The organism is Pseudomonas schmalbachii, assembly GCF_017589465.1.
GTDB classification, from domain to species: Bacteria; Pseudomonadota; Gammaproteobacteria; order Pseudomonadales; family Pseudomonadaceae; genus Pseudomonas; species Pseudomonas schmalbachii.
In genome coordinates, this window is record NZ_JAELYA010000001.1 from 230,687 (window position 1) to 461,372 (window position 230,686).

A 230,686-nucleotide genomic window follows, 5' to 3' on the forward strand; every position below is an offset into this window, starting at 1 on the left:
GTCGCTGTTACCGCCGTGCCGGACTGGCGGTAATGAAATAGGGAATTCCGCGCGAAACGGGCCTGCTTCCATCCCTTGCACGCGGAAATTCGGTGACCATCCCTGGCGCTGCGATGGCCGTCCGGGTCATGGACGGCCGCTCGCGGAGTATTGCGGGCCGCTTGCCCATCCTCGCGTCCGGCGACGCGAGGGGGCGCGGCAGACGGGCCTTAGCGCGGGCCGCCGGCGCAGTACAGGACCTGGCCGGACAGGTAGTTGGATTCCGGCAGGCAGAACAGCAGCACGGAACCGGCAGCTTCCTTCGGAGTGCCCGGACGGCCCAGCGGGATGCCGGTCTTGGCGCGCTCTACCAGTTGCTCGCTGATACCGACCTTGATCTCGCGACCTTCGATGTTGACGGTCTTGCTGTCCGCACCGGCGAAGGGCTCGGTCAGGCGGGTTTCGATGTGGCCGAAAGCGATGCAGTTGACGTTGACCTTCAGGCGGCCCCACTCCTTCGCCAGGGTCTTGGTCATGCCCATGATGCCGGCCTTGGCCGAGGAGTAGTTGGTCTGGCCAACGTTGCCGCCAGCGGCTCCGGAGGAGATGTTTACGATCTTGCGGAACACTTCCTTGCCCTCAGCGGCCTCTTTCTTGGCGGCGGCGCTGATGAACGGCTGGGCGGCACGCAGGATGCGGAAGGGAGCGGTCAGGTGGCAGTCCATGATGGCGTACCACTGCTCGTCGCTCATCTTCTGGATCACGTTGTCCCAAGTGTAGCCGGCGTTGTTGACGATGATGTCGATACCGCCATAGGTGTCGACGGCGGTCTTGACGAAACGCTCGGGGAAGTCGACAGCGGTCACGCTGCCCACGCAGGCAACGGCTTCGCCGCCGGCGGCACGGATTTCCGCGACTACTTCGTCAGCCGGAGCCTGGTCCAGGTCGTTGACCACGACCTTGGCGCCATATGCGGCCAGTTGGTGGGCGACCTCGCGGCCGATGCCACGGCCGGAGCCGGTTACCAGGGCGACTTTACCTTCGAGCTTCTTCATTGTTCTGTTCCTGTTCGGATTCTTGTGCAGGGCGGGTGCAACCCGCCGGAGCGGAGTGGCCGATTGGCGGGTTGCACCCGCCCTACGACGTGTTCGTATGGGTTATCAGGCCAGGGCGACGACTGCTTCGCCGACCAGTTTCTCGTCGCCGTACTGGTTGCCGCAGCGAATGGCCAGGCGGACGCGCTTCTCGCCGTTCTCTTCGAACTTCTCGGTGATCTTGCCGGTGCAGGTCGGGACGTGGCCGAGCTGGGTGATGCCGGTGAAGCGCACGGAGTAGCTGCGCAGCTGCGACTGCGGGACCCAGTTGGTCAGCAGGCGGCCGAGGTAGGCAGCGGACAGCATGCCGTGGGCGAACACGTCGGGCATGCGCGCCTTGCGGGCGAAATCGATGTCGATGTGGATCGGGTTGTGGTCGCCCGAAGCGCCGCAGTACAGGGCCAGGGTGGTGCGGTTGATGGCCGGCAGCTGCAGCAGCGGGATCTCGTCGCCAACCTGGATATCGGAGAACTGGGTGGTCATCGAATGGCTCCTTAGCGCTGGACGAGGGAGGAACGGACGTCGGCGATGTGCACGCCATCCTGGTTGGTGACGCGGGTCTCGGTGACCGCGAACTGCAGGGCGCCGCCCTTCTTCTCGTAGATTTCCGAGATGCGGGTTTCGAAGGTCAGCACGTCACCGGCGAACGCCAGGTTGTGGTACACGAACGACTGCTCGGCGTGCAGGATGCGGGCGATCTCGAAACCGATCAGGTCCAGGAAGGCACGGGTATCGCGGCCTTCGCCTTCGATGCATTTCAGGAAGGTCGGCGGAACCAGCAGCGACTTGTAGCCGGCGGCCTTGGCGGCGGCTTCGTCGGTGTAGACCGGGTCGGTCTCGCCGATGGCCTTGGCGAAGAAGCGCAGGCGGCCCTTCTCGACTTCGGCGCTGGTCGTGGCGACGTGACGACCGATCAGGCTCTTGTCTGCCATTGATGTTCACTCCTCTTGTTGTTGACGCTCGCTCGGCGGAGCGCACGCTGGTTAGGTCCGGCAGGCCCGGGACAAAGGCTTTGCCGCCGTTGTCGACAATCCTAGGGAGCGCACCAGCGCGCAGCGACCGTCGAAGGGATGAACTTGCGGAGGAACTACAGGCACCTCCGAATGGACTAGGCGGGGTAGCCCGTGCGGACTGCGCCGAGGCGGGAGCACGCCATGCGTGCGATTCGCGGGCCCGCTACGGAAGCACCGGCGTTGCGATTCCCTCACCCCAACCCTCTCCCGGAGGGAGAGGGGGCGCGACGGTGTGGGGTGGTACACCATGCCAGCCGGCGACTCCGAATAGTCCCCTCTCCCTCCGGGAGAGGGCTAGGGTGAGGGGGAAGCATCATGACGATGCAGACAGTTGCTCACGGTCAGCTGCGGCGCGCGGAGGAAACTGTAGGAGCCAGCTTGCTGGCGATCCGGAATTTCACCTGGCACCGAGTTGCCAGTTGACACCATTGATCGCCAGCAAGCTGGCTCCTACAAGGACACCCCGGCATCGGCTGCAAGACAGTTGCTCCTACAGAAAAGCAGCCCTGCCGACCTCATCGAGAGAATCCAGGGCGGGTTGCGCCCGCCCTGCCCGCCTTGACCGGCGCTTCCTCTACTCCATTCGAACGGGAGCGATTCCTCCGCAGGTTCATCCCTTCGACGGTCGATCCGCTCGCACGCCGCCCCTAGGATTGGGAGCGAGACAGCAACAACCCTATTCGAGGAACTTTCATGAGCTACAGGCCATCGTGGATGACGGAAGACATGGCGATCTTCCAGGAGTCGGTTCGCCGCTTCTTCAACGAAGAACTGATCCCGCACGACGAAGAGTGGACCAAGCGTGGCTACATCGACCGTGACGTGTGGCTGAAGGCTGGCGAATTCGGCCTGCTGCTGCCGGCCATCCCGGAAGAATACGGCGGCGCGGGCGGCAGCCACGCGCACAACGCCATCATCGCCTTCGAGCTGGCGAAGTCCCTGGGCAGCATGGGCACCAACGTGCACAGCGCGATCAGCGCCCACTACATCCTGCGCTACGCCAGCGAAGAGCAGAAAAAGAAGTGGCTGCCGAAAATGGCCAGCGGCGAACTGGTCTGCGCCATCGCCATGACCGAGCCGGGCGCCGGTTCCGACCTGCAGAACATGAAGACCCGCGCCGTGCGCGACGGCGACCACTATGTGATCAACGGTTCGAAGACCTTCATCACCAACGGCTACCACGCCGACCTGGTGCTGCTGGCCTGCAAGACCGACCCGACCAAGGGCGCCAAGGGCATCTCCATCATCGTCCTGGAACTCAAGGACCTGCCGGGCTTCCGCCGTGGCCGCATCCTCGAGAAGATCGGCCAGAAGGCCCAGGACACCGCCGAGCTGTTCTTCGACGACGTGCGCGTGCCGGTGGAAAACCTGCTCGGTCCGGAAGAAGGCAAGGGCTTCATCCAGTTGATGCAGCAGCTCCCCGAAGAGCGCATGTTCATCGCCATGGGCGCCCTGGGCTACATGGAGCGCGCCGTCGAGGAAACCATCGCCTACGTGCGTGAGCGCAAGATGTTCGGCCAGTCCCTGCTGGACATGCAGAACAGCCGCTTCAAGCTGGCCGAGTGCCAGACCCTGCTGACCATCGCCCGCAGCTTTGTCGATGACTGCATGAACAAGATGGTGCGCCACGAGCTGGACCCGACCACCGCCGCGATGGCCAAGTGGTGGGTCAGCCAGCAGTGCAACACCGTGATCGACGAATGCCTGCAGTTGCACGGCGGCTACGGCTACATGCTCGAGTACCCGATCGCGCGCCTGTACGCCAACGCCCGTCCGATGCGCATCTACGGCGGTTCCAACGAAGTGATGAAGGAACTGATCGCGCGTACCCTGTAAGTTCGCTTGCAGGACCGACAGGCCCGGATGGCGGCACACCGTTGTCCGGGCCTGTTCCGTTTCAGGCCCGGAAGATCGCGGGGCAGATATCCGCTTCGTCCGGGTTGGTATCGCTCCAACTAGAAAGACCCAACAAGAAAAGGACTCCCGCCATGAGTGCAGTCGAACTAACGCCGGTATCCACCGTCGCCGAAGACAACCCGCCGCCCGGCTTCGAGCCGATGGTGCGCGCCTCGGGTTTCGTCCGGCAGTGCACCGGCATGTATCGGGACACGGAGCGCGGCATCCTCGGCGCGCGGATTCGCCAGCAGCATCTCAACCCGCTGAACATCGCCCACGGCGGCTTCCTCGCCACGCTGATCGACACCGCCTTCGGCTGGGCGGTGATCCAGGCGACCGGCTCGGAACGGCCGATGGCGACCGTGAGCCTGACCATCGACTACCTCAGCCCCGCCCGCCCCGGCGACTGGATCGAGGCCCACGTGGAAGTGCACAAGGCCGGCCGCACCCTCTCCCATGCCAGCCTCAGCGTGATGGAAGGCGACCGGCTGATCGCCCGGGGCAAGGCGATCTTCATCAGCAGCAGCTCAAGCGGGCTGTAAATTTGTAGGTTGGGCTGAGCCCGCGAAGCCCAACGATGCAACGCCCGACAGATGTTGGGCTTCACTGCGTTCAGCGCCAACCTACAGAGCAGGCCCTGCCAGAGCCGGAAGCGGCCTCCCGTAGGTTGGTGCTGAGCTTGCGAAGCCCAACGATGCCGCGCTCGACAGATGTTGGGCTTCGCTGCGCTCAGCGCCAACCTACGCAAGACAGTTCCGCAACAAAAAGCCCCGCACTTGGCGGGGCTTTTCGTTTTCAGGCGCTGCGGCGGCGCATCATGCGCAGCGGGGTGTAGACCAATATGGTCTCGCCGCGCTGGTTGACCACCGCGTTGCGCGTCCGTACCAGGCCGCGGTCGGGCTTGGAGGTGGCGCGGCTTTCGATGACTTCGCATTCCACATGCAGGGTGTCGCCGACGAAGGTCGGGCCCTGCATGTTCAGGTCGGCGTTGAGGAAGGCCATCCCGGACGCCTGGAACGACGGCGCGACCAGCCCCTCGGCGAAGGTGTAGACCAGGCCGCCCGGCACCACGCGGCCCTGGATGCCCATGCTGGCGCGGTCCGCCGGGTCGGCGTTGGTGAAGAGTTCCTCGGTCAGCCAGGTCAGGTTGACGAAGTTCACCAGGTCGGTCTCGGTGACGGTGCGCTTCTTGGTGTGGAAGCGCGTACCGACCGGCAGGTCATCCCAATAGATGCCGACCTCGAGGGACAGCACGTTGTTCTCGGCCATGGTCGTTCCTCAGTAGGACTTCGGCATGCCGAGGACCTTCTCGGCGATGAAGCAGAGGATCATCTCGCGGCTCACCGGGGCGATGCGCGGGATCATCGCTTCGCGCATGTAGCGCTCGACGTGGTACTCCTTGGCGTAGCCGTAGCCGCCGTGGGTCATCACCGCGGTCTCGCAGGCGCTGTAGCCGGCTTCGGCGCCCAGGTACTTGGCGGCGCCCGCCTCGACCCCGCATTCCTCGTTACGGTCGAACTTGGCGGCGGCGTGGAAGGTCATCAGGTTGGCCGCTTCCAGCTCCATCCAGTTCTTCGCCAGCGGATGCTGGATCGCCTGGTTCTTGCCGATCGGGCGGTTGAACACTTCACGCTCCAGCGCGTACTGGGAAGCGCGGGCCAGGGCGGCGCGGCCCAGGCCCACCGCTTCGCCGGCGACCAGGATGCGCTCGGCGTTCATCCCGTGGAGGATGTACTTGAAGCCCTTGCCTTCCTCGCCGATGCGGTCCGCCACCGGTACGCGCAGGCCGTCGATGAACACCTGGTTGGTGTCGATCGCCTTGCGGCCCATCTTGTCGATCTCGTGCACTTCGATGCAGCTGCGGTCGAAGTCGGTGTAGAACAGCGACAGCCCCTCGGTCTTGTTCTTCACCTCTTCCAGCGGCGTGGTGCGCGCCAGGATCAGCATCTTCTCGGCGATGCTGGCGGTGGAGATGAAGGTCTTCACACCGCTCAGCACGTAGTGGTCGCCGTCACGCACGGCGCGGGTCTTGAGCTGGGTGGTGTTGAGGCCGGTGTTCGGCTCGGTGACCATGAAGCAGGTGCGGTCCTTGCCGGCGATCAGCGGCGGCAGCATGCGGTGCTTCTGCTCCTCGGTGCCGAACACGACCACCGGGTTGAGGCCGAAGATGTTCATGTGCACCGCCGAGGCGCCGCTCATGCCGGCGCCGGATTCGGCGATAGCCTGCATCATCACAGTCGCTTCGGTGATGCCCAGACCCGAGCCGCCGTAGGCTTCCGGAATGCAGATGCCCAGCCAGCCGTCCTGCGCCAGGGCCTGGTGGAACTCGGTGGGGAAGCCGCCGTGCTTGTCTTTTTCCAGCCAGTAGTCGGCGTCGAAGCGCTCGCAGATCTTCAGGATCGCTTCGCGGATTTCGCGATGCTCCGGGGACAGGTTGGAGGCGGTGGATGCGATTTGACTCATGCTGTTTTCTTCCGCTGCTGGGCTGCCGTGCTGTACGGCAGCTTGAAAATGTTGTCCGTGCGCTGCGCACTCACGCAGTCGCGGGTATGGCTGTCATTCGCTGCCGAGCGCATCCAGCAGCCGCTCGATCATCTGCGGCACTTCGCCGGTTGCGACCCTGGCGCCGTCGGCATAGCCGATCGCCGAAGGCTCGCAGCCGCCACGCATGGGCGTGGGTGCGATGCCGGCGGCGAGCGCGCCACTGAATTCGTGTATCTCGGTGCGGAAGCGGTCGTCGCGCGACGCGTTCCGCCCTCCCCCGACAACGGCTGGCGATTCGTTCCCGGCGCCGACGATGCAGCCGGCGAGACTGCCGGAATCGAGCAGCGCCCCGGCCTTGCCGAGCATTTCCCGGGTGGTGATGAGCACCCGGCTGCCGGAGTCCTCTGCGTAACGGGCGATCTCCTCGGCGCTGCTTGCCGGGCTGATCGCCACCACCACCGCCTCGCAGCGCTGGATGGCGTACCAGGCGATGACGAAGTGCGGGCAGTCCTCCATCAGCAGCAGGACACGGTCGCCGCGCTCGACGCTCAGGTGCTGCTGCAGGTAGCCGGCCAGCGACAGGACCGCCCTGTGCGCCTCGCTGTAGCTGATCCGCTGGTCGCGGTAACGGAAGGCCGCCCCGCCGGGCGTCGCTGTGGCACTTGCTTCGAGATGGCTGAACAGATGGCGTCCGGACCACTCCGCTTGATTGGCGGCGCCCGCTGGTCGGTGCTCGCAGTTTCTGGTCGGTATCGGCATGGCCACGGCTCCCTGAGGTTGCTCCCCTGCCCGCCTCGATGGCGGTTTCTTCTTGTTGGTGCTGGCACATGCCGGCGCGCGGCCGGCATGTGCACGACTTCCTTAGAAGCCGCCGCGGCCGCCGCCGCAGATGATGGTCTGACCGCTGACGAAGTTGGATTCAGGGATGCAGAACATGTAGACCGAGCCGGCAGCCTCTTCCGGAGTGCCGAAGCGGCCCAGCGGGGTGTCGCGGTAGGCAGCGGCGATACGGTCCGGGTGTACGCCGACCTTGATTTCGCGACCTTCGACGTTGACGGTCTTCTCTTCGGTGGTGGCCTGGGTCAGGCGGGTCTCGATGGCGCCGAAGGCAACGCAGTTGACGTTGATGTTCAGGCGGCCCCACTCCTTGGCCATGGACTTGGTCAGACCCATGATCCCGGACTTGGCGGCGGAGTAGTTGACCTGGCCGGCGGCACCGCCGGTGCCAGCGACGGAGGAGATGTTGACGATCTTGCGGTACACCACCTCGCCGGCTTCGGCTTCTGCCTTGGCGGCTTCGCGGAAGTACGGGTAGGCGGCCTTGAGCAGCATGAACGGCGCTTTCAGGTGGCAGTCGACGACGGCGTCCCACTGCTCTTCGGACATCTTCTGGATCACGTTGTCCCAGGTGAAGCCGGCGTTGTTGACGATGATGTCGATGCGGCCGAAGGCGTCCAGCGCGGTCTTCACGCAACGGTCGCCGAAGTCGGAGGCAGATACGTTGCCGCAGCAGGCTACGGCTTCGCCGCCGAGGGCGCGGACTTCCGCAACCACTTCATCGGCCGGAGCCTGGTCGAGGTCGTTGATCACGACCTTGGCGCCTTCGCTGACGAATTTCAGGGCGATGGCACGGCCGATGCCGCGGCCGGAACCGGTAACGATGGCGACTTTGCCTTGCAGAGTACCCATGGAATGACTCCTGTTATCTGGTTTGCGAGGTAGGGCCGCGCCAGGCGCGGCCAGAAGAAAATCGGATCAGTTCTTGCCGTACATGGTGACGACGCAGGCGCCGCCGAGGCCGAGGTTGTGCTGCAGGGCGATCTGCACGCCGTCGACCTGGCGCGCATCGGCATTGCCGCGCAGTTGCTGGGTCAGCTCGTAGCACTGCGCCAGGCCGGTGGCGCCCAGCGGGTGGCCCTTGCACAGCAGGCCGCCGGACGGGTTGGTGACCACGCGGCCGCCGTAGGTGTTGTCGCCGTCGAGGACGAACTTCTCGGCGGTGCCTTCGGCGCACAGGCCGAGGGATTCGTAGGTCAGCAGCTCGTTATGGGCGAAGCAGTCGTGCAACTCGACCACGCGCACGTCCTGCGGGCCGACGCCGGCCTTCTCGTACACGGCGCGGGAAGCGCGCTCGGCCATGTGGGCGCCGACGAAGCCGATCATGGTCTTCGGCTCGAAGGATTCGACCGGGTCGGTGGTCATCGCCTGGGCCAGGATGGCCACGTCGGTGCGCAGGCCATGGCGCTTGGCGAAGGCCTCGGTGCAGATGATCGCGGCGGCGGCGCCGCAGGTCGGCGGGCAGGCCATCATGCGGGTCATCACGCCCGGCCACATCAGGGTGTCGTTCATCACGTCTTCGGTGGTGACGATCTTCTTGAACAGCGCCAGCGGGTTGTTAGCGGCATGGCGGCTGGCCTTGGCGCGGATCGCGGCGAAGGTTTCCATCTTCGTGCCGTACTTGCGCATGTGCTCGCGACCGGCGCCACCGAAGGTGATCAGGTTGCGCGGGATATCGCCGGCATCGGCGCACAGCTCGTCCTGGATCGGCAGGTAGTCGCCGCGCGGAATCGGACGGTCGGGGAAGTTGGACTTGGTCGGACCCGACTGCATCTGCTCGAAGCCGACCGCCAGGGCGCATTCGACCTGGCCGCTTTCCACCGCGGCGCGCGCCAGGTAGAGGGCGCTGGAGCCGCTGGCGCAGGCGTTGTTGACGTTGAACACCGGGATCGCGGTGCGACCCACGCGATAGAGCACGGCCTGGCCGCAGGTGGTGTCGCCGTAGACGTAGCCGGCGAAGGCCATCTGCACCTTGTCGTAGTCCAGTCCGGCATCCTTCAGCGCCAGGCGCACGGCGTCGCTACCCATCTCGATGTAGCTCGGGCTCGCGCCCGGCTTGGTGAAGGGAATCATGCCGACACCGGCTACTACCACCTTGTTGCTCATGCGTGTCTCCAGACTTGCTTGAAACGTGGATTTATGGCGCTCGTTGCCCGCAACATCGCTGCAGATACACGCAGACTGAGCCACGGCGCCCGAACTTCGTCGTAGACCAATCGTTTCATGGAGGGGGGTGGGTTGGGAGCTACTCCCGGTGGGTAGGTGCTGGCGAGGTGGGAAGCGGCAGGATCAGGCCATTCCGGCCAAAGCGGATGCCGGAAACGACTGCGCCGGCGGAGACTGGCATCTCCGCCGGCGCAGGCATTGCAACTGCGACCGGGGCAAGGCCACTACCCTGCCCCGGCGACACGATGCTTACTGGTCGAACATGATCACCGAGCGGGCCAGCTCGCCGCGGCGCAGTTCGTCGAAGCCTTCGTTGATCTGTTCCAGCTTGATGCGCTGGGAAATCAGCTCGTCGAGCTTCAGGCGGCCCTGCATGTAGAACTCCACCAGGTTCGGCAGATCAACCGGGAAGCGGTTGGAACCCATGAACGAGCCCTGGATCTTGCGCTCGTGGAGCAGCAGCATCGGATCGATGTCCAGCTTCACGCCGGGCTTGATCATGCCGATCACGGTGGCGCAGCCGCCACGTGCCAGCATGGAGAACGCCTGCTCGGCGGTCTGCTTGAGGCCGATGCACTCGAAGGAATGATGCACGCCGCCGCGGGTCATCTCGATGACCTGCTGGACCGCATCGCCGTTCTTCGCGTTCACCACGTCGGTGGCACCGAATTTCCGCGCCAGCTCAAGCTTGTTGTCGAGCATGTCGATGGCGATGATGCGGCTGGCGCCGGCCAGCGCCGCGCCGTTGATGGCCGACAGGCCGATGCCGCCGCAGCCGATGACCGCGACGGTCTGGCCCGGCTGCACCTTGGCGGTGTTGAACACCGCACCGGTGCCGGTGGTGACGGCGCAGCCCAGCAGCGCGGCGCGATCCAGCGGCATGTCCTGGCGGATCGCCACCAGCGCGTTCTCGTGCACCAGCATCTGCTCGGCGTAGGAGGACAGGTTGATGAACTGCATCATCGGCTTCTGCACGTAGGTCAGGCGCGACTCTTCTTCCGGGCCGCGCTTGGTCTCCGGGGAGATGCACAGCGACAGGTGGCCGGTGACGCAATGTTCGCAATGGCCGCAGAAGGCCGACAGGCAGGTCACCACGTGGTCGCCCGGCTTCACGGTGCGCACCAGGGAGCCCACAGCCTCGACGATGCCGGCGGCTTCGTGGCCCAGGACTACCGGGCCGGCCGGCCACGGGTAGTGACCATCGACGAAGTGCAGGTCGGAGTGGCACATGCCCACGGCGACAGTGCGTACCAGCACCTCGTGCGGACCCGGCTTGCTGATGCCGACTTCTTCGATGCTCAGCGGGGTGCCCGGCTGGTGGAATACGGCTGCTTTCATGGTTATCCCTCGATAAAGGAAATGAAGTTGGAAGGCACGGCGGGATCTGCCGCCGTGCTTCGCGGAGCGTTAGCGGGTGATCAGCGAACCGACGATCTGCCGGACCTGGTCTACATAGGGCGGACGCATCAGGTCCGGACCATCGGCCGAGCGCAGGATCGACTTGGCATGGCTGAAGGTCTTGAAGCCATCGAAGCCGTGGTAGCAGCCCATGCCGCTGGCACCGACGCCGCCGAACGGCATGGTGTCAACGCCGGCATGCTGCAGCGCGTTGTTGATGGTCACGCCACCGGAGCAGGTGCGGCGCAGCACCAGCGACTCTTCGGCGGCATCCTGGCCGAAGTAGTAGAGGCCGAGCGGACGCGGACGGGCGTTGATGAAGGCCACCACGTCGGTGATGTCCTTGTACGGCTTGAACGGCAGCAGCGGGCCGAACAGCTCGTCCTGCATCACCTTCAGATCGTCGCCCGGATTGCGCAGCAGGGTCGGGATCATCTTGTGGTGCGGCTGGCCGCTGAAGTCTTCGCCGGCCGGGTTCAGCTCGATCAGCTCGACGCCGGCTTCGCGCGCTTCGTTCAGGTAGCCGTGCAGACGCTCGAAGTGACGGGCGTTGATCACCGAGGTGTAGTCCGGGTTGTCCTTCAGGGTCGGGAACAGCTTGGCGACCACTTCCTGGGCGGCGGCGACGAACTCGTCCTGCAGTTCTTCCGGGACGAACACGTAGTCCGGCGCCAGGCAGATCTGCCCGGCATTGTGCAGCTTGGCGGTCAGGATCTTGGTGACCGCGGTCTTCAGGTCGGCCGAGCGGGAGATGATGGTCGGCGACTTGCCACCCAGCTCCAGGGTGACCGGCACCAGGTTCTCGGCGGCGGCGCGCATCACGTGCTTGCCGATGCTGGTCGCACCAGTGAACAGCAAGTGGTCGAACGGCAGGCTGCAGAAGGCCTGGCCGACTTCCGGACCGCCGGTGACCACGGCCACTTCATCCTCGGCATAGACCTCGGCGAACAGGCGGGCGAACAGGTCGGAAGTCTTCGGGTTGAATTCGGAGAGCTTGAGCATGACCCGGTTGCCCGCGGCCAGCGCATCGGCGAGGCCGCCGAAGATCATCACCGCGGGGAAGTTCCAGGCGGTGAGGATGCCCACCACGCCCTTCGGCTGGTACTGCACCCAGGCTTCGCCACGGTTGGTGGCGCGGGTGTCGGGCTTCATCCACTCGGCGAGGTTGGCCTTGGCGTATTTCAGCGAGGCCAGCGGGCTCAGCACGTCGTACATGCGGGAGAAGTCGCGGCTGCGGTGGCCGAAGTCGGCCGCCAGCGCTTCGACGATTTCCTCCTGGTGATTGACCAGCATGCCGATGGCACGGTCGATCAGCTCGATTCGTTGCTCGGCAGTCCATGGCTCATTCGCCAGGTAGGCAGCGCGTTGCTTGTCCAGAGTGGCGCGGGCAGCAGCCGCGCTCAGGTTCTCGTTGGCGCTCATGTTCATTTTCTCTCTTTTTGTAGGAAGTCCCGGGTGACGAAATCTGTACGACCGTACCAACCAGGTACTCTAACCACAGGTGCAGTGCTGTGCTTTACACGGCTGATACTAGAAAGGACTAGTACAACTGGCGACGACCAAATGGAGGAAGCTCGGATGTATTTCGCCTACTCCAAAAGAACTAGGCGGCGCTCACCCCAAGCGGCTAGCCCGCATGTTTCGCGGGCTTGACCAGCATAGCCGGTCCAGCCCAGCTCAGATGGCCGGACCAGAGGCATCCAGCGCCGAATCGACGAAGGCAATCAGCTGCTTCTGCAGGATGGCGAGATCGACGGCCGTCGGGTCGAGCAGGAACTGCATCATCATCCCGCGCATGGCGCCGAGGATCAGCGCGGCGGCGGCCAGCGGGTCGACGTCCACGCGGATCTCGCCCTTGGCGATGCCCTCGCTGACATGCCGGGCCAGATAGCTCTGCACCGAGCGGTTGTACTCGGCGAGGATCTCCGCCGTCTCCGAGTCCTCCGTCACCGCTTCGGCCATCAGCGCAAGCAGCGCCCGGGTATTCACCCAGTCGCTCTCCTTGCGCCCGAGGTAGACGCTGACGAAGCCTTTCAGCGTATCCAGCCCCGGACGCCGCTTCGGCGCGGCCTTCACCAGATCCATGAAGCTGGTATTGACGAAGCCGGCCAGTGCGCGCAGCAGGCCGGCCTTGTTGCCGAAGTGATGGGCGGCCAGGCCGCGACTGTAACCGGCCGCCTCGCCCACCTCGGCGAGAGTCATGCCGACCCAGCCCTTGCGCGCGACGATTTTCCGCGCCGCGAGCAGCAGGCGCTGTTCGGCCTCCGCGCGGCGCTCGGTCTGGGTGCGGCGGGTGCTGGTCGGTTCGGTTTCGGCGGTAGCCATCCATCCTCCTCGTTGTCTACTGGCCGATGGTCATTGCCCGCTGATCACTTTCCGGTGAAGACGGGGAGACGGCGCTCGGCCATGGCCTTGTTGCCCTCGGCGAAATCGGCGGTGACGATCTGCCATTCCTGCTCCGAGGCCTCGCGGTCGATGATCGCGTCGACCGCATCGGCCAGCCCCATGCGCAGCGTCTCGCGGCTGGACATCACCGCCAGCGGCGAGCACTCGGCGATTTCCTCGGCCAGCGCGCGGGCGGCCTGGCGTTCCTGGCCCGGCTCGGCGAGCACGTCGGCGAGACCGATGCGCACCGCCTCGCGGCCATCGATGCGGCGGCCGGTGGCGATCAGCAGCGAGGCCATCTGGATGCCGACGACGCGCGGCAGGGTAACCGAAATGCCGAAGCCCTGGTGAATCCCCAGGCGGTTGAAGTTGGCCGAGAAGCGCGCCTTCTCGCTGGTCACGCGATAGTCGCCGACCAGCGCCAGGCCCAGCCCGCCACCGACGGCGGCGCCCTCCACCACCGCGATCAGCGGCTTGCGAGTGCGGAACATGCGCACGGCGTACTTGTACAGGCGGCGCGGGAACTGCGGGTCCTTGGTTTCCTCCGAGCCGGTGAAGTCGGCGCCGGCGCAGAAGGTCTTGCCCTCGGCCTGGAGGACCACCACGCGGCACTGCTCCAGTTGGTCGAGGTATTCCAGCGCGGAGACCAGATCCATGATCAGGTCCTTGTCGAAGAAGTTCAGCGGCGGACGGCTGAATTCCAGGGTGGCGACATGGCCTTGCAGTTCGAGCTTGAGGCCGCGGCCGGGAACGAAGGAATCGGGAGTGGACATGCTGGCTCCGTGACTGACGGTAGATGACCGGGATCATCGCGTGCTTGATCCCGCCTTGGGGTGCTGTTAGCGTAGATACTTGCTGACTAACAAGCAAGTTGCGAAACGAGCTTCCCATCCCCTATCCAAGAGCAGATACAGATGCAGGCACTCGACATTCGACCCTGTCGCCTGGACGCCAACGCCGAAGCCTTGCGCGCCGAAGTGCGCGAGTTCCTCGCCGAGACGCTGAAGGACTACCCCGCCGCCGAGCGGGCCAAGAGCTGGAACGGTGTGAGCGAAGAGTTCAGCCGCAAGCTGGGCGCGCGCGGCTGGCTGGGCATGACCTGGCCGAAGCGCTACGGCGGCCATGAGCGCAGCGCCCTGGAGCGCTACGTGGTCCTGGAAGAACTGCTGGCCGCGGGCGCACCAGTGCAGGCCCACTGGATCGCCGAGCGCCAGAGCGCGCCGCTGCTGATGAAGTTCTCCCCTGACGTGCTGGCACCAAGGATCTGCCCCGGTGTGGCCCGTGGCGAAATCTTCATCGGCGTCGGCCTCTCGGAACCGGATGTCGGCTCCGACCTGGCTTCGGTACGTACCCGCGCCGAGAAGGTAGAGGGTGGCTGGCGTGTGAACGGCCAGAAGATCTGGACCACCGGCGCTCACCGCGCGCATTACCTGGTGACACTGCTGCGCACCGGCCCGAAGGACGAGAAGAACCGGCACGCCGGCCTGTCGCAGTTGGTCATCGACCTGAAGTCGCCTGGCGTTACCGTCCGACCGATCTACAACATGATCGGCGAGCATGACTTCAACGAAGTGTTCTTCGAAGACGTGTTCGTTGCCGACGAGTACCTGCTCGGCCAGCCGGGTGATGGCTGGAAGCAGGTCGGCGCCGAACTGGCGCTGGAGCGCAGCGGCCCGGAGCGCTACCTGTCCAGCACCCAGCTGTACCTGGAGATGCTCGATGCCGCCGATCCCGCGGACAACCACCACGCCGTCAGCCTCGGCCGCGTGGCCGCGCGCTACGCAGTGATGCGGCAGATGTCCCTGGGCGTTGCCGGCATGCTCGCCCGCGGTGACGACCCGGCTACCGCGGCCGCGCTGGTCAAGGACCAGGGCGCCGTGCTGGAGCAGTCGCTGCCCGATCTGGCCCACGACCTGTTCGGCGGCCTGCGCGAGCCCGGCTCGGATCTCGACCAGGTGATGCGTTACGTGACCCAGACCGCCCCGTCCTTCTCCCTGCGTGGCGGCACCCGTGAAATTCTCCGCGGCATCATTGCCAGAGGACTCGGACTGCGATGAGCGAAGCAATCAACTATCAAGGCGTGGACGACAGCGCCCCGTCCGAACTGCAAACCATGATCGCCGACAGCGTCGAGCGCCTGTTCGCCGAGCAGGTCACCCCTGCCCTGCTGGAACGCTTCGATGCCGGCCACAACGCCGATGAACTGTGGCAGATGGTGGTGGACAACGGCCTGCCCGGCGCCCTGGTGCCGGAAGAGGCCGGCGGCAGTGGTGCCAACTGGCTCGACGCCAGCCCGGTACTGCGCGCCATCGGCTACTGGCAGGCGCCGCTGGCCCTCGGCGAAACCATGCTCGCCTCCCTGCTGCTGGCCCGCGCCGGGCTGGAAGTGCCGGAAGGCGCGATCAGCCTGATCCAGGCCGGCCGCCTCGGCGACCTCCGTCTTTCCGAGGACGGCCTGCGCCTCGACGGCCGCGTGGTCAACGTGCCCTGGGCGCGCAGCTGCCGCTGGGCGGTGGTGGCCGATCAGAATCGTCTGGCTCTGGTCGATCTGCGCCAGGACGCGATCAATCTGGAAGCACAGACCAACTTCGCCGGCGAAGAGCGCGACACCCTGGTCTTCGCCAATGCCGACACCGCGGCCTGCGGCGATCTGAAACTGGCTGACGTGGCCGAACCGGTCTGGCTGTTCGGTGCTCTGGTGCGCGCTTGCATGATCGTCGGCGCCCTCGAATCGAGCCTGGACAAGGCGGTTGCCTACGCCAACGAGCGCGTGCAGTTCGGCAAGCCGATCGGCAAGCAGCAGGCGCTGCAGCAATACCTGGCACAGATGGCCGGCAGCATCGGCGCCGCCCGCATAGCCACGCAGATCGCCCTGCGCAGCGCCGTGGAAGCGCTGCAGGCCGAACCCGGCAGCCGCACCAGCCTGGCCTTCGACATCGCCGTGGCCAAGGTCTGCGCCGGCGAAGCCGCCAGCCTGGCCTGCTCGGTGGCGCACCAGGTCCACGGCGCCATCGGCTTCACCCACGAACACACCCTGCACTTCGCCACCCGCCGCCTGTGGTCCTGGCGCGACGAATTCGGCAGCGACGCGCAGTGGGCCCGGGTGCTCGGCCAATCGGCAATCGCCGCCGGCTCCGAAGGCTTCTGGGCAGGGCTGACAGCCCGCAGCCTGTAACCTTCGCGGAAACCAAAACGCCGGGCTTCGAGCCCGGCGTTTTCATTTGCGACGGCGGATGGGCTGAACCCCGCGTAGGTTGGTGCTGAGCGCAGCGAAGCCCAACATTTGCCGCCGCCCCACCATCGTTGGGCTTCGTACCTCAGCCCAACCTACGAAGAACGAAAACGCCAGGCATCGAGCCCGGCGTTTTCATTTACCCCGTCGGATGGGCTGAACCCCACGTAGGTTGGTGCTGAGCGCAGCGAAGCCCAACATTTGCCGCAGCCCCGCCATCGTTGGGCTTCGTACCTCAGCCCAACCTACGAAGAACGAAAACGCCAGGCATCGAGCCCGGCGTTTTCATTTACCCCGTCGGATGGGCTGAACCCCGCGTAGGTTGGTGCTGAGCGCAGCGAAGCCCAACATTTGCTGCCGCCCCACCATCGTTGGGCTTCGTACCTCAGCCCAACCTACGAAGAACGAAAACGCCAGACATCGAGCCCGGCGTTTTCATTTGTGACGGCGGATGGGCTGAACCCCGCGTAGGTTGGCGCTGAGCGCAGCGAAGCCCAACATTTGCCGCCGCCCCGCCATCGTTGGGCTTCGTGCCTCAGCCCAACCTACGAAAAACGAAAACGCCAGACATCGAGCCCGGCGTTTTCATTTACCCCGTCGGATGGGCTGAACCCCGCGTAGGTTGGTGCTGAGCGCAGCGAAGCCCAACATTTGCCGCCGACCCACCATCGTTGGGCTTCGTACCTCAGCCCAACCTACGAAGAACGAAAACGCCGGGCTTCGAGCCCGGCGTTTTCATTTACCCCGTCGGATGGGCTGAACCCCGCGTAGGTTGGTGCTGAGCGCAGCGAAGCCCAACATTTGCCGCCGACCCGCCATCGTTGGGCTTCGTACCTCAGCCCAACCTACGAAGAACGAAAACGCCGGGCATCGAGCCCGGCGTTTTCATCAGCCGACCGCCGCAACCTTCGCCGGAGCTGCCGTCTCGCCGGCATGCCGCGACAGCAGACGCATCTTCACCAGCACCCACGGCATCACGAGGGTGATGAACAGACCCATCGACAACCCGCGCAGGGCCTGCCAGTACAGCGGCTCCAGCGGCAGTTGCGCGCCCACGGCCTTGAGGCCCTTCTGGAACAGCAGGAACGCCACGCTGCCGATTACCGCCGCAAGGGCACGCTTCCAGACCGCAACCTCGACGCCGAAGTCGATGGTCTGCCGTTCGATACGGAAGCCCAGTCCGGCGCCGACCAGCAGGCCGACGAACATCGGCACGTACTCCGGAGCCTTGCCCGGCCACAGCGCGACGCTGGCCACACCGGCCAGCACAGCCAGGCCCACCGGCAGCGCGAGGTTGGCCTTGTTCCACAGCGCCCAGTCCTTGATCCGGGCGAATACCAGCAGGGTGACGCCGCCCAGCGCCGCGCCGACGAGCACGTCCTCGACGTCATGGGCGGCGAGATACAGCCGGCTGAGGCTGACGCCCAGGCAGATCACCGAGCAGACCAGCCAGAACCACAGGCGGCGCACTTCATAGGCCAGCCACAGCCACAGCACCACGGCCATCTGCGTGTGTCCGCTGGGCAGGCCGTAGCTCTCGCCGACGCGGTCGTCCATGCGCAGTTCCAGCGGCGGGCGCGGGTCCTGGAAGTAATCCTTGAACAGTGCGTTGAGCCAGGCGGAAACGGCGATCAGCACCAGCAGGCGGAAGAAGGTTCCCTTGTTCCAGGCCCAAAGACCGAGCGGGATGGCCAGCAGCAGGAAGGTGCCGTAGCCGAGCCAGGTAAAGCCGTTGGCGACATGGGTGAGCCCCGGCGAGCGCAAAGGCAGCACCCAGTCGAGGTTGTGCAGCAGTTCGTACATGACCAGTCCTTCATCTTTATTGTTTTGGGAAACGTGGAGCGCCCGTACTAATACTGCAACGGCAATCGACCAGACAACGGAAGACGCCGGGCACTGCTCGACTTTGGCCGATTCGCCCTCCCTCGCCGCCAGCCGGCCAGCCCCGCTCCCTCTCAATGCGCCTGATGATGCCCCATTCATCACGCTGCTGATGCCCGCAGAGCCCATGAACAGTGGGCATTCATACTTCCGGGCGACACGCAGATTACAACCTTGGTGCGCTTATCCGGCCGTTCTCCGCTGAGTACGTTGCAGCTGTGTTTGCCAACCACCACAGAGAAAGCCGCATGACAAAAACAATACGGCCCGGATTCTTCCAGCCGCACCTTCTTGCACTCGCCGTGACCGCCGTGACTCTTGGTATTTCCACCCAGGCGCAGGCCGTCAGCTTCAACGTCGGCGAGATCGAAGGCCAGTTCGACTCCACGTTGTCGCTCGGCGCCAGCTGGTCCACCGCCGATGCCGACAAGGACTTCATCGGCTACAACAATGGCGGCCGGACAGCCACGCACACCACCGACGACGGCCGCCTGAACTTCAAGAAGGGCGAGACCTTCTCGAAGATCTTCAAGGGCCTGCACGACCTCGAACTGAAGTACGGCGATACCGGCGTGTTCATGCGCGGCAAGTACTGGTACGACTTCGAACTGAAGGACGAGGGTCGTCCGTTCAAGGAAATCAGCGACGACAACCGCAAGCAGGCCGCCCAGTCCTCCGGCGCCCAACTGCTCGACGCCTTCGTCTACCACAACTACGACATCGCCGAGATGCCGGGCAGCGTGCGCCTGGGCAAGCAGGTGGTGAGCTGGGGCGAGAGCACCTTCATCCCCAACAGCATCAACAGCATCAACCCGGTCGACGTCTCCGCCTTCCGCCGTCCCGGCGCGGAAGTGAAGGAAGCGCTGGTGCCGGTCAACATGTTCTACCTGTCGCAGAGCCTGACCGACAGCCTCTCCGCCGAAGCCTTCTACCAGCTGGAATGGGACCAGACGGTGCTGGACAACTGCGGCACCTTCTTCGGCGGTGACGTGGTTCCGGACGGCTGCGACACGAACAACGCCAACAACGCCGCGCCCGGCTTCGGCGCGCTGATGCAGCGCTTCGAACCGATCGCCGCGGCCAACGGCCAGGGCTTCCTGGCGACCGACGAAGGCGTGATCCTGCCGCGCGGAGGCGACCGCGACGCCCGCGACGACGGTCAGTGGGGCCTGGCGATGCGCTGGATGACCGACGCGGTGGAGTACGGCGCCTACGCCATGAACTACCACAGCCGAAATCCCTACTACAGCACGCAGACCGCCGGCGCGGACACCCTCGCCTCCCTGTCCGCCATCCTCCCGGCGGTCGGCCAGTCCTGCGCCGGCGTCCCGGGTTGCAGCTCGGTGGTCCAGGGCATGGCGCTGAGCACCGTGCTGGGCAACGCCAACTACTTCATCGAATACCCCGAGGACATTCGTCTCTACGGCCTGAGCTTCGCCACCACCCTGCCCACCGGCACCGCCTGGTCCGGCGAACTGAGCTACCGGCCGAACATGCCGCTGCAGATCAGCACTCCGGACATCACCCTGGCCGTGCTCAACCCGATCGCACCGACCACTTCGCCGACCGTTCCGACCCGGCCGGGCCAGGACAACCACGGCTACCAGCGCAAGGAAATGACCCAGCTGCAGACCACCTTCATCCACTTCTTCGAGCGTGCCCTGGGCGCCGACCGCGTGACCCTGGTCGGCGAGCTGGGCGTGACTCACCTGGGCGGCCTGGAGCACACCAGCGACATGCGCTTCGGCCGCTCCCCCGAGTTCGGCCAGTGGGCACCGGGCAACAACCACGGTTTCTACACCGCCAACTCCTGGGGTTACCGCGTGCGCAGCGTGTTCGACTACAACGACGTGTTCGCCGGCGTGAACCTCAAACCGAACCTGGCCTGGTCACATGACGTGGATGGCTATGGCCCGACCTTCAACGAAGGTTCCAAGGCGGTCAGCATCGGCCTGGATGCCGACTACCGCAGCACCTACACCGCCAGCCTGTCGTACACCGACTTCTTCGGCGGTGACTTCAACACCCAGATCGACCGCGACTTCCTCGCGCTCAGTGTCGGTGTGAACTTCTAACCTGGCCTCCCGCGAGGATCACGACATGAACAAGAAAATTCGCCTCATCGGCACCCTCACCCTCTCCCTGCTGGCCGGCAGCGTCATGGCCGCGGTTTCCCCGGAAGAAGCGGCCAAGCTCGGCACCAGCCTGACCCCGCTGGGCGGGGAAAAGGCCGGCAATGCCGACGGCAGCATCCCCGCCTGGAACGGCGGCCTTGGCACCAGCGCCGCCCCGGTGGACGCCAAGGGCTTCCTCGGCAACCCCTACGCCGGCGACAAGCCGCTGTTCACCATCACCGCGCAGAACGTCGACCAGTACAAGGACAGGCTCGCCGAAGGCCAGGTGGCGATGTTCAAGCGCTACCCCGACTACAAGATGGTGGTCTACCCCAGCCATCGCAGCGCCGCGGTACCGGACTTCATCAACCAGGCAGCCAGGACCAGCGCGCTGAAGACCAGCCTGGTGGAAGGCGGCAACGGCCTGCAGGGCTTCGGCGACAGCCGCTGGATCGCCTTCCCGATTCCGAAAAACGGGCTGGAAGTGGTGTGGAACCACATCACCCGCTTCCGCGGCGTCAACATCCTGCGCGCCTCGGTCACCGCCGCGCCGCAGGTCAACGGCGCCTATACGCCGATCCGCTACGACGAGGACCTGGCAGTGCCCAAGGGCATGGCCGACGTCGATCCGAAGAGCTCGGAGAACCTCCTCTACTACTACAAGTCGCGCGTCACCGAGCCGGTTCGCCTGGCCGGCAACGTACTGCTGGTGCACGACTCCCTCGACCAGATCAAGGACCCGCGCATGGCCTGGCAGTACAACGCCGGCCAGCGCCGCGTGCGCCGCGCCCCGCAGGTGGCCTACGACAGCCCGACCTCGGAAGTCGACGGCCTGCGCACCTCGGACGGCCTGGACATGTACAACGGCGCGCCCAACCGCTACGAGTGGAAGCTGATCGGCAAGAAGGAGCTGTACATCCCGTACAACAACTACGAGCTGGCCTCGCCGAACGTGAAATACGCCGACATCCTCAAGGCCGGCCACGTCAACCAGGAGCTGGTGCGTTACGAGCCGCACCGCGTCTGGGTGGTCGAGGCGAACCTGAAGGGCGGTGAACGACATGTCTATGCCAAGCGCCGCTTCTACGTCGACGAGGACACCTGGTCGATCTCGGTTTCCGAGCAGTACGACGGCCGCGGCCAGCTGTGGCGGGTCGGCGAGCTGATGCAACTGCAGGACTACAAGGCCCAGGTACCGTGGTACGCACTGGAAACGCTGAATGACGTGATCAGCGGTCGCTACGTGGTCAGCGGCATGATGAACGAGGAGAAGAACTGGATCCGCTTCGGCGTACCGAACTCCGCCTCCAAGTTCACCCCGGCGGCACTGCGCAGCGCGGGCGTGCGCTGAGTACGTTAACTCCTGACTCCAGGCGGCCTTCGGACCGCCTTTTTTTGGTTCTTGACCACGTCGTAGGGTGGACGTCGCTCTTCACGTCCACCATGGCCCTGGCGTCATGCCATCCGTAGGTTGGCGCTGAGCAACGCGAAGCCCAACATCGCCATCGTTGGGCTTCACTGCGTTCAGCACCAACCTACGCGAGTTCTGGCCCATCCACGTAGTTACGCAGGATGCAAGACAGCAGAAATCAGCGGCATCTGGCCGATGGCCATCTATCCTGAACAGCCGGACCGAAAACATCGCGCAAAGGTGAATCACCTTGAACTCGCTTTCCTTCGCCATCGTCGATCCACACATCCACCAGTGGGACCCGTACACCACTCCGCACAAGGCCGGCCTCGCGGTGCGCCTGCTCGGCTCGCGGCCGCGCCTGCTGGAGCGGGTGATCCGCGCCACCCAGCCACGCGCCACCCTGGACACGGTGGGCCTCACCGACCATGTGCTGGCGCCCTACCGCCCGGACGACTATGCCGCCGACTGCAATGCCTACAGCGTCGAGGCGGTGGTGCATATCGAGGCGGGCTGGCATCAACACAAGGATTTCGGCGTGGTCGGCGAAACCCGCTGGGTCGCGCAGCTGCCGTTCGGGGAGGACAAACCGCGCCTCGGCGCCATCGTAGGCACCGCCGATCCGGCTGCCGACTGCTTCGAGAGGGTTGGGATGGGCGCGCTGAAGGCGATCTTCCGCGACAACGCGCTGCGCTTCTATCGCATGCAGGCGTGAGGGAAGAGCGTCGTGGCTGGGCCATAACTCGCGTAGGTTGGTGCTGAACGCAGTGAAGCCCAACGATGGCGATGTTGGGCTTCGCGTTGCTCAGCGCCAACGGTGGGCATTGCAACCCGTAGGAGCCAGCTTGCTGGCGATCAATGGTGTCTGCCGGCAACCCGGTGCCAGGTGAAATTCCGGATCGCCAGCAAGCTGGCTCCTACAAAAAAATCTCGCAGGTTGTACCCGGCCGTGCGCTCCCTCACCCCAACCCTCTCCCGGAGGGAGAGGGGGCGGCATGGCGTGACCGGCAAGCTCGGTGCTTCGCTTCACACTGGACAGTCCCCTAGAGGGTTAGGGTGAGGGCAAAAAAAACACCGGACCCGCCCCCAGGCCCGGCGTTCCCCACCGCCCTTTAGATCCGCTCCACCTGCGGCAACGCATATTCCCCGTTGAGAATCCCCTCCGCCGGCTGGTACAGCCGCAGCAGCAAGTAGAAATCCCCCTTCGGCGCCGGCAGCCAGTTGGCCTTTTCCGCGCCCTGTGGCTGTTCGTGCTGGATCGGGATGCTGAACGAACCGTCTGCCCCCATCTGCAGTCCCGGCGTGTCGGAGCCGACCTTGTAGCGGGCGATGGGGTTGTACACCAGCAGCTTGCTGCCGGCGTTGTAGATGGTCAGCGACCAGAACGAACCCACCGGTGGCGCCTTGTCAAAGGTGATCCGGTAGCGGTTGGTGCCGCTCAGCGGTTTGCCCTCGGCGTCGGTGTAGCGGATCGGGTAGACCGCTTCCTCGGCCAGGTTGCCTCCCAGGTAAGGCCCGGCCATCAGCGAGCGGCCCGGGTAGTTGAAGCCGAACTCGGAGAGCAGCGCGATGTTCCAGCCGTTGCGCAGGACGGTCGCGGTGGCCGTCGCCTTGCCGACCACCAGCGGCGCATCCGTCAGGGCCCGCTTGAGGCCCCTGAGCTGTTCCGGCGTCAGTTTCGACGGCTGGAAGCCCTGCTCGCGGGTCAGGCCGATCCGTTCCAGCTGGCCGACCAGCGCCTCGTCGACCGGTTTGATGCGGTTGTGCTGCATGGCGTAGCCGAGATGGGTGAAGAACCCCAGCTCATCGCCCTCGATCGACGGCAGCGGCGGCAGGGTTTCCTGCGGCGCGACGTAGCCGGCCTTGCCCAGTTGGCTCAGCGGGCGCAGGTCGAACTGTTTCTGCAGGGCCAGCACGGGTGCCGTGTCCTCGCCCTGGAGGATGTGCAGGCGGCCCCACAGCCAGACCTGGTCGGTGCTCACCGGCAGCGCCTTGACCCCGGCGGGCAGCGTGCCCTTCCAGCCCGGCGGCACCAGTGCGAACTGCCCGGCCCTGGTGCCCGTGGCGCGGCGGCCGATGTAGTGTTCGAGGTCGTGGTACATGTCGAAGACGTTGACCACGTAGTAGCGGTCCGCCGTATCCGGAACGCTCAGCACGTAGGGCTCGGTCAGTCGGACCACCGCGCTCATGTACAGGGTGTCGTTGTTGGCGGTGGGCATGTCGGTGTCGGCCGCGGTCGACAGCGCGGTGGCCCAGCCGATCCGGTTCAGCGGCGCGCGGTAGCTGGTCGGCGGCTTGTTCGCCGGGACGTCGATGTACTCGCGCAGGACACGCTCCAGGCGCACCAGCGGATAGCCCCAGGTGTAGGCCGTCATGCCCAGGTTGTAGGCCTCGACCTCCTGGGCCTGGGCGACTTTCTGCGGGGTCATCACCAGGCCGATCTGCGGATCGGGAAAGATTTCGGCGCCCTGCCCGTGGGCAGGCAGCGCTGTGGCGACGGCCAGGGCGACAAGCGTCGAGCGGAAGATTCGTTGCATGCGAACTCCTGAATGTTCGTTGCGGAAAGAGTCTCAGGGCAGCAACAGGCTGCCCATCGCCAGACCGGCCTTCGATGTGCTGGCGGTCTGCTCGTCGACCGGTTCGAAGTCCGGCATCTTGAAGCGCTTGTCGAACAGCTCGTCGGTGGCGCCGTAGAAGCGGAAGGCCGGCAGCGGGCGCTTGCCGCCGCTGGGAATCCAGTTCGACTCCAGCCCTTGCGGGGCCTGCGGGCCGACGTAGAGGGTGACGCTGCCGTCGGCGTTCTTCTTCATCCGCTCCAGGCCGTAGGAATCCAGCGTGGTGCGGTTCTCGCGGGTGTAGATGAAGGCCATGGTGGCGCGGTCGTACAGGGTCAGCGCCCAGAACTGCCTGACCGGCATGTCGGCCGGCACCGTCACCTTGTAGGTCCGCCCCGCTTCCAGCGCTCGCCCCTGTTTATCCGCCATCGCCAGCAGGTAATAGGCCGCCGGCCGCTCGGGAACGCGCTTCGGCACCAAAGTGCACCAGAAGAACGCCAGCGCGCGGCCGTCGACATCGACGCGGTCGGGATATTCGAAGCTGAAGCTGCGGTTGGCGTCCGGCAGCAGCAGCGGCACGTACTGGCGGTCGGTCCAGTAGTACTTGTCCCGCGGCAGGTGGTCGAAGCGCTCCTGCAGGTAGTACCAGGCATCCACCACCGCCTGGCGCATCGCCTTGCGGGTCTTCTCGTCCGGCTGATAGGGCTTGCCACGCTCGATGCCGAGGGACGCCAGCAGGCCGAGCATGTGGCGGTCCTGCGGGCGCACCGGCTCGTAGGTGATGGTGTCGTGCAGCAGCTGGAAGTAGCGCTCGTCCTGCGGCAGCAGCGACGAATAGCGCTGTTCGGTGGGATCGACGAAGCGCTGCCGGGGCGGATTGGCCGCCTGCGACAGGTTGTACATCTTCAGGCGCTTCGAATAGGCGTATGCGTCCGCGCCGCTCTTGCCGGGCGCGCGCACCGAGCGGAAGGCGAAGACCACGCGCCGGGTCGGCGACGCCGCGTGCAGATAGCCGGCGGGAATTGGCCCGTTGTAGTCCGGGCCGGTCAGCAGCAGCCTGCCGCCCTTGCCGGCGTCGATGCCGGACGGGCCGATATCGGCGATGGTCATCTGCCAGGCATCCACCACCTGGCCGTAGAGGCTGCCGTCGGGACCGGCTGGCGGCACTTCCAGCACCACCGGTTCGTTCTTCAGGTCGGAATAGGCGAACACGTAGGGCGTCGAGCTGTTCGCCGTCCAGGTCTCGAATTTCGGCGTGGCGGTGCCGGACATGGCGACGATGTCGTTGTCGCGCATGTCCAGCCCGCCGAGCGTGGCCATGCGGCCGCCCTGCACCTGCACCAGCGGCAGGGACCAGAGCACGGCCTCGAAGGCGCGCTGGTATTTGACCTGGTAGTCGAAGTCGGCGACCGAACGCTGGCTGCCGGGTGCGGGCTGGCCGCCCAGCGGCTCCTGGACGGCCAGACCGCCCGCCTGGGCGTGCACGGCCATCGCCAGCAGCAGCGACGTCACGAGAGGTTTGCGAAGCATGATGGCAATTCCATTGGAAATGCGCCCGCCGCAGCGGGCGCCAGGGTTAGCGGGACTGGGCCTGCAGGGTCTTGGCCAGCGTCTGGTCGGTCATCCAGCGCAGCAGGCCGCTGGTCTTGCGCGCCATGGCTCGCAGCAGGCGGGCGCGCACGCCCGGGGTGATCATGTATTCGCGCTTGCGCAGGCCGCGCAGGATGCCGTCCACCGCCTCTTCCACGGTGAGCACGCCGGCGGTGGCGTTGAGCGCCTCGGTGACCTTGCTGCCGTGCTGGCGCTCGTAGGTCAGCAGCGGCGTGGCGATCTCGCCCGGGCACACCACCGAGACGTCGATGCCGCGCGGCTTCTGCTCCAGGCGCAGGACCTCGGCGAGGCCGACCACGCCGAACTTGGAGGCGCAATACGCGGCCTGGGTATAGCCGCCCATGATTCCGGACAGCGACGCCACCAGCACCAGATGGCCGCCCTGCGGCATGTGCCGCAGCACCCCGGCGGCGAAGTTGCGGCTGCCGAGCAGGTTGATGCGCACCACCAGCTCGAAGGTTTCCGCCGGCAGTTCGGTGAACAGCGCGGTGCGCAGGATGCCGGCGGAGTTGAAGGCGAAGTCCGGCGCGCCCAAGCGCGCTACCGCCGACTCCACGGCGTCGTCCACGTCCGCCGCCTTCGAAATGTCGACGTTGAACACCTCGATGCGCTGCTCCGGCCGCTTGCGCAGGGCGCGCAGTTCATCGAGGACGCCGGCCTCGACCTTGAGGTCGAACAGCGCCACGCTGGTCCCCTCGCCCACCAGAGCCCTGGCGATCTGCCGGCCGATGCCGCTGCCGCCGCCGGAAATGAATGCGATGCGCGGGGCGCCATAAATCCAGTTGCTCATGCCTGACTCCGTACGTGCGGGGATTGCGGCGCCGGGGCGCGTTCGCCCTGGCGCTGGCGGGAAAAATGCTCGGCCAGTTCGGCCATCGCCGCCTCGAAGCTCACCGGCGGCCGATAGCCGAGCAGGCGCTGGGCCTTGGTCACCGAGAACTCGTTGGGCCCGCCCATCAGGCGGTAGGTCTGGCGGGTCAGGTGCGGGCGCTGCTGTTGCTTGCGCAGCTTGCCCCACCACTCCATCAGCGTCGCCAGCAGCCGCGCCAGCCAGTTCGGCATGCTCTTCGGCGCCGGCACCTGGGCCGCTTTCGCCAGCTCCTGCAGGTAGGTCTTCCAGGTCACGCCAAAACCGTCGGCGGCGATGAACACCTCGCCCTGGGTGTAGCTGGAGCGGGCGGCGGCGATCAGCAGCGCGACCAGGTTGTTGACGTGCACCAGCCCGGCATCCCAGTTGCCCGAGCCGAGCAGGCACGGCCCGCCGTCGCGCAGCACCTGCACCAACGAGTTCACCCACGGCATGCTGCCGACGCCGAAGACGTTGGCCGGACGCACGATGGTGGCGCGCAGGCCGCGTGCCACGCCGGCGCGGGTCACGCGCTCCTGTTCCTGCTTGCAGAACTCGTAGGCCGACGACGGCTTGCCGACCGGGCTGTCCTCGCTCAGGCGGCCCCTGGCCAGGGAACTGGCGAAGGCGCACACGCTGGTGGTCACCACGAAATGCGCGCCCCAGCCCAAAGCCAGGTCGATAGCCTGCTCGGTGCCCTTGACGGTGACGTCGACGTGGGACTGCGTGCTGCCCCAGTCGCTGACCACCGCGGCGAGGTGGAAGATCGCGTCCACCTTGCCGATCTCCTCGCGCAGGTCGACCAGCCGGCGCACGTCGCCGATCACCACCCGCACCCGCTCGCCCCACTCCGCCGGCACCGGCTCGCCCGGCACCATCAGGGCGACCACGCGGACCTCCTCGGCCAGCAACTGGCGCACCAGATGGCGGCCGATGAAGCCGCCGGCGCCGGTGACGAATGCACTGTGCATCTGGCTCATGGTCACTCACCGACCACGATGAGGTTGTCGCAGGTCTTGCCTTCGGCGGCGCACAGCGCGCGGTACACCGTCAGTGCAGTACGGGCGTCGAGGATGCGGATGACGTCGCCGTTCTCGTCGATGTCGACGTTGCTGCCGAAGATGGCGAACCAGACGTCGGCGTCTTCCTCGGCATCCTCGGCGACGCACAGGGTATGGATCGAGTGCGCCGGTTCGTACAGGTAGGAGCCGGCCTTGTTCACCTTGTCCGGGTATTCCCGGTAGAACCACTCGCCGGTCAGGGTGACGGCGAACACCGGGCCGGTGTGGTAGTGGGTGTCGACGCCGAAGCCCGGCTTCATGCGGGTGCGGTTGATCCACAGGTTCTGGTTCAGGTCCACGTGCAGCAGCTGGATGGACGAGCCGTCCGGCAGCGGCACCCAGGGCAGGTCGTTTTCCAGGATCAGGATGGCTTCGCGGGCGTGGTCGCGGGGAACCACCGGGCCACCCTGCATGGCGGCGAGGACTTCCAGGGCTGCGGCGTTGATCTCACTCATCGGAGTTTCTCCAGTCTTGTTGTTGTGGCGCGCGGGATGCGCAAGAGGTGGATGGGTCGATTTCGAAGCGAGCGCCGCCCAGGCGCCGGTCATGACGACGGCGCCGGAAGGCTTCCCTTCGAGGATGGTTCGGGGGCGACCGGCTCAGCGGCCGCGCCGGGACGGATTCACTTTCCGGCCTGCTTGAGAATCTGTTCCTTGAGCTTGTCGAAGCTCAGCGACATGCCTTCCTGCACCGGCGGGAAGTCCTTGAAGGTCTTCAGGTGCTCGCCGATCAGGCCGGTCATCGCGTACAGCACGTGGGCCTTCTTCTGCAGCAGGTAGGCGCGCGGTCCGGGGGCCTGCTCGAAGCTTTCGAACGGGTCCTGGCGCAGGTTGAACATCCACGGGATGTCCAGCGTGGTGGTGCTGCCGTAGTAGCCGTCGCGGGTGTAGAAGTGCGCCTTCCACTGGTTCAGGCGCACGGCCTGCAGGCGGCTCTCGGCGTAATAGAGCATGAAGTTGCGCGCCGAGTGGTCGGACTTGCCTTGCCAGTAGGCCAGATTGTCGACGCCGTCGATGTAGTTCTTCTTCACCACGCCGGTGCCGAAGTCATCACCCTTTGCCAGGCGCTCGCGCACATCCGGCACGCCGGCGGCGACGGCCAGGGTGGTGAACAGGTCCTCGTGGGACTGGATGCCATTGAGCTCGGAACCGGCCTGGATGTGCCCCGGCCAGCGCGCCAGCATCGGCACGCGGATGCCGCCTTCCCAGGTGGTCATCTTGGTGCTGCGGTACGGCGTGGTGCCGCCGAACGGCCAGGTCTCGTGCTCCGGGCCGTTGTCGGTGGAATAGATGACGATGGTGTTGTCGGCCACGCCGAGGTCTTCGAGCTTCTTCAGCACCGAACCGACGTCCTCGTCATGCTGCAGCATGCCGGCGCAGTGTTCGTCCTCGCCGCTGGTGAACTGCTTGCAGCGCTCCAGATACTGGTTGGGCGTGTGGGTGAAGACGTGCATGCGCGTGGTGTTGATCCAGGCGAAGAACGGCTTGTCCTCCTTCACCGCCTTGTCCATGAATTTGAACGAGGCCTGGGTGAACTCCACGTCCACGTTCTCCATGCGCTTGCGGGTCAGCGGGCCGGTGTCCTCGCAATGCTGCTTGCCCCACTTGCCGAAGCGCGGGTCGTCGCCGGGCTGGTCTTCGGCGCTGGCATGGCAGTGCAGCACGCCGCGCGGGCCGAAGCGCTTCTGGAACTGCGGGTCCTGCGGGTAATCGACGTCCTCCGGCTCCTCCTCGGTGTTGAGGTGGTAAAGGTTGCCGAAGAACTCGTCGAAACCATGCACCGTCGGCAGGTACTCGTTGCGGTCGCCGAGATGGTTCTTGCCAAACTGGCCGGTGGCGTAGCCCTGGGTCTTCAATACTTCGGCGAGGGTCACGGTCTGCGGCTTCAGGCCCAGCGGGCCGCCCGGCAGGCCGACGGTGGTCATGCCCGAGCGGATCGGCAGCTGCCCGGTGATGAAGGCGGCGCGGCCGGCGGTGCAGCTGGGCTGGCCGTAGTGGTCGCTGAAGATCGCGCCTTCCCGGGCGATGCGGTCGATGTTCGGCGTGCGGTAGCCCATGGCGCCACGGTTGTAGGCGCTGAGGTTCCACAGGCCGATATCGTCGCCCCAGATCACCACGATGTTTGGCTTGTCCGCCGCCTGGGCGAAGGACAGCGGCAATAGCAGCGCCAGAAGAATGCCCAGCAGGGGCGTGGCCAGGCGGGAAAGCATCTGAGTCATTTGTTGTTCTCGGTTTATCATCGAAGAGCGACGTGGGCGTGGCCGTACGCCGCCCCATCCAACGGCCACATGAGACTGCAAGGGAGCCAAGGGGAACATGTCCGAAAGGGACAAAAATCGGCCAAGTGTGGCCAGGGCCAGGGTCGGGAAATTCCATCGCGGCGCCATGGGACGGGTGCTCGCGCGCTTCATCGGCGAGCACAGCGACGAGAAGGAATTCGGCCTGGTGGAGCTGGGGCAGCTCTGGCAGCGTGCGGCGCGCATCGACCCGGCCATCGGCCTGCATCTTCACCGCCAGTTCATGCCCCGCGAGCGCTTCGTGCTGGTCTATCTCTCGCAGTGCAGCGCCACGGTCGGCGAAGCCCTGCGCCATTGGCAGCGCTACGCACGGCTCGGTTCGGACCTGGATCGGCTATCGATATACGAAGAAGACGGGCATCCGGTGCTGCAGGTGCAGGTGGACGGGCCGGAGAGTCTGCGTCGGCATTTCGGCGAACATGGACTGGCGATGACCATGACCCAGCTGCGCGAGTACTGCGCCGAGCCGGTAGTGCCGCTGCGGGCGGAATTCGCCTACCCGCGCCCGCCCTATCACGCCGAGTACGTCGAATGGTTCGGCCCGGCGCTGCAGTTCGGCAGTTCGCGTACCTGCCTGGTGTTCGACCGGAGCGTGCTCGACGTACCCATGCGCGGCGCCCACCCGGTGCTGGTCGAGCTGCTCGTCGAAGGCCTGGAACAGCGCCTGGCGCGCCTGCGGCAGTTCAGCGGCCACGCGGCGCGGGTCGCCGAGCATATCCGCGCGGAGCTGGATGCCGGCGTCCCCGCCAGCCTGGAAAGCGCCGCCGAAGCCCTGCACATGACCCCGCGCACCCTGCGCCGGCGCCTGCAGGAACAGGACCTGGGCTATCGCCAGATACTCGCCGCCGTGCGTACCGAGCTGGAACAGCACCTGGAACTGCAGGGCCTCAGTCGCGAACAGATCGCCGAGCAACTCGGCTACGCCGACAGCGCCGTGTACCTGCGGGCACGCAAGAGATGGCAGGAGCAGGGGCCTGAATGAGGCACGATTCGCGCGGGTGATGGCCGCATTGAAATACGCGATTCGTCGGTTGTAGGGCGGGTGCAACCCGCCACGATGCCGAGTCCCTCCGGCGGGTTTCACCCGCCCTACCACGGCACCCAACCACGGCGGCATCCCGCTTTGTCAAATCCTGGACAGTTGCCGCCCCCGGCGACTGGGTAACGTGCGGACTCTCTTCACACACCCCCAACAAGAAGGAAGTCCATCGTGAGCCAATTCGCCGTGCCCAACGTGAAAAACCTGGTATCCGAAGAAGAATGGCAACTGCGCGTCAACCTCGCCGCCTGCTACCGCCTGGTCGCAATGTACGGTTGGACCGACATGGTCTTCACCCACATCAGCGTGCGCATTCCCGGCCCCGAGCACCACTTCCTGATCAACCCCTACGGCCTGATGTTCGACGAGATCACCGCCTCCAACCTGATCAAGATCGACATGGACGGCAACAAGGTCCTCGAAAGCCCCTACTCCGCCAACCGCGCCGGCTTCGTCATCCATAGCGCGATCCACGCCGCGCGCGAGGACATCCAGTGCGTGCTGCACACCCACACCCGCGCCGGCGTGGCGGTGAGCGCCCAGGAATGCGGCGTCCTGCCGATCAGCCAGCAGTCCACCTTCGTGCTCTCCTCCCTCGCCTACCACGACTACGAAGGCATCGCCCTGCGCGACGACGAGAAGCCGCGCCTGCAGGCCGACCTCGGCGACAAGCTGTTCCTCATGCTGCGCAACCACGGTCTGCTCGCCGTCGGCCGCACCGTGGCCGATGCCTTCCTCCACATGTACACCTTCGAGAGCACCTGCCAGATCCAGCTGGCGGCCCAGGCCGGCGGCAAGCTGATCGAGGTCGACCCGCGGATCATCGAAGGCGTGGCCGATGCGGCGAGCAAGCAGACCGGCGGCCTCGGCGGCGAGTTCGTCTGGCCGGCGCTGCTGCGCAAGCTCGACCGCGTCGACACCAGCTACCGCGACTGAGGCTGCCCGCATGAGCGATAAACCGATCATCGCGATCTCGCGCCAGGTGCCCGGGCAACTGCTGGCGCCCCTGCTCGCCTTCGGGGAGGTCCGCATGCCGGACGCCCCGCCGCCCACCGACCTGCTCAGCGTGATGCGGGACGCCGACTACGCGCTGGTCACCGCCGGCGAGCGGATCGACGAAGCCCTGCTGGATGCCTGTCCGAAGCTGAAGATGGTCAGCACCGTCAGTGCCGGCTACGACCATATCGACGTCGCCGCCTGCTCCGAACGCAACGTCCGCGTCTGCAACACGCCGAAAGCCGTGGGCGCGGCGACCGCCGACATGGCCTTCGGCCTGCTGCTGGCGGCCTCGCGGCGCATCGTCGAGGCGGACGCCTTCGTCCGTGCCGGCAAATGGACCCGCAGCGCCGAGCCGCTGTTCGGCGTCGACGTGAACCACAAGCAGATGGGCATCGTCGGCCTGGGACGCATCGGCGCCGAGCTGGCCAGGCGCGCGCGGGGCTTCGACATGGACGTCACCTACTACAACCGCCGGCGCCTGCCGGCGGAGGAAGAGCAGCGTCTCGGCGTGCGCTACCTGGACTTCGACAGCCTGCTGGAACAGAGCGATGCGCTGATGGTGCAGGCGCCCTACGGGCCGGCCACCCACCACCTGATCGGCGCGGAGCAGTTGGCGCGGATGAAGCCGAGCGCCGTGCTGGTCAACGCCGCGCGCGGCGGCGTGGTGGATGACGCGGCCCTGGCGGCGGCGCTGCGCGAGGGGCGCATCGCGGCGGCCGGGCTGGACGTCACCGAGGGCGAGCCCGACGTGCATCCGGATCTGCTCGGCCTGCCCAACGTGGTGCTGTCGCCGCACAGCGGCGCCTCGACCCGCGACACCCACCGGCGCATGACCCTGGAGGCGTTCGCCAACCTGGTCGACGCGCTGCGCGGCGGGCCGCTGGAAAACTGCATCAACCCGCTGCCGGCCACCGCCGACATCGCCTGAAGGAGACATTCCCCATGACTGTCCAGAGTGTGGTCATCGCCTGGCTGAAGGAGCCGCACAACGAGGCGCACATCGCCCGGCTGACCGCGGCCTGCGAACGCCTGCAGGAGATCCCCGGCGTGCGTGAAGTGCGCTTCGGTCCGCGCGCCGAACTCGGCCGCCCCAGCCCCGCCGACGATACCTTCGACTTCGGCACCATCGTCACCTTCGACTCGCTGCAGGCCGCCCGCGACTACGGCCCGCACCCGCTGCACGTGCAGGCGGCGCAGGTGAACATGGAGCTGGTCGAGCGCTTCCAGAGCTTCTATTTCGAGACCTGATCGCGACCGCGAGGCTGCCGGCAAGCTCCGGCAGCTTCGCTCCTGCAGGTATGGCAAGAGCGTAGGGTGGAAATCGCGAAGCATTTCCACCATTTCGTGGGGCCGGCTCGGTGGACAAGCTTCGCGTTGTCCACCCTACGAAATGCACTCTCGGCGGCAAGACAGTTGCTCCTACGTGGATGGTATTGCGTTGCCGCTTCCCTCACCCCAACCCTCTACCAGAGGGAGAGGGGGCGCGACGGTGTGAGGTGGTACACCGTGCCAGCCGGCGACGCCGAATAGTCCCCTCTCCCTCGAGGGAGAGGGTTAGGGTGAGGGGGTAGCCTCAGGACGAGGCAAGACAGTCGCCCCTTCCTGCAAGGAATCAGGCCTCACCCTGCGCCACCGCCTCCAGCATGGCCTGGTCGATCACGGTGACCCGGCCGTAGCGATGCTCGATCATCCCCTCCGCTTCCCACTTCTTCAGCACCTGGTTGACCCGCTGGCGCGTCGCGCCGATCAACTGGGCCATGGTCTCCTGGGACAGGTGCAGGTCGATCCGCAGACCCTGCGCTCCCGGGCTGCCGAAGGACATGCCGAGCCCCAGCAGGCGGCCGGCCAGGCGCTGCTCCAGCGATTGCGTGGAGAACGACGAGAACGCCACCAGCATGGCGCGCAGGCGCAGGCATTCGAGAGACAGGACCTGACGGCTGAAGCCCGGGTAGCGGGCCAGCAGTTCCTCGAAGTGCGCCGGAGTGATCTGCAGCACCAGCGACGGCACATGGGCGACGGCGTCATGGGTGCGCGGCAGGCCGTCGATCATCGACACCTCGCCAATCCAGTTGCCCGGCTCGTAGAAGTTCAGCAGCGCCTCGTGCCCGTCCGCGGAGGTGTTGCTCAGGCGGATGACGCCGTCGATGACGAAGTACGCACCGTCCGGCGGCCCGCCCCGGCGGAACAGGCAGCGCCCGGCAGGCAGGTTGCGCAAGTGCGTGCGCAGCAGCAGCTCGTCGCGGTCGTCCTGCGGCAGGCAGGCGATCCACGGATTGCTCATGAAGGCATCGAGCTGCTGTTCCGAGAGTTCTGAAGGGGACGTCACGCCTGTTATCTCCAACTGTGCGTACTACGGGTCCACGTGCAGGGGGGCGCCATTCTCGGCGCGATCGGCCGGCCTGCACAAGCGTAGCTCCGGGACGGCTCCGTCCCCCGCCCTCATCCGCGCCGCTGCGACGAGCGGAACCGGCCATGCAAATTTATGACAGTCCCGCCGCGGCGGCTGGTCGCACCATGCGCCCCCATAAACCTATAACAAGACTACGTGGAGACCTTGCACAGTGCAGACACCGTGGACTCGCTCTTACCCCGCCGGCGTTCGTTGGGACACCGACCTGACCGGCCTCAACGTCCTGGAAATGCTGGATGACAGCGTACGCCGCTGGCCCGACCGTTCCGCCGTCGACTTCATGGGTCGCAAGATCAGCTACCGCGAGCTGTCCGACCTGATCGCGCGCATGGCCGCCGGCCTGCAAGGCATGGGCGTCGGCCCGGGCGTGCATGTCGGCCTGTACCTGCCGAACGTGCCGCAGTACGTGATCAGCTTCTTCGCCATCCTCCGCGCCGGCGGCACCGTGGTGAACTACTCGCCGCTGGACGCCGGCAATGTGCTGGCGCACAAGATCGAGGACAGCCGCACCGATATCCTCATCACCCTCGACCTGAACTCCCTCTACCCGACCATGGCCGGCCTGCTCGGCAAGTCGCGGCTGAAGACCCTGGTGGTCGGCTCGCTCGGCGAATTCGGCGCGATGCCGGAACAGACCCAGGCGCAGCTGTGGCAGCAGGGCCAGGTCGGCAGCGTGCAGTACGGCGACCGCTGCATCCCCTTCGCCGAACTGCTCGACAATGCCGGCCAATACCAGGCCCACCCGCTGCGGGACCCGGCGCAGACCGTCGCCGTGCTGCAGTACACCGGCGGCACCACCGGCCTGCCGAAGGGCGCCATGCTTACCCACGCCAACCTCGGCGCCGCCGCGGCGCAGGTGATGCTGACCAACGTCGACAACGAAGAGCTGATGCACGTCGGCAAGGAAAGCATCCTCGTGGTGCTGCCGCTGTTCCACGTCTACGCCATGGTCTGCTGCCTGCTGTTCCCGGTCGCCTGCGGTGCCGAGATGCGCCTGCACGTGCGCTTCGACGCCGAGACCGTGCTGCGCGAGATCGACGACCACGGGGTCGGCTGCTTTCCCGGCGTGCCGACCATGTTCACCGCGCTGATAAGCCATCCCAGGGTGCAGGACTACAACCTGCGCTCACTGAAGGTCTGCGCCTCCGGCGGCGCGCCGCTGCCGGTGGAGCTGATGCAGCAGTTCAAGGCCCTGACCGGCTGCCAGCTGACCGAAGGCTGGGGCATGACCGAGACCTGCACCGGCGGCACCTTCACCCCGGCCGGCAGGCTCAAGCCGGGTTCCTGCGGCCTCCCGCAGATCGGCGTGACCATCAAGTTCCTCGACACCGAGGACCCGACCCGCAGCGTGCCCCCGGGCGAGAACGGCGAGCTCGCCATCAGCGGCCCGAACATCATGCGCGGCTACTGGAACAAGCCGGAGTCGACCCGCGAGAGCTTCACCGAGGACGGCTTCTTCCGCACCGGCGACGTCGGCTACATGGACGAGGACGGCTTCATCTACATCGTCGACCGCACCAAGGACATGCTCCTGTGCGGCGGCTTCAACGTCTACCCGCGGGTCATCGAGGAAGCCATCTACGCCAACCCGGCGGTGGAGGAAGTGATGGTGCTCGGCATCGACGACCCGTATCGCGGCCAGTCGCCCAAGGCCTACATCAAGCTGCGCCCGGGCTACCCGCAGTTCAGCCTCGACGAACTCAAGGCATTCCTCAGGGACCGCCTGGGCAAGCACGAGATGGTGCAGGCCCTGGAGTTCCGCGCCGAGCTGCCCAAGACCGCCGTGGGCAAGCTGTCGAAGAAAATGCTCAAGGACGAGCTCGCCGCGCAAGCCGGCGTCAGCGCCTGAGCCGCACGGGGAGCCGCAGGCGGTGAACGCCCTCCCCCGCACCAGCCCGCGGCTCCTTCGCAGCGACGAAGCAAACCAACAAGAATCGAGTCGCGACACCCGCGGCGCTCCCGATGGGACGCCCGGGTCGTCCGCCACCGCCGGCCCTCGCGGCCTGGAGCTTTGCATGTCGACAACCCTCAGCGTTCCGACTACCCCCACCGAGATTCGCCAGGCCTCGCAAGGCCAGCTCGACGCCATCTACGGCAAGATCACCCGCCGGCTGGTCCCGTTCCTGTTCATCTGCTACCTGCTGAACTTCATCGACCGCGCCAACATCGGCTTCGCCCAGTTGCAGATGAAGACCTCGCTGGGCTTCAGCGACGCCGTCTACGGCCTCGGCGCCGCCATGTTCTTCATCGGCTACGTGATCTTCGAAGTGCCGAGCAACATGCTGCTGCAGCGCATCGGCGCGCGCATCACCATCATGCGCATCATGGTCCTCTGGGGCCTGGCCTCCAGCGCCACCCTGCTGGTCAGCACGCCGACGCAGTTCTACATCGTGCGCTTCCTGCTCGGCCTGTTCGAGGCCGGCTTCTTCCCCGGCATCATCCTCTACCTCACCTTCTGGTATCCGCCGGCGCGCCGCGCGCGGGTGCTGGCGTTCTTCTGCACCGCCCAGGTGGCGGCGGCCTTCATCACCAGCCCGGTGTCCGGCTGGATCCTGAAGAACATGCACGGCCTGCACGGCTGGGAAGGCTGGCAGTGGATGTTCTTCATCGAAGGCATGCCCACCGTGCTGCTCGGCGTGCTGGTGTTCTTCCTGCTGCCCAACGGCCCGCGCGACGCCCGCTGGCTGACCCCGACGGAACAGGATCTGGTCTGCCGCGCCGTACAGGAACACGAAACGCCCGCCGTGCACGGCGAGCGCGGCGCCCTGGCCGGCGTGCTGCGCGACCCGCGGGTCTACCTGCTGGCCTTCGGCGCCTTCGCCTCCGGCTGCGCCGGCTACTTCCTGGCGTTCTGGACCCCGACCATCATCAGGGAGCTGGGCGTGGCGGACCTGCAGATGGTCGGCATCTACGCGGTCATCCCGAACGTCTTCGCCCTGTTCGCCATGATCTGGTACGGCCGCCGCTCCGACTGCCGCGGCGAGCAGCGAATGCACTGGTCCTGCGCCTTCCTGGCGGCCGCCGCCGGGCTGCTGGCGCTGGCCTGGACCACCGGCAACAGCCTGCCCTGGACCATCGCGGCCATCGCCGTCGGCGGCTCCGCGCTGGTCGCGGCGACCCCTGTGTTCTGGGCCATGGCGACGCGCTACCTGGACAACAGGCGTGCGGCAGTCGGCATCGCCTATATCAGCACCCTGTCCAGCACCGCCGGCATAAGCCCGGCCGTGGTCGGCGCGATCAAGACCCAGACCGGCAGCCTGGCAATCGCCATCTACCTCATCAGCGCAATGCTCGTGGTGGCCGCCATCGCCGTGGCCCTGGGCATGCGCAACGCCCTGCCCCGTCAACCCTGAATCCAACAACAAGCAAAAGAGAGGAGATCATCATGAAACTGGCCACCTTCAAGCGCATGGAAGACAGCACCCGGGAAGACTTCGAGATCATCACCCCGCAGATGACCGAATTCGCCGGCAACCTCGCCGACCGCGTGCTGGCCCACCTGGCGCTGCTCAAGGGCGAGCACAGCGGCTTCCCCATCGACCGCTACGACCACAGCCTGCAGACCGCCACCCTGGCCCTGCGCGACGGCCGCGACGAGGAATACGTGGTCTGCGCCCTGCTCCACGACATCGGCGACAGCCTCGGCTCGTACAACCATGCCGACATCGCCGCGGCGATCCTCAAGCCGTTCGTCTCCGGGGCGAACCACTGGATGATCGAAAACCACGCGGTGTTCCAGGGCCACAACTTCTTCCACCACGTCGGCCTGGATCGCGACAAGCGCGACATGTTCGCCGGCCATCCGCACTACGAGCGCACCGCGGAGTTCATCGAGCTCTACGACAACCCGGCATTCGACCCGGACGGCGAGACCCTGCCGATCGAAACCTTCGAGCCGATGGTCCGTCGCCTGTTCGCCCGGCCGCGACGCTCCCTCTACATGAAAAAAGAGGCCTGCGAGGGCTGAACACATGAACCCTTCAGCGTATTTTTCCCAGACCTACGCCGAGGCGCGCGACAAGTTCCTTGCCGCCGCCCTGTCGGTGCAGAGCCATCCGCACCCGCTCACCGGCATGCACGGCGAGGCGCTGGCGATGGACGTCGCCCGCTTCGGCGCCGCCGATGCCCGTTCGCTGCTCATCGTCAGCAGCGCCTGCCACGGCGTCGAGGGCTTCTGCGGCTCCGGCGTGCAGCTCGCCCTGCTCGCCGACCCGGAATTCCATCGCCAGGCGGAAGCGGCCGGCGTCGCGCTACTCTACATCCACGCCATCAACCCCTGGGGCTTCTCCTGGTGGCGGCGCTGGACCCACGAGAACGTCGACCTGAACCGCAACTTCCAGGACTTCAGCGACCTCTCGAAGCTGCCTGAGAACCCCGGCTACGACCAGCTCGCCCGCGCCCTGGTGCCGGACAGCTGGCCGTCGCCGGCGGCCGACGACGAGCTGTACGCCTATCTCGACGAGCACGGCCAGCCGGCGATCCAGCGGGCGGTCAGCGGCGGCCAGTACACGCATCCGGACGGCCTGTTCTACGGCGGCAACGCGCCGACCTGGAGCAACCTGACCCTGCGCGCGGTACTGCACGAACATGCCAGCCGCTGCGAACGCCTGGGCTGGATCGACCTGCACACCGCCCTCGGCCCCTGCGGCCATGGCGAGCGCATCGCCCACGCGCGCCGCGACGATTCCGCCGGCCTGGCCCGTGCCCGCGCCTGGTGGGGCGACGACGTGACCTCGCTGTACGAGGAAGGCTGCGTCTCCGCCGAACTGGCCGGCAACATGTGGCACCTGGCCTACGAGGCGTGCCCGCAGGCCGAGTACACCGGCATCGGCCTGGAGTACGGCACCGTGCCGTCGGAGGAAGTGCTGTGGGCGCTGCGCGGCGACCAGTGGCTGAGCAACCAGTCCGAGGTCGACGAGAGCACCCGCAACGCCATCCGGCGGCGCATGCGCAACGCCTTCTACGTCGACACCGACGTCTGGAAGAAGCAGATCGTCGAGCAGGCGCTGGACGCCGCTCGCCAGGCCGTCAGTGGTCTTTCCAGTCGCTGATCAGCGCGCAACCGGGAGCCGACAGATGTCCCAGAACGAGAAGATCCACGTCCTCCATCCGAACGCCCAGCCGCGCCAGCCGGATAACCCGCTGCCGCGCCTGCCTGCCGGGCATATCGACCGCCCGCGCCTGGCCCGGCGCCTGCTGGCCGGAGGGCAGAGGCTGAGCCTGCTCTGCGCGCCGGCCGGCTTCGGCAAGAGCGTGCTGCTCAACGAATGCGCGCGCCAGGCCGAGCCCGGCGTACAGGTGATCTGGCTCGACCTGCACGGCCAGCCGCTCGCCCCGCAGGAGCTGCTCGCCCGCCTGGCCGGAATCCTGCGCATGGCCGTCGGCGACGGCGGTGCGCAGGCCGGGCTGGAACAGTTGCTGGAGCATGTCGAACAACCGCTGTGGATCTTCCTCGACGACTACCCGCGCCAGCCCTGCGCCGAACTGGACGACTGCCTCGATCGCCTGCTGGAGCGCGGCGCGCCGAAGGTGCGCTGGTGGATCGGCGGACGCCGGCGCCCGGCCTGGAACCTGCCGCGCCTGCTGCTGCAGGGGGAACTGCAGGAGGTCGATGCGCAATCCCTGGCGCTGGACGCCGGGGAGCTGTCGCACCTGCTGGAACGACGCGAGCTGGAGCTGTCCGACGACCTCCGCGAACGCCTGCTGGAGCACAGCTCCGGCTGGCCGGCGGGCATCGGCCTGCTGCTGCTCGGCGGCAGCGCCGACGACCTGGAGCTGCGCCTCGCCGACGGCACGCCGATGCTTTCCGAATACCTCGAACGCGAAGTGCTGGCCGGCCTGCCCGCCTGCCTGCGCGAGGCGCTGGACATTCTCGCGCACATGCCCCGCTTCAACGCGGCGCTCTGCGAGCACCTGCTGGAAGGCCGCGACGGCGTGGACGCGCTGCACGCCCTGCAGCGGGACCTGCTGTTCCTGGAAAACCTGGACAACCGCGGCGACTGGTTCCGCCTCTGGCGCCCGCTGGCCAATGTCCTGCAGCGCCTGGGCGGACGCCGCAAGCCGCTGCAGGCACACCTGCGCGCCTGCCAGTGGTTCGCCAGCCGCGGCGAGGTGCGCGAGGCGGTGGAGCACGCCCTGCACGCCGAGCAGCCGGAAACCGCGATCAGCCTGCTGCAACGCTACGGCAACGACCAGATCATGATCGACCGCAGCGCCCGGCAATTCCTGCAATGGCGCGAAGAACTCCCGGGCGAACTGTTCGCCGGCAGCCCGCAACTGATCCTGCGCAACGCCTGGGCCCTGATCATCTGCGCGCGGCTCGACGAAGTGGACGCCTGCCTGCAGAACCTGGCGCGCTTCCTCCCGCAGCCCAGCGCGCGCTGCCAGCAGCAGTTGCTGGCGCACTACCAGACCGTGACCGGCATGCTGCAACGCCAGCGCGGCCTGCCCAGCGCCCGCCGGAATTGCCTGGAGGCTCTGGGGGCGCTGAACGAGCACTCCTGGGCGCAACGCATCCTCTGCCTGCAGAGCCTGGCCCAGCAGGCGATGGCCGAAGGCGACCTGGACACCGCACGCGGCCATGTGCAGGAAGGCCTGCGCCTGTCGCGCCAGCACGGCAACCGGCTGTTCGAGGCGCTGCTCAGCGTCGAGAACATCCACCTGCTGGGCATGCGCGGCGAGCACGAGCGCGCCCTGATCCTCGCCGAGCAGATCCTCCAGGACCTGCCCGCCAGCGGCCAGCAGGGACCGATGATGGCCCGCTTGCGCCTGCTGCGCGGCTTCCTGCTGGCCCTGCGCGGCGACGACGAAAAGGCCCGCGAGGAACTGGAGAGCGGCGTGGCGGCGGCCGAGCGCTGTTCCGATGCCTATCTGCTGTTCGGCTACCTCTCACGCTTTCTGCTGGCGATCGCCGAAGGCGATCTTGCCCAGGCCCAGTACCTGCTGTGCAAGGCCGAGCGGCAGATGCAGTGGCTGCAGGTGCCCCAGGTGTTCTACCGCGATGTGCTGCAACTGTCCGAGGCGCGCCTGTGCCTGGAGCAGGGCAATCCGGAGAGCGCGCTGACCGGCGTCCGCCAGGTGCTTCGCCAGCTCGACGAACAGTCCCTGCTCGCGCCGCTCGGCTTCTACGACATCCGCCTGCGCACCCACCTGCTCGGAGCCACCGCCACTCTGCGCCTCAACCGACCCACCGATGCCGTGGCGGAGCTGCGAACCCTCCTGGAAGACTGCCGGCGCAGCGGCTATCACAGCCTCGGCGGCGAGTGCCATCTGCTGCTCGCCGAAGCCCTGCGCCTCGCCGGCCTGTCGTCGGAGGCCGACAGCGAACTGCTCCGCGCCGTGGCCGAGTGCGAACGGCTGGGCATGGCGCAACCGCTGCGCGCTCTGCAGCGCCGCCAACCCAACTGGCTGGGCAACTGCCTGGCGCAACGGCTGGCCGAACCGCGCTGGCAGGCGCTGCTGCAGATGGAGACGGTGGACAACGGCGAAACCCGCCAGGACTCGCCGCTGAGCAGCCGCGAAACGGCGGTGCTGGAACTGATCGCCCAGGGCTGCTCCAACCGCGAAATCGCCGAGCGCCTGCGCATATCCCTGCACACGGTGAAGACCCACGCCCGGCGAATCAACGTCAAACTCGGCCTGGAACGCCGCACCCAGGCCGTAGCAATGGCAAAGGCCGAAGGATGGCTAACGTAGGTTGGCGCTGAGCGAAGCGAAGCCCAACAATCGCCGGCAACCACGCCGTTGGGCTTCGTACCTCAGCCCAACCTACGGAACCAACCCAACCACGGCGGGTTGCGGACCGTAGGTTGGCGCTGAGCGAAGCGAAGCCCAACACCCGCCGGCAACCATGCCATTGGGCTTCGTACCTCAGCCCAACCTACGAAACCAGCCCAACCACGGCGGGTTGCGGACCGTAGGTTGGCGCTGAGCGAAGCGAAGCCCAACAATCGCCGGCAACCACGCCGTTGGGCTTCGTACCTCAGCCCAACCTACGAAACCAGCCCAACCACGTCGGGTTGCGGACCGTAGGTTGGCGCTGAGCGAAGCGAAGCCCAACAATCGCCGGCAACCACGCCATTGGGCTTCGTACCTCAGCCCAACCTACGAAACCAGCCCAACCACGGCGGGTTGCGGACCGTAGGTTGGCGCTGAGCGAAGCGAAGCCCAACAATCGCCGGCAACCATGCCGTTGGGCTTCGTACCTCAGCCCAACCTACATCCCGAAGAACCATTGGTAATACGGGTTGCCGCCGTCCTCGCGCATCACCTGCCGTGCCTGGCGGGCCCATTCCTCGCGGTTGCCGCTGTAGGCATGCAGGCTGACCGAATAGAAACGCTGCAAACGCATCCACTCGTCATCGACTGCCGCGTGGAAGGCAGGCTCGGCATTTTCCAGCGGTGGCGAGCGGCGCAATGCCAGCAGCGTCGGCAATACCCGGGCGATTTCCCGGGGGCGGACCCACGGGGCGTATTCGATGCGCGGCTGGTCGTCGGTGACCGGTTCGGCATCCCCCGCGTAACCCAGCAGCCCGTCGCGGTCGGTCACCCAGGTGGCGAGCAAAGCCTGCGGCGATGCCACACCCACCTCGCGCAACGCGGCGGCGACTTCCGGCTGTTCGAAGCGCCGGCTGATCCGTGGCACATCCAGCGTCAGTGGCTGCAGCGAACCGACCAGCAGCATCTCGTGGAACTCGGTGGTCCACATGCTGGCGTAGGGGAATACGTCGAGGAAGCTGCGCACCAGCGAGCGGCTGTCCTCGTCGTTCTGGGTCGGCAATGGCAGCCACTGGGCGAGGATTCCGCCCTCCCCCAAACGGCTGGCCGCCAGTTGGTAGAAGTCCCTGGAGTACAGGTTGACCACCCCCGCAGCCGAGGGCGGTGGCGGTTCCAGGGTAATCAGGTCGTAGCGTTCGTCGTTGCGCAGCAGTTCGCGCCGGCCATCGCGCAGGCGGATGTCCAGGCGCGGGTCGTGGATGGCATCGAAGGTGCCGTGGAATTGCGGTGCGGCGGCAAGCACCTCGGGCAGCAGTTCGGCGACCACCGGTTTCTGCAGGCCGTCGTAGCGCAGCATGGCGCCGGCGGTGATGCCGGTGCCGAAGCCGATGACCAGCGCCGACCGCGGTTCGCCGCCATGGATCAGCAGCGGCAGCAATGCCTGCAGGCGCATGTAGCGCAGCGACGGCATGGCGTCGCCGGTATTCGACACCCCCTGTATATAGAGGCGGCTGAACTGGCGGTTGCCCTTGCCCTGCTCCACCACTGCCACGGTGCCGCCGCGGCCTTCCTCATAGAAGGTGATCTGCCCGTTGCGCGCGCCGGGCAGCAGCTGCGCCAGATGGCCGGGCTGCATATATATGCTGATTGCAAGGGTGGCAAGGCCGATCAGCGCGACGCTCCAGCGCGCACCCTTGCCGACCTGCGTCCCACGCCAGATCGCCAGCAGGCCGATCACCGCCGCCACGCCAGCCAGCACCGCCAAGGTGCGCACCAGGCCGAGGCCGGGGACCAGGACGAAGCCGGTGAGCATGACGCCGACGATGCCGCCCAGGGTGTTCAGCGCCACCACCATGCCGACATCGCGGCCGACATGCTCGCTGTCCACCGCCAGACGCAGCGCCAGCGGAAACGCGGCGCCCAGCAGCGTGGTCGGCAGCAGCACCACGCAGCCCGCCGCCACCGCGAAGCGCGCGCACATGCCGGCCAGTTCGTTGCCGGTCAGTTGCAGGACGAGGAACTCCACGCGGGTCTGCAGGATCACCAGCCAGTGGCCGAGCCCGGCGACCTGCAGCAGCGCCAGCAGGCCCGCCGCCGCGATCAGCAGGCCGAACAGGCCCCACGGATCGCGCAGCCGGTCCGCGCGGCGCGCATACAGGGCGCTGCCCAGCACCAGGCCGGTGAGATAGGTCGCCAGTACCACGGCGAATGCGAAGGCGCGGGTGCTCATGAACTGCACGATGGATTGCGTCCACACCACCTCGTAGCCCAGCGCCACGCCGCCGGCCAGGCAGTAGAGGGCGATGGCCAGACGCGCCTGGCTGGAGCGCGCGATTGCGGGCGGCAGTGCCAGCGGGATCGCATTCCGCTCCCGCTGGCAGGCAAGCAAGGCGCCGCCGGCGACCAGCAGGTTGAGCCCGGCGGCGGCCCAGGCGCTGCCGAGTACGCCCAGCCCGGGCAACAGGACGAACGCGGCAAGCAGGGTGCCGACGATGGCGCCCGCGGTGTTCGCCGCATACAGGCCGCCACCGGCCGATCCCATCTGGCCGCTGGCCGGCCGCAAGGCGCGGACCATCACCGGCAGGGTTCCGCCCATGAAGAAGGCCGGCAGCCCCACCAGGACGAAGGGCAGCAGCCAGGCCAGCAGGCCGAGCTGGTCTTCGAGGCGGGCGAACAGGCCGGCGGAACGGGACAGCGCCAGGGTCGCACCGACGGCGCAAAGTGCAACCAGCGCTTCCAGCCCGGCATAGAGCAGCACCGGGCGCCGCAGGCGGTCGGCCCAGCGGCCGAAGGCCATGCCGCCCAGCGCCAGGCCGGCGAAGAAGGCGCTGATGGCGGTGGTGACGGCGTACACCTCGACGCCGACCACCAGGGAAAGCTGCTTGACCCACAGCACCTGGTAGACCAGGGCCGCGCCGCCGGAGGCGAACATCAGCAAGGCGGGGACCAGCATGGACAAATGCGCCCGCGGACGGGCCTCTTCTGCTACCGCACGGCGAGGGCGCATATGGGGCGAACTTCCGGCTGAGGACATCGGACTGGACCTTGTCGGATCGATGTAAACCCGCGACGGACCGATCCGTCGCGGGTCATGGGTGCCTTTCCAGTAGCGGCACGTTGGTACAGGACTACTGCTTCTTCATCTTCTCTTCGATCTGCTTGTCCACATTCTGGCGGATCTGGTCGATGCTGAAGCTGGCCGGACGCTGGCTCGGCGGGTACTCGACGAAGGTCTGCAGGAACTTCGCGGCCTTCTGCGTACCCTGGAACAGCAGGTAGTCGTTCTTGGTCAGCCAGTCGTAGTACTGGTCGGAAACGATGTCCGCCCGCTCGTACGGGTCCATGCGCAGGTTGAACAGCTTGGGCACCCGCAGGCAGGTGAAGGGTTCGCTCCAGACCTGCAGGCCACCCGGTGCACGCTGTTCGCACCAGACGATCTTCCAGTTGCCGAAGCGCATGCCCACCAGCTCGGCTTCATCGTTGAAGTAGTAGAACTCGTCGCGCGCACTCTTGTCGGACTTGCCGGTCAGGTAATCCAGCTGGTTGTAGCCATCCAGGTGCACCTTGAAGTTCTTGCCGCCGATGCTGGCACCCTTGAGCAGGCGTTCCTTGATGTCGGTGTCGCCCACGGCCGCCAGCAGGGTCGGGAACCAGTCCAGGCCGGAGACCATCTGGGTAGCGATGCTGCCCGGCTTGATGTGGTTCGGCCAGCGGATGATCGCCGGTACCCGGTAGGCGCCTTCCCAGTTGGAGTTCTTCTCGTTGCGGAACGGCGTGGTCGCCGCATCCGGCCAGGACCACTGGTTCGGACCGTTGTCGGTGGTATAGAGGACGATGGTGTTGTCGGCGATCTTCAGGTCATCCACGGCCTTGAGCAGTTTGCCGACGTCGCCGTCGTGCTCGATCATGCCGTCGGCGTAGTCGTTGCCCGGCATGCCGCTCTGCCCCTGCATGGACTCGCGCACATGGGTGAAGGCGTGCATGCGCGTGGTGTTCATCCAGACGAAGAACGGCTTGTCGGCTTTCACCTGCTTGTCGATGAAGTCGATGGCGGCCTGGGTGGTGTCGTCGTCGATGGTTTCCATGCGCTTGCTGGTCAGCGCGCCGGTGTCCTCGATCTTGCCGTCGGCGCTGGACTTGATCACGCCACGCGGCGAGGCCGCCTTGGTGAAGGCCTCGTCGTCCTTCGGCCAGTACGGGCGCTCCGGTTCCTCTTCGGCGTTGAGGTGATAGAGGTTGCCGAAGAACTCGTCGAAACCGTGCTTGGTCGGCAAGTACTCGTCGCGGTCGCCCAGGTGGTTCTTGCCGAACTGGCCAGTCGCGTAGCCCTGGGCCTTGAGCGCCTCGGCGATGGTCACGTCGCGCGCCTGCAGGCCCACCGGCACGCCCGGCATGCCGACCTTGGACAGGCCGGTACGCAGGATCGCCTGGCCGGTAATGAAGGTGGAACGTCCTGCCGTGCAGCTGTTCTCCGCGTAGTAATCGGTGAACATCATGCCTTCCTTGGCCAGGCGATCGATGTTCGGGGTGGTATAGCCGACCACGCCGAACGAATAGGCGCTGATGTTGGTCTGGCCAATGTCATCGCCGAAAATCACCAGGATGTTCGGCTTGTCCGCGGCATTGGCAACCGCGACTCCCACTATCGCGGTCGCCGCCAGGGCGAACCTCGATAACCATCTTCCTGTGCGCTTCATTAGCTGATTCTCCGTTCCAGTTACATGTCGTAATTCCACGACTACGCACACTGGAGATTCCGACAGCTCGCTGGTTATCCCCTGTGTCCCTGCGGCTTTCAGGGTTTGCTGGGGGCCGTTTCGAACGGATAGACCCGCGTCCATTCCCTGGCCATGTCCACTACCACCCAGTTCTTGCTCTTTGCCTCGTCCAGCGCCTTGTCCAGGCGCCCGATCTTGCTTTCGCGGTCATAGGCCCATTCGCGCTCGCCGTCGGTGTGGTGCACCAGCCCGGCAAAGCGCTTGCCCTTCCCGGCCATGGTCCACTGGAGCATCTGCAGGTCGCCGTCGGAGTTGCCGAAGGCGAGGATCGGCCGGCGGCCGATGATGCTGTCGATGCTTTCCGGCTTGCCCGGGCCGTCGTCGTTGTGCGCCAGTTTCGGCAGGCGCAGGATCGACAGCTGGCCGTCCTTGTCCTGGAACTGGCTGGCGAAGGTGGTGCCGATCACCTGCTCCGGCGGGATGCCGTAGACCTCCTCGGCGAACACGCGCATGAACGCCACTTCGCCGCCGGAAACGATGTAGGTCTTGAAGCCGTTGGCGCGCAGGTAGTCGAGCAGCTCCAGCATCGGCTGGAAGACCATTTCGGTGTACGGCTTGCCGCTGCGCGGATGTTTGGCGCTGGCCAGCCAGCGTTCGGCGTTTGCGCTGAAGGCTTCGGTCGTCATGTTGGTGTGGGTGGCGCCAACGATCTCCAGCAGCCCCTTCATGCCGCTGGCCGCCAGGGTTTCGCGATCACCTTCGAGCAGCGCCTTGAACGGCTGCTTTTCCTTCCACTCGGGATGCTGCGGGGCCATGCGCTTGACCTCGTCGAAGGCGAACAGCACCTGGAAGTACATCGGCTGCTCGCTCCACAGGGTGCCGTCGTTGTCGAACACCGCGATCCGCTCCGCCACGGGGACGAAGTCCTTGCTGCCCTCGGTGGTGACCGCGCCGACGAACGCCTCGATGGCCTTGCGCGATGGCCCGTCGTTCCAGGATGGCAGGACTTCGTTCGCCGCCTGTGCGAGCAGGGGCAGCACCAGCAGCAGTGAAAGAATCCAGCGCATGGCGCCAAGGGGGCGGTGTGTCTGATACATGGGACATCCTTGCTGTTCGCGGGCCATCGGGATTCAACGGCCACGGGGGTTCAATGACTTCAGACCTTTGCGCGACCGCGAATCCGTTCGCTGCTCCACTACAGCCTGGCGAAGCTCGGGCAACGTCTTCGCCAGCTCGGCGGGCGCGTCTTCCCTGCGCTGCCCCATGCCGTAGCAAGTTCTGAAAAAGGCTAGCAAACGTTCGGAAATTTCAACGGAAAAAGGCTGGAAATGGCTAAGCAGATTGCGACTGCCGGTACTTCTGCGAATCCACAGGTAGAGGCCGTCCAGCCGTGGCGGACGCACCGCAAGCTGCTCGCCGGCCTGGCGCCAGGCAAAGTCCGCGGAATCCAGCCAGGCCTGCCGGCGGCGCTGCCGCCACTGGCGCCAGGCATCCAGCAGGCGCTCCATCCAGGGCCGGCCGAAATGCCAGGCAAGGCCGCCGCCCAGCAGCACGACAGCCAGCACCAGCCAGTGCCCGGCGATATGCACCCGTGCCTTGCGGCCCAGCGCGCGCAGGTCGTCGGTAATGGAAAACGGCGCCTGGTAGCCGGCCGCCGCCGTGGCCTCGAACGCCACCTCGGGCACCGACAGCCTGTGTGCCTGCCCCGTTCCGGCATCCCACCACTGCAGTTCGATGGCCGGCAGGCGGAACCGGCCGCTCTCGGCCACTACGTAGGTCGCGGCGTCATCCCGCGAGCCGCCGATGACGCCGCCGCGCCCGTCGCCCAGCGGCTGGACAGCGGGCGTCTGCACATAGCGCTTCAAGCCGTCGACGGGGGCGAACGCGGGCGGCGGAATCAGCATCGCCTCGCCCCCCTCGGCCCGCACGCTCAGGCGCCGCGTGACGCTGTCGCCGACCCGCAGCGGATCATGGGAACGCACGATCTGCTGGGTGAACTCGACCTTCTGCGCCACCAGCCGCTGCTGGCCCTCCGCCCCGGCGACCTGCCGCGCGACGAAACTCTGCGGCTGGCTGCTGACCTTCTGCGGACCGCTGCCCTGCCCCGGATTGACCTCGATGGCCAGCGCCGGAATGTCGAAGCTCTGAGCCCGTTGCGGAGCGATCCGGTAGATGTAGCGCAGGCCGAAGAAGGTCTTGCCGTCGAGGCGTTCGGTGAGGTGGGTCGCCTCGCCGCTCGGCGCAGAGACCATGGCGCCATCCAGCTCCAGCTTCGGCAGCTGCGGCGGCGTGGAGAACCAGGTATCCACCAGCAGGTCGACCTGCAGCTGGACGGTGCCGCCCACCATCACCGGGTCCGCCGGCACCAGGCTGGTGCGCACCCGCACCTCGGGCTCGGCCACTGCCGCCAGCGACAGCATCAGCAGTACCAGCAGTGCCAGGCACCTCATGGCGTACCTCCCGCCGGCTGCCTGCGCGCCGCGTCCTGCAGCTGGAACTTGCGCTTGAGGAAACGCGCGGGCGACGTGCTCAGGTTGTCCAGCCACAGTTGTTCCGAGCTCGCCTGCGCGGTCTTCTGCTCCACGCTCTTGCCCTTGTCGGCCTTGTTGTCGAAGTCCACCTTGTCGGCCTTCTCGTCCGGCGGGCCGGCCTCCTGCTGGTCCTCGCGATCCTTCTCCAGCGCCTCGGCCAGCGCCAGGTTGGCACTGGCCTGCGGGAAGTCCGGCTGCAGGCGCAGCGCCTTGCGGTAGGCCTCGATGGCTTCGGGGAATTTCGACAGACGCACGTAGGTATTGCCGAGATAGAAGTACGCCGGGGCGCTCTCCAGACGCGCGAAGCTGGCCAGTGCGGCATCGAAGTCCGCGGCCTGGTAGGCGGCCAGCCCCTTCCAGTATGGATCGCTGAAATGCGCCGCCGCCTGCGGATAGTGCTGGTGCTCGAATGCCCAGCGCCCCTGCTGGTCGGGGGTGAAGAAGGCATCGGCCAGCGCTCCGGCATGGGCGGGAGCGGCCGGCATTCCCAGCGCCACGGCCAGCAGCAGCCCCGCCAGCCAGTGCACCCGCCAGCCGCGCCGCGCGCAGAACAGCGCGATCAGCAGCAGCGGCCAGCACAGCCAGTAGCCGGCGTCCTTCCAGTGCACTTGCCGGCCATCCCCGCTGGTGGCCTCGAAGTGTTGCTGGGCGTGCAGTTCGATCCAGTCGAGGTCGTCGTCGTTCAGCGTCAGGCTGCCGAGCGGCGCATCGGCGGCATCGGCCAGTGCCTTGACGGCGTCGGCGTCGAAGCTGCCCAGCAGCGGCCGGCCGTCGCTGCCAACCCTTGGCTGCCCGTGCTCGTCACGCAGCACGCCGCCATCCTGGCTGCCCACGGCGAGGACCAGCACCTGCAGGCCGCTGCCCTCCAGGCGCTTGCCGATCTGCTCGAACTGGCTGGCGTCGGCGCCATCGGTGAGCAGCACCAGGGTGCCCGGCGAGCGTTCGGCTTCCAGCAACTTCCTGGCCTGGTCGATGACGCCCAGCGCATCCTTGCCGGCGCTGTCGATCAGGCCGGTCGACAGGGACTGCAGGAAGGTATCCAGCAACGTCGGATCGTCCGTCGCCGGCAGCACCAGGTGCGCGCTGCCGGCATAGGCGATCAGCGCGGTGCGGGCGCCGGCGCGGCGCTGGATGAGGTCGTGCAGCTTGTGCCTGGCGGCGGCCAGGCGCGACGGCGGAACATCCGTCGCGTCCATCGACGGCGACAGGTCCAGCGCCAGGATCAGCGGCGCGCGATTGTCGAGGAAGGCCGGGCGATCCTGCTGCCAGGTCGGCCCGGCGGCGGCCACGGCGCCGAGGATGAGCAGCGCCGCGAGCAGGTGCACCGGACGCAGGCGCTGCTCGTCCCGCGGCGTGATGAGCAGGTTCTGCAGCAGGTGCGGCGCGACGATGCCGTCCAGTTGGCGGACCAGATCGTGGCGGCGCGACCACACCAGCGGCAGGATCACCCCCGGCAGGATCAGCAGCAGCCAGAGCGGCCGCAGGAAGTGGAAGGCGCCGAAATCCATGTCCATCTCAGGCTCCCGGCTCGGTCTGCTGCCGCGACGAGGCGGAAAAACGCGACGCCAGGGCGGCCACGCCCTGGCAGAGGGCCAGCAGGACCAGGGCCGCGCCAAGCGGAATCCAGAACAGGTCGCGCTTGGGCTGGTGGCTGAAGGTCTTCACCTTGTGCGGGGTGAGCCGGTCGAGGGTGGCGTAGACCTCCTGCAGGGCGTTGCTGTCGTCGGCGCGGAAGAAGTGCCCGCCAGTGGCCTGGGCGATGTCCTGCAGGGTCTGCAGGTCGACCTTCGCGTCGCCGCTGGCCTGCGGGTCGCCGATGCCGATGGTGTGCACCACGACGCCCTTTTCCCTGGCGATCTTCGCCGCATGATCCGGGGTGATCGCGCTGCCGGTGTCGTTGCCGTCGGTGAGCAGGATCAGCACCTTTTCCTGCTCCTCGGCCTTCTCCAGCAGCTTGATGGTCAGGCCGATGGCGTCGCCCAGCGCGGTGTTCGGCCCGGCCATGCCGATGCCGACCTCGTCGAGCAGCATCAGCAGGCTGGCGTGGTCGAGGGTCAGCGGCGCCTGCGGATAGGCGCCGGTACCGAAGACGATGAGCCCGATGCGGTCGTCCTTGCGCCGCGCGATGAAGTCGCGCACCACGCTCTTCACCGCGCTCAGGCGGTCGACCTGGCGGCCGGAGGCGTCGGTGTAGTCGGTGGCTTCCATCGACTGCGAGATGTCGATGGCCAGCATCAGGTCGCGGATCGGCCGCTCGCGCTCGATGGGCTTCTCCACCCACACGGGCCGGGCGCAGGCGGCCAGCAGCAAGGCCCATACCAGCAGGTTCAGCGGCAGTTGCCAGCGGTCCCCCGTCGCCCTCGCGCTGCCCGGCACCTGGCCGACCGCGCGGCTCATGACGGCGAAGAACGGCACCCGCATCGCGCTGCGCGATTCGCGGTATTCGCCCAGCAGGCGGTAGGCCAGCCAGGGCAGCGGCAGCAGGAGCAGCACCCAGGGGTAGTCAAGCTGCCACATGGTGCGCCTCGATCCACTTGCGGGTGGTGCCCAGCAATGCCTGCACCTCGCTGTCGGCCAGGGCCAGTACGCGCTCTCCCGGCGCATAGGCGAGCAGCGCCAGTTGCCGGGCGAAATCGGCAGGGAGCGGCGCGCCGCCATGGCGCTGCAGGAACGCCTGCCACTCCGCCCCGCCCAGGCGCTCGACCGCCGGCGCCTGCGGCGTCGACAGCGCCACCCGCTTGAGCAGTTCGGGCAGCTCGCGCAAGGCGCGCAGGCGCCGCTCGGGGTCGCCGAGATCCTGCGCCAACTGGTCGAGCCGCCGCAGCGCTTCGCGGCGGTAGCGCTCGCGCTGCCAGCGCAGGCGGCGCATGACCAGCCACGCCGCCAGCAGGACGAGCAGCAGCAACGCCAGCACCAGCCAGCCCCACGTCTGCGGAACGTAGCTGACCACCGGCGGCGGCAGAGGCAGCTCCTGCAGCTGGGAGATATCCGGCCTGGCGCTCATCGCGGACTCCCGGCCAGCCGTCCCAGCTCCTGGCGCATCTGTTCGAGCGTTCCCTCCCCCGTGCTGAACATCAGCAGCGGCACGCGGCTGCGGCGCAGCAGCGTGGCCACGTCCTTCAGGCGGCCGGAGAGGAATTCGCCGAGCGGCTTCTGCACCTGGCGGCGCTCGATCTCCAGCTCGACCTGCAGTTCCCCCTGGGTCACCAGCAGCCGCCCGCGCTCCGGCAGCTTCAGCGCCAGCGGGTCGTAGACCTGCATGGCGATCACGTCGTTGTGCGCGCTGAGCTGGCGCAGCAGGTGCAGGGTCTGCGGCCCCACTCCGGAGAAGTCGCTGATGATGCAGATCAGGTGGTCATGGCTGGCGACACCCAGGCAGCGCCGCAGCACATGATCGAGCTGGTCGAGACCCTCGGTGTCGGGCCCGGTGGCGTTCAGCGCCTGGTTGTTGCGCACGATGGCCGCGCACAGCGCCTCGACCCGGGCGCGGCTGCGCAGCGGGCGGATGTGGTCGATGCGGCCGTCGCCGAAGACCATGCCGCCGACCCGGTCGCCGGCATGGAAGGCCATCCAGGCGGAAAGCGCGCCCAGTTCGGCCGCGGTCACCGACTTGAAGTTGCGCCGCGAGCCGAAGTACATGCTCATGCGCTGGTCCACCAGCAGCATGGTCGGGCGGTCGCGCTCCTCGGTGTAGGTACGCACGAACGGCTTGCCGAAGCGCAGCGAGGCGCGCGAGTCGAGCTGGCGCAGGTCGTCGCCGGGAATGTACTGGCGCAACTCGTCGAAGCTCAGGCCGCGTCCGCGCAGGCGCGAGGCATGGTTGCCGGAAAGCACGCTCGACAGCGGCTGGCGCGAGACGAAGCTCAGGCCGCGCGCGTGGTGCTCCAGCGCCATCAGCTGCGGCAGCGAGGCGTAGATGAAGCCGTCCGCGACAGGCCGGTTCTCTTGCATCGGCATGACTCCCCTCAGGCCGGGATCGCCACCTTGTCGAGCAGGCGATCGATGACCTGGTCCGCGCTCACGCCATCGGCAACCGCGTCGTACGACAGCAGCAGCCGGTGGCGCAGTACCGGGTGCAGTACCGCCCGGACATCGTCCGGGGAAACGAAGTCGTTGCCGGCCATCCAGGCATGGGCACGCGACACGCGGTCCAGGCTGATGCCGCCGCGCGGGCTGGCGCCGACGTTGATCCAGCGCGCCAGGTCGGCGTCGTAGTCGGCGGGCCGGCGGGTCGCGTTGATCAGGTCGATCAGGTAGCGGTCGACCGCTTCCGAGACGTACACCCCGCTGACTTCCTGGCGCGCGGCGAAGATTTCATCCTGCGCCAGGCACATCTGCTCCTGCGCGGCGCCGCCCTGCCCCTTCTGCTCCTCGCGGCGCACCAGGCGCAGTACCTGGGTCTCGTCCTCGACCTTCGGGTAGTCGATCTGCAGCTTCATCAGGAAGCGGTCCATCTGCGCCTCGGGCAGCGGATAGGTGCCCTCCTGCTCGATGGGGTTCTGCGTGGCCAGCACCATGAACAGGCCGGGCATCGGGTGGGTCTTGCCCGCCACGGTGATCTGCCGTTCCTCCATGGCTTCGAGCAGCGCCGCCTGGACCTTGGCCGGCGCGCGGTTGATCTCGTCGGCGAGGATCACGTTGCCGAACAGCGGGCCGGGCTGGAACTCGATGCGGTTCTGGCCATCCACCTGCTGCAGGATTTCCCCGCCGGTGATGTCCGACGGCAGCAGGTCCGGGGTGAACTGGATGCGGCTCATGCGCGCGTCGAGGTGCCTGGCGAGGGCCTTGACGGTGCGGGTCTTGGCCAGGCCGGGCAGGCTTTCGAGAAGAAGGTGGCCGTTGGCCAGAAGGCCAAGCAGCACGTGGCGGATGGTTTGCTCCTGGCCGAGTACCGAGCCCCCAACCTGCTTCTCCAGGGCGACGATCTGCTCTCGTGTGGTCATTGTGGTTTTCCTTGCGGTGGCCGCCGAGTCTCGAATCGATTTCCCTGCCGGTGGCGCGCCAGAGCGGTCCTGCTCCGTACAACCGTCCATGCCGAAAGAGTTTCGGTAACTGTAGACCGCATGTCCCAGCGCGCCACGGCGAATCCCGGAAGCGGCTGTCGCAAAAAGAACACTGCTGCCAGTGGGTGAAGTCCCGCTGTTTGCACAACCAAGGCCAGCATCTAGGCTGGACTACGTCAGGCACCAACTGCGGGAGAGTCGCGCGCACGCGCGACAGCTGGAGAGAGGCGGCATGCCCCACAGCACCGGCAGCAGGCGAACCCCGAGCCTCACGATCGACGGCCAAGCAAAGGAAGCGCCATGAAGAAGTACACTCCCCGGCCCGCACTCTCCCTCCATCTGCCCGCACTGGCCTGCACGCTTGGCCTGGTGGCTGGAAACGCCTGGGCCGGAGGCGACCTGCTCTACGAAGCCGGCCAGGAAAGCGCCGCTCTTGCCGGTGCCGGCGCCGCCGCCCTGGCCAGCGACCCCAGCGTGCTGATGAACAACCCGGCCGGGATCACCGAGCTGCGTGGCACCCAGATAAATGCCAACGGCCAGCTGATCCTCGGCCACCTCAGGTTCTCCCGTGACGACGCCAACCAGTTCGACGGCAACGAGGGCGGCAATGCCCTGGAATACCTGCCCGGCGCCAGCCTGTTCATCAGCCACCAGATCGACGACCGCTCGGCCGTCGGCTTCGGCATGTACGGCAACTTCGGCCTGGCGCTGGACTATGACGACGACTGGGCCGGCCGCTACTTCACCCAGGAAGCGGCGATCATCGGCATCTCCTTCCAGCCGACCATCGCCCACAAGTTCACCGACGACCTGTCCATCGGCTTCGGTCCGCGCATCATGCTCGGCTACTACCGCACCGAAGTGGGCATCGACAACAACCTGCTGGGCCTGCGCGACACCCCGGACGGCCAGCTGGAATTCAAGGACACCGATACCGCGGCCGGCTTCAACATCGGCCTGCTTTACCGGGTCAACGACCGCACCAGCATCGGCCTCGCCTACACCAGCAAGATCGACCTGGAATTCAGCGACAGCCCGGACGTGGACGGCGTCACCAATCCGATTATCAACCTCGCCCTGCGCCGCGCCGACGTCGACAAGCTGGAACTGGACGTGACGGTTCCACAGACCGTGATGTTCAGTGTCGCCCACGATCTCGACGCGCAATGGAAGCTGCTCGGCAGCCTCGGCTGGCAGGACTGGAGCGAGTTCGGCCAGATTGGCGTCGAGGTCGACGCGGACGCCGTCGATGTCAGCCGCACCGTCGACCGCCAGTACAAGGACACCTGGCACGCGTCCCTCGGCGCGCAGTACCAGTCCTCGCCCCGCCTGCGCTGGAGCATGGGCGTGGGCTACGACAGCTCGGCGGTGGACGACGATGACCGTACCGTGGACAACCCGATGGGCGAGGCCTGGCGCCTGGCGGCCGGGGTCAACTATGCCCTCGACGACGGCCTGGACCTGCACTTCGCCTACACTCTGGTCTGGCTGGGCGACATGGACGTGGACCAGACCAAGGCGCGCTCCGGCACCACTCTTTCCGGCACCTACGACAACGCCATGCTGCACATCCTGGGTGGCGGCGCGACCTGGCGCTTCTGAGGCCAGGCCGCCGCCCCTCGGCACCGATTCATCAACAGCACTGCCATCACCTACTGCAGAACCACCCATCAGGAGAAACTCGATGAAGTTGAAGTCGTTAGCGGTATCGCTGTGCCTGGCGTCCCTCGCGCTATCCGGCTGCGCGAGCAAGTACGTCCAGCCCGAGCAGTATTCCGGCTTCCTCAAGGACTACAGCGCACTGAAGGAAGAAAAGTCGCCGTCAGGGGCACCAGTCATGCGCTGGATTCAGCCTGGCGTGGATTCCAGCCGCTTCACCAGCGTCTACGTCGAACCCAGCCAGTTCTACCCGCAGCCGCAGCCCACCGAGAAGATCCCGGCGAGCACGCTGCAGGGCATCACCCAATACTATGACCAGGCGCTGCAGACGCAGCTCTCCAAGGCCCTGCCGCTGGCCAGCGCCCCCGGCCCGGGCGTGCTGGTGGTGCGCCCGGCGATCACCGCCGTCAGCGCTTCGACCCAGGGCCTGCAGCCCTACGAGGTGATCCCGATAGCCCTGGTGGCCGCCGGCGTCAGCGCCGCCACCGGCATCCGCGACCAGGACACCAGCATCGCCACCGAAGCGGCCTTCCTCGACGGCGGCAACAACCAGGTGGTGGCCGAGGTGGTCCGCAAGGGCGCCGGCGCGGAACTGGAGAACTCCTCCCAGGTCATGCAGCCCGCGGACGCCCGCGCCGTGCTCGATGGCTGGGCGGCGGACATGCTCAAGTCCTTCCAGACGCTCAAGAGCAACTGACGCCAGCGCGCTCGGGTGGCCTGCCGCGCACCCGAGCGCCGCTGTCGATGCTCCGCCCGTAGACTCCAGTCTCGTCCTCGCTGCCCTGCAAGAACCACCATCAGGCTCCATTCCTGTCGTGGGCGTATTTTATCAATCCGGGATATACCCCCGACGGCAGTCCCGTGAGGCCAGCATGGGAACCGCTGTGACGGTGGTGGCGCCGTCCTTCTGGCTGGAGCTGTTCAGCGGGCCGCCGACAGCGTAGTCGAAGGTCAGGGTGCGCTTGGAATTGCCGCTGGCGACACCGTCCCATTCCAGCTGCTGGGTGGCCTGGTTGATGTCGTTGTAGGTGCTGGTACGGGTGAAGGCCGTTGTGCCGCTGCTGTTGTACTCGGTGTAAGCACTGACCCGGCCCAGCGCATCGTTGACGCGCCGCGCACGCAGCACCCCGTCGATGCGGGTGTCTTCCAGATAGCCGTCGGCGGTGTAGGTGTAGTCCTCGCGGTGGCCGTCACTGCCATAGACCGCCGAAACCCGTTCGGAGGCGGCGTTGTAGCTGAGCTGCACACCGCTGCTGCCCTTGACGATGCTCACCGTTGCGTCGCCCGCCGAGGTGCCACGCACCCCGCCCGACAACTGGCCCATGCTGACCACGAAGCGGTTCATGCTGTCGTAGGCGTACCAGTAATCCCGCGTGGTATTCGCGCCCTCGACCCCGTCGTGGTAGTAGCTCCACACCCGCCGCCGGTTGCCGACGGCATCGTACTCGTAGCGGATCTCGGCTTTCGGATCACTGCGCACTGATCTTGCGTAAGCGCTTCTTCTTTCGGTACTTGAAGTACCCATCTAGCCATGCGGACTTAGTTACCCACATGATTTCGAAGGTATATATCGGCAGAGCACCGATTCCCATCCATATGATGCTTAGAGCATGCGGCCGAGATACCAATAGAAAGACCGAAGAGCCCAACCATAAGAGAATTGAAATAAAAAACAGGGCAAGGTAAACGGTACTACGAGAAATTTCGCGGACCAGCAGCATGTCGTCGCTGTTCAACTCCCTGAAATACTTGAGTGTTTTTCTGAAGCGTTTCCTCGCCCATAGCCGGAGCTTACCTTTAGTGCTTTGGAGCTTCCCGGTTATCCATTTGAGTACTATCGGAGTAACGAATTTCAGGATACCTGAAACTACGAGACCCCAAAAAATTGCCCACCACTCGGTTGGGTTGGTGATGAACTCCAAACTCATAAATTTGCCTATCCCTTTAGCTGGTGCCTTCAAACCCTGGGGGGAATTGTTCTGGTTAATAGCCTCTCGCAAATCTCATCCAACTACTGGTCACCGACTGAGCGGTCGGTGACCATGGCGCGGGCATCCCAATTACTGCCAACCTGGCGGCGGCTTGGGTGGGCTGTAGCGCGGGTCAGGATATTGCACGCCTCGCGCTTTGAGCATTTCAATTACTTTATCTTTTAAGCGCTGCGCTTCAGAATCAGGAGGAACAACACGACTCTGTAGGTCAAAAGCTAAATCCTGGAGATTGTCATGTAAACCATGCTCCAAAAAATAAACTATTAAATCAAATTCGGCCATACCAACCGCAACATTTGCGGGCGTATCACCATCTGCGCGGGCAATATTTACATCCGCGCCTCGCTCAACTAGCAACTCAACACAGTCCCGACAAAAAGACATGACGGCCTTGTGCAATAAACTATCGCCTTGTGGCCCTAATAAATTTGGATCACCTTTGTAGCGAAGCAAGATATCTAGTAAATCTACCCGACCAGCATCGACAGCGAGATACAGTGCAGAAGCATGGTGTTTTTCATCGCGATAATTTGGATTAGCCCCTTCCTGCAGAAGCTTCTCAGTGGCTCGAACATTACGCAAGTAGACTTGCCAGATCAGCGGTGTAATTCCTTCTTTACCAACAGCATTTACATTGGCCCCAGCCTTTATTTGCGCATCAACCTCCTTGAAGTCCCCATTGCTCGCAGCTTCAACCATCTGCACTACTCGGGGGTCATCAAAAGCATCCCGAGACGTCATCCCGCCCACCTCACGACTAGCGGCACAGCTGTTCATTATGGATAGCGTTAACATAAGTATGAGCAACCTATAGAATTTAGACATGTTTAATCCATAACTTAAGACCCAGAACTGATTTTAGAGTAGAGAAAATAAATCCACCCTTTTTCTCTTATAAAGATAAGTCCGCCTTTTTCTCCTGCGGTCATTTATTATTTGCAATTCCCTTCAATACGTCGCTCATCACCAGGTGGATAGCATGGAGTGTACACAGGGAAAGTAACTCCTCGTTTCTTAAGCATTTCAATCACTATATTTTTCCAGTATTTCTTATCAGTCTCGGTAACTTGCCGAATTTCGACTGCCCTGGCCAAGTGCTGTAAGTTGTAGTCATAACCATTATCTAGAAGGTAAGCCGTAATTTCAAAATTGCCCGTCACCATAAAAGCAAGAGCCGCAGCGTTTAGCTCATAGGAATCATGAGCATTAACATCAGCCCCGGCAGAAACGAGAATTTTTACATTCGATAACCTACCTTGCGCTGCAGCTCTTGAAAGAGGTCGATCCTCAATTTTTCCTGTATCGTTTGAGTTCGGATTTCCACCATGGCTTAATAATAAGCTTAGTTGTTCCGGATTATCACCGCCGGCAGCCCAAACCAACGGGGACACACCGCCGACCGTCTTTTGATTTGGATTGGCGCCAGCTTTAAGCAAAGCTTCCATTCCAGCCAAGTTATTAGCATGCTGAACCCACAACAATGGGGTAGTGCCTTTATCCCCAATGGCATTTACGTTAACCCCTTGAGCTACCAAGCCAGCAACTTTTTCGATTTTTCCCACCATTGCCGCCTCAATTAACTCCACCAAATTGGGGTCCGAAAATTCATCGTCTAAAGCCTGCCCACCTATTTGCATTGCACTATATGCATTAAAGCTCATAATTATTCCTAAGATAATACCTGACAGCCTTATGGAACCCCACATACAAACCTCTCAAACATATAAATAAGTAAATAAGCAAGAAATAAGGGGACAGATTTATTTTTCTACTCTATTTTGGGTCTGCCCGGCCCTCTTCGCTCAATACGCAACCCTATCAAGCTCTCCACCTCAGCCACAAACCGCGAATTACCTGTCAACTGTCCCCTTTGCAAAGCCTCACGAATCAGGCTCAACTCTCCATCGTCGACAGATTGCCCCAGATAAGCGCAATAGCGGCTGCGGCGCTCGTCATCCGTATCGCCCAATGCGTCGAAACAAGGATCGCCATCCAGCCAACTCGGTTCCGACCCTAACCGTTGCGCATAACTCGACCAGGGGTAGTCTGCTGCTCGGGCAACCAACCGGGCCCGCACGGGGTTCAGCTCGATGTATCGACTGCATGCCAGCAGGTAGGTGTCCGACTGGACAACGCTGGACTTGAAGCGGCTTTCCCACAAGGTGCCGCTGCGACCCTCTAGGCGGTTGCGGTAGCGCGTCATCCGGGCGGCCAGGGCCTTCATCAACTGGCTTAAACCGGCGAGAGAGTCGCCCGGTGCCAGCAGCAGATGGACGTGGTTGGTCATCAGACAGTACGCATAGACCTTGACGCCGAAGGCATCTTTCAATTCTCGAAGGTCCAGCAAATAGCGCTCATAATCATCCCGCTCCACGAAGACCACCTGTCGATTGTGGCCGCGCTGAACGATGTGGTGCGGATAGTTGGGCAGAAGCACTCGTCCCATCCTTGGCATGTCGGCATCCCTCCTGGAGCCCCTGGAGAGTTAATGATCAGGGAGATTGGCACACTGTGCTATCGGCCTTCTGACCTGCGAAAGCCGAAATTAGAGTAGGAAAATAAATCTGTCCCCTTTTCCCCCCCCGGCGCGGAACTGGAGAACTCCTCCCAGGTCATGCAGCCCGCGGACGCCCGCGCCGTGCTCGATGGCTGGGCGGCGGACATGCTCAAGTCATTCCAGACGCTCAAGAGCAATTGACGCAAAGGGAGTCCGGGCGGCCTGCCGTGCACCCGGGCTCCTCTCCCGCCCGTAGAGATCCAGAGCAGCAACGCTTCTTCCGCTAGCCGTAAGCATTTTGTGACAGCAAAAATAACGACCTGCGCCAGCCAGGCGACGCCGAAAAGCGGCCGGCCCCGGCGGGCAACTCATCGCTCCGCACGTAAATCAGCCAAATCTACAGCCATACTCGGAAGGACTTGCGCTTCAGACGTGAAGCCGGCCCTTCCACCCGGGACAGGACCAATACATGGACAGCATTCGCGGCACCGCCTTCCTGCAGTTCGGCGAACTGCTCGCGCAGCATGGCGCGTCGATACGTGACCACCTGGCGCCCCACCGCATCAGCCTGGATGTGGTGGGCAACTACGAGAAGAAACTCCCCTACCAGAGCCTGGTGCAGATCTTCGAGGGCAGCGCGCAGGCCCTGAGAATGCCGGAATTCGGCCTGGAGCTGGCGGCCCGCCAGGGCTCCACGCTGCTCGGTCCGCTGCAGTACCTGGCCCTGTCGGCGCCGACCGTGGGCGACGGCCTGGTCGCGCTGATTCGCTACATGCGCCTCTACAGCACGGCGATCCACTACCGCCTGGAGCGCCGGCACGGCCGGGTGCTGCTGTACTTCGAGAACACCCTGCCCAACAGCCTGGAGATTCCGCAGATAGTCGAGAAATCGGTCCTGCAGGCCAGACTGATAGTCGCCGAACTGCTCGGCGCCCCTTTCCACCCGAGGACCGTATTGCTCCGCCACCAGCCCCAGGCCAGCCAGGCGGTCTACCAGCGCTATTTCGGCTGCCCGGTGCTGTTCCAGCAGGAGCACAACGCCATCGAGATGACCCCGGAGGACCTGCAGCGCCCCTGCGCCCAGCATGACGCCATGCTCCACAGCATCGTGCGTTTCTACCTGGAGGCCCACTGCATCCCCGATGGCCTGCAGGCCGAGGTCAGGCAACAGATCCAGGCGCTGTTGCCAAGGCAGCGCTGCAACCTGGAACAGGTCGCCCAGATCCTCGGCCTGCATGCCAGGACCCTGCAGCGGCGCCTGGCCAGCGACGGTGTCGACTTCGAGCAGCAGGTGGACCAGGTCCGCCGGAGGCAGGCCGAACAACTGCTGCGGCATTCGTCGCTGAGCGTCGCGCAGATCGCCAGTGAACTCGGCTACCTGCGCCCCGCCTCGTTCTGCCGGGCACACCAGCGCTGGTTCGCCATGACTCCGCTGGAACACCGCAGGCTGCATGGCCAGGGTGGCGCCAACATGGCGGCGGACGACGACCGCCAGCATCCGGACGACGACTGACGAGTTCGCGCGAACCCCTCATATGACGGATGTGAACGACATGTCCGGCGCTGCCACGGAGAACGGAGCGAACCCGCTCATCGTTCATCCTCCCCCCGCTCCGGTTCCCGCGCCGGAGAGGTGAACCAGCGCTCCTTCGGCACCCACTTTTCCTCTTCCGGGTCGCCCAGGTAGTGCGGCGACATGATCTGCACGCCGTGCTCGTTGAACACATCCTGGAGGTTGGCGTGCAGCATGCTCAGCAATTCCGCGCGGGGGCGCGGCTCGCTGGGAATGGCCTGGGCCACCAGACGGTACTCCGGGTAGAAGTCCGACAGCGCGGTCTGGAACACCTGCGGCGCCGGCTTCTGCAGTATCCCCGGCGTACGCGCCGCCGCCTCCAGCAGCAAGGCCTCCACCTGCCGCCACGGCGTGTCGTAGCCGATGGTGACGGTGGTATCCACCACATAGCCCGCACCCTGCACCGTCCGCGAGTAGTTCTTGGTCACCGTGCCGGTGATGGTGGAGTTGGGAATGGTCAGCACCTCGCCGAGGCCGGTGCGGATGGTGGTGGTGAACATGCCCAGCTCGGTCACCGTGCCTTCGTGCTCGCCGACCCGCACGAACTCGCCGGGCCGCAGCGTGCGCGTATAGGTGAGGATCAGGCCCGCCGCGGCCTGGCCGACCATGCTGGATGCGCCCAGCGAGATCATCAGGCCGAGCAGTACCGAGAGCCCCTTGAAGGCCTCGGTCTGGGCGCCCGGCAGGTACGGGTAGGCCATGGCGAGAGCGAACAGCCAGATCGCCAGCGACGTCAGCCGGGTGGTGGTCTGCAGGGTTTCCTGGTTGAGCCAGCTGATGTTCCCCGGACGCGCCAGGCGCTCCAGCATGCGCCGGACGAAGCCGCTGACTGCACGGGCCATGAGGAAGATGGCCAGGGCGATGATCAGGCCCGGGATCGCTCCGACGATGCCGTCGAGCAGGTAGCGTCCGAGGTCCAGCAGGTAGTTGTTGAGGCTTTCGCCCCACGGACGGGTGTAGGGGAATCGACGCAGCACGAAGCTGAGCCACTCGTAGCTGAGCAACAGGACCACGGTCCAGCAGACCAGGCCCAGCAGCCGGCTGATCAGCGGGTACAGGTTGCTGGTATCGACCAAGGGCGTATGGCCGATCTTCAGCCCGCTGGCGTGCTTGCGCATCATCCTGGGGACGAGGCCGAGCAGCTTGCGCCGTGCGTAGAACACCAGGCGCACCAGCGCGACATACACGAGCGTGGCCGCCGCCGCGATCCCGGCTGCCACGATGAGCGTGCGCAGACTGCGGGTTTCATGGGTTTCCGCCACCACCTGGCGCAGGCGCGCGGCGGCATTCTCGGCGGTCTGCAGGACGGATTCATCGGCCGGCCCCAGGTCCTTCGGCGTGACGATGAAGGCCCGCCGGTCCCCTAGAAGCACGAGATAGCTGTCCTGGATCGGATCGAGCCTGACCTGAAGCTCCGCCGCCTCCTCCAGTGCCCCGGAGATCACCGCCTCGGCCCGCGCCACGCGTTGCGCAGGCGTCTCCCCCAGCACCGTGCCGCGAAACACCATGATGCCGCGGTTGGCGATCTTCAGCTCCACCGCCTGCTGCGCCGCCCCGGCCGGCTGGCCCTCCCCCACGGGGAGCTGCGCCCACGCCAGCACGGACCACAATGCCCCCAGCAGAACCCCCATCCACCGCCACACGCCGTTCTCCATAACCCGCGCCCCAAAGTGACTCCCGGCCCCTGGCCGTGCGGCATCCGCCATGCACCGCGAATTCCCACGCCTCCGATTTGGCAGGCTAGTTCAGTTTCAAGCACTTGCGTGGCAACGACTGCCCCGTTTCCGGGAGCGGAACCGGTCCCTGCGCAGGGCTGCCGCATCGATGGGAACACCTGCCGCCCGCAACGCGCCTCCCTGCGCGGGCTGCGTCCGCCAGACGCGATCCGGGATGCCGCCCACGCTCCGGCAGTGGCACAAAGTGAACATTGGATTGGCCGAAAACCCGTCTACGCTCAGTCCCTACGAGCCGGTAACTGCCCAGCCGGCCAGGTTCTCGCCATGAAGGTGACCGACGAAAATAATGTGCAGTGATGGAGGCATGACCTCCTGTCCGTTTGGTCCGGCAGTACCGGCAAAGTGAAACTAGCGTTCTTTCAATGGGCCTCTATTTGTCAGAGAGACGCATTTGCCAGATCAACGATCGGATGCAGCGGTGAGCGATATGCAACAGACGCCTCGCCCGAAGGCCTTCGCTCCGGCCAGTCATGCTCTTGCCCTGGAGCCCCGCATTCTGTTCGACGGGGCGGCGGCGAGTGCCGTCGAGCAGCATCACACGGACAACGCCAACACCGCCGATGCAACCCCGCATCCAGCCGCCACCGCCGAACCGCCCTCACCCACCGAAGCCCCGCCTGCCCCATCGGCCGCGCGCCACCTGCTGGTGCTCGACAGCCGCGTGGAGAACCGCGAGCAGCTCACAGCCGACCTGCCCGCCGACGTCAAGGCGGTGGTGGTCAACACCACCGAGGACGGACTGGCGGCCATCTCCGCCGCCCTCGCCGAGCTGGGCAAGGTCGACTCGATCCAGATCTTCTCCCACGGCGCCTCCGGGCAATTCACCCTGGGCAACCGCACGCTGACCGCGGCCAACCTCGACCAGGTCGCCAATGTCCTCGACGGCTGGCGCGCCTCGCTGAATCCCGGTGCGGACATCCAGCTCTACGGCTGCAACATCGGCGCCGGCACCGCGGGCCGCGCGCTGGTCGAGGAGCTGGCGCAATTCACCGGCGCGGACGTGGGCGCCTCCAGCAATGACACCGGCGCCAGTGCGGCCGGCGGCGACTGGAACCTGGAAGTCCGCAGCGGCCTGATCGACCGCGACATCGCCCTCGGCGCCGAAGCCCTCGCCGCCTTCGACGGCCTGCTGGCCGACGCCGGGCCGACCACCACGCTGCCCACCGCCGAGGCGGAAGTGCTGCTGGGCGACCAGTTCAGCTTCACCGTGGATTTCGCCAACGTCTCGACCCAGCCCGGCTTCGCGCCCTTCGTCACCCTGTTCATGCCCGCCACCGGCAAGGACGGCGACGACGGCGTCACCTTTATTTCCGCCAGCTACCTGGGGCAGAACCTGGTCACCCACGTGATCACCTTCGACGCCAACGGCCAGGCCATCCACCCGCTGGCCCAGGACGCCAACGGCAACTTCCTGGTGATCAACGCCGCCGACTTCGGCATGCGCGCCGGCGACCAGATGGTGGTAGTCGAACTGCCCTTCGCCAGCGTGACCCAGGACCAGCCGATCATTTCCGTGCAGATCACCGCGAGCCTGAGCAACCTGGCCGACACCAGCCTCTCCGACGGCTCGCCGGACCTGACCATCCGCGTCAGCGGCGGCTTCGAGTTCGGCAACGATGCGCTCGACGACCCGACCCAGGACCCCAGCCTGATCGAGGCCGTCACCCATAGCTTCATCGTCCACCCGACGGTGATCACCGCGACCCAGACGGTCAACGTACCCGAGGGCGAAACCGCCACCGGACCGAACTACGGCCGCACCCTGACCACCACCGTCACCCCGGCCAACGGCCAGACCCTGACCAACGTGACGGTCACCCAGCCGCTGCCGGGCAATATCCAGGTCACCGCGATCACTCCCGCCGCCGGCGGCGTGCTGACCTCCATTACCCTCGCCGACGGGCAGGTGGTCACCAATCCGGCGGAAATAGCGGCCCTGATCGCCGCCGACAACGTGTTCATCAGCCAGTTCACCGTCACGTACGCCACGCTCACGGGACCTACCGACACCCTGGTGCAGTTCTACGTGCCGGATGCCGACTCCACCGGCCAGCAAATCCTCGACCCGGCCACCGGAGCGCCGGTCACCATCACCATCGATGCGCCCACCGCCAGCGGCCAGTGGGTGCCGCTGGACCCGCGCGACGTGGTGCCGCCCGAGACCAGCATCGACTTCACCGCCACCGGCGAGGACACCAGCTTCGTCGCCAAGTCGATCACCCTGCTGAAGACGGCGACCCTGCAGGTGGACGTCGGCCATGCCGGCATCAGCGTCGGCGACACCCTGAATTACCGGCTGGACATGGCGGTATCGGACTTCTTCGCCTACGGCATGGATTTCTTCGGCGAAGGCGAACTGGTGATACGCGACCAGATCGGCGACGGCCAGACCCTGACCGGCACGCCGACCATGACCGTGACCCTGGGCGGCGTCACGCAGACCATCGCCCTGGTGACCAGGACGGTGACCAACCCGGACGGCACCACCTCGCTGGAAATCGATATCGCCCAGTCACTGCGCGACGCCTTCTCCGGCATCCGCGGCTGGTTCAACGGCGACCTGGCCTTCGACAGCACCCGCGACGGCGCGGCCACGGCGGTCATCAGCTACAGCACGGTGATCAGCCAGAGCTACACGCCACCGTCCGGCGCGCCGCACAGCGAGATCAACGAGGGCGACAGCGTCGGCAACGCCGTCGAGGTCAGCGGCACCATCCTCGAAGACATCTTCAACCTCACCGGCAGCTCGCAGTCCGACACGTCCAGCAGCGTCACCACCATTCCCACCAGCACGGTCGATATCCAGCTGGTCGAGGTCAACGACGGTGCGCCGCCGCCCAGCGGCGAGCTACGGCCGGGCGACGAGGTGACCTTCCGCCTGTCCTACGACCTGATCACCGGCGACTACGAGAACTTCCAGCTCACCGCCTACCTGCCGCTACCGCTGTTCGACGTGTCCGGCATCACCTGGACCATCGGCGACGGCTCCGGCCAGTGGCAGATCGGCACCGGCAACAGCAACGCCGGCCCGGTGCTACTGGTCAGCAGCGGGCCGGGCAACTCGGTGGTGTTCGACTTCGGCAGCTTCGTCACGTCCGATATCAACGGCAGCCGCATCGTCGTCGAATTCACCCTGCGCGTCGGCGACCAGCCGTTCGCCGACCAGCGCTCGCTGGACGTGCTGGCGCAATCCACGCAGCAGACCACCCTCACCGACCAGACGCTGATTTCCTCCGATATCGCGGTGATCGTCTCCGTCGCCGAGCCGGTGCTGAATATCCGCCACGGTGTGGTTTCCACCAGCCACGGCACGGTGACCGGCACCACCGGCACCTGGGGCGCGCCGGGCAGCACCGGCGTGCCCTTCAGCGGCAGCGTCACCGAGCTGGATGCAGTGAACGGCGATGTCAGCGGCATCGACGGCGGCGACCTGCTGCGCCTGGCCACCGCCATCGAGAATAGCGGAGGCGGCGGCGCCTTCGACGTGGTCACCAGCATCACCCTGCCGCCGGGGCTGAGCTTCGCCGGCGGCAGCCTGGCCGCCGCCAACCTGCAGATCTACCGTGGCGACGGCACCCTGCTGGTGGCCGGCGTGGACTATGCGGTGACCGGCAACAGCATCACCTTCCTCGACGCCAACAACACCGCCAGCCTGCTCGCCGGGCGCGCCGGCACGCCGGCCGACGCCAGCGGCGCGAACATGGTGGTGATCGTCTACGACGTGGTGGTCGACAATGCCATCGCCGCCGCGCGCAGCCTGCAGAGCACGGCGATCCTCAGCAACTACGCGAGCGTCGAGGGCGGCAGCGACTTCACCCCGACCGACCTGCAGGAACTCGCCGGGCAGCAGGTCGCCGCCCCGGAAGTGCGCAAGGTGTTCGCCGGCGGCACGCTGGACGACGGCGATTCCAGCGCCACCCACACCACCGGCGCGGACCTGGTGATCGGCGAAAGCATGCAGTTCGACATCGTCGTCACTCTGCCCGAGGGCACCACCCAGACACTGCGCCTGGACGACCTGATCCCGCCCGGACTGAGGCTGGACCCGGCGTTCAACGGCGGCCAGGGCTACCTGCTGATCACCACCGCCGCCGGCAGCGGCGCGCTGACCGGCGACTTCGCCGGCACCATCACGGTGGGGACCTTCACCGCGCTCGGCGGCAGCCTAGGCGACGACGGCGGCGATGTGCGCTGGACCTTCAGCGTCTCCAGCGCCGCGGCCGACAACGATACCGGCAACAACACCTTCGTCATCCGCGTACAGCTGGTCGCCAGCAACGTCACCGGCAACCAGGCCGGCACCGTGCTGCAGAACAACGCCCAGGCGCTGTTCAGCGACCCCGACGGCGACACCCCGAACGGCACCGTGGCGCTGGAGCGCACCGTCACCCTGATCGATGGCCAGCCGACCGTGTTCATCCGCGAACCGACCCTGCAGGTCACCCAGCAACTGGTCACCACGCCGGACTTCAACGGCTTCGACGAAGGCGACCCGGTGGAATTCACCATCACCATCGCCAACGGCGCCGCGGGCAGCGATTTCAACGCCTTCGATATCAGCTTCGCCGACCTGCTGCCCACCGAACTGGACAACCTGCAGTTCACCGTCACCTACCTGAACGGCGCGACCAACAACGGCGGCGCGGACTTCGAGCTGGTCGGCGGCCAATTGCGCACGGTGGCCGGCGCCAACATCGACATCGTGAAAGGCGGCAGCATCGTGATCCGCGTGACCGGCGTGGTGAACGCCACCGCGGCGGCCGAGTCGACCTTCGACAACGTGGCGACGGTGCAGTGGACCAGCCTCGACGGCACCGTCGGCGGCACCGCCAACCCGGCCGGCGAGCGCACCGGCGTCGACGGCCCGCTGAACAGCGGCGTGCTCAACGACTACCAGCGCAGCTCGACCCTGCTCATCCCGGTCAACCAGGCCATGCAGCTGTCCCGCGTGGGCGGCCTCCCGGATACCCCGGCGCCGACGCCCGACACCCTCGCACCGAACGAACAGGTGACCGTCGGCGAAGTGATCCGCTATCGCCTGGCGGTGCTGGTGCCCGAGGGCGACAACCCCAACTACCAGCTGCGCATCGAGCTGGAGAACGGCCTGCAGTTCATCGATCCCGCCGGCAACAACCTGCGCATCGCGCTGATCTCCAACAACGGCGGGCTGACCAGCGATGCCCTCCTCGCCCTCACCGGCGGCCTGCAGATAGAAGGCAACGAAACCAACGCCGAGGCGCGGCCGATCACCGCGGACCTCAGCGGCGCCGGGCCGGTGGCGCTGCTGAATGCCGCGCGGGTGACGGTGATCAACAATCCCGACGGCAGCCAGACGGTGATCTTCGACCTGGGCAACCTGGTCAACGCCAACAACGATGCGGACCTCGAAGGCATCGTGCTGGAATTCAACGTCCGCGTGCTCAACCAGGCGAGCAACGTCGCCGGCGCCACCCTCGACGTGCAGGCCCATGAGTTCGTCAATGGCGTCAATCGCTCCAGCAGTGAAATCCACACCGAAACCATCGTCGAGCCCGGCTTCAACGGCCTGAACAAGCAGGTCACCAGCTTCGATCCGAATCCATCCGGCACCACCGGGACCGCCACGGTGTCGGTGTCCTTCACCCAGAACGGCGGCCTGCCGGCCTTCGATACGCGGCTGACGGACAGCTTCCCCGGCGGCAGCAACTACACCCTGATCAGCCTGCAGATCGGCGGCAATACCTTCGGCCCCGGCAACCTGCCGCCGGGCGTCACCTTCAGCAATGCCGGCGGCATCACCATCGACTTCGCGCAGATCGATCCGGGCACCGCGATCAACGTCGTCTACCAGGTCACGGTGCCGAACGACGCCGCCATCGCCAACAGCAACGCGGTGCTGACCTGGACCAGCCTGCCGGAAGACTTCACCGCCTTCGGCGGCTCCACGGTCGGCACCGACGGCCAGCCGGACGGCGAGCGCACCGGCAGCGAGGTCGGCCCCAACACCTACATCCTGCGCGAAGGCGCCGGCCTCGGCATCATCGCCGGCACCCTGTGGAACGACACCGGGTCCGCCACCGGCAGCGCGGTGCCCGACGGCCCCGGCCTGCCCGGCCAGACCGTGACCCTGACCTGGGCCGGCGCCGACGGCGACCTCGCCAGCACCGCCGACAACCTGGTGTTCTCCGCCGTCACCGATATCAACGGCCAGTACCGCTTCGGCGTGCTGCCGGCGGGCATCTTCCGCATCGACGCGCCGGCCGGCACCATCAGCTATCCGCAGCCAATCGGCGACCTGCGCGTGCGCATCGATACCGATGCCGCCAGCCCGCTCGGGCAGATCGTCGTCACCCTCGGCGAAGGCGCCACGGGTGCCGCCGACGCCGGCTACGTGGAACAGAACGACGCACCGGTGAACACCCTGCCCGGCACCCAGAACGGCCTTGAAGACGTACCGCTGCCGATTGCCGGCATCTCGGTCGCCGATATCGATGCCAATCGCGATCCTGATACGGCCGGCCGTGCCCTGCAGGTCACCCTGACGGTGGCGAACGGCACCCTGTCGCTGTCGGCCACGCCGCCGGGCGTCACGGTCACCGGCGCGAACAGCGCCAGCCTGACCCTGACCGGCAACCTCGCCGATCTCAACGCCGCGCTGGCCAACCTGGTCTACCTGGGCAATCTCAACTTCAACGGCATCGACACCCTGACGGTGCGCACCAGCGATCTCGGCAACTTCGGCGATGCCGACGGCGACGGCATCCCCGGAGAGAATCCCGAGGACGCGCTGATCGACCAGGACAGCCTGCAGATCGTCCTGCAGCCGGTGAACGACCCGCCCATCGCCAACCCCGACGTGACGGACGCGGTGGAAGCCGGCGGCACCTTCAACAACATCCCCGGCGTCGATCCGCGCGGCAACCTGCTGGCCAACGACACCGACGTCGATATCGCCACCAACGCCGACGTGCTGCGGGTGGTGTCCATGGGGCTGACCGGGCAGACGCCGACCACCATCCTCGGCGCCGGCGGCACGGTGGTGAACGGCACGTTCGGCCATCTGGTGGTGACCGCCGCCGGCGGCTTCGAGTACGTGGTGCACAACGACGACCCGCGCGTGCAGGCCCTGCGCCTGGCCGGCGAGACGCTGGTGGAGCAGTTCACCTACACGATTTCCGACCTTGGCGGGCTGCTCTCCAGCTCCACCCTCACCGTGACCATCCACGGCGCCAACGACACCCCGGTCGGCGTGGACGACGACGGCTCCGCCACCGAGGCCGGCGGCGTGCTCAACGGCACGCCGGGCAGCGACGCCACCGGCAACGTGCTGGCCAACGACACCGACGTGGACAACGGCGACGCCCGCACCGTCACCGGCATCCGCAACCTGCGCGAAACCGCGCCCGGCACGCTGATAAACGTCCCCGCCGGCACCAACAGCACCAACGGCACCGTCATCGTCGGCACCTTCGGCACCCTGACCATCGGCGCCGACGGCAGCTATCGCTACGTGCTGGATAACAACAACACGGCAGTCCAGCGGCTGGTCGCCGGCGACACCCTGATCGAATTCTTCAGCTACCAGGTGACCGATCTCGGCGGCCTCAACGACATCGCCCAGCTGCGCATCGTCATCAATGGCGCCAACGACAACCCCGTCGCCAGCGACGACCAGGCCGCCGCCCAGGCTGCCTCGACCAATGGCAATGCCCAGGAAAGCAATCCGACCGGCAACGTCATCCTCTTCCCCAGCCGGCCGGGCGACATCAACCAGCCGGGCGGCAACGGCGTGGACCAGGACGTCGACCGCACCGACCGGCCCAATACCCTGCTCAACGTCACCGGCATCCGCGTCGGCGAGGAAACCGCGGGCGGCGCGCTGACCGGCGTGGACGGCGGCACCACCCAGGCCGATGGCACCGTGATCAACGGCCTGTACGGCACCCTGCGCATCGGCGCCGACGGCTCGTTCTTCTATGACGTGGACAGCACTAACGCGGCGGTGCAGGCCCTCGGCCCCGGCGAGACGCTGGACGAGTTCTTCACCTACGAGATCACCGATACCGCCGGGCTGACCGATCAGGCGCAACTGCACATCATCGTGCGCGGCGTGAACGACCCGCCGGTGGCGCAGAACGTGGTGGTCATCGCCAGGGAAGCCGGCGGAGTGGGCAACGGCACGCCGGGGGTCAATCCCAGCGGTGACGCCACCGCCAACGCCTTCGACCCCGACGGCGACCCGCTGACGGTGACGCTGATCCGCGCCGGCGCGGAAGGCGCACCCGGCACCGGCGTCCCGGTCCTCCCGGCGGGCACGACGATCGTCGGCCTCTACGGCAGCCTGACCATCCGCCCCGACGGCACCTTCGACTACGTGGTGAACAACGACAATCCGGACGTGCAGGCCCTGCGCGACATCACCGACATATTGTCGGAGCGCTTCACCTACACCCTTTCCGATGGCGTGCAGCCGACGCCGGAAACCGATGCCGGCGAAATCATCGTGCTGATCTTCGGCCAGAACGACAATCCGGTCGCCGCCGACGACGCCGCCACCGCCGTGGAAGCCGGCGGAATCAACAACGGCCAGGCCGGCGTCGATCCGGTCGGCAACGTACTGGCCAATGACACCGACGTGGACGGCGGCGAGATTCCGGCCGACCCGATCAACTACGGCGAGACCCAGGCGGTTTCCTCGGTGCGCACCGGCGCCGAAGCCGGAACCGGCACCGCCGGCACCCTCGGCACCGAGCTGCGCGGCACCTACGGCTGGCTGACGCTGAACGCCGACGGCAGCTACAGCTACCGGCTGGACAACGCCATGGCCGAGGTGCAGGCCCTGCGCACCAGCGCCAACACCCTAACCGACCAGTTCAGCTACACGGTGAGCGACACCGCCGGTGCCGAGGACCGCGCCACCCTGACCATCACCATCGTCGGCGCCAACGATGCGCCGGTGGCGAACAACGACAACGCCATCGCCGTCGAGGCCGGCGGCCTGAACAACAACGCACCGGGGATCGATCCGACCGGCAACGTGCTCGCCAACGACACCGATGTGGACGCATTCGGCGAAACCCTGAGCGTGATTTCCGTGGGCCAGGGCTCCAATGTCGGCACCGTCGGCACATCCTTCATCGGCACCTACGGCACCCTCACGCTGAACGCCGACGGCAGCTACACCTATGTGCTCGACAACGCCAACCCGGCCGTGCAGGCCCTGCGCACGCCGCTCGATGTCCTGCGCGAGAGCTTCACCTACAGCATCCGCGACCTGGCCGGCGCGACCAGTTCGGCACTGCTCACCATCACCATCCAGGGCCGCAACGACAACCCGATAGCGGTGAACGACTCGGCCCTCGCCGTCGAGGCCGGCGGCACCTTCAACGACATTCCGGGCATCGATCCCAGCGGCAACCTGCTGACCAACGATACCGATGTCGATGCCAACGACGGCAAGGTCCTGACCGGCGTCCGCGCAGGCCCCGAAGCGGCCTCCGCGCCCTTCACCGCAGTCAATGGCAGCCAGAGCATCCAGGGTCTGTACGGCACCCTCACCGTGGCGGCCGACGGCAGCTACACCTACGTGGTGAACAACGACCTGCCCGCCGTGCAGGGACTGAAGATCGGCGACAGCCTGGTCGAGCAGTTCACCTACAGCATGCGCGACACCGCCGGCGCCACCGACATCGCGCAGCTCAACATCCTTATCCGCGGTGCCTACGATGCGCCGGTCGCCCGCAACGACTTCGCCCTGGCCGCCGCCGACAACGGCAATGGCAATGCGGTCAACCCGACCGGCAACGTGCTGGCCAACGACACCGACGTCGACTTCAACGACCAGGACCGCGGCAGCGCCATCCGTGTGGGAAGCGAACTCCTCGGCGGCACGCTGTCGCCGATCGCGGAGGGCACTACCAATGTCAACGGAACGGTGCTCACCGGCCGCTTCGGCACGCTGATAATCGGCGCCAACGGCAGCTACGTTTATCTCGTCGACTCCAGTAACCCGGAAATCCTGGCGCTCGGTCCGCTGCAGTTCGTCGAGGACGTCTTCACCTACCAGGTGACCGACCTCGGCACCCTGAGCGACCTGGCGGAACTGCACATCATCATCCGCGGCCGCAACGACACCCCGACACCCAACACCGACGAAGGCGTCGCCATCGAAGCCGGTGGCCTGAACAACGCCACGCCTGGTTTCAACCCCACCGGCAATGTGCTGGCCAACGACACCGACCTGGAAGGCGACCAGCTCACGGTCACCGGCGTCAGTACCGGCAGCACCGCCGGCACCCTGGGCGCGCCTCTGCGCGGCCTGTATGGCGACCTGACGCTGAATGCCGACGGCACCTGGAGCTACGTGCTCGACAACAGCCTGCCGGAGGTCGAGGCCCTGCGCACCGATGGCCAGATCCTCAGCGAAACCTTCACCTACACCCTGCGGGATGCGCTGGGCGCAACGGCCAGCTCGCAACTGACGATCATCGTCAGCGGGCGCAACGACACCCCCATCGCCAACGACGACGCCTCCATCGCCATCGAGGCCGGCGGCATCGCCAACGGCACGCCGGGCGCACCGGGGCTCGGCAACGTGCTGGCCAACGACACCGACGTCGACAGCATCGCCAACGGCGAGACGAAACAGGTGCTGCAGTTCGCCAGCGAAACCGGCCAGAGCGGCGCCGCCGGACAGGTCGTGGCCGGCCGCTTCGGCCAGTTGCTGATCAACGCCGACGGCAGCTACAGCTACGTGGTGGACGATGCCAACCCCACCGTGCAGGCGCTGCGCACCGCCGGCGAGACGCTCAGCGAAACCTTCACCTACACCATGGCCGATACCGCCGGCGCCACCTCCGTGGCGCGCCTGACCATCACCATCCAGGGCGCCAACGACAACCCGGTGGCGCAGAGCGACAGCAACGTCGCCCTCGACCAGACACCGTCGCCGCAGGCCAGCGGCAACGTGCTGCCCAACGACGGCGACATCGACAACGGCGATGCCCTGCAGGTGGTCGGCATCCGCACCGGCGCCGAGTCGGGCAGCGGCAGCGCCGGCACGGTCGGCCAGCCGCTGGCCGGGCGCTACGGCACGCTGATCCTCAATGCCGACGGTAGCTACACCTACGCCATCGACCTGAGCAACCCGGAAGTGCTGGCCGCCGCCGGACTTGGCCGGGTGCTGCAGGACGTCTTCACCTACACCATCGCCGACCTCGCCGGTGCCACCGACCAGGCCGAACTGGTGATCACCCTGGATATCGCCGCGCCCTTCATCCCCGCGCCGGACAACCCGCCGATGTTCAGCCAGCGCGGCGACACCCGCTTCATCCACCTGCCGCTGCCGGACATCGACCCGGCGGTATTCGTCGGCCCGGTGGTGGAGCGCGAGTCCAAGCTGCTCGAACTGTCCTCCTGGGGCGCCAGCGGCGGCAACCTGCGCCTCGGCCTGCCGGAGGAAATCCGCAGCGAGTCCATCGGCGCCGGCCTCGGCGTGGTGGAAGGCCAGTTCGTCGCCGAACAGGTGGCCGCCAGCCGCCTGGACAGCAACCTGGACCTGGCCTGGATGCTCGGGCGCCACGAGCGCATCAATCTCAGCGCCGACGGACTGCTCGCCAGTCCCTCAGTATTCGCCAGCGATGCCGAAAGCCTGACCCGCGGCCCGGCGCAGGCCGAGGCCCCGGTACGCACCGCCCCGGGCTTCAGCGCGCAACTGCAGGCCGCCGCGCAGCGCCTGCACCCCGGCTGGCTGGCACGCCACGATTCATCGGAAGAACCAGGACCGCGCAGGTGAATATGTCCAGATATGCCTACTCGCTTCTCGGCGTCGCCGTCGCTTCGGCGGTACTCGCTGCCTGTACTTCGCTGGACCCGAAGCCCTACACGGAAGAGGAAAAGCGCCATCGGCTGATCGTCGACCAGGCGAGCATGTATTCCGAGCAGGAGCCGGTGAGTACGCCGCTCACCTTCTACGAGGCGGCCGCACGCGCCCTCAAGTACAACCTCGACTACCGCCTCAAGCTGATGGAAAGCGCGCTGGCCTCCAACCTCAAGGACGTGACCAGCCACGAGATGCTGCCGCGGCTGGTGGCCTCTGCCGGCTACGCCGGGCGCAACAACGACTCCGGCGGCACCTCGATCGGCATCGAGGACCGCCAGGAATCCCTGCGCGCGTCCACCTCAGAGGAGCGCTACCGCGAACTCTACGGCCTCGGCCTGAGCTGGAGCCTGCTGGACTTCGGCGTGGCCTACTACCGCAACCAGCAGCGCACCGACGAAATCCAGATGGCCGAGGAACGCCGGCGCAAGGTGGCGCAGAACGTCCTGCAGGACGTGCGCAACGCCTACTGGCGCGCGCTCGGCGCGCAACAGCTGATGCCTCAGGTGGACAACCTGCTGATGCGCACCCACCAGGCACTGACCGCCGCCCGCGAGGCCGAGAACAGGGGCCTGCTGCCGCGCCAGGAAATCCTCGCCTACCAGCGCGCCCTGCTCGACTCGGTGTACCTGCTGACCGTGCGCCGCCAGGACCTGGAATTCGCCCAGGCCGAACTGGCCGCGCTGATGTCGCTGCCACCGGGCTCGCGGATGGTCCTCGCCGACCAGAGCGAGCCGCCGCTGCCGCTGCTCAAGGCGGACATGGATCGCCTGGAACAGCTGTCGCTGGAGAACCGCCCGGAGATCATGGAAGAGTGGTATCGCAAGCGCGTCTCGGCCACCGACCTGAAGATCGCCAAGGCCCAGGTATGGCCGAACGTGACGCTGAGCTACGGCTTCCAGTACGACTCCAACAAGTTCCTCTACAACAGCGACTGGTGGGAGACCGGCGTACAGGTATCGATGAACCTCCTGCGCCTGGCGCAGTTGCCCGCGCTGAATGCCGCCGCGGAATCCCAGGAGAAGACCGACGACGCCCGGCGCATCGCGCTGTCCATGGCGATTCTCACCCAGGTGCGGGTCGGCGCCCTGCGCTACCAGTTGGCGCGCCAGGAAGTCGAGTTCACCGACGAGAGCCTGCGCGTCGACGAAAGCCTGCTGAACTACGCCAAGGCGGCGAAGAGCACCACCATCGGTTCCGAACTCGAACTGATCCGCGCCGAGGGCCGCTACCTGCTGTCGCGCTACCAGCGCGAAGCGGCCTACTCCAGCGCCCAGGCGGCCTGGGGCCGGCTGTACAACTCGATCGGCCTGGACGTGCTGCCGGAGCAGATCGACAAACACGACATCAAGAGCCTGGCGCGGGAGATCGAACGCACCCTCTCCGCCCAGGAAGGCCGCAACCTGCTCGCCAGCACCCAGGAACCCAGTCCCCAAGGAATGGCCAATGCCTCGTACCAGCCGTAGATTCATGATGTTGCCGCTGCTGCTAGTCCTCACCACCCCGGCCACGCAGGCCGAAGAACCCACCCTCCCCGGCGGCATGGAAGAGCCGGGGGCGATCCGCGTGCTGCTGGCGGCGGACCTCGAAACCACCCTGTCCAGCCAGATGAACGGCACCCTCGGCGAACTGCGCGCGGCCCTCGGCCAGACGGTCGCGAAGAACGCCGTGCTCGCCCAGTTCAACTGCACCGAGGCGCAGGCCCGCGCACGGGTCGCCGACTCCGAGCTGACCATGGCCCGGCAGAACCTCGAAGCCAAGCGCAACCTGCGCAAGCTGGATGCGGTGGGCGACCTGGAAGTGGCGATGGCCAACACCGAGGTGCGCAAGACCGAGGGCGCCCGCGCGCTGGCCCAGGCGCAGGCCGGCTACTGCAACGTCGTGGCGCCGTTCGCCGGGCGCGTCGCCAAGGTCCATGCGAAGCCGTACCAGACGGTGAATGCCGGCACCCCGCTGTTCGACCTGGTCAGCACCGGCGCGCTCAAGGTCCGGCTCAACGTGCCGTCCCGGCTGCTGCAAGGGCTGAAGGTGGACATGCCGCTGGAAGTCAGCATCCTCGAAACCGGCAAGACCTATCCGGCACGGATCAGCGCGATCAACTCGCGGGTTGACGCGGTGGCGCAGACCGTGGAACTGGAGGCGCGACTGGATGCCGAGCATCCCGAGCTGATCGCCGGGATGACCGGTACCGCGCGGTTCCCCGATGACCGTCAGTGAACCCTCGCCCGGCATCCAGTTCCTCGCGGGACTGGCGGCTCTGCGCGATCGCGCGCTGGAGGCCGACTCGCTGCAGGCGCTGGCGTTCGGCATGGCCAACGACCTCTATCCGCTGCTGCGTTTCCACCAGGCGCTGGTCTTCGCCCAGCGCGGCACGAATCTCGACCTGCTGTGCGTGTCCGGCCTGGCGCGGCCCAGCGAGGACTCGCCCTATCTGGTCTGGCTGCAACGCGCCAGCCGCTGGGTGGGCAGTCAGGTCGACGGCAGCGAGCCACGCTGGCTGGCCCGCGAGAGTCTCGACCCGCCGGCGGAGATCGCCGACGGCTGGACGGAATGGTGGCCCGCCGGACTCTGGTGCGTGCCACTGCAGGGCAAGGACGGCCAGCGTCTCGGGCTGCTGCTGTTCCTCCTCGACGAGGCGCCGGCGGAGGGCCTGCAACAGCATCTGTCCGGCCTGTGGCGGACCTATGGCTACTGCTGGGAAGCGCTGGCCAGCCGGCGCCGCCTGTCACGTTGGCGGCCAGGACGGCGCAGGACCCTGCTGGCGCTGGCCTGCGCCCTGCTGGTGCTGCTGATCCCGGTGCGCCAGACCGCCCTCGCCCCGGCGGAAATCGTTTCCCATGAGGCGCAGATCGTCAGCTCGCCCATCGACGGCGTGATCGCCCGCATGCAGGTACGCCCCAACCAGACGGTCGAGGCCGGCACACCGCTGTTCGCCCTCGACGAGACCACCCTGCGCAACCGCGCCGAAGTGCTCGGCAGCGAGGTGGCGGTGGCCGACGCCGAGTTGCTGGCCGCCAACCAGCGCGCCTTCGACAATCCCCAGAGCAAGAACGAACTGACCCTGCTCGGCAGCCGCGCCGCCCAACGCCGCGCCGAACTGGCAGCCGTGCGCTCCCAGTTGCAGCGCACCCAGGTGACTTCGCCGCGGGCCGGGGTGGCGGTGTACAGCGATCCCAACGACTGGCTGGGCAAACCGGTGGTCACCGGCGAGCGGATCATGCTGGTGGCCGACCCGGCGCAGCCGGCGATGCGCATCCAGCTCGCCGTGGCCGACGCCATCGCCCTCGAACCCGGCGCCGAGGTGACGCTGTTCCTCACCGCCTATCCGCTGCAACCGCTGAAGGGGCGCATCCTGGAAACCAGCTACCAGGCCCGGCCGAGCGACGAAGGCGTGGCCTCCTACCGCCTGCTGGCGAGCATCGACGAACATCCCGCCCACGCCCGCCTGGGCCTGCATGGCACCGCCAAGCTGTACGGCGAGCGGGTCCTGCTCGGCTACTACCTGCTGCGCCGGCCGCTGGCCAGCCTGCGCGCCTGGACGGGCTGGTGATGGACACGCTCCCCCTCGACGCGCCGCTGCCGCCACTGCGCGAAGACCTGCGCCTGAGCGAAGCGGCCACCGGCGCCAGCGGAGAACCGGCCTGGGTGATCCAGGACACGGTGCTCAACCGCTTCTACCGCATCGGCTGGCTGGAGTTCGAATGCCTGCTGCGCTGGGGCCAGTCGGCCAAGGCGATCAGCGAGCAGATCGGCGCGCAGACGGCGTTGAAGCCGGAGCCGGAGCAAGTCCTGCAGTTCAACGAATTCCTCGAACGCAACCAGTTGCTGCGCCTCGGCCCGCAAGCGCTGGAACGCCTGCGCCAGCGCGACCAGGGCAACGCCTGGCTGAGCTGGCGCTGGTGGCTGCACCACTACCTGTTCTTCCGCATCCCGCTGGTCCGCCCGCAGCGCTTCCTCGGCGGCCTGGCGCGCAGCCTGGACTGGCTGTTCCATCCGTTCATGGCGCTGCTGGTGATCGCCCTCGGCGTGCTCGGCATCGTGCTGGTGCTGCACCAGTGGGACACCTTCAGCCACGACGTGGTCGAGTCGTTCTCCGCCGAGGGGCTTCTCAGCTTCGCCCTCGCCCTGATGGTGGCGAAGACCCTGCACGAGCTGGGCCACGCGCTGGTCGCCACGCGCCTGGGACTGCGTGTGGCGCACATGGGCATCGCCTTCGTGGTGATGTGGCCGATGCTCTACACCGACACCGGGGAAAGCTGGAAACTGCACAGCTCGAAGCAGCGCCTGGCGATCGCCTCCGCCGGCATCCTCACCGAACTGGCGCTGGCCGGCCTCGCCACCCTCGGCTGGGCGCTGAGCGATCCGGGCGCATGGCGCAACGCGCTGCTCTACCTGGCGACCACCAGCTGGGTGCTGTCACTGGCGCTGAACGCCAGCCCGTTCATGCGCTTCGACGGCTATTTCATCCTCTCCGACCTGCTCGACTTCCCCAACCTGCACGAACGTTCCTCGGCGTTCGCCCGCGTCACCCTGCGCCGCCGGCTGCTCGGCCTGCAGGAACCCTGGCCGGAACCGATGCCGGCCGAGAAGCGGCGCATGCTGGTCGCCTTCGCCTTCGTCACCTGGGTCTACCGGCTGGTGCTGTTCCTCGGCATCGCCGTGGCGGTCTACCTGTTCTTCTTCAAGCTGCTGGGAATCTTCCTGTTCGCCGTGGAAATCGCCTGGTTCATCGTCATGCCGGTGTGGCGCGAACTGAAATACTGGTGGGGCGCCCGCGCCCATGTCCCCTCCAGCCGCCGGCGGGTGTTCTGGGGGGTGATGGCCCTGCTCCTGCTATTGCTCGCCCTGCCCTGGCGCACCCAGGTGGCAGCGGTCGGCGTGGCGCGGGCTGAGCAGCAGTTCCGCGTGTTCTCGCCCTATCCGGCGCTGCTGCAGCAGATCCGCCCGGCCGGCCAGGTGCAGGCCGGCGAGGCGCTGGTGGTGCTCGACGAACCGGACATCGCCACCCGCATGCGCGGCTCCGAGGCCGGCATCAGCGGCTATCGGGCGCGCCTGGCCGGGCTGATGGCCGACCCGTCCGGACTGGCCGAACAGATCGCCATCCGCCAGAAGCTCAAGGTGCAATTCGAAGAAGCGCGCGCGGCCCGCTCGGAAATGGCGCGGCTGAACCTGCAGGCGCCGTTCGCCGGCGTCTGGCGCGACATCGCCCCGGACTGGCAGCCGGGCCAGTGGGTCGGCCGCCGCGAGGCGCTGGGGGTGCTGATCGACCCGAGCCGCTGGCAGGTCGACGCCTACGTCAAGCCGGATGAAATCCACCGGCTGCAGCCCGGCGCCCAGGTGCACTTCTATCCGGACGGGCAACCGGTGGCCCTTCCAGGCCGGGTGATCGCCATCGGCACCACCCGCATCAGCCACCTGGAACACCCGATGCTCGCCTCACGCCACGGCGGCCCGCTGGCCACCGCCAACGAAGGCGAGGAACTGATCCCGAATCCGCCGGTATTCCACGTGCTGATCCAGCTCGACCAGCCCCCGGAATCCCTCCACGAAACCCGCGGCCGCCTGCAAATCGACGGTGCCCGCCTCAGCCTGCTGGCCGAAGGCCTGACCCGCCTGGCAGCCGTGGCGCTGCGGGAAAGCGGGTTCTGAGCAGAACGGCCACAGAAGCGCCCCATGGGCGCGAATCGCGGGCATGTCTGCTCCTACGGTATGTGCCCCGTAGGAGCGAGCTCTGCTCGCGAAGCTTTTTGCGTGGCCGGCATTCGCGAGCAGAGCTCGCTCCTACAAAAAAGCGCCCCCGGTCGCAAGACAGTGCCGTAGGGCGGGTGCAACCCGCCATGGCGCCTCGGGATTGGCGGGTTGCACCCGCCCTACCCGCCGATCCGTCGCAACGTCAGTCGCGCACGATAGCCAACGCCACACCCTGCCCACCGCCAATGCACAAGGTCGCCAGACCCTTCTTCGCATCGCGACGGATCATCTCGTGCAGCAGGCTCACCAGCACGCGGCAGCCGGAAGCGCCGATCGGGTGGCCAAGGGCGATGGCGCCGCCGTTGACGTTCACTTTCGCGGTATCCCAGCCCAGTTCCTTGCCAACCGACAGGGACTGCGCGGCGAAGGCTTCGTTGGCTTCGATCAGGTCCACCTCGTCCAGCGACCAGCCGGCCTTCGCCAGGCAGTTGCGGGTGGCGGAAACCGGGCCGATGCCCATGATCGACGGATCGACGCCAACGCTGGCGTAAGCCTGGATGCGCGCCAGCACCGGCAGGCCGAGTTCCCGTGCCTTGGGCGCGCTCATCAGCAACACGGCGGCGGCACCGTCGTTGAGGGTGGAAGCGTTGCCGGCGGTGACGCTGCCGTCCTTCTTGAAGGCCGGTTTCAGCTTGCCCAGCGACTCGGCGGTAGTGCCGGCGCGCGGCTGCTCGTCGGTGTCGAAGGGCAGCGGCTCGCCCTTGCGCTGCGGAATCAGCACCGGGGTGATCTCGTCCTTGAAGCGGCCGGCCTCGACGGCAGCCACGGCCTTCTGCTGCGACTGGGCGGCGAAGGCATCCTGGGCCTCGCGGCTGATGGCGTACTTCTCGGCCAGGTTCTCGGCGGTGATGCCCATGTGGTAGCCGTTGAAGGCATCGATCAGGCCGTCGCGCAGCAGACTGTCCTGCAGCTCCGCGTGGCCCATGCGCAGACCGGTGCGTGCCTTGGGCAGCACGTAGGGGGCGAGGCTCATGCTCTCCTGGCCGCCGGCGATCACCACCTCGGCGTCGCCGCAGCGGATCGCCTGGGTGGCGAGGAACAGGCTCTTCAGGCCGGAGCCGCAGAGCTTATTGATGGTCATGGCCGGCACGGTGACCGGCAGGCCGGCCTTGATCGCCGCCTGGCGCGCCGGGTTCTGGCCGTTGCCGGCGGTGAGCACCTGGCCGAGGATCACTTCGTCGATCTGCTCCGCCTTGACGCCGCTGCGTTCCAGCAGCGAACGGATCAGCGTGGCGCCCAGCTCATCGGCCGGTACGTTGGCCAGGCTGCCCTGGAAGGCGCCGATGGCGGTGCGGGTGGCGGCAACGATAACTACGTCTTGCATGTCTATGCTCCGAAGCGATTGCGTAGGGCGGGTGAAACCCGCCAAACGAGGTGCGTCAGGGGTGGCGGGTTGCACCCGCCCTACCTCGCTGGCTTTCCTGTAGGAGCGCGCCATGCGCGCGAATCGCGGGCATGGCCCGCTCCTACAAGTGGAATCAGAAGGTCATCTCGACCACATCGTCCGGCACGATCAGGCGCCCGGCGGTCTTCTCGGCGATCTCGGCGATGCTCACGCCCGGCGCGGTTTCGCGGAGGATGAAGGCGCCGTCCTGGATCTCCAGGTAGGCCAGGTCGGTCAGCACCTTGCGGATGCAGCCGGCGCCGGTCAGCGGCAGGCTGCAGCGATCCAGCAGCTTGGACTCGCCGTCCTTCGAGGCGTGGGTCATGGTGACGATGATGTTGTCGGCGCCGGCCACCAGGTCCATCGCGCCGCCCATGCCTTTCACCAGCTTGCCGGGAACCATCCAGGAGGCGATGTTGCCCTGCACGTCCACCTCGAACGCACCGAGCACGGTGAGGTCGACGTGGCCGCCGCGGATCATCGCGAAGGATTCGGCCGAGGAGAAGATCGACGCGCCCTTCACGGCGGTGACGGTCTGCTTGCCGGCGTTGATCATGTCGGCGTCGACCTCATCCTCGGTGGGGAACGCGCCCATGCCGAGCAGGCCGTTTTCCGACTGCAGCATCACTTCCATGCCTTCCGGCACGTAGTTGGCCACCAGGGTCGGGATGCCGATGCCGAGGTTGACGTAGTAGCCGTCCTTCAGCTCGCGCGCCACGCGCTGAGCCATCTGTTCGCGGGTAAGTGCCATTGCGAATTCTCTCTTGTTGTCCGATGGGCTCAGGAACGCACGGTGCGCTTCTCGATGCGCTTTTCAAACGTGCCTTGGATGATGCGGTCGACGTAGATGCCGGGAGTGTGGATCTGTGCCGGGTCCAGTTCACCCGGCGCGACGATCTCTTCCACCTCGACAACGGTGATGCGACCGGCGGTAGCGGCCAGCGGATTGAAGTTCTGCGCGGTGTGGCGGTAGATCACGTTGCCGTAGTGGTCGGCCTTCCAGCCCTTGACGATGGCGAAGTCGCCGGTGATGGCTTCTTCGAGGATGAACTTGCGGCCATTGAACTCGCGCACTTCCTTGCCGTCGGCAATCGGGGTGCCGTAGCCGGTGGCGGTGAAGAAGGCCGGGATGCCGGCGCCGCCGGCGCGCATCTTCTCGGCCAGGGTGCCTTGCGGAGTCAGTTCGACTTCCAGCTCGCCGCTCAGTAACTGCTGCTCGAACAGGGCATTCTCGCCAACGTAGGAAGCGATCATCTTGCGGATCTGCCGGTCTTCCAGCAGCACGCCAAGGCCGAAGCCGTCGATGCCGCAGTTGTTGGAAACCACGGTCAGGCCCTTCACGCCCATGCGGCGGATCTGCGCGATCAGGTTTTCCGGGATGCCGCAGATGCCGAAGCCGCCGGCAATTACCGTCATGTCGTCGGTGAGCCCGGCGAGCGCCTCTTCGTAGCTGCCTACGCGTTTATCGAGTCCTGCCATGTTGCTGCCTCTTGTAATTGTCGAGTCGGCCTGATAGCCGAAAACACTTGCAGCTTCACTGCTGGGAACTCATTTGTTAAGTTTGTTTTTCCAATCCATTGATCCGGTTTCCTTATCAATGACCGTCAAACAACTGCGCGCCTTCCTCGCCGTGGCACAAACCCTCAGCTTCGCCCAGGCCTGCGAGCGTCTGCACCTGTCGCAGCCGGCGCTGAGCCTGGCGATCAAGAGCCTGGAGGAATCCCTCGGCGGCCCGTTGCTGGTGCGCACCACCCGCAGCGTCAGCCTCACCCCCGAGGGCGAGACCCTGCTGCCCATCGCCCGCAGCCTGCTGGCCGACTGGGACAACGCCGAGGATCTGCTGCGCCAGCACTTCACCCTGCAACTGGGCAAGGTCTCCATCGCCTCCATGCCCTCCTTCGCCGGCAACCTGCTGCCGGAGGTGCTGATGAACTTCCGCCGCCGCTACCCGAAGGTGAACGTGGCGGTGCACGACGTGATCAACGAGCAGGTGCTGGAAATGGTGCGCAACCGGCGGGTCGAACTGGGCATCGCCTTCGAACCGGAGAATCTCGACGGGCTGGACTTCGCGCCCTTCTACACCGACCGTTTCGTCGCCGTGCTGCCCGCGCAATCGCCACTGGCGCTACAGGCGCAGGTGAGCTGGGAAGAGCTGCTGCGGGAGAACTTCATCACCCTGCAGCGCCCGTCGGTGCTGCGCCTGCTGCTGGAGGAAAGCGTCAGCGCGCGGCACGGCAAGCTGCCGGTGGCGTTCGAAAGTCACCAGTTGGGCACCGTCGGCCGCATGGTCGCCGAGGGCCTGGGCGTCAGCGCCGTGCCGCGGCTGTGCGTGAAGCAGATGGAAGAACTCGGAGCGCGCTGCGTGGCGCTGCATGACCCACGCATCGAGCGCCAGGTGGGCCTGATCACGCTGGCCGGGCACTCGCTGTCCAGCGCAGCACAGGCGCTGAGCGATGTGCTGTTGCAGGGGATGGATTGGGCGAGGATGGAAAGCGCATGAGCCAGCATCCCGTAGGTTGGTGCTGAGCGTAGCGAAGCCCAACATCTGCCGGGCATGATAACCGTTGGGCTTCGCAAGCTCAGCACCAACCTACGCGAGTTCCGCTGACTGCCGCTCCAGAACGCCTTGACCTTGCGTAGGATGGGTTGAGCTTGCGATACCCATGGGGGCGGACGCAGGAGCGTCCAGGGATGCGTTCCCATGCAAAAACGTGGGAGCGATTGTTCACCCTACGCCTGGCCACCCATCCTCTCGCTGATCTGTCCCGCCACCTCGCGCAGATAACCCGCCGCCTCCCCCTCGATCTCGGCATCGAACCCCGCCGCCGAGCCCACCACCGTGATCACCCCGGCGATCTGCCGGCCGGTGGCGAACAGGGGTGCCGACAGCGCGTTCACCCCCGGCATCAGCAGCCCGTGGATGGAATGGATGCCATCGCGGCGGATCTGCTCCAGCACGTCCCCATCGCCGTCCTCATCGCCACGGAACGCGGCGAACACCAGCCCGGTGGACGAGCCATGCAGCGGCAGCACCGAGCCGATCTGCGTCACCAGGGTGACCATGCCCTGCGCCGGCTCGACCTGCACCACGGTCGGCCCGTGGCTGCCCCAGATCGCCAGGAAGCAGGTCTGTCCCAGCCTGTCGCGCAGTTCGGCGAGATACGGCGTGGCGATCCTCACCACATCCAGCCGGCGGATCGCCGCCAGGCCGACGTACAGCGCCTCGCGCCCCAGGCCGTAGTGGGTGGTCGCCGGGTCCTGCTCGGCGAAGCCGCTGGCGATCAGCGCCTGCAGGTAGCGATGGACCTTGGCCGGCGGCATGCCCAGATGCTCCGCCAGTCCCTTCAGCGATGTGCTCGGCGCCAGGGCGGCGAGGCCCTTGAGAATCTCGGTGCCGACTTCCGCCGACTGCACCTTGCCGCGCGTCGGCGCGGTTTCTTCCTGTTCGTTCGTCGCTTTCGACTTGTCCCTTGCCATCGTCCCCTACCCTTAACCTTGACGGACCGCCTCGCAGAAATTACGTTAATCGTAACTCGATTACGATAAAAAACGAGAACACCATGAACGACCTTATCTACCAGTCCGGCTTCGGCAACGAATTCAGCAGCGAAGCCCTGCCCGGCGCCCTGCCCGTCGGACAGAATTCCCCGCAGCAGGTCCCCTACGGCCTGTATGCCGAGCTGCTTTCCGGAACCGCCTTCACCGTGCCGCGCGGCGAATCGCGGCGGACCTGGATGTACCGCATCCGCCCGTCCGCCGCGCATCCGCGCTACCAGCGCCTGCCGCGCCAGATCGCCGGCGGCGAACTCGGCCCGATCACCCCGAACCGCCTGCGCTGGAGCCCGTTCGAGCTGCCGTCGGAGGATACCGATTTCATCGACGGCCTGCTCTGCGTCGCCGCCACCGCGTCGGCGGATGCGGCCAGCGGCGTCAGCGTCTACAGCTACCGCGCCAACACCTCGATGCAGCGGGCGTTCTTCAACGCCGACGGCGAGATGCTGATCGTCCCGGAATCCGGGCGCCTGCGCCTGGTCACCGAACTCGGCGTGCTGGAGATCGAACCGCTGGAAATCGCCGTGCTGCCGCGCGGCATGCGCTTCCGCGTCGAACTGCTGGATGCCACGGCGCGCGGCTACGTCTGCGAGAACCATGGCGCCGCCCTGCGCCTGCCAGACCTCGGTCCGATCGGCAGCAACGGCCTGGCCAACCCCCGCGACTTCCTCGCCCCGGTGGCGCACTACGAGGACGTGGAATGCCCGGTGCAGCTGGTGCAGAAGTTCCTCGGCGAACTCTGGGCCACCACCCTCGACCACTCGCCGCTGGACGTGGTCGCCTGGCACGGCAACAACGTGCCGTACAAGTACGACCTGCGCCGCTTCAACACCATCGGCACGGTCAGTTTCGATCACCCGGACCCGTCGATCTTCACCGTGCTCACCGCGCCCAGCGACACCCACGGCATGGCCAACGTCGACTTCGTGATCTTCCCGCCACGCTGGATGGTGGCCGAGAGCACCTTCCGTCCGCCGTGGTTCCACCGCAACCTGATGAACGAATTCATGGGCCTGATCCAGGGCGCCTACGATGCCAAGGCCGAAGGCTTCCTGCCTGGCGGCGCCTCGCTGCACAACTGCATGAGCGCCCACGGCCCGGACAACGCCACCACCCGCCAGGCCATCGCCGCCGACCTCAAGCCGCACAAGATCGACAACACCATGGCCTTCATGTTCGAAACCGGCCGCGTGTTGCGCCCGACCCGCTACGCTTTGGAGAGCCCCCAGCTGCAAGGCGACTACGACGGCTGCTGGGCCGGCATGGAAAAGACCTTCACCCAGGGTAAATGAGCCGATGACTACAGATAGCCTGCCCACCAGTTGGGTCGAGTCGGCCAACGGCCACCCGGATTTCCCGCTGCAGAACCTGCCGCTGGGCATCTTCAGCCCGCCGGGCGACACGCCACGCGGCGGGGTCGCCATCGGCGACTACATCTTCGACCTCAAGGTCGCCTGCGACACCGGGCTGTTCCATGGCTCGGCCGGCGAAGCGGCGCGCGCGGCCAGCGGCGAAACCCTGAACGCCTTTTTCGCCCTCGGCTCCACGCCGCGCCGGGCCCTGCGCAAGCGCCTGCTCGAACTGCTGGCCAGCGACAGCCCGGACCACAAGCGCCTGGAGCACCTCGGCGCGGCCCTGCTGAAGCCGCAACTGGCCTGCCGCATGCACCTGCCGGCACGCATCGGCGACTACACCGACTTCTACGTCGGCATCCACCACGCGCAGAACATCGGCAAGCTGTTCCGCCCGGACAACCCGCTGCTGCCCAACTACAAATACGTGCCAATCGGCTACCACGGCCGCGCCTCGACCATCGTGGCATCCGGCACCGACGTGATCCGCCCCAACGGCCAGACCCTGCCGCCGGGACAGCAGGTGCCGACCTTCGGCCCCAGCGCGAAGATGGATCTGGAACTGGAGCTGGGCATCTGGATCGGCAAGGGCAACGATCAGGGGCGCTCGATTCCGATAGGCGAGGCGGCGTTCCATGTCGCCGGTTTCTGCCTGCTCAACGACTGGTCGGCACGCGATATCCAGGCCTGGGAATACCAGCCGCTCGGTCCGTTCCTGTCGAAGAGTTTCGCCACCACCGTCTCGCCGTGGGTGGTCACGCCCGAGGCGCTGGAGCCCTTCCGCAAACCGCAGCCGCCGCGTGCGGAGGGCGATCCGCAGCCGCTGCCCTATCTGCTGGACGTGGAAGACCAGGACAACGGCGCGCTGGATATCGAGCTGGAGGTGCTGCTGCTCACCGAGCGCATGCACGAGCAGCACCTGCCGCCGCAGCGCATCGCCCTGAGCAACACGCTGAACATGTACTGGACCGTGGCGCAGATGATCGCCCACCACAGCGTCAACGGCTGCCGCCTGCAACCGGGCGACCTGTTCGGCTCCGGCACCCTTTCCGGCGAACAGCGCGAAGCCGCCGGCAGCCTGATGGAACTGACCGGCAACGGCCAGCAGCCGATCATCCTGCCGACTGGCGAGGAGCGGCGCTTCCTGGAGGACGGCGACGAGATCATCCTGCGCGCCCGCTGCAAGGGCGACGGGCAGGTGTCGATCGGGTTTGGCGAGTGCCGGGGGAAAATCTTGCCGGCGCGGTAAGGGGGCATGGTTCTCCGTGGGAACCACCTGTAGGAGCGCGCCATGCGCGCGATTCGCGGGCATGGCCCGCTCCTACGGTGCGTATGCGTAGGTTGGGCTGAGGTACGAAGCCCAACGATTCGGCCTGGCACCGGCTATCGTTGGGCTTCGCTGCGCTCAGCGCCAACCTACAGGGTGCGGGCGATCACCATGCGTTGTACGTCGCTGGTGCCTTCGTAGATCTGGCACACGCGCACATCGCGGTAGATGCGTTCCACCGGGAAGTCGTTGAGATAGCCGTAGCCGCCCAGCGTCTGGATCGCCGCGGAGCAGACCTTCTCGGCCATCTCCGAAGCGAACAGCTTGGCCATCGAGGCTTCGGTCAGGCACGGCAGGCCGGCTTCGCGCAGGCTGGCGGCGTGGTGGACCATCTGCCGGGCGACGGCGATCTGGGTCGCCATGTCGGCGAGGCGGAAGGCCACGGCCTGGTGCTCGATGATCGGCTTGCCGAAGGTCTTGCGCTCGTGGGCGTACTCGCAGGCGTATTCCAGCGCGGCGCGGGCCATGCCCACCGACTGCGAGGCGATGCCGATGCGGCCGCCTTCCAGGTTGCTCAGGGCGATGCGGTAGCCCTCGCCCTCTTCGCCCAGGCGACAGCTGGCTGGCAGGCGCAGGTCGTCGAACTGGATCTGGCAGGTGTCCGAGGCGTGCTGGCCGAGCTTGTCCTCGACGCGCACGACGCTGTAGCCGGGCGAATCGGTGGGGACGATGAAGGCGCTGATGCCCTTCTTGCCCGCTGCCGGGTCGGTCACGGCGAAGACGATCACCACGCCGGCATGGCTGCCGGAAGTGATGAACTGCTTGCTGCCATTCAGCACGTAATGGTCGCCATCGCGGCGCGCCTTGGTGCGCAGGTCGCTGGCGTCGGAGCCGGCCTGCGGCTCGGTGAGGGCGAAGGCGCCGATCTGCTCGCCGCGGGCCAGCGGACGCAGGAAGCGCTCCTTCTGCTCGTCCGTGCCGAACTTGGCGATGGGCATGCAGCCCACCGAGTTGTGCACGCTCATGATGGTCGAGCAGGCGCCATCGCCGGCGGCGATCTCTTCCAGGGCCATGGCGTAGGCCAGGTGGCCGGTCTGCGCGCCGTCCCAGCGTTCCTCCACCAGCATGCCGAGGAAGCCGAGGTCGGCCATTTCCTTCAGCGCTTCGGCAGGGAAGCGGTGCTCGCGATCCCAGTCGGCGGCGAAGGGCTTCAGCCGCTCCTGGGCGAACTGGCGGGCAACGTCGCGGATCTGGATGTCTTCTTCACGTGGAATCATGGCTTCGTTCTCAATTCAGACGTTCGACGGCGACCGCGGTGGCTTCGCCGCCGCCGATGCACACCGCCGCCACGCCGCGCTTCAGGTCGTACTGCTGCAGGGCGTTGAGCAGGGTCACGATGATCCGCGCGCCGGACGCACCGATCGGGTGGCCGAGGGCACAGGCGCCGCCGTGCACGTTGAGTTTTTCATGGGGCAGCTTCAGTTCGCGCATCGCCGCCATGGCGACCACGGCGAAGGCCTCGTTGATCTCGAACAGATCGACTTCGCCAAGCGACCAGCCGCTGCGCTGCATCAGGCGCTGGATGGCGCCCACCGGTGCGGTGGGGAACAGGTTCGGCGCATCGGCGAAGGAGGCATGCCCACGGATCGCCGCCAGCGGCGTCAAACCACGGCGTTCGGCTTCGGACAGGCGCATCAGCACCAGCGCGGCGGCGCCGTCGGAGATGGAACTGGAGTTGGCCGCAGTGACCGTGCCGCCTTCGCGGAATGCCGGTTTCAGGGTGGGGATCTTGTCCAGGCGTGCTTTTGGCGGCTGCTCGTCGGCGGCGATGGTCACCACCTCGCGACCGGACTTCGCCTGCACTGCAACGACTTCGGCGGCAAAGCGGCCTTCGTTCATGGCCTTCTGCGCACGACTCAGCGAGGCGATGGCGAATTCGTCCTGCTGCTCGCGGGTGAAGCCGTAGGTTTGCGCGCAGTCCTCGGCGAAGGTGCCCATCAGGCGGCCCTTGTCGTAGGCGTCTTCCAGGCCGTCGAGGTACATGTGGTCGAGCACCCGACCGTGGCCCATGCGGTAGCCGCTGCGGGCGCGGTCCAGCAGGTACGGGGCGTTGGACATGCTTTCCATGCCGCCGGCCAGGCCGACGGCGATGCTGTCGGCGACCAGCGCGTCATGGATCTGCATGACCGCCTTCATGCCCGAGCCGCACATCTTGTTGACCGTGCTGCACGGCGTGCCCTTGTCGAGACCGGCGCCAATCACGGCCTGGCGCGCCGGAGCCTGGCCCTGGCCGGCGCCGAGGACGCAGCCGATCACCGCGTCCTCGACTTCATTGGCCTGCAGGCGCGCGCGTTCGACGGCGGCGCGCACTGCGGCGGCGCCAAGGGTGGCGGCGGTCACGTCCTTGAAGTCGCCAAGGAAACCGCCCATGGGAGTGCGGGCGGCGCTGACGATGACAATGGGATCTTTCATCTGGAAATACCTCTGATTACTTCGCGGCCATGCGGATGGCACCGTCGAGGCGGATCACCTCGCCGTTGAGCATGCTGTTCTCGGCGATATGGCGGACCAGCGCGGCGAACTCGTCCGGCCGGCCCAGGCGCGACGGGAACGGCACACTGGCGCCGAGGGCGTCGCGTACCGGCTGGGGCATGCCGGCCACCAGCGGGGTTTCGAAGATGCCGGGGGCGATGGTCATCACGCGGATACCGTGGCGCGCCAGTTCGCGGGCGATCGGCAGGGTCATGCCGACCACACCGCCCTTCGACGCGGAATAGGCGGCCTGGCCGATCTGCCCGTCGAAGGCCGCCACCGAGGCGGTGTTGACGATCACGCCGCGCTCGGCGCCTTCGTCCGGCTCGTTGCGGCTCATGGCCTCGGCGGCCAGCCGCAGCATGTTGAAGGTGCCGATCAGGTTGATGTTGACGATCCGCGCGAAGCTTTCCAGGCGATGCACGCCATCGCGGCCGATGACTTTCTCCGCCGGCCCCATGCCGGCGCAATTGACCAGCCCGTGCAGCGCCCCGAAGGTCTCCACGGCGGTCTGCACGGCGTTGATGGCATCCGCCTCGCTGGTCACGTCGGTGCGCACGAAGCGGGCATTGGCTTCACCCAGTTCGGCCACCCGGGCCGCACCGGCTTCGGCGTTGATGTCGGCGATCACCACCTTGCCACCCGCTTCCACCAGCGTTTTCGCGGTGGCGGCGCCGAGGCCGGAACCGCCGCCGGTGACGATGAATACCTTGTTTTCGATACGCACTGTTGCTCTCCCGAATCTATTAGGAACCGCCGCGCTCAACGCGCGGCGGCCTCGTTCTGCTTGGCGATTTCCTGGTTGCGCAGGAGGAATCGCTGGATCTTGCCGCTGGGAGTCTTCGGCAATTCGTCGACGAACTCGATCTCCCGCGGATAGCTGTGCGCGGACAGGCGCTTGCGCACGTATTGCTGCAGCTCCTCGGCCAGTTCCGGCGTGGCGCGGTAGCCCTGGCAGAGCACGACGAACGCCTTGACCAGTTCGGTGCGCTCCGGGTCCGGCTTGCCGATCACCGCGGTTTCCATCACCGCCGCATGCTCGATCAGCGCGCTTTCCACGTCGAACGGGCCGACCCGGTAGCCGGAGGTGGTGATCAGGTCGTCGGAGCGGCCGACGAAGCTGATGCTGCCATCCTCGTTCAGCTCGACGGTATCGCCGCTCAAATAGTAGTCGCCGATGAAGGCCTTGGTTTCCATGCCTTCGTAGCCGCCGAACCACATCAGCGGCGAGCGCTTGCGATCCATGGCGAGAATGCCCGGCTGGCCGGCCGGCAGTTCGTTGCCCTGCTCGTCCAGCACCACCACGCGGTGGCCAGGAATGGCGAAGCCGGCCGAGCCCATGTGTACCTTGTGCTCCAGCGCATGGTGGTTGGCCAGCACCATGCCCAGTTCGGTCTGCCCGTAGTGGTCATGGATGGTCACGCCGAGGTTATCGGCGAACCAGCGGATCACCTCCGGACTGAGCGGCTCGCCGGCGCTGCTGACGGCACGCAGGCGGCCCTTCAGCGCTTTGCTCACTTCCTCGCCAGCAGCGATCAGCAGGCGGTAGGCGGTGGGCGAGCCGGCCAGGTTGGTGATGCCGTACTTGCGGATGATCCGGCAGGTGCTTTCGACGGTGAAGGCGCCTTCGTAGAAGGTGGTCGGGTGCCCCATCGCCAGCGGACCGGTAACCGCGTAGTAGAGCCCGTAGGCCCAGCCCGGGTCGGCGACGTTCCAGAAGGCATCTTCCGGACGCAGCCCCACGGCATCGCGCAGGTAGCCGGTAAAGGCGACGATGGCCCGGAGCGGCACGGCGAGCGGCTTGGCCAGGCCGGTGGTGCCGGAGGTGAACATCAGCAGGAAGGGATCGTCGCCGCTGCGCATGACCGGTTCGAAGTCCGGCGAATGACGCTCCAGTTCGGCCCAGAAACTGTAGTCGCCGTGGCGAATGCCCTGCCCCTTCGGTCCGCCGACGGTGACGGTCAGCGGCGCGTTCTCCACCTCGTCGATCTTGCTGCGGTTGGCGCCGTCGGTGATCACGACCCGGCTGTTCGCGGTCTTCACCCGATGCTCGATGGCTTTCGGGCCGAAGGCGGTGAACAGCGGCTGGTACACCGCACCCAGGCGCCAGGTGGCGAGGATGGTGATCAGCAGCTCCGGTGTGCGCGGCAGCAGGCCGGAAACACGGTCGCCGGGACGTACGCCGAGGCCGTGGAGGAAACTGGCGAAGCGGCTGGAAAGGTCCTTCAGCTGGGTGAAGGTATAGGTCTCGCTCTCACCGTTCCTGCCTTCCCAGAACAGCGCGATGCGCCCGGGGATGGCATGGCGGTCACAGCATTCGACAGCGGCATTGAGGGCGGAGAAGTTACCCGCCAGGGTGGACTCGGCGGCGGCCTGGTAGTCGAACTCGGCCACTGCTGCATCGTACTTGCGCATCGCGAAACTCCTGGGTTGTTCTTGTCATGGAGTGACTACGATGTTCGCGCCGGATCGGCACGGGGGCAATGTCGAAAGGATTCAATGTGGCTGAGCGGAATGGACAGCGGATGCTTCGGGGTTGCTGGCCCCCTCACCCTAACCCTCTCCCGGAGGGAGAGGGGATTGTTCGGTGTTGCCGGATAGCACGTTGCATCAACCCACTCCGGAGTGCCCCCTCTCCCTCCGGGAGAGGGCTGGGGTGAGGGTATCCGCGCACCGCTACTCCGCCCCCTGCTGCATCACCGCCCGGTACTGCCCCGGCGTCGAGCCGGTCCACTTGCGGAAGGCCTTGTAGAACGCGCTGGTATCGGCGAAGCCCAGTTCGCTGGCGAGGTCGGCGAAGTTGACCTCGCCGCTGTCCAGACGGGCGATGGCCAGGTCGCGGCGCAGTTGGTCCTTCAGCGCCTGGTAGGACTGCCCTTCCACCGCCAGCTTGCGGCGCAGGGTCGAGGGCGCCATGTAGAAGTGCCCGGCCAGCGCTTCCAGGTCGGGCCAGCGTTCGAACTTCAGGCTGCGCAGATAGGTCTTGATCCGCGCGGCGAGGCTTTGCGGATCGCGGTAGCGCACCAGGATGTTGGCCGGCGCGCCCGCCAGGAAGCGGCGCAGTTCGCGTTCGTCGCGGCGTACCGGCAGGTCGAGGACTTCGGCGTTGAACAGCAGGCGTGTCTGCCGGCGCGAGAAGCGCAGGTTGTCGCTGAACATCACCCGGTAGTCCTCGATGTAGTCCGGCTGCTCGCAGTGCAGGTCGATGGCGAGGATCGGGATGCGCCGGCCAACCAGCCAGCAGGCCAGGCCGTGCACCATCAGCCACAGGGTGAAGTAGCAGAAGGCCCGCTGCGGCGGCCCTTCGCCCTCGTCGAGGACGATCGCCGCCAGGCCGTCCTGGCGCGTCAGGCGCGGCGAGAGGCCATCGAAGATCAGGCCGAAGAAGCGCAGCGCGACGTTCAGCGCCGGCTCCAGGCTGGTTTCATGGATCGCCGCGCGGGCCATGAAATTGAAGCTGCCGGGCTTCATCCGCCGCGGATTCATGGCGAAGAACTCATCGTCCAGCCGCTTCGCCAACTGCAGCCAGAGCCGCGCATAGGCCAGGCTGGAAACGCGCGCGTAGGGTTTGTCGAGCAGTTCGGCGGATATCCCTGCCGCTTCGAGCAGCGGCGCCGCATCGAGGCCGAGGCGGCGCAACTCGGCCAGCGCCTCGTTGACCAGGCGGATGGAGATGGTGCCTTTCTCTATGGGCATGGCGGTTTCTGGATCGGAGTGGGAGCCGCGCACGATAACGCGCGCGGCGCTCCCTTCAAACAGCCCTTCACTTGCCGCGGATTTCCTCGATGCTGATTTCGCGCATGCGGAACTTCTGGATCTTGCCGGTCACCGTCATCGGGAACTCGTCGACGAAGCGGAAGAAGCGCGGCACCTTGAAGTGCGCGATGCGCGCCTTGCAGAACGCGCGCAGGTCGTCCTCGCTGGCGGCGTGGTCGGGGTGGAACTTGACCCAGGCGACCAGCTCTTCGCCGTACTTCTCGTCGGGGATGCCGATCACCTGCACGTCGGCCACCGCCGGGTGGGTGAAGAGGAATTCCTCGATCTCGCGCGGATAGATGTTCTCGCCGCCACGAATGATCATGTCCTTGCTGCGTCCGACGATGCGCACGTTGCCGCGCTCGTCCATCACCGCCAGGTCGCCGGTGAGCATCCAGCGCGCCGGGCTGATCGCTTCGGAAGTGGCCTGCGGGTTGTTCCAGTAGCCGAGCATCACGCTGTAGCCGCGGGTGCACAGCTCGCCGATGGTGCCGCGCGGGACGATGCGGCCATTCTCGTCGATGATCCGCGTTTCCAGCTGCGGCTGGGTGTGGCCGACGGTGGTGACGCGGGTTTCCAGGTCGTCCTCGGGACCGGTCTGCAGCGACACCGGGCTGGTCTCGGTCATGCCGTAGGCGATCTGCACCTCGGCCATGTGCATCTCGTCGATGACCCGGCGCATCACTTCGATCGGGCAGGTAGCGCCGGCCATGATCCCGGTGCGCAGGCTGGTCAGGTCGAATTCCTTGCGCCGTGGGTGGTCCAGTTCGGCGATGAACATGGTCGGCACGCCGTAGAGCACGGTCGCGCGTTCTTCCGCCACGGCCTGCAGGGTCGCTTCCGGCTCGAAGCTCGGCGCCGGGTAGACGATGGTGGAGCCGTGGGTCATGCAGCCGAGGTTGCCCATCACCATGCCGAAGCAGTGGTACAGCGGCACCGGCACGACCATGCGGTCTTCCTCGGTCAGGCCGAGGCTCTCGCCGACCATGTAGCCGTTGTTGAGGATGTTGTAGTGGCTGAGCGTGGCGCCTTTCGGGAAGCCGGTGGTGCCGGAGGTGTACTGGATGTTGATCGGCTCGTCGAACTGCAGCAGCGCCTCGCGCTCCTTCAGCTCGGCCGGCGCCACCGAGGCGCCCAGCGCGGCCAGTTGGCTCCAGCGCAGGAAGCCGGCCGGCGCCTGGTCGGCCAGGCTGATCACGCCGCGCAGTTCCGGCAGGCTGGCGCTGGACAGCTCGCCCGGACGCCCCTGCCCCAGCTCGGGCAGCATTTCGCCGAGCATGGCGTGGTAGTCGGACGTCTTGAACGAGTCTGCGCAGATCAGCCAGGTGCAGCCGGACTGCTTCAGCGCATATTCCAGCTCGCCGAGGCGATAGGCCGGGTTGATGTTGACCAGCACGGCGCCGACCTTGGCGCTGGCGAACTGGGCGATGCACCACTCGGCGCAGTTCGGCGCCCAGATGCCCAGGCGGTCGCCCTGGCGCAGGCCGAGTGCGAGGAAGGCGCGGGCGACGGCGTCGACGGTCTCGGCGAGGCTGGCCCAGCTGTAGCGGAGGTTCTGGTGCTTGACCACCAGCGCCTCGCGTTGCGGGAAGCGGGCAACGGTGGCGTCGAAGGCGGCGCCGATGGTCATGGCCAGCAGGGGTTTGTCCTGGCGGCCACGGGTGTAGCTGAGGTTGTTCATGGCTTTCCCTTGTTGTCTTTGTTCTGGGAGCGATGCTGGGCAGCCGAACCGGTTGGAGCGCCGGAAATTTCGACGGCCGGTCACGCCTCCGGGCAGTGCCGGAAGGTACTCATTATGTTTACGTTAACGTAAAGGTAAGCACAAGTCCCAAACATCCCGGCATCGTCCTGGGGAAGACCACAGCAGGGTCCGTGCCAGCCTTAACAAATTCTTTTATTTCAAATACATGTACTCATTTCATGGCCGGATGCACGCTCGCTCGGCGCATTTCGCGACACACCTCGTTGCACATCGCATCCCGTCCTACGCGCGTTGCGTCGCCATGGGCACGCAGTCTCGCGCTGTCTCAAAGTGAAACACCGATGAAATGCCATCGAAGCCCTCTGGAACGCACGTGCGCGGTAGAAGGGCATGGATTAGAATTGTGGGAATTTACATACAAGAACACCGTATTTTTTCCCACTCACATTCGCGAATCCTGTTCATGGCCATCCGTCGCTCGCTTCTGAGTCTGGTTTTTCTTTTCACCTCTGCCGTCTGCACTACGAATTCCCTTGCCGCCGAAAAGCTCCCGGCCGCCGCAAAACCGCTGGTCCTTGCCTCGGGCAGCGCCCTGGTGATCGACCTGCAAAACAACGATGTCGTGTACTCCAGCAACCCCGACGTGGTCTCGCCGATCGCCTCGATCACCAAGCTGATGACCGCCGTGGTAGTGCTGGACGCCAAGCAACCCATGAGCGAACTGCTCGACGTCGATATTTCCGAAACTTCCGAGATGAAGGGCGTGTATTCCCGCGTTCGTCTGAAAAGCCAGATCGACCGCCGGCAGATGCTGGAACTGGCGCTGATGTCCTCGGAAAACCGCGCCGCCGCCAGCCTTGCCCACCACTATCCGGGCGGCACCCGCGCGTTCGTCCGGGCGATGAACGCCAAGGCCCAGGCGCTGGGCATGAGGAACACCCGCTTCAAGGAGCCGACCGGGCTGTCGGAATACAACGTATCCAGCACCCGCGACCTGGTCCGCCTGGTCCGCGCCGCCTACCAGTACCCGATGATCCGCGAGCTGAGCACCACGCCGAGCAAGACCGTGCGCTTCAGCCACCCGAACTACTCGCTGGGCTTCTTCAACACCAACCCGCTGACGCGCAACCCGAAATGGGACGTGCGCCTGACCAAGACCGGCTTCACCAACGAGGCCGGGCACTGCCTGGTGATGGTCACCGTGATGAACGGCCGCCCGGTCGCCCTGGCGCTGCTCGACGCTCTCGGCAAGCGCACCCACGTCGGCGATGCCACCCGCATCCGCACCTGGCTGGAAACCGGCAAGACCAGCCCGGTGCCGGCATCCGCCCTGCGCTACAAGGTGCAGCGCAACCAACTGCGCCAGGTCACCGCGACCTACCAGGCGGCGGAGTGATCGACACGGCACCCTTCTCTATCCGGGGCGCCGCTTTTCCCGTCCTGATGCATGACAGTGTGGCGATACCCTCGTGACGTTAGAATGACGGACAGCATCTGATCACTCCCAGGAGGTAGCGCCCGCCATGCGCTATTCGGAAGACCACAAGGCCCGGACCCGCCAACGCATCATCAATGAAGCCGCCGAGCGCTTCCGCCGCGACGGCGTCGACGCCACGGGGTTGCAGACGCTGATGAAGGCCCTTGGCCTGACCCACGGCGGTTTCTACGCGCACTTCAAGTCGAAGGACGAACTGGTGGAAATCGCCCTGCAGGAAGCCGCCGGGCAACTCGGCGAAGTGAGCGAGCGGCTGTTCGCCAGCGACGATCCGCTGGACGCCTTCATCGACAACTACCTCTCCGCCGACCATCGCGCCGGCCCCGGTCGCGGCTGCCCGCTGCCGACCATCTCCGCCGAACTCGGCGCGCGCGGCCATGCCAGTCCGACCACCGATGCGGTCGTCCGCGAGCGGCTGGAAATGATCGAGAAGAACCTGCCAGCCGAGCACGCCCGGGAACAGGGCGTCGCCCTGCTGGCCAGCCTGGTCGGCGCGCTGGTGCTGTCGCGCAGCGTGGCGGATGAGGAGCTATCGGACCGCATTCTTGGGGATGCGCGGGCTTATCTGAAGCGGCAGGTGAAGGAAGGGAGTCCGGCCTGAAGAGCCTGTGCCCGCTCCACTTTTCCCCTCACCCCAGCCCTCTCCCAAAGGGAGAGGGGGCCGCTCCGGAGCGGCGAGTGGGCACGGCATTCCGCCTCACACCGAACAGTCCCCTCTCCCTCCGGGAGAGGGTTAGGGTGAGGGCATGAAATCGCTCCCACGCTCCTGCGTGGGAGTGTCGCCCTGGACGCTCCGCGTCCACGGACCGGACGCGGGAGCGTGGGAACGATAGGATTGCGATCCCCTCACCCCAACTGCTTCTTCACGATCGCTTCGGAAACATTCGCCGGCGTTTCCGCGTAGCGGGTGAACTCCATGGAATAGCTGGCACGCCCCTGGGACATCGAGCGCACGTCGGTGGCGTAGCCGAACATCTCTCCCAAGGGCACTTCCGCGCGAATCACCTTGCCCGCCGGCGTGTCTTCCATACCCTGGATCAGGCCACGGCGGCGGTTCAAATCGCCCATCACGTCGCCCATGTAGTCTTCCGGCGTCACCACCTCGACCTTCATCACCGGCTCCAGCAGCACCGCGCCGCCCTTCTGCGAGAGCTGCTTGGTGGCCATCGACGCGGCGATCTTGAACGCCATCTCGCTGGAGTCGACGTCGTGGTAGGAACCGTCGAACACCGTCGCCTTCAGGCTGACCAGCGGATAGCCGGCCAGCACGCCGTTGCGCATCTGTTCCTCGATGCCCTTCTGGATCGCCGGGATGAACTCGCGCGGGATCGCCCCACCGACCACCTCGTTCTCGAACTGCAGCCCGTCCACGCCTTCGGCAGCCGGTTCGAAGCGAATCCAGCAATGGCCGAACTGGCCGCGTCCGCCGGACTGACGGACGAACTTGCCTTCGATCTCGCACTTGTTGCGGATGGCCTCGCGGTAGGCCACCTGCGGCTTGCCGATGTTCGCCTCGACTCCGAACTCGCGCTTCATGCGGTCGACGATGATGTCCAGATGTAGCTCGCCCATGCCGGAGATGATGGTCTGGCCGGTTTCCTCGTCGGTCTTCACGCGGAACGACGGGTCCTCCTGGGCCAGCTTGCTCAGGGCGATGCCCATCTTCTCCTGGTCGGCCTTGGTCTTCGGCTCGACCGCCACGGAAATCACCGGATCGGGGAAGTCCATCCGTTCGAGGATGATCGGTTTCTCGATGGCGCACAGGGTGTCGCCGGTGGTGACATCCTTCATGCCGATCAGCGCGGCGATGTCGCCGGCGCGGCACTCCTTGATTTCCTCGCGCTGGTTGGCGTGCATCTGCACCATGCGCCCCACCCGCTCTTTCTTGCCCTTCACCGAGTTGAGCACGGCATCGCCGGAACTCAGCACGCCCGAGTACACGCGGGCGAAGGTCAGCGTGCCGACGAAGGGGTCGGTGGCGATCTTGAAGGCCAGCGCGGAGAACGGTTCGTTGTCGTCGGCATGGCGCTCGTCGTGGACATCCTCGTGATCCGGATGGGTACCCTTGATCGCTGGGATTTCCGAAGGCGCCGGCAGGTAGTCGATCACCGCGTCGAGTACCAGCGGCACGCCCTTGTTCTTGAACGACGAACCGAGCACCGCCGGCACGATCTCGTTGGCCAGGGTGCGCTGGCGCAGGCCGGCCTTGATCTCCTCAACGCTCAGTTCCTCGCCTTCCAGGTACTTGTTCATCAGCTCGTCGTTGGCCTCGGCGGCGGCCTCGACCATGTGCGCGCGCCACTCCTCGGCCAGCGCCACCAGCTCGGCGGGAATCTCTTCCTCGCGGAAGCTCATGCCCTGGTCGGCCTCGTCCCAGTAGATGGCCTTCATCCGCACCAGGTCGATCTGCCCGCGGAAGTTTTCCTCGGCACCGATGGGCAGCTGGATCGGCACCGGGTGGTGGCCCAGGCGCTCGTCGATCTGCTTGACCACGCGGAGGAAGTCGGCGCCCTGGCGGTCCATCTTGTTTACGTAGGCCAGGCGCGGCACGCCGTACTTGTTGGCCTGCCGCCAGACCGTCTCGGACTGCGGCTCGACGCCATCGGCGCCGCTGAACACCACCACCGCGCCATCCAGCACGCGCAGAGAGCGCTCCACCTCGATGGTGAAATCGACGTGCCCGGGGGTATCGATGATGTTCAGCCGATGTTTCTGGTACTGCTTGGCCGAGCCCAGCCAGAACGCCGTGGTGGCCGCCGAGGTGATGGTGATGCCGCGCTCCTGCTCCTGCACCATCCAGTCCATGGTCGCCGCGCCGTCGTGGACCTCGCCCATCTTGTGGTTGACCCCGGTGTAGAAAAGGATGCGCTCGGTGGTGGTGGTCTTGCCTGCATCCACATGCGCGACGATACCGATATTGCGGTAGAGCTCGATGGGGGTTGTGCGCGCCATGATCCACTCCTTTTCTACTGGAGGGCTGCGAGGTACGGCTCCCGGAGCAGCCCTGAATCCTCGAAATACCAATCGGGACAGGCTCAAGGTAGCGCGTCTGTGCGGCAATTCCAGTGCAGTCGAGTGCTGGCGTACACCACTCATCCGATGCGGGCGGCAGCATCGGGCGCATACGCCGGGAACGGAACTTAAAGTAAAGTCTTAATAAAATTTAGTTATTTTAAATCAATGAATTGCAGTAAAAACTTAACGTTATTACTGAAGAAAAACAGAGCCGGAACTGCGGGCCACGGTGGCCAGCCACGGCGCTCGGCGCCGGTGTGGCCCGCTGTCTGCACCTTCAGCCGCAGTGAATCTGGCGGATCACCTGTTGCGCATCGACGTCGATGTTCAGACGCAGGGAGTTGTAGTCCATGGTCACCGGATCGTTGGGGTTCAGAACCCGGGCGACATGCGCACCTGAGGAGCGCTTGGCCTCGTCGACCAGCGTGGGGGAAACCGGTTTGCCGATCAGCGCCTGGACCGGCTGGGCATTGCAGCGATCCATGCTGGCGACGGCGTCTTCGGGTTGCTTATCGGTTGAACTGCACCCAGCCAGCAGCGCGACGGTGAAGAGCGCGGCAAGGGAAGCACGTTGCAACGACATGATGACCTCCTGAGTCTTTTGCAAAGAGGCAACCATAGCAGCCGAGGCCGGTCTCCGGCAGCAATTGCTGCCATGCAGTTTGCTACCGGGCGTTAACGCGGCCGATGCTCGCGAATACAGCGAAATAGCCGTGTTTTTCCGGCAGATAGCCGTACGGCGCCATTTACACTCCCTTTACACAGCACTGGTTAATATTTGTTCAACACATTTGTCTGAGAAGTGTTGGCAAGGCGCCAGTACCTTCGAGGAGGTGCACCATGCTTAGCCGTATCCCTGCTTTGGTTGTGCTGTGCGGTTCCCTGGCCGTTGCCGGGCCGGCTTCGGCAAACAGCAACAGCGACGCCGCCGCCATCGGCGCGGTCGTCGGCGCACTGGTCGGAGGAGCCATAGTCGCCGGCGGCGGCTACTACGCCCCCGCCCCCGTCTACGCCCCGCCACCGGTCTACTACGCCCCGCCTCCGCCGGTCTATTACCAACCCTATCCGGTCTACTACCAGCCGCCGGTCGTGGTGGTTCCGGGACCACGCTATTACGCGCCGCGCTACTACAACGGCGGCGGTAGGTACTACAACGGGGGCAGGTACTACCACAGCGGCAAGCACTATTACGGCGGCCGTGGCTATTACAACGGCGGCGGCTACAAAGGCAAACGCTGGTGATTCGAAAGCCCCGCCTCGCGCGGGGCTTTTTCGTTATGGGGGGGGGCGGGTTGCTGGTGACGTAGGTTGGCGCTGAGCTTGCGAAGCCCAACATCCGCCGGGCACTGCATCGTTGGGCTTCGCTACGCTCAGCACCAACCTACGGTGTCAGTACCCAACATCCGCCGGGCACTGCATCGTTGGGCTTCGCTACGCTCAGCGCCAACCTACGGTGTCAGTACCCAACATCTGTCGGGGGCTGGATCGTTGGGCTTCGCTGCGCTCAGCGCCAACCTACGGGATCAGCGGCTGGCGCTGGCGTCCTGGATCTGGTTGCTGTCCCAGCCACCGCCGAGGGCGGCGATCAGTTGTACGCTGGCGGTCAGGCGGTTGCCGAGCAGGGTCAGCACGGTGCGTTCGTTGTTCAGTGCGGCGGTCTGGGTGGTGACCACGCTGTTGTAGTCGACGGTGCCGGCCTTGTACTGGTTGCTGGTCAGGCGCAGCGCCTCGCGGGCGGCGTCGAGGGCTTCCTGCTGCACGCCGCTCTCCTCTTCCAGCACGTCGAGCTGGACCATGTAGTCCTCCACCTCGCGGAAGCCGTCCAGCACGGTCTGCCGGTAGCTGGCCACGGTCTGGTCGTAGCTGGCCTCGGCCTGTTCGACCCGGGACGAGATCAGGCCGGCATCGAACAGGGTCATGGCGAACTGCGGGCCGATCGACCAGAAGCGGTTCGGTGTGCTGATCCAGTTGTCCAGGCTGCCGCTGCGGTATCCGCCCGTTGCACTGAGGGTCAGGTCGGGGAACCAGGCGGCCTTGTTCACGCCGATCAGGGCGTTGGCGGCGATCACCCGGCGTTCGGCGGCGGCCACGTCGGGCCGGCGCTCCAGCAGTTGCGACGGCAGCACGGCGGGCAGGTCCGGCAGTTTCGGGATGTCGTCCACCGCCGCCAGGCTGAACTGCGCCGGCGGCTGGCCGACCAGCACGGCGATGGCGTGTTCGAGCTGGGCGCGCTGGTACTTCAGGTCGATGGCCTGCGCCTCGGTGCTCTTCAGCTGGGTGCGCGCCTGGGCCACGTCAGCCTTGGTGACGATGCCGGCGTTGTACTGGTTCTCGGTGAGTTTCAGCGCACGCTGGTAGGCCTGCACGGTGTCGTCGAGCAGGCGTTTCTGCTGGTCGATCACCCGCAGTTGCAGGTAGGTCTGCGCCAGTTGCGACTGCAGGCTGAGCTGCGAGGCGGCGAGGTCGGCGGCGCTGGCGTCCATCGCGGCGGTGTCGGATTCCAACTGGCGGCGCAGCTTGCCCCACAGGTCGAGCTCCCAGCTCACGCCGATGCTGGCGTCGTAGCTGGTGGAGACGCCGCCGGTGCTGCCGCTGCTCACCGTCGAGCCGTCCGGCAGGCGCACCGTACCGCCACCGCCGCCCTGCCCCGAGCGAGTCTTGCCGGCGCTGGCACTGATCGACGGGAAGAACGTCGAACGTGATCCCTTCACCAGCGCCGCTGCCTGGCGATACGACGCCTCGGACTGCGCCAGGGTCTGGTTGGCGGCGATCAGCTTGTGCTGCAGGTCGTTCAGCGTGGCGTCGCCGTACAGTTCCCACCAGGCGCCGCGGTTGAGCAGCTCCTGCGGCTGCGCCAGGCGCCAGCCCTGGGCTTCCTTGAAACTGGCGGGCATCTGCAGGTCCGGCCGCTGGTAATCCGGGCCGATGGCGCAGCCGCCAAGAGCGGCGGCGAGTGCCAGGGCGATCACGGAATACGGGAATTTCATAACGGTGTCTCCAGGGCGCCATCGGTGCGCACGCCGCGCTTCTGGTTGACCCAATGGCGCAGGCGGTCGAGATAGAGGTAGACCACGGGGGTGGTGTAGAGGGTGAGCAACTGGCTGCCGATCAGCCCGCCGACGATGGTCATGCCCAGCGGACGGCGCAGGCCGGCATCGCCGCCGACGCCGAAGATCAGCGGCAGCGCGCCGAGGATGGCCGCCAGGGTGGTCATCATGATCGGCCGGAAGCGTTTCATGCAGGCTTCGAGGATCGCGTCGCGCGGGCTCAGGCCCTCGTTGCGTTCGGCGTCGAGGGCGAAGTCGATCATCATGATCGCGTTCTTCTTGACGATGCCGATCAGCAGGATCACCCCGATCAGCGCGATCAGCGACAGCTCGGTGCGGAACAGCAGCAGCGTGAGCAAGGCGCCGACGCCCGCCGACGGCAGCGTCGAGAGGATGGTCAGCGGATGCACGTAGCTCTCGTAGAGGATGCCGAGCACGATGTACACCGCCACCAGCGCCAGCAGGATCAGCCAGGGCATGTCGTCCTGGGTCTGCTGCACGGCGCCGGCGTTGCCTTCGAAGCTGGCCTGCACGTCGAGCGGCAGGTGGATCGGCTCCAGCGCCGCCATCACCGCGTCACGCGCCGGGCCGATCAGCGCGCCCGGGGCAAGGTTGAAGGAGAAGGTGGTCGCGGCGAACTGGCCGTCGTGGTTCACCGACAGCGGCGCGCGGCTCGGCTCGTAGTGGGTGAAGGCCGACAGCGGCACCTTCTGCCCGTCCGCGCCGATCACGTAGACCTGGCGCAGCACCTCCGGCGACTGCTGGTACTGCTGGTCCACCTCCATCACCACGCGATACTGGTTCAGCGGGTTGAAGATGGTGGAAATCTGCCGCTGGCCGAAGGAGTCGTTGAGCACGCCGTCCACCGCCGCGACATCCACGCCGAGGCTGGCGGCGCGGTCACGGTCGATCACCAGGCGCGTCTGCACGCCCTTGTCCTGGGCGTCGCTATTCACGTCCGTCAGTTGCGGCACCTTCTCCAGCACCGTCTGCACCTTCGGCGCCCATTCGCGGAGCAGCGCGAGGTCGTCGCTGCGCAGGGTGAACTCGTACTGCGCGTTGCTCTGCCGGCCGCCGATGCGCACGTCCTGGCCGGCCACCAGATAGAGCGTCGCCCCCGGCACTTCCGCCATGCGCTTGCGCAGGCGCGCCGCGACCTGTTCCACCGGGTCGCGCTCGCCGATAGGCTTCAGCGAGACGAAGAACGAGCCGGTGTTGCTCGACATCCACTTGCCGCCGCCGACGAAGCCGACCACGTTCTCCACCGCCGGATCCTCGGTGAGGATCTGCCGGAAGCGCGCCATCTTCTGTTCCAGCGCCTGGAAGGAAATGCTCTGGTCGGCCACCGCGAAGCCGCGCAGGCGCCCCGAATCCTGCGATGGCAGGAAGCCCTTGGGCACCACGGCGAACAGGTAGAAGTTGAGCGCGATGCAGCCGAGCAGGATCACCATCATCAGCCGCGAATGCTCCAGCGCCCAGCTCAGGCTGGCGCGGTAGCTCAGCATGAAGGCGGTGAACAGGCGGTTGCCACGGCGCGCCAGGGAAGCCTTCGGCGTGCGGTCGATGGGGCGCAGCAGGCGCGCGCAGAGCATCGGCGTGAGGGTCAGGGATACGATCAGCGAGACCATCACCGCCGCCGCCAGGGTCACGGCGAACTCGCGGAACAGCCGGCCGGTGATGCCGCCCATCAGCAGTAGCGGGATGAACACGGCGACCAGCGAGAGGGTCATCGACAGCACCGTGAAGCCCACCTCGCGGGCGCCGCGTAGTGCCGCCTGCAGTGGACGGTCGCCCTCCTCGATGCGCCGCGCGATGTTCTCCACCACGACGATGGCGTCGTCCACCACGAAGCCGGTGGAGATGATCAGCGCCATCAGCGACAGGTTGTTCAGCGAGAAGCCGCACAGGTACATCACGGCGAAGGTGCCGATCAGCGACACCGGCACCGCCAGGCTGGGAATCAGCGTGGCGCGGCCGTTGCGCAGGAACAGCCAGACCACCAGGATCACCAGCGCCACCGAGATGAGCAGGGTCAGCTCGGCCTCTTCCAGCGAGGCGCGGATCGACGGACTGCGGTCGTCCATCACGTTCAGCTTGACCCGCGGGCCGAGCACGTCCTGGAGGATCGGCAACTGCTCGTGGATGGCGTCGGTGGCCTCGATGATGTTCGCCCCCGGCTGGCGGCTGACGATCAGCAGCACCGCCGGCAGGTTGTCGGAGAAGCCGGCGTTGCGCACGTCCTCCACGCTGTCGCTGACCTTCGCCACGTCCCGCAGGCGTACGGCGGCGCCGGTCTCGGCGTTGTAGTGGACGATGATAGGCGCGTATTCGGCGGCCTTGCGCAACTGGTCGTTGGCGTCCACCTGCCAGTGACGGCCGTCCTTCTCCAGCGCGCCCTTGGGGCCGTCGGAGTTGGTGTTGGCCACCGCGTTGCGCACGCTTTCCAGCGACAGGCCGTAGTGGCTGAGCTGGTCCGGATTGAGGTCGATGCGCACCGCCGGCAGCGAACTGCCGCCGATGCTCACCTGCCCCACCCCCTTCACCTGCGACAGGCGCGGCGAAACGATGGTCGAGGCAAGGTCGTACATCTCGCCGCGGGTGTAGGTGTCCGAGGTGAGCGTGAGGATCATGATCGGCTGGTCCGACGGGTTCGCCTTGCGGTACGTCGGATTGTTCGGCATGCCGGTGGGCAACAGGCTCGCCGCCGCGTTGATCGCCGCCTGCACCTCGCGGGCGGCGCCGTCGATGTCCTTGGACAGGTCGAACTGCACCACGATGGTGGTGTTGCCCAGCGAACTGCTGGAGGTCATCTGGGTGATCCCGGAGATCCGCCCGAGGGAGCGTTCCAGCGGCGTCGCCACCGACGAGGCCATGGTTTCCGGGCTGGCTCCGGGCAGCGCGGCCTGCACCATGATCGTCGGGAAATCGACGTTGGGCAGCGGCGCCACCGGCAGCAGGCCGAACGACAGGATGCCGGCGAGCAGCAGCGCCAGGGTCAGCAGCGTGGTCGCCACCGGCCGCAGGATGAACGGACGGGAGATGTTCATCAGCCCCGCTCCGCCTCGCCGCCTTCGTCATCGGCATACGGATCGAGCCCGTGGCGCCGGCGCCAGGCATTCCAGCGCCGCGCCAGGCGGTCGAAGTACAGGTAGATCACCGGCGTGGTGAACAGCGTCAGCACCTGGCTGAGCAGCAGGCCGCCGACCATGGTGATGCCCAGCGGCCGGCGCAGCTCGGCGCCGGCGCCGGTGGCGAGCATCAGCGGCAGCGCGCCGAGCAGCGCGGCCATGGTGGTCATCAGGATCGGCCGGAAGCGCAGCAGGCAGGCCTGGTAGATCGCCTCGTGCGGCGGCTTGCCTTCATTGCGTTCGGCGTCGAGGGCGAAGTCGATCATCATGATCGCGTTCTTCTTGACGATGCCGATCAGCAGGATGATGCCGATGATCGCCACGATGCCGATGTCCTGCCGCGCCACCATCAGCGCCAGCAACGCGCCGACGCCCGCCGAAGGCAGCGTGGAGAGGATGGTCACCGGGTGGATGAAGCTCTCGTAGAGGATGCCCAGCACGATGTACATGGTGACCACCGAGGCGAGGATCAGCAGCAGCGTGTTGGTCAGCGACGACTCGAACGCCAGCGCCGCGCCACGGAAGCCGGTCTGCAGGCTGAGCGGCATCTGCATCTCGCTCTCGACGTCGCGGATCGCCTGCACCGCCTCGCCCAGCGCCACGCCGTCGGCGAGGTTGAACGACACGGTGGCCGCCGGGAACTGGGCGATATGGTTGATCGCCAGCAGGGTGTCACGTTCCTCCACCTTGGCCAGGGTCGACAGGCGCACCTGGGTGCCGTCGCTGGCCGGCACGTAGAGGTTTTCCAGCGATTGCGGGCCGATCTGGAAGTTCGACGCCACCTCCAGCACCACGCGGTACTGGGTGGCCTGGGTGAAGATGGTGGAGATCAGCCGCTGGCCGAAGGCGTTGTAGAGCACGCTGTCGATGTCCGCCAGGCTCACGCCGAGGCGCGCGGCGCTGTCGCGGTCGATGTTCAGGTAGGCCTGCAGGCCCTTGTCCTGCCAGTCGCTGGCGACGTCGGCGAGCTGCGGCAGCTCCTGCAGGCGCGCGACCAGCTTCGGCACCCACTCGGCGAGCACGTCCGGGTCGGCGTCCTGCAGGGTGAACTGGTACTGGGTGCGGGCGATGCGGTCTTCGATGGTCAGGTCCTGCACCGGCTGCAGGTACAGCCTGATCCCGGCGATGTCGTCCAGCTGCGGCTGCAGGCGGCGGATCACTTCGCTGGCGGTGACGTCGCGCTCATGGTGCGGTTTCAGGTTGATCAGCAGACGGCCGGTGTTCAGCGTCGGGTTGGTGCCGTCGACGCCGATGAACGACGACAGGCTTTCCACCGCCGGATCGGCCAGCAGCACCTTGGCCAGTTCCTGCTGGCGCGAAGCCATGGCCTGGAAGGAAATCGACTGCGGCGCCTCGGCGATGCCCTGGATCACCCCGGTGTCCTGCACCGGGAAGAAGCCCTTGGGCATGAACGCGTAGAGCATGGCGGTCAGCACCAGGGTGCCGATGGCGACCAGCAATGTCAGCGGCTGGTGACGCAGCACCACCTTCAGCGCGCTGGCGTAGCGCGCGATCATGCCGTCGATGACACGGCCGGCGGCGCGGGCGAAGCGGCCTTCCTGTTCCGGATCGACGTGGCGCAGCAGCTTGGCGCTGAGCATCGGCGTGAGGGTCAGGGAGACGAAGCCGGAAATCAGGATCGCCACCGCCAGGGTGATGGCGAACTCGCGGAACAGCCGGCCGGCCACGTCGCCCATGAACAGCAGCGGGATCAGCACGGCGATCAGCGAGAAGGTCAGCGAGATGATGGTGAAGCCGATCTGCTTGGAGCCCTTCAGCGCCGCCTGCATCGGCGAGTCGCCCTTTTCCAGGTAGCGCGCGATGTTCTCCACCATGACGATGGCGTCGTCGACCACGAAGCCGGTGGCGATGGTCAGCGCCATCAGCGTCAGGTTGTTGATCGAGAAGCCGGACAGGTACATCACGCCGAAGGTGCCGATCAGCGACAGCGGCACAGCGAAGCTGGGGATCAGCGTGGCGGAGATGTTGCGCAGGAACAGGAAGGTCACCATCACCACCAGGGCAACGGCGAGCAGCAGCTCGAACTGCACGTCCTTCACCGAGGCGCGGATGGTGGTGGTGCGGTCGGTCAGCACCTGCACGTCGAGGTTGCCCGGCAGGGTCGCCTGCAACTGCGGCAGCATGGCCTTGATGCTGTCGACCACCTCGATGACGTTGGCACCGGGCTGGCGCTGGATATTCAGCACCACCGCCGGAGTGGCGTTGGCCCAGGCGGCCAGGCGCACGTTCTCGGCGTCGTCCTCGACGCTGGCGACATCGCGGATGCGCAGCGGCGAGCCGTTCTTGTAGGCGACGATCAGGTCGCGGTAGGCATCGGCATCGCGCAGCTGGTCGTTGGCGTCGAGGGTCGAGGAGCGTGTCGGACCGTCGAAGCTGCCCTTCGGCCCGTTGAGGTTGTTGGCGTTCACCGTGCTGCGCACGTCTTCCAGGCTGAGCCCGGCGGCCGCCAGCGCGGCGGGGTTGGCGCGGATACGTACGGCCGGACGCTGGCCGCCGCTGATGCTGACCAGGCCGACGCCGGAAATCTGCGAGATCTTCTGCGCGAGGCGGGTATCCACCAGGTCCTGGATCTGCGGCAGCGGCATGTTGTCGGACATCACCGCCAGGGTCAGGATCGGCGCGTCCGCCGGGTTCACCTTGCTGAACACCGGCTGGTTCGGCAGATCCTTGGGCAGCAGGCTCTGCGCGCTGTTGATCGCCGCCTGCACTTCCTGCTCGGCGACGTCGAGGTTGCTGTCCAGGCTGAACTGCAGGGTGATCACCGAGGCGCCGCCGGAACTGGTGGAGGACATCTCGTTGAGCCCGGGAATCTGCCCAAGCTGGTTCTCCAGCGGCGCGGTCACCGAGGAGGTCATGATCTCCGGGCTGGCGCCGGGATAGAGGGTGACGACCTGGATGGTCGGGTAGTCCACCTCGGGCAGCGCGGAGATCGGCAGGAAGCGGTAGGCGATGATCCCGGACAGCAGGATCGCCACCATCAGCAGCGTGGTGGCCACCGGCCGCAGGATGAACGGACGGGACGGGTTCATTGCGCCTTACCGTCGCCCTTGCCCGCATGGGAGCGCGCGGCGCCTTCGGGCTTGTCGCCATTGGCTGCCACCGGCGCCTTGTCCGGGCTGCCGGCGATGCGCAGTTGCGAACCGTCGCGCAGGCGGTCGGTGCCTTCCACCACCACCCGCTCGCCGGCCTTCAGGCCCTCGCTGACCACCACGCGCTCGCCTTCGGCAGTGCCCAGGGTGACCAGCCGGCGCTGCGCCTTGTCGCCCTCGCCGGCGACGAACACGTAGGTGCCGTCGTTGCCGCGCTGCACGGCATTGGCCGGGATGGTCAGCACGCTCTGCAGGGTCTCGGCGAGCAGGCGCACATTGACGAACTGGTTGGGGAACAGGCGCTGGTCGTCATTGACGAATTTCGCCTTGAGCTTGACCGTGCCGGTGGTGGTGTCGATCTGGTTGTCCAGGGTCATCAGCGTGCCGGTGGCCAGGGTGCGGTTCTGGCTGCGATCCAGCGCTTCCACCGGGATCGGCTGGCTGCCGGTGAGCTGCTGGGCGACGGTACCGAGCTGCTGCTGCGGCAGGCTGAACACCACGGTGATCGGCTTGACCTGGGTGATCACCACCAGCGGCGTGGTATCGCCGGAGGTCACCAGGTTGCCGACGTCCACCTGGCGCAGGCCGAGGCGGCCGGCAATCGGTGCGCGGATCTGGGTGAATTCGAGGTTCAGCTTGGCGTCGTCGACCTGGCCCTGGTTGGTGCGCAGGGTGCCTTCATACTGGCGCACCAGCGCTTCCTGGGTATCCAGGGTCTGCTTGGCGATGGAGTCCTCGGCGTACAGGCCCTTGTAGCGCTGCAGGTCGGTCTGGGCGTTCGTGAGTTGCGCGCGGTTCTGCAGCAGGGTGCCCTCGGCCTGCGCCAGCGCCGCCTGGTACGGGCGCGGATCGACCACTGCGAGCAGATCGCCGGCCTTCACTTCCTGGCCTTCCTGGAACAGCACCTTGACCAGTTGGCCGTTGACCCGCGGACGCACGTTGACGGTGTTCGACGCGGTGACGGTGCCCAGCGCGTGGTAATGCACCGGCAGGTCGCCCTGCACCACCGGCGCCACGCTGACGGTGATCATCGCCCCGCCCGGTCCGCCGCCCATGCCCGGCCCAGGTCGCCCGCCGCGTGCCTGTGGCGCGGGATCGGGCGCCGCGCTGAGCCACATGATCAGCAATGCCACCGCGGCGAAAGCCGCCGCAGTGATCAGCCAGGGGCGCAGGGTGCGGAGTTTCGAGGGCGTTCCATTGCTAGGGATCATGATGGTCATAGGAGGACGGAGGGCATCAGAGAGTATCGAGTGTGAACGATAAGCACGGCAACGTCGCAGGCAAAGCCTCTTTACCCGCTATTTACCTTTGTTTTACCGGGGGTTACGTATTCGCGGCGGCATTCTGCCCGCAATCCTGCCCGCTGTCCGTACTCGCATCGGGTGGGCAGCCGCTGCTCGTCCGGCCAGACATGCCACAAGGCCGGCACGCCAGAGCCTTGGAAGTGGTTTTGTATACAAAAAACAGATTGAATCGAGCACAGGCAGCGGGTATAAATTCGTCCGCTGCATCGCCCGGCCCTTGCCGGCGCTTGACGAGCCCATCGGCGCCGAACCTCACCGGCGTCCGCCAGCGACTGACAACAATAAAAAGCCCGAGGTGTTGCATGTCCGAGGTACCTGAGCGCCGCGTCAGCGGCTCGGCTGTCGATCAACGCTTGCCGCTGCTGCAGCTCCTGCTGGTCGGTTTCCAGCACGTGCTGCTGATGTACGGCGGCGCCATCGCCGTTCCGCTGATCGTCGGCCAGGCAGCCGGCCTCTCCCGCGAGGAGATCGCCTTCCTGATCAATGCCGACCTGCTGGTCGCCGGTATCGCCACCCTGGTGCAATCCCTCGGCATCGGCCCGGTCGGCATCCGCATGCCGGTGATGATGGGCGCCAGCTTCGCCGCGGTCGGCAGCATGGTGGCCATGGCCGGCATGCCCGGCGTCGGCCTGCCCGGCATCTTCGGCGCGACCATCGCCGCGGGCTTCTTCGGCATGCTCATCGCGCCGTTCATGAGCCGCATCGTGCGCTTCTTCCCGCCACTGGTGACCGGCACGGTGATCACCTCCATCGGCATGAGCCTGTTCCCGGTCGCGATCGACTGGGCTGGCGGCGGCCACTCCGCGACCACCTTCGGCGCGCTGGAGTACCTGGCGCTGTCGTCCTTCGTGCTCGCCGTGATCCTGCTGATCAACCGCTTCCTGAAAGGCTTCTGGGTCAACGTCTCGGTGCTGATCGGCATGCTGCTCGGCTACCTCATCGGCGCCGGCATGGGCATGGTCGACCTGAGCGGCATGGCCGAGCGGCCGATGTTCGACCTGGTCACCCCGCTGCACTTCGGCATGCCGGAGTTCCACCTGGCGCCAGTGCTGTCGATGTGCCTGGTGGTGGTGATCATCTTCGTCGAATCGACCGGCATGTTCCTCGCCCTGGGCAAGCTCACCGACACCGAGATCTGCCCGAACCGCCTGCGCCGCGGCCTGCTCTGCGACGCCGGAGCGTCCTTCCTCGCCGGCTTCCTGAACACCTTCACCCACTCGTCCTTCGCCCAGAACATCGGCCTGGTGCAGATGACCGGGGTGCGCAGCCGCTTCGTCACCGTGGCCGCCGCCGGCATCCTCATCGCCCTCAGCATGCTGCCCAAGGTCGCCTTCGTGATCGCTTCCATCCCGCCGGCGGTGCTCGGCGGCGCCGGCATCGCCATGTTCGGCATGGTCGCTTCCAGCGGCATCCGCATCCTCCAGGAAGCCGACATCAGCGACCGCCGCAACCAGTTGCTGGTGGCGGTGAGCATCGGCATGGGCATGATTCCCGTAGTCCGCCCGGACTTCTTCGCCGCCCTGCCCCACTGGCTGGAGCCGATCACCCACAGCGGCATCGCCATGACCGCGATCTGGGCGGTGGCGCTGAACCTGCTGTTCAACATCCTCGGCGAACGCGGCCGGGATGCGTTGTGCGGGCATCATTAAGACGCTCACCGTAGGTTGGTGCTGAGCTTGCGAAGCCCAACGGTGCCGCGGCTCGGCAGATGTTGGGCTTCGCTGCGCTCAGCGCCAACCTACGCGCCGCTCTGGTAGGAATCGAGCACCTCGTTGAGGCCGCGCAGGGCCGGCATTTCGGTGCCGCGTCGCCAGAACAGCCAGGTGGTGACGTCGGCGTGCCTGGACTCCAGCGTATGGATCGCCACGTTGCTGCCGCCGGCCAGGCTTTCGAACATCCGCCGCGGGATCATCGCCACCCCGCCGCCGGCGGCGATGCAGGCGAGCATGCCGTGGTAGGACTCCATCTCGATGATCTTGCCCGGCACCACGCGATGTTCGGCGAACCAGCTCTCCATGCGCTTGCGGTACGAACAGGTATCGCGGAAGGCGAACACCGTCTCCCCCGCCACGTCCCGCGCATCGCGTACCGGCGGATGCGCGACGGTGCTCATCAGCACCAGTTCTTCCTGGAACACCGGGCGGCCATCCAGTTGCGGATGGTTCGCCGGGCCGTCGGAGAAAGCTGCGCTGAATCGTCCGGACAGCACGCCATCGATCATCTCGCCGGAAGGCCCGGTGGAAAGATCCAGCTGCACCTTCGGGTAGCGCTGGTGATAGGCCGCGAGCAGGGCCGGAATGCGTACCGCCGCAGTGCTTTCCAGCGAACCGAGGGAAAAGCTGCCATGCGGCTCCGCCCCGCTGGCGACCTGCCGCGCTTCCTCCACCAGATCGAGGATGCGCTCGGCGTAGCCAAGGAAGCTCTTGCCGGTCGCCGACAGGCGCAGGCGTAACTTCTCGCGGATGAACAACTCGGCGCCCAGCTCCGCTTCCAGCTGCTTGATGCGCGTGGTGAGGTTCGACGGGACACGATGCATCAGGCCGGCGGCCGCGGTGATGCTGCCGGTCTGGGCGACGGCGCGGAAAATTTCCAGTTGGGTCAGGTCCATATTCTCTCCAAGAGAAAGAATCTTTCTTGATTATTCATTTTACATGAATTCATGCGCAGATTAATTTTTGCTCAACAACAACACCACCTGCGCCTCGCGAGGACCACATGAACCAGATCGCCGCCATCCCTGCCGCCATCTCCCGCAGCCCTGCCACGGGCGAGGAACTGGCCCGCTATCCGTTCCAGAACGCCGACGACCTTGAGTCCGTGCTGCAGTCCGCCGACAGCGCCTTCCGCCAGTGGCGCGATACGCCGGTCGAGCAGCGCGTCGAAGTGCTGCGCCGGATGGCCGCCGTGCTGCGCGCCAATGTCGAGCCGATGGCCCGTATGGAAGCCCGGGAAATGGGCATGCCGGTCAGCCAGGCGCGCGGCGAGATCAACAAGTGCGCCGGCCTCTGCGAGTGGTACGCCGAACACGGCCCGGCCATGCTGCAGGACGAGCCGACCAGCATCGAAGGCGGCAAGGCCTATGTCTCCTGGCTGCCCCTCGGCCCCGTTCTGGCGGTAATGCCGTGGAACTTCCCGACCTGGCAGGTGATGCGCGGCGCGGTCGCGATCATCCTTGGCGGCAACACCTACGTGCTCAAGCACGCGCCGAACGTCATGGGTTGCGCCTACCAGTTGCAGAAGGCCTGGCTTGAAGCCGGTCTGCCGGAAGGCGTGTTCGAGGTGCTCAACGTCGAGCCGCCGCTGGTATCCAGGGCCATCGCCGATTCGCGCATCGCTTCCATCGCCGTGACCGGCAGCGTCGGCGCGGGTGCGGCCATCGCTTCCCAGGCCGGCGCCGCGCTGAAGAAGTGCGTGCTGGAACTCGGCGGCTCCGACCCCTTCATCGTCCTCGCCGACGCCGACATCGATGCAGCGGTGAAAGCCGCCGTCGCCAGCCGCTTCAACAACTGCGGCCAGGTGTGCATCGCCGCCAAGCGCATCATCCTCGAAGCGTCGATTGCCGATGCATTCACCGAGCGCTTCGTCGAGGCGGTCAAGGCGCTGAAGATCGGCGACCCGCTGGACGACGCCACCTTCGTCGGCCCGATGGCCCGCGCCGACCTGCGCGAAGAACTGGACCAGCAGGTGCAGAAAACCATCGCCGAAGGCGCCACCCTGCTGCTGGGCGGCCACAAGCTGGAAGGCGACGGCAACTACTATGCGCCAACCGTTCTCGCCGGAATTCAGCCGGGCATGACCTCGTTCCGCCAGGAAATCTTCGGCCCGGTGGCCTCGCTGATCGTCGCCCGCGATGCCGAACATGCCATCGAGATGGCCAACGACAGCGAGTTCGGCCTCTCCGGCGCACTGTGGAGCGCCGACGTCGCCAACGCCAAGCGCCTGGCCCGTCGCATCGTCAGCGGTGCGGTGTTCATCAACGGCTTCTCCGCCTCCGACCCGCGCGTACCGATCGGCGGCGTGAAGAAAAGCGGCTTCGGACGCGAGCTGTCGCACTTCGGCCTGAGGGAGTTCCTCAATCCGCAGACGGTATGGTGCGATCGGCGCTGAGTCGATCCACCCGCCCTGCCGCAACTTGTAGGATGGGTTGAGCGAAGCGATACCCATGACGCAGTGCCCGGCAGTTGTTGGGCTTCGCTGCGCTCAGCGCCAACCTACGTCACGCCTCGGAGCAGGTGCGTGCTTTTCGTAGGTTGGTGCTGAGCCTGCGAAGCCCAACGGTGCAGTGCCAATCGATGGGTATCGCAAGCTCAACCCATCCTACGGTCCTTGGGCCATGCCCGCGATCCGGCGCCCCGGGCGTAGGGCGAGTGAAACCCGCCAGATGGCCACCACAAGAATTGGCGGGTTGCGCCCGCCCTACCCGTCTGGCCGCAAACAAAAAGGCCCCGCTCTTCAGCGGGGCCTTTGCGTTTCCAGCCTGGCGATCAGGCCGCCGAATCCGCATCCGCCTTGGAGCGGCGCGGTTTCTTCTTGCTGGTCAGCAGGTGCGAGAAGACCGCGTGCAGGTCGCCGGAGGCGGCGTCGCTCTCCAGGTTCAGCTTGTCGTCGATGTGCGCCATGTGGTGCATCATCAGGGTCACGGCCTTTTCCTTGTCGCCCTTCTCGATGGCGTCGAGGATTTCGTTGTGTTCGTCGAACGAACAGTGCGAACGGCCGCCGCTTTCGTACTGGGCGATGATCAGCGAAGTCTGCGACACCAGGCTGCGCTGGAAGCTCACCAGCGGCGCGTTCTTCGCCATTTCCGCGAGCTTCAGGTGGAACTCGCCGGACAGGCGGATGCCGGCGCCGCGGTCGCCGCGAGCGAAGCTGGCCTCTTCTTCCTTCACCATCTCGCGCAGTTCGGCCATCGGCTCGGAGCTGGCGTTGTCCACCGCCAGTTCGGTGATGGCGCGTTCGACGGTGCGGCGGGCGAAGAGGATCTGCCGGGCTTCGTCGATGCTCGGGCTGGCCACCACCGCGCCGCGGTTCGGACGCAGCAGCACCACCTGCTCGTGGGCCAGGCGCGACAGGGCGCGGCGGATGATGGTGCGGCTGACGCCGAAGATCTCGCCCAGCGCCTCTTCGCTCAGCTTGGTGCCGGGCGCCAGGCGCTGTTCGAGGATGGCGTCGAAGATGTGAGCGTAGACGATCTCGTCCTGGGTGCCGCTGCGGCTCTTGCCATTGCGCGGCTGCTTCTTGAACTGTTGCAACTGGTCGGTCATCGGTATCGAACCTTGCTCATCCGGCCATCGGCCTGGGCTGAATCCATTCGGGGACGGCGAAATAGTGGCACGCGCGTGCGTTTGCGCAATAGTGTACACAAATTGTCCAGTCCTGCGCAGCAATCCTGCATGTATCCCACCCCTCCTCCACCCGCCAATTCCGGGCTGGATGTCGAGCAGAAGCGTGGGAACGACCTGTGTGTTTTTTTGTAAAGAACGCGCAACCACTTACGAAACATTATTTGAACTTTTTGTATACAAGTGCATAATCCGCCGCGTGACTTCCTGACTTCAAGGTCAGAAACACACCCTCACAGCCTTTCCGTTGCGCAAGGGACGCAGGTGAACCAGCCGACGGCAAGGACCAACAACAAGAGCGTTGAGGAGTACCCGCTGTGGAACAAGAACAACAAGCCATCTATTCAGCTACAGCCCGACCCGCCGGCGGCCTGCTCGAACGTCTGTTCAAGCTCAGCCAGCACGGCACCACGGTGAAGACGGAACTGGCCGCCGGCCTGACCACCTTCATCACCATGGCCTACATCATCTTCGTCAACCCGAACATCATGGCCGACGCCGGCATCGACCACGGCGCCGCGTTCGTCGCCACCTGCCTGGCCGCCGCGCTGGGCTGCATGCTGATGGGGCTGTACGCCAACTGGCCGGTGGGGCTGGCGCCGGGCATGGGTCTCAACGCCTTCTTTACCTACACCGTGGTCAAGACCATGAACTACAGCTGGGAGATCGCCCTCGGCGCGGTGTTCCTCTCCGGCATCCTGTTCATGGTGCTGACCTTCTCGCGCATCCGCGAATGGCTGCTGAACAGCATTCCGCCGAGCCTGCGCTTCGCCATGGGCGCGGGGGTCGGGTTGTTCCTCGGGCTGATCGGCCTGAAGACCGCCGGCATCGTCGTCGCCAACCCCGCCACCCTGGTGCACATCGGCGATCTGACCAAGCCCGGCCCGCTGCTCGCCGCCATCTGCTTCCTGATGATCGCGGTGCTGGAATATCGCCGCGTGTTCGGCGGCATCCTGATCAGCATCCTCACCGTCACCCTCGTCGGCCTCGGTCTCGGTCTGGTGGAATTCGGCGGCGTGTTCTCGATGCCGCCGAGCCTGGCGCCGACCTTCATGGCGATGGACATCGCCGGCGCGTTCAACGTGACCATGATCAGCGTGATCCTGGCCTTCCTCTTCGTGCACATGTTCGACACCGCCGGCACCCTGATGGGCGTGGCGCAGCGCGCGCATCTGGTGCGCGAGGACGGCCGCATCGAGAACCTGTCCAAGGCGATGAAGGCCGACAGCGCCTCCAGCGCGGTGGGTGCGGTGCTCGGCGTGCCGCCGGTGACCAGCTACGTGGAAAGCGCCGCGGGCGTCGCCGCCGGTGGCCGCACCGGGCTGACCGCGGTAGTCGTCGGCCTGCTGTTCATCGCCGCGATGTTCTTCGCCCCGCTGGCCGGCATGATCCCCGCCTATGCCACCGCCGGCGCGCTGATCTACGTCGCCATGCTGATGATGGGCGGCCTCGCGCACATCGACTGGGAGGAACACACCGAGACCATCCCGGCCATCGTCACCGTCATCATGATGCCGCTGACCTTCTCGGTCGCCGACGGCATCGCGCTGGGCTTCGTGACCTATGTGGCGATGAAGGTGTTCACTGGCAGGTACAAGGATGTGACCGTTAGTCTGTATGCACTTTGTGCAATCTTTGTGGCCAAGTTTATCTTCCTGTAAGCTGCGGGGAGTTCGGTTCCCGGGTTGATTTGCTTGCGGGGCTTTTCCCCCTCACCCCTGCCCTCTCCCAGAGGGAGAGGGGGTTGCATGGAGTTGCGGGGTAGCTTCAGCGTTTCGCTTCACGCCTTACCATCCCCTCTCCCTCCGGGAGAGGGTTAGGGTGAGGGGAACAAGCAACTCGAACCAGGACCTTCCATCCCAGCCCAGCGAGCCCCTCACCGATGAACCTGGAAACCTGGCTGCTCTTCAGCAGCGCCGCCCTGATCGTGATCCTGATTCCCGGCCCGCTGTCGCTGCTGATGGTCAGCAACAGCCTGAACTACGGCCTGCGTCGCTCGTTGCCGGCGTTCCTCGGCGGGGTCAGCGCGTCGATCTGTCTGCTCAGCGCCTCGGCTCTCGGCCTCGGCGCCCTGCTGGCGGCATCGGAGAAGTTGTTCAGCGTGCTCAAAGTCCTCGGTGCGCTCTACCTGTTCTATCTCGCCTGGCAGAGCTGGAAGGAATCGCGCATCGCCGGCAAGCCGCGGACTGCCGAGGAGCAGCCGGTGAACCCGAGCTTCCGCAGCATGTTCTGGAAGGCTTTCGGCCTCGGTGCGAGCAACCCGAAGGACCTCCTGTTCTTCGCCGCCTTCCTGCCGCAGTTCCTCACCACCGCACACCCGCTGTGGCAGCAGTTGCTGCTGATGATCGCCACCTGGGCCGTGCTGGATTTCGCCTGCAAGCTGTTCTACGGCCTGAGTGCCCGCGGTGCCGCGCACTTCCTCCGTTCCGGCAGGGGCCAGGCCTGGTTCAACCGTGGCAGCGCTGCGCTGTTCGCCACCGCCGGCGGGGCTTCGCTGCTGAGCCGTTGAGGCTCATTCACTGGCAGCCGGCAACCTCAGCCGCACCGTCACCCGGGTACCCACGCCCGGCTGGCTGTTCAGCTCGATACGGCCGCCCATCAGCCTGACCAGCCGCTCGCACAGCGTCAGGCCGATTCCGGTGCCACCGCGCAGCAGTTGCTGCTTGTCGGGCACCTGGCGGAACGGTTCGAACAGGTGCTCCAGCTCGTCCGCGGCGATGCCGATGCCGCTGTCCTCCACCTCCAGAGCAACCTCGACCTCTCCGCCGGCAGTCCCCACCATGTCCAGATGCAGCACCACAGCGCCGTGGTCGGTGAACTTCAGGGCATTGCTCACCAGGTTATCCAGCACCTGCCGCAGCCGCCCGCCATCGACCCGAACCCGCGACTCGCGGACCTGTCCCTCCTGCAGGCGCAGCTCCAGCCCCTTGGCGATGGCAGTTGGGCGGTAGTCGGACAGGCAGGCATCGATCAGCTTGCGCAGGTCGTGCGGCCGGGGATCGAGGGCGCCCCTGCCGGCGTCCAGCTCGATGAAATCGTCGAGGTCGGAAAACACGCCCTGCAGATTCTCCGCGATCTCCCGCACCGCCTTGAGCAGGTCGCGTTGCGCTTCATCGACGGCCGGCCGCGCCAGTACCCGCTCCAGCGTCCCGGCGATGCCTTGCACGGCCGCACCGATCTCGCGGGTCACGGTCGCGGCGAATGCGCTCTTCACCTGTTTCATGGACTCCGCGCGCAAGGTCGAATCGCGCAGTTGGCGTACCAGTTCCTCGCGCTGGGTGTGGTCCTCCGAGCCGCAGAACATGCCGATCAGCTTGCCATCGGTATCCTCCAGCGGCTTCGACCAGATGGAGAGCGTGCGCCGTCCCGTCTGTCTATCCGCCACACGATCGACAGACACCAGCTTCTGCTCGGCCACCCCTTCGAGGAAGGTCTCCTGGACCAGTTGTGCTTCTTCCGGATCGATGTAGCTGGGGAGGTCGGCGAGGCTTGAGCCGATCGCTTTCTCCCGGGTCGTGTCGGCCAGCTCCAGCCAGGCCTGGTTACAGATCATCAGCCGCCCATCGGGGTCGCGCAGGGTCAGCGGAGTCGGCATGGCATCGATCAGCTTCTGCAGGAACTGCATTCTTTCCCGCTGTTCCGCATCCAGCCCGCCGCCCCCATGCTCCTCCAGTTCTCCGCCGGCCGTCGCGAGCAGGCCGTGACGCCGGGCGATGTCCACCAGTTCAACCAGAGAGGTGGCATTCAGCTTGTGCATCAGGCGCACCTTGTACGTGCTGACGGTCTTGTCGCTGATCGCCAGTTGCTCGCTGATGGCGACATTGTTGAAGCCGCGCGCCAGCAGTTGCAGTACCGTCAGCTCGCGAACCGAAAGCCCCTGCAGTGCCTCGTCCGCATGGCCGGCGCTGCTGAGGGCATGGCCGGGGAAATAGCTCTGGTCATTGAGCAGCGCCTTCACCGCCGCCTTCAGTTCGTTCGGGTCCTGCTGCTTGCTGACGAAACCGCGGGCGCCGGCCTGCAGGCAACGCCCGGCGAAGTACTTCGAGTCCTGGGTGGTCAGCACAAGGACCCTGCAACCCTCGTCCAGGGCCAGCAGACGCTGGATGACTTCCAGCCCACCAAGCCCCGGTATCGACAGTTCGAGGATCACCAGGTCCGGAACCAGGCGCCGGGCCAGTTGCAGCGCCAGCGGGCCGCTGTCCGCCTCGCCGACGACCTCATGCCCCTCCGACTCCATGAGCAGGCGGACCGCGTGCCGGGTCACCGGCTGTTCATCGACGATCAGGATGCTGCTCATTCGCTCTCTCCCTATCTTCAGAAGGCTCCATGGACTCAAACACCGGCCACGGGCAGCACCAGCCGCACCGTGGCGCGCGTGCCTTGCTCCGGCTGGCTGCTCAGGACGATGCTGCCGCCCATCAGCGCCAGCAGCTCGTGGCACAGGGTCAGCCCCAGGCCGGAGCCGCCGCGCAGCAGACGCTGCTGGTCGGGCAACTGGCGGAACGGTTCGAACAGATGCTCCAGCTCGGACTCCTCGATGCCGATGCCGCTGTCTTCCACTTCCAGCGTGACCTCGACCTGACCCTTGCCGCAGCCCGTGCTGTTCAGGCGGCAGACCACCCCGCCGCTGTCGGTGAATTTCAGGGCGTTGCTCAGCAGGTTGTCGAGCACCTGGCGCAGGCGCTTCGCATCGACCCACACGCGGGACTCCTGCAGGCGGCCGACCTGCAACTCCAGCGCGAGCCCCTTGGCCTGCGCCTGTTCGCGATAACCAGCGACACAGGCTTCGAGCAGGCTCCGCAGATCCTGCGGTTGCGGAACCAGATGCACCCTGCCGGCCTGCAGCCGGCTGAAATCCTGCAGATCGGAAAACAGGTCCTGCAGCCGGGTAATCATGGCGTACGCGACCTTCAGCGGTTCGCGCTGCGTGTCGTCGATGACCGGCTGGGCCAGCGCCAGATCGATCATCGCCGAGATGCCGCGGAACACCCCGCGAACCTCCCGGCTCATGGTGGCAGCGAAGGCCGTGCGGACGCGATCCTCCGCCTCCATGCGCTGCGCCGTGTCGTTCAGCTCGCGCAACAGCTCATCGCGTTCGGAGTGGTTCTGCGAACCGCAGAGCATGCCGATCAGCTTCCCCTCGGCATCGTGCAACGGCTTGGCCCACAGGGTCAGTACGCGCCGGCCAAGACGGCGGTCGTCGAACACCCGCTCGAACGCCGTCGGGATACCCTGTGCCACCGCCTGCAGGTAGTTTTCCTGGATCGCCCGGCCATCCTCTTCCGAGTAGCTGGGCAGATCGGTGTAGCGGGTGCCGATCAGTTCCTCCCGGCTAACCCCGGTGATGTCCACGAAGGCCTGGTTGCAGATCAGCAGGCGCCCGTGGGTATCGCGGACGACGAGGGTTCCCGGCACGGCATCGATCATCTTCTGCAGCAGTTCCAGCTGCTCACGCTGACCGGGCTCCAGGCTGGCGTCCTGCCCCGCATCGGCCTCGTTGCCGGCGGCCTCGATCAGACCGCTGCGGCGAGCGATATCCACCAGTTCCACCAGCGAGGTTGCCTGCAGCTTCTGCATCAGGCGCACCTTGTAGGTACTGACGGTCTTGTCGCTGATCGCCAGTTGCTCGCTGATGGCGATATTGCTGAAGCCGCGCGCCAGCAACTGCAGAACGGTGAGTTCACGCACCGACAGCGCCTGCACGGCGCCGCTCTGCTGCTCCTGCCCCACACCCTTGAGCACATGGCCGGGGAAATAGCTCTGGCCGTTGAGCAGCGCCTTCACCGCGGCCTTCAGCTCGTGCGGGTCCTGCTGCTTGCTGACGAAGCCACGGGCGCCGGCCTGCAGGCAGCGCCCGGCGAAGTATTTCGAATCCCGGGTAGTCAGCACCAGGATATTGAAGCCCTGTTCGAGCGCGATCAGGCGCTGGATCACTTCCAGCCCGCCGAGCCCGGGTATCGACAGTTCGAGGATCACCAGGTCCGGCACCAGGCTGCGCGCCAGTTGCAGTGCCTGCGGGCCGCTGTCGGCCTCGCCTGCCACCTCGTGACCTTCCGACTCCATCAGCAGACGAACCGCGTGCCGCGTCACCGGCTGCTCGTCGACGATCAGGATACGGCTCATCCAGCGCCTCTCCACAATTTCCTATGGCTAATCTTTCAGGTTAGATGGCAACGGCCGGCCCAGTGATTCGCCGGATGTAACAGCATATATCGAATCGGACGCAGGCTTAGCAGGAATCGCTATTTGCGGATATCGGCAAACCCAGTCCCTCTCCAGCAACGGCCGGTCACAGGCGGGCTCATCGGCGATGCGCTCGACCGGGAAGTCGATCAGCAACAATTGCGCGTTCAGTGACTTGAATTCGGAACAGTGGCTGCGGGGCTGGTCTTGGCCGCAGTGCTGGCCCATTCTTGGTGAATTGGACTTCCGGAGAGCCTGGCAATGAGCAAGACCCTCACCATCGACTTCATCTCCGACGTGGTCTGTCCCTGGTGCGCCATCGGCCTGAACGGCCTGCTCGCAGCCATTCGCCGGCTCGGCGACGAGGTGGACGTGGAGCTGCACATCAAGCCGTTCGAGCTGAACGCCGACATGCCGCGGGAAGGCGAGGACCTGGTCGAGCATCTCAAGCGCAAGTACGGCATCGACGCCGACGAGATCGCCCGCAACCATGAGAACATCCAGGCGCTCGGCGCGGAAGTGGACTTCCACTTCGACCTGCACAAGCGCACGCGCATCTACAACACCTTCGACGCCCACCGCCTGCTGCACTGGGCCGCCCAGCAGCACCGCGACGTGGCGCTCAAGCAGGCGCTGCTGCACGCCTACTTCGGCGAAGGGCGCGACCCGAGCGATCCCGAGGAGCTGCTGTCGCTGGCCGTGGAAGTCGGCCTGGATGCGGTGCGCGCGCGGGAAATCCTCGACAGCGATGTGTACGGGAACGAGGTGGTCAAGGCGGAGGAGTTCTACACGAGCCACGGCATCCATGCGGTGCCGGCGGTGATCGTCAACAGCCGCCAACTGATCTCCGGAGCGCAATCCAGCGAGTACTACGAACAGGCGCTGCGGCAGATAGCCAGGGATGTGCCGGGGGTGTAGCAGGCCATGCGTGCGATGCGCGAGGTGAACTCCTGCAGCGCAACACGCCGAAGCGGAAGGTGGACAAGCTTCGCGTCGCACCCCAACTCCGAGCAGGGTGGAAAACGGCGAAGCCTTTTCCACCGTCGGCATGTCCAGGCTACTCGCTGAATCCCGTAGGGCGGGTGCAACCCGCCAAGCCATTACTTACTTGCTGGCGGGTTTCACCCGCCCTACGTCAACGCGTCTGGATCAGAGCGCGGACCAGCCGTCAGTCTTGCCGCCCAGTTCTTCCGAGTGTTCCGCCAGCAGCGACTCGTAGGCGCTGATGTTCTCGTGGGTAGGTTCCATCACCGGGTAAGCCAGCACCTGCCACGGTAGTTGGTCGTTGCCATCGTATTCCGAGCAGGCCACTTTCTGGCCGTTCTGCAGCAGCATGACGGCGAACTCCATGGCTGCCTGCTCGTCCGGGAAGATCACGGCAAACTCCACTTCACGCTCGAACGACAGATCCTCACCGTCCTCCTGCAGAGCCCAGAGGGCGTCGCCGATCTCGTCAGCCGGGAATAGTTGTATGTCGCGGGTCATGTGCTGGCTCCAGAAAAGGGGAAAGACACCCAGTTGAGGTTGGGTGGCATCCCCACAGCATACCTGCCCCGCCCCAGCCGTGCCGGAAAATCTCGCCGCAGCCGCATGGCTGTGCCCGCCGCCCCCCAACACGAGTCGGCACGTTTCCTGCGTAGGCCCCTTCATCCGCCCCCAGGGAGGGTACTGAGATGTACGGCCAGAAAGACCTGACGCACCTGGCGTATCGCATTACCTACATCACCATGGAAGACCAGAACCTGCAGTTCGAAACGCAGATCGCCATTACCAGCGAGTCCGGAGTCCTTGCGCTGTGGCAGGCGCCTACCTTGCCCTCGGAGCGCAAGGAACTGCGCGAACTGCTGCTTCAGGAGCAGCCGTGACGTATCGCGCACGACCGATAACGCCAGACCGGAAAGTCCGCCACCCAGTGCCTGGCGATCTCCTCCCGCCGGCAGATCCACACCTGATCGTAATCGAGAAGACGTGCCAGCCGAACAGCGCTCAGCGGCTGACCTGGCCCTCGCTGACCGCCTTCTGCGCGCGCAGCGCCTGGGCCACGCGGCTGCCCATCTGGTAGGCCGGCGCTTCGACGCTGTTGAAGTCGTGGCTGTAGCGCGTGGCGAACTCCTTCACGCCCCACTGCTGGTACTGCTCGACATGCTTCAGCTCGTGGGCCCAGAGCGGGATGTTCTCCATGGCGTCGTTGAGGTTGCGGAAGACGATGACGTCCACCAGCGTCACCGCTTCGGTGTCCGGGCTCTGCATCACCGCGTTGCCGATATTGAACTGGTCGCCGCTGCCGATCTTGAAGCGCGCCGCATCCAGCACCTTGCTGTCGTAATACGGTTCGAGCTGCTTGCGGATATCCGCCGGGATCGGCTCGCTGCCCTCGCGCAGGGCCGCCGCGCGCGACTCGAGAATCCACGACTGCAACGCGGAGGCGGCGATTCCGCCAAGGTCTTCCTGCATGGTGCCGAAGATCGGCCGGGGATCGGGAATGCACGTACAGGTGGCAATGCACACTTCGCTCTGCCCTTGCGGACAGGCTTGCGCTTGCACGCCAGAGGAAACGGCAACGCCGAGGGCCAGGGCCGCCAGGCGCAGGGAGGCAGTCAGGGAAATGGAAGACATCGGGCATTCCAGGGAGAAAGGGGCAGTCCGGAGCGCAACGCTGCTCCGGTTTCGCTTTGATATCAGAGTTTGCCTGGCGTTCCCAATGGCGGCTGGAGATTTGGTACAGGAGTTTTCCCGGCTTGGGTTGCTCCGGATACCCAATCGCGCGCCTTTCCCCTCACCTGAAGGGAGAGGGGATTGTCCGGTGTCGCCGGATCGCACGCTGTATCAATCCGCTCCACAGTGCCCCCTCTCCCTCCGGGAGAGGGTTGGGGTGAGGGCATCATAATGCACCCGTCGTCGAACACCGCACCTAGCCAAAGCGCACGCAATAGACCGGTGGCAGGTGCGCCGACAGGCAGCTCCAGCTGTCGCCGCCGTTCTCGCTGAGCCACAGGCCGCCGGTGGTGGAGCCCATGGCCAGGCAGTCGCCGTCGTCGTCCACCGCCAGGCAGTGGCGATAGATCAGGTCGTAGGCCGGCGCCTGCGGCAATCCGGCATCGAGGGTTTCGAAGGTCTTGCCGCCGTCGCGGGTGCGGGTGACGACGAAGCGGCCGTCCACCGGCACGCGGCATTCGTCCTTCGCGGCGGGAACGAACCAGGCGGTATCCGGCTTTGTCGGGTGCACGGCGACGGCGAAGCCGAAGCTCGACGGCTGCGCGCATACGTCATGCCACTGCATGCCGCCATCGCGGGAGGCGAAGATGCCGTTGTGGTGCTGGACCCACAGCACGTCCGGTTGCGCCGGGCAGTGCACCAGCCGGTGCGGGTCCTGGATCGCCGATTCCTCGCTCAACTCCGGCGGCATGTAGTCGGCGCGCATCCCCTTCGTCGTACAGTTCCAGTTGGCGCCGCCGTCACGGGTCTGCCAGACGCCGCCGCAGGACACCCCGACGGTGACGTGCCGGCTGTCGCGCGGATCGACGCTCACCGAGTGGATGCCCGGCCAGTCGTAGCCGCCGCCGAACCAGCGGGCGCGCTCGGGGCGGTCCCACAGCGGGCGGTTCAGTTCCCAGCTATCGCCGCCGTCGGCACTGCGGAACAGTCCGCCGGGAATGGTGCCGGCCCAGAGCACATCCGGCTCGGCGGGACCGCCGGTCTCCAGGCACCAGATCTGCTGCAGGCTCCAGGGCGCCGGCGGGGCCTCGCCCTCCTTCGGCTCGGGCAGCGGGTCGGGCTGCGGCGGGTAGACCGGCACCGCGCATTCCTGCCACTCCTGCCCTGCCCGCTGGCGCCACAGTTTCACGCCGAAGTGGCCGAGGTTGAGCGAGGCGTACAGGGTTTCGTCACGGGGATCAGACAACAGCATGCTGACCGGTTCGCCAAGGAAATCCTTGCGCGTCTCGCTCCATTGGCCGCCCGTGTCACGCTCGAAGGTGAATAGCCCCTTTCGGGTGCCGACCAGTAGTCGATCGTCCATAGCAACCTCCTCAGCCGCCTGAAAGCGCTTGTACTACATAGATCTCGCTCCCCGTTTCGACCGGGTCGCTCAAATGGTCACGGTCGCGCATACGCAGGCCGTCCACGAAGATCACCAGGTGCCGGCGCAGGCTGCCCTGGTCGTCGAGGATGTAGCCACGCAGGCGCGGCTCGCGGGCGAACACCGCCTGCAGCGCCTCACCGACCGTGCGCGCCGCCACATCCTGCTCCTCGCAGGGAACATGTCGCTGGATGGAGGGTGCGAAGACGATATGGGCCATGGGCGAACCGCGCTGCTCGGAAACCTTTCCAGTCTAGTCGTCTGGGAAAGGCGCCCATCGACAGCACTCAGTTTCGATTCTGCTAAACCAAGTATCTTGAAAATCGCATTTAATCAATCTATCCGCCTGTGCGAGGCTGTCCGGCATCTTCGGTCCCGATCGACTTCATGCTCCCGCCCTTCGCACTCGCCAGCACTGACACCTTCGCCCCCGCCATGGGCGGCGGAGTCCATCTGTCCGGCGAGCGCAGCCAATGGCGGCGCCTGCAACCGCTGACCCTGCCTCTCGAACTGGCCTTCTGGGCGCTCTGGCATTGCCGCCATGCGCGTCCACCGGATGCTGCCGCGCACTGAACCGGCTCAGCCGGCCTGAACGCATCCAACCCCTTTTCGCCTGCCCCGCTCGTCCTGCGAGCGCGCTTTCGTGCAGGCCGTCCATGCGCCCATAGAAGGCGCTATCGAGAGCCCAATGAACTTCGCCTCCGAGCAAGAAGCCCAGGATTTCCTGACCCAGAACCCCGATATCGAAATGGTCGAGCTGTTCATCCTCGACGCCAACGGTGTGCCGCGCGGCAAGCTGCTGCACCGCGAGGAACTGCTCGCCGTGTACCAGTCCGGCCGCCCGCTGCCGAGCACCATCCTCGGCCTGACCATGCATGGTGAGGACGTCGAGGATTCCGGGCTGGTCTGGGATGTCGGCGATATCGACTGCCGCGCCTACCCGCTGGCCGGCAGCCTGGTGCGCCTGCCGTGGCGGAAGATTCCCACCGCCGCGGTGCAGGTCAGCATGCATCCGCAGGAAGGCAAGCCGGCGGATATCGCCGATCCGCGCCATGTGCTGGTGCGGGTGATCGACCAGCTGAAGGCCGACGGCTACCACCCGGTGATGGCCTGCGAGCTGGAGTTCTACCTGCTCGACGCCAAGCGCGACGCCAATGGCCGCCCGCAGCCGGCGCTGGACAGCGACGGCGGCCGGCCGCGCTCCACCCAGGTCTACGGCCTGCGCGAACTGGAGCAGATCGAACCGTTCCTCGCCGACCTCTACGCCGCCTGCAAGGCGCAGGGCATTCCGGCGCGCACGGCAATCTCCGAATACGCGCCGGGCCAGGTGGAGATCACCCTGGAACACGGCGACGCGCTCACCGCCATGGACCAGGCGGTGCGCTACAAGCGCATCGTGAAAGGCGTGGCGCACAGCCACGGCATGCAGGCCTGCTTCATGGCCAAGCCGTTCGCCGAGATCGCCGGCACCGGCATGCATATGCATGTGTCACTGGCCGATGCGCAGAGCAGGAACCTGTTCGCCAGCGAAGACCCCGCCGGCACCCCGCTGCTGCGCCAGGCGGTCGGCGGCATGCTCGCCAGCCTGCTCGACTCGCTGCTGCTGTTCTGCCCCAACGCCAACTCCTACCGACGCTTCCAGGCCAACAGCTACGCCCCGCTGGCGCCGACCTGGGGCGTCGACAACCGCACCGTGTCGCTGCGCGTGCCGGGCGGGCCGGCCTACACGCGGCATATCGAGCACCGCATCTGCGGCGCCGATGCCAACCCGTATCTGGCGGCGGCAGCGATCCTTGCCGGTATTCATCGCGGTATCCGCGAAAACATCGATCCGGGCGCTCCCGTCGAGGGCAATGGCTATGCCCAGGCCAAGGAATTGCTGCCCACCGACTGGCTGACCTCGCTGCGCGCGCTGGAACGATCGAGCTGGACTCGCGATGCGCTCGGCACCGCATTCCTTGGCGTCTACCTGGCCGTGAAGCGTGCGGAGTATCGACAATTCATGGGCGAGGTCGGGGAGCAGGATTGGCGCTGGTATCTGACGCAGGCGTGAAGAGCCCCTCACCCTAACCCTCTCCCAGGGGGAGAGGGGACCGTATCGGCGCTCCGATTACATCCCGCCGCACCGTAAAACCCCCTCTCCCTCCGGGAGAGGGCTGGGGTGAGGGCCAACGCCTCCACCCAAGGATTCAGAAAGGACAAGAACAAATGAACGCCGCATTGCAACACCCGAAACCCGCCGCCGAACGCGCGCTCTCCTACTACTCCGCGTCCCTCAACGAGGAAACCCACTACCCCACCCTGCAAGGTGAAGTGAACGTCGACATCGCCATCATCGGCGGCGGCTTCACCGGCGTGGCCACAGCGGTGGAGCTGGCCGAGCGCGGCTACAAGGTCGCCATCGTCGAGACCAACAAGGTCGGCTGGGGTGCCAGCGGACGCAACGGCGGGCAGGTCACCGGCAGCCTCTCCGGCGACGCCGCGATGAGCAAGCAGATGCGCCAGTGGCTGGGCGACGACGTCGACGATTTCATCTGGCACCTGCGCTGGCGCGGTCACGACATCATCAGGAACCGCGTGGAGAAATACGGCATCCAGTGCGACCTGAAGTTCGGCCATCTGCACGCGGCGATGAAGCCGGCGCACATGGACGAGCTGAAAGCCTCCCATGAGGAAGCCCAGCGTCGCGGCATGGGCGACCAGGTCACCCTGCTGGACGCCGCCGGCGTGCGCGCCAACCAGGGCAGCGATATCTACTGCGGGGCGCTCAGGAACACCCGCAACATGCACCTGCACCCGCTCAACCTTTGCATCGGCGAGGCGAAGGCAGCAGAGAGCCTCGGCGCGCTGATCTTCGAGCACTCCGAGGTGCTGGATATCGTCCATGGCGAGCGTCCGGCGGTGGTCACCGCGAAGGGCCGGATCAACGCCAGCCAGGTGCTGCTGGCCGGCGACGTCTACCACAAGCTGGAGCGCAAGCAGCTCAAGGGCATGATCTTCCCGGCCATGGGCGGCATCGTCACCACCGCGCCGCTGGGCGAGCTGGCACAGCAGATCAATCCGCACGACCTGGCCGTCTACGATTGCCGCTTCGTCCTCGACTACTACCGCCTGACCGGCGACGGCCGCCTGCTCTTCGGCGGCGGCGCCAACTATTCCGGGCGCGACTCGCGGGATATCGCCGGGGAGCTGCGGCCATGCATCGAACGCACCTTCCCGCAACTCAAGGGCGTGCAGATCGATTTCCAGTGGAGCTGCGCCATGGGCATCGTGATGAACCGCATCCCGCAGCTCGGCAAGCTGTCGCAGAACGTCTGGTACTGCCAGGGCTACTCCGGCCACGGCGTGGCGACCACCCACATCATGGGCGAGATCATGGCCGAGGCCATGAGCGGCAGCCTGGAGAAGTTCGACACCTTCGCCCGCTGCAAGCACATCAAGGTGCCGCTGGGCGACCTCTTCGGCAACCCGATGCTGGCGGCGGGGATGTGGTACTACCAGATGATGGAGAAGTTGCGCTGAGGCCAGGTGGCGGGTTGCACCCGCCCTACCGGCTGCGCTGACCGTTTTCCCCCGGGATGGTGGATGGAAGAGCGCCATCCACCCTACGCTTGGGGTTCGGGGTGGATGTAGGGTGGTGTTGAGCGAAGCGATACCCACCATGGGCTGCGATGGGTATCGCAAGCTCAACCCATCCTACGCCAACCGTGGGGTATTTCGGCGGGTAACGGGGTAACCTCTATCCGCCCTGTTCCCAACCGATCTCGCCCATGATCAGCCTCCGCCACATCGAAGTGTTCCGCGCCGTGATGACCACCGGCAGCGTCACCCGCGCCGCGCACTACCTGCATACCAGCCAGCCCACGGTCAGCCGCGAGCTGGCGCGGCTGGAGCAACTGGTGGGCTTCGAGCTGTTCCGCCGTGAGCGTGGCCGGCTGTCGCCCACGGCGCGGGCGTTGATGCTGTTCGAGGAGGTGGAGCGCTCCTTCACCGGGCTGGAGCGCATCGTCGCTTTCGCCGGCAGTCTCGGCCAGTTCGCCGAGGGGCGTTTCTCCATCGGTTGCCTGCCAGCCTTCTCCCAGGCATTGCTGCCGGCGGCGTGCAAGCGCTTCAGCCAGGCCAATCCAAATATCGGCATCGAAATCACCGCCCTGGAGTCGCCGCGTCTGGAGGAACAGCTCAGCGCGCAACGCCACGACATCGGCCTCACCGAGCTGGACGAGGCGCCGCGCGGCACTGAGTTGCAGGCGCTGCTGCGGGTCGACGAGGTCTGCGTGCTGGCCGACGATCACCCGCTGCTGCGCCACCCGCGCCTGTCCGCCACGCATTTCCGTGGCGAGGCGTTCGTCAGCCTGGCGCCCGGCGACCGCTACCGGCAGTTGATCGACGGAGTGTTCCAGGCCGCCGGTATCGAGCGCCACCTGCAGGTGGAGACCGACAGCGCGGTGTCCGTCTGCGCGATGGTCAAGGCCGGGCTGGGCGTCGCCATCGTCAACCCGATCACCGCGCTGATGTTCCACGGCCAGGGCCTGCACCTGCGCCCGCTGGATTTCTCCCTGCCGTTCCAGGTCAATCTGGTGAAGCCGCTGTACCGCCCCGCCACGCCGCTGCGCGAACGCTTCGTCGAGGCCCTGGGCAAGGAAATCGCCGGCTTGAGCGAGCGCTTGGGGGCGCTGGGCGTGGCCTGTTCCCAAGGCATCCATATCAGGAATGAATAGATCAACAAAGGCCAGGCATTAACAGCCTCCATGAATGGCGCGGTAGACTAGCGCGATCTAGCCTTGGAGCCCATTCATGAAAAGCCTTCCCCTCGCCCGCGCAGAAGAACTCGTCCAGCGCTTCGGCACCCCGCTGTGGATCTACGACGCCGAGGTCATCCGCGCGCAGATCGCCCGCCTGCAGCGCTTCGACACCATCCGCTTCGCGCAGAAGGCCTGCTCCAACCTGAACATCCTGCGCCTGATGCGCAAACAGGGCGTGAAAGTCGACGCGGTATCCCAGGGCGAGCTGCAGCGCGCACTGGCCGCCGGTTTCTCGTGCCGCGACAACGAATCCGACATCGTCTACACCGCCGACCTGCTCGACCGCGCCACCCTGGCGGCGGTGATCGAGCACAAGGTGCCGGTCAATGCCGGTTCCATCGACATGCTCCACCAGCTCGGCGAAGTGTCCCCCGGCCATGCGGTGTGGCTGCGCATCAACCCCGGCTTCGGCCACGGCCACAGCAACAAGACCAATACCGGTGGCGAGCACAGCAAGCACGGCATCTGGCACGAGGAGCTGCCGGAAGCGCTGGCGGCGATCCGCGCCCACGGCCTGCGCCTGGTCGGCCTGCACATGCACATCGGCTCGGGCGTGGACTACGCGCACCTGGCCGAAGTCGGCAACGCCATGCTCGAACTGGTCCGCGAAGTGAAGGCCGAGGGTCACGACCTCAGCGCACTGTCGGCCGGCGGCGGCCTGTCGATTCCCTACCGCGCCGGCGATCCGGAAGTGGATACCGAGCACTACTTCCAGCTCTGGGATGCCACCCGCAAGGCCGCCGAGGAACTGCTGGGCCATCCGCTGCACCTGGAGATCGAACCGGGCCGCTACCTGGTCGCCCAGGCCGGCTGCCTGCTCAGCGAAGTGCGCGCGACCAAGGACGTCGGCCGCAACCACTTCGTGCTGATCGACGCCGGCTTCAACGAGCTGATGCGCCCGTCGATGTACGGCAGCTACCACGGCATCAGCCTGCTGGCCGAGGATGCCGCCGCGCGCGAAACCATCGATACGGTGGTGGCCGGCCCGCTGTGCGAGTCCGGCGACGTGTTCACCCAGGGCGAAGGCGGCAGCGTGATCCCGCGCAACCTGCCGCGCGCGCAGGTCGGCGACCTGCTGCTGATCCACGATACCGGCGCCTATGGCGCGTCGATGTCGTCGAACTACAACAGCCGTCCGCTGATTCCGGAAGTGCTGCTGGATGGCGAGGAAACCCGGCTGATCCGCCGTCGCCAGAAGGTGGAAGAGCTGCTGGCGCTGGAGCTCGATCCGAGCTGATAGCCATCACTTCCGGAGGGCGAATCGGGACAATCGGATTGGCGGGTTGCACCCGCCCTACATCGTGCGACGTAGGTTGGCACTGAGCTTGCGAAGCCCAACGGTGCCACGCCCGACAGATGTTGGGCTTCGCTGCGCTCAGCGCCAACCTACGGCCACTCCCGCCTTCATCGGAGGGCGGGGTTGAGCGAAGCGATACCCATGTTTTCGGCTAATGCTGCCGCTCCGGCCGGATCAGGCCGAGTTTCTCGATCTTGTAGCGCAGCATGTCGCGGGTCAGGCCGAGCAGGCGGGCGGACTTGGTGACGTTCCAGTCGGTCTTGTCGAGCATGCGGATGACCATGTCACGCTCCACGTCCGGCAGTTTCATGCTGCCCATTCCGGGCGGCGCATCGGTCTGCGGCGGGCGTTCGAGCGGGTGCGGGTCGGCGGTCCGGTGTGGTTCGTCGACCAGTCCAGGGCAGATGTTCAGCTGGGCCGGCTGCACCACATTGCCCTGCGCCAGCAATACCGTCTGCTCCAGCATGTTGCGCATTTCCCGCACGTTGCCCGGCCAGCTGTAGCTCAGCAGCAGCTCCTCGGATTCCGGCGAGAACTGCAGGTCCGACTTGCCGTAGCGCTTGCCGTGGTGGCTGAGGAAGTGCCGGGCCAGCAGCAGGATGTCGTCGCCGCGCATGTACAGGCGCGGCACCTTGATGCCGATGATGCGCAGGCGGAAGAACAGGTCGCGGCGGAACTTGCCCTGCTGGACCATCTGCTCCAGGTTGCAGTTGGTCGCGCTGATGATGCGCAGGTCGACCTTGCGCTCCTTCACCGAGCCGATCCGGCGGATGGTGCGGTCCTCCAGCAGCTTGAGCAGCTTGGCCTGCAGCACCAGGTCCATCTCGCCGATCTCGTCGAGGAACAGCGTGCCACCGTCGGCAGCCTCGACCAGGCCCACGCGGCGTTCCTTGGCATCGGTGAACGCACCTTTCTCGTGGCCGAACAGCTCGGCTTCCAGCAGGTTGGACGGAATCGAGGCGCAGTTGACCTCGATGAACGGCCCCTTGCTGCGCGCGCCGTCGAAATGCAGCGCACGGGCGATCAGTTCCTTGCCGGTTCCGGTATCCCCCTCGATCAGCACCGGCGGCAGTTCGGTGGTGGTCATCCGCCGTTCCGCGTCGAGGATCTGGGTGATGACGTTCTTCAGCCCGCGCATCGCCGCCGACTCGCCGATCAGCGCCTGGATGCCGGAAGACTGCGCCTCGCGCGCCTGGTAATAGGACAGCTTGCGCTCCATGCGCTCGGCCACCAGCGCCTTGTCGAGCAGCAGCTTGAGTTCGGACAGCGCCACCGGCTTGGTCAGGTAGTGGAATGCCCCCTCCTTCATCGCCGACACCGCATCGTCGATGTTGCCGTAGCCGGTCATCATGATCAGCTTCAGTTCCGGCGCGTCCTTGTTGAGCTTCTGGATCAGCTCGTGACCGCTCATGCCCGGCAGGGAATTGTCGGTCAGCACCACATCCGGCCGGAAGCTCTTCAGCTTCTCCAGCGCGTCTTCGGCGCTGTGGCAGACGACTACCTCGAAATCCTTGCGCTCCAGGTAGGTCTGGATGTTTTCGGCCAGCAGTTTGTCGTCTTCAACCAACAGTATGCTGTGTTCCATACTCCCCACCCTCGGCAATCTTGAACTGCAGCTTCACGCTGGTTCCCTCGTGTTCCCGGCTGGTCAGGCTGACCCTGCCGCCGAACCTTTCCATGATGCGTTTCACCAGCATCAGGCCGACTCCGAGCCCGCCCTGCTTGGTAGTAAAGAACGGTTTGAAGACCATTGCCTGCTGCTGCTGCGTCATGCCCCGGCCGGTATCGTCGAAGGTCATGCACAGCGTGCGCGCGGATGCGTTCGGTTCTATCCCGATCTTCAGCGAGCCGCCGGACGGCATGGCTTCCAGCGCATTGGCCATCAGGCTGTTGAGCACCTGCGAGAGCAGCACGCGCTGGCTGACCACATAGGGCGCGTAGTCGCTGGCGAGCTCCACCTGCACGCCGGAGTTGGCGATCTGCTGCTCGTAGGAATGCAGCACGTCGCGGGTGGTCGCGATCAGGTCGACGGCCTCGGAATCGCCGCTGAGCGGCCGCGACGACATCAGCAGTTCGCGCACCCATTTCGACATGCGGTCGACCTGGGAAATGATGTCGGTGATGTTCTTTTTCGCCGGCTGCTCCACCAGTTCCTCGGCCAGTTCGGCGCTGGAACGGATGGTCGCCAGCGGATTGCGCAGGCTGTGGGCGACGGCCGAGGACATCTCGCCGAGCAGCACGTAGGTTTCGTTGGTGAGCAGCTGTTTCTGCTGCGAGTCGAGCAGCGCGGCGGCGCGGCGGACGATCCAGAACAGGCCGAAATAGATCAGCGCACCCCCCATGGCAGTGGTCAGCCAGATCATCTTGTAGCCGCGCTCCATGCGCTCGATCAGGTCGCGCGGCTCCTTGTAGACCTCGACGATCGCCTGCACTTCCTGCTCGTCGGTATCGAACAGCGGAATGTAGTTCTCGATGACCAGGTCTTCAGGCGGGTGCAGGAATTCCTGCTCCTCGCTGCCCTCCTCCTTCTTGTGAAAGCTGGAGGCGACGCGCTCCTTGGAGACGAAGGCTTCCTCGAGGTCGGTATCGCCGAGCAATGGCTTGCCGATCAGGTCGGGATTGGTCGACCAGATGATCACCCGGTCGGGCGCATAGATGTTCACCAGCAGGGCGTCGGGCAGGTGCGAGACGTGATCGAGGAACTCCGCCCGGGCCTGGGACTGCGCCTCCAGCGAAGCGCCGGGAAGATCGGCGGAGTGGCGGGTGTCGAGGAATTCGCCCATGGTGCGCCGGCCGGTGATTCCGACGTGACGCAGTTCCGATGCCGCAATGGTCTGGATGAACTGAGCCGTCAGCATGGCATCCCGTTCGACGCTTTCGTTGACCACGAAGCGGATCGAGATGGCGCCGAGACCGAAGGTCACAGTGGCGATGATGATCAGGCTGACCAGAGAAAACCAGCGCAGCAGATTGAACTGCCTTGTCGGGTCTTGCTCTCGTGCTGCCTCCCCTTCCTGCCCCTGCGAAAGCAAGCCCTTGAACGGCAGTACTGGCATATCGGATGTCCTATCCGCTTTATTCTTTTAGGGTTATAGCCCACAGGTCCACGGGTATTTAAATCACGAATCGTGATTAAGACTTGCGTGATAGTAATCTGATGGCATTACCAATTCTGACGCCAAACTTCCGCCCCTCAACGGAATAATTCGCACAAAAACTAATAGCATGTGATGTAGGAACTCGCCTGTTCAATACAACAAGAAACTTCCTCCCCATTCTTCTCCCCCCACTTTCGGGGGTTCCGCGAAATAACCCACTCCTGGGTGATCCTCCCAACTCCGGGAAGCCCGCCACCCCCTCCCTGAAACCCTGAAACCCTCAAGTCCACTGGCCTCCAGACAGCTGGCAAGGTGCTGGCACGCTTGTTGCCGATGTCTCTTCAAGCTCCGTTCGACCGAGCTGTTTCCCCAGCCAGCGTCATTTCGAGAGGACTGAATCATGCACAACAGATTGACCCTACTGGCAAGCTCGATCCTGCTTGCGTCAATCAGTGGAGGTGCGGCGCAGGCAGCACTCTATGCCGTAGCACCCGCACCGGCCGAAGATGATCTCAGCACCGGCGGTTATGCACCGTGGTATCAGGATACCCATGGCAGGACCCTCGACCTTTGCCAGAGTAAGGCCGTCAGTTCGCGCGTCCCGGGCACCGTCGCTGCCCCGACCTACATGTGTACCCTCAACGCCGCACCGGGGGAGTTCGACCCCGCCCAGCCGATGCTCTTCCCTGCCGAACCCGATGACCCCGCCAACTGGCCGGATGAAACCTTCTGGTTCACTGCGGACTCCGCCATCACCGACGCGGCCAGCGGTATCGATCTTGGTTATGTCGCAGCCATCGAAGCGGCCTTCAGTGGCGATATAGCCGATGGCAACCAGGTGAGCTTCGCCCGCATCCGCATCCGTGTGGATGTTCCCGTCGCAGGCGTCTACACGGTCACCCACCCGTACGGTGTCGAAGTATTCGATGTGACTCCGGAAGAGTTCACCGACACCGGTGGCGACCGCGCGATCAACATGACCCGGGATATCGGCATCGGCACTCCGCGGATCGACTACTCGGGCGCGCTGAAGGGTGACATCGGCCCGTTCCTGCGCAGCGTCAACGGCCCCTACACCGAGACCAACCCGGAAACCGGCCTGCAGGACAAATTCATCGGTGACCCGAACCTTGAGGAACAGGTCACCGGCAGTCCCTTCAATACCAACTACGTACGTATCCAGGGGCCCAACGGTATCGACCTGCGCACCGACCTGTTCTCCATTTCCGGCAAGCTCTCCACCGTGGACCTCCCGGCGCCGAACCTGGTCCAGCGCGCGACCTACTCGCGGGAAAACGCCTCCGGCGGAGTGGCCGCGCAACAGGATGTCTTCACCATGGCACCGCCGCCACCCGGCACCGCCGTCTTCAACGACAGCGCAAACAATCCCGTGACCATGACCGAAGCCAATTCGACCGGCAGCTGGTACGGCCAATCGACCGTCAATCCGTCGCTGCCGGCAACCCTGCAGGTGACCGTCGACAACCACCTGGCAATTCCCACCGCTCTTGCCCCCAACACCGTACCGATCCAACTGACCGACCTGGTCACCATCACCCGCGCCGAATACCGGCTCAGTGACAACCGATTGACCATCCAGGCCTCAACCAGCGATCGCACCGCGCCACCGACTCTGACCGCCTATGCCGGCGAGAGCGGTGCGCTGATCGGCGAGCTGGCCGGCGGCGCCGACAAGTCCATGTCGCCAACCGTCGGCCTGGTTCCTCCGGCGACCGTCCGGGTGACTTCGGCGAACGGCGGTAGCGATACAGAAGAAGTGGTCATCGTCCAGTGACCAGTCCGATTCGGTTCAAGAGCCAGGAGGCATCATGAACAAGTGGCCACAATTCATGCTCAACACGCTGGGCCTGTCCATCGCCATGGTGGGTGGTGCAAGCGCCGCCCTGCAGGATTTCGACCGGGGGCCGTATACCCTCGCCACCGGCCGGTTCCCCATGTGGTACCAGGACTTCAACGGTCTGAAGCTGGAGCTTTGCCTGCAGAAGACAGTCAGCTCACGTTCTCCGGGCACTGCAGCCGCCCCCGGCTTCATGTGCACCATTCCTGCGGAGGGCGGATTCGATCCCCTGCAGCCCATCATCTTCCCCAACAACTTCCCGGGCGAAAGCTTCTGGTTCACCGCTGACGGCAGCGTCGGCGACAGGAACTGGGGTATCGAGCAATACGTCGCGGCAATGGAAGCGGTGGCCGGTGAGGGAGTGATCGTCGATGGCGAACAGCACAACTTCGCCCGCATCCGCATCCGCGCAGGCGTTCCCACCGCCGGCATGTACACCGTGCGCCATCCCTACGGTACCAAGGTGTACGTGGTCACCGCCCCCGGGCGCCGGGCTATCAACGATACCAGCGACGTGGGCATCGCCACCCTCAACTACGCGGGTGCCCTGAACGGAGCTATCGGCCCCTTCCTGTACACGGCCAATCCGAATGCGACTCCCTTGATGGACGGCGCCAAGGAAATCGCACGCTATTACACCGAGACCAACCCGGAAACCGGGCAAGTGGAACGGTTCATCGGCGACCCGAACATCGAAGAGGCCGTCCTCGGTAGCCCTGTCCTCGATGCCAGCGGCCAACCGCAGAACTACCTGGAAATCTCCGGTCCGGCAGGAACGTTGCGTACCAATACGTTCTCCATCTCCGGCAAGATCTTCGACGACCGCATACAGACTCCGGTAGAGGTGGAGCGCGCCACCTATCAGCGCGATGGCAGCGGCTCGCGAGTCGAGCTGTTCGTCAACTCGTTCCGTGCCGGCCCTAGTGGGCAGGCTCCGGTTCCGGCCGCATCGAACGTGTGCTATCGCGACACCCTGACGCTCGTCGGCACACCACCGGCGCCCTGCCTGCCGTCGCCGGCAGGAGACCTGAGGCCGGACAACAACGGTTACTTCTACACCACCTTCACCCGTCCCGGCGCCCCGCCGTCGGTCGTGGTGCTGACCGCCAGCGAAGCCGGCGGAGCGAACAAGCCGACGTCGGTATCGCGCACGCCGGTCGATGTGGTGAAGATCAGCACCGCCAGCTATGACTCGGCCAACCACCGCCTGACCATCACCGCGACTTCCAGCGACAAGGTGCTCAATCCTGTGCTGCTCGCCCAGGGATTCGGCCCTCTGCCAACCAGCGGGACCCTGGTGGTGGAAGATGTACCTCAGCCGCCTGAAAGTGTGATCGTGAAGTCGGCCGCCGGTGGTGCGGACAGCGAACCGGTCCGCGTCGTCGGCATCGCCGAGGCGCCGGCCGACAACCAGAAACCGCTGGCCGGGGCAGACTTCGCCAACACCAGCTCGGGCGTGCCGATCACCATCAACGTGCTGGCCAACGACAGCGACCCGGACAACAACAACCCGCTGGCCATCGACAGCTTCGTACCACCGGCCGCCGGCCAGGGGACCGTGGCGCTCAACGGCACTACCAGCCTGACCTATACGCCACCGGTGACCAACGTCCCGCTGGTTGCGACCTTCACCTACATGGCGAAGGACAGCAAGGGACTGGCCTCGGACCCGGCAACCGTCACCGTCAATGTCAGCCCCAACCAGCCGCCGGTCGCCGTCAACGACGCCGCCACCACCCTGGGTGTACCGGTGACCATCGCCGTGCTGGCCAACGACACCGACCCGGAAAGCAACCTGCCGCTCGGCCTGGTCAGCGTGACCCAGCCGGCCACCGGCCTGGGCACGGTAACCGCCAACGCCGACGGCACCGTCACCTACAACCCGCCAGCCAACTTCACCGGCACCATCACCCCGACCTTCACCTACCTGGTGCGGGATTCCCTGGGGGCGGTCTCGGTGCAGCCGGGCAGCGTAACGGTGACCGTGCAGCAACGGCCGACGGCCAATGAGACCTTCACCGTGACCACGGCGGAACTCCAGGCCCGCACAAACAACCGCTGGACCTGGGAGTTCGCCGGTACGTCGTCGCTGACCAACGCCAACACCATCACTATCCGCGTCCAGTCGACGACCGGCCTGGTGACCCTGGGTACCACGACGGTGCCGGCCAACGGTCGCTGGCGGTTCACCGCGAACAACTCGCTCGTGGCACCCGGCTCGACGCTGTCGGCAACCATCAGCTCGTCCTTCGGCACAACCCGGACTGTTGCGGTTACACAGACCCGCTAACGGGTGAAGTTCCCCGCCTCCTCCCGGGGAGGCGGGGTGGTTGAAGGCCAACGGACAAGGCCCACCGACATGCAGTATCCGGCACTGGTTTCTCGACTCATCGCAAGGTTGCTGTTCGGCCTGCTGCTCAGCGTCGGAAGTTCGCTGCTGATGGCCGACGACCTGATGGACAACGGCGATCTGTCGAACACCGGCGACCTTGATGAACCCATCGTCATCGCACGGCTTGCGATGCCGAAAGGAGCCCAGGCAACCATCAACCAGAACGGCCAGGGGAACAGGGCCGGGCTGAAACAGAACGGAACGGCGCTGATCGGACAGATCGTCCAGAACGGCAGCAACCAGGAGGCATACATCCTGCAAGAAGGCAGTAACGACATCGCCTTCATCTACCAGACGGGGTATGGCAACCAGGCGGAAATCATCCAGCGCGGCTACGACAACCGCGCACAGATCAGCCAGAACGGCAACCAGAACAACGCCCGCATCGAACAGATCGGCAACGGATTGGGCGCCAGCGTGAGTCAGGTCGGCAATGGAATGCGCGTGGAAGTTCGACAAAGGCAATGAACCACGCTGCCGGCAGTTCCAGGCAGCAGAGGGATCGCATCCCGGAGGCACTGAAATGTTCAAGCTCAAGCCCCTCGCAGCAGTCATCAGGGAGCCGGCATTCACAAGAAAGACGCCAGCGGGATGGCCACCGGAAGCAGGGAGGAACAAGGCTACCAAGGGAACAACCTGAAGCGCGGCTCCGACAACCGCACGAGCAATGACGATAACGGCGACCAGCACCACGCCCACACCACCGAGAAGAACTGGGCAAGGCATCGGGAGCCAGCGCAGGCCAGGTCGGCACTGACATGCGCAGAGAGATTCGCCAACGCCAATGAGGTACCGGCGGCCTGAACCTTCAGACCGACAGGGAAATCAATCCAGGAGGCTTCACCATGCTCAAGTTCAATCTCACCCCCATCGCTTCGGCAATCCTGCTCATGGCTGCAACCCACGTCATGGCCAACGACAGCGTCACCAACCAGCTCCAGGTGGGTGAAGGGAACAATGCGTTTTCCCTTCAGGATTCCAGCATCAATGACAGCACCGTCAACCAGGTCCAGTCCGGCAGCTTCAACGCCGACTACGCCGATCAGATCAACGAGAGCGGAAGTACCGTCAATCAGCTCCAGAGCGGGCAGATGAACGACAACTTCGCCAGCCAACTGGACGGTGTCGGCAACACGATCAACCAGACCCAGATCGGTCCGGACGGATTCGACTCCGTCAACGGCACGATGTCGTTCCAGACCGGGCAGACTTCCGCTACCGCGACCATCAACCAGGTGGGCACCAATCACCTGGCAATCACCGAACAGGACAACTTCCTCGGCGGCACCACCGCCAACAACCAGGCCCTGATCGAACAGAGCGGCGATGGCAACTACGGCACCATCAGCCAGGCGGACCAGACCGACAGCTCGGCCTCCATCTTCCAGGGCGACGGGCTCAATACCGCGCAGGTGCTCCAGAGCGAAGGCAGGGCCAGCAATACCGACGTCTATCAATCGGGCGATACCAACGAAGCGCTGGTATTCCAGGACTTTCAGGACGGCAGCGATGCGCTGGTGGTCCAGTCCGGGGCCCTCAACCTGGCGGTGATCGACCAGAACGGTGCCGGCGCCGTGTTCAACGACAACAGCGCGAGCATCGCGCAAACCGGGATGCTCAACCAGACGGAGATTGCGCAGTTCGAAGCCTCCGGCTCTACCGGAATCGCCGGGGTGGATGGCGAGGGCAACCAGCAGTATGTCTACCAGACCGGCAGCGGCCATTCCGCCAGCGTGGCCACCATCGGCAACGACAACCTGATCCAGATGGGCAATACCGTCACCGTCGGTTCCAGCGAAGGCGGCCAGTCCGGTAGTGGCCAAACCGCCGAACTGGCCCAGCTCGGCGACCGCAACACCATGACCGTTGCCCAGGCCAACAGCAACAACGAGCTGTACTTCACCCAGAACGGCAACGACAACATCCTCGTCGCCGAACAGCGCGGCACGGACAACGTCGCCGAAGGCTATACCGGCGGCGACTTCAACACCGTGGAGCTCTACCAGTCCGGCGACGGCAACTACGCCAACACCTTCCAGGGCGACCTGAGCGACAACAACGTCATCAAGATCACCCAGAGCGGTGTCTCCAGCAACGCCTACGTAGTCCAGAACGGCTCCATGAACAACGCCGACGTCCTGCAGACCGGCAGCAACATGCTGGCCAACGTCAACCAGAGCGGTACTGCCAACATCGCGGTCGTCCAGCAGCACTGATGGAATGCCGCTACCATCTCACGATGGTAGCGGCTTCCCTTCCCCACCCTCATGTCCACCATCCTTCCTGCCCTCATGCTCGCCAGCCTGGTTCCCGTCAGCCCGAGCCTCGATCTCCAGCCCGGCAATGCGGGAATGCTCGTCCTGAACCTGTGCTTCACCGGCGGCGGCCAGCAGGTGCGCTTCGACCTGCGCATGGAATCCCTCGGCAAGGCCGGCCGCTCACGTTCGCGCCAGCAGGGCCAGCTCGTCGCCGCGACGGAGCAGCACTGCCCGGCGCGCATGCAGGTCGGCCCGGGGAATGCCGAGGAAGTCCGCGCGTACCTGCGCTGGTGGGTGGATGGGGTCGAGCAGGAACCGCTCGACAAGCGCCTGCATCGGCTTTGATATGCGGGACCGGATGATGGGTATCGCGCAAGCTCAACCCATCCTACTTGCTGCTGCGTGCCCTTGTAGGAGCGCCCCATGGGCGCGAATCGCGGGCATGGCCCGCTCCTACGGATACTCCGGCGTTGCGATCCCCTCACCCCAACCCTCTCCCGGAGGGAGAGGGGGCGCGACGGTGTGAGGTGGTACACCATGCCAGCCGGCAACTCCGGACAGTCCCCTCTCCCTGAGGGAGAGGGTTAGGGTGAGGGGGAAGCATCATGACGATGCAAGACAGTTGCTCCTACAGGCGCCACCACCCGGCGCAAAAAACTCAACGATCGATGCGCGTCGACAGGATGATCGACGACATCGTCCGCTCCACCCCGTCCAGCGCGCCGATGCGGTCGAGCAAGGCGTCCAGGTCGCGGATCGACAGCGCCTCGACGATCACGATCATGTCGAAGTTGCCGCTCACCGAATGCAGGGTCTTCACCTCCGGGATCTTCTCCAGCGCCTGCACCACCTGGTGCGACAGCTTGGGCAGCGCGGTGACCAGTACATGCGCGCGCACCAGCGACTGCGCGTAGCTGTCCGACACCTTGATCGAATAGCCGCTGATGATGCCCTGCTGCTCCAGCCGCTCGATCCGGCTCTGCACCGTCGAGCGCGATACCCCGAGCTTGCGCGCCAGCTCGGAAACCGACTCGCGGGCGTTGGCGCGCAGGAGGTTGAGCAGGGCCGCGTCGGCCTTTTTCGTCATTTTGCGTATTTCTCCGGTTAATCTGTCTGAAATTACTCGTTCATATGACAGATTCACGGATTCATTTCAACGACACCCTCTGGAATAGTGTTCGGCAACGGCGAGCGATCCACGGCTCGCCATTTTTTCGCCCGCACGTTCGCCTGCCCGTCCATCGGACCGGCCGCCGAACGACCCGCGCGGCCATGCAAAGCCTTGCGGCCTGGACGATGCTGAATGCCCGGGCCGGTACGCCATCCAGCTGGGAGATTCCAATGAATAACAACCGTCACCCCGAAAGCCACGGCAAGAAACCCGTCACCATCTTCGGCCCGGACTTCCCCTTCGCCTTCGACGACTGGATCGAGCACCCCGCCGGCCTCGGCAGCATTCCGCAAGCCGCCCACGGCAGCGAAGTCGCCATCGTCGGCGCCGGCATCTCCGGGCTGGTCGCCGCCTACGAGCTGATGAAGATGGGCCTCAAGCCGGTGGTCTACGAAGCGTCGAAGATGGGCGGCCGCCTGCGCTCCGAATCCTTCGAGGGCGCCGAGGGGATCATCGCCGAGCTGGGCGGCATGCGCTTCCCCGCCTCTTCCACGGCGTTCTATCACTACGTCGACAAGCTCGGCCTGCAGACCAAACCCTTCCCCAACCCGCTGACCCCGGCCTCCGGCAGCACGGTGGTGGACCTGGAAGGCACCAGCCACTACGCCGAGAAACTCGACGACCTGCCGGAAATCTTCAAGGAAGTCGCCCAGGCCTGGGCCGACGCGCTGGAAGACGGCGCGCGCTTCAGCGAAATCCAGGACGCCATCCGCGAGCGCGACACGGTCAAGCTCAAGGCGCTATGGGACGAGCTGGTGCCGCTGTGGGACGACCGCACCTTCTATGACTTCGTCGCCAGCTCCAAGGCGTTCTCGAAGCTGAGTTTCCTGCACCGGGAAATCTTCGGCCAGGTCGGCTTCGGCACCGGCGGCTGGGACTCCGACTTCCCCAACTCCATGCTGGAAATCTTCCGCGTGGTGATGACCAACTGCGACGACCACCAGCACCTCGTCGTCGGCGGCGTCGAGCAGGTGCCGCGCGGCATCTGGAACCACGTGCCGGAGAAATGCGCGCACTGGCCGGCCGGCACCTCGCTGTCCTCGCTGCACCACGGTGCGACGCGTCCGGGCGTGAAGAAGATCGCCCGCGCCGCCGACGGCACCTTCGCCGTCACCGACTACTGGGGCCACACCCACCACTACGCGGCCGTCCTCGCCACCTGCCAGACCTGGCTGCTGACCACCCAGATCGAGTGCGAGGAATCGCTGTTCTCGCAGAAGATGTGGATGGCCCTCGACCGCACCCGCTACATGCAGTCGTCGAAGACCTTCGTCATGGTCGACCGCCCGTTCTGGAAGGACAAGGACCCGCAGACCGGCCGCGACGTGATGAGCATGACCCTCACCGACCGCCTCACCCGCGGCACCTACCTGTTCGACAACGGCGACGACAAGCCGGGGGTGATCTGCCTGTCCTACTCGTGGATGAGCGACGCGATGAAGATGCTGCCGCATCCGGTGGAGAAGCGCGTGCAACTGGCCCTCGACGCGCTGAAGAAGGTCTACCCGAAGGTCGATATCGCCAGCCACATCATCGGCAACCCGATCACCGTGTCCTGGGAGGCCGACCCGCACTTCCTCGGTGCCTTCAAGGGCGCGCTGCCGGGCCACTACCGCTACAACCAGCGGATGTACGCGCACTTCATGCAGGACGACATGCCGGCCGAACAGCGCGGCATCTTCATCGCCGGTGACGACGTATCCTGGACCCCGGCCTGGGTGGAAGGCGCGGTGCAGACCTCGCTGAACGCCGTCTGGGGCATCATGAAGCACTTCGGCGGCGCCACCCACCCGGAAAACCCCGGCCCCGGCGACCGCTTCGCCGAACTCGGCCCGATGGTGCTGCCCGACTGAGCAGCGGAGGAACCTGCATGCGCCTTGCCCTCTACCAGTGCCCGCCGGGCCCGAACGATGTGACGGGCAACCTGCGGCGGCTCGAACAGGCCGCCCAGGAGGCGGCACAGCAAGGGGCGGACCTGCTGGTCTGCCCCGAGATGTTCACCAGTGGCTACAACATCGGCGCAGAGCGGGTGGCCGCCCTGGCCGAACCGGTTGACGGAGCGACCGCCGACGCGGTCGCCCTGCTCGCCCGGGAAATCGGCGTGGGGATTCTCTACGGCTATCCGGAGCGGGCGGCGGACGGAGCGATCTACAACTCCGTGCAACTGATCGACCGCGATGGCCGGCACCGCGCCAACTACCGCAAGACCCATCTCTACGGCGAGCTGGACCGCAGCCAGTTCAGCGCCTCGGATGCCGCGCCGGCGGTGTTCGAACTGGACGGCTGGCGCATCGGCCTGCTGATCTGCTTCGACGTCGAATTCCCGGAAGCGGTACGCAGCCTGGCCCTGGCCGGCGCCGACCTGGTGCTGGTGCCGACCGCCAACATGCGTCCCTACGAGTTCGTCGCCAACGTCGTGGTGCCGTGCCGCGCCTACGAAAACCAGGTGTACCTCGCCTACGCCAACTTCGACGGCAAGGAATACGAACTGGATTACTGCGGGCTGAGCTGCATCGTCGCGCCGGATGGCGAAGTCCTGGCGCGAGCCGACCAGCCGGAGCAGGTGCTGGTCGCCGACCTGGACCGCGCGCGCCTGGCGCGTACGCGGGAGGCATTCAGCTACGTCGGGCTGAGGCGGCCGGAGTTGTATCGGCCGTGAGCCTGGCCACCCTCACCCCTGCCCTCTCCCAGAGGGAGAGGGGGTAATCCGGGCGGGCTGATGCAACGTGCCACCCGGCAACGCCGAACAATCCCCTCTCCCTCCGGGAGAGGGTTAGGGTGAGGGGAAGCCCAACACCCAATACCCACCCGACAAACGGCCCGCCAATTTAGGTTGTCCATTCCACTCCCCCGGCGCGACCCTCCCTGCACTCCACAAGAACAACAGACGCCCCATCAACTCTGCCTGTTCCAGTGGTCGAGGCCAGCCTCGACAGGAGGGCTTATGCGCCTGCGTTGTTTCTTCCTGGGATGCCGTTGGGATGAAGGGACTCTGACGGACGTTGGAATGACACCCATGCTCTGCCAGCGATGTACACGCTGCGGGGCACAACGCTATGTGAGCGTGGAACCGGATCGCTGAAACGACGGCGCGGCCAGCCCCCGTTGGCCGCGCCTGCCGGCTGTGCCCCGTAGCAACGACGCGATCCGCCGCCGTAAGTCGGCCGACCGCTGGCGGGCCCAAGTGGCGATACAAGTCGTTATGATAACGATCCTCGATCAGCCAGCAGCCGCCTGCCCCCATGACCCATATCGTTTCCTCCCTGCCCGGGCGTATCCGCGTCCGTGACGCCCGACTGCGCAACGCCGACCGCCTGCGCGGCCTGCACGAAAAGCTGGCCGGCCTCGACGGCGTGCTTTCCTGCGAGTCCAACGCCAAGTCCGGTTCGCTGCTCCTGCATTTCGCCGCCGAGCAGGTCGACCTTGCGGCTTTCGAAGCGCAGATCGATGCCCTGGTCGACGCCGAACTGGCCAGGCCGCAACTGGTGAGCGGCCGCCGTCCGCTGAAGATGCGGGTCAACCGCTATGCCAAGCTGGGCATGATCGCCGGCCTCGGCAGCTCGCTGGCGCTGGTGGGCATGGGCTCCAAGCGCGGGCATGCGGCCGCCGGCGCGGTGTTCGTCGCCTGCCTGGGGGTTCACCTGAGCACCCATCGCCGGCACATCCTGCGCTGACCGTCAGCCGGGACGATTTCAGGCGAAGTCCTGCGCTTCCCGGCTGACCAGGACGACCAGCCGCCTGGCCAGCTCCACGGCGGCATCCTGATCGCCGTCAGGCAGGTACACCTCCATGCCGACGTAGAGGAAATCCGGGTTCGCCCAGATGCGCCGCGGGATCACCGTGGCGACACCCTCTCCCAGCGGCACCACCTCAACCCCCTGCCCATCCAGTCCTTCGCGGACCAGGGCGGAATCCAGCGCCCGGCCGAAGCGCGGCTCGCCGCAGTAGAGGTCAACGCTCGGGCCGTCGTGATCCCGTCCGCTGTGCAGGTCGATCAGCACCCGGTAGCGTCCGCTCGCCAGCGGCAGCAGCTGTTCATACAGCGCCGCATGCAGGAGTTCGTGGTGAAAACGCTGGTCCGCCCGTGGATGGCGCCCGGACAGGCCATCGGGTATCCGCTGCACATCCGCCCAGGCGGGGTCGACACCCTCGGCAACCCGCTCGCCGAAGGCCAGTTCCTCGCGGTGGATGCCTATCACCAGCAGCGCCGGCGCACGCTTCAGGGCCATGTTTCCAGCATCACGCGCCGTCGCCTGGCGCAATGGTGACCCATTCGTAGACGACGATGCTGGCCGGATCGCACTTGCAGCAGGTGCCCCCGCCGCACGACGTTCCGCTCGGCAGGCGACGCACGCGGCCCTTGCGTTCGAGCACAGCGAGCATGCCTTCCAGCGCCTCCGGCGTGGTGTCCAGGTGGTGCTGCATGTCGTGCAGGCTGACCCGTCCGTGCGTCTTCAGGTAGTCACTCAGTTGCGACAGGATCATGGGCGCCTCCTCAGGACCGCGGAACCGGCAGGCTGACGGCGACTCGCGGCTCGCTGCGGCCGGCGATGCGCATGGACATGAAGGCCGCGGCGAAGGCGATCAGCACGCCGGCGCACCACGCCAGCGACCCCAGCGGATGCGCCGCCCAGTTCGCCAACTGGTAGAACAGCACCGCCACGCCATAGGCGAGCCCGGTGGTCCAGGCCACCACGAAGAGCATCCAGCGAGTGCCGGCCTCCTGGTACACGGCGGCCATGGCGGCCGTGCAGGGCGAATAGAGCAGCACGAACAGCAGATAGGCGAAGGCCGCCGAGGTGCTGACGAAGCGGGTGACCATGGCGCCGAAGATGCTGCTCGACACGTCATGGGCGGCGGCGACCGTCGCCTGGTCGGAGAGATCGGCCTCCAGGCCCAGCGGGTCGGTCCAGCGGCCGAACGCCTCGGCCAGATTGGCCGGGATGGTGGCGAAGGCGTCGGCGATGCCGCCCCACAGGTCGAACGGCCCCTCCTCGGCTTCTTCCGCCTGTCCGGCCAGCGCGCCGTAGGTGGTGTTGAGCGTACCGACCACCGCTTCCTTGGCGAGGATGCCGGTGATGATGCCCACCGCCGCCGGCCAGTTATCCGCGGTCACGCCCATGGGCGAGAAGGCCGGCGCTATGCCGCGCCCCACCTCAGCCAGCACGGAATGATCCGGCGGCACGCTGGCGAAGCTGCCGTCGGTGCCGGTGGAGTTGAGCATGTTCAGCACCAGCACCGTCGGCACGATGATCCGCCCGGCCTTGACCACGAAGCCCTTCAGCCGCGACCAGGTGTGCAGCAGCACGCCCTTGATCGTGGGGATGTGGTACGGCGGCAGCTCCATGATGAACGGCGTGGCCTCGCCCTCCAGCAGGCTGTGCTTGAGCAGCAGGCCGGTCAGCACGGCGGCGCCGATGCCGATGATGTAGAGGCCGAAGACGATGTTCTGCCCGTGTTCCGGGAAGAACGCCGCGGCGAACAGCACATACACCGGCAGCCGCGCGCCGCAGGACATGAACGGCGCCATGGCGATGGTCAGCAGGCGGTCGCGGCGGTGCTCCAGGGTGCGGGTCGCCATGATCGCCGGGACGGTGCAGCCGAAGCCGACGATCATTGGCACGAAGGACTTGCCGGGCAGCCCCACCCAGCGCATGAAGCGGTCCATGACGAAGGCCGCGCGGGCCATGTAGCCCGAGTCTTCGAGGAAGGAAAGGAACAGGAAGAGGAAGCCGATCACCGGGATGAAGGTCGCCACCGTCTGCACGCCGGCGCCGATCCCCTGGGTCAGCAGCGCCACCAGCCAGTCGGGCGTGCCGATTGCGCCGAGCAGTTGGCCGAGGCCGTCGACGAAGAGCAGAGCGCCGAGCTGGTCGAAGAAGTCGATGAAGGAGCTGCCGATGTTGATGGTGAACATGAACATCAGGTACATCATCGCGAAGAAGATCGGGATGCCCAGCGCGCGGTTGAGCACCACGCGGTCGATGCGGTCGGTCAGGTCGCGGCTGGTGCGGCCGAGCATCGTCAGGGCGTCGCGGGTGATGGAGTTGGCCAGCCCGTAGCGGGCGTCCGCCACCATGATGTCGATGTCGTCGCCCAGTTCCTGCGCCAGCTGCGCCGCCTCCTGCACGGCCTGCGGCCCGGCGGCGGCGCGGGCCAGGTCGTCGCCCTCCAGCAGGCGCACCGCCAGCCAGCGCGGCGCGGTGCCGCCAACCGCCGCGGTCAGTTGCGGCAGCAGTTGCTCGATGGCCTGCTCCAGCCCGGAGTCGTAGGTCACCGCCGCCCCCGGCCGACGGGCCTGGCGCAGGGTGTCGCGCACCACCGCCTTCAGCTCGTCGATGCCGCTGCCCTCCGACGCCACCACCGGCACCACCGGGCAACCCAGGCGCTCGGCGAGCTTGTCGGCATCCACCCGCATGGCCTTTTCCTCGGCCACGTCGATCATGTTCAGCACCACCAGCAGCGGCACCTGCATCTCCGCCAGTTGCAGGGTCAGGTAGAGATTGCGTTCGAGGTTGGAGGCATCGACGATGTTGACGATCAGGTCGGCCTCGTTGGCATGCACGTAGTCGCGGGCGATCTTCTCGTCCAGCGAGACTTCCTGGTCGACCACGTCCAGGGAATAGGTGCCCGGCAGGTCGACCACCTCGTAGCGCTCGCCCTCGAAGCGGTACTCGCCGCTCTTGCGCTCCACCGTCACCCCCGGCCAGTTGCCGACCCGCTGGCGCGAACCGGTCAGGGCGTTGAACACCGTGGTCTTGCCACAGTTGGGATTGCCCACCAGGGCGATGCTGCGGTGCTCGCTCATGACAGCTTCTCCACCACCAGCGCGTCGGCCTCGGCCTTGCGCAACGACAGGGAGAAGCCACGCACGCGGATCTCCACCGGATCGCCCATCGGCGCGACCCGCGTCACCGCCAGTTCGGCCCCCGGTGTCAGGCCCATGGACAGCAGCTTGCGTCGATAGGCGCTACCGCCCTGGTTGAAGCCGGTCACCCTGGCCCGGTCGCCCACCGCCAGCTCTTTCAGCATCGCCATGGCATTCCTCCCGGTGCACCGTCAGACGGGGCACACCATGATCTTGTGGGCCATCCCCGCGCCGAGGGCGAAACGGGTCTCGCCGCGCGACACCACCAGGCCGCCGCCCTGGCTCTGCCGTACGATGATTTCGCAACCGACGTTGAGGCCCATTTCAGTGAGCCGCCTGACCGTGCCCGGTCCACCGAGCAGCGCGACGATGCGCACCCTGGCGTTCTCTCCGGCCATGGACAGCGGCAGGGACTGCGGCGAAGAAGTCGAGCTCATGGCGAACCCTCCCCTGTCTTGCTCCCGCCCGGCATCCCGGAGCCGGCCAGCGCGCGCAGGAGGATGGCGATGGTGCTGCCGTTGTGCAGCATCGACGCCGACACCGGGGTCAGCAGACCGAACGAGGCGGCCACGAGGATGCTGGTGTTGAGGCCGACGATGAGCCTGAAGTTGCTGTTGATCAGGTCGCGCGCAGCTATGGCGATGGCCTTGACGTCGGCCACCCCGGCGATGCCTTCCTCCAGCAGCGTGATGTCCGAGGCCAGGCGGGCGATGTCCGAGCCCTGGCACATGGAAATGCCGACATGCGCGCCGGACAGCGCCGGCGCGTCGTTGATGCCGTCGCCGACGAAGGCGATGTGCGCGCCCTCGTCGGCCAGTTCCTTGATCGCCTCGGCCTTCTCGTCGGGCAGCAGGCCGGCGCGGAAGCCGTCCAGATTCAGCTCGTCGGCCAGCGCCTGGGCGCGCTCGGGGTGGTCGCCGGTGAGCATGATGATGCGCTTGACGCCCTGCTCGCGCAGGCGGGCGATGGTCGCGGCACTGTCCGGATGGACACTGTCGAGCATGCCCAGCACGCCGAGCAGTTCGCCACCGTAGCCGATGTAGAGCAGCGTCTTGCCTTCCCGGCGCAGGCGCTCGATGTCGTCGGCGTAGGCGGCGGTGGAGATGCCCTCGTCTTCCTCGACGAAATGCCGCGAGCCGACCACGATGCGCTTGCCGTCGATCACGCTGGCCACACCGTGGGCGACGATGAACTGCACCTCCTCATGATTGAAGTGCTTGCGGTGCGCCAGGCGGCTGGCCGCGTCGACCACCGCCATGGCCATCGGGTGGTAGTAGTGCTCCTCCACCGAGGCGGCGATGTTGATCACGTCCTCGGCGGTGTAGCCGGCGCTGCACACCAGCGAATCGGTGACGCGCAGGGCGCCGGTGGTCAGCGTGCCGGTCTTGTCGAAAACGAAGGTGTCCGCTTCGGCCAGTCGTTCCAGCGCATTGGCGCCCTTGACCAGCACGCCGCGGCGGCCGGCCTGGTACATCGAGGCCTTGAACGCCACCGGAGTGGCCAGCTTGAGCGCGCAGGAATAGTCTGCCTGCAGCACCGCCGAAACCCGCTGCAGGTTCTGCGACAGCAGCCAGGTGCCGCCGGCCAGGCCGAGCACCATGGGCACCAGGCGGTCGGCCAGGCGCGAGGCCTCCAGCTGGGTGGCGCTCTTCACCGCCAGGGACTGCTCGACATAGTTGGCGATGCGCGCGGCGGCGGCATGCCGGCCGACCTTTTCCGCGTAGATGCGCAGCCGCCCTTCCTCGATCAGCGTTCCCGACAGCACATTGTCGCCACGTCGGCGCGCCACCGGCACGCTCTCCCCGGTCATGGTCGCCTGGTTGACCAGCGCCTCGCCGCCCAGCACGGTGCCATCGATGGGAATCACCGTGCCGGTGGCGGCGATCACCGTGTCGCCCACCATCACCTCGCGGGCGTCGACCAGTTGCTCGACGCCGTCGCGCTCGACCCAGACCTCGCTGCTCGCCGGGCGCAGCAGGCTCTTCAGCAGGTTGTCCGAATGGCGCTCGATGGAGTGTTCCAGGTAGTCGCCCACGGCCAGCAGGAAGGTGGTGGTGTTGGCGGTGAGGAAGTCCCGCCGGCTGATGGAAATGGCCACCGCCAGTGCCTCCAGCACATGGGAGGTGACGCCGCGCTCCATCAGCTCGGCCAGCGCCTTGCCGAACAGCGGCATCGACACCGCCACCGACAGCGGCCCCTGCAGCTCCGGCTGCAGGCGGCGGTCGGCGAACAGCGCCGCGCCGGTGGTCAGCACGCCGGAGGGCGATACCGCGCCATGGCCGCGGGCATGCTCCTGCGACAGCGGGAAATCCGGATATTCCATGGTGAGGATGGCCTGGCGCAGGGCTTCGGCATCGACCAGCAGATCCTCGAACTCGACGATCAGGGCGTGGATGCCCGGGTTGACGCGCACCTTGCGCACTCCGCGCAGGGCCTCGATGGCCCATTCGATACGGCGCGGCTCGCCGCTCCGGCCCGGCTGGCAGCGATAGCGATAGCGCGCCCTCCCGGCGGTGTCATGCACCAGTTCGAGAGCGGCGAACCAGGCTCCGGACATCACTCGTCCCCGCGCTGCTGCGCGCCGAACTCAGCCTTGACGTCAGCCATCTGCTCCTTGAATTCCTCCAGCCCGCCGGCCAGGTTGGCGTAGAGCTTGACCGCGGACTTCAGCAGCTTGCCGCGCAGCTCCTCATCGGTCAGCACCCAGGTCGCCGCGGTGCCCACCAGCAGGCCGAGCAGGAACTGCTCGGTGTTGCGCGAACGCAGAAAGGTCGGCAACCCCTGGAGAATGCCGGCGTCCATGCCGCCAGCCATGCCGAACATCGCGGCCGGGTCCTGCCAGCCGGCTCCCGGCGCACCGCCCATCATCTGCGGCGGCGCCTGCCAGGCGCCCTGGTTCTGCGGCACGTAGCCATAGCCGCCATATCCGGTGCCATAGCCGTTGCCCTGGTCGTAGCCGCCGGCCTGCCGATGTTTCTTGCCCTTCTTAGCCATGCTCGATCTCCTGACTGGACCGCGCGTCGTCGCGCAGCAAACGCTCTACAAGCATCACGCCCAGCGCCCCGGCCATGCCGGTGAGCAGAGCCCGTGAATATTCCTGGCGCTGCAGCGCCCGCGCCGCGAGCGTCCCGGCGCATATCGCCGTGCCGCCCTGCAAGGCGTGCCGCGCCACCCGCCGCAGGTCCGGCTTGCCCGGCACATCCTGGAACGCGGATAGACAGGCGCTGGCGACGAAGCCCCGGACGAAGTTGCCGTCATCCCATGCGGGCGGCCGGGGAACTGGCGGATAGGCTTTCATTCCTGCCGATCCTCATTGGCCGCGGGCCTGGCCGCCGGCTTGCGCGTGCGGGCGGCGGGTGCCTTCTTCGCCTTCGGCGCTGCTGCGGCGGGTTTGGCAGCAGCGGCAGGCTTGGCGGCCGCAGGCTTCTTCGCGGCGGGCCGACGCACCGGCGCCTTCGCCGGCACCTCTGGCACGCTCGGTTCAACGACGGGTTCCTCCTTGCGCGACTTGCCACGGCGAATCAGGCGCAGCGCGACCACCCCGGTAACCAGGCCGGCCGCAAAGGGAATCAGTGGCAGCATGTTCAGTTCTCCTCTTCAGGCTTTGCGATCTTGCGTTTCTTCCACAGGTACACGCTGCCGCCACCGACGGCCACGCCCGCCAGCAGGGCCGGATTGACCCGGCGCAGCAGCGGACCGGCCAGGCCGAGCACCCCGCCCTGGCCGCTGAGGTGGGCGATCAGGTACTCCGTGAAGTCGGAAAGCGGGCCGTGGCTGGCGTAGGCCTCCTGGGGCAGCACGCCCTTGCCGGCGTGGTAGCGCTCCTGGTCGAAGGCATCGCTCGCCGCCTGGCGGAACTCCGGCAGATGGTTGGCGAACGAGGCAGCCTGCAGATCGAGGAACACCCGCCGCACCTCGGGCACGCCGACATGGGCCAGCAGGTAATCGTAGAGACGGACGTTGGCGCTCTCGCCGACCACCGCACGCATGCAGTTGGCCAGCCAGGTGGGCTCGATGGCGGTTTCCGCCGGGAACGGATCGAGCGGCCGCGGGATGCCCAGCCGCGAGGCCAGTCCGGAAAGCGCCTGGATATGCCGCTCTTCGCTCTGCAGGATGGCGGGGAACGGCGGCCGCGGACCGAATGCCTCGATCACCCGGGCGTAGAAGCTGCGGGCGGCGTATTCGTCGTAGAGGGCGATGCGTACCGCCTGGTGCAGGATCGGAAACGGCGCGGCGGGCTGCAGCTGGCGGCTGCGCAGGATGGACTCGTCATAGTTGCGCATCGACGATCTCCCGATAGGTATCGCGCAGGATGTCTTCCAGGATGCCGGCGGCGGGCGAGCGGCTACCGGCGAGGAAGTCGCTCCAGGCCTGGTCGGGAATGATCGAGGGGTCGTACTCCACTGCACAGGAACGTGCCAGCGGGTTGAGCCGCAGGGACCGCACGCCAGGGGTGCGCGCGGCGATGTCGTGGGCCCTGCGCAACGCACTGCGATCCGGCAACCGGGCCGGCACTGGCACCGGCAGGTCGGCATCGATCAGCTTCAGGCGTATGCGCCCGCGGATGTGATGGACGACGCGCACCCTGGACACGAGCAGCAGCAGTGTTTCGAATCCGACCATCCCGCCACCTCTCGCTCAAGGCGTGCCAGAAGATTCCCGCAGACAGCCGGAAAAAAGACCTCGAACAACTTGGAAGCGGCTGATTGACAATTTTCCGTCATTCCAGATCGAGCTTTCCCGGGAAGTTCAAGCTAGTCCAGACGGAAATGAGTCGCAATTGATGTTGATCAAGGAACAGCGCTGACGAGGCGAACTTTCGGACGTAAGGACGGGGAAATGGAGTCGAAAGCGGGGGTAAACACCGTGGCGGATGGTGATCCCGTAGGAGCAACTGTCTTGCTGCCGAAGGTGCTTTTTGTAGGGTGGACAACGCGAAGCTTGTCCACCGCTCCGTCACGCCGCGCCTGATGGTGGAAAGGCGGGGCGGCCATCCGCTTCGCCGTTTTCCACCCTACGTAGCGTCACCCGTAGGAGCGAGCTCTGCTCGCGAACATCAGCCCCGCAAAAGCTTCGCGAGCAGAGCTCGCTCCTACAAAAAGGCACCCCGGTCGCAAGACAGTTGCGCCTACGGAAGATCCGGTATTGGGGCCCCTCACCCCAGCCCTCTCCCAGAGGGAGAGGGGGCAAATTGGAGTGGGACAACATGCCGTGCCAGCCGGCAACGCCGAGCAGTCCCCTCTCCCTCCGGGAGAGGGTGAGGGTGAGGGAGAAGCCGCAGGACGAGGCAAAACAGTTTCTCCTACGGCTCACCCCGCCTCAGCGCACGAACGTCTGGCTGGTGGTGATCGCCATGTCGCCGCCCGGCAGCTTCAGGCCGCCGATGCGCTTCATGCTGTCGGCATCGAAGATCGCCACGTCGTTCAGGGTACCGGTCAGGTAGATCTTGTTGCCGGCCTTGTTGAACGAGATGCAGTAGTACGAGTGGTCGAGGTTGGCCGCCTCGATCAGTTTCTTCTCCTTGATGTCGTACTTGGCCAGGCGGTTGAGCACGCCGAACATGACGTTCGGGTCCTTCGGCGAGCGACCGCCGCTGAAGTACACCTCGGTCACCGGGCCGAAATCCACGGTCTCGGTCTTTCCGGACGCCAGGTCGATGCTGAAGAAGCCGTACAGGTACTCGGCAGTCGCCAGGTCCTGCTTGTCGTCCTGGAATTTCGCCGTGGTGTAGAGCAGCGAGAAGTCGCGGCGGTAGGTCTGCTGGTTCCACACGTAGAGCACGTCCGGCGCGGCATACAGCGGGCGTTTCCAGTTGCGGCTGGGGATGATCACGTCGAACTTGCCGGTCTTCGGATCGACCTTGTAGATGTCCGGACCGGCCACGTACAGGCTGCCGTCGTCGCCGCTCTGCATGATGGTCAGCTGTCGTGGCGCCGGGAAGGTGCGGATCGGCTTGGCGTTCATCCCGCCGTCGGCGGCATAGACCTGCAGGCGCGGCTGCTGCACTTCGTAGTGCTCGCTGAGGATCTGCGTCGGGTTGGCCACCGCGTAGATCTCCTTGCCATCGTGGCTGACGGTCATGGAGAACAGCGCGCGGGCATTTTCCCCCGGCTTCTGCGCGATGGTGCCGTGGAACACCGGTTTGCAGTCGTCCAGCTGGATGCCATAGATGTCCGCGTAGTGATTGCTCAGCACGTAGACGATCCTGCGATCCGGCGACAGCTGGGTCATGCCCGGGCCGAAGGCGCCGGGAATGGTGCAGGTCTTGTAGATCTTGTCGGTCTGCATGTCGATGACGTGCAGGTTGTTCGGGTAGTTGGTGGTGATCAGGTACTCATGGCCCGCTTCGAGCGCCTTGCCCTCGTCGGCCATGACGTTCAGCGAACAGGCGGCGACCAGCGCGGCTACGCCGGCGAATGCTTTTCTGGACATGCAGGTTTTCCTCTTGTTCTTCTGTCCGCTCATTTGTCGTCCGGGAATACGGTGCCGAGATTGCGCCAGTTCTCCGCCGAGGCCTGGGCGTCCTTGTTCCAGTCCGGGTAGGTGCTCATCATGTCGGGCACCTGCGCCGGCCACCAGCAGGGGTCGGAACAGCCGTAGAGGTCGGCTTCCATCGGCTGGCAGAGCGAGGTCACGCCGCCGAACACGTCGACTTCCCAGCCCGGGTCGGTGGTCGCCGCGCAGCCCGCCACGGAGTTCATCGCCACCACTTCCTCGATACGGTCCTCGGCGGCGGCCTGTTCCAGAATCTGGGCTTTGTTGTTGATTGCCTTGAGATGTTTCATGTCAGTGCGCCTTCCGCGGAGTGATATGGCGGTCGATGAATCCGGGGTTGCTGGTCATGATCCGGCTGTAGACCTCGATGCCGAAATCGACCCAGTCCCGCATCAGTTCGCAGTAGTGATAGGTGGGGTGCGCCGGATCGCCGTAGCGCGCGTAGCTCTCGTGGTAGCAGCCGCCGGAGCAGAGATTGCGGATGCGGCAGGTATTGCAGCCGGTGTTGGTGCGATCCAGACGCTGCGAGAGGAAGTCGTTCAGTTCGGCCTGCTTCACGCCCTCATGCACGTTGCCAAAGGTCGGCAGCGAGGAGCCGGTGAAGCGGTGGCAGAGATTCAGCTCGCCCTTGTGATCGACCGCCAGCATCTTCAGCCCGGCGCCGCACGGTAGGGCCTTCTTGTGCCCTTCGTGGATGTCGGTGATCAGCTGGTGCAGGTTGGAGAAGCCGATATTGCGGCCTTCCAGCGCTTCCTTCAGATAGAGGCGACCGAGCGCCTTCATGTTGGCGAAGACTTCCACCAGCTCTTCACCCGTCAGGTTGAAAGCATCCATGTCGCCCGAGGTGACCGGGGCGAATCCGACTTCGGCGAAGCCCAGCTCGTTGAACAGGTGGTTCCAGATCGTCTCGATATCGGTGATGCCACGGGTCAGGGTGACCCGCGCGCCGACCGGCCGGCTGTTGTAGCGCGACAGCAGCATGTCGGCCTTGCGCCGCACCACGTCGTAGGTGCCCTGCCCGCCCACGGTGATGCGATTGCGGTCGTGCACGGTCTTCGGTCCGTCGATGCTGACGGAGAGGCCGAAGCGATGCTTGTTGAGGTAGTCGACGATTTCCTCGGTGAGCAGCGTGGCGTTGGTGGTCATGACGAACTCCACCTGCTTGCCGGCTTCGCCGAAACGGCGCTCGCAGTAATCCACCATGTGCTCGATCAGCGGGCGGTTGGACAGCGGTTCTCCGCCGAAGAACACCACGGTGTAACGGCTCTCGTCCGGTGACTCCTTGAGCAGCATTTCCACCGACGCCTCGGCGGTCTCGGCACCCATCTTCTTGCCGGCGGACGGCTTGTCCAGGTCTTCCTTGTAGCAATAGGTGCAGCTCAGGTTGCAGCCGGTATTGACGTTCAGCACCACGGTGTTCAGCGCGGTGCGGTCGACCTTCTTGATGCCGATCTCAGGTGTCAGCGGCGAGCCGTCGCTGACCAGTTCCAGTGCAATCAGCTCGCGCAGGGTTTCGTCGATTTCATTTTCGGCAAAGCGATTACCCAGACGCTCGGTCAGCTCGTCTACCGAACAGGCGTGCCCACGCAGGGCATCGATGATCCCGCCGGTCAGCTCGTCGCTGGCGAACAGCGAGCTGCTGGGGATGTGGAACAACAGGCGGTCGGCGTCGACCTGCACTTCATGCAGGTTGCGTTCGACCAGATTCAGAATGGCGCCCATGGCGACCTCCCGTGAACTCTTGTGATTCACCCGCCGCACGCGACGGGCACTCAGGTTCTGTCCAATCCCGTCTTACGGGATCGGCGGGTTGTTCCAGCGTTGCACGGTGACGATCATGTGGCCCTCGCCTTTCAGCGACTTGCCGCCCTCGTCCACCGCGGCGATCACCTTCAGGTTGCCGGCGTTGTTGGTCATCATCTTGCGCGCCGGATTCGGGCCGGCATCGCCCGGCAGGAACACGCCAGTGGCGGCATCCATCACGCCGGCGTACTTGACGTCCTCGTCCTCTTTCGCGCGCTCGTCGAACGGCTCGACCGACCATTTCGCCGGGAACACGCCGATGCGGTATGGCTGGCCATCGGCGCCCTTGCCCCAGGCTTCGGCATCGAAGCGGCCCTGCACCTTCGGCGTCGAACCGCCGCCACCGCCGATACGGGCGATGGAGAACTCCGGCACCACCTTCACTTCGGCGATGTCGCTGTACACGGCGAGCGAGCCGCCCTTGACCGCGCCGACACTCACTTCGTGCAGGCCCGCCGCGGCATCGGCGCCGGCCTTGACCTTGACGGTCACGCGCTCGGGCGTCTGCGAAACCACCGAAACCACCTCGATGCCCTTGCCGAACGCCGGCTTGCCGGAAAGATCGCTGCCGACGATGCTGACTTCGGCTTCCTCGCCAGCCTTCAGGTAGCCCGGCTGCACAGCCAGCACGCGGGCGGTACCCTTCTGTGCGGCGACGAAGTCGAGGCCACGCTCGTCATGGGCCTTCTCGAACATGCGGCCCTGCAGGGCGCCCTTGCTGGCGGCGAACACCTGGCGCATGGCCACGCCATCGATGCTGACGTTGCCGCGCCATTCATAGCCGCTGTAGAGCACCGCGCTGCCCTCGCCGTTGAACGGGCTGCCGTCGGCATACTTGCCCTTCACCGTTACCTTGAACTTGTCGCCGCCGCTGCTGGCGACTTCCATGGTCCCGGCCACTTCGCCCTTGCCCGGCATATGGCCGGCGAAGCTCCACTGGCCGGCCAGCGATTCGGCCTTGGGCATGGATTTCTGCCAGTCGCTCCAGGCCTTGCTGTCGAACGGATAACGCTTGGCCAGCTCGGGCACCATTTCCTTCTTCGCCAGCTCGAACCAGTCGCGGTCGCGGGACAGCGCCTGGTATTCGAGGGACGGCCAGCGGCCGAGGTGGAAGTGCACGAGCTTCTCCCACTCCGCCGCCGGGCGGCGCTGCAGGGCGATGCGCGCGCCGGAGTGACAGCGGGCGCACATCTGCTCGAAGTTGGTATCGAATTCCTCGACGGTATTCAGGCGGCGCTCCAGGGCGTAACGCACGCCATCGGTTTCGCTCGGCGCCAGGCCCTGTCTGTCGGCGAGGAACTTGACCAGGTCGCGGCGTTCCTCGTCGGTGACTTTCACGCCGTACATGACCTGCATGCGCGCGATGCTCATCAGCCAGCCTTCCGGCGTCTTGCGCTGGTGGCTGATGCGGCTCAGGGAGTTGTTGCCTTCAGGCGTGTGGCACGCCATGCACTTGGCGTTGAGGATGGCCTGGCCATCCTCCGCAAGCACCGGTTGCCAGGCTGCGCCAGCCATCACGGCCAGGGTCCCGGCACCCAGGTAATGCCGAAGTCGAGTCATCTTCAAGGTCAGGCCTCCACGTTATTGTTTTTGTTGTCCGCGCCCGTCGACGGGCAAGGAGCACATCCACTCAAGGTTTAGCAGGTTGCGTGCCACACCGTTCGAAACCCTCTTCCGGCGCCGCTTGCGCCAGCTTTGCAGGGTTCCGCGGCGACGCCGGGGCAGCCTCCCGGCGTCTAATTTCGCGATAGCTGTCTAACTCTGAGACAGGCCGTGAGAAACGCTCTGTTCCCTGCCCTTCGCGGCGGCCACGCCCGGCAGCAGGAGCATGCCGCCCAGCATCGCCAGCAGGCCGACCCAGACGAACGAAACGAAGGGGAAGCGCCGCACCACCACCACGCTCTGGATGTCGCTGGCCGCCTGGTCCACCTTGCCGCCATTCGCCATCAGGCGTGGCGACGCCGGCACCCAGACCTGCAGGTCCTGCGCCCAGCCACGGACGATGAAGGGATGCAGCACGTAGCCGCGATCCGATTCGTAACGAGCGTAGTGGTAGTCGAGGATTTCGCAGAGCTGGCGCACCGGTCCCTGATAGGCCGGCGGATGGCCGCGGCTGTCCTGGAACAGCGCGTGACCGGCGATGACCTTGCCGCCTTCGCGCAATTCCACCCGGGCGACCGCCTTGTAGCCGGAGAAGTTCTCGTGGGTGCTGTCGGGCAGGACGCGCACCTGCATTCCATCGGCGACGCGATGCCACTGCTCCGGGCTGGTCGACGGTTCGATATTGATCGGCATGTAGGAATTCAGCGCCGTGGAGGCCAGCCCACCGACCAGCGCGACGACGGCGCCGCCATGGATCAGGGCCAGTCCTCCCGTATAGCGCAGCAGGCCCATCCGCCGGCTTTGCCAGAGGCTCACCCCGCCCCAGACCAGGCACGCGCCCATCAGGAAAGCACCGCCAAGCAGGGCGCCATCCAGCCAGGGCAGGATCGCCACCACGCTCTGCGAGAGCATGCCCTCCCCCGTATAGCCAGCGGTCAGCCAGCCGCCATGCCACACCGTGAACGCCACGACCAGCGTCATCGCGAAAGTCGCCACAGCCGCCACCCGGGACGATGCGCAGCGGCGCAGGAAGGCATAGCCGCCGACCAGCCCCAGCACCCCGAGGAACGGCGCCAGCCAGCGGCCGAGGGCGTAGCCATCCACGTCCCACTGGTCGAAGGCGCGGCGGATCGCCACGACTTCCTCGGCGCCGGCCCAGGCCAGCAGCGTTTCGAGGAAGGGCTTGGCTTCGGAGGGTTTCTCCACGCCCAGCCACTCGTGGATGTGGGCCTGGACAAGCGCGCCAATCGCCAGCAGCGCGGCGCCGGCGAACAGGTAGATTGCCAGGTCGAGCGTCCACTCGGCAGCGGATCGGCGCCGCTGTCCAGTGGACGTACGGGCTGACAGCCGTCGACCGGCATGCCAGAGCGTCAGCCCGATCAGCACTGCAGCCAGCGCCAGGTGGCTCATCCAGGACGTGGTGCCGATGTAGCGGTGGGAGCTGGCCAGCACCTCGCTGCGCGTCACCGACATGGCCACGCAGGCGAAGGCCGCGGCCAGCAGGCTGAGCACCGGGAGCAGCCGCCGGTTGGTGCCGCTCGGGCGCCAGCGCTTGGCGCCATGCAGCACCGCCCCGAGCAGCGCCCAGACCACGAAGGCGGCGGTCTGCACGGGGTCCCAGTGCCAGAGCTGGCCGAAGGTGAAGTCTTCCATCGCCCAGGCCATGCCGGCGCCGATGCCGGCGGTCAGCACCAGCCAGGCGCGTCGGCTGTAACGCAGGGCGACCGGGCCGTACAGCGAACCGCCGTCGTCCAGCGCAGCGATGGCCGCGCCGGCGGGCGCCAGGGCCCAGGCGTAGGCGGCCAGCACCAGCGGCGCATGGAAGGCCATCCAGAAGGTCTGCAGATGGGCGTTCATGCCCTGGCTGGGCTGGGCCGCCAGCCAGTCCGCCGGGGTCGCGGAGAACGGGCCGAGCCACGCCGCGGTGGCCACGTACCACGCGGCGATCAGCGCGCTGCCGCGCCCGGCCCAGCCCGGCAGGGTCGCACTGCCAAGGGCGATGCTCATGCAGAAGGTCGCCAGCAGCAGCATCGTGCCCTCGTCCCCGCCCCACAGATTGGACATCTTCAGATAGGCGGGCAACGCGGAGCTGCTGTAGAGCCAGGCGTAACGCAGCTGGAAATGATCGGCGAGCAGATGCAGGGCCAGCGCCAGGCAGGCGCCATACAGCGCGCCCAGGGCAATCGGCCAGGACAGCGGGCGCAGATCCGGGCGAATCGCCCCGAGGACGATCACGGCGGAGACGGCCCAGAGCAGGCTGTTGCCCATCTGCGACAGGAACCACAACAGCGCGCATACGACTAAAGTCGTAGACGCCACCCGCATCGTGGCCGACGCGGTATCGGGATTTTGCTTCCTCTTCAAATCAGGCCTCCTTGGAATCGCTCCCCGCGCTCCGTTACGTGACGCAGCGGCAGTAAAGCTTCCAGGCCCTTACATGTTGTGTGCCATGACAGAAAAGGTCTTTTTCTACAGACCTTTAGGCGAATCCGCCGGAACTTCGCAGCCCGCCCGCGCGTCGCATTTCGCGACAGCCACGACAGTCTGAGACATCCCGGACTTCCCACCCGGCGGCATATCGGGCAATCCACCCGAACGCCACCAGATCCATCGCGATAACGACACGTACGCCTCCGTTGTCCACGGTACAGGCGCAACTCCGGGTGGATAACCGAAAAAGGGTGATTATTCTTCCTTTAGCCTTGGTCAGGCCTGACTGCAATTCAACCCAGGAGGTTTTCGAGCAGCCCGGCCTGGTTTCGTGCTCCCCGCAATCTGCAATCCGTAATCCGACAGACACCCGACCCACAGCCTGAGTGCGGTAACGGTGGTACTCCGGCCAAGCAAAATAACAAGACGGAGAAGAGAAATGGCGGAACTCGACAGCGTGAACGAGGGCACAGCCCCCAACCGCGGGATAACGAAGGAAGAGCGCAAGGTGATCTTCGCCTCCTCCCTCGGAACCGTATTCGAATGGTATGACTTCTATCTCTACGGCTCGCTCGCCGCGATCATCGCGAAGCACTTCTTCGCCGGCGTGAACGAGACCACCTCCTTCATCTTCGCCCTGCTCGCCTTCGCCGCCGGCTTCGCCGTACGGCCGTTCGGCGCCATCGTGTTCGGCCGGCTCGGCGACATGATCGGGCGCAAGCACACCTTCCTGATCACCATCGTGATCATGGGTGTATCGACGGCGGTGGTCGGCCTCTTGCCCGGCTACGCGACCATCGGCGTGGCCGCGCCGATCATCCTGATCACCCTGCGCCTGCTGCAGGGCCTGGCGCTCGGCGGCGAGTACGGCGGCGCGGCGACCTATGTCGCGGAACACGCACCCAAGGGCAAACGCGGCTTCTTCACTTCCTGGATCCAGACCACAGCGACCCTCGGCCTGTTCATGTCGCTGCTGGTGATCCTGGCCTGCCGCTCGCTGCTCGGCGCCGAGGCATTCGAAGCCTGGGGCTGGCGAATTCCCTTCCTGCTCTCGGTGATCCTGCTGATCGTCTCGGTGTACATCCGCCTGCAACTCAACGAGTCGCCGGTGTTCCTGCGCATCAAGGCCGAGGGCAAGGCCTCCAAGGCGCCGCTGACCGAGTCGTTCGCGCGCTGGGATAACCTCAAGGTGGTCATCATGTCGCTGCTCGGCGGCACGGCCGGCCAGGCGGTGGTCTGGTACACCGGGCAGTTCTACGCGCTGTTCTTCCTGCTGCAGATGCTGAAGATCGATCCGCAGACGGCCAACCTGCTGATCGCCGGTTCGCTGCTGCTCGGCACGCCGTTCTTCATCTTCTTCGGCAGCCTGTCGGACCGCATCGGCCGCAAGAAGATCATCATGGCCGGCTGCATTCTCGCGGCGCTGACCTACTTCCCGATCTTCAAGGGGCTGACCGAGTTCGGTAACCCGGACGTGTTCGCCGCCCAGGAGAAGAACCCGGTCACCGTGGTCGCCGATCCGGCCCGCTGCGCGTTCCAGTTCGACCCGGTCGGCAAGGCCAAATTCACCAGTTCCTGCGACATCGCCAAGAGCCTGCTGGCGAAGAAGGCGATCCCCTACGAGAACGAAGCCGCGGCACCGGGTGAAGTGGCCCGGATCAGGATCGGCGACAAGGTGATTTCGGGCTTCGAAGGCACCGGCATGGCGGCAGCGGACTTCAAGGCCAGTTCCGAGGCCTTCACCGCGGAACTCGGCACCGCCCTGAAGGACGCCGGCTACCCCGAGAAGGCCGATCCCGCCAAGACCAACTACATCGCCGTGCTGTTGCTGCTGACGATCCTGGTGATCTACGTGACCATGGTCTACGGCCCCATCGCCGCCTGGCTGGTCGAGCTGTTCCCGGCGCGCATCCGCTACACCTCGATGTCGCTGCCCTACCACATCGGCAACGGCTGGTTCGGCGGCTTCCTGCCCACCGTGTCGTTCGCCATGGTGGCGGCCACCGGCAACATCTATTACGGCCTGTGGTACCCCATCGCGATTGCGGTGATGACGGCGATCCTCGGCACGCTGTTCCTGCCGGAAACCAAGGACCGCGAAATCCACCACGCATAAGCGCCGGACCGCGCTCCACAGGACAGCCCGACTCGCTCGGGCTGTTCCTTTTTCAGGGGGCTATCTGTCGTCGCTGCGGCCGGCCGCGGCTGTCTCAGGGCTGTCGCAATGTGCGACAGGCAGCGCCGAAACCTCCCCGGCGAACCTCTAACGAATCCAGATAAATCAATGAGTTGAACTGAAAGACCGGGTTTGGCACAGCGGTTGCGATAGCCGTTTCGACAAACTCCACAAGAGGCATTCGAGATGCTCGCTTCCCTGCCCATCAAACCCCAGACCGGCGCCTTCCTGCAGCGCGCTCCGAAGATGCTCATCGGCGCCGACTGGGTTTCCTCCAGCGATGGAGCCCTGATGGACCTGCGCAACCCCGCCACCGGCGAGGTGCTGTGCCAGGTGCCCGCCGGCACCCCGGACGACGTCGACCGCGCCGTGCGCGCTGCCCGCCAGGCCTTCGACGACTCCGCCTGGAGCCGCACCCGCCCGCGCGAACGGCAGAACCTCCTGCTGAAGCTGGCCGACCTGATGGAGCGCGACGCCGACATCCTGGCCGAGCTGGAATGCCTGAACAACGGCAAGAGCGCCGCCGTGGCGCGGGTGATGGACGTACAGCTGGGCATCGACTTCTTCCGCTACATGGCCGGCTGGGCGACCAAGATCCAAGGTTCCACCGTCGACGTATCGATGCCGCTGATGCCGAATGACGACTTCCACGGCTTCATCCGCCGCGAGGCGGTGGGCGTGGTCGGCGCCATCGTCGCCTGGAACTTCCCGCTGCTGCTGGCCTGCTGGAAGCTCGGCCCGGCGCTGGCCACCGGCTGCACGGTGGTGCTCAAGCCGGCCGACGAAACCCCGCTGTCCGCGCTGAAACTCGCCGAACTGGCGCTGGAAGCCGGCTACCCGGCAGGGGTGTTCAACGTCGTCACCGGCACCGGCATCACCGCCGGCTCCGCCCTCACCCACCACCCGCTGGTGGACAAGCTGACCTTCACCGGCTCCACCGCGGTCGGCAAGGAAATCGGCAAGGCGGCGATGGACAACATGACCCGCGTGACCCTGGAGCTGGGCGGCAAATCGCCGACCATCGTCATGGCCGACGCCGACCTGAACACCGCCGCCGCCGGCGCCGCCCAGGCGATCTTCTTCAACCAGGGCCAGGTGTGCTGCGCCGGCTCGCGCCTGTACGTGCAGCGCAAGCACTTCGACAACGTGGTGGCGGACATCGCCGGCATCGCCAACGGCATGAAACTCGGCAACGGCCTCGACCCGAGCGTCGACATGGGCCCGCTGATCTCCGCCCGGCAGCAGAAGCGCGTGTTCGACTACATCGAACTGGGCCGCGACAAGGGCGCCACCATCGCCTGCGGCGGCGAGCAGTTCGGCCCCGGCTACTTCGTCAAGCCGACGGTGATCGTCGATGTCGACCAGAAGAACCCGCTGGTGCAGGAAGAAATCTTCGGCCCGGTGCTGGTGGCGATGCCCTTCGACGACATCGACGACGCCGTGCGCCTGGCCAACGACAGCCCCTACGGCCTCGGCGCGAGCATCTGGTCCAACGACCTCGGCGCCGTGCACCGCATGATCCCGCGCATCAAGTCCGGTTCGGTGTGGGTCAACTGCCACAGCGCCCTCGACCCGGCCCTGCCCTTCGGCGGCTACAAGCTCTCCGGCGTCGGCCGCGAGATGGGCGCGGCGGCGATCGAGCACTATACGGAGCTGAAGTCGGTGCTGATCAAGCTCTGAGATGCGCAACCGGCAGACGGGATATCGAACTCAGTCCCGCCTGCCGGGCCATTGGCCCGCTACGGGCAGCAATGCCCACCGTAGGTTGGCGCTGAGCAACGCGAAGCCCAACATCGCCATCGTTGGGCTTCACTGCGTTCAGCACCAACCTACGCGGGTTGTGGCACAGCCACGTAGTTACGTCCGGATGCAAGACAGCCTGCAGGAGCGCCCTGATCTGAGGATTACCACTCATGAGGCACAGCAGGTCAGGACTGCCAGAGCTGTTCTACAGCAGCCTGGCTATACGCAGGGCTGGAATGCATCGACTTCCCGACACCGCAACTCACGCCGAAGAACGTAATCAAGGCAAGCACCAGGACCAGTTTCATCGCTTCCTCCTGCTCGAAAGGCATCTCCTGATCCACCCACCCCACCAGCCGTCCTTGTCCGATGCCAGATGGGGCGGGCGTCTCGTCTGAGTAGACAGCGTCCCCCTCACAAGTTCCAGGCGCAGGCGAGGTATCCCCATTTCTTTACGCCTGCCGGCCGAGCGAAAACCAGGTCGAGGTGGCCGGATTGGCTAGACCAGAACCTGACGGGTGCTCGCGATCAAGTCGTGAACCTGGCGCACCACATGCTCTTCCGTGGGCGTTTCAGGTCCGAGCCCCTGGGGACAGGGCATGCTCGGGGTCGTCCCGAACAGCCGGCAGATCAATGGACGCTGCTCGTAGGCCTCGCAGCCGTCGGGCCCCAGATGCACGCAATTCCACTCGGCCAGCGCCGCATCGTGCTCGGCATCGCTCTTTACCGGCAGCCGCGACATTTCCTCGGACGACGCCGTCACCGGCCCACAGCAATCGTGGCAGCCGGGTTTGCAGGCGAAACTCGGAATCTGCCGACGCAGTTTGTCGATCTTGCGGCTGATGCAGGTCATGGGGTGCCTCGGTGGTGGGACCGGGATTATACCCGGTCCCCTGTAGCTCCTCTCTCCCGCCCGTCCCTGCGCGGATCGCCGGCAGGCAAGTGAAGGCTCCCGCTATTGCATCAGCACCGGCACCGGCGGTGCGAAGGCCTTGAAGGTCGCGGCGTGCTGCTTGGCGGCCTGCAGCAGGACCGGGATGTGCGGCTGCTTGAGCGGCCCCATCGCATGTTCCTCCTTCGGGTCGATCAGCAGGTCGAACAGCTTGCCGCCATACAGCGAGCTCTGCAGCGTGCCCTGGAACGGGCTGTTGCGTGGCCAGGTGTCGTCGTGCTGGTAGACCTGGTCGCGGACCAGCACCTTGAACTCGGCGATGCGCAGGCCCATGAACGCGTTCCCCGCCCAGTAGTACACCGTGCGCCGGCGCGAAGCGCCGTTGTCGGCCAGCAGGAAGGAGGACTGGTCGATGCTGTCGATGTAGCGGTCGGCGGGCAGCCTGTCGCCGGCGCCGGCCAGTGCCAGCGCGGTGGCGTAGAGATCGGTCAGGTCGAACAGGCCGGGGGAAACGCGGCCCGCCTCGATCGTGCCTTTCCAGTAGGCGATGGCGGGGACGCGCACGCCGCCTTCGTAGCTGGTGCCCTTGGCGCCGCGGAACGGCGTGTAGCCGGTGTCGGGGAAGGCTTCGGCGAAGGGGCCGTTGTCGCTGGTGATGAAGAGCAGTGTGTTCTCCAGCTGGCCGCTGCGTTCCAGGGCATCGCGGATCTGGCCGATGCGGTGGTCCAGTTCGACCATCACGTCCTTGTACGGATACTTCGCCAGCGACTTGCCGACGAAATCGGGGTGCGGGTAGTTGTCGTTGTGCGCGCCACGGGTGGCGAAATAAAGGAAGAACGGCTTCCCGCTGTCCTTGCTCTGCTCGATGAAGCGCACCGCATGCCCGGTGAGTTTCTCGTCGACGAAACGGATCGAGTCGTTGTCGATCGGGAATACCGGTTTCGCCTCCTCGCCGCGATCGCCCTCGACGATGGCCATGGTCTCGCCCTTGGCCGCCCAGGCCTTGCGCACCGGGTCGGCGATCAGGTCGGGGTTGCGCCAGGGCTCGCGCCAGGCGGTGTAGTCGTCGGACGAGGTAAGGATGCCGTAGTAGTGGTCGAAGCCGACGTTCTGCGGCTGGGCTTCCTTGAAGGTGCCGAGGTGCCACTTGCCGACTGCACGGGTGACATAGCCCGCCTCGCTGAGCTTCTGCGCCAGGGTCGCCTGCGGGTCGAGGCCACGGCCCTTGGCGCCTTCGCCGGGCAGCATCGGGCGCAGCAGGCCGTTACGCACGGGCAGTTGGCCAGTCATGATGGTCGCGCGGGTCGGGGTGCAGGACGGCTGCGAGTAGGCGCTGGTCAGCTGCAGTCCGGAATGGGCGAGCTGGTCCAGGTTCGGCGTGGCGGCGCCGACGGCAGCGCCGCCGCCGTAGACGCCAAGATCGCCCCAGCCGACGTCGTCCATCAGCACCACGACGATATTCGGTGCCTGGCCGAAGCGCTGCCTGAGGGCACCCAGGCGCTCGGCGCTGCTCTTCTGCTGCTCGGCGCGCTGGATGGCCGGTTCCTGGTTCGGCCGCTCCGCCGTCGGCCGGGCGAGGAAGGTATCGTCAGTCGCCGCCTGTGGGGCAGCCTGGGCCCAGGCCGGCAACGACAGGGCGGCCAGCAGCGCGACACAACGCGCGCCGCTCGATGCGAGGGTGTTCATGCAGGATTCCTTATGGTGTGTCGCGTGGAGAATGGGCCGCCCCTCAGCAAGGCGGCGATAGCCGGCAGCAGGATCAGCGCGCCGACCATGTTCCAGATGAACAGCAGCACCAGCAGCAGGCCCATGTCCGCCTGGAACTTCAGTGCGGAGAAGACCCAGGTGCCGACGCCAAGCGCCAGGGTGATGCCGGTGAATGCCACCGAGGTGCCGGTGGTCTTCAATGCCTCGAAGAACGCCGCGCGGAAATCCAGGCCCTGGTGCAGGAAGCCCTCCATGCGGCTGTACAGGTAGATGCCGTAGTCCACGCCGATGCCGACGCCGAGGGCGATCACCGGCAGCGTGGCGATCTTCACGCCCAGGCCCATTTGCGCCATGACCGCCTCGCAGAGCACGGTGGACAGGTACAGCGGCGCCATCAGCGCGACGGTCACCTTCAGCGAACGGAACTCCCAGAGCACCACCAGCGAGATGATCGCGAACACCAGCGCCAGCATTCGCTTCTCGGAGTGCTGGATGACGCTGTTGGTGGCTGCCTCGATGCCGGCGTTGCCCGCCGCCTGGAGTATCTGGAAGTCGGCGCTGCCATGCCGGCCGGCGAATTCCTCGACGGCGGCAGCCACGCGGGCGAGGGTCTCGGCCTTGTGATCCGACAGGTACAGGCTGATGGGCGCGACGCTGCAATCCGGGTCCACCAGCTCCGAGGAAACACCGGAGCGCGCGTTGTTCATCACGTACTGGTCGCGGGAGAACTCGGCCCACTTCGGGTTGCCCTCGTTGCGCGCCTGGATGTTGAAGCGCATGGCGCGATACAGCGACTGCACCGACTCCACGCCATCCACTTCCAGCAGGGTCCGCTCCAGCCGGTTCGCCAGGTCGGCGGCGGCGAAGCGCGAGCACTGTTCCTGCGGGGTCCTGAACATCACCACGTACACATCGGTGCTGGTGCTGTAGTGGTCCAGCAGGTAGGCGTTGTCCCGGTTGTAGCGGGCCTCGGGGCGAAACTCCGGAGCGCCGGCATCGAGGTCGCCGATCTTCAGGTCCTGCCGAGCGTAATAGCCAACCCCGAGCAGCAGCAGACTGCCGAGCACCAGCGGGATGGCATAGCGCGGTTCGACCACCGCCGAGAGACGGCGAAACACCGGCCACGAGGACTGTGCGCGCTTCTGCTGCTGGCGCAGGCCGCGCGGACTAATGCCGACATAGGACATCAGCACCGGCAGCAGGAACATCTTGGTGAAGATGGCGACGAACACGCCGATGCTGGCGGTGATCGCCAATTGCTGGATCACCCCGATGTCGATCACCAGCAGGGTGATGAAGCCGACGGCGTCGGCCAGCAGAGCCGTGGTGCCGGGGATGAACAGCGCGCGGAAGGTGCGTTGCGAGGCCTCCAGCGGGGTGGCGCCGTTGCCCATTTCGCTCATCGTCAGGTTGATGTTCTGCACCGCATGGCTGATGCCGATGGCGAAGATCAGGAACGGCACCAGGATCGAGTACGGGTCCAGGCCAAGGCCGAGCAGCCTGAGCAGGCCGAGCTGGCAGACCACGGTGAGCAGGCAGGTCAGCACAGTGACCGCAGTGCTGCGCCAGCAGCGGCAGTACCAATACAGCAGCGTGCTGATCAGCACCACGGTAATGGCGAAGAACAGGGCGATATCGCGGGCGGCGGCGATCAGGTCGCCGATGATCTGGGCGAAGCCGATCACGCGGATGTTCACGCCGCGGGCGCCGAAGTGCTCGCGCACCTCCTTCTCCAGGCTCTGGGTGAAGGCGCGGTAGTCCAGCGGACTGCCGGTTTCCGGATCGTTCTCCAGCAGCGGCACTCGGATGATCGCCGAGCGGAAATCGTTGGCCACGAAGCTGCCCAGCATATTGGCGCGCAGGATGTTCTGCCGCACCAGGGCCAGGGATTCGGCGCTGCCGTCATAGGTGTCGGGAATGACGCGCCCGGCGCGCACGCCCTCGGTGGTCACCTCGGTCCAGAGCGCGTTGGGCGTCCACAGCGACTTGAGGTTGCCGCGGTCGACGCCGGGAATGTAGAAGACCTTGTCATTCACCTCGCGCAGGGTTTCCATGAACTCCCTGCTGAGGATTTCTCCCCTCGGGTTCTCCACCAGCACGCGCAGTACATTGCTCTGCGGCCGCAGCACGTCCTCGAACTTCAGGTAGTTCTGGATGTACGGGTGGCCGGTGGGAATCATCCGCGTGAAGCTGGCGTCCGGGCGCAGCTCCAGGGCCTTGTAGCCAAGCAGCAGCGAGGCGAGCAGGAAGAACACCAGCACGGCCACGCGGTTATGGAACAGGACCCGCTCGATGAAGCCGACCAGGCGCTGCACGGCGCTCTGCGGCAGGGAATCCTGATTGATGCTGGCGTTCATTGGCGCTGCTCCCCGATCCCGGCCAGCGGCATGACCTGCAGGCCCGCGCTGCCGATCAGCGCCAGTTGCCCAGCGTCGATAGCGGCAACGCCGAGCAGCGCGCTCCGGCCCTTGCCCTGCCAGGGCGTGAAATTCCGACCATCCCTGCTGGCCAGCAGCACACCGCCCTGCCCGGCGAGCAGCAGACTGCCGTCGGCCAGTTGCTCGCCGCCGTAGAGACCGGCGCGCACCGGCAGCGCGACGCTCTGCCAGTTCTGTCCCTGGTCCTGGCTGGACAACAAAGTGTCGCCGAAGCCGAGGGCCAGCAGCCTGCCGTCTGCCAGTTGCAGCAGCTTGTACAGCGAGGCCTGGGTCGGTTGCTGCGCCGGCTGCCAGGTCCGGCCGCCGTCGCTGGAACGGTACAGACGGCCACCCTCCCCTGCGACCAGCAGACTGCCATCGGCAAGGCCGAGCACGGCGTTGAGGTGCAGGCGCTCCGGGTTGTCCAGGCTGGACAGGTATTCCCAGCTTTGCCCGCCGTCGGCGGTGTGCACGATCATGCCGTAGGCGCCGACGGCCCAGCCTTCCCGGGCGTTGCGGAACCAGACGTCCAGCAGGGGGCGTGATGGTCCGGATGCAGCACCGGCCCTGGCGTCGTCGAGGGCGAACAGGGCGTTGTCCAGCGCCTCGTCGTCTGCGTCGCTGGCCGCTTCCAGGCGCGCCACCTCGGCCTCGGCCCATTTCAGCATCAGCGCATTGATCGCCACGCCATCCAGTTGCTTTATCCAGGACTGGCCGCCATCGCCGCTGTGCAGGATCACGCCGTCGTGGCCGACCGCCCAGCCGTTGTGTTCATCGACGAAATGCACAGCGGTCAGCAGCAGGTCGACCGGCACCTGTGCCTGCTGCACTTTGCCGTCGGCATGGCGCAGAAGTATGTGGCCGTTGGCGCCGACCATCACCAGCCGGTCGCCAATACGCTGCACGTCGGTGAGCGGTTCCTGGCGGGCGTCGGCGGCTTCGCGTGAGGGGCGTTCCAGGCGGTCGCCGGGTGGCGCGGCGAAAACCGGCGCAGCCAGCCCGAGCAGCAGCCCGAGGGCGCAACGCAAGGGAGTATTCATGGAGCATCTCTCCGGAAAAAAAGGGGGCGGCCGCGAGGCGCGCCCCAAGGGGCATGGAGTTGCTCGGGTCAGCGTCCGGCGCGGCGCAGGGCGGCGGGACTGAAATCCTTGAGGCTGGCGGTGATGCCGAAGCGGGTGGTCCGTTCCTCGTTCTCCAGGCCGTACACCACGTAGCGGCGCGCCTGCAGGTCGTAGGCGACATCGCTGACATGGATTGCCGAAAGCACGTCGTAGCGCTGCAGGCTGTGGGCTTCCTGCACCCGCCACAGCTCGCCGCGGCCGTCGTAGAGGTCGGCGCCGAGGATGCTCCAGCTGTCCTCGTCGATGTAGAACACCCGCTTGGCGTAGATATGCCGCTCGCCGGGCTTCAGGGTCGCCTCGACCACCCAGACGCGGTGCGGCTCGTAGCGCAGCAGGTCCTGGTCGAGGTGACTGGCCTGGATGATGTCCTTGTACTTCAGCGAACGGTCGGCGAGCTTGTAGGTGTTGTAGGGCACCAGCATTTCCTTCTTGCCGACCAGCTTCCACTCGTACTTGTCCGGCGCGCCGTTGAACAGGTCGAGCGAATCGTTGGTACGCAGCCCGTCGGAGGTGCTGACCGGCGAGTCGTAGGCGATCTCCGGGGCGCGCAGCACGCGGCGCTGACCGGGGTTGTAGGTCCAGGCCAGGCGTGCCTCGCGGGTCTGGTCCAGCGGTTCGTGGATCAGCGTCTGGCCGCCGGCGACGCTTTCCGGCGAGGTGACCTTGCCCAGGTAGTAGAACAGCCGATTCGACTCCGGGTTGCCCATGGCCGAGGCCATCACCACCTTCACCTCGCGGCGCACCGGGGTGAAGCTGCCATTGGCCTGCACCACCATTTCCGTTGGGTAGTACTGGTAGCCGCCGGCGCGGTAGCGCACGAGGTGGTTGTAGATCACCTCGATCCCCGATTTGGGGACCGGGAACGGCACGCTGGACTTCTGGTAGCCGAGCAGGCCGTTGCCGCCGTTGGCCAGCTCCACCTTGGCCGCCTCCTGGGCGATCTGCGCGTACTCGGCCGCAGGCAAGGCCGCCGTGCGATGACTGGGATAGACGTTCATGTGGTAGCTCGGGTACTTCGCCAGCAGCGCCCGGTAGCCCGGGCTGAGCTGGTCGGCGTACTGCGCCACGTTCGCCTGGGTGATGCTGTACAGCGGCTTCTCGTCCGCGAATGGATCGATGTAGCCCTTCTCGGGGCTGTATCCCGCAGGCGGAGTGGTCAATCCACCGGTCCAGGCCGGAATGCTGCCGCTGGCGTTGCCCGCCTTCTCTGCGCCGGTCGGGGTCAGGTCGCGCCCCAGGCGGGCGATTTCATCGGCACTCAAGCCGGCCATGGCGGAGCCGCTGGCAAGGGCGAGCAGGCCGCCGAGCGCAGCGGCGGAAATCAGGTTCTTGTTCATTGCGGTTACCTCGGTTTCAGAAGCCCATGCGCAGGCTGAGGGCGATGAAGTCACGGTCGGTGGCACCGAACGGGGTGTTGCCGCTACCCGACCAGGACAACTCGGCTGAGTAGTTCTGCAGGTAGTCGGCCTTCACGCCGACCGAGCCCAGCAGGCGGTCCTCGACGAAATTGCCGTCGTAGGACCAGCCCTTGACGTCGTGGCCGAAGGCGACGAAGGGCGAGACGTTGATCCCGGCGAACAGCCCCGGATAGTTGAGCTGCGCGCGCAGCCGGTAGCCCCAGGAGAAGCGGCTGGCGTAGCCGTCGGCGCTGCAGGCGAGCTTCCGGTACTGCGGCGCGGCCCCCAGCGTGCAGCCGGCGGCGCTGCCCTGGGCCAGGTCCGAGCCGTACAGGTCGCCCTTGATGTAGCGGCGCTCGCTGAGGCTGGGCAGGTCGTGGACGTACTTCATCCCGGCCTCGCCGATCAGGTTGAGGCTGTCAGCCGCCAACACCTGCGGGATGGACTTGATGAAGCCGAGCGAGAGCTGCGATATCTCGCGCCGGTCGTAGCCGTTGTAGATCGAGCCGGGTGCCGCGTTGATGGCGTCCTGACCGAGGGTCAGGTCCTGGCCGATCGCCTGGCCGGTCAGCAGCGGGTTGCCGGCGAACGCGGGGATCAGGTCGCCGGTCGCCAGTTGCACCGGCTGGTTGGGGCGGTAGCTGTACTCGCCGAACACCGAGGTGCCCCAGAGATTGGTCGAGAAGCTCAGGCCGAATATGCGGATGTCCTCCGGATAGTCGGCGAAGTAGCGCCCGTTGGTGGCCTGCTGTCCCGGCAGCCAGCCCGCGCCCACGGCCGGGCGCAGGTCGGTGCGGATGCTGGCATAGGGCGTGCGCGAGTGGATGTTCAGTGCGTAGGCGCCGAACTCGGTGCCGATCTCCTCGGCGAAGTAGCGCAGCGCGACGCCGAACTGGCCGGCATCGGATGGTTCGTTGTCCGGAGCGCGACGGATGATCAGGTCATTGCCGAAGCTGGTCGGATCGTTCGCGCCGCCCCGCGGCACACCGAAGCAGCCGTCCGGGATGTAGTCGTTGGTGGAGAAGTAGGTACCGCAGCCTTCCAGTACGGTCTTGCGCCACTCCAACTGGTAGAAGGCTTCCAGGCTCAGGCTGTCGGTCAGGCCGAGGTTGCCGTAGAGCATGGGCACCGGCAGCAGCGCTTCCTTGACCTGCGAGCCGGGCCGGCGCAGCGCCGCCACGTCGATGGGGTTGGCCGCGTTGATGCCGTTCTGGAAGAACAGGCCCTCGCCCCAGTTGACCACCTGCTTGCCGATACGCGCATTGAGCGGGTGTTCGCCCAGTTCGAAATCGCCGAACAGGTAGGCGTCGAGCAGGGCCGCGCCCTGGAACTGGGCCAGTTCGTCGAAATGACTGTCGTCCAGCTTGCTGTCCGCCCGGTAGCCGTTGGCGGAGTGGCCGAAGTCCACTTCGCGGTTTTCCAGGACGTAGTCGTACCAGGCCTTGCCACGGACGAACGCCCCGTAGTTGCGCCAGTTCAGCTCCATTTCCCCGAGCAGCGTCACCGGCGCGGATACCAGGTTGCGCTTGCGGAAGTTCAGGCGACCGTCGTCGCCGGTGCGCCCGCCGCTCGGGTTGAACTCGCCCGCCGAGCCATAGCCGATGCTGTTGGCGTTGCCCTGGAAGATGTTGTCGCTGTCCGGCTTTTCGGCATTCCAGATGGCGCCGACGCTGAGGCTGCCATTGACGCGGCCGCCGATCTCGCCCCATTGGAACTCGCCGGCTTCGGCGCCCAGCGACACGGCCAGGGCCAGGGGAGAAAGAGCCGCCGCGGCCCGTGCAAGCCGCTCACGGCGGGTCTGTCGGTGAATCATGATGCTGCCCTCATGCTTGTTTTTATGTGAGTTGCTATGTGAGGTACTGGGAGCCCGATTCCGGCGCGAGCGCGGTCGCCCCACTCCGGCAAGGCGTGGGCGTGTGGTGGGATCGGGTGTTGGGAGTGGTCTGGCCGCTGGATTACCCGGGAATGGCCTTGAGCACGGCGCTGACCATGGCGTTGAAGGCTTCCTGGGAATCGCTCGGACGCAATGCAGGCGCCGCGCCGGCCCCGGCCTGGGTGGCGCGCGGCTGCATGTCGGCGGCGGAGGCGAGCTTGACGATCACCAGTTCGCGGGCTGGGTTAATGTAGATCTTCTGGCCGAAACGCCCGGCCGCCTCCACCGAACCATCGCCGTCGTTCTTCTGGTACCAGTAGTTGCGGTAGGAGTAGCCGTCCCGCCCCCTGGCCTTGCCGCTGGCGGCGACCAGGGCGCGGTTGTCATGGGGAGCGAGGCCCGACTGCACGGCGCGGACGAACGAGTCCTGCCGATCCTCGCTGGCCAGGGCAAGACGCACCGCCTCGGCGAAACGTCCCGTATCGCGCAGGCTGCTGCTCAACCCGCCGCTGGCCATTTCGATACCCTGCTCGTCCACCAGCATGTCGGCATCGTCCGCGGCAAAGCGCGACCAGATCCGCTCCGACACCAGGCTGCTCCAGCTCTGGCCGGTGATCCGGCTGATGGCCCAGGCGACCGCCTCCGGGGAGCCGTTCTGGTAGAAGAACAGTGGCTCTCCGGACTGCCCCGGCACACTGCGCACCACCTTGAGGAAGTCGTAGATGGTGCCCGGCATGCCGGGCTTGCGCGGGAAAATCCCGGTCGCGGCGAACAGCCCGATATCCGGCGGCACATCGCTGGGATAGCTGACGGCAACTTCCATATCGAGGTTCTGCTGGACGCTGGCATCGCCGAACGGCGTGCCGGCCAGCTCCGGCACATAGCGGGACAGCCTGGCCTGCGGGTCCAGCCGTCCCTCGGAGACGAGCTGGGCGGCGAGCAGGCCGGTGACCGACTTGGTCATCGAGGCCCAGATGTGTGGCTGGCCTGCGGAGAAGCGCTCGAAGTAACGCTCGTAGACCACCTCCCCCTTGTGCAGGACGAGGAAGCCGTCGGTGTCGGTCTCATTCAGGTAGCGGGCAAGCGTCATCGACTGCTTGCCAACGGGAAAGGCCAGGATGCTCAGGTCGCGCGACTCACCACCCGGCAGCGCCAGCGGCGACTCCGCCCGGGCGACATTGCGCGTGGGCGACAGCTCCCGCGCATGGCTGACGGCCCAGCGCAGATAGGGCATGCGGAAGGCGTTGGCCTTGGTCACACGCTGCTCGGCCGCCGGCGGAAAGCCCTGCATGACGCCCGCGCCGTCCACCGCGAACGCGGGTTGCAGGCCAAGGGTCGTGAGCAGCAGGCAGGCGGCGGCAACTCGTTTGCAAGGGGCAGGCACGATGATGGATATCGGTGGGATGTTCATTGTTGTTGTGTCCTTCCGGGCCAGTGCGGGGCACGCCCCCGGCTGTCCGCGATTCTTGTGGTGAGGCTCCAGTCTGTGAGAACGTCAGGCATAAGCGCAATGAACCATAAGCGCCAATCTCATAACCAAGTGGAATGCCATGGACACTCGCGATCTCGAATACGTGGTCTGCATCCAGCAGCAAGGAACCATCGGCAAGGCCGCCGATGCGCTGGGCATCAGCCAGCCCGCGCTGACCAAGGCCGTGCGGCGGGTCGAGCAGCAACTGGGCATCCAGCTGTTCGAACGCCTTCCGCAAGGCATGCGCGCCACCCAGGCTGGCGAGCTGTTTCTGGAGCGGGCGAAGCACCTGAGCCGCGACTTCGACGATGCGCTCGCCGAGATGCGCTGCATCAGCACTGGCGAACAGGGCGTCGTGCGGCTCGGCTACTCCCCCACTTTCCCCGATACCCTGGTCGTCGCCGCCTGCCGCCGGCTCATGCGCGAACGCCCGGCAGCCCGGCTGCGCCTGCGCTGTCGCATGGCCAGGGAACTGCTGGAAGCGCTGGACGCCGGCGAGCTGGACATGGCGTTCGTGCCGATACCGGATTCGAACCGCGAATTCGCCATGCAGCCGCTGTATGAAGATCGCCTGGTGGTCGCCGCGGACCCGGGCCATCCCCTGGTCGCGCGACGGCAGGTGACTCTCGCCGATCTCCAGGGCGAGGAATGGCTATTGCCCGCCGGACACATGACGGTTCGGCAGATGCTGGAAGCGGCCTTCCGCCAGCGCGGACTGCCTCCACCCGCATTGCGCGCCGAGGCCGACTTCAGCAGCGAGATTCTCTACCAACTGGTCGAGGGAACCCGGCTGCTGACACTGGCACGTCACGGAAAGGGTTTCCTCGGCACCGGCCTGGCGGCCATCGACCTGGCTCCGAAGGAACTCGAACTGGATCGTTGCGTTGGAATCGTCACCCGCGCCCAGGGCTACCTGTCGCCGGTTTGCCAGCGGACGATCGAGCTGTTCAGGGAGGAGATGGCGAAGAAGGATGTGCTGCAGTGGTTGTAGGGAAGTGTCGAAAATGACTATCGACCGCCACCCCACCCGGTCCATCCCCCTATAAGGCGTGGGTCAACCGGCGAAGCGGTTGTGTTAAACAGGCGCTACTGTCTTGTGCTTTTGCCGGTAATGGACCCCGGTGCGATTCCGAACGTTCCGGATGGCAACGCCCAGACAAACCGGCCCCATTTTCCGACGATATCTGCGCCAATCCGCGATGAACCGACCAGTCCTCAAGCTCAACAAGTTCCGTCCTCCGCGCCTGCCTGTGGCGACCCTTGCTCGCCCGGCGCTGCTTCAGCGTCTGCGCGAGGCGCCGCAGCGCGACGTGCTGTTGAGTCTGGTCCGGGCGCCGCTGGGCTATGGCAAGAGCACGCTGCTGGCCCAGTACGCCGCGGGCCTGGAATCGCCGTGGGCCTGGTATCGGCTGGACAGCGGCGACAACCAGCCGCTCGCCCTGATCCTGCACCTGCACCACGCGCTCGGCCTGCCGGCGCCGCAGCCTCCGGTGAACGTGGACTGCTTGTGGGCCGCCATCGTCGGTCATCTGGAGGGATTGCAGAGCCGCTTCACCCTGATCCTCGACGACCTCCACCTGCTGCGATCCGGCCCGGCCTGCCGTTACCTGGAAGAACTGCTCCAGCACTCGCCGGGCAATCTGCACCTGCTCGCCGCCTGCGAAGGGGAGCCCGCCCTGCCGCTCAACCACCTGCGCCGCGACCAGCGGCTGCAGACCGTGGATGCGCTCGAACTGGCGCTGGGCAGCGAGGAAATCCTCGAACTGGGGCAGGTGCGCGGGCAGGTACTGGACAGCGACCTGGCCTATGTAATGCGCTCCGGCAGCGAAGGCTGGATCAGCGGGATTCTCTTCGCCCTGGCCCTGCGCGCGGAACAGGGTTACCCGGACACCTCAAGGCGGGAGGCATTGCGCCTGCTGGCCCAGCAGACCTTCGAGCACGTGGCCGGCTACTTCCGCGAGGAGGTGCTGCGCCCGCTGTCGGCGCCGTTGCTGCATTTCCTCGAACGGGTGGCCGTGGTCAGGGCCTTCGATGCCGACCTCGCCGCCAGCCTGAGCGGCACGGACAACACGCCCCTGCTGATCCGCCAGTTGCAGAACCGCGACCTGTTCATCCAGCAGCGCGGCGACGAACGCCTGGTCTACCGTCTCCATCCCCTGCTGCGCCGCACTCTCTACCAGTCGTTGCGCCAGCGCGATCCCGGACGGGTCAGCCAGTTGCACCGGCAGGCCGCCGACTGGCTGATGGAGCGCCACCACTACACCGAAGCGGTCTACCAGCTGGGCCGCGCCCGTGACTTCAACCGCCTGCTGGCCGCCATCGAGCGGCACAGTTTCGACCTGCTGCGCGAGGGCGAGGTCAACGCCATCGTCGACTTCCTCGCCGACCTGCCGGGCGAGGATGCCGCCGACCATTTCACCCTGGCAGTCACCGAAGCCAGCACGGTGATCGTCACCAACGACGTTTCCCATGCCAGCCGCTGCCTGCGCCGCCTGGACCGCCTGGTGCGGCGGCGCGAGACACCGGGCCGGCGCCCGGAGCGCGTGCACCAGACCCTTGGCTTCCTGCGCAGCCGCCTGGCCGCCCTCGGCGGAAACTTCAGCCACGGCCTGAACCTGGTGGACCGCACCCTGCGCCAGTACCCGCAAGCCAGTGCCGCGACCGCCGTGCTGCGTTTCAACCGCGCGTCCTGCCTGTTCGCCCTCGGCCGGCTGCATCGCGCCCGTGAGGACGCCACGCGTGCCCTGGCCGAGCTCGAAGCGCTGGGCTTCGTCGGCTACACCAACATGCTGCAACTGCTGCTGGGGCAGATCGAACTGGCGCTGGGCCTGATCGACCTGGCCGAGCAGCGCTTCCTCGCCCTCGGCCAGCCGCGGCCCAGCGGCGCGCCACGCAACTTCTACGACCTCTTCCAGCACCTCGGCCAGGGCCAGGTCCTGCTACTGCGCAACCGTCCGGCGCAGGCCGCGCACTGCTTCAGCCTGGCCGAAGCGCTGGCACTGGATTTCCCGCATTGCGCCGGCCTGCCCTGGGTGCTCCACCACCAGGCCTGCCGGCATGCCGCCCAGGGCGAACTGGCCCAGGCTCGTGCCCGCTGGGACGAGGCCCGGCGCCTGGCCCGCCAGTTCAAGCTGTTCGCCCTGTACCGCCAGGTCGGCGCCTGGCGCGCGCGGCTGGCAGTGCGGGAATCCGACAGCGACTACATCCTCGCCTGGCTGGAAGAGTGGCACTGGTGCCGGCGGCACTACGGCGCCGAACTGCAACCCGAGGAATGGCTGGCGTACGCCTGGGTGCAACGGCACCTCGGCCAGCAGGGCAGCGCCGAACAGATCGCCCTCAACCTGCGCGAACTGGCTCAGGCGGAAGACAACCACCAACTGCAACTGGACCTGCACCTGCTGGATGCCGCCCTGCATCAGGACAAGGGCGATCGCGCCGCCGCCCTGGCCAGCCTGGAGCAGGCCCTGCAACTGGCGGCCCGGGACGGCTACGGCCAGTTGCTGCAGTTCGAGGGTGGCGAACTCGGCGAACTGTTCCGCCTGTTGGTCACCCCGCAGGCACGCCGCCAGTACGACCTCGACCAGCCGCTGCCGCCGCGCGAGCGACTCGCCACGGTGCTGCAGGGCCTGTCGCCCAACGTCCCGCGCGACGTCCAGCGCCAGTTGGAACCCCTGACCCCGCGCGAGCAGGACGTGCTGCGCCGCATGGCCCGCGGCCAGGGCAACCAGCAGATCGCCGACGGCCTGTACATCAGCCTCAGCACGGTGAAGACGCACATCAACAACCTGTTCCGCAAACTCAATGCCAGCGACCGCGACGCCGCACTGCAGGCTGCCCGCACATTGAACCTGCTGGACTGAATCCACCTGCTGCTCCACCTGTCTCCACCCGCAAATCCACCCCCGGGTAGGACGCAGCCGCCCCCTGCAACTGCTAAAAAAGCGGCACATCTCACCCGCAAGGAATTCGGTATGCCCGCCTACCAGGCCCCCGTGCGCGACCTGCGCTTCGTCATCCATGAACTGCTCGACCTGCCGGGCCACTACCAGCAGTTGCAAGGCTGCGAGGCGGTGGACGGCGATACGCTGAACGCCATTCTCGAAGAAGGCGCGCGCTTCGCCGAAGAGGTCCTGGCGCCGCTCAACCGGGTCGGCGACGAGCACGGCTGCCACTGGCAGGACGGCAAGGTCACCACTCCGCCCGGCTTCGCCGCCGCCTACCACCAGTTCGCCGAAAACGGCTGGGCCGCCCTGGAGAAGCCTGCGGCATTCGGCGGCCAGGGTCTGCCGGGGTCGCTCGCCAGCGCCATCAACGAAATGCTGTTCAGTGCGAACCATGCCTGGGCCATGTACGCCTCCCTGAGCAGCGGCGCGGTCAGCACCATCGACGCCCATGGCACGGACGATCTGCGCGCATGCTTCCTGCCGCCGCTGATCGAGGGCCGCTGGAGCGGCACCATGTGCCTGACCGAAGCCCATTGCGGCTCCGACCTCGGCCTGCTGCGCACCCGCGCCGTGCCTGAAGCCGATGGCAGCTACCGGATCAGCGGCAGCAAGATCTTCATTTCCGCCGGCGAGCACGACATCACCGAGAACATCGTCCACCTGGTGCTGGCCCGCATCGAAGGCGCGCCGGCCGGGGTCAAGGGCATCTCGCTGTTCGCCGTGCCGAAGGTCATGGTCAATGCCGACGGCAGCCTCGGCGAGCGCAACGGCGTGAGCTGCGGCTCCATCGAGCACAAGATGGGCATCCACGGCAACGCCACCTGCGTGATGAACTTCGACGGCGCCACCGGCTATCTGCTCGGCGAGGCCAACCGCGGCATGAGCGCGATGTTCACCTTCATCAACGAATCGCGCCTGGCAGTCGCCCAGCAGGGCCAGGGACATTGCGAGGCGAGCTTCCAGGGCGCCCTGCGCTATGCCCGCGAGCGCGTGCAGATGCGCGCCGAGCCGCGCCTGAAGCCGGAGCAGCCGGCCGACCCGATCATCGGCCACGCCGACGTGCGCCGCATGCTGCTGACCCAGAAGGCCTACGCCGAGGGTGGCCGCATGCTCAACCTGGCCTGCGCGCAACTGGTCGACCAGCTCCACCACGGTGCCACGGAGACCACCAAGAACGCCGCCGCGCGACGCCTGGCGCTGCTCACGCCGATCGCCAAGGGCTTCCTCACCGAGGCCGGCATCGAGGCGGCGCAGCTCGGTGTGCAGGTGTTCGGCGGCCACGGCTTCATCCGCGAATGGGGCATGGAACAGATTTCCCGCGACGTGCGCATCACCGCCATCTACGAAGGCACCAACAGCATCCAGGGCATCGACCTGCTGACCCGCAAGGTGCTGGCGGACGACGGCGCCGAGCTGAATGCACTGCTCGACGAGATGGACAGCTTCTGCGCCGACTGCAAGGCCCCGCGCGAACTGGCGCAGCAACTGGCCCGGCAAGTGGCGACCTGGCGCGAGCTGACCGGCTGGCTGAAAGTCGCGCAGAAGGATGACGCCAACCTGATCGGCGCCGGCGCCTTCGATTACCTGATGCTCGCCGGCTACACCCTGCTCGGCTACTACTGGCTGCGCGCCGCCGCCATCGCCGAAGGCGAGCTGGCCGCCGGCAACAGCGATGTCGACTTCTACATCGGCAAACGCGAGACCGCCCGCTTCTTCATGCAGCGCCTGCTGCCACGCGCCAACCAGCATCGGGCACTGATCGAAAGCGGCAGCGCCAACCTGATGGACATCCCGGACAGCGCCTTCGGCCGCTGATTGCCCGCACCTACGGGCTGCAATGCCCACCGTAGGTTGGCGCTGAGCAACGCGAAGCCCAACATCGCCATCGTTGGGCTTCACTGCGTTCAGCACCAACCTACGCGGGTTCTGGCCCAGAGCGTAGGGTGGAAATCGCGAAGCATTTCCACCATCCGCACGGGGCAACGGTGGACAAGCAGAGCGTTGTCCACCCTACGCCTACGTTCGGCACGAGCGAACCGTAGGAGCGGCCCATGGCCGCGATTCGCGGGCATGGCCCGCTCCTACAGTCGGCTGCGGAGCAAATTCCTGTAGGAGCGAGCTCTGCTCGCGAACACCGGCAAAGCAAAAAGCTTCGCGAGCAGAGCTCGCTCCTACAAAAGCATCATCGGCGGCAAGACAGTTGCTCCTGCGGCTCGACGCTCCTGGCAATCACCTTCCGGACAAACCCGGAAGGCACGCCCTGCAACGCCAGAAAAAGTTAAACTTCCCCTTTATATTCAATTAGTTAATTTCAAAACCGTTTCCCCGGAATCCGGAACGAATGCGCTGTCGCGCTCCATACACTGGACAGACGGTCCGCACCTGATTTCCGGGCGGAGGCATGTCGTCCTGTCGTCCCGCCAGATGCCGCTTTCGCACCGCCGATGCGGTGAGCCCATGGACCAGATTCCAGCCCCCGGCCGTTGCGTCGGGGGACTTCATTCGACCCGCCTGAGGTAATGCAAGCATGACCACCTGCATCGGATTCGGCGCCCATGAGGCCCACGGCAAGCTTTCCCCGCTGCGCATCGAGCGCCGCGCCCTGCGCGACGACGACGTCGCCATTTCCATCGCCTATTGCGGCGTCTGCCATTCGGACCTGCACTTCGTGCACAACGACTGGAACAGCACCGTGTTCCCCTGCGTGCCCGGCCACGAGATCGTCGGCCACGTCACCGCGGTCGGCGCCGGCGTGACCCGCTACAAGGTCGGCGATAGCGTCGCCGTCGGCTGCATGGTCGACAGCTGCCAGCATTGCGCACCCTGCGAGGATCACCAGGAACAGTTCTGCGCGGGCATGACGCCGACCTACAACGGCAAGGACCGCCAGACCGGCGACCTGACCTACGGCGGCTACTCCGACTCCATCGTGGTGCGCGAGAAGTTCGTCCTGCGCGTGCCGGCCAGCCTGGACCTGCGCTTCGCCTCGCCGCTGCTGTGCGCCGGCATCACCGTGTGGAACCCGATGCGCCGCTTCGGCATCGGCAAGGGCTCGAAGGTCGCGGTGGTCGGCCTCGGCGGCCTCGGTCACATGGGTGTGAAGCTGGCGGCTGCGCTGGGTGCCGAAGTCACGGTGATCACCACCTCGCCGGGCAAGGCCGATGACGCCCGCGACCTCGGCGCCCACCACGTGCTGCTGTCCACCGACCCGCAGGCCATGCAGTCGGCGTTCAATCGCTTCGACTTCATCCTCGACACCATCCCGACCCGGCACAACCTCAACCCCTACCTGATGCTGCTGGGCCGCAACGGCCAACTGGTGCTGGTCGGCGCCATCGAACCGCTGGAGCCGATCCACGGCGGCCTGCTGATGCGCAACAACCGCTCCATCGCCGGCTCGCTGTTCGGCGGCCTGCAGGCGACTCAGGAACTGCTGGACTTCTGCGCCGAGCACAACGTCCTGCCGAGCTGCGAAATGATCGCCATCCAGGACATCAACAGCGCCTTCGAACGCATGCAGAAGAACGACGTGAAGTACCGCTTCGTGATCGACATGCAGTCGATCAAGGACGTGCGTATCGACTGAAGCATGAGGGGCTGCGGCTTTCGGGCCGCAGCCCGCCGCCCACGGTTCAACCACTACAAGCACAACAATCCGGTTACCCGCAGGACGATTCACATGAGTTCCACTCCCCAGCAGTACGGCTCCACCGTTCTCCACGACTCGCCGGCAACGGCAGCGAGTGTCTACCGCAAGGCGGTCTGGCGGCTGATGCCGTTCCTCTTCCTGGCGCTGCTGATCAACGGCATCGACCGCATCAACATCTCCTTCGCCAAGCTGCGCATGGCCGAGGACATCGCCCTCAGCGACGCCGCCTACGGGCTGGGCGTCGGCGCCTTCTACCTGGCCTACCTGCTGTTCGAAGTTCCGAGCAACCTGTACATGCAGCGGGTCGGCGCCCGCGCCACCCTGACCCGGATCATGGTGCTGTGGGGTCTGATCACCATGGCCACCGCCCTCGTCACCACGCCCGGCCAGTTGATCGCCGCGCGCTTTCTGCTCGGCATCGCCGAAGCTGGCTTCTTCCCCGGCGTGATCCTCTACCTGACCTACTGGTTCCCCTCCGCCCTGCGCGGCCGCATCACGGCGTCCTTCATGATGGCGGCGGTGGTTGCCGGCATGATCTGCGGCCCGCTGTCGGGCACCATCATGGCCCACCTGGACGGCTGGATCGGTCTGCAGGACTGGCAGGCGCTGTTCATCCTCACCGGCGCGCCGGCCGTGGTGCTCGGCGTGTTCGGCTGGTTCTGGCTGACCGACCGGCCGGATCAGGCGGGCTGGCTGAGCGATGCGGAGAAGCAGGCGATCACCACCGATATCGCCGCCGAGCAGAAGTCCCACGGCACCAGCGAGCGCCTCGTCGATGCATTCCGTGATCCACGCGTCTATATCGCCGGACTGGTGTACTTCTCCATCTACTGCGGCACCAACACCGTCATCTACTGGCTGCCCACGCTGATCCGCGGCCTGGGACTGGACGACATCAAGCTGATCGGCCTGGTCTCCGCCTTGCCCTTCACCGCCGCGCTGGCCGGCATGTACCTGCTCGGGCTCAGCTCGGACAAGCGCCACGAGCGCCGCTGGCACGTAGCCGGTGCCATGCTGGTAAGCGCGGCCTGCTTCGCACTGCTCGGCTTCACCCAGGGGCAACTGGTGGCTTCGCTGGTGGTCATCGGTATCGCCGCCTCCGCCGGGCTTTCCGCCCTGTCGCTGTTCTGGACCATTCCCCCGGCGTTTCTCACACCGACCCGCGCGGTGGCCGGCATCGCCATCATCAGCAGCATCGGCAACTTCGCCGGAGTGGTCAGCCAGGGCGCGGTCGGCGCGATCAAGTCGGCCACCGGCAGCCTGTACCTGGCCTTCGACATGATCGCCATGGTGCTGGTCGCGGGCGCGCTGCTCCTGCTGATCGCGATTCCCGCCCGTATCCTGCGCTCCGCCAGCCATTGACGAAATGGCGGGTTGCACCCGCCCTACCCGCCACTCCGGCCGTAGGGCGGGTGAAACCCGCCATGCACTTCCAAGGAATCGACATGAACGACATCAACGGCGCCGAAAGCCTGGTCAAGACCCTGCTCGCCTGCGGCGTGGACACCTGCTTCGCCAACCCCGGCACCAGCGAGATGCACTTCGTCGCCGCCCTCGACCGCATCCCCGGCATGCGCTGCGTGCTCGGCCTGTTCGAAGGCGTGGTGACCGGCGCCGCCGACGGCTACGCGCGCATCGCCGGCAAACCCGCCGCCACCCTGCTGCACTGCGGCCCGGGCCTCGCCAATGGCCTGGCCAACCTGCACAACGCACGCCGGGGCAATACGCCGATCGTCAACATCGTCGGCGACCAGGCAACCTACCACCGTCCGTACGACGCGCCGCTGACCGCCGATACCGAAGGCTGGGCGCGGCCGGTATCGGTATGGACCCGCACCGCCACCAGCTCCGCCAGCGTCGGCACTGCCGCGGCGGCCGCCGTGCAGGCCGCCTGCGCGGCGCCGGGCGGAATCGCCAGCCTGATCCTGCCCTCCGACGTGTGCTGGGATGCCGGTGGCGTGGTGGCCGCACCGCTGGCGCCGACTCCCACGCCCAAAGTCGCGCCGGATGCCGTGTCGAAAGCCGCCCGCGTGCTGCGCTCCGGCCAGCCGACCCTGCTGCTGCTCGCCGATAGCGCGCTGGAGCAGGCAGCGCTCGCCGACGCCTACCGGATTTCCGCCGCCACCGACGCACAACTGCTCTCCGTCGTCTTCAACGCCCGCGTCTCGCGCGGTCGTGGGCGCTTCTCCATCGAACGCATGCCCTACTTCGGCGACGCGGCGCGCGCCCGTCTGGCCGGCATCGCCAACATCATCCTGGTCGGGGCACCGTCACCGGCTAACTTCTTCGCCTACCCCGGCAAGTCGTCGCTGCCCTATCCGGACGATGCGGTGATCCATGTGCTGGCCCGTCCCGAGGAAGACCTCGCCGATGCGCTGGCACGTCTGGCCGATGAACTGGGTGCACCGGTCGTGGAGCCGCCGCGATTCGACGGCGAACTCCAGCCGGGCAGCGGCCCGCTGACCTCCGAATCCGTTGCCCGTTCGCTCGCGGCCCTGATGCCCGACGACGCCATCGTGGTCGATGAGTCCGCCACCTTCGGCCGCGCCTTTTATCCGGGAACCGTCCACGCGGCGCCACACGACTGGCTGCAGAACACCGGCGGCGCCATCGGCGCGGGCCTGCCGATGGCCCTCGGCGCGGCGGTGGCGGCCCCCGACAGGCGCGTGGTCGCGCTGCAGGCCGACGGCTCCGGCATGTACACCCCGCAGGCGCTCTGGTCGATGGCCCGCGAACGCCTCGACGTGACCGTGGTGATCCTGGCCAACCGCAAGTACGCGATCCTCCAGCACGAACTGGCCAGCGTCGGCGCCAGTGCGGGCAAGACCGCCATGGACATGCTCGACATCGGCAACCCGGACCTCGACTGGGTGCGGCTGGCCGAAGGCATGGGCATGCAAGCCGCCCGCGCCGGGAGCACGGATCGTTTCAACGAGCTGTTCGCCATGGCCAACGCATGCCCGGGACCGTTCCTGATCGAACTGGCGATCTGAACGGGCCACGCCGATGCCCACCGTAGGTTGGCGCTGAGCAACGCGAAGCCCAACATCGCCATCGTTGGGCTTCACTGCGTTCAGCACTAACCTACGCGTCACTCCTGGATCACCACCAGCGGATCGAGCACCGCGCGCAGCGCTTCCGACAGCGGTTTCGGTCGGCGCGATTCGCGGTCCACGTAGACATGCACGAAATGCCCCTGCGCGGCGGCTTCGTCCTCGCCCTCGCGGAACAGGCCTATCTCGTAGCGCACGCTGGACGAACCGAGGCGCGCCACGCGCAGGCCGGCGTCGATCACGTCCGGGAAGGCGATGGAGCGGAAGTAGTTGCAGTGGGTTTCCACCACCAGTCCGATGGTTTCGCCGCGCTCGTAGTCGAGCACGCCTTTGCGCATCAGGTACTCGTTCACCACAGTGTCGAAGTAGCTGTAGTAGTTGACGTTGTTGACGTGGCCGTACACGTCGTTGTCCATCCAGCGCGTCGGGATGCGCAGGAAGTGGCGGTAGCTGTCACGGCTGTCGGAAGCGGGTTTCATCGGGATGTTTCCTCTTGTCGATGCTGGTTCAGCCGCGCAGCGCGGCCACTAGGTTGGCGCGCACTTCAGGCTTGCCGGCGAACGGATCGCCCGGCGTGCCTGCGCGAAGCACGGCGTCGAAGCGGTCCTTCACCAGCGGCATGGCCTGGGGGTGCGAGAAGATGTAGAAGTCGCCATCGCGGATGCCATCGAAGGTCATTTGGGCGATCTCCGCGGCGCTGACCTTGCCGGCGCCCGTGGAGCGCTCGGACATCGCCTGAGCGATCAGCTGCGAGCGCGTCGGCGCCGTGGCATTGCCCAGTTCCGACGGGCGATTGCGGCTGGACTGGCTGAAGCCGGTCGGCACGAAGAACGGGCACAGCACCGAGCAGTGCACCTGCTCGCTGACCAGCCCCAGGTCCTGGTAAAGCGTCTCGCTGAGCGACACCACCGCGTGCTTGGTCATGCTGTACACGCCCATCGCCGGGGCGTTGACCAGCCCGGCCATGGATGCGGTGTTGACGATATGCCCCTGGTAATCCGGGTCCTGCTCGGCGGCGGCCAGCATCAGCGGAGTGAAGATGCGTATGCCGTGGATGACGCTGCGCAGGTTCACACCGAGCACCCAGTCCCAGTCCTGCTCGGTGTTCTCCCAGATCAGCCCGCCGGCGCCGACACCGGCGTTGTTGAACAGCAGGTGGACAATGCCGAAGCGCGCTATGGCCGCGTCGGCGAGCGCCTGAATCTGTTCGGAACGGGAAACGTCGGTGCGCAGGCCGATCACCTCGACACCCTGCCCTGCCAGCTCGCTGACGGTGGCGTCCAGCGCATCCTGCTGGATATCCGCCAGCACCAGCTTCATGCCGAGCGACGCGCCGATCCGGGCGAACTCCTTGCCGAAGCCGGAGGCGGCGCCCGTGATGACCGCGACGCGGCCGTTGAATTCTTTCATGGGAACTCCTCAAAGGGTCGCCGGACGCCGAAGCCGTCCGGCGAGACATTGGTTCACGCCTCGGCCTTGGCCTTGTAGCGACGCACGCGGATATCCGCCTGCTCCTTGTGCCCGGACATGTGCTCGTAGCCGCACAGGCGCGAGCAGTACTCGCCCACCATCACGCTCGCCTCGTCGGTCAGCACGCGCTGGTAGGTGTGGGTCTTGATGAACTTGCCGACCCACAGCCCGCCGGTGTAGCGGCCGGCGCCCATGGTCGGCAGCGTGTGGTTGGTGCCGATCACCTTGTCGCCGTAGCTGACGTTGGTGCGCTGGCCGAGGAACAGCGCGCCGTAGCGGGTCATGCGGTCGTGGTACCAGGCCGGGTCCTTCGTCATCACCTGCACGTGCTCGGAACACAGGCGCTCGGCGACTTCCAGGGCTTCTTGGTCGCTGTCGCACAGGTAGATTTCGCCGAAATCACGCCAGGCGACGCTGGCCACCGGCGCGGTATCCAGCCGCGACAGCACCAGCTCGATGGCGGCCGGCAGTTCCTCGGCGATCTTCCGGCTGGTGGTCACGCAGTAGGCCGGCGAGGTCGGACCGTGCTCGGCCTGGCCGAGCAGGTCGACGGCGACCAGTTCGGCGTCCACCGTGTCGTCGCAGATCACCATGGTTTCGGTGGGGCCGGCGAACAGGTCGATGCCGACGCGGCCGAACAGCTGGCGCTTGGCCTCGGCCACGTAGGCGTTGCCGGGGCCGACGATCATGTCGACGCCGGCGATGCTCTCGGTGCCGATGGCCATCGCCGCCACCGCCTGCACGCCGCCGAGGCAGTAGATCTCGTCGGCGCCGGCCAGGTGCATGGCCGCCACGATCTCGGGGCACGGCTGGCCTTCGAACGGCGGCGCGCTGGCGATCACGCGCTTGACGCCGGCCACCTTGGCGGTGAGCACGCTCATGTGCGCGCTGGCGATCAGCGGGTACTTGCCGCCGGGGATGTAGCAACCGACCGAGTTGACCGGAATGTTGCGATGGCCGAGGACCACGCCCGGCAGGGTTTCGACTTCAACATCGTGCATCGAGTCCTTCTGCACCTGGGCAAAGTTACGGATCTGCGCCTGGGCGAAGCGGATGTCGTCGAGGGTCTGCTGCGGCAGGCTGGCGATGCAGGCGTCGATCTGCTGCTGGCTGAGGCGGAAGCTCTCCGGCGCCCAGTTGTCGAACTTCCCGGAGTACTCGCGTACCGCCGCGTCACCGCGCTGTTCGATGTCGGCGAGGATGCCTTCGACGGTGCTGCGCACCTGCGCCTGGTTGCTGGCCTTGGCCTGGGCCGACTGGCCCTTCTTGAGGTGTTGGATCATGGGAGCTTCCTGAATGCCGCGTCAGGCGGCGTGAGGGATGACGACTGGCGGCCGGAAGACCGTCAGGGCGGGTGAATGCTCTGGTTTTCGGTGCGGCGAACCTAGGCGGACGAGCGCAACACGAGGCGCCCCGGCAGCTCGCGCAGCGCTTCGGCGACGCTGCCACCCGGGCGCCCTTCGTCGAGCAGGCGGATGGCGCAATCGATCATCTCACTCACCGGCTGGTGCACCGTGGTCAGGCCGTTCTCCGGGTAGGCGGCGTCGCGGATGTCGTCGAAGCCGACCACGGCCACGTCCTGCGGAACGCGCAGATGCGTGTTCATGCGCAGATGGCTGAGCACGCCGAGGGCCATCACGTCATTGGCGCAGAACACCGCATCGACGGCGGGCTGGCCGGCGGCGAACAGCCGGGCCGCCGCGGCCCGTCCGCCTTCGTAGGTGTATCCGCCCTGCACGCAGGCAACCAGGCGCTGGCCGTGCATGGCGAGACCGTGTTCGAAACCGCGCAGGCGGTCGGCGGTGGTGGAGACGCTCGGGTCGCCAGAAACGAAGGCGCAGGCGCGGCGATTCGTCCCCACCAGGTACTCGGCCACCACCGTGCCCATGCGCTGGTTGTCGCAGCACACCGACCAGACCGTCGGGTCCTCGACGCGGCGGTTCACGAACACCAGCGGCACGCCCTGGCGTCCACACAGTTCCGACATGTGCGAGGACAGCCGCGCCGCCGTCACCACGACGGCATCGACCTGGTATTGCAACAGCTGCGGCATCAGCTCATCCGCATCGCCACCCGGCGGCACCACGAAGAGCAGCAGCTGCCGGCCGGTGCGCCGCAGTTGCAGGGAGAACTCTTCGAGGGCCGCGGGATAGAAAGGGTTGCCCATGTCGCCCATCACCAGCGCCACGATGCCGGTCTTGCGCTGGTTCAGCGAGCGCGCGATGGCGTTGGGGCGATACCCCATCTCGTCGGCCATGGCGACGATGCGCTGGCGCAGTTCGGCGGAGATGCGCGATTGCTTGTCGAAGGCGCGAGTGACGGTGGATGTGGCCACGCCGAGGCGTTCGGCGAGGTCCCTGGCGGTGACCCGCACGGCACGCTGGGCTGGTGAATCCGGAGGTGTGCTATTGCGCTTCATAGGGCTATTCCGGCCGTTCGTGCACACGTGTGCACAGATGGCCTGAATGCTATCCGCGCCTTTCAGGGCGGCGCACCCGCTCGAATCGAGGGGGGATCGCTGCAAGAGCATCGCGCGCTCCTCGGGAGCAGCTTGCCCGCATATAGAGAAGCCCCCCCGATCCCCCCATCCCAAACGGGGGGATTCGATGCAGACGCATTCCTGATTCACTGCAAACGTCCGACCGGCAGCTCGCCCGAACCCACGGCGCCCTGCCTTGTTCCGCAACACCAGGAGACGCCCGCCATGAGCAATCCAGTCCATTACCACCTCGAAGACGGGCTGGCCCTGATCGGCCTGGCCAACCCGCCGCTCAACACGCTCGACCAGCCGCTGCGCGCCGCCCTCGCCGATGCCTGCGAGCGGGCCGCCGCCGATCCGGCGGTGCGGGCGATCATCCTGCATGGCGCCGACAGCCTGTTCAGCGCCGGCGCGGATATCGGCGAGCTCGGCAGCCCGGCGTCTTGCGCGGTGCCCGCTCTCCCGGACCTGCTGACGCGCCTGACGCGGATCGACAAGCCGCTGATCGCCGCCATCGGCAAGCTGGCCCTGGGTGGTGGTCTGGAACTGGCGCTGGCCTGCGGTTATCGCATCGGCGCGCCGGATGCCCGTGTCGGCCTACCGGAAGTCAATCTCGGCCTGATTCCCGGCGCCGGCGGCACCCAGCGCCTGCCGCGCCTGATCGGCGCCGAACCGGCGCTCAACATCATGCTTTCCGGGGAGCAACTGGACGCCGAGCGGGCCCGCCTGGTCGGCATTCTCGACAGGGTCGCGGACAGCGCCGAGAGCCTGCTGGACAACGCCCGCGCCTATGCCCACGAACTGCTCTGCGCCAGCGCGCCGGCCCGTCGCAAGGAGCGCTATCCGCACCCGGCCGACGAGCTCCACGACGAATTCTTCCTCGACTTCCGCGTCGAGCACGAATCGCGCTGGAAAGGCCGCCTGGCGCCGCGCCTGATTCTTGCAGCGGTGGAAGCCGCCTGCGTGTTGCCGCTGGAGGAAGGGCTGATCCGCGAGCAGGCGCTGTTCAGGCAGGCCGAGGAATCGCCGCAGTCGGCCGCCCTGCGCCATGTGTTCTTCGCCGAGCGCGAGGCCGGCAAGGTGCCGGGCATCGACGCCTCCACTCCGCTGCGCAGCATCGGCAAGATCGCGGTGATCGGCGCCGGCACCATGGGCGGCGGCATCGCCATGAACTTCATCAACGCTGGCATCCCGGTGACCATCCTGGAAAGCCAGGGCGATGATCTGGATCGCGGTCTGGAGCGGATCTACCAGAACTACGCGAGCAGCCTGAAGCGCGGCAAGCTGCGCGCCGAGCAGGTTCGCCAGCGCATGGACCTGCTCACCGGCACCCTCGACTATGCCGATCTGGCCGACGCCGACCTGGTGATCGAGGCGGTATTCGAGAAGCTGGAAATCAAGCAGGACGTGTTCCGCACCCTCGACCGGGTGTGCAAGCCGGGCGCCATCCTCGCCACCAGTACCTCGTCGCTGGATGTCGACCAGATCGCCGGCGTGACCTGCCGGCCGGAGGACGTCATCGGCCTGCACTTCTCCAGTCCGGCCAACGTCATGCGCCTGCTGGAAGTGATCAACACCCGCAAGACCGCCCCGGACGTGCTGGCCACCACCCTCAGGCTGGCTCGCCAGATCGGCAAGGTTCCGGTGGTTTCCGGCGTCTGTTCCGGCTTCATCGGCAACCGCATGCTCGAACGCTGCGCCCGCGAAGCCCAGCGCCTGGTGCTGGAAGGCGCCAACCCGACGCAGGTGGACGGCGTGCTTACCGGCCTCGGCCTGAACATGGGCGTACCCGGCATGCCCGCCCTGGCGGGGCAGCGCCGCGAGGATTTCAAGGTCATCACCCTTGCCGAACGACCGGCCGGCGAACTGCAGATACCGCGCCGGCCCATCGACGATCAGGAAATCCATGATCGCTGCCTGCTGATGCTGATCAACGAGGGCATCCAGCTGCTCGACGAAGGCATCGCCCTGCGCGCCAGCGATATCGACCTGGTATGGATCAACGGCTACGGCTTCCCCGCGCACCTCGGCGGCCCGCTGTATTACGCCGAACAACTCGGCCTGGACAAGGTGGTGGCCGGCATCCAGCGCTACCGCAAGGAGCTTGGCGCCTACGGCGAGATGTGGTTCCAGCCGGCGCCGCTGCTGGAACGTCTGGTCGCCGCCGGCAAGACCCGCATCGAGCCGCTGTGGCCCGCTGCGTTGCAGCCTGCTTTGTTCCTGGCGTCCTGATCGCCACAACTACCTCGGAACGGAGTTTTTTTGCCTGTGCGGACTTCCGTAGGATGGGTTGAGCGCAGCGATACCCATGGGGCGCCCAAATGATGGGTATCGCAAGCTCAACCCATCCTACGTGTCGGCCTGCGCTGCGGCATGCCCCCGATGCAATGGTGGAAATGCTTCGCGATTTCCACCCTACGCCGGACTCCGATATATGCTGCGTGGCACCTTGTAGGAGCAACTGTCTTGCGACCGAGGGTGCTTTTTGTAGGAGCGAGCTCTGCTCGCGAAGCTTTTATGTCGCCGGTGTTCGCGAGCAGAGCTCGCTCCTACAGGAACTCGCGCCGCGGCTGACCGTAGGCGGGCCATGCCCGCGAATCGCACGCATGGCGTGCTCCTGCAGGCAGCGCCAAATCCACAATAAAAAAAGCAGCGGTCTTGAAAACCGCTGCTTTTTTTCACCACTTCCTCAGATCGAAGGACGCAGCCACGGTGCCGGGGTGGTTTCCGGTGAGCCGATCTGGTTGGAGATCCACTTGCCCATGCGGCGCATCGGTTCGATGGAATCCTGCGGGGCGGCGAATTTCATCGCGGCGGCGTAGCCCAGCGAGACGATGCGCTGCGCGCCGTACAGCGGCAGGATGTCCTTCAGCTCGTCCTTGACGCTTTCCGGGTACACGCCCACGGTCTGGGTGTAGGAGTCCACCGCGGCCATCATCTCGTCGAGGGAATCCACCGGCACCAGGTTGGCGGTGCGGTCGTCGAGCATGGTGGAGAAGGACACCGCCTCGGGAATCTGCGAGCAGATGATCGCGCCTTCGCCGTCCTTGCCGCCGATGACCTTGTACCACTCGTCATCCAGGCGCAGCGCGTCCACTTCCGCCTTGAGTCGCGGCTCGTAGCGCTTGGGTTTGGTGGACAGGGTGTTGGGCAGGTTCAGCATGGCGTCGTAGACATAGCCGCCGAAGACGTTCAGCCGCTCCAGGCCTTCCTCGTCGGTGCCGGACTGCACGTAGATGGTGCGGGCGCAGACGCAGCCCTTCTGGTTGATCGCGCCGATATCGGCCGCCACACGTACGGCCGCTTCGCGCATGGTCTCTTCGCTGTCGAAGGTGCCCTTGCCGATGATGCTGGCGCTGCGCTTCGGATCGAGGGAGATCAGTTCCAGGCCCGGCTGGATGTACTGGGTGACGTGCTTCATCGACGCGAAGCCGCCCCACGCGACGATCTTCTCCAGGTTCTGCGGCTGATACAGACGCTGTTCGAAGGCCTGGTCGCCACCTTTCCAGTAGGCGACGGTCAGGTGTTTGGTCAGCGGATGATCCGGCGCCATGTCGATCATGGTGCGGGCGATGGCCAGGGCGGTGAACGGGTCGTTGGATGGCGCCTTGATGATGGCGTCGCTGCGCAGGACCATGTTGCGGATGATGGTCCACAGCGACAGGGACACCGCGTTGCCGGCGACGATGTGCAGGGTGCGCGCCCCGAAGCAGCGCACTTCCAGCTCGGTGCCGTCGAGCAGCGTCTGCTTGACCCAACCTTCCAGGTAATTGACGCCAACCGTGGTTTCCACCATCTCGGTGATGAACTCGCGGGTCAGCATGTTCTGCAGGCCCATGTAGGAGGCCCGGACGATGGTCGGGGTGGTCGGCGCGGTCAGGTAGGACAGCTCGCACGCTTCCTGCAGGTAGGGGTTCTTGCTGAACTCCAGGCGCTTACCGAGCTCGACGCAGTAATCGAGGATGTCGTCGAAGCTGAGGCTGTACAGGTCGGCCAGCTTCGCCGGATTACCCAGCGGCAGCTTGTCGATGTACTTGTGCGCATCCGGGGTCATGAAGGTCAGGTCGCCGCCACGGCCGCCCACTTCGATCAGGTTGTCGGTGATCACTTCGCCGCGAATGATCAGCGGTGCGATGGGATGGGTCATGACTCATTGCTCCATGGTGTTGAGGAAGTCCATCGCCTCGCGATGGGACTGTTCGGACGCGGCGCAGGTGATCTTGTCGTCACCGCCGTTCTTGTCGCTGTAGCGCTGGATCGCGCCGGCCACGTAGCGGCTCGGGCAACCGCAGGCGCAGGGCTTGTCCCACTCGACGGTGATCTCGTCGCCGGTGATGAAGCCGCCCCAGCGCAGGTCGGCGCCCAGGTCGTAGAACGCCGCGCGGCCGGTCTGGCGACCCTCGCGGGGCAGCGGCTTGCCGGTTTCCGGATCGAGCACGAAGGGGATCGCGGTGTGGGCAAAGTGGTAGTTGCCGTGTTCGCAGAGGCGGTGCGAGCCGCTGGGGGTTTCGGACATGGCGTAGGTCTCGAAGATCTTCTTCGCACCGGTGAAGCGCATCACGTCTTCGCGCCAGCCTTCCGGCTGGACCACACCCTTTGCGCCGCCGGTGGTGGCGATGAAGGAATCCGGGTGGAACACGCCCTCCAGGCCGCGCTCCAGGCCGGCCTTGGCCATGTTGTGCAGCAGGTTCCAGGTGCCGCCGATGTAGACCGGCTTGCCCTTGAGCTTGCCGGTCATTTCTTCGAAGAAGCTCGCCAGGTACTGCGGCATGTCGGCCTGCAACTGGTCGTATTCCTTCTTCTTGGCCATCAGCTCGGGGCTGATCACCAGGCGGTCGAGGGTGCCCTTGGCGTGCGCCGCGCGGACCTTGGCGCCGAGGTGCAGCACATCGCTGGACAGCGTCGCCGGGTAGGCCGGGTGGAAATTGTCCAGGCTCGGCAGCACGGTGTTCATCAGCCAGACGTTACCGCGCATGTGGCTGAGGTAGCCCTTGCGGTAGTACGGATAGGCGGAGTGCATGTCGGGCGTCGGCGTCTGCGGGCCTTTCATGTTCCAGGCGTACAGGCGGCGGATCTGTGTCGACTTCTGGAACTCGCGGTTGCCCAGCGGCAGGAAGGACAGCGTGCCGGAAGTGCCGGACGTGTGGCTGAGGCACAGTTGCGGAACCGCCTCGTCCATGGTCTCGAACCACTCGTCGAGCCCCTGGCAGCCGCTGACATCGGTTGCGAGGATGGCCTCGGCCACCTCCGGCACGACCAGCTTGGACAGCCACTTGTTGATGGCGGTGAAGTTGTTCTTTTCCAGCAGCGATGGCGGGTAGGACTTGAATACCGTGTGCTCGAACAGCAGCGGCACCAGGTCATCGAACTTTTCGATGCTCTCGACGCCCTCGCCATCGGCGAGTTTCTTCAGTACGGGAATGCTGTGGCGCATCTGCGCGAAGCGGCGCTTGAGGGCGGCGAGCTGCAGCGCGTCGATCTCCTCGCGTGGCATCTGGTTCCACTTCTCGAAGGAGTGTTCGGCCAGCTCCGCCGGGTCGGTCAGCAGCAGCTCGACCTTTTCTTCGAATGTTCTTGTCATTGTGTGAGGCTCCTGGATTGCACCCATTCGCGCGGTGGTCGCTGGTCGACGCATGTGCGCGAAAGGCCGGCTACCCGGTTGGGTCAGCCTTCATGGCAATGCCAGTCTAGGGCCTCGGAGGGCTCCCAAGTTCCGGATTCCGGAGCCCCTTATCTTGACTCAACTAATTGAAAAACAAGGATTTATTATTACTTTCCGGATGCCGTGGCGGAGCCTTCCGAATCTTCCGCGGTGAGCACCGCATGGATCATCCGCGACAGCAGGCGAACCGTTTGCGGCGACAGGAGATATTCGGGCCGGTCGATGACCAGCGCCCGCGGAAGGGCGAGCACGGCCTGGAATGCGAGGAAGCCGGCGAGCTCGCGATCGCGCACCACGACCTCCGATGAGAAGCGCTCGACCAGCACCGGCAGAACCTGGGCGGCCCAGGATTGCTCCGACTTGACCATTTCCAGACGCACCAGCTCGGCGTAATAGGCCGTCTTGACGCTCAGCTCCGAATCGATCTGCAACCAGCGATGCAGTTGGGCCAAGCCGCTCTTCAGCAGTGTCTCGATGCCATCCATCAGGGTCGCGGAGGCCGGCAGCGACTGGATGCAGGCGATGGCTTCGCGCCGGCCATCGGCGCGATAGTCATCGAAGATGGCCGCGACCAGCGATTCGATGGTGGGGAAGTATTCGTAGATCGAACTGATCGCCACACCCGCGTGCTCGGCCAGGCGATACACGGACAATGCCGCGCGCCCTTCCCGTTCGAGGATTTCGCGGCCGGCGATCTTCAGGGCGTCGACCAGCGCGATGGAGCGGGCCTGCCTGGGCCGCTTGCGCTGCCTGGCAGGCAGGGTCACCTGCAGCAGACTGTCGCTGGTGGCGGCGCGAGGCGTTTCCTCGGTCTCCCGCTCGCCGGATGGGGGCTGGGGGCGTCTTGTCATGGGGCTCACTACGGGCTGCGGGCGGGGACACCGGCGTCCGGCCACCGGTTTAGTCTGGTGGACTTCAGTTGAATGCGCTGATACCGGTCAGCGCGCGCGAAATCAGCAGCTTCTGGATCTCGCCGGTGCCGTCGGGAATCGGCATCCCGATGGCCTCGCGGGCCAGGCGCTCGACGTCGAATTCACGGGCCAGTCCATTGCCGCCATGCAGCTGCACGGCGCTGCGGCATACCTGTACCGCGATCTCGCCGGCGTACCACTTCGCCATCGACGACTGCACGTCGCAGCGGATGCCCGCATCCATCATGGAAAAGACGCGGAAGCACATCAGCCGCGCGGCATCGATCAGCGTCGCCATCTCGGCGATCTTCGCCGCTCCCAACTGGTGCGCGGCAATAGGCTTGCCGAAGCGAGGGCACTCGCGGGCGTCGGCGAGCGAGGCATCGAGCGCCGCCCGCATCAACCCGACCGACAGGATGCCGAGGTTGGCGCGAGTGCTTTCGAACAGCTTCATGTTCTGCCTGGGCCCAGCGCCCTCCTCCCACACCAGGTTGCTCGCCGGCACCCGCGTTTCGCTGAAGAAGACCTGCGCGGCGGACTGCGAATTCAGGGCCTGCCTGTCGATGTTGCGCAACACGTAGCCGTGGTCCTGGCGATCGACGAGCAGGTGCGCCAGCCCTTTCGAGCCGGTGCGTACCGTGGCGATCAGGAAGTCCGAATAATGGCCGTTGGAGACCCGGGATTTCTCGCCGTCGACGACGAAGACATGGCCCTCGCGCATCGCCGCGACCCTGATGTCGGCCACGCCGGAATCGATATCGGGCTCGCTGAGGCAGAAGCCGGCGAAGGTACGCCCGCTGAGGATGTCGGCCAGATAGCGCTCGCGCAGGTGCGCCCGCTCGTCAGGCAGCTCCGCCAGCAGCATGGCCGCGCTCTTGTTGATCATCACGCAGCGGGCGATGTCCACCGAGACCGTGCACAGCTCCTCGAACAGCATGGCCTCGGTGACCAGGGACAACCCCATGCCGCCGAACTCCTCGGCAATGCTGGCGCCGGGCAGGCCGAACTCGGCGATGCCCTGGGTCAGCTCGCGCATCCGCCCCTTGGGAATGGGCCGGTCGCGGAACTCCCGGGCGACCGGAGCGACCTCGGAAGCGAGAAAGCAGCGGAAGCTCTCGACCGCAAGGAGCTGCTCTTCGGTTGGCATTTCAACCTGCATGTTGTTTCCCTCTTCCCTTGGCCCGGCTCAGGCCTGCACGCGAAATCCCCCTTCTCGTTACGGGTCGGGGTCGATCCGGGTGTTTGATGCAGGTCAGGGTATACAAGGCCCCGGCAACAGGCTCCCCCGCGTTTGGAGGGGGCCGGCTTGAGTGGAGACGTAGGAGCAACTGTCTTGCATCCCACGTAAGCGCCAGAACTCGCGTAGGTTGGTGCTGAACGCAGTGAAGCCCAACGATGGCAATGTTGGGCTTCGCGCTGCTCAGCGCCAACGGTGGGCATTGCAACTGTAGGAGCGGTCCATGACCGCGATCGCGCGCATGGCGCGCTCCTACAGTTGCAGCGATCAACCGCGCTCGCCGGCAGCATCGGTGTGCGCCTGAAACTCCGGATCGCCAGCAAGCTGGCTCCTACAGCGTCATCGCGAACGGTGATGAGCTGTCTTTCGTCGACAAGCTGTAACGACGCTGTAGGCGGCCCATGTCCGCGAAAGGATTGCCCGGCAGCTCCGTTACGTCCTGAACCGCATCACCAGCCGGTTCAGCTCGTCGCTGAGCCCCGTGAGGTTCTTCGCGTCGCCGCTGGTGGAAGTGGCCAGCTCGGCCACCAACTGCGCGTCCTCGTGGATCTGCGCGGCATCGGCGCTTATGTAGCGCTTGAGACCAGCGTCGATGCCGTTCAGTAGCGGATGGCTGGCGAGATAGTCGACGTTCTGCTCGATGCTCTCGAAGAACAGTTGCATGGCGTGGTCGACCTGGCGGATTTCCCGGCCGCTGCTGTCGAGGAAGGCGGCCCGGGCCTCCTCGCGCAGGTTCAGGATCACCAGCAGCGCGACCAGGAGTACCGGCAGACCCGCGATTGCAGCGAATGCCAGTACCAGCTTGTGTTTGATGTTCATCCCCTCTCCCTGGTGTTGTTGTCGTGAAGGACTTGCAGATATTCCGTATTATGGTATACCAATATCCAGCAGACCGTACAGCGGGTCGAAGAGTCCCCCGGACGGAGTCATCCACCACCGCGGCCGCGTCCTGGCCGGGCAATAAAAAGATTCGAGGTAAGCGACATGAAATTCTCTTTGTTCGTGCACATGGAGCGCTACGACGAGCAGGTCAGCCACCGCCAGCTCTTCGAGGATCTGACCGAGCTGACCCTGATGGCGGAAGCCGGCGGCTTCAACACCGTGTGGATCGGCGAACACCACTCGATGGAGTACACCATCTCGCCGAGCCCCATGCCGCTGCTCGCCTACCTCGCTGCCCGCACCACCACCATCCGCCTCGGCGCCGGCACCATCATCGCGCCCTTCTGGCATCCCATCCGCGTCGCCGGCGAGTGCGCCCTGCTCGACGTGATCAGCAACGGCCGCATGGAAGTGGGCCTGGCCCGTGGCGCCTACCAGTTCGAATTCGACCGCATGGCCGGCGGCATGCCGGCCACCTCTGGCGGCCAGGCGCTGCGCGAGATGGTCCCGGTGGTCAAGGCGCTGTGGCAGGGCGACGTGGCCCATGACGGCGAGATCTGGAAGTTCCCCACCTCCACCTCCTCACCGCGTCCGATCCAGAAGCCCACGCCGCCGATGTGGATCGCCGCCCGCGATCCGGATTCGCACAACTTCGCCGTGGCAAACGGCTGCAACGTGATGGTCACCCCGCTGATGAAGGGCGACGAGGAAGTCGTCGACCTGAAGAACAAGTTCGAGGCTGCCCTGGCCAACAACCCCGAGGTGCCGCGTCCGCAACTGATGGTGCTGCGCCACACCCACGTGCACAGCGCGGACGACCCGGACGGCTGGAAGGTTGGCGCTGCCGCCATCTCGCGCTTCTACCGCACTTTCGACGCCTGGTTCGGCAACAAGGAAGTCCCGGTCAACGGCATTCTCCAGCCGAGCCCGGAAGAGAAGTTCAAGGACCGTCCGGAGTTCGAGCTGGAGAACATCCGCAAGAACACCATGATCGGCACCCCGGAAGAAATCATTGCGCGCATCCGCCACTACCAGGAACTGGGCGTCGACGAGTTCAGCTTCTGGGCCGACAACAGCCTGTCCCACGCGGAGAAGAAGAAGTCCCTGGAGCTGTTCATCAAGCACGTGGTGCCGGCGTTCCGCTGAACCATTCCAGCCCGCATGTCGGGCTGAACTAATCAATGAAGCCCAACGAGTCCGCGCACGCTGGAGTGCGCCGGGACGTTGGGCTTCGCTGCGCTCAGCGCCAACCTACGGAGCTACGCGACCTTCCGTCGCCATGCCCTCGGCCTTCCCTGCACCTGCCTCTTGCATATTCAATATTATGGTATACCATCAGACAGCAAGAGATTTCCCCAACCAGGAGAGCCCAATGAGCTTCGAAATCCGCAAGATCGTCAGCTACGTGGAAGAGACCTTCATCGAAGGTGGCAAGGCCGCCGAGAAGCCGGTGACCATGGTCGGTCTGGCCGTGGTGCTCAAGAACCCGTGGCTGGGCCGTGGCTTCGTCGAAGACCTCAAGCCGGAGATCAGGGCCAACTGCTCCGACCTCGGCGCCATGATGGTCGAGCGCCTGACCGCCGCCATCGGCGGTGCTGCCAGGATCGAAGCCTACGGCAAGGCTGCCGTGGTCGGCGCCGACGGCGAGATCGAACATGCCTCCGCCGTGATCCACACCCTGCGCTTCGGCAACCACTACCGCCAGGCGGTGAACGCCAAGAGCTACCTGAGCTTCACCAACAAGCGCGGCGGCCCGGGCACCTCGATCCAGATCCCGATGATGCACAAGGACGACGAAGGCCTGCGCTCCCACTACATCACCCTGGAAATGCAGATCGAGGACGCACCGCGCGCCGACGAGATCATCGTCGTGCTGGGCGCCGCCGACGGTGGCCGCCTGCACCCGCGCATCGGCAACCGCTACATCGATCTGGAAGAACTGGCCGCCGAGCAGGCCCAGTGATCCCAAGGCTTGTGCAGGAGCGCTCCATGATACGGCTCACCGCTGAACGCACCCCGGCCGGCACCAGTTACCTGGCGACCGGCCAAGGCCACCCCGTGGTGCTGATCCACGGCGTCGGCCTGAACAAGGAAATGTGGGGTGGCCAGATCGTCGGCCTGGCCCCGCAGTTCCAGGTCATCGCCTACGACATGCTCGGCCATGGCGCCAGTCCGCGCCCCGAAGCGGGCACCGGTCTGCTGGGCTACGCCGAGCAGTTGCGCGAGCTGCTGGAGCACCTCGGCGTGGCCCAGGCCACGGTGATCGGCTTCTCCATGGGCGGCCTGGTGGCGCGGGCCTTCGCCCTGCACTACCCGCAGCATCTCGAAGGGCTGGTGATCCTCAACAGCGTGTTCAACCGCAGCGCCGAGCAGCGCGCCGGTGTCATCGAACGCACCCGCCAGGCCGCCGAACACGGTCCGGACGCCAACGCCGAGGCGGCCCTGTCGCGCTGGTTCAGCCGCGAGTACCAGGCAGCCAATCCGGCGCAGATCGCCGCCATCCGCCAGACCCTTGCCAGCAACGATCCGCAGGGCTATCTGACTACCTATGAGCTGTTCGCCACCCAGGACATGTACCGCGCCGACGACCTCGGCAGCATCAAGGTGCCGACCCTGGTCGCCACCGGCGAACTGGACCCGGGCTCGACGCCCGAGATGGCCCGGCAACTCGCCGAGCGTATTCCCGGCGCCCAGGTGGCGGTGCTCGACGAGCAGCGGCACATGATGCCGGTGGAGTCGCCGCGCCTGGTCAACCAGGTGTTGCTGGACTTCCTCCTGCAGGCACAGAGCTTCCAGAACCAAGCAAAGGGGATCGTCGCATGACGCTCGCACGCTTCCAGATGTGCATCGACGGCCAGTGGGTCGATGCGCTCTCCGGCAAGACCTTCCAAAGCCTCAACCCGGCGCTGGCCGAGCCCTGGGCGGAACTGCCCGATGCCGACGAAGCGGATGTCGAGCGCGCCGTGCGGGCTGCCCAAGCTGCCTTCGAGAATCCGGCCTGGCGCGGTCTCAGCGCCACCGCACGGGGCAAACTGCTGCGCCGGCTGGGCGACCTGATCGCCGAAAACAAGGAACACCTGGCCCAGCTGGAAAGCCGCGACAACGGCAAGCTGATCCGCGAGACCCGCGGCCAGGTCGGTTACCTGCCGGAATTCTTCCACTACACCGCCGGTCTGGCGGACAAGCTCGAAGGCGGCACCCTGCCCCTCGACAAGCCGGACCTGTTCGCCTACACGGTGCACGAACCGCTGGGCGTGGTGGCCGGGATCATTCCGTGGAACAGCCCGCTGTATCTCACCGCGATCAAGCTGGCCCCGGCACTGGCCGCCGGCAACACCATCGTGCTGAAGCCGTCCGAGCATGCCTCCGCGACCATCCTCGAACTGGCTCGTCTCGCCTTGGAGGCCGGCATTCCGGCGGGCGTGGTCAACGTGGTCACCGGCTTCGGCCCGAGCACTGGCGCTGCTCTCACCCGCCATCCGCTGGTGCGCAAGATCGCCTTCACCGGCGGCGCCGCCACCGCGCGTCACGTGGTGCGCAGCAGCGCGGAGAACTTCGCCAAGCTGTCGCTGGAACTGGGCGGCAAGTCGCCCAACATCATCTTCGCCGATGCCGACCTGGACAGCGCCATCAACGGCGCCGTGGCCGGCATCTATGCCGCCTCCGGGCAGAGCTGCGTGGCCGGCTCGCGCCTGCTGGTGCAGGACGGCATCTACGACGAGTTCGTCGAGCGCCTGGTGGAGCGCGCCCAGCGCATCCGCATCGGCAACCCGCAGGACGACGCCAGCGAGATGGGCCCGATGGCCACCGCGCAGCAACTGGCCGTGGTCGAGGGCCTGGTGGCCGACGCCATCGCCGAAGGTGCGCGCCTGCGCATGGGCGGCAAGCGCCCCGAGGTGGACGGCAACGGCTGGTACTACGAGCCGACCCTGTTCGAGTGCGACCGCAACTCGATGAAGATCATGCAGGAAGAAGTCTTCGGCCCGGTAGCCTCGGTGATCCGCTTCAAGGACGAGGCCGAAGCGCTGGCCATCGCCAACGACTCGCAGTTCGGCCTCGCCGCCGGCATCTGGACCCGCGACCTCGGCCGCGCCCACCGCATGGCCCGCGACATCCGCTCCGGGATCATCTGGGTCAACACCTACCGCGCGGTTTCGGCCATGGCGCCCATCGGCGGTTTCCACAACAGCGGCTACGGCCGCGAGAGCGGCATCGATTCGGTGCTGGCCTACACCGAGCTGAAAACGGTGTGGATCAACCTCTCGCAGGCACCGATGCCCGACCCCTTCGTGATGCGCTGAGAGGAGTTGCGAAATGATCGAACCCGGAATCTACAAAGAAGTGATGGGCTCCTTCCCCTCCGGCGTCACGGTGGTCACCACCCTGGACGCGGACGGCGAGATAGTCGGCATCACCGCCAGCGCCTTCAGCGCCCTGTCCATCGACCCGGCGCTGGTGCTGTTCTGCCCCAACTACGGCTCCGACACCTATCCGATACTGCGCGACAGCAAGCAGTTCGCCATCCACCTGCTCTGCTCGGACCAGCAGGCCGAAGCCTATGCCTTCGCCAAAAAAGGCAAGGACAAGGCGCAGGGCATCGAATGGCACCTGAGCGAACTGGGCAACCCGTTGCTGACCAAGGCCACCGCCATCATCGAATGCGAGCTGTGGCGCGAATACGACGGCGGCGACCACGCGATCATCGTCGGCGCGGTGAAGAACCTGATTCTGCCCAAGGACGAGGTGACGCCCATGGTCTACCACCGCGGCAAGCTCGGCGCGCTGCCGGAGATTGCCTGATTCCCTTGCAGGGCCGCTCGTCCCTACCCGAGGCGGCGGCCCTTTTTTATAGCCATCGTTCCCGCGCTCCCGCATAGCGTCGGAAATGAATCTCGGCGCCGGGATTCCCTCACCCCAACCCTCTCCCAGAGGGAGAGGAGGCAGATCGGCGCGGGATCGTGTGCCGTGCCAACTAGCAACTCCGAACAGTCCCCTCTCCCCCGGGAGAGGGTTAGGGTGAGGGGAAAACAGGCAGTAGCTCCCGCAGGCAGAACGATAGAGGTACAACAATGAGCAACGAGAAATACGAAAAAGGCCTGCAGATCCGCACCCAGGTGCTGGGCGAAGCCTACGTGAGCAAGTCGATCCAGAACGCCGACGATTTCACCCGCCCCCTGCAGGAACTGGTCACCGAGTACTGCTGGGGCCACGTCTGGGGCCGGGAGGGTTTGTCGCTGAAAGAACGCAGCATGATAAACTTGGCGATGATTTCGGCACTCAACCGGCCGCACGAGTTGAAGCTGCACATTCGTGGCGCCCTGCGTAACGGCCTGTCCCGGGAGCAGATCCGCGAGATCCTCCTGCAAGTCGGCATCTACTGTGGTGTGCCGGCGGCAGTGGACAGCTTCCGCATCGCCCGCGAAGCCTTCGCCGAGGCGGATGCCGAGGCCCAGGGTTGATTGCCGCCGCTACTCGATGATGGAGCACCCTCTGGTGCTCCTTCGTTTTACTACGGACAGCCATAACCAGAGCCGGATCACATGAAACGCTTGCCCCTCGACGACAGCTTCAAGGTCAACCGCAACCCCGTCACCCTGCGCGAGATCGTCCTCGACAAGCTGCGGGGCGCCATCCTGAACTTCCAGCTGCTGCCGGGCGACCGTCTGGTGGAACGCGACCTCTGCGACCGACTCGGCGTCAGCCGCACCTCGGTGCGCGAGGCGCTACGCCATCTGGAGTCCGAGGGGCTGGTGGAATTCGCCGACGCCAAAGGCCCGCGCGTGGCCATCATCACCCTGGAAGACGCCTGCGACATCTACGAGCTGCGCTGCGTGCTCGAAGGGCTGATCGTCCAGCTGTTCACCCTCAACGCCAAGGCCAAGGACATCCGCGCGCTGGAAAAGGCCCTGGCGGAAAACCGCAAGGCTCTGGAAGAAGGCGACCTGCAGCAGGTGCTGGAGTCCGTGCAAGGCTTCTACGACGTGCTGCTGGAAGGCTCCGGCAACCACATCGCCGCCACCCAGCTGCGCCAGTTGCAGGCCCGCATCAGCTACCTGCGCGCCACCTCGGTGTCCCAGCAGAACCGCCGCGGCGCCAGCAACGCGGAAATGGAAAAAATCGTCGAGGCCATCAAGAGCGGCGACCCGCTGGCCGCGCACCAGGCCTCGGTGGACCACGTCCGCGCCGCCGCCAAGGTGGCGCTGGACTACCTCAAGTCCAAGCAGGACGAGCCGGGCAAGGTGCGCGACATCGCCGTCCCCATCGCCCTCAAGGAACCGCGCATAGGACGCTGACGCCATGGCCGACCCGCGCTTCTGTCCCGGTTGTGGTAGCGGCAACCTGAGCCGCCAGTGTCCCCAGGGGGATACCCACGAAAGGCTGGTGTGCGCGGGCTGCGGCTACGTCCATTACGTCAACCCGAAGATCATCGCCGGCTGCATCATCGAGCGCGACGGCAAGTACCTGCTCTGCCAGCGCGCGATCCCGCCGCGCCCCGGCACCTGGACCCTGCCCGCAGGGTTCATGGAAAGCGGAGAAACCACCGAGGAAGCGGCCCTGCGCGAAGTCTGGGAAGAGAGCGGCGTGCGCGCCGACATCGTCTCGCCCTACTCCATCTTCAGCGTGCCGAAGATCAGCGAGGTGTACATCATCTTCCGCGCCACCGTGGTGGAAGAGACCGGCCAGCACGGCCCGGAAACCCTCGACTACCGCTTCTTCGCACCCGAGGAAATTCCCTGGGACAGCATCTACTACCCGGCCATCCGGCAGATCCTCGAACGCTACATCGAGGAACGCCGGGCCGGGGTGTACGGCATCTACATGGGCAACGACGACACTGGGAAGATTCATTTCATCCGCTGACCGTAGGTTGGCGCTGAGCGCAGCGAAGCCCAACATCCGGGAGCTAATCCCGACAAGAGCTTCGCGGGCATGGCCCGCTCCTACGAGTTGCAATGCCCACCGTAGGTTGGCGCTGAGCAACGCGAAGCCCAACATCACCATCGTTGGGCTTCACTGCGTTCAGCACCAACCTACGCGGGTTCTGGCCCAGCTACTGTAGTTACGTAGGATGGGTTGAGCGAAGCGATACCCATGATGCCAACAATCGACGATGGGAAGCTGGAAGCCTCAGAACAACTTCCACGTGTAGTTGAACACCAGCCGGTTCTCGTCGATATCCGTCCGGTAATTCGACCGCGCCATGACGTTGCGCACCCGCACGTTCAGCCCCGCCAGCGGGCCGCTTTGCACGGTGTAGCCGATGTCCAGGTCGCGTTCGCGGTCCTTGCCTTCGAAGCCCTGGCCGGTGTCGACGTTGTCGCCGGTGATGTAGCGCAGGGTGCTGGTCAATCCCGGCAGGCCGAGGGCGGTGAAGTCGTAGTCGTAGCGCACCTGCCAGGAGCGCTCGTCGGCGAAGGCGAACTCGTAGGTCGGCACTTCGTTGCCCAGCGGGCTGACGTTGGCGAAGACGCGCGGGAACGAGCTGTCGCCGTAGATGCCCTGGTAGCCGACGTAGAAGGTATGGGCGCCGCGCTTGGCCGAGAGCAGCGAGTAGAACGCCTGGTTGTCGATCCGGCCGAGCAGCTTCTTGCCGTCCTCGTCGGCATCGAAGTAACCGAGATTGGCGCCCAGTACCCAGTTGCCCACCGGCTGCGCGTGCTTCAGGCCGAGGAAGCGCTGCGCGTAGATATCCTCCAGTTGCCCGTAATAGGCGCTGGCAACCGTGCGCTTGTCGTTGAACGCATAGTCGCCGCCAGCGTAGTTGAAGGCATCGGCGCTGGCCTGGCGCTGCGGCACGTGGCCGAGTATCGCCTGCATCTTGTCGTCGCCGCCTTCGTTGCGCAGGTGCGTGGACGTCAGGTGCCCGCCCTGCAGGGTCAGCCCGCCAATTTCGTTGGAAACGATGCTCGCGCCCTGGTAGCTCGGCGGCAGCAGGCGGATATCGCTGAAGGTCAGCACCGGCAGGTTCGGCTGCAGCTCGCCGACTTTCAGTTCGGTCTTCGAGAAGCGCGCCTTCGCTGCTACGCCGAGACGGCTGTAGTCGTCGGCGGCGCGGCCGTCTTCCTTGACCGGCAGCAGGCCGGTGTTGACCCGGTCAGGACTGCTGTCGAGCTTGATGCCGAGCAGGCCGATGGCGTCGAGGCCGAAGCCGACCGGGCCCGGCGTGTAGCCCGACTGGAAGTTGAGGATGAAGCCCTGCGCCCACTCCTCCGCCTTCGACTGCTGGTTGGCGCCGACGATGTCGGAGTAGTCGCGGCTGAAGTAGTAGTTGCGCAGCTGGAGGGTCGCGCTGGAACCCTCGATCAGGCCCTCGGCCGCCGCCACGGACTGGGCGAGACCGGCGCTGACGCCGGCGGTCACCATGACGCAGGTGATGCACGCATTGGTTTTCATATCGTCGCTCTTGTTTTTATTAGGACAAACGATCCCCTGCCGAGCGACCGAAAGCCGCGGCATACGCAGGACAGGAATCGATTTCTTGCCGGCGGCGGGACGCTCCTGGTTCTGCTCCGCGTCCCGCAGGCGGTCATTGTCTTCGGCGACCGCCCCGGCCCGGCCGGTCGCCTGCATCGCTACGGTTCGCTCGTCGCGTCCCGTTCCACCTCAATGGCCTGCCGCCAGGGCGGCGGCAGGTTGTTACTTGCCAACCAACCTCAGGCGCCTTGCACCTGCAGCGCGCGCGGACGATGGCTGCGCTGCTCGTCATCGGCGTCGGCGGCCTTCTGCAGCTGGAAGCTGAACTCCAGCTCGGCATAACGGCCGGACACGCCGCGCGCGCCGTCCTCGCGGAACGCTATTTCACCGACCAGACCGTCGCGGGTGGCGTAGGCGAAGTCGTCCCACAGGTACTTGTCGCCGGACAGGTTGATCTGGGTGGTCAGGTGACGGTAGCCCGGCGCCGAGATGAAGAAGTGGATGTGCGCCGGACGCTGGCCGTGGCGGCCGAGCTGGTCGAGGCATTCCTGGGTCGGACCTTCCGGGTTGCAGCCGTAGCCGGACGGCACGATGCTGCGGGCGCGGTAGCGGCCTTCGGCGTCGGTGACGATGCGGCGGCGCAGGTTGTACTCGGACTGGCTCTGGTCGAAGTAGGAGTAGTTGCCCTTGGTGTTGGCGTGCCACAGGTCGACGATGGCGCCGGCGACCGGCTTGCCGTCGAGGTCCAGCACCTGGCCTTCGAGGAACATGGTGGTGGCGACGCTCTCTTCGCTGCCGTCGTCCATGCGCGTCTCGCCCTGGGCGATCGGCGCGCCGGCCACATACAGCGGGCCTTCGATGGTGCGCGGGGTGCCGCCGGTCTGGCCGGCCAGCTCATCGCGGGCGTCCTGCAGCAGGTCGAGGAAATGCTCGATGCCCAGGCCGGCCACCAGCAGGCCGGCTTCGTTCCTGCCGCCCAGGCGGTTCAGGTAGTCCACCGCGGTCCAGAATTCGTCGTCGGTGACTTCCAGGTCTTCGATGATCTTCGCGGTGTCCTGCAGGATGCGCAGGACGATGCGCTTCAGGCGCGGGCTGCCCTGGTCGTTGCCGAAGCCGGCGGCTTCTTCGAAGAACTTCTGGATGTCGGCAGTGTGGGAAATCTTCACGGTCATGATGGCTTGCCTCTTGTTTTTATCCGGTGGTGTTCAGGTGGTGAGAATCAACGGTCGTCGGAGTGGATCGACGACGGATGGCGGCAGAGCCCGTCGATCTCGATATCCATGTAGGGGAACAGCGGCAGTTGCATCAGCGTGTCGTGCAGCTCCTCGACGCTGGCGAGGTCGAACACGCTGTAGTTCGCGTAGTGCCCGGCGATGCGCCACAGGTGACGCCACTTGCCCTCGTGCTGCAGACGTTGGGCGAGTTCCTTCTCGTCGGCCTTGAGCTGGGCAGCCCTGGCCGGGTCCATGTCGACCGGCAGCTTCACGGTCATCTTCACGTGGAACAGCATCGGTTTTCTCCTTTATCGGACGGTTATCAGTGGCGACGGAAGCGCGCCAGGCGCTCTTCGTCGAGGGTCAGGCCAAGGCCGGGGGTACGCGGCACGTGCAGCTGGAAGTCGCGGTAGACCGGCGCCTCGGTGACGATTTCCTCGGTCAGCAGCAGCGGGCCGAACAGTTCGGTGTGCCAGGTCAGCCTGTTCAGGGTGACGAAGGCATGGGCGGAAGCCAGGGTGCCGACGGCGCCTTCCAGCATGGTGCCGCCGTACAGGGCGATACCGGCCGCCTCGGCGATCTGCGCGGTGCGCAGCACGGCACGCGGGCCGCCGTTCTTGGCGATCTTCAGGGCGAACACGCTGGCCGCGCCGTCGGCGGCGAGGCTGAAGGCGTCCTCGACGCTCTCGATGGATTCGTCGGCCATGATCGGCGCCGGGCTGCGCTGGTTCAGGCGGATCTGGCCGCCACGGTTGATCCGCGAGATCGGCTGTTCGATCAGGTCGATGCCGTTCTCGCCGAGCACCTGGCAGCCGCGGATGGCCTGGGATTCGTCCCAGTACTGGTTGACGTCGACGCGCACGCTGGCGTGGTCGCCGAGGGCCTTCTTGATCGCGACGACGTGCTTGAGGTCCTGCTCCAGCGGGTTGGCGCCGATCTTCAGCTTGAAGATGCGGTGGCGGCGGATTTCCAGCATGTGTTCGGCTTCGGCGATATCCCGCGCGGTGTCGCCGGAAGCCAGGGTCCAGGCCACTTCCAGGCTGTCGCGCACGCGGCCGCCGAGCAGTTCGCTGACCGGCAGGCCGAGGCGCTTGCCCTGGGCGTCGAGCAGCGCGCTTTCGATGCCGGACTTGGCGAAGGTGTTGCCCTTGGCGATCTTGTCCAGCTTCTGCATGGCCGCGTTGATGTTGCCGGCTTCCAGGCCGATCAGCGCCGGCGCCAGGTGGCTGTCGATGTTCTGCTTGATGCTTTCCGGGCTTTCGTTGCCGTAGGCCAGGCCGCCGATGGTGGTCGACTCGCCGATGCCTTCGATGCCATCCGAGCAGCGCAGGCGGATGATCACCAGGGTCTGGTTCTGCATGGTGTGCATCGCCAGCTTGTGCGGGCGGATGGTCGGCAGGTCGACGATGATCGACTCAAGGCTTTCGATGACGGCGCTAGGCATGTTTCGTATTCCGACGTTGTGGTCCCGGCAACCGGGGCGGACCCAGCTTGCGATACCTTTTGGGTTATTTTCTTTCTGGCCCAAGGATTGCGCTACAAAGGCCGTGGAGTCCAATATCACCTCAGTCTGATTCCATACCCTGGAGGTATCATGGAGCTGAGACACCTGCGCTACTTCAGGGAAGTCGCGGAAACCCTCAACTTCACCCGCGCGGCGGAGCGCCTGCACATCGCCCAGCCGCCACTCAGCCGGCAGATCCAGCAGCTCGAAGACCTGCTCGGCGTGGAGCTGCTGGAGCGCAGCCGCCCGCTGCGCCTGACCGAGGCCGGGCGCTTCTTCTACGAGCAGAGCGGCACCCTGCTGCAGCAGCTCGACAGCATCTGCGACAGCACCCGCCGCATCGGCCGTGGCCAGCGCCAGTGGCTGGGCATCGGCTTCGCCCCGTCGACCCTGTACGACGTGCTGCCGGAGCTGATCCGCCAGCTGCGCGCCGACACCGAACTGGAACTCGGCCTGCAGGAAATGACCACCCTGCAGCAGGTTGAGGCGCTGAAGAGCGGGCGCATCGACATCGGCTTCGGCCGCATCCGCATCGACGATCCCATGATCCTCCAGCAGGTGCTCAGCGAAGACCCGCTGGTCGCCGCGCTGCCCACCGGGCATCCGCTGCTCGGCCGGCCGGTCAGCCTGGAGGAGCTGTCGCGGGAAGCCTTCGTGCTCTACCCGGCCAACCCGCGGCCGAGCTACGCCGACCACGTCCTCGCGCTGTTCGCCAACCATGGCCTGAGCATCCGCGTGGCGCAGTGGGCCAACGAGCTGCAGACCGCCATCGGCCTGGTCGCCGCCGGCCTCGGCGTGGCACTGGTGCCGGGCTCGGTGCAGCAGCAGCACCGCCCGGACATCGGCTACGTGCCGGTGCTGGAACCGGAGGCGGTATCGCCGATCATCCTCAGCCGCCGCGCCGGCGATGTCAGCGCCCTGGTGCAGCGCTGCCTGGAGCTGATCGAACAGGCGCGGGGCTAGATTCATCAGCGCCCTGCGCCGTCCTTCGCTGCGGGCCACTCCTGCGCTGCCGACCTGGGCAGCCGTGCGCGCATCAGGAAGTGCGCGCCAAGGCCGAACACCAGCCCCCAGAACGCCGCCGACAGGCCGAGGAAGGACACCCCGGAAGCGGTGACCAGGAAGGTGAACAGCCCGGCATCGCGTTCCGCCGGCACCGCCGCGCTGCGGGTCAGCGCCTCGCTGATGGCGCCGAACAGGGCGAGGCCGGCCAGCGCGGCGATCAGCTCGGCCGGGAACGCGGCGAACAGCGACACCAGCGTCGCCCCGCCGATGCCGAACGCCAGATACAAAACACTCCCGGACAGCGCCGCCACATAGCGGCGCTGCGGGTCTTCGTGAGCCTCGGCGCTGGTGCACAGGCTGGCAGTAACCGCCGCCAGGTTCAGGCCATGGCAGCCGAATGGCGCCAGCAGCGCACCGCCCAACGCACTGGCGCTGACGAGGGGGCTGGCCGGCGTCTGGTAGCCGGCGTTGCGCAGCACCGCCATGCCCGGCATGAACTGCCCGGTGAGCGCTACCAGCACCAGCGGCAGCGCCAGGTTGAGGGTGGCGTGCAGGCTGAATTCGGGGGCGATCCATTGTGGCGTGGCGAGGCCGAACACCAGCGCCTCGCTGCGGAATCCGCCACCGAGCACGGTGACAAGCAGGCCGACCAGCAGCACCGCCATCACCGCGTAGCGCGGCATCAGGCGGCGCATCGCCACGTAGACCGCGAACATCGCAAACACCAATACCGGCTGGGCCGGCAGCGAGCGGAACACCTGGGCGCCGAAGCTGAACAGGATGCCGGCCTGCATGCCGGCGGCGATGGAGCCCGGCAGGCGGGCGATAATGCGGTCGAAGGCGCCGCTGATGCCGATCGCCAGCAGGATCAGGTTGGCCACCAGATAGGCGCCGATGGCCTGGTTCAGGCCGATCTCCGGCAGCATGGACACCAGCAGCGCCGAACCGGGGATCGACCAGGCGACCACCACCGGCACCCGGTAGCGCAGGCTGAGCAGGATGCCCAGCGCCGCGCTGCCGATGGAAATCGCCCAGACCCAGGACGACAGCAGTTCGTGGGACAGCTTGGCGCTGTCCGCCGCCTGGAAGATGATCACCAGCGGCCCGGCGTAGGAAATCAGCGTGGCGATCATCCCCGCGATCACGGCGGACAAGGAGCAATCACGCAGCAGAGCTTTCATGGAACCTCGCTGGATGCGGGAGCGAACCCGGCGGATTCGCTCCCGGATGGAGCCGGTCAGGCTTTCGCCGCCAGCAGCGCGCCCTCGGCCGACTGGCTGCGCTGGGCGCTGATGAGGAACACGGTCATCGCCAGCGCGGCGATGGCGCCGGGAATGGCGAAGGCCATGAAGTTGAGTTGCAGCGGCAGGTTGATGCCCATCAGCGCGCCGCCCAGCAGCGGGCCGACGATGGCGCCGTTGCGGCCGATGCCGGAGGCCCAGCCGAGGCCGGTGGAGCGCACCGACAGGCCGTAAAACTGCGCGGCGCCGGCGTACAGCAGGATCTGCGTGCCGATGGTGGTGGCGCCGGCGACGAAGATCAGCAGGTAGAGCAGCGGCATCGGGCTGTTGAAGCCGAGCAGGCTGATCGACGCGGCGGCGGCGATGAAGAAGGCCACCGTCACCTTGGTCAGGTTGTAGCGATCGCCCAGCCAGCCGCCGAGGATGGCCCCGGCCATGCCGCCGAAGTTCAGCGCGAGCAGGAACGACAGGCTGGAACCGAGGCTGTAGCCGGCACCCGCCATCAGCTTCGGCAGCCAGGAACTCAGCGCGTAGACCATCAGCAGGCAGCAGAAGAACGCCACCCAGATGCTCAGGGTGCGCACACCACGGCCTTCGCGGAACAGTTCGAGAGCCGAGACGCTGCCACCCTTGGATTCGCTCATCACCAGTTGTTCGTCGCCCTTCAGCGCGAGACCGGGATCGATGCGTTGCAGCAGCTCGCGGGCCTGCTGCGTGCGCCCCTGACGGACGAGGAAGCCGACCGATTCCGGCAGATACCAGAGGATCAGCGGCAGCAGGAGCAGCGGTACGGCGGCAGCGAAGAACATCGCCTCCCAGCCGAAGCGCGGCAGCATGTAGATGCCCACGCCAGCCGACAGCATGCCGCCCAGCGAATAGCCGCTGAACATGACCGCCACCAGCGTGCTGCGCAGGCGCTTGGGCGCGTACTCGTTCATCAGCGCCACGGCGTTGGGCATCAGGCCGCCGCAGCCGAGGCCGGCGATGAAGCGGCAGATGCCGAACTCGGTCGGGCTGCTGGCGAAGCCGTTGACGATGGTGGCGCTGGAGAACAGCGCGAAGCAGATGGCGATGCCCTTCTTGCGCCCGATCCTGTCGGCCAGGGTGCCGAACACCAGCGCGCCGAACATCATGCCGAACAGCGCATAGCTGCCGAGCGCGCCGGCCTGCAGGGGCGTCAGGCCCCATTCCTTCATGATCACCGGCAGGACCACGCCATAGATGAACAGGTCGTAGCCGTCGAAGATCAGCAACAGCGCGCACCAGAGCATCACCATCCAGTGAAATCGGGTGAAGCGCGCGTTGTCGATGGTCTGGTTTACGTCGATTTTTCGCATGGCATCTGTCTCTTGTTTTTGTTGTGTAGAAAACCGCTCTAAATGACTGCGGATGCTTTTGGCTGCCTTGCTCCCCTCACCCTAACCCTCTCCCAGAGGGAGAGGGGACTGTCTGGAGTTGACGGCTGGCACGTCGTACGCCCCAACGCCGTTGTGCCCCCTCTCCCTCTGGGAGAGGGCTGGGGTGAGGGAGCCCGAGGCCAGGATTCAGCCGAGATCCCCACCACCCACCGGCAACGTGACGCCGGTGATGTAGGAGGCTTCGTCCGAGGCGAGGAAGAGGATCGCGCCGGCCTGTTCGTCGATGCTTCCGTAGCGTTTCATCAGGCTGCTTTCGACGGTCTGGTCGACGATCTGCTGGTACCAGACCTTCTCCTGCGCGCTCTGCTCGGCGCCGTTGCGCGGGATACGGCGCGGGGGCGCCTCGGTGCCGCCCGGTGCGGTGGCGTTGACGCGGATGCCACGTTCGGCAGTCTCGAAGGCCAGGCAGGCGGTCAGCGCATTCACCCCGCCCTTGGCCGCTCCGTAGGGCACGCGATTCACCCCACGGGTGGCGATGGAGGACACGTTGACGATGGCGCCGCTGCCCTGCTCCAGCATCGGCACCAGCGCGGCGCGGCAGCACCACAGGGTGGGGAACAGCGAGCGGCGTACCTCCGCCTCGATCTCGTGTTCCTCGTAGTGCTCGAACGGCTTGGCCCAGATGGTGCCGCCGACGTTGTTGATCAGGATGTCCAGCCGGCCGAATGCCTGCACGGCCTGGGAGACCACACGCTCGCACTCGGCGAAGCGTTCCAGGTCGGCGGTCAGGGTCAGCACCTTGCCGTCCCGGCCCGGGTGGTCGAGCAGTTCGTGGACCAGCTCGGAGCGGTCCACCGCCACCAGCCGCGCGCCCTCTTCCACCAGCCGCTCGGCGACGCGGCGGCCGATGCCCTGGGCGGCGCCGGTGACCAGGGCGACCTTGTTTTCGAATCGTTGAGTCATGGCAACCTCGTTGCGAATGGGTGTACGGCCGTAGGGCGGGTGAAACCCGCCATTCGCGTTTGGGTTGGCGGGTTGCACCCGCCCTACGGTATGTCGCGCAGGCTCAGGCCGCGCTCGCCGCAAACTTCTCGTAATAGAAATTCGCCGGCTGGATGCCCTGTTCGCGGATGTACTGGCTGACCGCCTCGACCATCGGCGGCGGGCCGCACAGGTAGACGTCGACGTTGCCGTCGTTGAGGTGCTTCGGCTCGATGTGCTGGGTCACGTAGCCCTTCTGCGGGTAGGCGCTTTCCGGGTTGGCGACGCAGGCGCTCCAGGTGAAGTTGGGGATGCGCGCGGCGAAGTCGGCGAGCTTGTCCATTTCCACCAGGTCGAAGTCGTTGGTCACGCCGTAGATCAGGTGCAGCGGGTGCTCGCTGCCCTGCGCGGCGATCTTCTCCAGCATTGCGGTGAACGGCGCCAGGCCGGTGCCGCCGGCCAGCAGCAGCAATGGGCGCTTGATGTCGCGCAGGTAGAAACTGCCCAGCGGGCCGGCCAGGGTCATGGCATCGCCGGCCTTGGCGAGATTGGTGAGGAAGCTGCTCATCAAGCCGCCCGGCACGTTGCGGATCAGGAAGCTGACCTCGCCGTCCTTCGGCAGCGAGCTGAAGGAATAGGCGCGGGTTTCGCTGCTGCCAGGAACCTGCAGGTTGACGTACTGCCCCGGCAGGAACGCCAGCTTGCTCAGCGATTCGCCCTTGATCGACAGCGCGATGGTGCTTGCGGACAGCTGACGCACATTGCTGATGGCCGCCTCGTAGCTGGCCTGCTGGGTCTTGCACACATCCGAGGACGCCGGCACGCGCACCACGCAGTCGCTCTCGGCGCGCATCTGGCAGGTCAGGACGTAGCCCTGCTCGGCTTCCTCTTCGGTCAGGGCATCCTCGATGAAGTTGTCGCCCATGTCGTAGCGGCCGGCTTCGGCGAAGCACTTGCAGGTACCGCAGGCGCCGTCGCGGCAGTCCAGCGGGATGTTCACGCCCTGGCGATAGGCCGCGTCGGCCACGGTTTCGCCGGCATTGGCGTCAATGAAGCGGGTGACGCCGTCTTCGAAGTTCAGTGCGATATGGAAGCTCATGGCAGCCACCTCAAATGTGATAAACGTCGATGACCTGACGTACGTAGTCATTTTTGAGAACCACCTTCTTCGCCTTGATCAGCGGCTGCTCGCCGCGCACGTCGAGGGTGTAGAAGCTGGTGCCGAAGTAGCTGTCCGTCGCCTTGTAGCGGAAGCTCAGGGTGTGCCAGTTGAAGCGCAGCTTGCACAGGCCGTCGGCGACTTCGAGGATCTCGATGTTGCTGATGTTGTGCGAGGTGCGGGTGTCCGGCATGGTCGCGCTGGAGCGCTCGGTCTTGATGCGGAACACGCGGTCTTCCAGGCCGCCGCGGTTGCCGTACCAGATCAGCGAGATTTCGGTCTGCGGGTCTTCGGTCAGCTCGTCGCGGTCGTCCCAGGACGGCATCCAGAAGGTGGCGTCGGCGGCGTACAGCTCCAGCCACTCGTCCCACTGCTTGTCGTCCAGGTAGCGCGCTTCGCGGTAGAGGAAGTCGCGCACGGCTTCGTAGGAAATGCTCATCACACGGCCTCCTCTTCAACCGCTTGCAGGGGAATCTGTTTGGCTTGCTCGGCCTGCAGGGCGGCGATCATCGCCTCCTGCCAGTACTTGTGCTGCAGCACGAACAGGCCTTCATCCTCGGTGCGCACGCCGGACATCAGCGGGTGCAGGTCGATTTCCTTCGCCGCGTCGTCGGCGCCGTGGATCCAGTGCGTGGCGCCACGGGACATGTCGTTCCAGGCGGTGACGCTGCCCTGGTAGCCCTGCTGGCAGGAGCGGAATTCCTCCAGGTCGTCCGGAGTGGCCATGCCGCTGACGTTGAAGAAGTCTTCGTACTGGCGGATGCGCTGGGCGCGGGCCTCGGCGCTTTCGCCCTTCGGCGCGATGCAGTAGATGGTGATTTCCGTGCGGTTCACCGAGATCGGCCGGGCGATACGGATCTGCGAGCTGAACTGGTCCATCAGGTACACGTTCGGGTACAGGCAGAGGTTGCGCGAGTTCTGGATCATCCAGTCGGCACGGGCCTGGCCGAAGTCGCGGGCCAGTTCCTCGCGGCGCTCGAAGGCCGGACGGTCCTCCGGGTTGGCCCAGCGGGTCCAGAGCAGCAGATGGCCCTTGTCGAAGGAGTAGAAGCCGCCGCCGTTCTTGGCCCAGCCGCCAGCGCTCATGGTCTTCACTTCTTCGCCGGCGTCGCGCACCTTGCGCTGGTTCTGGGTGGCCGCGTAGTTCCAGTGCACGGAGCTGACGTGGTAGCCGTCGGCGCCGTTCTCGGCGGTGAGCTTCCAGTTGCCTTCGTAGATGTAGCTGGAGGAACCGCGCAGGACTTCCAGACCTTCCGGCGACTGGTCGACGATCATGTCGATGATCTTCGCCGACTCGCCGAGGTGCTCGACCAGCGGCGGCACGTCCGGGTTCAGGCTGCCGAACAGGAAGCCGCGATAGGACTCGAAACGGGCGACCCTGGTCAGGTCGTGGGAGCCCTCGCAGTTGAAGCCTTCCGGATAGCCGGCCTCGGCCGGGTCCTTGACCTTCAGCAGCTTGCCGGAGTTGTTGAAGGTCCAGCCGTGGAACGGGCAGGTATAGGAGGAACGGTTGCCGCTCTTGTGCCGGCAGAGCATGGCGCCCTTGTGGCTGCAGGCGTTGATGAAGGCGTTGAGGACGCCGTCCTTGTTGCGCGCGATGAAGATCGACTGGCGGCCCATCATGGTGGTCAGGAAGTCGTTCTTCTCGGGGATCTGGCTTTCGTGGGCGAGATACAGCCAGTTGCCTTCGAAGATGTGCTTCATCTCCAGGTCGAACAGGCGGGGGTCGGTGAACATCTCGCGCTTGCAGCGGTAGACGCCCTTCTCGGGGTTGTCTTCAAGCAGGGACTGAAGGTACTCGATACCCAGGGACATGGCCGGGGCCTCCGTTGTTTTTGTTCAGGCAGGGCCAGATTAGGGAGGCGCAGGGCGCGGCAATATCCGCTTTGTGCAGAGTGCTATCCGTTTTTTGCAGGGGGTGTAACAGGGGATGGATAAAGCGGAGGTGGAATGGATGGCGCAGGTGTAGGGCGGGTGAAACCCGCCGTTATTGCCGGTATGGAAATGGCGGGTTGCACCCGCCCTACGGGATGACGCTCAGCCGCGCCGCTTGAACGTCTCGGAAGGCAACTCGCCAAACTGCTGCCGGTACGCCTCGGAGAAGCGCCCGAGATGCAGGAAGCCGTAGTCCAGCGCCAGCTCGGTGACGTTGCGCACGTTGCAGCAGGGGTCGCCCAGGCTGGCATGGATGCGCTCCAGCTTCCTGTTGCGGATGTACTGCTTCGGCGTGACGCGCACATGCCGCTCGAACAGGCCGTACAGCGAACGCAGGCTCATCTGCGCCTGGCGGGCGAGCTCCTCGACGTCGATGTCCTGCTTGAGGTTGCGCGCGATGTAGTCGTCGATGCGCTCGAACGAGGCCATCGGGCTGGCCAGGCATTCGCGGCTGACATTGGTCTTCATCAGGGTGAGCATCTTGCTCGCGACGATCTGCTGGTAATGCTCCTCGATGCGCGGCAGGCGCTCGCCGGATTCGGCTTCCAGGCAGACCATCGACAGCAGGTTGACGAAGCCTTCCAGCTCGCCCAGCTGATAGCGGTTTTCCAGGAAGCGCACACCCTGGCGCGGGTGCTGCCAGCGCTGTTCGGCGCAGATCGATTCCAGCACCGCGGTGGGAATCTTGACGATGAATTTCTCGCAGTCGTCCGAGTAGGTCAGGTCGACCGGGTCGTCCGGGTTGATCAGCAGCAGCTCGCCGGGAACGAGGTAGTGCTCCTGGCGATGGCCGCGCCACAGGCAATTGCCGCGCAGGAGGATCTGCATGTGGTAGATGGTTTCCAGCGCCGGCGAGGTGACGCGCACGGCGGCGCCGTAGCTGATCCGGCAGAGGTCGAGACTGGAGAACTTGCGATGGTTGAGGCTGGCCTCGGGGCGCCCTTTCACCGGCAGGCGGATGCAGTGCGTACCGACATGCTGGTTCACATAGCCGGACACCGCGTAGGGGTCGGCATGTTCGAACACCTGGCTGCGTTCGCTCAGCAGGCGGCTTTCCATAGGCAAGGCACTCATGGCTCATTGTTGTTGTACGCCACGCTCTTCGGCGCGGCTGTCGTGTGGAACAGTCTATGCGTATCCCGCTGCGCGGGCAGGACTACGGGACCGGCGGCAGTAGAAGGCTACGGCCGGGTGCGGGAAGCGGCAATTGGACCTCCGTCGATGCGTGCGGTAACCGCACGCTTTGTCAGAACACCGCTGGGCTTCACGTAGGTTGGGCTGAGGTACGAAGCCCAACGATATGGCTGCCGGCATGTTGGGCTTCGCTGCGCTCAGCACCAACCTACGCGAAGCCCGGCGATTACAGCGTCGCCAGGCCGAACAGCTGCAATACGCGATCCAGATGCTCCTCCCTCGCCTGGCGCAGGTCGTCCGGCGCGGTCAGCCGCTCGCCGTTGCGCAGGAAGCCGAGCTGGTCCTTCTGCTCCGCCTCTTCCAGGCACTTGAGCAGATCGGCGCGGGTCCGGCTGCCGTCCAGCAGCGGCAGCAGATGGCTGGCCACCACATCCAGCGACACCGTCTCGTGCCAGGCGTTGAACACATGCGGCGTATGTCCCTCGGGCAACGCGCGGACATAGGCAACCAGCGCGGGATCGATACACGGCTTCTCGCACGGCTCCACCCTGGCCACCACCGGCTCCAGGCGGATGCGCGCCATGCCGGAGATCACCAGTTGCTCGAACAGCACGGTCAGATGGTGTTCCGCCCGCGCCGACAACGAACCGAGCTGCCTGCTCACGGCGGCCAGCAGTTCTTCCATGCCCAGGGTGTTCGGCCAGGCCTCGGTCAGCGCCACCGCCGCGCATTTCACTTCCCTGCCCTTCAGCACCAGGCTCCTGCCATTGGCATCGCCGAACGACTGCTCGCTCGGATCGAAACGCGGCTCGCCGCTCAGGCACGGCAGATGGGCGGCCAGGTGCAGCGTGCGCAGGCCGTCGCTCTGCAACTGGTAGCGAATGTCGCCGACGCGCTCCTGGCGGACCAGCAGGGACTGGCGGAAGGTACGGTTGGTGAGGAAGTCCAGGTACGCCTCCAGCAGCACCTGGCTGCCGCCGCACTCCGCCAGCAGCGGACCCTGCACGGCTGGCGCGTAGTTGCCGAGGAACATGGTGGCGGGCGTGGCGTCGGCCAGGTAGCTCAGCCCCTGCTCTTCGGCGAGCCGCACGAAGTCGCTGAAGTAGCACGGCGCATTGAACGGCTCCAGGTACTCGTGCATCAGGTAATAGTCGGAGAAGGAGTGCGCCTGCTGCTGGTATTCCTGCAGCGCCCGGCCGAGCACGCTGCCGGCATCGACGTGCTGGTGGAGGAAATCGATCATCCCCCGCGCCCGGCCGAGCTTTTCCTCGGGCGACTGGTTGGCGCGCAGGAGCATCGCATCGCGCACCAGCTCGCGCCCCTTCCAGCCGGGATAGGTGTTGTAGCTGATGTAGGCGATGCCGTCCGGGGCCAGGTTGTCCCGGCTGATGCGCAGGATCGCGTCGCGCACCGGTTCCGGCACCCAGCTGTAGACGCCGTGGCAGATGATGTAGTCGAATTCGCCGAGTTCCGCGCCCATCGTGGAGAGATCGCCGGCGATCAGCTCGACATTGCCGAGCCCCATCTGCTCCAGCTTGCGCTTGCCGAGGTCGATCTGCACCGGCGACAGGTCGATACCCACCAGCCGCGCCTGCGGATGGCGCACGGCGAAGGGGATCAGGTTGCCCGCTGAACTGCAGCCCAGCTCCAGCACCCGCGCGGTGGCGACCGCCGGGGCGCTCAGGCCGAACAGGTAGGCGATGGCCGCCAGGTGCTCCGGTGCGGTCTGCGGGAACATATAGGAATCGTACGGAACTTCGTCGTAGTACTGTTCTACCTTCTGGATGCCGTCTGACATGTCGCCTCCTTCTGACTAAGCGTCATGCAGGGTATCCGGAACCTGCCTAGCGGGGCGTCGGAACCCGGCGCGGAAATGCTTACTGATTCGACAGGTATAGACGAAAGCTCTGTCAGAAATCGCGCTTGAAGAACAGATCCAGCGAGCTGGCCAGTCCGCTGGCGGCCTCCAGGTAAAGACGCTTGGTCAGGATGTAGCGCAGGGCGATGGTGTTCGCCGGCTCGAATACCCCCACCCCGTAGCGCAGGCTGAGACGGTCGGAGAGCTGCCCGCTAGCGACCACGCTGGTGGCGTTGCCGCTGCCCTCGGTATCCAGTTGGAAGTCACGGATGCCCAACCGCTCGGCGACCTTGCCGGTAAGCGGCGCGCTGCCGGCCAGGCCGAGAGCCAGCGCCGCCTGGCCGACCACGTTGCTGTCCTCGCCGCTGCTCATCGGCCGTCCCAGCACCAGGTAGGACAGCGCCTGCTCCTGGCTCATCGCCGGCTCGGAGAACACTTCGCTGCGCGGCTGCTCGGCGTTGCCGGTCAGGCGCAGGCCGGCGATGACGTCGTCGACCTTGCGGATCGCCTCGATGTCCAGGTACGGCTGGTCGATCGGCCCGGCGAACGTCAGGCGCGCACGGCGGATGGTCAGGCGCTGGCCATAGGCGCGGTAACGCCCCTTGTTCAGCTTCAGTTCGCCACGGGTGTCGAGGTTGTCGCCGATGTGCACCTGCCCGGCCAGCTCGGCGGTCAGGCCGAAGCCGGAGAAGGCCAGCTTGTCCTGCCCCACCACGACGTCCACATCCATGGCCAGCGTGGTGGTCTTCTTCTCTTCCGCCGGGGCGCCGACGATCACCGCGTCGTCCGACACCTTGACCGTCGATGGCGGCAACTGGCGGATGGTGATGTCGCCGCGCGGCACCAGTACCTTGCCGGCAATCGCCAGCCGCTCTCCGGCCATGCGTACCGAGAGGTCCGGCTCCACCTCCAGGGTGGCGTAGGGTTCGACGGTCACCGGCAGGCGATTGCCGCGAATCGCCAGGTCGACGTCCAGGCCGCTGGCCCAGGCGATCCGCCCGGCCAGACTGCCGTTGCCCAACTGGCCGGCCTTCCAGTTGCCGCTCAGATCGACCTGTTCGCCGGCGATGCGCGCCTGCAGCTGCAACTGCTCGAAGCGGGTCGGCAGGTCGCCGCCGGAGATTTCTCCGTCGCTGAGCCGCAGATCGCCGTCTACCCGGGGCGCCAGCAGGGTTCCGGAAATCCGCCCGTTGCCGTTGAGACGGCCCTTTAGCTGCTCGACCATCGGCACGAACGGTCGCGCCACCGCCAGGTCCAGCCCGTTCAGGTTGAAGCTGCCGGACAGCGGCTTGTTCTGCGGACGCGGATCGAGCTGGGCCTGCACGTCGAGAGTGCCCAGCCCCTCGCCGCGGAAGGTCAGCCCGGTGTCGATGCGCCGGGGCGTCAGGCGGCTTTCCAGGCGCAGGCTCTGGTAGGGGAAGTCGTGCCATTCGTCCTGCTCCTTCAGGCGCAGGGTGCCGCTGCCGGCATCGAGCCGGATGTTGCCGTTGGGGCCGCTGGCGGGCAGGTCCAGCTGCACGTCGCCGTTCAGCGTGCCCTGCCAGGCGAACTCTTCCGGCAGCCAGCGCGCCAGGCTGTCCAGCGGGAAGTTGCGCAGGTGGAAGCGCAGGCGCGGATCGGGCTGCAGGCGCGAATCTTCGCCGCACAGGCTGGCGGCGCCGCTGGCCCAGCAGTGCGCGCCGAGATTCACCCGGCCATCAGCCAGCCGTTCCAGGCGCGCCGGCTGCTGCAGGCGCCAGTCCTGCCCGCCGCTCTGGATTTCGCCCTTGGCGATTTGTCCGCGCCAGTTCTTGCCATCCCAGTTGCCGGCGACATCGAGGGCCAGCACCAGCGGCTTGCCCTGCAGGTTCAGGCTGAGTTGCTGGCGTTGCAGGGTGCCCTGGGCGTTGGCGGTCAGCACGCCGAAGTTGGTCTCGCCGGAGTTCACCCCTTCGGCGCGCAGGTCCAGGCGGCCGCGTTGTTGCGCGTCGAGGTTGGCGGCAAGCGTCAGGTTGCGCACGCGCTGGTCGTCCATGCCCACTCGCCGCCCCTTCAGATCGAGCTTGCCCTGCGGCGCCTGCAGGCTGCCGGCGAGGTCCAGGCGACCGTCCAGCTGGCCGAACAGGCCAGGCCAGAGTTGCCCGAGCCGCGCCAGGGCGATGTCCAGATGCCCGGACAGGCGCTGGTCGAGGCTGGCTTCGCCACTCACCCGGTTGTCGCCGAGGCGCAGTTCCAGTCCGTCGACCTTCCACGCATCGCCCTCGCCCCTGGCGACGGTCTTGAACAGCGCCGGCTGGCCACGCAGACGACCCTGTAGATCGAGCTGGGCATCGAGGCGCAGCTTGCCGTCCTTCAGTTCGCCGCTGCTGCGCAACGGACCGCCCAGTTGGCCGGGCATCTGTTCCAGCCAGTAGGACGGGTCGAGGTCGCTCAGGGTCAGCGCGGTATCCCAGGCCAGCGTGTCGGCAAAACGCAGCTTCAGATTTCCCTCCGCCTTGCCCTGCCCGGCCCGCAATTGCAGCGACGGCAGATGCACCTGGCCGAGATCGCCGGAGACCGGGCTGGCGACGGTGAAGGCGCCGGCCGGGCCGTTGAGGGCGGCGTCGAAGTTGCCGAGGTAGTTGCCGTCGCGGTACTGCACTTCGGCCTTCAGCGTATGCAGGCTCACCGGCGGCTCGTCGATGGCCGGGTACAGGCGCCGCCAGGGGAAGTCCAGCCAGTCCAGCCGCGCGTCGGCGGCGAAGCCTTCCTCCCAGTCCAGACGGCCGTTCAGCGCCACCCGTTGCTCCGGCGTAGCCGTGAGGTCGAGGGCGGCGATATCCGCGCCCCTGGCATCGACACGGCCCTGCAGGGCCAGGGCGACGTCGCCGCCCTCCCCTGGAAGGCTGGCGCTGCCGGTCACCTTGTAGCCGCCCTGCAGGTCGCCAACGGCATCCAGCACCAGCTTGTTCAGAGTCAGGGTGTCCGGCAGGTCGGCGCTGGCCTTGAAGCCATCGGCGGTCAGGCGCGCCTTGGCCGGCAGGTTTTCGGCCAGCGGTTGCAGGTCGCCCTGCAGGCGGCCCTTGAGGTAGCCGCTGCTGTCGGCGGTCAGTTGCAGATGGCCGAGCAGTTCGCCGCTGGTCTGCAGATCGATGCTCCACGGCTTGCCGCCCGGCGCCGGCAGTTTCAGTTGCCCGCGCGCTTCCAGCGGCCAGTTGGACTGCGGCTTGAGCGTGCCGGTGAGGTTCAGCGAGAGATCGTCGCGCGCCAGCGACAGCGAGTCGATGCGCAGACCGTCGCCATCCCACTGCGCGGCGGCCTGCAGGTCCCTGAGCTGTTCGTTGCCGTCGAGGCGGAAGCTGCCCAGCCAGACCTCGCCGACCTGCAGCGACAACGGCGGCAACAGTTCCGGCAGGCTGATCGGCCCGGACGATTCCTCCGCCGGGGTATCCGGCAGGTCCAGCTCGACCCGCTCGGCGCGCAGCTTGTCCAGGCACAGGGTGCGGCGCAGCAGGCAGGATGGCGACCAGTCCAGCTCCGGCTTGTCCAGTTGCAGGCGCGTATCGGCGTTGGCCCATTGCACGCTGCGGGCGCTCCAGTGGCCGCCGAGACGGCCCTGGAATTCCTCGACATCCAGCCCCGGCACGCGTCCCAGCGCCCAGCGGCTGCCGGTCTCGCTGCCGAGGATCAGGCCGATTGCCAGCGCCAGCAGGAGCAGCAGGCAGAGCACCGCCCCGGCAAAAATCAACAGCGCGCGCTTCACAGCTCTGGCCCCATGGAGAAGTGGATACGGAAGCCGCCGCCCTCATCCAGGCCGTTGGCGAGGTCGAGGCGCAGCGGGCCGACCGGCGAGACCCAGCGCACGCCGATGCCGACGCCGGTCTTGATCGACGGCGCGCTGAGCGAATCGAAGGCGTTGCCCTCGTCGATGAAGGCCGCCACGCGCCAGCGTTCGGCAATCGGGTACTGGTACTCGACGCTGCCGGCGACCATGTAGCGGCCACCGATCTTGTTGTCCTCGGAATCCTCCGGCGACAGGGTCTGATAATCGTAGCCGCGCACGCTCTGGTCGCCGCCGGCGTAGAAGCGCAGCGACGGCGGGATCACGTCGAAATCGTTGGTGGCGATGCCGCCGACCTGCACCCGGCCGAGCAGGCGATGACCGCCGAGGAAGCTGGTCACGCCCTTGGCCAGGGCGCTGACGTGGACGAGGTCGGCGTCGGACAACGCCCCCTCCTTGGCGCCCTTTACGGCGAACTGCAGGCGATAGCCGCGCGATGGATCGACCTTGTTATCAGCCTGCAGGATCGACCAGCCAATGCCCGGCATGAGGAAGGTACTCAGGCCGGAATCGTCGCCGAGCTTGAATTCCTCGTGCTGCCAGTTCAGCGAGATCGCCCGCTGCCAGCCGCTGTCCAGCTTGTGCTGCCACTCGCCGCCGAGGGTCAGCAGCTTGCTTTCGGTGTCCACCAGGTCCTCGAACTGGTAGCCGCCGGTGAAGCGCAGCTTGTCGGTGAGCGGCGGATCGAGCGGTATCTCGTACCAGGTGCCGACGTTCTGCCGGGGCGCGGACAGTTCCATCTCGGCACCCAGGCTGTGGCCCTGGGGGTTGAGCCAGTGGCGCGTCCAGTTGAAGCGGGCGCGCGGGCCGACGTCGGTCGAGAAGCCCAGGCCGACGCCCATGCTGCGCGGCTTGCGCGCGGTGAGCTGGACATTCACCGGGATCACTTCGCCCTGTGCCAGGGTCGGCGCCGAGTCGACCCGCACGCCGTCGAAATAGCCGCTGGACTGCAACGCCTGGTTGAGGTCGGCGATCAGCTCAGAGTCGTAGGGTTCGCCGGCCTTGAACGGCACCATGCGCTGCAGCAGCTCCTCGTCGAACGGATGGTCGCCGCTGAAGGTCACCGCGCCCAGGCTGTAGCGCGGCCCGCTGGCGTAGATCAGCTCGATGTCGGCCACGCCGGCCTGCGGATCGACGCTCAACTTCTGGCTGGTGAACTGCCCACGGAAGAAACCGAAGCGCGACGCCTGGTTCTCGATCAGCCGCTTGGCGTCCTCGTAGATACCATGGTTGAGCTGCGCGCCCGGCTTGAGCTCGTCGCCGTCCGGCACGCGGAAGCTCTTCAGCCGCGCCGCCGGCCCTTCCACGCGGATGACCACCGAACGCAGCCGCACCGGCTCGCCAAGGGTGACGCTGATGCGCAGGGTCGGCTCCTTGCCATCGCGCACGCGGGCGCGGATGCGTGCCTGGTAGTAGCCAAGCGCCTGGGCGGCCTTGCGCGCGCTGTCCTCGGCGGTGCGGCGGAAGCGGCGCAGGGACTGTTCATCACGCTCGCCAACGCTGCCCACATAGGCCTCGATATTGGCCTTGAGCGCGGAATTGGCGGGGGTGATTCGAACATCGAGACGGCTTTCCGCAAGGGCTGCATTGATGAACAGCAGGCCCGCCAGCGTCAGCCAGGGCAATCCGTTGACGACTCTCATGGCCGCAAATGCTAGCACGAGCATTCGTAGGTTGGCGCTGAGCGCAGCGAAGCCCAACAACTGCCTGACCGCTGCACCGTTGGGCTTCGCAAGCTCAGCGCCAACCTACGTGGGGCTCGCCTACGTGGGGAGCGGCGTCAGTCGAGCTTCTTGCGAATCCAGTAGAGGTAGGTGCCCGCCTCTTCCTGCTGCTCCACCAGCTCGTGGCCGAGGAACATGCAGAACTTGGGAATGTCGCGGCGGGTGGAGGGGTCGGTGGCGATCACCTTGAGCAGGCCGCCGGCCGGCAGGTCGCGCACCTTGTTGTGCAGCATCATGACCGGTTCGGGGCAGTTGAGGCCGGTGGCGTCGAGGGTGTCGTCGACAGCGTGGGACATGTGGGAACTCCGTGAAGCGAATGCGCGCATTGTCGCGCAAAGCGCCGCCGCGGGTAACCCTTGTCCCGCCGCGAGGCGGCTCAGCGGCCCATCAGCAGCGCCTGGCTGGCTTCCGCCTTCTCGCGCAGGAAGTCCCAGGTGGTGCGCATCCGCGCGATGTCCTTGAGCTCGACCGGCATCAGCATCCAGAAAGTCCGCACGAACTCGATCTCGCCGCTGAGCACTTCCTCCAGGCGCGGATCGCCGGCGGCGGCGAAGCTGGGCAGGATCGCCACCCCGGCGCCCTCCGCCACCGCGCGCTGCTGGGCGAGGATGCTGGTGCTGCGCAGGGCGATGTTCAGCGGCCGGCCGATCTCGTCGAGGTACTGCAGCTCCTTGCTGTAGAGCATGTCGTCGACGTAGCCGATGAAGGGATGGGTGCGCAGGTCGTCGCGGCTGTTTATAGGTGGGTGCGCGGCCAGATAGTCGCGCGAGGCGTACAGGCGCAGCACGTAGTCGGTCAGGCGGGTGACCAGGTAGGGGCCGCGCTCCGGGCGCTCCAGGGTGATAACGATATCCGCCTCGTGGCGCGACAGTTGCAGCGCGCGCGGCACGGCGAGCAGGTCGACACCGAGGTGCGGATGGCGGCGGTTCAGCTCCACCAGTTGCGAGGTCAGGACCGTCGAACCGTAACCCTCGGTGGCGCCGATCCGTACCTTGCCGGACAGCCTGTCCTCCGCCCCGCCCAGGCGCTTCTCGATGACCTTGCAGGCGCTCTCCATCGCTTCCGCCTGCGGCAACAGGTCGTGTCCCGCCTCGGTCAGCCGATAGCCGGCGGTCTCGCGCACCAGCAGTTGCGCGCCGATGCTTTTTTCCAGCGCCTGCAGCCGGCGCGCCACGGTGGTGTGGTCGACGCCCAGGCGCCGCGCGGCCACGGTGAGC

The 230,686-nt window shown here is 66.2% G+C and carries 177 protein-coding genes and 4 pseudogenes (1 of these 181 only partly in view); 69 read left to right on the forward strand and 112 right to left on the reverse strand.

Annotated features, from left to right (window positions below; all coding sequences use genetic code 11):
• Nucleotides 1-209: 209 nt before the first annotated feature.
• The 3 genes from JFY56_RS01015 to JFY56_RS01025 all read right to left on the reverse strand — a co-directional run bounded on the left by JFY56_RS01015 (nt 210) and on the right by JFY56_RS01025 (nt 2,005).
• A complete protein-coding gene (locus JFY56_RS01015; protein WP_208311628.1) occupies nt 210-1,034 on the reverse strand; it encodes an SDR family NAD(P)-dependent oxidoreductase in 825 nt (274 codons plus the stop codon).
• A gap of 105 nt (nt 1,035-1,139) precedes the next feature.
• Entirely contained in the window at nt 1,140-1,556 is a 417-nt protein-coding gene (locus JFY56_RS01020) for a MaoC family dehydratase (RefSeq protein WP_208311629.1), read from the reverse strand.
• Between the two features lie 11 nt (nt 1,557-1,567).
• A complete protein-coding gene (locus tag JFY56_RS01025; protein ID WP_208311630.1) occupies nt 1,568-2,005 on the reverse strand; it encodes a MaoC family dehydratase N-terminal domain-containing protein in 438 nt (145 codons plus the stop codon).
• Nucleotides 2,006-2,779: 774 nt separating this feature from the next.
• On the opposite strand from JFY56_RS01025, the gene JFY56_RS01030 reads away from it, so the two are divergent.
• Both JFY56_RS01030 and JFY56_RS01035 read left to right on the forward strand, forming a co-directional pair.
• A complete protein-coding gene (locus JFY56_RS01030; RefSeq protein ID WP_208311631.1) occupies nt 2,780-3,922 on the forward strand; it encodes an acyl-CoA dehydrogenase family protein in 1,143 nt (380 codons plus the stop codon).
• Between the two features lie 152 nt (nt 3,923-4,074).
• Nucleotides 4,075-4,524 (forward strand): PaaI family thioesterase, encoded by a 450-nt coding sequence (locus JFY56_RS01035; RefSeq protein WP_208311632.1) that lies wholly within the window; start codon nt 4,075-4,077, stop codon nt 4,522-4,524.
• A gap of 253 nt (nt 4,525-4,777) precedes the next feature.
• Here the strand turns inward: JFY56_RS01035 and JFY56_RS01040 are convergent, their stop codons facing one another.
• The 9 genes from JFY56_RS01040 to JFY56_RS01080 all read right to left on the reverse strand — a co-directional run bounded on the left by JFY56_RS01040 (nt 4,778) and on the right by JFY56_RS01080 (nt 14,025).
• Entirely contained in the window at nt 4,778-5,251 is a 474-nt protein-coding gene (locus tag JFY56_RS01040) for an FAS1-like dehydratase domain-containing protein (RefSeq protein ID WP_208311633.1), read from the reverse strand.
• A gap of 9 nt (nt 5,252-5,260) precedes the next feature.
• Nucleotides 5,261-6,445, reverse strand: coding sequence for an acyl-CoA dehydrogenase family protein (locus tag JFY56_RS01045; protein ID WP_208311634.1), 1,185 nt, complete (start codon nt 6,443-6,445; stop codon nt 5,261-5,263).
• A gap of 93 nt (nt 6,446-6,538) precedes the next feature.
• Nucleotides 6,539-7,225 (reverse strand): AMP-binding protein, encoded by a 687-nt coding sequence (locus tag JFY56_RS01050; protein WP_208311635.1) that lies wholly within the window; start codon nt 7,223-7,225, stop codon nt 6,539-6,541.
• Nucleotides 7,226-7,327: 102 nt separating this feature from the next.
• Complete coding sequence (locus JFY56_RS01055; RefSeq protein WP_208311636.1) at nt 7,328-8,155, reverse strand: SDR family NAD(P)-dependent oxidoreductase; 828 nt, start codon at nt 8,153-8,155, stop codon at nt 7,328-7,330.
• Nucleotides 8,156-8,221: 66 nt separating this feature from the next.
• On the reverse strand, nt 8,222-9,409 hold the full coding sequence (locus JFY56_RS01060; protein WP_208311637.1) for a lipid-transfer protein: 1,188 nt from the start codon (nt 9,407-9,409) through the stop codon (nt 8,222-8,224).
• A 309-nt stretch (nt 9,410-9,718) separates the two neighbouring features.
• The gene (locus JFY56_RS01065) at nt 9,719-10,807 is read right to left on the reverse strand and encodes a Zn-dependent alcohol dehydrogenase (RefSeq protein WP_208311638.1); all 1,089 of its coding nucleotides are present in this window, start codon (nt 10,805-10,807) and stop codon (nt 9,719-9,721) included.
• A 69-nt stretch (nt 10,808-10,876) separates the two neighbouring features.
• Entirely contained in the window at nt 10,877-12,289 is a 1,413-nt protein-coding gene (locus tag JFY56_RS01070) for a coniferyl aldehyde dehydrogenase (RefSeq protein WP_208312480.1), read from the reverse strand.
• Nucleotides 12,290-12,544: 255 nt separating this feature from the next.
• Nucleotides 12,545-13,192, reverse strand: coding sequence for a TetR/AcrR family transcriptional regulator (locus tag JFY56_RS01075; protein ID WP_208311639.1), 648 nt, complete (start codon nt 13,190-13,192; stop codon nt 12,545-12,547).
• A gap of 44 nt (nt 13,193-13,236) precedes the next feature.
• A complete protein-coding gene (locus tag JFY56_RS01080) occupies nt 13,237-14,025 on the reverse strand; it encodes an enoyl-CoA hydratase/isomerase family protein (RefSeq protein ID WP_208311640.1) in 789 nt (262 codons plus the stop codon).
• A 141-nt stretch (nt 14,026-14,166) separates the two neighbouring features.
• Between JFY56_RS01080 and JFY56_RS01085 the strand changes: the two genes are divergently transcribed.
• Both JFY56_RS01085 and JFY56_RS01090 read left to right on the forward strand, forming a co-directional pair.
• A complete protein-coding gene (locus tag JFY56_RS01085) occupies nt 14,167-15,309 on the forward strand; it encodes an acyl-CoA dehydrogenase family protein (protein WP_208311641.1) in 1,143 nt (380 codons plus the stop codon).
• A complete protein-coding gene (locus JFY56_RS01090; RefSeq protein ID WP_208311642.1) occupies nt 15,306-16,427 on the forward strand; it encodes an acyl-CoA dehydrogenase family protein in 1,122 nt (373 codons plus the stop codon). The genes JFY56_RS01085 and JFY56_RS01090 overlap by 4 nt, the downstream gene beginning before the upstream one ends.
• A gap of 945 nt (nt 16,428-17,372) precedes the next feature.
• Here JFY56_RS01090 and JFY56_RS01095 read toward each other — a convergent pair.
• On the reverse strand, nt 17,373-18,287 hold the full coding sequence (locus tag JFY56_RS01095; protein ID WP_208311643.1) for a phosphatase PAP2 family protein: 915 nt from the start codon (nt 18,285-18,287) through the stop codon (nt 17,373-17,375).
• Nucleotides 18,288-18,613: 326 nt separating this feature from the next.
• On the opposite strand from JFY56_RS01095, the gene JFY56_RS01100 reads away from it, so the two are divergent.
• The 3 genes from JFY56_RS01100 to JFY56_RS01110 all read left to right on the forward strand — a co-directional run bounded on the left by JFY56_RS01100 (nt 18,614) and on the right by JFY56_RS01110 (nt 22,605).
• Entirely contained in the window at nt 18,614-20,440 is a 1,827-nt protein-coding gene (locus JFY56_RS01100; protein ID WP_208311644.1) for a DUF1302 domain-containing protein, read from the forward strand.
• 25 nt (nt 20,441-20,465) lie between these two features.
• Nucleotides 20,466-21,830 carry a DUF1329 domain-containing protein gene (locus tag JFY56_RS01105; protein WP_208311645.1) on the forward strand — a complete coding sequence of 455 codons (1,365 nt, stop codon included), beginning with the start codon at nt 20,466-20,468 and terminating at the stop codon, nt 21,828-21,830.
• 310 nt (nt 21,831-22,140) lie between these two features.
• Complete coding sequence (locus JFY56_RS01110) at nt 22,141-22,605, forward strand: hypothetical protein (protein WP_208311646.1); 465 nt, start codon at nt 22,141-22,143, stop codon at nt 22,603-22,605.
• A 397-nt stretch (nt 22,606-23,002) separates the two neighbouring features.
• Here the strand turns inward: JFY56_RS01110 and JFY56_RS01115 are convergent, their stop codons facing one another.
• The 6 genes from JFY56_RS01115 to JFY56_RS01140 form a co-directional block, all read right to left on the reverse strand.
• The gene (locus JFY56_RS01115) at nt 23,003-24,427 is read right to left on the reverse strand and encodes a DUF1254 domain-containing protein (RefSeq protein ID WP_208311647.1); all 1,425 of its coding nucleotides are present in this window, start codon (nt 24,425-24,427) and stop codon (nt 23,003-23,005) included.
• A 33-nt stretch (nt 24,428-24,460) separates the two neighbouring features.
• Nucleotides 24,461-25,975, reverse strand: a complete 1,515-nt coding sequence (locus JFY56_RS01120) for a DUF1254 domain-containing protein (protein ID WP_236032384.1) — start codon at nt 25,973-25,975, stop codon at nt 24,461-24,463.
• Nucleotides 25,976-26,021: 46 nt separating this feature from the next.
• On the reverse strand, nt 26,022-26,846 hold the full coding sequence (locus tag JFY56_RS01125) for an SDR family NAD(P)-dependent oxidoreductase (protein WP_208311648.1): 825 nt from the start codon (nt 26,844-26,846) through the stop codon (nt 26,022-26,024).
• Complete coding sequence (locus tag JFY56_RS01130; protein WP_208311649.1) at nt 26,843-27,883, reverse strand: NAD-dependent epimerase/dehydratase family protein; 1,041 nt, start codon at nt 27,881-27,883, stop codon at nt 26,843-26,845. Before JFY56_RS01130 ends, JFY56_RS01125 begins: the two co-directional genes overlap by 4 nt.
• Nucleotides 27,884-27,885: 2 nt before the next feature.
• Nucleotides 27,886-28,419, reverse strand: a complete 534-nt coding sequence (locus JFY56_RS01135) for a 2,4'-dihydroxyacetophenone dioxygenase family protein (protein ID WP_208311650.1) — start codon at nt 28,417-28,419, stop codon at nt 27,886-27,888.
• A gap of 167 nt (nt 28,420-28,586) precedes the next feature.
• Entirely contained in the window at nt 28,587-30,182 is a 1,596-nt protein-coding gene (locus JFY56_RS01140) for an arylsulfatase (RefSeq protein ID WP_208311651.1), read from the reverse strand.
• 166 nt (nt 30,183-30,348) lie between these two features.
• Here JFY56_RS01140 and JFY56_RS01145 point away from each other — a divergent pair, with 166 nt between their 5' ends.
• From JFY56_RS01145 to JFY56_RS01160, 4 genes are all read left to right on the forward strand, one after another.
• Nucleotides 30,349-31,242 (forward strand): AraC family transcriptional regulator ligand-binding domain-containing protein, encoded by an 894-nt coding sequence (locus JFY56_RS01145; protein ID WP_208311652.1) that lies wholly within the window; start codon nt 30,349-30,351, stop codon nt 31,240-31,242.
• A gap of 225 nt (nt 31,243-31,467) precedes the next feature.
• Nucleotides 31,468-32,235, forward strand: a complete 768-nt coding sequence (locus tag JFY56_RS01150) for a class II aldolase/adducin family protein (RefSeq protein WP_208312482.1) — start codon at nt 31,468-31,470, stop codon at nt 32,233-32,235.
• A 10-nt stretch (nt 32,236-32,245) separates the two neighbouring features.
• A complete protein-coding gene (locus JFY56_RS01155; RefSeq protein WP_208311653.1) occupies nt 32,246-33,226 on the forward strand; it encodes a 2-hydroxyacid dehydrogenase in 981 nt (326 codons plus the stop codon).
• Nucleotides 33,227-33,240: 14 nt separating this feature from the next.
• Nucleotides 33,241-33,546, forward strand: a complete 306-nt coding sequence (locus tag JFY56_RS01160) for a Dabb family protein (protein WP_208311654.1) — start codon at nt 33,241-33,243, stop codon at nt 33,544-33,546.
• 364 nt (nt 33,547-33,910) lie between these two features.
• On the opposite strand, the gene JFY56_RS01165 is transcribed toward JFY56_RS01160, so the two are convergent.
• Entirely contained in the window at nt 33,911-34,624 is a 714-nt protein-coding gene (locus tag JFY56_RS01165) for a Crp/Fnr family transcriptional regulator (protein ID WP_208311655.1), read from the reverse strand.
• 235 nt (nt 34,625-34,859) lie between these two features.
• Here JFY56_RS01165 and JFY56_RS01170 point away from each other — a divergent pair, with 235 nt between their 5' ends.
• The 5 genes from JFY56_RS01170 (at nt 34,860) to JFY56_RS01190 (ending at nt 42,403) form a co-directional block, all read left to right on the forward strand.
• Nucleotides 34,860-36,557: a long-chain-fatty-acid--CoA ligase gene (locus JFY56_RS01170; RefSeq protein ID WP_208311656.1), complete on the forward strand. Its 1,698-nt coding sequence runs from the start codon at nt 34,860-34,862 to the stop codon at nt 36,555-36,557.
• A gap of 166 nt (nt 36,558-36,723) precedes the next feature.
• Entirely contained in the window at nt 36,724-38,061 is a 1,338-nt protein-coding gene (locus tag JFY56_RS01175; RefSeq protein WP_208311657.1) for an MFS transporter, read from the forward strand.
• Nucleotides 38,062-38,093: 32 nt separating this feature from the next.
• Complete coding sequence (locus JFY56_RS01180) at nt 38,094-38,675, forward strand: HD domain-containing protein (protein ID WP_208311658.1); 582 nt, start codon at nt 38,094-38,096, stop codon at nt 38,673-38,675.
• Nucleotides 38,676-38,679: 4 nt separating this feature from the next.
• A complete protein-coding gene (locus JFY56_RS01185; RefSeq protein WP_208311659.1) occupies nt 38,680-39,759 on the forward strand; it encodes a M14 family metallopeptidase in 1,080 nt (359 codons plus the stop codon).
• A gap of 25 nt (nt 39,760-39,784) precedes the next feature.
• Nucleotides 39,785-42,403 carry a LuxR C-terminal-related transcriptional regulator gene (locus tag JFY56_RS01190; protein WP_208311660.1) on the forward strand — a complete coding sequence of 873 codons (2,619 nt, stop codon included), beginning with the start codon at nt 39,785-39,787 and terminating at the stop codon, nt 42,401-42,403.
• 520 nt (nt 42,404-42,923) lie between these two features.
• On the opposite strand, the gene JFY56_RS01195 is transcribed toward JFY56_RS01190, so the two are convergent.
• The 9 genes from JFY56_RS01195 to JFY56_RS01235 form a co-directional block, all read right to left on the reverse strand.
• Nucleotides 42,924-45,431, reverse strand: a complete 2,508-nt coding sequence (locus JFY56_RS01195) for a fused MFS/spermidine synthase (RefSeq protein WP_408004369.1) — start codon at nt 45,429-45,431, stop codon at nt 42,924-42,926.
• A gap of 121 nt (nt 45,432-45,552) precedes the next feature.
• A complete protein-coding gene (locus JFY56_RS01200; RefSeq protein WP_208311662.1) occupies nt 45,553-47,121 on the reverse strand; it encodes an arylsulfatase in 1,569 nt (522 codons plus the stop codon).
• Nucleotides 47,122-47,219: 98 nt separating this feature from the next.
• A complete protein-coding gene (locus JFY56_RS01205) occupies nt 47,220-48,239 on the reverse strand; it encodes an HAD family hydrolase (RefSeq protein ID WP_208311663.1) in 1,020 nt (339 codons plus the stop codon).
• 33 nt (nt 48,240-48,272) lie between these two features.
• A complete protein-coding gene (locus JFY56_RS01210) occupies nt 48,273-49,592 on the reverse strand; it encodes a BatD family protein (protein WP_208311664.1) in 1,320 nt (439 codons plus the stop codon).
• Entirely contained in the window at nt 49,589-51,187 is a 1,599-nt protein-coding gene (locus JFY56_RS01215; protein ID WP_208311665.1) for a VWA domain-containing protein, read from the reverse strand. Before JFY56_RS01215 ends, JFY56_RS01210 begins: the two co-directional genes overlap by 4 nt.
• Nucleotide 51,188: 1 nt before the next feature.
• Nucleotides 51,189-52,190 carry a vWA domain-containing protein gene (locus tag JFY56_RS01220; RefSeq protein WP_208311666.1) on the reverse strand — a complete coding sequence of 334 codons (1,002 nt, stop codon included), beginning with the start codon at nt 52,188-52,190 and terminating at the stop codon, nt 51,189-51,191.
• Nucleotides 52,177-52,677, reverse strand: a complete 501-nt coding sequence (locus JFY56_RS01225) for a DUF4381 domain-containing protein (protein ID WP_208311667.1) — start codon at nt 52,675-52,677, stop codon at nt 52,177-52,179. The genes JFY56_RS01220 and JFY56_RS01225 overlap by 14 nt, the downstream gene beginning before the upstream one ends.
• Entirely contained in the window at nt 52,674-53,624 is a 951-nt protein-coding gene (locus JFY56_RS01230; RefSeq protein ID WP_208311668.1) for a DUF58 domain-containing protein, read from the reverse strand. The genes JFY56_RS01225 and JFY56_RS01230 overlap by 4 nt, the downstream gene beginning before the upstream one ends.
• 14 nt (nt 53,625-53,638) lie before the next feature.
• A complete protein-coding gene (locus JFY56_RS01235) occupies nt 53,639-54,616 on the reverse strand; it encodes an AAA family ATPase (RefSeq protein ID WP_208311669.1) in 978 nt (325 codons plus the stop codon).
• Between the two features lie 360 nt (nt 54,617-54,976).
• Here JFY56_RS01235 and JFY56_RS01240 point away from each other — a divergent pair, with 360 nt between their 5' ends.
• Nucleotides 54,977-56,278: an OmpP1/FadL family transporter gene (locus JFY56_RS01240; RefSeq protein WP_208311670.1), complete on the forward strand. Its 1,302-nt coding sequence runs from the start codon at nt 54,977-54,979 to the stop codon at nt 56,276-56,278.
• Between the two features lie 82 nt (nt 56,279-56,360).
• Entirely contained in the window at nt 56,361-57,032 is a 672-nt protein-coding gene (locus JFY56_RS01245) for a DUF3313 family protein (RefSeq protein WP_208311671.1), read from the forward strand.
• Nucleotides 57,033-57,164: 132 nt separating this feature from the next.
• Here JFY56_RS01245 and JFY56_RS01250 read toward each other — a convergent pair whose 3' ends face one another.
• From JFY56_RS01250 to JFY56_RS01265, 4 genes are all read right to left on the reverse strand, one after another.
• Nucleotides 57,165-57,815 carry a hypothetical protein gene (locus tag JFY56_RS01250; protein ID WP_208311672.1) on the reverse strand — a complete coding sequence of 217 codons (651 nt, stop codon included), beginning with the start codon at nt 57,813-57,815 and terminating at the stop codon, nt 57,165-57,167.
• 580 nt (nt 57,816-58,395) lie between these two features.
• Nucleotides 58,396-59,151: an ankyrin repeat domain-containing protein gene (locus JFY56_RS01255; protein ID WP_208311673.1), complete on the reverse strand. Its 756-nt coding sequence runs from the start codon at nt 59,149-59,151 to the stop codon at nt 58,396-58,398.
• A 107-nt stretch (nt 59,152-59,258) separates the two neighbouring features.
• The gene (locus JFY56_RS01260; protein WP_208311674.1) at nt 59,259-59,987 is read right to left on the reverse strand and encodes an ankyrin repeat domain-containing protein; all 729 of its coding nucleotides are present in this window, start codon (nt 59,985-59,987) and stop codon (nt 59,259-59,261) included.
• Nucleotides 59,988-60,094: 107 nt separating this feature from the next.
• Nucleotides 60,095-60,781 (reverse strand): transposase, encoded by a 687-nt coding sequence (locus JFY56_RS01265; RefSeq protein WP_208311675.1) that lies wholly within the window; start codon nt 60,779-60,781, stop codon nt 60,095-60,097.
• A 129-nt stretch (nt 60,782-60,910) separates the two neighbouring features.
• Here JFY56_RS01265 and JFY56_RS24315 point away from each other — a divergent pair.
• Nucleotides 60,911-61,024 (forward strand): annotated as a pseudogene (locus JFY56_RS24315) (DUF3313 domain-containing protein); the annotation flags it as partial.
• A gap of 268 nt (nt 61,025-61,292) precedes the next feature.
• On the forward strand, nt 61,293-62,336 hold the full coding sequence (locus JFY56_RS01270; protein ID WP_208311676.1) for an AraC family transcriptional regulator: 1,044 nt from the start codon (nt 61,293-61,295) through the stop codon (nt 62,334-62,336).
• A gap of 77 nt (nt 62,337-62,413) precedes the next feature.
• Here the strand turns inward: JFY56_RS01270 and JFY56_RS01275 are convergent, their stop codons facing one another.
• The gene (locus JFY56_RS01275) at nt 62,414-64,051 is read right to left on the reverse strand and encodes a mechanosensitive ion channel family protein (RefSeq protein ID WP_208311677.1); all 1,638 of its coding nucleotides are present in this window, start codon (nt 64,049-64,051) and stop codon (nt 62,414-62,416) included.
• A gap of 508 nt (nt 64,052-64,559) precedes the next feature.
• Here JFY56_RS01275 and JFY56_RS01280 point away from each other — a divergent pair.
• From JFY56_RS01280 to JFY56_RS01300, 5 genes are read left to right on the forward strand one after another with little or no spacing between them, the layout of a single operon-like run.
• Nucleotides 64,560-75,905, forward strand: a complete 11,346-nt coding sequence (locus JFY56_RS01280; RefSeq protein ID WP_208311678.1) for a VCBS domain-containing protein — start codon at nt 64,560-64,562, stop codon at nt 75,903-75,905.
• Nucleotides 75,906-75,907: 2 nt separating this feature from the next.
• Nucleotides 75,908-77,455 (forward strand): TolC family protein, encoded by a 1,548-nt coding sequence (locus tag JFY56_RS01285; RefSeq protein WP_208312483.1) that lies wholly within the window; start codon nt 75,908-75,910, stop codon nt 77,453-77,455.
• Complete coding sequence (locus JFY56_RS01290; RefSeq protein WP_208311679.1) at nt 77,436-78,206, forward strand: efflux RND transporter periplasmic adaptor subunit; 771 nt, start codon at nt 77,436-77,438, stop codon at nt 78,204-78,206. Before JFY56_RS01285 ends, JFY56_RS01290 begins: the two co-directional genes overlap by 20 nt.
• Nucleotides 78,193-79,539 carry an efflux RND transporter periplasmic adaptor subunit gene (locus tag JFY56_RS01295; protein WP_208311680.1) on the forward strand — a complete coding sequence of 449 codons (1,347 nt, stop codon included), beginning with the start codon at nt 78,193-78,195 and terminating at the stop codon, nt 79,537-79,539. The genes JFY56_RS01290 and JFY56_RS01295 overlap by 14 nt, the downstream gene beginning before the upstream one ends.
• Entirely contained in the window at nt 79,539-81,638 is a 2,100-nt protein-coding gene (locus tag JFY56_RS01300) for an HlyD family efflux transporter periplasmic adaptor subunit (RefSeq protein ID WP_208311681.1), read from the forward strand. Before JFY56_RS01295 ends, JFY56_RS01300 begins: the two co-directional genes overlap by 1 nt.
• A gap of 244 nt (nt 81,639-81,882) precedes the next feature.
• On the opposite strand, the gene JFY56_RS01305 is transcribed toward JFY56_RS01300, so the two are convergent.
• The 3 genes from JFY56_RS01305 to JFY56_RS01315 form a co-directional block, all read right to left on the reverse strand.
• A complete protein-coding gene (locus tag JFY56_RS01305) occupies nt 81,883-83,064 on the reverse strand; it encodes an acetyl-CoA C-acetyltransferase (protein WP_208311682.1) in 1,182 nt (393 codons plus the stop codon).
• 154 nt (nt 83,065-83,218) lie between these two features.
• Nucleotides 83,219-83,875 (reverse strand): CoA transferase subunit B, encoded by a 657-nt coding sequence (locus JFY56_RS01310; RefSeq protein ID WP_208311683.1) that lies wholly within the window; start codon nt 83,873-83,875, stop codon nt 83,219-83,221.
• 29 nt (nt 83,876-83,904) lie between these two features.
• Nucleotides 83,905-84,603 (reverse strand): CoA transferase subunit A, encoded by a 699-nt coding sequence (locus JFY56_RS01315; protein WP_208311684.1) that lies wholly within the window; start codon nt 84,601-84,603, stop codon nt 83,905-83,907.
• 118 nt (nt 84,604-84,721) lie between these two features.
• On the opposite strand from JFY56_RS01315, the gene JFY56_RS01320 reads away from it, so the two are divergent.
• Nucleotides 84,722-85,624, forward strand: coding sequence for a LysR family transcriptional regulator (locus JFY56_RS01320; protein ID WP_208311685.1), 903 nt, complete (start codon nt 84,722-84,724; stop codon nt 85,622-85,624).
• Nucleotides 85,625-85,854: 230 nt separating this feature from the next.
• On the opposite strand, the gene JFY56_RS01325 is transcribed toward JFY56_RS01320, so the two are convergent.
• Entirely contained in the window at nt 85,855-86,601 is a 747-nt protein-coding gene (locus tag JFY56_RS01325; protein WP_208311686.1) for an IclR family transcriptional regulator, read from the reverse strand.
• Nucleotides 86,602-86,684: 83 nt separating this feature from the next.
• Between JFY56_RS01325 and hmgA the strand changes: the two genes are divergently transcribed.
• Entirely contained in the window at nt 86,685-87,968 is a 1,284-nt protein-coding gene (gene hmgA / locus JFY56_RS01330) for a homogentisate 1,2-dioxygenase (RefSeq protein WP_208311687.1), read from the forward strand.
• Nucleotides 87,969-87,972: 4 nt separating this feature from the next.
• Nucleotides 87,973-89,277, forward strand: a complete 1,305-nt coding sequence (fahA, locus tag JFY56_RS01335; RefSeq protein ID WP_208311688.1) for a fumarylacetoacetase — start codon at nt 87,973-87,975, stop codon at nt 89,275-89,277.
• Between the two features lie 167 nt (nt 89,278-89,444).
• On the opposite strand, the gene JFY56_RS01340 is transcribed toward fahA, so the two are convergent.
• The 6 genes from JFY56_RS01340 to JFY56_RS01365 all read right to left on the reverse strand — a co-directional run bounded on the left by JFY56_RS01340 (nt 89,445) and on the right by JFY56_RS01365 (nt 97,264).
• Entirely contained in the window at nt 89,445-90,572 is a 1,128-nt protein-coding gene (locus JFY56_RS01340; protein WP_208311689.1) for an acyl-CoA dehydrogenase family protein, read from the reverse strand.
• A gap of 10 nt (nt 90,573-90,582) precedes the next feature.
• Entirely contained in the window at nt 90,583-91,767 is a 1,185-nt protein-coding gene (locus JFY56_RS01345) for an acetyl-CoA C-acyltransferase (RefSeq protein ID WP_208311690.1), read from the reverse strand.
• 16 nt (nt 91,768-91,783) lie between these two features.
• Complete coding sequence (locus JFY56_RS01350) at nt 91,784-92,554, reverse strand: 3-hydroxyacyl-CoA dehydrogenase (protein WP_208311691.1); 771 nt, start codon at nt 92,552-92,554, stop codon at nt 91,784-91,786.
• A 35-nt stretch (nt 92,555-92,589) separates the two neighbouring features.
• Complete coding sequence (locus JFY56_RS01355; RefSeq protein ID WP_208311692.1) at nt 92,590-94,242, reverse strand: acyl-CoA synthetase; 1,653 nt, start codon at nt 94,240-94,242, stop codon at nt 92,590-92,592.
• Nucleotides 94,243-94,503: 261 nt separating this feature from the next.
• On the reverse strand, nt 94,504-95,523 hold the full coding sequence (locus JFY56_RS01360; RefSeq protein WP_208311693.1) for an AraC family transcriptional regulator: 1,020 nt from the start codon (nt 95,521-95,523) through the stop codon (nt 94,504-94,506).
• Between the two features lie 67 nt (nt 95,524-95,590).
• On the reverse strand, nt 95,591-97,264 hold the full coding sequence (locus tag JFY56_RS01365; protein WP_208311694.1) for an AMP-binding protein: 1,674 nt from the start codon (nt 97,262-97,264) through the stop codon (nt 95,591-95,593).
• 484 nt (nt 97,265-97,748) lie between these two features.
• On the opposite strand from JFY56_RS01365, the gene pbpG reads away from it, so the two are divergent.
• Nucleotides 97,749-98,681 carry a D-alanyl-D-alanine endopeptidase gene (gene pbpG, locus JFY56_RS01370; protein WP_208311695.1) on the forward strand — a complete coding sequence of 311 codons (933 nt, stop codon included), beginning with the start codon at nt 97,749-97,751 and terminating at the stop codon, nt 98,679-98,681.
• A gap of 127 nt (nt 98,682-98,808) precedes the next feature.
• Complete coding sequence (locus JFY56_RS01375) at nt 98,809-99,381, forward strand: TetR/AcrR family transcriptional regulator (protein ID WP_208311696.1); 573 nt, start codon at nt 98,809-98,811, stop codon at nt 99,379-99,381.
• 245 nt (nt 99,382-99,626) lie between these two features.
• Here the strand turns inward: JFY56_RS01375 and fusA are convergent, their stop codons facing one another.
• Together fusA and JFY56_RS01385 are read right to left on the reverse strand one after the other, a co-directional pair.
• Nucleotides 99,627-101,732, reverse strand: a complete 2,106-nt coding sequence (gene fusA, locus JFY56_RS01380; protein ID WP_208311697.1) for an elongation factor G — start codon at nt 101,730-101,732, stop codon at nt 99,627-99,629.
• Between the two features lie 340 nt (nt 101,733-102,072).
• Complete coding sequence (locus JFY56_RS01385) at nt 102,073-102,378, reverse strand: I78 family peptidase inhibitor (protein ID WP_208311698.1); 306 nt, start codon at nt 102,376-102,378, stop codon at nt 102,073-102,075.
• 257 nt (nt 102,379-102,635) lie between these two features.
• Between JFY56_RS01385 and JFY56_RS01390 the strand changes: the two genes are divergently transcribed.
• Nucleotides 102,636-103,037, forward strand: coding sequence for a hypothetical protein (locus JFY56_RS01390; protein WP_236032385.1), 402 nt, complete (start codon nt 102,636-102,638; stop codon nt 103,035-103,037).
• 281 nt (nt 103,038-103,318) lie between these two features.
• Here the strand turns inward: JFY56_RS01390 and JFY56_RS01395 are convergent, their stop codons facing one another.
• From JFY56_RS01395 to JFY56_RS01410, 4 genes are read right to left on the reverse strand one after another with little or no spacing between them, the layout of a single operon-like run.
• On the reverse strand, nt 103,319-104,782 hold the full coding sequence (locus tag JFY56_RS01395; protein ID WP_208311699.1) for an efflux transporter outer membrane subunit: 1,464 nt from the start codon (nt 104,780-104,782) through the stop codon (nt 103,319-103,321).
• Nucleotides 104,779-107,889, reverse strand: coding sequence for a multidrug efflux RND transporter permease subunit (locus JFY56_RS01400; RefSeq protein ID WP_208311700.1), 3,111 nt, complete (start codon nt 107,887-107,889; stop codon nt 104,779-104,781). Before JFY56_RS01400 ends, JFY56_RS01395 begins: the two co-directional genes overlap by 4 nt.
• On the reverse strand, nt 107,889-111,020 hold the full coding sequence (locus JFY56_RS01405) for an MdtB/MuxB family multidrug efflux RND transporter permease subunit (protein ID WP_208311701.1): 3,132 nt from the start codon (nt 111,018-111,020) through the stop codon (nt 107,889-107,891). Before JFY56_RS01405 ends, JFY56_RS01400 begins: the two co-directional genes overlap by 1 nt.
• Entirely contained in the window at nt 111,017-112,291 is a 1,275-nt protein-coding gene (locus tag JFY56_RS01410) for an MdtA/MuxA family multidrug efflux RND transporter periplasmic adaptor subunit (protein WP_208311702.1), read from the reverse strand. Before JFY56_RS01410 ends, JFY56_RS01405 begins: the two co-directional genes overlap by 4 nt.
• A 395-nt stretch (nt 112,292-112,686) precedes the next feature.
• Here JFY56_RS01410 and JFY56_RS01415 point away from each other — a divergent pair, with 395 nt between their 5' ends.
• Nucleotides 112,687-114,033 carry a nucleobase:cation symporter-2 family protein gene (locus JFY56_RS01415; RefSeq protein WP_208311703.1) on the forward strand — a complete coding sequence of 449 codons (1,347 nt, stop codon included), beginning with the start codon at nt 112,687-112,689 and terminating at the stop codon, nt 114,031-114,033.
• An 89-nt stretch (nt 114,034-114,122) separates the two neighbouring features.
• On the opposite strand, the gene ptrR is transcribed toward JFY56_RS01415, so the two are convergent.
• On the reverse strand, nt 114,123-114,992 hold the full coding sequence (gene ptrR / locus JFY56_RS01420) for a putrescine utilization regulator PtrR (protein ID WP_208311704.1): 870 nt from the start codon (nt 114,990-114,992) through the stop codon (nt 114,123-114,125).
• Nucleotides 114,993-115,099: 107 nt separating this feature from the next.
• Between ptrR and JFY56_RS01425 the strand changes: the two genes are divergently transcribed.
• Complete coding sequence (locus JFY56_RS01425) at nt 115,100-116,491, forward strand: NAD-dependent succinate-semialdehyde dehydrogenase (protein ID WP_208311705.1); 1,392 nt, start codon at nt 115,100-115,102, stop codon at nt 116,489-116,491.
• A gap of 377 nt (nt 116,492-116,868) precedes the next feature.
• On the opposite strand, the gene JFY56_RS01430 is transcribed toward JFY56_RS01425, so the two are convergent.
• The gene (locus JFY56_RS01430) at nt 116,869-117,645 is read right to left on the reverse strand and encodes a GntR family transcriptional regulator (protein ID WP_208311706.1); all 777 of its coding nucleotides are present in this window, start codon (nt 117,643-117,645) and stop codon (nt 116,869-116,871) included.
• Nucleotides 117,646-118,040: 395 nt separating this feature from the next.
• On the opposite strand from JFY56_RS01430, the gene JFY56_RS01435 reads away from it, so the two are divergent.
• Both JFY56_RS01435 and JFY56_RS01440 read left to right on the forward strand, forming a co-directional pair.
• Entirely contained in the window at nt 118,041-119,384 is a 1,344-nt protein-coding gene (locus JFY56_RS01435; protein WP_208311707.1) for an NCS2 family permease, read from the forward strand.
• Between the two features lie 221 nt (nt 119,385-119,605).
• The gene (locus tag JFY56_RS01440) at nt 119,606-120,232 is read left to right on the forward strand and encodes a LysE family translocator (RefSeq protein WP_208311708.1); all 627 of its coding nucleotides are present in this window, start codon (nt 119,606-119,608) and stop codon (nt 120,230-120,232) included.
• 3 nt (nt 120,233-120,235) lie between these two features.
• On the opposite strand, the gene JFY56_RS24320 is transcribed toward JFY56_RS01440, so the two are convergent.
• From JFY56_RS24320 to JFY56_RS24335, 4 genes and pseudogenes are all read right to left on the reverse strand, one after another.
• The gene (locus JFY56_RS24320; RefSeq protein ID WP_268968830.1) at nt 120,236-121,348 is read right to left on the reverse strand and encodes a sensor histidine kinase; all 1,113 of its coding nucleotides are present in this window, start codon (nt 121,346-121,348) and stop codon (nt 120,236-120,238) included.
• 66 nt (nt 121,349-121,414) lie between these two features.
• Nucleotides 121,415-122,020: pseudogene (locus tag JFY56_RS24325) on the reverse strand (response regulator); the annotation flags it as partial.
• A 35-nt stretch (nt 122,021-122,055) separates the two neighbouring features.
• Entirely contained in the window at nt 122,056-123,258 is a 1,203-nt protein-coding gene (locus JFY56_RS24330) for a PAS domain-containing sensor histidine kinase (protein ID WP_328824807.1), read from the reverse strand.
• Nucleotides 123,235-123,846: pseudogene (locus JFY56_RS24335) on the reverse strand (response regulator); the annotation flags it as partial. The gene JFY56_RS24330 and the pseudogene JFY56_RS24335, both read right to left, overlap by 24 nt.
• 321 nt (nt 123,847-124,167) lie before the next feature.
• Here JFY56_RS24335 and JFY56_RS01455 point away from each other — a divergent pair.
• Nucleotides 124,168-124,824: a DsbA family oxidoreductase gene (locus JFY56_RS01455; protein ID WP_208311711.1), complete on the forward strand. Its 657-nt coding sequence runs from the start codon at nt 124,168-124,170 to the stop codon at nt 124,822-124,824.
• 231 nt (nt 124,825-125,055) lie between these two features.
• Here JFY56_RS01455 and JFY56_RS01460 read toward each other — a convergent pair whose 3' ends face one another.
• A complete protein-coding gene (locus tag JFY56_RS01460; RefSeq protein ID WP_208311712.1) occupies nt 125,056-125,391 on the reverse strand; it encodes a ribonuclease E inhibitor RraB in 336 nt (111 codons plus the stop codon).
• 188 nt (nt 125,392-125,579) lie between these two features.
• Between JFY56_RS01460 and ptrC the strand changes: the two genes are divergently transcribed.
• Nucleotides 125,580-125,771 carry a type III secretion system co-regulatory protein PtrC gene (ptrC, locus tag JFY56_RS01465; protein ID WP_208311713.1) on the forward strand — a complete coding sequence of 64 codons (192 nt, stop codon included), beginning with the start codon at nt 125,580-125,582 and terminating at the stop codon, nt 125,769-125,771.
• A gap of 121 nt (nt 125,772-125,892) precedes the next feature.
• On the opposite strand, the gene JFY56_RS01470 is transcribed toward ptrC, so the two are convergent.
• The 3 genes from JFY56_RS01470 to JFY56_RS01480 form a co-directional block, all read right to left on the reverse strand.
• A complete protein-coding gene (locus JFY56_RS01470) occupies nt 125,893-126,522 on the reverse strand; it encodes an eCIS core domain-containing protein (RefSeq protein ID WP_208311714.1) in 630 nt (209 codons plus the stop codon).
• Nucleotides 126,523-126,817: 295 nt separating this feature from the next.
• Nucleotides 126,818-127,924, reverse strand: coding sequence for a WD40/YVTN/BNR-like repeat-containing protein (locus JFY56_RS01475; protein WP_208311715.1), 1,107 nt, complete (start codon nt 127,922-127,924; stop codon nt 126,818-126,820).
• 10 nt (nt 127,925-127,934) lie between these two features.
• A complete protein-coding gene (locus JFY56_RS01480; RefSeq protein WP_208311716.1) occupies nt 127,935-128,204 on the reverse strand; it encodes a MoaD/ThiS family protein in 270 nt (89 codons plus the stop codon).
• Nucleotides 128,205-128,371: 167 nt separating this feature from the next.
• Between JFY56_RS01480 and JFY56_RS01485 the strand changes: the two genes are divergently transcribed.
• The 5 genes from JFY56_RS01485 to lysA all read left to right on the forward strand — a co-directional run bounded on the left by JFY56_RS01485 (nt 128,372) and on the right by lysA (nt 134,023).
• On the forward strand, nt 128,372-128,557 hold the full coding sequence (locus JFY56_RS01485; protein ID WP_208312531.1) for a hypothetical protein: 186 nt from the start codon (nt 128,372-128,374) through the stop codon (nt 128,555-128,557).
• Nucleotides 128,558-128,672: 115 nt separating this feature from the next.
• Nucleotides 128,673-130,037 carry a glutamine synthetase family protein gene (locus JFY56_RS01490; protein WP_208311717.1) on the forward strand — a complete coding sequence of 455 codons (1,365 nt, stop codon included), beginning with the start codon at nt 128,673-128,675 and terminating at the stop codon, nt 130,035-130,037.
• A 155-nt stretch (nt 130,038-130,192) separates the two neighbouring features.
• Entirely contained in the window at nt 130,193-131,506 is a 1,314-nt protein-coding gene (locus tag JFY56_RS01495) for an NAD(P)/FAD-dependent oxidoreductase (RefSeq protein WP_208311718.1), read from the forward strand.
• Between the two features lie 248 nt (nt 131,507-131,754).
• Nucleotides 131,755-132,702, forward strand: coding sequence for a LysR family transcriptional regulator (locus JFY56_RS01500; RefSeq protein WP_208311719.1), 948 nt, complete (start codon nt 131,755-131,757; stop codon nt 132,700-132,702).
• Nucleotides 132,703-132,778: 76 nt separating this feature from the next.
• On the forward strand, nt 132,779-134,023 hold the full coding sequence (gene lysA, locus JFY56_RS01505) for a diaminopimelate decarboxylase (protein ID WP_208311720.1): 1,245 nt from the start codon (nt 132,779-132,781) through the stop codon (nt 134,021-134,023).
• Between the two features lie 211 nt (nt 134,024-134,234).
• On the opposite strand, the gene JFY56_RS01510 is transcribed toward lysA, so the two are convergent.
• Both JFY56_RS01510 and JFY56_RS01515 read right to left on the reverse strand, forming a co-directional pair.
• Nucleotides 134,235-135,668 carry a sigma-54-dependent transcriptional regulator gene (locus tag JFY56_RS01510; RefSeq protein ID WP_208311721.1) on the reverse strand — a complete coding sequence of 478 codons (1,434 nt, stop codon included), beginning with the start codon at nt 135,666-135,668 and terminating at the stop codon, nt 134,235-134,237.
• Complete coding sequence (locus JFY56_RS01515) at nt 135,643-137,139, reverse strand: sensor histidine kinase (RefSeq protein WP_208311722.1); 1,497 nt, start codon at nt 137,137-137,139, stop codon at nt 135,643-135,645. Before JFY56_RS01515 ends, JFY56_RS01510 begins: the two co-directional genes overlap by 26 nt.
• A gap of 442 nt (nt 137,140-137,581) precedes the next feature.
• On the opposite strand from JFY56_RS01515, the gene JFY56_RS01520 reads away from it, so the two are divergent.
• The 5 genes from JFY56_RS01520 (at nt 137,582) to JFY56_RS01540 (ending at nt 144,034) form a co-directional block, all read left to right on the forward strand.
• On the forward strand, nt 137,582-138,976 hold the full coding sequence (locus tag JFY56_RS01520) for a hypothetical protein (protein ID WP_208311723.1): 1,395 nt from the start codon (nt 137,582-137,584) through the stop codon (nt 138,974-138,976).
• A gap of 34 nt (nt 138,977-139,010) precedes the next feature.
• Nucleotides 139,011-141,329 (forward strand): Ig-like domain-containing protein, encoded by a 2,319-nt coding sequence (locus JFY56_RS01525; RefSeq protein WP_208311724.1) that lies wholly within the window; start codon nt 139,011-139,013, stop codon nt 141,327-141,329.
• A 69-nt stretch (nt 141,330-141,398) separates the two neighbouring features.
• Nucleotides 141,399-141,899 (forward strand): curlin, encoded by a 501-nt coding sequence (locus JFY56_RS01530; protein WP_208312485.1) that lies wholly within the window; start codon nt 141,399-141,401, stop codon nt 141,897-141,899.
• Nucleotides 141,900-142,276: 377 nt separating this feature from the next.
• A complete protein-coding gene (locus JFY56_RS01535) occupies nt 142,277-143,647 on the forward strand; it encodes a hypothetical protein (RefSeq protein ID WP_208311725.1) in 1,371 nt (456 codons plus the stop codon).
• A 51-nt stretch (nt 143,648-143,698) separates the two neighbouring features.
• On the forward strand, nt 143,699-144,034 hold the full coding sequence (locus JFY56_RS01540) for a hypothetical protein (RefSeq protein ID WP_208311726.1): 336 nt from the start codon (nt 143,699-143,701) through the stop codon (nt 144,032-144,034).
• A gap of 313 nt (nt 144,035-144,347) precedes the next feature.
• On the opposite strand, the gene JFY56_RS01545 is transcribed toward JFY56_RS01540, so the two are convergent.
• Nucleotides 144,348-144,776: an Lrp/AsnC family transcriptional regulator gene (locus tag JFY56_RS01545; protein WP_208311727.1), complete on the reverse strand. Its 429-nt coding sequence runs from the start codon at nt 144,774-144,776 to the stop codon at nt 144,348-144,350.
• A gap of 254 nt (nt 144,777-145,030) precedes the next feature.
• On the opposite strand from JFY56_RS01545, the gene JFY56_RS01550 reads away from it, so the two are divergent.
• The 4 genes from JFY56_RS01550 to JFY56_RS01560 all read left to right on the forward strand — a co-directional run bounded on the left by JFY56_RS01550 (nt 145,031) and on the right by JFY56_RS01560 (nt 148,534).
• Nucleotides 145,031-146,713 carry a flavin monoamine oxidase family protein gene (locus tag JFY56_RS01550; RefSeq protein WP_208311728.1) on the forward strand — a complete coding sequence of 561 codons (1,683 nt, stop codon included), beginning with the start codon at nt 145,031-145,033 and terminating at the stop codon, nt 146,711-146,713.
• 17 nt (nt 146,714-146,730) lie between these two features.
• The gene (locus JFY56_RS01555; protein ID WP_208311729.1) at nt 146,731-147,519 is read left to right on the forward strand and encodes a carbon-nitrogen hydrolase family protein; all 789 of its coding nucleotides are present in this window, start codon (nt 146,731-146,733) and stop codon (nt 147,517-147,519) included.
• Nucleotides 147,520-147,804: 285 nt separating this feature from the next.
• A complete protein-coding gene (locus JFY56_RS24595) occupies nt 147,805-147,942 on the forward strand; it encodes a PSPA7_2676 family Cys-rich small protein (RefSeq protein ID WP_328824780.1) in 138 nt (45 codons plus the stop codon).
• A gap of 160 nt (nt 147,943-148,102) precedes the next feature.
• On the forward strand, nt 148,103-148,534 hold the full coding sequence (locus tag JFY56_RS01560) for an HMA2 domain-containing protein (protein WP_208311730.1): 432 nt from the start codon (nt 148,103-148,105) through the stop codon (nt 148,532-148,534).
• 18 nt (nt 148,535-148,552) lie between these two features.
• On the opposite strand, the gene JFY56_RS01565 is transcribed toward JFY56_RS01560, so the two are convergent.
• The 16 genes from JFY56_RS01565 to ccsA all read right to left on the reverse strand — a co-directional run bounded on the left by JFY56_RS01565 (nt 148,553) and on the right by ccsA (nt 163,992).
• On the reverse strand, nt 148,553-149,089 hold the full coding sequence (locus JFY56_RS01565) for a hypothetical protein (RefSeq protein WP_208311731.1): 537 nt from the start codon (nt 149,087-149,089) through the stop codon (nt 148,553-148,555).
• A 10-nt stretch (nt 149,090-149,099) separates the two neighbouring features.
• Nucleotides 149,100-149,345: a FeoC-like transcriptional regulator gene (locus JFY56_RS01570; protein ID WP_208311732.1), complete on the reverse strand. Its 246-nt coding sequence runs from the start codon at nt 149,343-149,345 to the stop codon at nt 149,100-149,102.
• Nucleotides 149,346-149,355: 10 nt separating this feature from the next.
• On the reverse strand, nt 149,356-151,668 hold the full coding sequence (gene feoB, locus JFY56_RS01575) for a Fe(2+) transporter permease subunit FeoB (protein WP_208311733.1): 2,313 nt from the start codon (nt 151,666-151,668) through the stop codon (nt 149,356-149,358).
• On the reverse strand, nt 151,665-151,898 hold the full coding sequence (locus tag JFY56_RS01580; protein ID WP_268968825.1) for a FeoA family protein: 234 nt from the start codon (nt 151,896-151,898) through the stop codon (nt 151,665-151,667). Before JFY56_RS01580 ends, feoB begins: the two co-directional genes overlap by 4 nt.
• 21 nt (nt 151,899-151,919) lie before the next feature.
• Nucleotides 151,920-152,165, reverse strand: a complete 246-nt coding sequence (locus tag JFY56_RS01585) for a FeoA family protein (protein WP_208311734.1) — start codon at nt 152,163-152,165, stop codon at nt 151,920-151,922.
• A complete protein-coding gene (locus JFY56_RS01590; RefSeq protein ID WP_208311735.1) occupies nt 152,162-154,285 on the reverse strand; it encodes a heavy metal translocating P-type ATPase in 2,124 nt (707 codons plus the stop codon). The genes JFY56_RS01585 and JFY56_RS01590 overlap by 4 nt, the downstream gene beginning before the upstream one ends.
• Nucleotides 154,285-154,722 (reverse strand): YtxH domain-containing protein, encoded by a 438-nt coding sequence (locus JFY56_RS01595; RefSeq protein WP_208311736.1) that lies wholly within the window; start codon nt 154,720-154,722, stop codon nt 154,285-154,287. The genes JFY56_RS01590 and JFY56_RS01595 overlap by 1 nt, the downstream gene beginning before the upstream one ends.
• Complete coding sequence (locus JFY56_RS01600; RefSeq protein WP_208311737.1) at nt 154,715-155,026, reverse strand: hypothetical protein; 312 nt, start codon at nt 155,024-155,026, stop codon at nt 154,715-154,717. Before JFY56_RS01600 ends, JFY56_RS01595 begins: the two co-directional genes overlap by 8 nt.
• Nucleotides 155,023-155,310 (reverse strand): hypothetical protein, encoded by a 288-nt coding sequence (locus tag JFY56_RS01605; RefSeq protein WP_208311738.1) that lies wholly within the window; start codon nt 155,308-155,310, stop codon nt 155,023-155,025. The genes JFY56_RS01600 and JFY56_RS01605 overlap by 4 nt, the downstream gene beginning before the upstream one ends.
• Nucleotides 155,311-155,312: 2 nt before the next feature.
• Entirely contained in the window at nt 155,313-156,011 is a 699-nt protein-coding gene (locus JFY56_RS01610; RefSeq protein WP_208311739.1) for a ferritin-like domain-containing protein, read from the reverse strand.
• Complete coding sequence (locus tag JFY56_RS01615) at nt 155,998-156,351, reverse strand: hypothetical protein (RefSeq protein WP_208311740.1); 354 nt, start codon at nt 156,349-156,351, stop codon at nt 155,998-156,000. Before JFY56_RS01615 ends, JFY56_RS01610 begins: the two co-directional genes overlap by 14 nt.
• 696 nt (nt 156,352-157,047) lie before the next feature.
• Nucleotides 157,048-158,160 (reverse strand): quinohemoprotein amine dehydrogenase subunit beta, encoded by a 1,113-nt coding sequence (gene peaD / locus JFY56_RS01620; RefSeq protein WP_208311741.1) that lies wholly within the window; start codon nt 158,158-158,160, stop codon nt 157,048-157,050.
• 29 nt (nt 158,161-158,189) lie between these two features.
• Complete coding sequence (gene qhpC, locus JFY56_RS01625; protein WP_208311742.1) at nt 158,190-158,513, reverse strand: quinohemoprotein amine dehydrogenase subunit gamma; 324 nt, start codon at nt 158,511-158,513, stop codon at nt 158,190-158,192.
• Between the two features lies 1 nt (nt 158,514).
• The gene (peaB, locus tag JFY56_RS01630; protein WP_208311743.1) at nt 158,515-159,945 is read right to left on the reverse strand and encodes a quinohemoprotein amine dehydrogenase maturation protein; all 1,431 of its coding nucleotides are present in this window, start codon (nt 159,943-159,945) and stop codon (nt 158,515-158,517) included.
• Nucleotides 159,946-160,017: 72 nt separating this feature from the next.
• Nucleotides 160,018-161,586 (reverse strand): quinohemoprotein amine dehydrogenase subunit alpha, encoded by a 1,569-nt coding sequence (gene peaA, locus JFY56_RS01635; RefSeq protein WP_208312487.1) that lies wholly within the window; start codon nt 161,584-161,586, stop codon nt 160,018-160,020.
• 195 nt (nt 161,587-161,781) lie between these two features.
• The gene (gene ccsA, locus JFY56_RS01640) at nt 161,782-163,992 is read right to left on the reverse strand and encodes a cytochrome c biogenesis protein CcsA (protein WP_236032386.1); all 2,211 of its coding nucleotides are present in this window, start codon (nt 163,990-163,992) and stop codon (nt 161,782-161,784) included.
• 505 nt (nt 163,993-164,497) lie between these two features.
• Here ccsA and JFY56_RS01645 point away from each other — a divergent pair.
• A complete protein-coding gene (locus JFY56_RS01645; protein WP_208311744.1) occupies nt 164,498-166,174 on the forward strand; it encodes an MFS transporter in 1,677 nt (558 codons plus the stop codon).
• Nucleotides 166,175-166,420: 246 nt separating this feature from the next.
• A complete protein-coding gene (locus JFY56_RS01650) occupies nt 166,421-167,914 on the forward strand; it encodes an aldehyde dehydrogenase family protein (protein ID WP_208311745.1) in 1,494 nt (497 codons plus the stop codon).
• Between the two features lie 248 nt (nt 167,915-168,162).
• On the opposite strand, the gene JFY56_RS24495 is transcribed toward JFY56_RS01650, so the two are convergent.
• The 8 genes from JFY56_RS24495 to JFY56_RS01685 form a co-directional block, all read right to left on the reverse strand.
• Nucleotides 168,163-168,285 carry a hypothetical protein gene (locus tag JFY56_RS24495; protein WP_268968826.1) on the reverse strand — a complete coding sequence of 41 codons (123 nt, stop codon included), beginning with the start codon at nt 168,283-168,285 and terminating at the stop codon, nt 168,163-168,165.
• A 191-nt stretch (nt 168,286-168,476) separates the two neighbouring features.
• Nucleotides 168,477-168,830, reverse strand: coding sequence for a YkgJ family cysteine cluster protein (locus JFY56_RS01655; protein WP_208311746.1), 354 nt, complete (start codon nt 168,828-168,830; stop codon nt 168,477-168,479).
• Between the two features lie 102 nt (nt 168,831-168,932).
• The gene (locus tag JFY56_RS01660; protein WP_208311747.1) at nt 168,933-170,555 is read right to left on the reverse strand and encodes a sulfatase-like hydrolase/transferase; all 1,623 of its coding nucleotides are present in this window, start codon (nt 170,553-170,555) and stop codon (nt 168,933-168,935) included.
• Entirely contained in the window at nt 170,552-172,933 is a 2,382-nt protein-coding gene (locus JFY56_RS01665; protein WP_208311748.1) for an efflux RND transporter permease subunit, read from the reverse strand. The genes JFY56_RS01660 and JFY56_RS01665 overlap by 4 nt, the downstream gene beginning before the upstream one ends.
• Nucleotides 172,930-174,033, reverse strand: coding sequence for a WD40/YVTN/BNR-like repeat-containing protein (locus tag JFY56_RS01670; protein ID WP_208311749.1), 1,104 nt, complete (start codon nt 174,031-174,033; stop codon nt 172,930-172,932). Before JFY56_RS01670 ends, JFY56_RS01665 begins: the two co-directional genes overlap by 4 nt.
• 68 nt (nt 174,034-174,101) lie before the next feature.
• On the reverse strand, nt 174,102-175,451 hold the full coding sequence (locus tag JFY56_RS01675) for a DUF1329 domain-containing protein (protein ID WP_208311750.1): 1,350 nt from the start codon (nt 175,449-175,451) through the stop codon (nt 174,102-174,104).
• A gap of 16 nt (nt 175,452-175,467) precedes the next feature.
• Nucleotides 175,468-177,324, reverse strand: a complete 1,857-nt coding sequence (locus tag JFY56_RS01680; RefSeq protein ID WP_208311751.1) for a DUF1302 domain-containing protein — start codon at nt 177,322-177,324, stop codon at nt 175,468-175,470.
• Between the two features lie 142 nt (nt 177,325-177,466).
• On the reverse strand, nt 177,467-178,795 hold the full coding sequence (locus tag JFY56_RS01685) for a serine hydrolase domain-containing protein (protein WP_208311752.1): 1,329 nt from the start codon (nt 178,793-178,795) through the stop codon (nt 177,467-177,469).
• Nucleotides 178,796-178,934: 139 nt separating this feature from the next.
• On the opposite strand from JFY56_RS01685, the gene JFY56_RS01690 reads away from it, so the two are divergent.
• From JFY56_RS01690 to JFY56_RS01715, 6 genes are all read left to right on the forward strand, one after another.
• Nucleotides 178,935-179,846, forward strand: a complete 912-nt coding sequence (locus JFY56_RS01690; RefSeq protein WP_208311753.1) for a LysR family transcriptional regulator — start codon at nt 178,935-178,937, stop codon at nt 179,844-179,846.
• 208 nt (nt 179,847-180,054) lie between these two features.
• Entirely contained in the window at nt 180,055-182,715 is a 2,661-nt protein-coding gene (locus JFY56_RS01695) for a LuxR C-terminal-related transcriptional regulator (RefSeq protein ID WP_208311754.1), read from the forward strand.
• A gap of 111 nt (nt 182,716-182,826) precedes the next feature.
• On the forward strand, nt 182,827-184,614 hold the full coding sequence (locus JFY56_RS01700; protein ID WP_208311755.1) for an acyl-CoA dehydrogenase C-terminal domain-containing protein: 1,788 nt from the start codon (nt 182,827-182,829) through the stop codon (nt 184,612-184,614).
• 712 nt (nt 184,615-185,326) lie between these two features.
• Nucleotides 185,327-186,385 carry an NAD(P)-dependent alcohol dehydrogenase gene (locus JFY56_RS01705; protein WP_208311756.1) on the forward strand — a complete coding sequence of 353 codons (1,059 nt, stop codon included), beginning with the start codon at nt 185,327-185,329 and terminating at the stop codon, nt 186,383-186,385.
• Between the two features lie 93 nt (nt 186,386-186,478).
• A complete protein-coding gene (locus JFY56_RS01710) occupies nt 186,479-187,810 on the forward strand; it encodes an MFS transporter (protein WP_208311757.1) in 1,332 nt (443 codons plus the stop codon).
• Between the two features lie 83 nt (nt 187,811-187,893).
• Nucleotides 187,894-189,441 (forward strand): acetolactate synthase large subunit, encoded by a 1,548-nt coding sequence (locus JFY56_RS01715; RefSeq protein ID WP_208311758.1) that lies wholly within the window; start codon nt 187,894-187,896, stop codon nt 189,439-189,441.
• 98 nt (nt 189,442-189,539) lie between these two features.
• Here JFY56_RS01715 and JFY56_RS01720 read toward each other — a convergent pair whose 3' ends face one another.
• The 4 genes from JFY56_RS01720 to JFY56_RS01735 form a co-directional block, all read right to left on the reverse strand.
• Nucleotides 189,540-189,980, reverse strand: coding sequence for an acyl-CoA thioesterase (locus JFY56_RS01720; RefSeq protein WP_208311759.1), 441 nt, complete (start codon nt 189,978-189,980; stop codon nt 189,540-189,542).
• 28 nt (nt 189,981-190,008) lie between these two features.
• Complete coding sequence (locus JFY56_RS01725; RefSeq protein WP_208311760.1) at nt 190,009-190,911, reverse strand: SDR family oxidoreductase; 903 nt, start codon at nt 190,909-190,911, stop codon at nt 190,009-190,011.
• Nucleotides 190,912-190,964: 53 nt separating this feature from the next.
• Nucleotides 190,965-192,254: a histidinol dehydrogenase gene (gene hisD, locus JFY56_RS01730; protein WP_208311761.1), complete on the reverse strand. Its 1,290-nt coding sequence runs from the start codon at nt 192,252-192,254 to the stop codon at nt 190,965-190,967.
• Nucleotides 192,255-192,355: 101 nt separating this feature from the next.
• On the reverse strand, nt 192,356-193,390 hold the full coding sequence (locus JFY56_RS01735; RefSeq protein WP_208311762.1) for a LacI family DNA-binding transcriptional regulator: 1,035 nt from the start codon (nt 193,388-193,390) through the stop codon (nt 192,356-192,358).
• Nucleotides 193,391-193,675: 285 nt separating this feature from the next.
• Here JFY56_RS01735 and JFY56_RS01740 point away from each other — a divergent pair, with 285 nt between their 5' ends.
• Nucleotides 193,676-195,682 (forward strand): 3-hydroxyacyl-CoA dehydrogenase NAD-binding domain-containing protein, encoded by a 2,007-nt coding sequence (locus JFY56_RS01740; RefSeq protein WP_208311763.1) that lies wholly within the window; start codon nt 193,676-193,678, stop codon nt 195,680-195,682.
• Nucleotides 195,683-196,139: 457 nt separating this feature from the next.
• Here JFY56_RS01740 and JFY56_RS01745 read toward each other — a convergent pair whose 3' ends face one another.
• From JFY56_RS01745 to JFY56_RS01765, 5 genes and pseudogenes are all read right to left on the reverse strand, one after another.
• Nucleotides 196,140-197,597, reverse strand: coding sequence for an acyl-CoA reductase (locus tag JFY56_RS01745; RefSeq protein WP_208311764.1), 1,458 nt, complete (start codon nt 197,595-197,597; stop codon nt 196,140-196,142).
• Nucleotides 197,598-197,600: 3 nt separating this feature from the next.
• The gene (locus JFY56_RS01750; RefSeq protein WP_208311765.1) at nt 197,601-199,031 is read right to left on the reverse strand and encodes a phenylacetate--CoA ligase family protein; all 1,431 of its coding nucleotides are present in this window, start codon (nt 199,029-199,031) and stop codon (nt 197,601-197,603) included.
• A gap of 188 nt (nt 199,032-199,219) precedes the next feature.
• On the reverse strand, nt 199,220-199,963 hold the full coding sequence (locus tag JFY56_RS01755) for a TetR/AcrR family transcriptional regulator (RefSeq protein ID WP_208311766.1): 744 nt from the start codon (nt 199,961-199,963) through the stop codon (nt 199,220-199,222).
• 64 nt (nt 199,964-200,027) lie between these two features.
• The gene (locus tag JFY56_RS01760) at nt 200,028-201,170 is read right to left on the reverse strand and encodes an acyl-CoA dehydrogenase family protein (RefSeq protein WP_236032387.1); all 1,143 of its coding nucleotides are present in this window, start codon (nt 201,168-201,170) and stop codon (nt 200,028-200,030) included.
• A gap of 636 nt (nt 201,171-201,806) precedes the next feature.
• Nucleotides 201,807-202,079, reverse strand: a pseudogene (locus JFY56_RS01765) (methyl-accepting chemotaxis protein); the annotation flags it as partial.
• Nucleotides 202,080-202,244: 165 nt separating this feature from the next.
• Here JFY56_RS01765 and JFY56_RS01770 point away from each other — a divergent pair.
• The 8 genes from JFY56_RS01770 to JFY56_RS01805 all read left to right on the forward strand — a co-directional run bounded on the left by JFY56_RS01770 (nt 202,245) and on the right by JFY56_RS01805 (nt 209,003).
• Nucleotides 202,245-203,288, forward strand: a complete 1,044-nt coding sequence (locus JFY56_RS01770) for an LLM class flavin-dependent oxidoreductase (protein ID WP_208311768.1) — start codon at nt 202,245-202,247, stop codon at nt 203,286-203,288.
• Nucleotides 203,289-203,514: 226 nt separating this feature from the next.
• On the forward strand, nt 203,515-204,105 hold the full coding sequence (locus JFY56_RS01775) for an amino acid synthesis family protein (RefSeq protein WP_208311769.1): 591 nt from the start codon (nt 203,515-203,517) through the stop codon (nt 204,103-204,105).
• A gap of 26 nt (nt 204,106-204,131) precedes the next feature.
• Complete coding sequence (locus JFY56_RS01780; RefSeq protein WP_208311770.1) at nt 204,132-204,965, forward strand: alpha/beta fold hydrolase; 834 nt, start codon at nt 204,132-204,134, stop codon at nt 204,963-204,965.
• Nucleotides 204,962-206,443, forward strand: a complete 1,482-nt coding sequence (locus tag JFY56_RS01785) for an aldehyde dehydrogenase (protein ID WP_208311771.1) — start codon at nt 204,962-204,964, stop codon at nt 206,441-206,443. The genes JFY56_RS01780 and JFY56_RS01785 overlap by 4 nt, the downstream gene beginning before the upstream one ends.
• A gap of 13 nt (nt 206,444-206,456) precedes the next feature.
• On the forward strand, nt 206,457-206,942 hold the full coding sequence (locus JFY56_RS01790; protein WP_208311772.1) for a flavin reductase family protein: 486 nt from the start codon (nt 206,457-206,459) through the stop codon (nt 206,940-206,942).
• Nucleotides 206,943-207,211: 269 nt separating this feature from the next.
• Nucleotides 207,212-207,601 (forward strand): carboxymuconolactone decarboxylase family protein, encoded by a 390-nt coding sequence (locus JFY56_RS01795; RefSeq protein ID WP_208311773.1) that lies wholly within the window; start codon nt 207,212-207,214, stop codon nt 207,599-207,601.
• 81 nt (nt 207,602-207,682) lie between these two features.
• Nucleotides 207,683-208,435 carry a GntR family transcriptional regulator gene (locus JFY56_RS01800; RefSeq protein WP_208311774.1) on the forward strand — a complete coding sequence of 251 codons (753 nt, stop codon included), beginning with the start codon at nt 207,683-207,685 and terminating at the stop codon, nt 208,433-208,435.
• 4 nt (nt 208,436-208,439) lie between these two features.
• Nucleotides 208,440-209,003, forward strand: coding sequence for an NUDIX hydrolase (locus tag JFY56_RS01805; protein ID WP_208311775.1), 564 nt, complete (start codon nt 208,440-208,442; stop codon nt 209,001-209,003).
• A gap of 267 nt (nt 209,004-209,270) precedes the next feature.
• Here JFY56_RS01805 and JFY56_RS01810 read toward each other — a convergent pair whose 3' ends face one another.
• The 4 genes from JFY56_RS01810 to JFY56_RS01825 all read right to left on the reverse strand — a co-directional run bounded on the left by JFY56_RS01810 (nt 209,271) and on the right by JFY56_RS01825 (nt 213,215).
• A complete protein-coding gene (locus JFY56_RS01810; protein ID WP_236032438.1) occupies nt 209,271-210,506 on the reverse strand; it encodes an OprD family porin in 1,236 nt (411 codons plus the stop codon).
• A gap of 290 nt (nt 210,507-210,796) precedes the next feature.
• On the reverse strand, nt 210,797-211,729 hold the full coding sequence (gene catA / locus JFY56_RS01815; RefSeq protein ID WP_208311777.1) for a catechol 1,2-dioxygenase: 933 nt from the start codon (nt 211,727-211,729) through the stop codon (nt 210,797-210,799).
• Between the two features lie 47 nt (nt 211,730-211,776).
• Nucleotides 211,777-212,067, reverse strand: coding sequence for a muconolactone Delta-isomerase (gene catC, locus JFY56_RS01820; protein ID WP_208311778.1), 291 nt, complete (start codon nt 212,065-212,067; stop codon nt 211,777-211,779).
• A 26-nt stretch (nt 212,068-212,093) separates the two neighbouring features.
• The gene (locus JFY56_RS01825; RefSeq protein ID WP_208311779.1) at nt 212,094-213,215 is read right to left on the reverse strand and encodes a muconate cycloisomerase family protein; all 1,122 of its coding nucleotides are present in this window, start codon (nt 213,213-213,215) and stop codon (nt 212,094-212,096) included.
• A 150-nt stretch (nt 213,216-213,365) separates the two neighbouring features.
• Here JFY56_RS01825 and JFY56_RS01830 point away from each other — a divergent pair, with 150 nt between their 5' ends.
• Entirely contained in the window at nt 213,366-214,238 is an 873-nt protein-coding gene (locus JFY56_RS01830; RefSeq protein WP_208311780.1) for a LysR family transcriptional regulator, read from the forward strand.
• Between the two features lie 5 nt (nt 214,239-214,243).
• Here the strand turns inward: JFY56_RS01830 and JFY56_RS01835 are convergent, their stop codons facing one another.
• The 12 genes from JFY56_RS01835 to JFY56_RS01890 form a co-directional block, all read right to left on the reverse strand.
• Nucleotides 214,244-215,461 (reverse strand): benzoate/H(+) symporter BenE family transporter, encoded by a 1,218-nt coding sequence (locus JFY56_RS01835; RefSeq protein WP_208311781.1) that lies wholly within the window; start codon nt 215,459-215,461, stop codon nt 214,244-214,246.
• A 56-nt stretch (nt 215,462-215,517) separates the two neighbouring features.
• Nucleotides 215,518-216,858: an MFS transporter gene (locus JFY56_RS01840; RefSeq protein ID WP_208311782.1), complete on the reverse strand. Its 1,341-nt coding sequence runs from the start codon at nt 216,856-216,858 to the stop codon at nt 215,518-215,520.
• A gap of 207 nt (nt 216,859-217,065) precedes the next feature.
• Nucleotides 217,066-217,842 (reverse strand): 1,6-dihydroxycyclohexa-2,4-diene-1-carboxylate dehydrogenase, encoded by a 777-nt coding sequence (locus JFY56_RS01845; RefSeq protein WP_208311783.1) that lies wholly within the window; start codon nt 217,840-217,842, stop codon nt 217,066-217,068.
• 103 nt (nt 217,843-217,945) lie between these two features.
• Entirely contained in the window at nt 217,946-218,959 is a 1,014-nt protein-coding gene (gene benC / locus JFY56_RS01850) for a benzoate 1,2-dioxygenase electron transfer component BenC (protein ID WP_208311784.1), read from the reverse strand.
• A 10-nt stretch (nt 218,960-218,969) separates the two neighbouring features.
• Nucleotides 218,970-219,458: a benzoate 1,2-dioxygenase small subunit gene (gene benB, locus JFY56_RS01855; RefSeq protein ID WP_208311785.1), complete on the reverse strand. Its 489-nt coding sequence runs from the start codon at nt 219,456-219,458 to the stop codon at nt 218,970-218,972.
• The gene (benA, locus tag JFY56_RS01860) at nt 219,458-220,834 is read right to left on the reverse strand and encodes a benzoate 1,2-dioxygenase large subunit (protein WP_208311786.1); all 1,377 of its coding nucleotides are present in this window, start codon (nt 220,832-220,834) and stop codon (nt 219,458-219,460) included. The genes benB and benA overlap by 1 nt, the downstream gene beginning before the upstream one ends.
• 222 nt (nt 220,835-221,056) lie before the next feature.
• Nucleotides 221,057-222,013, reverse strand: coding sequence for an AraC family transcriptional regulator (locus JFY56_RS01865; RefSeq protein WP_208312489.1), 957 nt, complete (start codon nt 222,011-222,013; stop codon nt 221,057-221,059).
• A gap of 301 nt (nt 222,014-222,314) precedes the next feature.
• Nucleotides 222,315-223,886 (reverse strand): methyltransferase regulatory domain-containing protein, encoded by a 1,572-nt coding sequence (locus JFY56_RS01870; protein ID WP_208311787.1) that lies wholly within the window; start codon nt 223,884-223,886, stop codon nt 222,315-222,317.
• A gap of 112 nt (nt 223,887-223,998) precedes the next feature.
• Nucleotides 223,999-227,667 carry a translocation/assembly module TamB domain-containing protein gene (locus JFY56_RS01875; RefSeq protein WP_208311788.1) on the reverse strand — a complete coding sequence of 1,223 codons (3,669 nt, stop codon included), beginning with the start codon at nt 227,665-227,667 and terminating at the stop codon, nt 223,999-224,001.
• On the reverse strand, nt 227,664-229,388 hold the full coding sequence (locus JFY56_RS01880) for an autotransporter assembly complex protein TamA (protein WP_236032388.1): 1,725 nt from the start codon (nt 229,386-229,388) through the stop codon (nt 227,664-227,666). The genes JFY56_RS01875 and JFY56_RS01880 overlap by 4 nt, the downstream gene beginning before the upstream one ends.
• Before the next feature lie 137 nt (nt 229,389-229,525).
• Nucleotides 229,526-229,765: a sulfurtransferase TusA gene (gene tusA, locus JFY56_RS01885; RefSeq protein ID WP_208311790.1), complete on the reverse strand. Its 240-nt coding sequence runs from the start codon at nt 229,763-229,765 to the stop codon at nt 229,526-229,528.
• Between the two features lie 80 nt (nt 229,766-229,845).
• Nucleotides 229,846-230,686: the 3' portion of a LysR family transcriptional regulator gene (locus JFY56_RS01890; RefSeq protein WP_208311791.1), read on the reverse strand. Its footprint extends 50 nt past the window's final position; the window shows 841 of its 891 coding nt (coding positions 51-891); its start codon lies beyond the right edge, outside the window — the gene reads right to left on this strand; it ends in the stop codon at nt 229,846-229,848.

Bases quoted from the DNA above. Each gene is read 5' to 3' on its own strand.
- JFY56_RS01015 (WP_208311628.1), bottom strand. From the start codon at position 1,034: ATGAAGAAGCTCGAAGGTAAAGTCGCCCTGGTAACCGGCTCCGGCCGT.
- JFY56_RS01020 (WP_208311629.1), bottom strand. From the start codon at position 1,556: ATGACCACCCAGTTCTCCGATATCCAGGTTGGCGACGAGATCCCGCTG.
- JFY56_RS01025 (WP_208311630.1), bottom strand. From the start codon at position 2,005: ATGGCAGACAAGAGCCTGATCGGTCGTCACGTCGCCACGACCAGCGCC.
- JFY56_RS01030 (WP_208311631.1), top strand. From the start codon at position 2,780: ATGAGCTACAGGCCATCGTGGATGACGGAAGACATGGCGATCTTCCAG.
- JFY56_RS01035 (WP_208311632.1), top strand. From the start codon at position 4,075: ATGAGTGCAGTCGAACTAACGCCGGTATCCACCGTCGCCGAAGACAAC.
- JFY56_RS01040 (WP_208311633.1), bottom strand. From the start codon at position 5,251: ATGGCCGAGAACAACGTGCTGTCCCTCGAGGTCGGCATCTATTGGGAT.
- JFY56_RS01045 (WP_208311634.1), bottom strand. From the start codon at position 6,445: ATGAGTCAAATCGCATCCACCGCCTCCAACCTGTCCCCGGAGCATCGC.
- JFY56_RS01050 (WP_208311635.1), bottom strand. From the start codon at position 7,225: ATGCCGATACCGACCAGAAACTGCGAGCACCGACCAGCGGGCGCCGCC.
- JFY56_RS01055 (WP_208311636.1), bottom strand. From the start codon at position 8,155: ATGGGTACTCTGCAAGGCAAAGTCGCCATCGTTACCGGTTCCGGCCGC.
- JFY56_RS01060 (WP_208311637.1), bottom strand. From the start codon at position 9,409: ATGAGCAACAAGGTGGTAGTAGCCGGTGTCGGCATGATTCCCTTCACC.
- JFY56_RS01065 (WP_208311638.1), bottom strand. From the start codon at position 10,807: ATGAAAGCAGCCGTATTCCACCAGCCGGGCACCCCGCTGAGCATCGAA.
- JFY56_RS01070 (WP_208312480.1), bottom strand. From the start codon at position 12,289: ATGAGCGCCAACGAGAACCTGAGCGCGGCTGCTGCCCGCGCCACTCTG.
- JFY56_RS01075 (WP_208311639.1), bottom strand. From the start codon at position 13,192: ATGGCTACCGCCGAAACCGAACCGACCAGCACCCGCCGCACCCAGACC.
- JFY56_RS01080 (WP_208311640.1), bottom strand. From the start codon at position 14,025: ATGTCCACTCCCGATTCCTTCGTTCCCGGCCGCGGCCTCAAGCTCGAA.
- JFY56_RS01085 (WP_208311641.1), top strand. From the start codon at position 14,167: ATGCAGGCACTCGACATTCGACCCTGTCGCCTGGACGCCAACGCCGAA.
- JFY56_RS01090 (WP_208311642.1), top strand. From the start codon at position 15,306: ATGAGCGAAGCAATCAACTATCAAGGCGTGGACGACAGCGCCCCGTCC.
- JFY56_RS01095 (WP_208311643.1), bottom strand. From the start codon at position 18,287: ATGTACGAACTGCTGCACAACCTCGACTGGGTGCTGCCTTTGCGCTCG.
- JFY56_RS01100 (WP_208311644.1), top strand. From the start codon at position 18,614: ATGACAAAAACAATACGGCCCGGATTCTTCCAGCCGCACCTTCTTGCA.
- JFY56_RS01105 (WP_208311645.1), top strand. From the start codon at position 20,466: ATGAACAAGAAAATTCGCCTCATCGGCACCCTCACCCTCTCCCTGCTG.
- JFY56_RS01115 (WP_208311647.1), bottom strand. From the start codon at position 24,427: ATGCAACGAATCTTCCGCTCGACGCTTGTCGCCCTGGCCGTCGCCACA.
- JFY56_RS01120 (WP_236032384.1), bottom strand. From the start codon at position 25,975: ATGCTTCGCAAACCTCTCGTGACGTCGCTGCTGCTGGCGATGGCCGTG.
- JFY56_RS01125 (WP_208311648.1), bottom strand. From the start codon at position 26,846: ATGAGCAACTGGATTTATGGCGCCCCGCGCATCGCATTCATTTCCGGC.
- JFY56_RS01130 (WP_208311649.1), bottom strand. From the start codon at position 27,883: ATGAGCCAGATGCACAGTGCATTCGTCACCGGCGCCGGCGGCTTCATC.
- JFY56_RS01135 (WP_208311650.1), bottom strand. From the start codon at position 28,419: ATGAGTGAGATCAACGCCGCAGCCCTGGAAGTCCTCGCCGCCATGCAG.
- JFY56_RS01140 (WP_208311651.1), bottom strand. From the start codon at position 30,182: ATGACTCAGATGCTTTCCCGCCTGGCCACGCCCCTGCTGGGCATTCTT.
- JFY56_RS01145 (WP_208311652.1), top strand. From the start codon at position 30,349: ATGGGACGGGTGCTCGCGCGCTTCATCGGCGAGCACAGCGACGAGAAG.
- JFY56_RS01155 (WP_208311653.1), top strand. From the start codon at position 32,246: ATGAGCGATAAACCGATCATCGCGATCTCGCGCCAGGTGCCCGGGCAA.
- JFY56_RS01160 (WP_208311654.1), top strand. From the start codon at position 33,241: ATGACTGTCCAGAGTGTGGTCATCGCCTGGCTGAAGGAGCCGCACAAC.
- JFY56_RS01175 (WP_208311657.1), top strand. From the start codon at position 36,724: ATGTCGACAACCCTCAGCGTTCCGACTACCCCCACCGAGATTCGCCAG.
- JFY56_RS01180 (WP_208311658.1), top strand. From the start codon at position 38,094: ATGAAACTGGCCACCTTCAAGCGCATGGAAGACAGCACCCGGGAAGAC.
- JFY56_RS01185 (WP_208311659.1), top strand. From the start codon at position 38,680: ATGAACCCTTCAGCGTATTTTTCCCAGACCTACGCCGAGGCGCGCGAC.
- JFY56_RS01190 (WP_208311660.1), top strand. From the start codon at position 39,785: ATGTCCCAGAACGAGAAGATCCACGTCCTCCATCCGAACGCCCAGCCG.
- JFY56_RS01195 (WP_408004369.1), bottom strand. From the start codon at position 45,431: ATGCGCCCTCGCCGTGCGGTAGCAGAAGAGGCCCGTCCGCGGGCGCAT.
- JFY56_RS01200 (WP_208311662.1), bottom strand. From the start codon at position 47,121: ATGAAGCGCACAGGAAGATGGTTATCGAGGTTCGCCCTGGCGGCGACC.
- JFY56_RS01205 (WP_208311663.1), bottom strand. From the start codon at position 48,239: ATGTATCAGACACACCGCCCCCTTGGCGCCATGCGCTGGATTCTTTCA.
- JFY56_RS01210 (WP_208311664.1), bottom strand. From the start codon at position 49,592: ATGAGGTGCCTGGCACTGCTGGTACTGCTGATGCTGTCGCTGGCGGCA.
- JFY56_RS01215 (WP_208311665.1), bottom strand. From the start codon at position 51,187: ATGGACATGGATTTCGGCGCCTTCCACTTCCTGCGGCCGCTCTGGCTG.
- JFY56_RS01220 (WP_208311666.1), bottom strand. From the start codon at position 52,190: ATGTGGCAGCTTGACTACCCCTGGGTGCTGCTCCTGCTGCCGCTGCCC.
- JFY56_RS01225 (WP_208311667.1), bottom strand. From the start codon at position 52,677: ATGAGCGCCAGGCCGGATATCTCCCAGCTGCAGGAGCTGCCTCTGCCG.
- JFY56_RS01230 (WP_208311668.1), bottom strand. From the start codon at position 53,624: ATGCAAGAGAACCGGCCTGTCGCGGACGGCTTCATCTACGCCTCGCTG.
- JFY56_RS01235 (WP_208311669.1), bottom strand. From the start codon at position 54,616: ATGACCACACGAGAGCAGATCGTCGCCCTGGAGAAGCAGGTTGGGGGC.
- JFY56_RS01240 (WP_208311670.1), top strand. From the start codon at position 54,977: ATGAAGAAGTACACTCCCCGGCCCGCACTCTCCCTCCATCTGCCCGCA.
- JFY56_RS01245 (WP_208311671.1), top strand. From the start codon at position 56,361: ATGAAGTTGAAGTCGTTAGCGGTATCGCTGTGCCTGGCGTCCCTCGCG.
- JFY56_RS01255 (WP_208311673.1), bottom strand. From the start codon at position 59,151: ATGTCTAAATTCTATAGGTTGCTCATACTTATGTTAACGCTATCCATA.
- JFY56_RS01260 (WP_208311674.1), bottom strand. From the start codon at position 59,987: ATGAGCTTTAATGCATATAGTGCAATGCAAATAGGTGGGCAGGCTTTA.
- JFY56_RS01265 (WP_208311675.1), bottom strand. From the start codon at position 60,781: ATGCCAAGGATGGGACGAGTGCTTCTGCCCAACTATCCGCACCACATC.
- JFY56_RS01270 (WP_208311676.1), top strand. From the start codon at position 61,293: ATGGACAGCATTCGCGGCACCGCCTTCCTGCAGTTCGGCGAACTGCTC.
- JFY56_RS01275 (WP_208311677.1), bottom strand. From the start codon at position 64,051: ATGGAGAACGGCGTGTGGCGGTGGATGGGGGTTCTGCTGGGGGCATTG.
- JFY56_RS01280 (WP_208311678.1), top strand. From the start codon at position 64,560: ATGCAACAGACGCCTCGCCCGAAGGCCTTCGCTCCGGCCAGTCATGCT.
- JFY56_RS01285 (WP_208312483.1), top strand. From the start codon at position 75,908: ATGTCCAGATATGCCTACTCGCTTCTCGGCGTCGCCGTCGCTTCGGCG.
- JFY56_RS01290 (WP_208311679.1), top strand. From the start codon at position 77,436: ATGCCTCGTACCAGCCGTAGATTCATGATGTTGCCGCTGCTGCTAGTC.
- JFY56_RS01295 (WP_208311680.1), top strand. From the start codon at position 78,193: ATGACCGTCAGTGAACCCTCGCCCGGCATCCAGTTCCTCGCGGGACTG.
- JFY56_RS01300 (WP_208311681.1), top strand. From the start codon at position 79,539: ATGGACACGCTCCCCCTCGACGCGCCGCTGCCGCCACTGCGCGAAGAC.
- JFY56_RS01305 (WP_208311682.1), bottom strand. From the start codon at position 83,064: ATGCAAGACGTAGTTATCGTTGCCGCCACCCGCACCGCCATCGGCGCC.
- JFY56_RS01310 (WP_208311683.1), bottom strand. From the start codon at position 83,875: ATGGCACTTACCCGCGAACAGATGGCTCAGCGCGTGGCGCGCGAGCTG.
- JFY56_RS01315 (WP_208311684.1), bottom strand. From the start codon at position 84,603: ATGGCAGGACTCGATAAACGCGTAGGCAGCTACGAAGAGGCGCTCGCC.
- JFY56_RS01320 (WP_208311685.1), top strand. From the start codon at position 84,722: ATGACCGTCAAACAACTGCGCGCCTTCCTCGCCGTGGCACAAACCCTC.
- JFY56_RS01325 (WP_208311686.1), bottom strand. From the start codon at position 86,601: ATGGCAAGGGACAAGTCGAAAGCGACGAACGAACAGGAAGAAACCGCG.
- hmgA (WP_208311687.1), top strand. From the start codon at position 86,685: ATGAACGACCTTATCTACCAGTCCGGCTTCGGCAACGAATTCAGCAGC.
- fahA (WP_208311688.1), top strand. From the start codon at position 87,973: ATGACTACAGATAGCCTGCCCACCAGTTGGGTCGAGTCGGCCAACGGC.
- JFY56_RS01340 (WP_208311689.1), bottom strand. From the start codon at position 90,572: ATGATTCCACGTGAAGAAGACATCCAGATCCGCGACGTTGCCCGCCAG.
- JFY56_RS01345 (WP_208311690.1), bottom strand. From the start codon at position 91,767: ATGAAAGATCCCATTGTCATCGTCAGCGCCGCCCGCACTCCCATGGGC.
- JFY56_RS01355 (WP_208311692.1), bottom strand. From the start codon at position 94,242: ATGCGCAAGTACGATGCAGCAGTGGCCGAGTTCGACTACCAGGCCGCC.
- JFY56_RS01360 (WP_208311693.1), bottom strand. From the start codon at position 95,523: ATGCCCATAGAGAAAGGCACCATCTCCATCCGCCTGGTCAACGAGGCG.
- JFY56_RS01365 (WP_208311694.1), bottom strand. From the start codon at position 97,264: ATGAACAACCTCAGCTACACCCGTGGCCGCCAGGACAAACCCCTGCTG.
- pbpG (WP_208311695.1), top strand. From the start codon at position 97,749: ATGGCCATCCGTCGCTCGCTTCTGAGTCTGGTTTTTCTTTTCACCTCT.
- JFY56_RS01375 (WP_208311696.1), top strand. From the start codon at position 98,809: ATGCGCTATTCGGAAGACCACAAGGCCCGGACCCGCCAACGCATCATC.
- fusA (WP_208311697.1), bottom strand. From the start codon at position 101,732: ATGGCGCGCACAACCCCCATCGAGCTCTACCGCAATATCGGTATCGTC.
- JFY56_RS01385 (WP_208311698.1), bottom strand. From the start codon at position 102,378: ATGTCGTTGCAACGTGCTTCCCTTGCCGCGCTCTTCACCGTCGCGCTG.
- JFY56_RS01390 (WP_236032385.1), top strand. From the start codon at position 102,636: ATGCTTAGCCGTATCCCTGCTTTGGTTGTGCTGTGCGGTTCCCTGGCC.
- JFY56_RS01395 (WP_208311699.1), bottom strand. From the start codon at position 104,782: ATGAAATTCCCGTATTCCGTGATCGCCCTGGCACTCGCCGCCGCTCTT.
- JFY56_RS01400 (WP_208311700.1), bottom strand. From the start codon at position 107,889: ATGAACATCTCCCGTCCGTTCATCCTGCGGCCGGTGGCGACCACGCTG.
- JFY56_RS01405 (WP_208311701.1), bottom strand. From the start codon at position 111,020: ATGAACCCGTCCCGTCCGTTCATCCTGCGGCCGGTGGCCACCACGCTG.
- JFY56_RS01410 (WP_208311702.1), bottom strand. From the start codon at position 112,291: ATGATCCCTAGCAATGGAACGCCCTCGAAACTCCGCACCCTGCGCCCC.
- JFY56_RS01415 (WP_208311703.1), top strand. From the start codon at position 112,687: ATGTCCGAGGTACCTGAGCGCCGCGTCAGCGGCTCGGCTGTCGATCAA.
- ptrR (WP_208311704.1), bottom strand. From the start codon at position 114,992: ATGGACCTGACCCAACTGGAAATTTTCCGCGCCGTCGCCCAGACCGGC.
- JFY56_RS01425 (WP_208311705.1), top strand. From the start codon at position 115,100: ATGAACCAGATCGCCGCCATCCCTGCCGCCATCTCCCGCAGCCCTGCC.
- JFY56_RS01430 (WP_208311706.1), bottom strand. From the start codon at position 117,645: ATGACCGACCAGTTGCAACAGTTCAAGAAGCAGCCGCGCAATGGCAAG.
- JFY56_RS01440 (WP_208311708.1), top strand. From the start codon at position 119,606: ATGAACCTGGAAACCTGGCTGCTCTTCAGCAGCGCCGCCCTGATCGTG.
- JFY56_RS24320 (WP_268968830.1), bottom strand. From the start codon at position 121,348: ATGCAGTTCCTGCAGAAGCTGATCGATGCCATGCCGACTCCGCTGACC.
- JFY56_RS01455 (WP_208311711.1), top strand. From the start codon at position 124,168: ATGAGCAAGACCCTCACCATCGACTTCATCTCCGACGTGGTCTGTCCC.
- JFY56_RS01460 (WP_208311712.1), bottom strand. From the start codon at position 125,391: ATGACCCGCGACATACAACTATTCCCGGCTGACGAGATCGGCGACGCC.
- ptrC (WP_208311713.1), top strand. From the start codon at position 125,580: ATGTACGGCCAGAAAGACCTGACGCACCTGGCGTATCGCATTACCTAC.
- JFY56_RS01470 (WP_208311714.1), bottom strand. From the start codon at position 126,522: ATGTCTTCCATTTCCCTGACTGCCTCCCTGCGCCTGGCGGCCCTGGCC.
- JFY56_RS01475 (WP_208311715.1), bottom strand. From the start codon at position 127,924: ATGGACGATCGACTACTGGTCGGCACCCGAAAGGGGCTATTCACCTTC.
- JFY56_RS01480 (WP_208311716.1), bottom strand. From the start codon at position 128,204: ATGGCCCATATCGTCTTCGCACCCTCCATCCAGCGACATGTTCCCTGC.
- JFY56_RS01485 (WP_208312531.1), top strand. From the start codon at position 128,372: ATGCTCCCGCCCTTCGCACTCGCCAGCACTGACACCTTCGCCCCCGCC.
- JFY56_RS01490 (WP_208311717.1), top strand. From the start codon at position 128,673: ATGAACTTCGCCTCCGAGCAAGAAGCCCAGGATTTCCTGACCCAGAAC.
- JFY56_RS01495 (WP_208311718.1), top strand. From the start codon at position 130,193: ATGAACGCCGCATTGCAACACCCGAAACCCGCCGCCGAACGCGCGCTC.
- JFY56_RS01500 (WP_208311719.1), top strand. From the start codon at position 131,755: ATGATCAGCCTCCGCCACATCGAAGTGTTCCGCGCCGTGATGACCACC.
- lysA (WP_208311720.1), top strand. From the start codon at position 132,779: ATGAAAAGCCTTCCCCTCGCCCGCGCAGAAGAACTCGTCCAGCGCTTC.
- JFY56_RS01510 (WP_208311721.1), bottom strand. From the start codon at position 135,668: ATGGAACACAGCATACTGTTGGTTGAAGACGACAAACTGCTGGCCGAA.
- JFY56_RS01515 (WP_208311722.1), bottom strand. From the start codon at position 137,139: ATGCCAGTACTGCCGTTCAAGGGCTTGCTTTCGCAGGGGCAGGAAGGG.
- JFY56_RS01520 (WP_208311723.1), top strand. From the start codon at position 137,582: ATGCACAACAGATTGACCCTACTGGCAAGCTCGATCCTGCTTGCGTCA.
- JFY56_RS01525 (WP_208311724.1), top strand. From the start codon at position 139,011: ATGAACAAGTGGCCACAATTCATGCTCAACACGCTGGGCCTGTCCATC.
- JFY56_RS01530 (WP_208312485.1), top strand. From the start codon at position 141,399: ATGCAGTATCCGGCACTGGTTTCTCGACTCATCGCAAGGTTGCTGTTC.
- JFY56_RS01535 (WP_208311725.1), top strand. From the start codon at position 142,277: ATGCTCAAGTTCAATCTCACCCCCATCGCTTCGGCAATCCTGCTCATG.
- JFY56_RS01540 (WP_208311726.1), top strand. From the start codon at position 143,699: ATGTCCACCATCCTTCCTGCCCTCATGCTCGCCAGCCTGGTTCCCGTC.
- JFY56_RS01545 (WP_208311727.1), bottom strand. From the start codon at position 144,776: ATGACGAAAAAGGCCGACGCGGCCCTGCTCAACCTCCTGCGCGCCAAC.
- JFY56_RS01550 (WP_208311728.1), top strand. From the start codon at position 145,031: ATGAATAACAACCGTCACCCCGAAAGCCACGGCAAGAAACCCGTCACC.
- JFY56_RS01555 (WP_208311729.1), top strand. From the start codon at position 146,731: ATGCGCCTTGCCCTCTACCAGTGCCCGCCGGGCCCGAACGATGTGACG.
- JFY56_RS24595 (WP_328824780.1), top strand. From the start codon at position 147,805: ATGCGCCTGCGTTGTTTCTTCCTGGGATGCCGTTGGGATGAAGGGACT.
- JFY56_RS01560 (WP_208311730.1), top strand. From the start codon at position 148,103: ATGACCCATATCGTTTCCTCCCTGCCCGGGCGTATCCGCGTCCGTGAC.
- JFY56_RS01565 (WP_208311731.1), bottom strand. From the start codon at position 149,089: ATGGCCCTGAAGCGTGCGCCGGCGCTGCTGGTGATAGGCATCCACCGC.
- JFY56_RS01570 (WP_208311732.1), bottom strand. From the start codon at position 149,345: ATGATCCTGTCGCAACTGAGTGACTACCTGAAGACGCACGGACGGGTC.
- feoB (WP_208311733.1), bottom strand. From the start codon at position 151,668: ATGAGCGAGCACCGCAGCATCGCCCTGGTGGGCAATCCCAACTGTGGC.
- JFY56_RS01580 (WP_268968825.1), bottom strand. From the start codon at position 151,898: ATGGCGATGCTGAAAGAGCTGGCGGTGGGCGACCGGGCCAGGGTGACC.
- JFY56_RS01585 (WP_208311734.1), bottom strand. From the start codon at position 152,165: ATGAGCTCGACTTCTTCGCCGCAGTCCCTGCCGCTGTCCATGGCCGGA.
- JFY56_RS01590 (WP_208311735.1), bottom strand. From the start codon at position 154,285: ATGTCCGGAGCCTGGTTCGCCGCTCTCGAACTGGTGCATGACACCGCC.
- JFY56_RS01595 (WP_208311736.1), bottom strand. From the start codon at position 154,722: ATGGCTAAGAAGGGCAAGAAACATCGGCAGGCCGGCGGCTACGACCAG.
- JFY56_RS01600 (WP_208311737.1), bottom strand. From the start codon at position 155,026: ATGAAAGCCTATCCGCCAGTTCCCCGGCCGCCCGCATGGGATGACGGC.
- JFY56_RS01605 (WP_208311738.1), bottom strand. From the start codon at position 155,310: ATGCTGCCACTGATTCCCTTTGCGGCCGGCCTGGTTACCGGGGTGGTC.
- JFY56_RS01610 (WP_208311739.1), bottom strand. From the start codon at position 156,011: ATGCGCAACTATGACGAGTCCATCCTGCGCAGCCGCCAGCTGCAGCCC.
- JFY56_RS01615 (WP_208311740.1), bottom strand. From the start codon at position 156,351: ATGGTCGGATTCGAAACACTGCTGCTGCTCGTGTCCAGGGTGCGCGTC.
- peaD (WP_208311741.1), bottom strand. From the start codon at position 158,160: ATGTCCAGAAAAGCATTCGCCGGCGTAGCCGCGCTGGTCGCCGCCTGT.
- qhpC (WP_208311742.1), bottom strand. From the start codon at position 158,513: ATGAAACATCTCAAGGCAATCAACAACAAAGCCCAGATTCTGGAACAG.
- peaB (WP_208311743.1), bottom strand. From the start codon at position 159,945: ATGGGCGCCATTCTGAATCTGGTCGAACGCAACCTGCATGAAGTGCAG.
- peaA (WP_208312487.1), bottom strand. From the start codon at position 161,586: ATGACTCGACTTCGGCATTACCTGGGTGCCGGGACCCTGGCCGTGATG.
- JFY56_RS01645 (WP_208311744.1), top strand. From the start codon at position 164,498: ATGGCGGAACTCGACAGCGTGAACGAGGGCACAGCCCCCAACCGCGGG.
- JFY56_RS01650 (WP_208311745.1), top strand. From the start codon at position 166,421: ATGCTCGCTTCCCTGCCCATCAAACCCCAGACCGGCGCCTTCCTGCAG.
- JFY56_RS24495 (WP_268968826.1), bottom strand. From the start codon at position 168,285: ATGAAACTGGTCCTGGTGCTTGCCTTGATTACGTTCTTCGGCGTGAGT.
- JFY56_RS01655 (WP_208311746.1), bottom strand. From the start codon at position 168,830: ATGACCTGCATCAGCCGCAAGATCGACAAACTGCGTCGGCAGATTCCG.
- JFY56_RS01660 (WP_208311747.1), bottom strand. From the start codon at position 170,555: ATGAACACCCTCGCATCGAGCGGCGCGCGTTGTGTCGCGCTGCTGGCC.
- JFY56_RS01665 (WP_208311748.1), bottom strand. From the start codon at position 172,933: ATGAACGCCAGCATCAATCAGGATTCCCTGCCGCAGAGCGCCGTGCAG.
- JFY56_RS01670 (WP_208311749.1), bottom strand. From the start codon at position 174,033: ATGAATACTCCCTTGCGTTGCGCCCTCGGGCTGCTGCTCGGGCTGGCT.
- JFY56_RS01675 (WP_208311750.1), bottom strand. From the start codon at position 175,451: ATGAACAAGAACCTGATTTCCGCCGCTGCGCTCGGCGGCCTGCTCGCC.
- JFY56_RS01680 (WP_208311751.1), bottom strand. From the start codon at position 177,324: ATGATTCACCGACAGACCCGCCGTGAGCGGCTTGCACGGGCCGCGGCG.
- JFY56_RS01685 (WP_208311752.1), bottom strand. From the start codon at position 178,795: ATGAACATCCCACCGATATCCATCATCGTGCCTGCCCCTTGCAAACGA.
- JFY56_RS01690 (WP_208311753.1), top strand. From the start codon at position 178,935: ATGGACACTCGCGATCTCGAATACGTGGTCTGCATCCAGCAGCAAGGA.
- JFY56_RS01695 (WP_208311754.1), top strand. From the start codon at position 180,055: ATGAACCGACCAGTCCTCAAGCTCAACAAGTTCCGTCCTCCGCGCCTG.
- JFY56_RS01700 (WP_208311755.1), top strand. From the start codon at position 182,827: ATGCCCGCCTACCAGGCCCCCGTGCGCGACCTGCGCTTCGTCATCCAT.
- JFY56_RS01705 (WP_208311756.1), top strand. From the start codon at position 185,327: ATGACCACCTGCATCGGATTCGGCGCCCATGAGGCCCACGGCAAGCTT.
- JFY56_RS01710 (WP_208311757.1), top strand. From the start codon at position 186,479: ATGAGTTCCACTCCCCAGCAGTACGGCTCCACCGTTCTCCACGACTCG.
- JFY56_RS01715 (WP_208311758.1), top strand. From the start codon at position 187,894: ATGAACGACATCAACGGCGCCGAAAGCCTGGTCAAGACCCTGCTCGCC.
- JFY56_RS01720 (WP_208311759.1), bottom strand. From the start codon at position 189,980: ATGAAACCCGCTTCCGACAGCCGTGACAGCTACCGCCACTTCCTGCGC.
- JFY56_RS01725 (WP_208311760.1), bottom strand. From the start codon at position 190,911: ATGAAAGAATTCAACGGCCGCGTCGCGGTCATCACGGGCGCCGCCTCC.
- hisD (WP_208311761.1), bottom strand. From the start codon at position 192,254: ATGATCCAACACCTCAAGAAGGGCCAGTCGGCCCAGGCCAAGGCCAGC.
- JFY56_RS01735 (WP_208311762.1), bottom strand. From the start codon at position 193,390: ATGAAGCGCAATAGCACACCTCCGGATTCACCAGCCCAGCGTGCCGTG.
- JFY56_RS01740 (WP_208311763.1), top strand. From the start codon at position 193,676: ATGAGCAATCCAGTCCATTACCACCTCGAAGACGGGCTGGCCCTGATC.
- JFY56_RS01745 (WP_208311764.1), bottom strand. From the start codon at position 197,597: ATGACCCATCCCATCGCACCGCTGATCATTCGCGGCGAAGTGATCACC.
- JFY56_RS01750 (WP_208311765.1), bottom strand. From the start codon at position 199,031: ATGACAAGAACATTCGAAGAAAAGGTCGAGCTGCTGCTGACCGACCCG.
- JFY56_RS01755 (WP_208311766.1), bottom strand. From the start codon at position 199,963: ATGACAAGACGCCCCCAGCCCCCATCCGGCGAGCGGGAGACCGAGGAA.
- JFY56_RS01760 (WP_236032387.1), bottom strand. From the start codon at position 201,170: ATGCCAACCGAAGAGCAGCTCCTTGCGGTCGAGAGCTTCCGCTGCTTT.
- JFY56_RS01770 (WP_208311768.1), top strand. From the start codon at position 202,245: ATGAAATTCTCTTTGTTCGTGCACATGGAGCGCTACGACGAGCAGGTC.
- JFY56_RS01775 (WP_208311769.1), top strand. From the start codon at position 203,515: ATGAGCTTCGAAATCCGCAAGATCGTCAGCTACGTGGAAGAGACCTTC.
- JFY56_RS01780 (WP_208311770.1), top strand. From the start codon at position 204,132: ATGATACGGCTCACCGCTGAACGCACCCCGGCCGGCACCAGTTACCTG.
- JFY56_RS01785 (WP_208311771.1), top strand. From the start codon at position 204,962: ATGACGCTCGCACGCTTCCAGATGTGCATCGACGGCCAGTGGGTCGAT.
- JFY56_RS01790 (WP_208311772.1), top strand. From the start codon at position 206,457: ATGATCGAACCCGGAATCTACAAAGAAGTGATGGGCTCCTTCCCCTCC.
- JFY56_RS01795 (WP_208311773.1), top strand. From the start codon at position 207,212: ATGAGCAACGAGAAATACGAAAAAGGCCTGCAGATCCGCACCCAGGTG.
- JFY56_RS01800 (WP_208311774.1), top strand. From the start codon at position 207,683: ATGAAACGCTTGCCCCTCGACGACAGCTTCAAGGTCAACCGCAACCCC.
- JFY56_RS01805 (WP_208311775.1), top strand. From the start codon at position 208,440: ATGGCCGACCCGCGCTTCTGTCCCGGTTGTGGTAGCGGCAACCTGAGC.
- JFY56_RS01810 (WP_236032438.1), bottom strand. From the start codon at position 210,506: ATGGTGACCGCCGGCGTCAGCGCCGGTCTCGCCCAGTCCGTGGCGGCG.
- catA (WP_208311777.1), bottom strand. From the start codon at position 211,729: ATGACCGTGAAGATTTCCCACACTGCCGACATCCAGAAGTTCTTCGAA.
- catC (WP_208311778.1), bottom strand. From the start codon at position 212,067: ATGCTGTTCCACGTGAAGATGACCGTGAAGCTGCCGGTCGACATGGAC.
- JFY56_RS01825 (WP_208311779.1), bottom strand. From the start codon at position 213,215: ATGCCTAGCGCCGTCATCGAAAGCCTTGAGTCGATCATCGTCGACCTG.
- JFY56_RS01830 (WP_208311780.1), top strand. From the start codon at position 213,366: ATGGAGCTGAGACACCTGCGCTACTTCAGGGAAGTCGCGGAAACCCTC.
- JFY56_RS01835 (WP_208311781.1), bottom strand. From the start codon at position 215,461: ATGAAAGCTCTGCTGCGTGATTGCTCCTTGTCCGCCGTGATCGCGGGG.
- JFY56_RS01840 (WP_208311782.1), bottom strand. From the start codon at position 216,858: ATGCGAAAAATCGACGTAAACCAGACCATCGACAACGCGCGCTTCACC.
- JFY56_RS01845 (WP_208311783.1), bottom strand. From the start codon at position 217,842: ATGACTCAACGATTCGAAAACAAGGTCGCCCTGGTCACCGGCGCCGCC.
- benC (WP_208311784.1), bottom strand. From the start codon at position 218,959: ATGAGCTTCCATATCGCACTGAACTTCGAAGACGGCGTCACCCGCTTC.
- benB (WP_208311785.1), bottom strand. From the start codon at position 219,458: ATGAGCATTTCCTACGAAGCCGTGCGCGACTTCCTCTACCGCGAAGCG.
- benA (WP_208311786.1), bottom strand. From the start codon at position 220,834: ATGTCCCTGGGTATCGAGTACCTTCAGTCCCTGCTTGAAGACAACCCC.
- JFY56_RS01865 (WP_208312489.1), bottom strand. From the start codon at position 222,013: ATGGAAAGCCGCCTGCTGAGCGAACGCAGCCAGGTGTTCGAACATGCC.
- JFY56_RS01870 (WP_208311787.1), bottom strand. From the start codon at position 223,886: ATGTCAGACGGCATCCAGAAGGTAGAACAGTACTACGACGAAGTTCCG.
- JFY56_RS01880 (WP_236032388.1), bottom strand. From the start codon at position 229,388: ATGAGAGTCGTCAACGGATTGCCCTGGCTGACGCTGGCGGGCCTGCTG.
- tusA (WP_208311790.1), bottom strand. From the start codon at position 229,765: ATGTCCCACGCTGTCGACGACACCCTCGACGCCACCGGCCTCAACTGC.